The sequence below is a fragment of the Virgibacillus sp. 6R genome (assembly GCF_001895305.1).
GTDB classification, from domain to species: Bacteria; Bacillota; Bacilli; order Bacillales; family Amphibacillaceae; genus Virgibacillus; species Virgibacillus pantothenticus.
The window spans coordinates 2,076,171-2,306,856 of the sequence record NZ_CP017762.1 but is presented as its reverse complement, the minus strand read 5'-3'; the positions used below and the strand labels follow the sequence as shown (position 1 = coordinate 2,306,856).

Genomic DNA, 230,686 nt, shown 5'->3' with positions numbered 1-230,686 from the left:
AAGCTGTATCATTTGCAGACAAAATTAAGTGGTGAAGTGACACAAGGCGAGGAAGTTGACCCTAATTCATATACAGTAGGTAAGACGGAGGACGGGGAAGATTTTACGATCCATTTTAGCGAAGATATCCATTCAGCTTTCCGACTCGTATATGAAACAGATATTACAGATGCAGAACAAGCTGTATTCAAAAATAACGTAACGTTAACAGGTGAGGGAATGCAGGATAAAACTGCTGAAGCTACTGTAACAGTTGGCAGAGGTAAGCCTTTGAAGAAAAAGGCTACACATTATGACCGTGAAAACCAAATTATCACTTGGGAAATCCGTTATAACTACAATGAGAAAAACATCGCCCAAAAAGATGCGTTATTAAAGGACTTTTTTAATGGAAGTCAAGATCTGATTGAAGACTCGTTTGTCGTGAAAAAAATTACGCTGGATGAAAATGGTCATGAAGTAGGCGAAGGAGAAGTCGTTACTAATTATACAGTCGACCCTAAACAACAAGGCGATCAAAACGGCTTTCATTTACAGTTTACCGAAGATATTTCTTCCGCTTACAAAATGGTGTATAAAACGAAGGCTTCGGAACGAGTGTTTGACGAGCAAGAGATTACGAATAAGGTTGATGCTGGTGACCATAGCGCCACAGGAAAAGAAAATATCGGTCAGGTGATCTTATTCAAGAACCATGGGAAACCAAACTATAAGGATAAAACGATTGAATGGATGATTAGTTTTAACCACGATAAACATAAGATGAATCATGTAGTCCTGAAAGACACCTTCACCAATAAAGGTCTTACACTTTTACCGGAAACGATTAAAATTTCAGGTATGGAAAAAGGAACAGATTATAAACTGGTTAAAAATGAAGCGGATGAATTTGTAATTGAATTTAAAAAAACAATAACTGAACCGCATACGATAAGTTATATGACAGAATTTGACTATGATCAACGCGAAGATAAGGATAAGCATTTTATTAACCATGCACATCTGACTTGGACAGATGAAGATGGAAACAATAGGGAAAAAGAAGCTGATGCTACATTTACACCGGATGAGTATACACAGCATAACGGGTTTAAACATGGTTCCTATAACGCAGTAATAAAAGAGATTACATGGAATATAGGTGTTAATTACAATTTAAAAACGTTACAAAATGCAGCTGTGAAAGATTATATTCAAGGCAATCAGCAGCTAATACGTAATTCGATTACGGTATACTTGATGGAACTCACAGGCAAAGAAAATGGCACAAAGTTAAGAGAAGCAATACCAGGAGAAGATTACTCCATAAAATTTATTCAAAATGAACAAGGCAAGCCAGGCTTTCAAATCAATTTTGAAAAAGAGATTAATGAACCGTATTTAATTGAATATAAAACTAGTCTGGAAAATCTCGATCTAGTTGCAGCTAACTACAATAATACAGCGACACTCTATAATGGAGACCAGAAAGAAACCGACTTAGATGCTTCTGTATCTATTCCGCATGGCGGCAAGTATACAACAAAGTCAGGAAGTCAAAATGGTAAGGCTATTGATTGGCAGGTTCATATAAACTTTGCTCAGTCCCAAGTTAGTAATGCTACGATCGTTGACAATCCAAGTAGTAATCAGGCACTATTGGAAGATTCTTTCCGTTTATATGCAACATCTATCGATGAAGCAGGTGAAGTTTCTAAAGGAGAACTATTAGAGCTGAATAAGGATTACACCTTAGATCTACAGCAAAACCCTGATACTTTTACACTGAAGTTTAAAGAAGAAATTAATGAGCCGTACATTTTAGAATACCAGTCCTTAATTCTTGCAAAGCCAGGAGAGACTGTAAATAACGAGATTTCCATTAATGGCGAAAACATTGAGGAGGTAATCAATAAGTCTCAGAGTTCGGTATCAGTAAAGAGAACCGCTGGTATGGGCGAAGGAAAAGGTGAAATCGGTAGACTCACTGTTTATAAAACGGATCGCAATAGTGGTAATCCGCTTTCGGAAGCTACTTTTACCCTTAAAGATCCGGAAAGTGGTATTACGATTGGTACGAAAACAACAAATGAAGATGGTAAGATTGTCTTCGATCGATTGCTTTATGGCACGTACACATTACTTGAAGAAAGCGCACCAGACGGTTATCTCATCGATACGAAACAGCATGCCATTTCTATCGATAAACCATACGAAGAGAATAGTGAAGAGAAAATAGGAAATCAGGTCACTGTAACTAACTCTAAGATCATTCGAGACGTCCAATTGCAGAAGATTGACCAAGAAACTGGAGATATTTTAGCTGGAGCAACGTTTGTACTAGAGAAAAAAACTGGTGATTCCTATAAAGTGGTGGATTACCTAACAACAGATGTAGCTGGAATGATTTATAAAGCTAATTTAGATCCTGGTAAATATCGATTTGTGGAAACAAAAGCACCGAATGGTTATCAGCTTAATACAGAACCAATTCCATTTACGATCGGCGAAAAGCAAACAGAAATTCTTACATTAACAGCAAAAAATATAAAGCTCGGTTCTGCGGAATTAACGAAGCTTGCCAAAGAAGACGAGAATCAGTCCTTAAAAGATGCTGAGTTTCGATTAGAACGAGAAGATGGAACGGTTGTTTATCCATTGCTACGAACAGATGAAAATGGCAAGATTTTAGTTCCTAATTTGGAACCAGGCAAATACCAATTTATCGAAACAAAAGCACCAGCATATTATCAACTCAACGAGGAACCAATTCCGTTTACTGTAAAATCTGGCGATCCAAGTACAGTAATGGTAACAGCAATTAATGAACTAATTCGAGGCAAAGCCGAGTTGACAAAGGTAGATAAGGATAACAAAGCGTTAAAGCTAGAAGGTGCTAAATTTGAATTGCAGGATGAAGCAGGAAACAACTTGCAAGAAAGCTTAACAACGAATAAAGACGGAAAAATTGTTGTAGAAGACTTAAAGCCAGGTAAGTATCAGTTTGTCGAGACAAAAGCACCAGCGCACTACCAACTAGATGAAACGCCAATACCGTTTACGATTGATAAAAGTAAAACAGAAGCAGATGTGGAAGTAGTATCGGTTCAGGCAACGAATGAGCTTATCCCAGGATCAGTGGAGCTAGAAAAAGTCGACGAAGATAACCAGGGTACGAAACTAGCAGGAGCGGTATTTGAACTGCAAGATGCAGACGGAAAAGTCCTTCAAGAAGGTCTAACAACGAATGTGGAAGGCAAAATCGTTATAGAAGACTTACGACCAGGTAAGTATCAGTTTGTAGAAACGCAAGCACCAGATTATTACAAGCTAGGTACTGAGCCAATCACATTCGAGATTGAAAAGAGCCAGAAAAAAATAGTAAGTGTGACTGCAACAAATAAATTAATTACTGGCAAAGTGGAACTTACGAAGGTTGATAAAGATAACAAGAAGCAAATTATTGATGGAGCCGTATTTGAATTGCAAAACGAAGCAGGAAAAATGCTACAAGAAGGCTTAACAACGGATAAGGATGGTAAAATCGTTGTAGAAGACTTGAAGCCAGGCAAGTACCAGTTTGTAGAAACGCAAGCGCCAAAGGGTTATCAACTAGATGAAACGCCAATACCGTTTACGATCGATAAAAGCAAAACGGAAGCAGATGTGGAAGTAGTTTCGGTTCAGGCAACAAATGAGCTTATCCCAGGATCAGTTATGTTAGTAAAAGTTGACGAAGACAACCAGGATAAGACACTTGAAGGGGCGGCATTTGAACTACAAGATGAAGCAGGCAAAACTCTACAAGAAGGCTTAACAACGAATAAAGACGGTAAAATCGTTGTAGAAGACTTGAAGCCAGGCAAGTATCAATTCGTAGAAATGCAAGCACCCGCATATTATCAATTAGATGCTAAGCCAATCACATTCGAGATTGAAAAGGATCAGAAAGAGATATTAAGCGTGACTGCAACAAATAAATTAATTACTGGCAAAGTAGAACTTACGAAGGTTGATAAAGATAATGACAATGCACCATTGGCAGAAGCAGAGTTTGCGTTACAAGACGAAACCGGGAAAATGCTTCAAGAAGGCTTAACAACGAATAAAGACGGGAAAATCGTTGTAGAAAACTTGAAACCAGGCAAGTATCAGTTTGTTGAGACAAAAGCACCAACGCACTACCAATTAGATGAAACGCCAATAACGTTTACGATTGATAAAAGCAAAACAGAAGCAGATGTCGAAGTAGTATCGGTTCAGGCAACGAATGAGCTTATCCCAGGTTCAGTTATGTTAGTGAAAGTTGACGAAGACAACCAGGATAAGACACTTGAAGGGGCGGTATTTGAACTGCAAGGTGCTGACGGAAAAGTCCTTCAAGAAGGTCTAACAACGAATGCGGAAGGCAAGATTGTTGTAGAAAACTTGAAGCCAGGCAAGTATCAGTTCGTAGAAACGCAAGCGCCAAAGGGCTATCAACTAGATGAAACGCCGATATCGTTTACGATTGACTTTAGCCAAGGGAAAACTCTTGAATTGACAGTTGAAAATAGTATCATTCAAAAGGCCCCAGTATCAGGTTCTGGAAATGATAATAGTCAACCGACTCAAAAAGATCCTGAAAATAGTAAAGAGCAGCCAGATCAAGCTGGACAGCAAGCAGGAGAAAAACTTCCTCAAACTGGTGAAGAATGGCTGCGTTACATGATGATCTTAGGTATTTCATTATTTATCCTTGGTGGATTTTTACTGATTTCCAGACGCAGAAATGCGAATTAATAATAAACCCCGATGTGAAATCATCGGGGTTTATTTGTGAGGGAAAGCATGTACGTGCTAAGAAAAGTCCTGGGACATAACGAAATGCTAACTTTAAAAACGATGATTAAGCTCTGTGCAAACATATAAATAGGAAAAATCTGAACTAATTTGAATTATGATTAGAAGAATTTTCAATTAAAGTTCGGATTTTTCTAAAAGATAAGAAATTATAAAATGAGGTGCTTGGGGATAAAGAAATAACCGAATAGCCACGTCCGGCGCATGAGCCCAGCAACGAGGCGACTTTAGAAATGCGCCCTACGATAAGCCATCATCGGTTCGTTAATAGAGGAAGGCCGACTAAAAACGGGCTTGCCGCCCAGACGTCGGCATACCCCTGTTTTAGTGGCATGATTCCTAAATCTTTAGTTGATTCGTTCCATTCGCTACGTTGCTAAACGGGCGCCCCGAGCCTTTGTTCTTGGCTAAAATTATTTTCTCCAGCCGCCTCAATTTTATTATTAGTAGCCCACTTCAACAGCAGCATTTACCATATACATTAAGTCATTTTCGTCATCTTTATCTTCCAAGATAACTCCACTTGAAGTTGCCATGCCACCGTCTGTCACATCAACAGTAACCGACCCATAAGGAACAGCATCTTTTACTTTCTCCGTATCAAGCAATTTACGGTCTAAAGGAACGGCTAATCTAACGTTTACTTTCATATTTTCTAGTTTTTGGTCAGGAAGGCTATGCTCAATTCCTGGCATGGAGTTAAACCAAATAGCGTTTTCCACTGCCCGAACAGCTGCTTTTGTAATATCTTGTCCATGAACATCAATGCCTGTACCAGCTTGAATAAATAGAATTTGCTTCATGATAAAACTCCTTTTCAAATTAAAATTGCTTTCTACTAACAAAAAACTATTTTTATACAACCGTTCCCAGCAAAAGTGCATGTTAAACATGGTAGTCATAACAATCGTTTATGACACATACACTAGGTATAGCCGAACAAAACGATAGGACAACCTAAGTGGTGATATATGCGGTGTCCATTTTTTTAAACACATTTTACGTTAGATGCAAATTTTTGTTTTTCAGCATACATTTATCTTGCGCATAAGGTGCTGTAAGACTCCCGCTTATCTGTACTGTAACAAGACTAAGTGGGAGTTAACAGCACCTAAATGCCCGATTTGTTCACCTAACCATCAGTGGTGGATGAATGAAAACCAGCCACTGATTGAAGATTCACTTTATCGCAAAGCGAAAATAATTTAGTAAAGGAGGCGAATTTTTATGGTCTGGAGATCGTACAAAAAAGTTGGTCTATTTATCATTATAATCATTGCTTTAGCTATCATTCCAATTGCAAGTCAAGGAGAGCTTCTGTTTACGAAAGTGTCTAATGCAACAGATGAAACGGAGGCAGATGCAGCTTCCCTTGAAGAGAAGCTTACCGATATTCTGACAAACGAACAACTAAACGGCGCAACAGCAGCTGTAAGTGTGATGCATGCAAAAACAGGTGACATATTATTTTCTCAAAACGGGGGAAGCCGCCTGCATCCTGCTTCAAATATGAAAATACTGACAGCAGCAGCCGCTTTAGAAACACTGGGAGAAAATTATCAATTTGCAACAGAAGTACGAACTGATGGAAAAGTGAAAGGAAAAATGCTGCATGGAAATTTATATTTAAAAGGAAACGGAGACCCAACTTTATTAAAAAGTGATTTGCGGCAGATGGCAAAAGAACTAAAGAATCAAGGTATCCTTAAAGTTAAAGGAGATTTGATTGCGGATGACACATGGTATGATGATGTCAGACTTTCTCAGGATTTAAATTGGTCCGATGAGCCATTTTATACAGGAGCTCAAGTTTCTGCTTTAACGCTTTCTCCAAATGACGATTACGATGCAGGAACAGTAATTGTTGAAGTTTTACCGCAAACCACAAAAAAGAGAAAGGCGGTTGTACAGGTCACTCCAGAAACAGACTATGTGGAAATCGTTAATCATACACAAATCGTAGCTGCAGATGGTACGAAAGATATTTCCATCGAGCGAGAGCACGGTACAAATAGGATTATAGTAGAAGGAACGATGCCCGAAAAGGCGGCTAAAGTTAGATCGTGGGTCTCCGTTTGGGAGCCAACAGGATATGTATTAAATGTATTTCAGCAAACGTTACAGGAGGAAGGTATTGCTTTTATTGGCAAATCAAAAGCTTTATTTGGAAAAACTCCAGCGAAAGCACGAATGTTAACATCCAAAAAATCGATGCCATTAAAGGATTTACTCATTCCTTTTATGAAGCTAAGCAACAATGGACATGGCGAAGTGCTGACGAAAGAAATGGGGAAAGTAGTCCATGGTGAAGGAAGCTGGGGTAAAGGGATTAAGGTTATCGAACAGGTAATGGACGATCTTGATGCAGATATAGACACGATGCTGCTACGGGATGGTTCTGGTATGTCACATAAAAATATGATTCCTTCTGAAGAACTTTTGCAAGTATTATATCAAGCACAAAAACAAGACTGGTTTCCTGTGTTTCAAAAATCCTTACCAGTAGCTGGCGAGCCAGAGAGATTAGTTGGTGGAACATTACGAGATCGGATGAAGGAAAAACCTGCAAAAGGAAATGTAATCGCAAAGACAGGTTCCTTAACAGGCGTGTCGACATTATCTGGATACGTTACAACACAGAATCAGGAGCCGCTCATTTTTTCAATTATCATCAATAACTATATTGGCTCGGACGAAGGTATTATTAAAATAGAGGACCAAATTGCCACAATGTTAGCAGCACATCAATTTAAGTAAAGAAAACGGCTTTTAATCTCAAGCTTTGTAGGAAATAACGAGCATGTAAGACCTTAGCGTTTCTCTGAAATTGTCTACTATATAGGTGCAATACCAGTGCGTAAATAGCTCATTGCAGATATAAAGTCGCCCATTATAGCGAGAAAGTCGCCCGCTGCAGCGAGAAATTCGACCAATATAGTCGAGAATCCACAAGCAAATTGCGAGGCTGATTAAAAAACGGGCATTATCGTAACGTTAAGCTTATCTGTCCTAATAAAATATCAACTCAGGATCTTAGAAAAAATCTATAACAGACGCACCTATTCGAATAAACGGTTACATGCTAAAATAAGAACAACTATCCTTTTTGAGGTGAGCTTGGTGACAAAATTAACGTCGGATACAGCGTTTTTAAAAACGGTTTATTTAAAAGAAGATCGCTTGCCAGCTGCCGATCATTTTCCGTTTGATTTACCGATTATGAAGAACTTTACTGGAATTGCCTTTCATCCGAATGTGACTTATATAATCGGGGAAAACGGAATGGGGAAATCTACGTTATTGGAAGCGATTGCTATTGGTTTAGGATTCAACCCAGAAGGCGGAACGAGGAATTTTAATTTTTCCAGCTATGATTCCCATTCGCCATTAGATCAATATGTACGGATTGCGAGGGGGACGAATCAACCCAAGGATCACTTTTTCTTTCGTGCAGAATCTTTCTATAATGTGGCTACCAACATCGAGGAATTGGATGCTGCTGGTTCCATTGGACGTAAAATTATTGATTCTTATGGAGGAACGTCGCTACATAAGCAGTCTCACGGAGAAGCGTTCTTTGCAGCGTTTATGCACCGCTTTCAAGGGCATGGGTTGTACATATTAGATGAGCCTGAATCTGCTTTGTCACCGTTACGGCAGCTGTCCATGCTGCGACGTATTCACGATCTTGTAGAGGAAGGCTCACAATTCGTTATTTCTACACACTCGCCGATACTTATGGCTTATCCTAATGCTTATATTCTGGAACTGACCGAAGAGGGGATGCAGGAAACGGTATTGGAGCAAACGAGCCATTACAAGGTTATGGAGCAGTTTTTTGAAAACAAAGAACGAATGCTCCATCATTTATTACAATAGTGTGGCGTAATCAAAAAGGAATAGCAAAGGTGTGTCATTAAAACCGACCATAATAAACATACAAGTATAGTAAAAAGCCGCTGCGCGCCATTTTTTACATAATGTCATACTTAATTACGTAATACCAATTGTACTAGAATAACGTTATTCCTCATATTTGTTACAAGGAACGTTTGTCTGCCTCTGCTTATCTAATTACAAAAAGCTATCCATTCCTAGCACAAACACCCAGTTCCTCTCATATCCTAACGTAGAGCAAAAACTTTTGAAATGAGGGAATTACAAATGAGCTACGAATGGGATGTACCCACTCAAACAAGTAACGAACAAGAGCATGAATTTCCAGAATACCAAGCGTATCCTACAACGTATGCAATCGATCCACAATATGATGACCAGGAATGGTTGCGGCGCCCAATTGGTTTTGGAAGACCCTTCTTCGGTCCAAGACCCTTTTTTGGACCGAGGCCATTTTTCGGGCCAGGATATGGTTTTGCAGGTCCAGGATTTTTCCCGGGATTTGGTGTAGGTCCATTTGTTGGGGGATTAGCAGGCGGTTTGTTGGCCGGCACCCTAGTTAATGCATTCGCCCCTCCATTATATCCGGGCTATCCACCTTATTCTTCATATTATGGATATTAGCATAAATGTAGCAGCATGCGGACTATCTCTGTAAAAATATGGTACTTGAAAAGCGCAAGCTGTACAGTAACTTTCTGTTCGGCTTGCGCGGTTTTTGTTTCCCTCGCATGTACACTAGCAGTAGCACCTACCCTGCTACGAGCTAAGCCCGGCAAAAAACGTGGGTTTAACTTCCAGTCAAATGTCCATTCTATTCAAATGTCTTTAGACTTTCTTCCTATGGTAATAACAATTCGTGTGGGATAATAAGAAATTTACCCCGTATATAAGGTGCTATAAGACTCTCACTTCATAGGAGTAGGATCATCTTCTGCAAACAAGTCTAAGTGGGAGATAACAGCAAAATGCCCTGTTTCGTAGATCATACTCCTAGGCTACTAACAAGCTGTAGGGGATGAATGCCCCCCACTGATTGAAGTTTCACTTTATAATGATTGGATTTACTTCCATTCATACGGGGTTTCTTGATATACATAGTAGTTTAACCAGTTCGAAAATAAGAGATGTGCATGAGAGCGCCAACGATTAAGCGGCGTTTTCTTCGTGTCATCATTCGGGAAATAATTTTTCGGTATGACTGGATCCAATCCTTTTTTCTTATCCCGCTGGTATTCTTTAGCAAGCGTGTCATGATCATATTCAAAGTGCCCAGTGATCATAATATGTTTTTCGTCCTTTGATATGACGATAAATGGGTCGTCGTTATTTGTTGCCGCAAGCACCATTAAACGGTCATCTGCTTGAATGGCTGCAAGTGAGGTTCCTGTGTAACGAGAATGCGGTGCTAAAAATTCATCATCAAATCCACGGATGAGTTCTACCGTAGAATGGGACACGGAATGAGGGAAAACGCCTGTGCATTTGGTAGGGAGCGTAAATTTTCCAATGCCGTAGTGATGATACAACGCGGCTTGAGCTGCCCAGCAAATATGCATAACGGATGTAACATGCGTTTTTGACCACTCCATAATCAGTTTCAGTTCTTCCCAATAATTTACTTCTTCAAATGACATTAATTCCACAGGAGCGCCGGTAATAATCATTCCATCAAACCGTTTATGTTTAATAGCGTGAAACGTTTGGTAAAACTGATTGAGATGTGATTTACTCACTGTTTTCGAATCGTGTGTTGCTGTACGCAGGAATGTTACTAGCACCTGCAAGGGGGAATTTCCTAATAGCCGCAACAGTTGGGTTTCTGTACGTTCTTTTTCGGGCATTAAATTCACGATCACAATGTTTAATGGTCGAATATCTTGGGTGGTGGCTCGAACGGTATCCATAATAAAGACATTTTCTTTTTCTAAAATGCCGTGTGCTGGCAATTGCCTAGGAATCGTAATGGGCACTAGGAACCCTCCTTATTCAGTATTTTCCCCATTATATAAGAAGTTTGCAGAAAGTTCTATCGATGTGTTTGAAAAATAAACTAGTTATGATCCCGCACATCTAACCAGCAGTAAGTTCAGTCCTTCTCTCCAACGAGTTGAAACAAGAAAGAACGTGGTACCCAATAGTGAGTCCAATGTCCGATTCTGTTCACACTAACAATAGTAGGGGAGGAAAGAGCACCCTCGCTAATAGAAAATTATTTTACCTGTAATAAACGTTTCTATTCGGTTACTTTTTAGCAATTAAATTCTGGCTCCTCGTTATTTAGCGTTGGTAGGACATGCAAAAGATAGATACGCAGTCGATTGACACGGTCCCTCAGGCTGGTCTGCTTCACGAGCTAAGACGCCAGTAGTAAGGGATATATTGGCACATGCTTGTCATACTATCGTTCCCGCTTCTGTATAATCTTCTAAACTACCTTTTTCCCATAACAAACAGCAAGGTCCTAAATTCTAATGTATACAACATGTTTTGAAAATTCTTTTCTTAAAGAATAAGAAAGTATAAACTTAGGTGCTTATGGATAATGAAATAACCGAATAGTCACGTCCAGCGCATGAGCCCAGCAACGATGCGACTTTAGAAATGCGCCCTACGATAAGTCATCATCGGTTCGTCGCCTCACCGTGATTCCTTTATCTCAGTTGATTCGTTCCATTCGCTACGTTGCTAAACGGGCGCTTGCGCCTTTGTTACTAAAAAATTCCTGAACAATAGATTACCTGCTCTCTCTTATTTTAATAAAGCGATAGGTAACATAAATAAGATAAAGCGGTGTAGCAACATATAGAAAGGTTGGAAATTTCTTATAAGATTCCAAATTAATAATAGTAAGAAGCGCTCCTAAGAATATAGTTACAATAGTACCGTAACGCGGTAATGGTACCTTTTTAAAACTCGGTATTTTTATGGAACTTACCATTAAATAGCAAAGCGCAGTAAAAATCACGATTGTCACAATACTAGGAATAAAGCCACTAAACAGAGTCAATATAGCTAAAATTCCTCCTGCAGCAGTAATTGGTACGCCGATAAAATGCTCCATTGAATCTTCTTTAGAGCAAATATTAAATCTCGCTAATCTGTAAGCTCCAAACAGTGGAAATAGTCCACATATGGCTAAACCGATCCAGCCACTGTTTAAAAATAAAGTATAGTATATTAATAAGCTCGGTGCTACGCCAAAAGTAACAATATCAGCTAAAGAGTCCAATTCCTTTCCTAAGGGGCTTTCCACATGCAACATTCTGGCAAGTCGACCATCCATACTGTCTAACATCATACCAATGAGAATTAGTATAGCTGCATTTTTATATTGACTTGATCCAGCATAACTAATAGATAGGAAACCACAATACAAGTTTCCTAATGTAAATAGGTTCGGTATTTGTTTTATAAAAGTCATTATATCCTCCTGATGGGTTCATCTTTAGTAGTATATATCTATTAAACCATTATACTAAATTTTAGTATATGCGTTATAGTTGTTTTTTGAATTAGTGGTGTGTTGTCATAGATCACTTCTTCACTTTTGAAATAAAATTTCTGAGCGTCGCGTTTACGATGGCTAAAAGCAAACGGTGATGCTTACTTGTTCTGTAGAGTGATACAATAGGCTATAGATTTCAATACATAACTCATAGTAGCAAATAAATAAGGGCAATCCTCGATGTGGAATAAGCACTTTCCCTTCTAGTTCGGGCAAATCCAGTTGAGATAGAGACCACTCACTACGAATGATTAGATTAACTTTTGCATAAGACATTTATTGCATTATTGAACGCCGCTTCATAGTATTTTATTTTGGCATTAGTCATAAAACAAAATATCACTTTATTTTATCCGTGAGTAAGTATAAAATATGTAACGAAGTAGCTGAACGAATACATGTGGTAGATCTACCATTTTATTTGATATAGTATAGTTACGTTTTTTTCGTGTATAGGAGAGTGAATGTATTGTTAAAATCATGTTTGAAATTTTTGGTCGAACTAACCGGAAATCGCTTTATATCTCAATTATTAATCCGTTTTACAAATTCAAAATGGAGTCGAATGCTGGTTCCTGTTTTTGCTAAGGTGTATAGCATTAATCAGGAAGAAATGAAAAAGCCACTCTCAGATTATCAAAGCTTGCATCAATTATTTATTAGAAAGCTAAAACCGGATTGTAGATCTGTATATCCACACAAAAATAGTATAGTTAGCCCAGTAGACGGTGTAATAAGTGATTTTGGATCTGTCAGAGATGTTGAAGATTACAAAATAAAAAATAAGCAAATTATATTAGAAGAAATGCTAGGCAGTAAGGAAAAAGCGGATATATACCGAAATGGAAAATACATTATATTGTATTTATCGCCGCGGCATTACCATCGAATACACAGCCCGGTAAATGGTAAAATAAACGGAAGTTGGGTGTTGGGCAGTAAATCTTATCCTGTCAATTCGATTGGTTTTAAATACGGCAATAGCCCCTTATCTACAAATTATCGCCGAATTACTGAAATCCAAAGTGAGCTAGGGAAAATTGCGGTCGTTAAAGTAGGGGCTTTAAATGTTAACAGCATTCATCTTACCTGTCGTTCGGAACATATTAACAGTGGAGAAGAGCTCGGTTATTTTTCTTTCGGCTCCACTGTCGTATTATTTATAGAAAAAGCAGACTTTCAATTTTCGACAGATATAACTACGAATCAGGACATTCAATTTGGAAAAAAACTTGGAGCTATTTCCGATTCGTTATTTACTTAAATTTATTTCGATATTTCTTCCATAATACAAAGAAAAAGATGCCTAAAATGAATAGCCATATAATCTTTGAAGCATGGGAGGAAATTTTTGCAATATACTCCCAATGGTTACCTAAAATAATTCCTAGGATTATAAAAGTAGATGCCCAAATAATTGATCCTATATAAGCAAAGGCAGCGAAGCGCAAATAATGATAATTGCATATACCAGCTATGTAGGCAGCAATATGCCTAATGCCTGGAATGAAGTAACCACATATAAGAAATATTCCACCGTATTTATTAAAGCTCTTTTGTGCCCAACGGAGATTTTTTTCTTTTATATGCAACTTCGGACCAAATCGTTTAATAAATGGAATACCTAGCTTTTGCCCGAGAAGGTAACTGATTGAAATTCCAATCATAGACCCTAATATAGCAACCAAAATAGATAGATTTAGTGACATATGACCCAAAAAGACATTATATCCAACATATGTAAGTAATACTTCATCAGGTAAAGGTAGCCCGATAATTCCTAACACAAGAATGATAAAAATTCCAATGTAGCCGTAGTGAGTTATGAAGCTTGCTAAATTTGACATGTTTTATTCCTTACCCTCTTAAACATAACAATAGAAAGTTATTCTTGATATATATGTCATTATTATAACACCATTAATTTAAGCTTTCTATATAAACATTATTTGGAAGTGCATCATAAATCGTCATTGTTCTAATATGTTTTTGCTTATAGGGAGTTATTCAAAGTGCACTAAAAATAATACATCGAATTTCTTCGTTTCTTGGAAAAGAGTGCCCCTTTTCCTACGTGAAAATGTGCTTCCAGGAGAATTCACTAGTGCCTTATGACCTATAATGCCTAAGAGCTTTCCTATTAACCCCCTCTTACTTAAAGATTCATTTTATAGGTAACTTTTTTTCGTCTCTTAGTGAAACTTCTACTTGACACAACGTTGCTCCTAGTTTTTATATCCTTCTTCTCTATTATATGTGCTGGCAAAACGTAAAAAGAATAGCACAATAAAAAGCCTTAGCAATGGTTGCTCATTGCTAAGGCATTGGATAAAGATCATCGAGCAGTAAACTGGCAGCAAGACCTGCCCGCCCCATTCTACGAGGTAAACCCCAGATTGGCACGGAGAACCTAACTGTAAGTCAAAGTTCGATTCTGTTTACATGTCATACTATAACGGTATCAATTATTATTTGTAGATAATGAATGAGATCCGCAACAAATATTATCTGATTCGAAAAGCTACTTGAAACTATATCAAGGTAATAACCGCATTTTTTTACAGATGTAACGAATAAAATAATTGTTAAATCATATATTTAATCGCTTATTTAATAAACAATCTTATCGCCATTGAAGATGGAGTTTTTCACTACTACATAGTCAACGGTGCGGATTGCTTCTAGCTTTTTACCGCCCGCATAGGAAATAGATGATTGCAAGTCTTGCTCCATTTCTTGAAGTGTATCTTTCAAGGAGCCTTTATGCTCGACAAGCATCTTTTTACCTTCCACGTTTTTTCTTTCTCCTTTTTGAAACTCAGACGCAGAACCGAAATACTCTTTTAAAATCTTTCCGTCTTTTTCAATCGTTTCACCTGGAGATTCTTCGTGCCCAGCGAAAAGGGAACCAATCATCACCATTGTTGCACCGAAACGGATAGATTTAGCAATATCGCCATGCGTACGAATACCACCATCAGCAATAATTGGCTTGCTTGCAGCTCTTGAACACCAACGAAGTGCAGCTAATTGCCAGCCACCAGTTCCAAAGCCTGTTTTAATTTTTGTAATACAAACCTTTCCTGGTCCAATACCAACTTTTGTTGCATCAGCACCAGCGTTTTCCAATTCACGGACAGCTTCTGGTGTACCAACATTTCCAGCAATCAAGAAGCTTTCAGCTAAATGTTTTTTAATATGCTTAATCATTTTAATGACGGACTCTGAATGTCCATGCGCAATATCGATCGTAATATATTCTGGAATTAATTTATCAGCGGCTAACTGCTTTACAAAATCATATTCCTCATCCTTCACACCAACACTAATGGAAGCAATTAGGCCACGTGCGTGCATATCTTTTATGAACTCCGCACGTTTTTCTGGTTCAAAACGGTGCATGATATAGAAATAGCCATTTTCGGCTAACATTAATGCAATTTTCTCATCAATAATCGTTTTCATATTCGCAGGAACGACAGGTAATTTAAATGTATGCTTGCCCAATGTGACACTCGTATCACATTCAGAACGGCTGCGTACAATACATTTTGCGGGAATTAATTGAATATCTTCATAATCAAATACATTATCCATGCTTAACACCTCTAAATCCGAATAAAAATTATTCGAGTATATTTAACGTTCGTCTATTAGTAATGTACATGATTTTGAACAAGAAGTCAAAGTTTTATTTTCACGATAGGAAAGCATAAAATTTTATGGGTTTATAGAATAAGCAAAAGTACGGCTATCACAAGTCTTTATGGCGATAGCAGTACTTTTGCTAAGAAGGGTTTTTATAACTGTCTGGTAAAAGAGATATAAGGAGCGTGAGGAAGCGAGCTCCTATTCAAGTTTTCTTGCCCTATAAAAAATTTTCGGTTTTATAAGATAAGAAAAATGATAGCTTTTGTATAAAAACGCATCGACAACCCAGTTTTTCTGAGAGGTGTTTCATAATACGATAATGGAAGAAAGAGATAAGCTGTAAGAGTTGTGGGAGGGGCGTCTATAATAGGTTGTTCATTTTAATGTTACTTATTTCATTTATGGTAATAAAAGAAAAGTGACTATCTATCCCCCGAGAAAATGTGTTGTTTTAATGCAAAAGAGAATGCTTGTAAAGATCCGACAGTCACTTCTATTAGATAAGACCATGTGCGCAATTTTCCTGTTTAAAGAAAATATAATGTATAGTAACATTATTTTCGGTGAAAATTATTAGATAAATCATATTTTTTCCCAAACAATAACTGTTTCGACTTGTGGTATAATATTACATAATATAATGTGTTAAAGGGGTGAATAGGGTTTGAGGGATATTGGCTATACTATAAAGTTACACCGAACAAAGCGAAATTTGACACAAGAGGAACTATCAGAAGGCATTGTTTCTTTATCCTATTTATCAAAGATAGAAAATCAAAAAGCAAGAGCAAACCCAGAGATTATTCAGGCATTATGTAATCGACTAGGAATCGAACTTACAAATATTTCTGATTTACAAATTGAAGAACAGTGTAAGAAATGGTATGACATGTTATATGATCATTTTGATAAACAGGAAATTATGACGAGATATAAAGAATTGCAAAAGGTAATGGATAGAAGTATTAACAACCAAACCATAATGTTTGAGATTCATAAAATTCGTTACTATATTATTTTACGCGATTTTCAAAAAGCCTTACATAAAATGAATGAGCTCCACGAGATGGCAGACTCTTTTAACCCCCCACATAAATATTACTGGAATAAATTTCAAGGTAATTACTACTCCTTTAAGGAAGAGCATCAGCAATCTTTACACTGTTATAAAAAAGCCGAGAATGTGTATCGTTCAGCGGAAATTGAAGAAGAAGAGATTGCTGATTTGTATTATGCCATTTCCATTCAACATAGTCATTTACTAAATGGATTAGAAACTATAAATTATGCAGAAAAAGCAATGGCTGTGTTTCAGCGAAATTATAACTTCATACGTTGCGCTCAATGTCATATCTTGCTGGGAATTTCGTATCAACGAATAAAAATGAATGATCTTGCGTTAGAAAATTATAATCAGGCAATGTATCTAGGTAAGTTAAACAACGAAGAACAAGTTATTCAGTTAGCCTATCTTAATTTAGGGCTGTTTTATTTTACAACAGGGAATTCAAAAAAATCTATCGAAAATTATGCGCTTGCCTTAAAAACTACAGACTTAGATGATGAACTTAGATTAGATGCTATTACTCACTTAATACATAGTTTTTACCAGAATAATGAGAACTCAAAAGCAAAGGAATATTTAACCCTCGCGTGGGATGCTCTTAGACTATCTAAAGAAAAAGAATATTACAGTTTTTATAGATACACTACCCAAGTGTATACATACTTATTAAATGGAGAACTAAAGGATTTTGTATCTATACTAGTAGAGGAATTTATTCCGTATTTAAAACAAAGGAAAAACTACCAATATGCAGTGTTTTATTCTAAGCTGTTAGCCTCTTATTTAGAAGATACGGACAAGCATAGAGGATCTATGCAGTACTATAAATGGTCCTATGTCAAAAGTTGGGGTGGAGTGAGGTAGGATCTCATCCTACCCAACATGACTTTCATATTTTTATACTTATGTAAAAGAAGCATCTTGCCTTTAGGAAGTTCCTAAATCCAAAGGCATTCCTTTATCATGATTTTCGTTAGGTTATTCATTCCCTCCAGAAATACATTTGAGTAATTAAAATGGCGGGATAAGATCAAAGAAACCAAGCATTTTACTATAAAAATGCCTAGTCTTAAAGTCAACCGTTCAAACCCACTTTAAATGTTTGATCCTTTGAATGCGATAATCATTTACATATGTTGCACTTCTCATTGGCGGAATTTTTTTCAAATGATGTTTCTCAAACAGTATCAGCATATGAACCTAAACCAATAACAATCTACCAAGCAAGCTAAAAAAATAAACTATAAATTGCGCATATGCTCATTGGTTATAGTTTTCATTAAAAAAAGACCTGTCTCATTTTACTACCATAAACTACTCCAACCTTAGAAATTTTCCCTATATTATTTTACAGGCTTAATCCTTACAAAATGCAAATTTACAATGCTAAGTATTTTGAAACCAGTCATATGAGATTTTATGAAGCATTGCTGAAAGCGATAAAAGATCGTGATGTTATATGATGATAGTGTTGTAAAATCATAGAAAAAGGGGCTGTTGCACAATCAGAAACGCATGGTGCAACAGCCTTTTTTTATGTGATCGTTATTTCCCTAGAAATCCGCCTTCCGAGCGAATGGTTTGCCCCGTTATCCAATACGAATCATCACTTGCTAGAAAGGTAATCAGTTTGGCGGCATCTTCAGGACGGCCGAGACGACCAGATGGAAATAAAGGTAATAAGTTACTTTTTATTTCTTCATTCATCCACCCTGTATCCGTTGGACCTGGATCAATAGAATTAACTGTTATGCCGATGGGAGCTAGGGCAACGGATAACGGCTCTGTAGCAGCAATGGTCATCCCCTTTGTAGCAATATAAGCTATATTATTTGGGTCTGGCCCTTTAGAGATGAGATTGATAATCCGCCCATCTTTTTTGTTCGGAAATTGCTGCTCATATCTTTTAGCAAATTCAACCGATAATAAGGGTGCCGCGATTATTCACTTGATAATGTTTATCTAGAATCTCTGAAGTTAACGTACGGAAATTCGTTGGAGCTTCGTAGGTTGCGTTATTGACTAAAATATTTGCAGTTCCTAGGCTTTCCTGAACCGCATTTAGCAACGTATTTGGTGATTCTTCTATACTTAAGTCTAACTGTATGTGATCAGAACGTACTCTAAAGCTGTTTATCTTTTCACAAAGCTTATTTGGGAAATCTCTTTCTAATCTTCCTTCAGTCTCATCAAATGGAGACCAGTGTGTGAAAAAGATGTCAGCTCCTGCTTTTGCAAGAGACAAACATGTTGCAGCGCCAATTGCTTTCGAATAGCTAACTCCAGTTACTATAGCAATCTTGCCAGTTAAATTTTCCATGGGATCATCCTTCCAATTAGAAGGAACGTACAGAAGAGATGACTGTTTTTTGAAACATTTTGTACGTCCTAGAATGTGAATTATAAATAATTAGCTATAAGCTTCTAGGATAGTTGCCATAAATGATTCTCCTTTGTTATCTAATTTCCTTAGTTTAACATGGTGCTGTTATTTGTTCTAGCTGGGAATTGCTATCCATTGTTTATTTTATCCGGCATAGGAAGGAGCTGTAAGACGGTATTTGACATTATGTACTGACCAAGCCTCAGTGGGAGCTAACAGCACCTAAATGCCCGATTCGTTCAGGGTCATTAGATCATATTTTTACGATACTAACAATCAGTGGGAGTTGAAAGAAAATCCCACTGATTGGAAATTCACTTTATATTACAGGTTGGTTTAAGACTAGTCCTTTAACCTATGAGGTGAAACGCGGGATAATACGTGTAGCCAACCTGTGAGTCGAATGTTCCATTCAATTAGGATAAAGAAGCTCCGCACTACTTAAAATCACTTGTTTAGATAACTTTATTCTTTTTCAATCGCTGTTTAGCAGTTGTACGTTTTGGCGAGACAGGAATATGCTTGTTTGCCTTTGACAACCCATATAATGGCATATTTGCATAGATAGCTTCATAATTTCCCTTTGGTATGACATAAGTCTCGTGATAGATACCGACAGCATCTGTACTGCTCGCTTTTTGATTAAATACTTTCCATGCGGCTAAATGTTGTTTACCTCTTGCATAGGCAAGCAAATCTTCAGTAGACCGCCAATATTGCACCATCAATGTTGTGCGAAGACCAAAGTAATTTTCCATAGATAAAAACCCTAACGTATCTTTATGTGTGTAAAGTTCTTTAATCATTCCTGGCATGGCAGAAAAAACCGGGAACCATTTATGCACAGCTAATCTGCGGTTAACCCGCATGCCAATTAAAAACACAACGATATCTTCTTCATTTTCTACGGTATAGCGACCAGAATAAACCTGTTTTTTCATAAAATCTTTCCCTTCTTTTGTTTATTTCAATGAGCTTTTCGTTTTATGAGACACCATTTGTGGTAGTACGATAGTTCTATTAGCGTCTGCGAACAGAGGAAAAATTGTTTTTAAGTTTTTCTTTTTAATACTATAAGGAAATATAAAAATTTAGAGTTTATAGGATAAGAAAAACGGCAACTTTCACTAAAGGTTTGGCGAGAAGCCAAGTTTTTCTAAAAAATAAGAAAGCATAAAATGAGGTGCTTGGGAATAACGAAATAACGGAATAGCCACGTCCGGTGCATGAGCCCAGCAACGATGCGACTTCACGAAATTGCTTTACGATAAGTCATCATCGGTTCGTTGCTAAGGGGAAGCCGATACGTCGGCATATCCCAAGTTTTAGAGGCATGGTTCCTTTATCCCGTAAAAAGGCGTTGTAGACTCCCACATCAAGAATGGAAGATGCGAGCGGAACAAGTCGAAGTGGGAGGTAACAGCACTTAAATCCCCGATTCGGATTCGCTCAACTAACCATCATCGGGGTTATCTTCACCCCCGCTGATGGAAGATTCACTTTATCTTTAGTTGATTTATTCCAGTCGCTACGTTGCTAAACGGGCGGTCCTGCGCCTTTGTTCAAAAGTAACCATCCATAGAGGATAAAGAAAACCGAAGCGAATAAAGTTTATTTTATTTTTTCTATCGTAGCTTCGCACCATTCAATAGCAGCTCTAGTTGTTCGCCTCCCGTAGTCCAATGTATATAGCCAATATGTAGCATCAGGACTTTGAGGGTTCCAGTTCATTATCATTTCTTCAATCGCTTTATAGGTGTCTATTTTTTTCTGTAATTCTTCTTTGTAATGAAGTAATAACGATTGAGTCTGATCCGCAGGCTGATGCCGGCTAAAAAATAGCTTTAAAAGAACTTCGTTGCGCTCATCCGTAATTTGCTGCAATGGCTCAGCTAACCAGTTTTGTAAAACCTCTTTCCCCTTGGTAGTGAGGAAATACTCCTTTCGATCTGGTTTTCCATCCTGTGACTTGACCTTAACTGTTGCTAAACCATCGGTAACTAACTTTTTTAGATTAGGGTAGATTTGTCCATAGCTAATTTTCCAAAAGTGATTTAAGCTCTGATCGATCAGTTGTTTAATTTCATAACCGGTTCGACAATCTAAGGTTAAAATCCCAAGCAGCGCATAGGTGGTATGATTATAAGTTTTCAAATCCAATCATCCTATCTATTTGATATATATCATTTAGATATATAATACATGAATTGGTTGAAAATGAAAAGTGTTTTCCGAATGTTTTAGTCGATTGAATACATCTTTGTTATAATTGTAGAAAAGTGTGGAACGGAGGGGTTAGCATGCGTTTGTTTTCTACAGGATTGCTTGAAATGGTACGCGCGCTGTTCATTTTTGTAGTACTTTATTTCGTATTTGGGGCGATAAGTAATTACTTTTTAGAAACATTCACGAACAGACCGATTGGCCAGTTAACGGAAGAATATCCTTATTTGATGTACTTTTTAGCGCTACAAGCCATTGGCATTGCCATCCTTATTTTTATTTTATACCGAAATAAGTTCCAATTCACTGGATGGTATAAAGGGAAGCGAGTAAAGCCACTGTCTAAAACAACAACACGAATTCTTGTAGTCATTAGCGTTGTTGCTATTTTAGCTCTGTATATTGTAGTGGGATTTGGTTTGTGAATGAGCTATGAGCTAGAGGGTTTTTATACTATGCAAATAAGATGGAGACTTTGAGTGGTGCTAGCTTGTTTTGATTTAAGGCAGTATAACACTCAAAATAGAGAGATTTTATACTGAACTTAACATAGATTGGCTTAAAACTGGGGTATGATTATGGTAAACTAAAGAAAATTGAGATTTGTGAGGGAAGTTACGTATAATGAAAATCACCATTGTATCCGTAGGAAAATTAAAAGAAAAGTACTTAAAGCAAGGCATACAAGAATATTTAAAACGCTTAAACACGTACGCAAAAGTAGACATCATTGAAGTTGCAGATGAAAAAGCCCCAGAAAACCTAAGTGAAGCCCAAATGATAGATGTTAAGCAAAAAGAAGGCGAACGCATTTTAAGCCATATTCATCCAGATACATATGTTATCACGTTAGAAATTAACGGCAAAATGCTTACCTCAGAACAATTTGCCAGCAAATTGGATGAACTCGCTACCTATGGGAAAAGCAAAATAGCCTTTGTCATTGGCGGGTCACTTGGAATTAGTACAGACGTTCAAAACCGCAGTGATTTAGCTTTGTCCTTTTCGAAAATGACCTTCCCACATCAGATGATGCGGTTCATTTTGTTGGAGCAGGTGTATAGAGCATTTCGGATTAATCGGGGGGAACCGTACCACAAGTGATGGTAAACAAGAAGAAAGAGTTTACATTACATATGGATCTATTAGAAAAAATAAAAAATGAAATGCAGTTAAAATCAAAATAATTAAATAAGGAAGATCTGTTTAGAAAAACAGAGGTTTAGTTAACGAGGAGTTAGGAAAAGATGCTCCAATGATGATATTATCATCTTGGGCTTTTATCATATATTTTTTGATGGTACTCTTATTTAGGTTTTTATAATGCAGATTATATCATTTATAAAGAATTCAGGATGGCTATTTTAGATACTTAGCCATCCTTTTTTATGTTATTAAAAACACTAAAAATGAGTTTCTAAAATCTCATGAGCTATTTCTTCAAATGCTTCAATAGCTTCTTTAACACTTTTACTTGATAGTTCATCAACTTTATTACCATGAACAATATCATTTCGGTTTTCTTTTATCTTGTTTATATAACTATTAAACTTCCTTCTTGACAGAACTATACGTTTATCCGATGGTACATGTTTGTAATATTCTTTCACTAATTGATAGATTGACGGTATATGATTATTTATTATTTTTCTATCTACTAATTTATTAAATTGCTCCTCGGTAATAAATTCATGTGAAGCATGATCTTCATATGAAACTTTACCATCAAAAAATAGCTGTGTTTTTTCTTCTCCCATATATTTTTTTAGAATTAGTTTAATTTTTGAATACATAAAATTTTCAAAGGAACTATTTAGTGAAATAATAGCCTCTCTTAAATTATTAATTAATAAATATTTCTTAGCATCTTGGAGTAAAATGTTCCAAAGGTTTTCATTATAGGAATTATTTAGTTGAATTAGAAATTCTTTTATTAATTCATCACTTAAGTATGGTATATGAGGAGAAACACGGTACTTGTTTTCATCATAAAATAAAATATTTTTTAACTCTGTCTCCCCAGCGAAAATTTTCGGAGCAGAAGCCTGTATCATTTTAAATGATACATTTTCAATCCAATAATTCTGAGATATTGATTTATAATTCTTTATGATAAAGTTGATTAATTCTAATGATATCACCAATGCTACGCTTCTTTTTTCTACTCCATCAGCAGTATATATATTAATATTCTTGCTAGATGATAGATATTTATTAATTTTCAGAATTACTATAGTTCTGTTTAAAATGCCATATTTGTCCTTTTCTAAATCCACAAAGCCATTTTCAGCCACTATCGTTGGTTTTCCATTAGAAATGATCTCTGCTTCCATTAAAACCTTTGTTCCCTTGTAGTGAAAGGATAATTGATTATTTGAGATATATAATGGGAAAGGGATCTCGTAGGTAACACTTGTCCATATATCGTTATTTTCAATCGCGCTAATAAAAGCCTTATTCCTTTTAAAATTATATACTTCGTTTTCTAATTGTTCGTCATTAAACTCTATTTCTTCAAAGTTATATTTACAAATTTCTTCAAATAGTTCTTTTGCTATCAAAAAATTTTCGTCATTACCAGATTCTTGCTCGATATGCAAAAATAGATAGCTGAATACTAACATATTAATCATGATAATTTTATTTGTTTTATATTCCTTTTTCCAGCGTTGCGTATTCTGAATTACTTCGAAAGCGCTTGTTATTCCTTTATAGTTATTACTTGAAAATGCTTCTGATACATTATCCCTTAGTACAGGGTAGAGAAACTCTATTACTTCATTTTTCTCTTTCGGAGATAACCTATTGAATATTGTAGTTATCTCTTTTCTAAGCTCCGTTTTTTGTGGCTCGCTTATCTTAGAGTTGGTATATATGGCCTTTTTCTTTTCAATTTTCTTATATTTATTCAATACAGAACACTCCCTATAAATACCATAAAACTCCATTCATTATTACAATTATCTACACAATTTCATAATACACTTTGAGAACCCTTTTAGCTATCTTTAAAGTGTCACGGTGAACCGTACCACAAGTAAATGAGTTTTTTTAGTAAAATGGAATAAATCTCTTTTGTTACAGATGATAAGAGCAAGAATGAAGAAGAAGAGAAAAAAGCTTGCTTGGTAAAATGGGTTCATCAACTATTACGAGACTAATAAAATGAAAAAATTAAGGGATTCAATGAGCTGTATCCGTCAAAGAACGTTTTTTTGCGTGGGATACTATCTGCCTTAACACTAGAGAAAGTGGGATTTAAAGTGATTGGCACGACGGCTGGAGAATTGTAATTCTCTTGGATATGCAGATAGTGAACTAATTGATTTTGAAAAGCATTTTGGAATTATCAAAACAATTACAGAAAATGTGAAAACACCTGTCTCTGCAGATGTTGAGGTAGGTTATGGTGATGGCACGGAATAGATTGTTACTAATGTTTTAAGACAACAGATGTTGGAGTTGCTGGAATGAATATTGTGGAGTTACTAAAAAAGAAAAAAGGGTTGAGAGATAGATTGGGGTATTACATAGAAGAAATGCAAAAACAGCCTCCTAACTTATCAGCGATTCACTTCGCCTAAGGGGTAGTTTATTCTTGCACTGGAATGTATAAAATTTTTTAGGGTTATAGCATCAGAAAACCTATGGCTATTTTCAAAAAGACTTTGGCAATAGCCAAGTTTTTCTAACAGAATATGAAAGTATAAAATTAGGTGCTTGGAGATAACGAAATAACTGAATAGATCACGTCCGGCTCTATCGCCCAGCAACTAGGCGACTTCACGAAATCGCCCTACGATAAGTCATCATCGGTTCGTCGCTAAGAGGAAGGCCGACTAAAAACGGGCTTGCCGCCCGAAGTCGGCATACCCCTGTTTTTAGTGGCATGATTCCTAAATCTTTAGTTGATTCGTTCCATTCGCTACGTTGCTAAACGGGCGCTTGCGCCTTTGTTCAATAAGGTATGAATCAGCCATTTTCAAATGGCAGCAGCCGCTAGAAGAGGAGTTTATCCATGGGCACAGAAAAATGTAGCAGATGCCCTCGTGGAATTAGGGTTATTGGAAGATGCAGAAAAACCTTATAGGCAAGTCGGCACATCATCACTTGCTCTGAAATCGGCAATGTTATTGTAGCTGTTTTCTCTGTATGTAGAACAAGGCAATCAGGGAAAGGCAGTTAGTGCGATAAAGGAAACTGTTAGGTCAAAACCTCATTACGCCCGTGTAACAGAGATAGCCTTAGACGTATTTAGAGAATATTAACGATTGGGACCATGCAATTGAGCTAGCAGTTGGTGAGACAATACGAACAAAACCTTTTTATTGGGTTGCTATCTTATCAGGATATGTTCAAAAAGGGTTAACCGTTGATTATAGGCCAGGCTATTTTTCTTTTGATCGATTTACTGCAAATAGATCGTGATTGATTTGAAACATTTACAGAGATACTATGGAATAGCTATAGGCTTACCTCTATTATCTAAGTGGTTAATGGTCATTAACCGGCTTCTTTTGAATTTACAAGTTGAACTTACCTTATGCGTGGGAAAATCTGCCAGACTGATATTCAGAAGCTTACGGTTGAAGCGAATAGCGAAATTCATACGTATGCCTTACAAAAGATGCACGAAAACCTGAAATTTATCGTGATCCACTGATATTGTTCGAATTGAGTTGAGACTATGCCAATATGAGCTAATGAATACAATCAGTTAGGTAGTAGCCCAAACAAAACTCATATAAAAAAATGATATCAACAATCATCTTTACCAAATTCCCTCATATAATCTCTTAGAGGTGATAAAAATGCCAAGGGTAGCATATACAGATAGTGATGTGGCTTTAGTGGCAAGGATGATGAGAGCAGAGGCTGAAGGTGAAGGACAGCTAGGAATGCTTATGGTTGGTAATGTTATTGTAAATCGATTAGTTGCTAATTGTTTAGACTTTAAAGGTTTAAGGTCCATATACGACGTGATTTTTCAAATACAGGGAGGCAATTACTCTTTCGAAGCTGTACAAAAAGGAAATGTTTTCTATAACAGAGCGAGAAGTGTAGAAAAGAGATTAGCCAAAAGAGTGTTAGATTACTGGAGAGATCATCCATCCAAGTTTGCGCTATGGTATTTTAATCCCTATGCTCCGTGTCCTCCTACATGGTATGGTCAACCATTTACAGGGCAATACAAGTTACATTGTTATTATGAACCACAGGCAAATACATGCGAAAGTGTTTATATGGGCTAGGTGTTCGGTAAAGGATACAGTTAACATTTGGAAAAGATAGCCTTGCGCGAGGAAGCTTATGCAAGGATTTTTTTAGCTTATCATTGAAATGGTTGGTGAAACAAATAAAAATAGCCCCGGTTCCCTTGAGGAAGTGGGGCTACTTTTGTAAGTTAAAAATAATGTTATAAATATAGAGCTAAAAAGTGCTGTTAATAGTATTATCGACTGCTATAAGGATTTATACATCATACAAATTTAATAATCGCATGCTTTTCTTTGCACTCCTCTTTTCTCTCAGGAAATTCTTTTCCTACAGCACTTGAAATAATTTTAAAATCATTTTCATAATCGATATTAATGGAGAAAGTTGCTTTTTCATTATTATTCACCGTACCACTAATCACCATTCCGCCCATAGGAGTAATATAATCATTCTTTTTAAAATTTATTGTATGGATATTTTTAAAATTGTTATTTAAATAACTTTCTACAGTTTCTAGGCATCTTACAAACAGATTCCAAAAAAGGTTTTCATTGAAACAGATTATTAAACACAAGTTTGGGATAACCTCGAAACTATTAAAGATCCCGATACTGGATTACATGTTTATGTGCTCCAAAACGCTGATACAGATGAAATCGTTATCAGCTTTAGAGGAACAGAGCTTCCTAAAACAACTGCAACCAAAGTGAAAGAAAAATATTTAGGAACACCTTCTCAGGATGCCGCTTTATTAACTGGTAAGGCGAAACTTAACCCCAAAGATAAAACCCATATGACACCAAAAATCAATTTACAGCAGCTGAACAAGTGGCTAGCACTTTTATTTTCCCTATCCTGATGCATGTATCTTTTTTCCAGTTTGGGTTTTAATAAAGTACAAACAATTAAAATCAAACTCATTCAACAATCATTTGTACCGTTCTGTACTTACAAAGCCTGTATACTACTCCATCTACACGCTTAAAGAAACAAAATTGTAAAAATTATCGCCGCTTTCCTCGACTATTATATGATACAATTAGTTGAGAATAATTATCATTATTAATAGTGTTCATATCAGGAGGGCTACATCATGAATCTTACTGATTTACAGCAAGGTAAAACAGCTGTCGTATCAGATGTTACAAAATTTAATGATATAGTAAAACAACGTTTAATCGATATGGGTCTCGTGGAAGGTCAAGAAGTTTGTTTAAAATGTACCATGCCATTTGGCGGTCCTGTAATGGTCGAAGTGTGTGGACAATGTCTCAGTTTACGTCGTAAAGAAGCATCACGTATAGGGGTGAGATAACACGTGTCTCAATTTGCATTATTTGGAAACCCCAATACTGGTAAAACATCACTTTTTAATAACCTAACAGGATCCTATGAATATGTAGGAAACTGGAGCGGTGTAACGATTGAAAAAAAGGTGGGCAAGCTTCGCAACCAAAAAGGTCTGTTAGTCGATCTGCCTGGTGTATACTCATTAAATCCTCTTTCTAAAGACGAAGAAGTGGTGACAGAATTTTTATTGACGGGTGAATTTGAGAAAATATTGAATATTATTGATGCTTCCCAGCTAAAACGCAATCTACAGCTAACGATTCAATTAATGGAATTTGGCAAGCCTCTTATAGTGGGGCTTAATATGATAGATGTCGCCCAAATAAGAGGGATGAAAATTAATAACAAGAAGCTAGCAGACATATTAGATGTCCGTGTAGTTCCGATTGTTGCCCGAACTGGCAAGGGCTGTGATCTATTGACGAAGGAACTAACGAACCATACAACGGAAGAATCGCAGACTACTTCTATTTTTAAAGTGGACTATGGATTTTTAGAAGAAATGATTGATCGAATCAGCAAACTTATTCCAAATGAAGCTAACTTGAATAAAAGATGGGTGGCTATTCAATATTTAGAAAGTAATAAACGAGTAACATCCTATTTGGATCAACACATGTCAAGTACAGCTATGCTTGAACAAATGAAGCGGGAAGCAGAAGAAGAACTTGTAAAGCGCGGGCATTCTTTCTCTTTAAGGCAATTTATCTACCATATGAGAGATCAAAAAATTATTCATATATTGGAACAGGTTATAACGGTCACTTCGTCAAATAAAACGACTACGACTGAATTAATAGATCGCATCGTCACAAACAAATTTCTTGGCCTGCCAATTTTCTTATTCTCTATGTACGTGATGTTTATGCTGACGTTTGATTGGTTAGGATCACCGTTGTCGGATGTATTAGATGGATTTTTCTCTGGCCCGTTAACTAACGGCTTGGAGAATGGATTAAATGCTATTGGTGCTTCTAGTTTCATTAAAGACTTGGTGCTTAATGGAATTGTGGCTGGTGTAGGTGGAGTGCTCGTATTTGTCCCACAAATTTTTATCATGTTTTTCCTTATCTCTTTCCTAGAGGATTCTGGTTATATGGCTCGGGTTGCAATGGTGATGGACAGGATAATGGAATCCATCGGACTTAACGGGAAAGCTTTTATTCCAATGATTATTGGTTTTGGATGTAATGTTCCCGGAATTATGGCAGCACGTACCATTGAACAACCAAAAGAAAGGTTGTTAACGATTTTACTAACGCCTTTAATGTCTTGCTCTGCACGTCTTCCTGTATATGCTTTATTCGTTGGTGCCTTTTTTGTGAAACATCGAGCATTATTGGTCCTTTCTCTATATGTGCTTGGAATTGTCGTAGCTATGGTGATAGCGCGAATATTTTCCTATCTATTCTTAAAAAATGAAAAAAGTGTGTTTGTTATCGAGTTACCCCCATACCGTGTTCCTCAAGCTTTAACATTATGGAGGAGTACATGGGAAAAAGGGAAAGGGTTTATTCGGAAGGCAGGGACGTTTATTTTTGCAGGTTCGGTTTTAATATGGTTGCTGACCTATGCAGGACCACACGGATTAAATGTGGACATGGACGATAGCTTTCTTGCTTTGATTGGTGGAGTTTTGGCACCTATTTTTCAACCATTAGGATTTGGAACTTGGCAAGCAGCTGCATCCTTACTAACGGGATTTCTAGCAAAGGAAGTAGTTGTATCTACCATGAATATTATTTATCATGTTCCGGATACAGCGTCACTGACAGGCATATTAAGTGCTCAATATTCTGCTCTTTCAGCATTGAGTTTTATGTCATTTATCCTGCTATATGTTCCATGCTTAGCGACAGTAGCTACCATTAGAAAAGAAACGGCTTCTAAAAAATGGACCTATATCTCCATTATATATTCCTTGCTCATCGCTTATGTCATTTCTATCATCATCTATCAAATTGGAGGACTATTCTTTTAAAAAAGGAGGCGTGTTCCATGATTGTGAATATATTAATTGGTTTAGTTATATTTGGGTATGCGGGCTGGATGATGGTTCGCCATATAAAAAAAAGCAAACAAGGTAAGTGTGCAGCCTGTGCACTTAAAAAATCCTGTAGCAGTTCTTGCACTGAAACAGACTCAGCTTCTATGAAGAAGTTGAAATAGTTACCAGGTATTGAATCGTTTTTGAATGGACATTTTATTAAAGGCAAAAAGAGATATACAACCCCAATTATATTATGCTAAAATCTACCATAAATAATCGTAGTAAACTGTGATTAAAAATGATACGCTCCCTTTGAAGTAGACAGGCTAAAAAATAAAACCTGCTACTTAGAAGGGAGTTAATTTTTGGTTGGAAGCTGGACTCCTGAGGTAGTGTAATATTCTATAGAATGCGGCAATAGCTGAGCCTCTTTAGTTGTTGTATTCATAATTAGGAAGGTTTTCACGCAGATAGTAGTTGAAACATTCCATCCGTTTTCCTTTGCTGTGCCAACAATATAATGAACGTGATGAAGTTTAATATTAACCTAGTATTCATATACAAAGGTTTTACTTAAAACCTTTTGTTTACACGTGTCTGATAGTACCTTTCCTTTGTTAAATAATAGCATCATGTATGATAACGAATCATCTCACTATTTATTTCATGGTTGTGAATTTATGAATAATTGATATAAGATAGATTAAGAATAGCTCAACTTAATATAAATTTAGAAGAGGTTACATAATAGCATTTTTAAAATACCAGTTTTTATTAAAGTAAAGACAGGGAGTGGCAGAGATGCTTTCTAGTCGGATGATGCTTATTTTGCAGGAATTAATGGCTGCTAAATCGGCCGTTACAAGTAATGATTTAGCTGATAGAATTTGCGTTACGCCAAGAACGATTCGAAATGATATAAAAGAGCTGAATAGTATTTTATTACAGAGTGGGGGTTTTATTGAGTCAAAAAGAGGAACTGGCTATGAGTTAATAATCAAAAATAGTAAAACATTTAAAGCATTTTTACAAAAGATGGCGAAGGACTCTAATTCTAATATGTTACCGAGTTCACCTGAAGACCGTGTAATATATATAGTGAGAAAACTTCTTTTAGACAATTACTATATTAAATTGGACGATATGGCAGATAAACTATATATTAGTAAATCTACCTTGCAAAATGATTTAATTGAAGTTAGAAAAATATTAACAGGATTTAAACTCGAGTTAGTTAGTAAGCCATATCATGGAGTAAAGATAATAGGCGATGAAATGAATGTAAGATTTTGTTTGGCGGAATATTTATTTAATAGGAAGGAGATTGTGGTTAACATGCAAAGACAAGCAGCCCCCATCCTTCCACAAAAAGACATAAATAAAATTTACACGATTATTATAAAGGAAGTGAAAGCAAATAAGATTGAGATGTCTGATATTGCGCTAAATAATCTATGTATTCATTTTGCAATAGCTTGTAAGCGGATTCGTGATGAAAATTATGTACAGCTGGCACCTGAAGATTTTGCAGGAGTTTACAGCCAAACCGAATATAAAGTGGCTAAGGGAATTGTAACCAAAATTGAATCCGCTTTACATGTTTCGTTTCCAAAAACAGAAATAGCGTATATAGCCATTCATTTACTTGGAACGAAAAAAATTGCAAAAATAAATTTAAACCGAGAAGAATTTGAATCCTTTGTGGAAAGCGATTTACGAGCTGCCATCAAAGAATTTATTCACAAGGTTGATGAACGCTTAAAATTGCAATTGATCAATGATCATGAATTATTTATAGCTTTGGGCTTACACCTGCAACCTACATTAAATCGTCTTCGCTATGGAATGAATATGCGAAACCCAATGCTCGATGAGATAAAAACAAAATACCCTCTTGCGTTTGATGCCGCTGTTTTAGCGAGAGAAGTATTTAACAAAAGATTAGCAATTGAGATTGATGAAGATGAAGTTGGTTATATTGCTTTACACATCAGTGTAGCCATGTTGAGGCAAAAAATGCAACAAGATGTGAAACGCTGTATCATCGTTTGTGCGACTGGTGTAGGGAGTGCCATGTTATTAAAGTATAGATTGCAATCCAAATACCCTAATCAGCTACATGTTGTAGATACGACGGATTTCTATCGGTTAAATGAAACTTCCTTAGAGCAAATCGATTTTATAATTACTACCATTCCAATTGAAAGGAAACTACCAGTTCCAATTATTTTTGTAAATACTATCTTAGGTACAGAGGACTTAAGGAAAATAGAGAATTATTTAAAAAATAGAACTGAAAACAAGATAGACTTTCTAAAGGAAGAGCTTATTTTTCTGCATAAAGGTTTACCAACAAAAGAAGCAGCTATCAAGTATTTAGTGGAAAAACTTGTGGCTGCTGGTTATGTGGAGAGCTCGTTCGGTGCTTCTGTTTTTAAAAGAGAAAGGCTGTCACCAACAAGCTTTGGAAATTTGGTTGCCATTCCTCATCCGATGGAGCCGCATACAAGAGAAACTTTTTGGACAATCTGTACGTTAAAAAAACCGATTGATTGGGAAGGGAACTATGTGCAATTTATTTGTTTATTAAGTATAGGTAAAAATAGAACATCTGATTTAAAGCTAATGTATGATTATTTAATTGAAATAATTGAGAATAAACGAAAGGTCAATCAATTAATCAGCTGTGAAGAAAAAGACGAGTTTATCGAGACAATAAATGCAATGTTGTGAAGTTAAATACATTTTATAACACGATGAGGAATTATTTTAGGCTTTATCCCGCATATAAAGTGCTGTGTGACTACCACTTTAAGAGTTAGAGATAGGTAGTACTACAACAAGTCTAAGTGGTAGATAACAGCACCTAAATACACTGTTACGTAAAAGAGGGCTTTAGATCATTCCAAAGAGGTAATAACAGTCAGTGGGGATGAAAGAAAGTCATGCCTACTGATTGGAGATTCACTTTATAGTATAAAAAAACAATAGTTTTACAAAAAGACTTAGCGCCAAGCTAAGTTTTTTTATATGGACTCATCTAGCCATAATTATATTTTTTCTACTCAGTAATGATTTCCTTAACGTTTAGGAAAAAGTATGTGTTCAAGTGTTAACGATTTCATTCTATGATAAATAGGTAAGTAGAGAAATATTTTAAAGGACTGTTAGCAAAGTAAATAGAGATTCCGTTAACTTAAGGGGAGATTTAAATTGAGCATAGAAGAAATTAGCTTTCAAATTATTTTACATGGAGGAAATGCTCGAACTTCTGCAATGGAAGCAATTCAACACGCAAAAGAGGGGGAATTTGAAAAAGCAGAACAAAAAATTCAAGAAGCAAATGAAGAAATTGGGGCAGCACATCGTTCCCAAACCGAACTTATAAAAGGAGAAGCTCGTGGAGAAAAAACGGAAATTCGTTTATTACTCATCCATGCTCAGGATCATTTAATGAATGCAATAACCCTGAAGGATTTAGCTCAAGAAGTAATTGAACTTTACAAAAAAATAAATGAATGGAGAGGGGATCATTATGACAAATCATAAATTGAAAGTAGCAACCATTGGTGGAGGTTCAAGCTATACTCCAGAGTTAATCGAAGGTTTTATCAAACGGTATGAAGAATTTCCGTTAACAGAGTTATGGTTAGTTGATATTGATGAGGGAAAAGAAAAGCTTGCAATTGTAGGCCATCTTGCTAAACGAATGATTAAAAAAGCAGGTCTACCCATTGATGTTCATTTGACCTTAGATCGTAGAGCTGCATTAAAAGATGCTGATTTTGTCACTACTCAATTCCGTGTTGGTCTTCTGGCAGCACGTGCTAAAGATGAGCGTATTCCGCTAAAATATGGTGTTCTTGGTCAAGAAACAAACGGACCTGGTGGTTTATTTAAAGGGCTACGCACGATACCAGTCATTCTAGAAATTTGTAAAGAAATGGAGGAGCTTTGTCCAAAGGCGTGGTTAATTAACTTTACAAATCCAGCTGGAATGGTGACAGAGGCGGTGCTTCGTTACTCCAATATAAAGAGAGTCATCGGTTTATGTAATGTTCCAATTGGAATGGAGATGGGAATTGCTAAATTACTGGATATTGACCATTCTCGTATCCGTATTGATTTTGCCGGATTAAACCATATGGTATACGGATTAGATATATATTTAGACGGAGTTAGTGTGAAAGAATTGGTGATGGAGAAGCTAACTGATCCGGAAAATAGCAGTTTTGTTAAAAATATAGATGGAATGGGCTGGGAGCCAGAATTTATTCGTGCGCTAAATGCGATTACATGTCCATACCATATGTATTACTATAAATCAAAAGATATGTTAGACAAAGCAATCGAAAGCGCTGCAAATGAGGGCACTCGCGCAGAAGTGGTCCAAAAGCTGGAAGAAGAGTTATTTGAGTTGTATAAGGACGAAAATTTAAATATTAAACCACCGCAATTAGAAGATCGTGGCGGGGCATATTATTCGGATGCAGCCGTTCGTTTAATAACTTCCATTTATACAGATAAACGTGATATTCAACCAGTCAACACAAGGAACTGCGGAGCTATTGCAAGCTTACCAGCTGAATCCGCTGTCGAGGTTAGCTGCGTTATTACAAAAGATGGTCCAGTACCACTTGCCATGGGGGATATCCCGGTAGCAGCACGCGGGCTTGTGCAACAAATCAAGTCATTTGAACGCATTGCAGCAGAGGCGTCTGTAACAGGGGATTATAATCAAGCGGTACTTGCTTTAACAATTAATCCACTTACTCCATCTGATACCGTTGCAAAACAAATAGTGGCTGAAATGATGGAAGCACATAAAGCATATCTCCCTCAGTTCTTTTAAGCTGACCATGTAAATGGATATGGTTCTGGTCAGTCGGAGCCATATAGGTTTTGTTTATCCCGTCGTATATAAGAGCTGTAAGACTCCCACTTGAGGAGTTGGATTATCTGTACGCAGCAGGTCTAAGTGGGAGATAGCAGCACCTAAACGCCCTTTCGTAAGAGACCTTTTAGGTCATACCCTTGGGTTACTAACAATCGGGAGGGGGATGAATGAAACCCCTATTGATTGAAGATTCTTTTTATCGATGAATAAAAAAGGAGTGAAGAAAACGTGTTACACGAAAAACTTAAAGCGTTTCCAAGAGATTTCCTATGGGGAGCGGCGTCCGCTGCATATCAAGTAGAAGGTGCATGGGATGTCAATGGTAAAGGGATGTCTAATTGGGATAAATTTGTTCGTATTCCCGGTAAAACGTTTAAAGGAACGACTGGAGATGTAGCTGTAGATCATTATCATCGCTACAAAGAAGATATTGCGTTAATGGCTGAAATGGGTATGAAGACTTATCGATTCTCTGTAGCGTGGTCCCGTATTTTCCCTAATGGAAAAGGTAAAGTAAACCAAAAGGGGATTGATTTTTACAATAGATTGATTGATGAGTTAATGAAACATAGCATTGAGCCGATAGTAACTATCTATCATTGGGATTTACCGCAAGCACTTCAAGACGAATATGGCGGATGGGAATCCAGACAAATTGTAGAGGACTTTAGAAATTATAGTATTACCTTATTTAAAGCGTTTGGGGATCGTGTGAAATATTGGGTTTCCTTAAATGAACAAAATGTATTTACTAGATTAGGATATCAAACAGCTATGCACCCACCCGGGGTAAAGAATGTGAAGCTATTTTACCAAGTGAACCATCATGCCAATTTAGCAAATGCGAATGCTATTAAAGAGTTTCGTAAATATGTACCTGATGGAAAAATTGGCCCAAGTTTTGCTTACTCACCGGCTTACGCTGCCACATCAAAACCTGAGGATGTTCTTGCAGCTGAAAATGCCGAGGAATTTACAAACCATTGGTGGATGGATATATATGCATGGGGAGAGTATCCAAAAGCAATTTGGAATTACTTGGAGAGAAAGAGGATTGCCCCACAAGTAGAGGAAGGCGACTTTACATTATTAAAACAGGAAAAGCCTGATTTCATGGGTGTGAATTATTATCAAACGACAACCTATGAAAGAAATCCATTAGATGGGGTTACGATGGAAGCCCATTTCAACACGACTGGTAAAAAGGGGACAATGGAGGATACTGGCATACCAGGTCTGTTTAAAACAGTTACTAATGAACATCTAGAAAGAACCAATTGGGATTGGAACATTGACCCACAAGGATTACGAATTGGGCTTCGTAGAATAACAAGCCGCTATGGTTTACCTATCCTAATCAGTGAAAATGGTTTAGGTGAGTACGACAAAGTTGAAGAAGACGGCACCATCCACGATGGCTATCGAATTGAATATATTAGAGCACATATAAAAGCAATGCAAGAAGCGATTACCGATGGTGTAGAGATGATTGGTTATTGTGTGTGGTCATTTACGGATCTTCTAAGTTGGTTAAATGGTTTTCAAAAGCGATATGGCTTTGTATATGTCAATCAGCATGAAGAAGGAGAATATGATCTTCGGCGGATAAAGAAGAAAAGCTTTTATTGGTACAAGAATGTAATAGAAAGTAATGGAGAAAACCTTTAACTAAAAATTTAAATGATTTATGGAAATTTAAACTTTATGGAGGAATGTAAGATGAAAAAAGTGCTCATTATTTGTGCAGCTGGTATGTCATCGTCATTAATGGCGAAGAAGACAACGGAATATTTAAAGAATGAAGGGAAGGATATTTTAGTAGATGCAATTTCTGCTACTGAAGGTAGTAAGATGATTGAAACGAGCGACTTTGAATTGTTTTTGATAAGCCCACAAACAAAAATGTACTTTAAAAAGCTTAAGGAAACTGGAGATCGCGTAGGGAAAAAAGTTATAAATATTCCGCCACAAGCTTATGTTCCAATCCCTATGGGAGTTGAAAAACTAGCAAATTTAATCTTACAAGAACTTTCTCAATAATTTGTTCATGGAACTTATTTTTGAGAAAACGGTACTCGAAGCCCTTATGCGATTAATAAATAAATGGCTCTTCGCTATCAACTTAAATTTTTGTTAATTGGCGAAGGGCTAAATAAAAAATGAGGGATTTGTATATGGAAAACAATGAAATAACACTTATGGAACAAAATAGAAAAAAGTTAAGTATTAAATCCATGTACTTTAATCGATATTTACTTATACGATATGTTTCTGCATTATTCTTTTTTACACATTTATATTGGTTAATTTCAATGTTTATGAGTGGCTCAACACTATTTTTTATCCCTTTAATGTTAATTATTGCGTTAGTCATTAGTATTGCTGAGCAAGTAAAAATATATAGCAACCATACCAACAATGCCAAGCGCACCAAATATTGTTTTATCATGTTACTTTTGACAAATGTCACGTTGATCCTATCGGTTTGCTTTTCGTCTATTTTCACGCACCTATATCCTTTTCTCTTCAATCAAGATAAGACTAGAATATTAGTTTTAGTCATTTTGTTTATTGGGATATTGTTAAGTGTATTTGTTCTCTATCGTTTAAACCAGATTAAACATAATGAAGATAAGCATTTTAAACGTATTAAACAATATGAAGAAATAATTAGTTAACTTTGGAAAGGGGTATTTCTATGGCGACAGAAAACAAAGTATTTGCTCTATTGGAAAAATATCTAATGGGTCCCATGGGTAAAGTTGCTTCCTTACGCGTTGTACGTGCAGTAATGGCTGCGGGGATGGCTTCTATTCCGTTTGTCATCGTAGGCTCGATGTTCTTGGTACTTAACGTTTTACCTCAAACATTTACATTTTTAGAAGGCTTTTATAATAGTACTTTTTTTAGAATTAGTGATTTGTATATGTTAGCGAACAAAGCGACAATGGGTATATTAGCGCTATATTTTGGACTTGTAATAGGGTATGAGTATACAAAAATACTTGCTGAAGAAGAAGGCTTAAATTTAAATCCATTGAATGGTGCTTTACTATCCATGTTTGCATTTTTTATGACTATTCCTCAATTAGTTTTAGAAAACGGGAAAATGTCCTTAGTAGAGAAAATGGATGAAAACAACGCCATTCTTTATGGTTGGGAAATGGTTGGAGATGGGGTTAGTCGTTTAGGGGCAACTGGAATATTCACTGCGATTATTATGTCTGTTGTCGCTGTTCAATTATATCGCTTATGTGTGAAACGAAATTGGGTTATAAAAATGCCCGAAGCAGTACCAGAGGGTGTATCTAGATCCTTCACAGCATTAATTCCAGCATTCTTAGTTGCTTTTGCTGTTTTACTAATTAATGGTATTTTCATTGCATTAGGTACGGATATATTTAAAATAGTAGCCATTCCATTTGGATTTGTTGTTAATTTAACGAATAGTTGGTTAGGTATCCTGATTATTTTCTTTATTATTCATGCGCTGTGGATTGTAGGTATTCATGGGGCAACTATTGTTGGGGGATTCTTAACGCCAATTGTTCTTGCCAATATGCAATCCAACATAGATGGGGCTAATATTCCATATGCTGGTGAATTTAATAATGCTTTTGTAATTATAGGCGGTTCTGGTGCTACTTTAGGTTTAGTATTATTTATTGCCTTTTTTGCGAAATCAAAACAATTAAAAGTGCTAGGTAAAGCAGCTGTTGCGCCCGGTATCTTTAATATTAATGAACCGATCATTTTTGGATTACCTATAGTCTATAACCCATATCTAGCTATACCGTTCTTTTTAGCTCCAATGGCAGCAGCTTCAATCGGTTATTGGGCAATTAAGCTAAATATGGTTGAAGCTATTATTGCGCAAATGCCTTGGCCAACTCCAATAGGTGCAGGTGCTTTTATTAGTACAGGTGGGGATATAATGGCTGTCGTTGTTGCAGTGATTTGTGCCATTGTAGCATTTCTCATATGGCTGCCATTTATAAAATTATACGATAAGAAATTAGTAGAACAGGAAAAAGGGGAAGAAGCATTCATTTAAGTTCAAATAGTTAGTTAGAAATTTCGCGAGATTAGCTTAATACGAATGGGTGCATTTATCCCGCATATTAGGTGCTGTAAGACTCCCATTTGAGGAGTTGGATAACCTTGTACTTCACAACAACTCTCTAAGTGGGAGCTAGCAGCACCTAAATGCCCTGTTTCGTGGGGGGCTTCTAGGTCATACCTTTGGGCTACTAACAATCAGTCGGGAAAGAATGCCCCCCACTCATGGAAGCTTCACTTTATTGAGTGCGCTTACTATTGCTGTAGATTGATTAATCGTATCCACAGCTTTTTAACTCTTAAACATCCTTTAGTTTTGAAAGGAAAGATAATGAAACCAGACACCAACAAAAATCGCTGGTGCCTGGCTTCTTACTTACTTCGTATAATTATCAAAATATCCTTGGATATAAATAATCGGTGTACCTTTATCGCCACTACCTGAGGTTAAGTCAGATAAGGAGCCAATAAGATCAGTAAGCTTTCTTGGCGTTGTTCCTTGTGTTTCCATGGATCCTACAAGATCTTCGTCTTTATTTTCAATATAGTTGTTAATCGCTTCCTCAAGTTCCTTTCCTTTTAAGTCAGCAAAGTTATTATCAGCAAGGTACTTTAATTTCACTTCGTTTGGTGTGCCTTCAAGACCAGATGTATAAGCTGGTGAAACTACAGGGTCAGCAAGCTCCCAGATTTTCCCCACAGGGTCTTTAAATGCACCATCGCCGTATACCATCACTTCTACATTATTTCCAGTCTTTTCCTTAAGCATCTGTTGGATTTTATCTACAACAGGCTGACAATTTCTAGGGAAAAGCTTAACTGTATTCTCTGTGGATTTATTAGAACCTAAAAGGCCGTAAGCTTCATTATAACCACTGCCATCAATAGATTTGGTTAAGATGTCATCCAAACTGTAAACTTTTTCTGCCCCGTTCGCCGTTAAAATTCTTTTCGTTCTGAATCGTGAATGAATATCACAGCTGAGTACATTTTTCGTGTAGTCTAGGATCGTTTTTGGATCATTGGCGAAAATAACTTCACATTCAATCCCATATTCTTTCACAATGGATTTATAGTAATCAATATAGTCAATACCAGTAAACGTATGCTTTTGATGACCAAAAAGGTCACGGAATTGTTTTTCTGTTAACACATCTGTCCAAGGGTTAACGCCTTTTTCATCCAGCGTATCAAGATCTACTAAATGATTTCCCACTTCATCAGATGGATAGTTTAGCATCAGCACAATTTTTTTAGCGCCTTTCGCAATACCACGGAGACAAATTGCGAAACGATTCCGACTTAAAATAGGAAATATAACCCCAATTGTTTCTTCACCAAATTTGGCTTGGACGTCCGCAGCGATATGATCGATCGAAGCGTAATTGCCTTGAGCACGCGCTACGACTGATTCTGTAACAGTAACGATATCCTTATCATTTATTTGAAAGCCTTCCACCTCGGAAGCTTTTAATACACTATTTACCACAATGTCTTCAATTTTGTCACCTTGATTAATAATGGGGCAACGAAGACCTCTGACAACTGTTCCGACTACTCTTTCCAAATTAATCGCTCCTAACCATGCTAAAAATAAAACACTTCTACTAGTAATATACATGAATAAAGGGCAATAAGTAAAACAAATGTATCAAATATTGATTAAAAAACGAATGATTTTACGAATTTATGTCAGAACGATCGTATATTAATAATTCCTCTCTACGTAAAAAAGCTGTGTCTTATAAGCTAGCATTGCTTATAAACACAGCTCTTTAAAATGATTAATAGAGTCCGTCTTTTTCCTCTTTCATACTGATGAAAATATTTTTTGTTTGGGTATAAGCATCGAGAATACTTTTATATGTCTCACGACCAATACCCGATTTTTTATAACCACCAAATGGTGCACCGGCAGAGAAGTTCGTATACTGGTTCACCCACATACGGCCTGTTTCTACTTTACGGGATACACGCAAAGCCGTGTTTAGATCCTTTGTCCATACTCCGCCGCCAAGCCCGTATTCGGATTCATTTGCTAAGCGAATGGCTTCTTCTTCTGTCTTAAATTTAATCACCGTAGCGACAGGTCCAAAGATCTCTTCTTGTGAGATACGCATATTGTTATCTGCATCAGCAAGAATAGTTGGTGCCATAAATACACCATTTTCTAAGCCGTTTTCCTTGATTTGATAACCGCCTGTTATCAATTTAGCGCCTTCTTTTTGACCAAGTTCAACGTATTGTAATATTTTATCAAGTTGCTTTTGATTGATTTGTGCACCCATTTGCACGCCATCTTCCCAAGGGAGACCGACCTTAATATTTTCGAAAGCTGTTTTTAATTCACTAACAAATTTATCATAGATGCCCTCTTGAACAAAAATACGTGATCCAGCACTACATACTTGCCCTTGGTTAAATAAAATACCTAATTGAGCACCTTCAATTGCTCTTTCCCAAGGAGCATCATTAAAGAAAATATTTGCCGATTTTCCACCTAGTTCTAATGTAGATGGTATTAAACGGTCAGCGGCTGCTTTTGCTACTGTATAACCAACTTCTGTTGATCCAGTAAAGGCTAATTTACTAATGCCTTCATGATGGAGCATGTAATCCCCTGAATCAGCACCTCTACCAGTAATGACGTTAACAACACCTGGAGGTAATACTTGATCCAATAATTTAGCTAATTCTAATATGCTAAGAGAAGTTGATGAAGACGGATGAATAATAACGGTATTCCCTGCTGCAATTGCAGGAGCAATTTTCCAAGCAGCCATTAATAATGGGAAGTTCCATGGAATAATTTGACCTACAACACCAATTGGTTCTTTTAAAGTTAATGTTAATGTTTCATCATCTAATTCTTTGGCAGTTCCTTCTTCAGAACGAATAACGCCAGCGAAATAGCGAAAATGATCTGCACTTAATGGAACATCGGCGCCGCGTGATTCTCTCAGTGGTTTACCATTATCCAATGTTTCAACCATTGCTAAATGATCTGCATGTTCATCGATCAAATCAGCAATGTTAAGAAGTAATTTACTTCTTTCTTCAACGCCGACAGTTTTCCAAGATTGAAATGCTTTTGTCGCTGCTTCAACTGCTGCATCGACATCAGCATGTGTCGCATCAATCACTTCAGAGAGTTTTTCACCAGTACTAGGATTGTAGCTAGCTATTTTTCTGCCTTCCGTGCCTTCTACCCATTGACCGCCAATATATAGCTTGTACGATGGATCAATGAGCTGCGCTGTATTCACTTTGCTGTTCATGACTCCTTACTCCCTCTCTTTTTCTAAAATATTTACTTATACTGTATATTTTACTTGGTGATGAAACTGTTTACAATAAAATAGCTTATAGCTCAGAATTTCTGTAGAAGAGGAGTTTTTAGTTTATCTCGTATAAGGTGCTGTAGGATTCTCGAGGCAATATTTCAATCATTCATCCATTGTTATGTAGATTACCCTCTAGTTTTGGGCAATAAGTACTGTCCCTGATGAATATCTTGATGTTGTGCTCTACTATAGATAAATATTCTAAATCTATCACATCAATACTTCTAATTGAAAGGCTTCTACGATAACAGAAAAAAACAAACTCTAAAAATCCCCCAATTAGGAGCTTCAGAGTTTGTTTGGAAATGCTGTCTTATTGCGTATTCCAATAAAATATTGACGAGGTCCCAACTCTAATAGTACAAATTTAATTTACGAAACTATCAAGGAATTTACTTGCCTCACTATTAAATTTCCACATTACATCAAATTTATCGATTAACATTCCAAAGCTTGCTGACTATGGCGTAGAAGATAACGGCATGATCACAGTGCCGCCTTCTGAAAGCTTTTCAAAACTTTGTTTATTCATTTCTGGACCAGCATCGATGATACTAATTAAGACGGTATTCCCCTTTGTGACTTCACCTGTCACAGCTTCCATAGAAGGTAGAACATCAGAGATCATTAATGTATTTCCTGAAAACTCAATACGAGATTCCATGATCATGTTTTGTTCTTCTTCCGTTAATGGAGCATTTGGGTTCTGACCAAAATCCCCAAATTTAACCTTTTTTACGCTTGTTGCCTGTAATGCCTTTTCATAAAAACCTAATGCTTTTTCTGCCTTTCCAGCAAATTGTAGATATGCTATTGCTTCCATCATTTATTACCTCCTCCTGAACATAGACGACAACAGTATGTCGTATATGGGAGGAAAATATGAAAAAAATTGAGCGACTTATCTCAATAGTTATGATCCTGCTACAAAAGGAAGTTGTTTCGGCGTCAGAATTTAGTCGGCTTTTAATGTAACGAAACGACGATTCAACGTGATATGGAAACATTAAGTTATGCAAACATCCCTATTTATGCGAAGTATGGTGCTGAAGGAGGGTACGCGCTAATGGAAGAGTGTAAGTTCGATAAGCGCTATTAAATAGTCAAGATATTGAAAATATACTCGTAGCTTTAGGCGGGTTTGAGCAACTGATTACGAATCAAGAAATTCAAACTACGATTCAAAAAATTAACGGAATGACCAGTGCAAATATTGCTCCGAAACTTGATTTAACTTTTTATGATTGGCCAGGAAGAAGTCAAATCAAAGAAGATATTTTATTTATTAAGCAAGCAATTGAGCATAATTGGGGTTGTTAAATTTTGAATATGTGGATCAAAAAGGAAACAAGACGTATAGAGTTGTAGAACCTTATAAAGTACATTTAAGGGAGATGCATTGGTATCTTTTTGCATATAGTTTGAACGGGAAGACTATCGAACGTTTAAATTGACAAGAATATTAAATATCCAAAAAGGCGGTTCTTTTCTCTCAAGGGCTGATAAAGAATGTAGGGAAGTAAAACAACACAACGATCAACAAAATTTGGTTAGTGTACAGCTATTGTTAGATGTTGCTGTAAGAGATCAATTTATTGAGAGATACGGGAAAAATCTCGTTAAAAAAGTGTCGACAAGAGATTACCTTGCGACAATTGAATTGCCTGAGAACCGATTTTCTTTCCAATTTTTTAGCAGGATTCGGTAATAAAGTTAAAATTATAACGCCTAAAGGTTTTATTACGAATTATGTAAACTTTTTGAAGGAAACAGTTGAGCTTTACAATTAACATGTTCATAGGATGGCTACAAGAGAGGATGTAATGGTAGCAAACGTTCCATTCCCTTACTCCATAATTGATTCGTCGACCATTGTCTTTCCACTGACCGTTTTTTGTTACTCTACTACTTGCATAGTGATTCTTTAATCATAAAATGAATTCTGTTAAATCTTTTATGGTTATGACTTTAAAATCGGCTATTTTGTCGAGAACAACTTGAATTGTCGCTAAGACTTTGGGCGAAAGCTATCTTTTTCATATAATAAAGCCTAAAATTTTATACTTTTATAATACAAAAAAGTAATCATCCCAAGCCTTGCAAGCATTAGGTGATTACTTTTTTTCTAATGTGAGCTGCCCCTTCCCCCTTCAAGGTTACTGAATGAACTATTTGGTGTTGCTGCCCAGGTAGTTATATTTATTAACTTTTTAATTATAGCTTACTCGAATTTTAAAAAAATGAAAAATGCAGTTGTTACAGTCGTAGAAGGGCAACATCATGTGATTAGCTACCACCTTATATCCGCAAATATTACCTTATACATTCTTCTCGCGCATGGCGGAGGAATTTTTATTTACATAAACGAGCTCAAAGTCTTGTTTACTAATCTAATAGTTATTAAAAAACCCTATATTAATACCTGTTAACCTGTGCAAGAAATCAACTTCCACCATCCAGTCTCTCTCCAGCATTTCATGGATATCAATGATCCTTTTTTTATAAAGATAAGAAAGTATAAAATGAGGTGCTTGGAGATAACGAAATAACTGAATAGCCACGTCCGGCTTCAGCGCCCAGCAACTAGGCGACTTCACGAAATCGCCCTACGATAAGTCATCATCGGTTCGTCGCTAAGGGGAAGGCCGACTAAAAACGGGCTTGCCGCTCAGGCGTCGGCATACCCCTGGTTGCAGGGGCATGATTCCTAAATCTTTAGTTGATTCGTTCCATTCGCTACGTTGCTAAACGGGCGCCCTGCGCCTTTGTTCACAATTAAATCCATAATCGTTTTAACCTTTTGTGGTTTTTGTATCGGAAAGACGTCATCTAATGGTTCTTGTTTTAACAAGTGAAAAAGGAAAGCCTCTGGAAATCTAATAGGTAAGACATATACGAAGGAGACGCCTAGCTAGGTAAGCGTTTTACCCTATTGATTTGTTAAAGTAGGCGACTTACGATATGCTTGGAAAAAGGCAGTTTTTCTAAAACCAGTGCTATGCAGTGGCTTAGAAAGAAAACAGCTATAAAACGTAAATTTACTTTTTTAAACCCTTGTTTTGTTTACCAAAGCGAAGACAGGGAATCTTTATTGGTGTGATCCCTTTAAGTTTATATCAACAATCGTCTTTATTACAGACGATTTTTTCAAGTGTTTCCTAATATAAAGACCACATATAAGATAAATACGAAAGGAAGGTCATCATGCATTTATCTAATCATTCATTGATGAAAAGTATAGAAACAGCTGATACGCGAATGCGAGTGAAACTTGTTCCAGGAAAGGACGAGTCAGGTTATCTAGACCCAAAAACACTTGCAGAGCTAAGTATGACTGAAGATAGATCGTCTTCAGAAACCATAAGTGAACCTACGGTAGAAATGATGCGCGCTGGAATTGGGTGGCAAAATGCTAAAGATATTACAACCCATGAGCTCGTAGTGGAAGATAAAGAATTTGAGGGTATTCCTGTTCGAACATATGAGAGAAAAGATGTAGTGAATGAAGTGTTACCTGCTATTGTGTTTTATCATGGAGGCGGATTTTTTGGCGGTTCATTAGACACTGTTGATTTACCGTGTAGACGCTTAGCGGATTTGGCTGGGATACGAGTTTTTTCCGTGGAGTATGGTTTAGCACCAGAGCACCCCTATCCGGAAGCTGTTATAAATGCACATAAAATGGTAGTCTATATCCATCATCATCACGAGGAATTAAAAGTAAATGTAAATCACCTGAATGTAATGGGAGATTCGGCTGGTGGAAACTTAACGTATGTCGTTTCTTTATTAGACAGGCTATATGGAACGAACTATATTAAGAATGCTGTTTCCGTTTACCCAGTAGTTTATCAAGGAAAGAACGAAGAGCAATTGAAACGTTTTTATGATTTATCTGCAATTAAAGTACATGAGCATGAGGAGCTGGTGCATCAACATATAAAAGGATTTATGGATTTCTTTTATTTTATTGATCGCTGGTATATTCAAGATGCGGACCCCGAGAGCTGGATGATTTCACCGTATAATGTGGAAGGAGATTTACTGAAAAACATGCCACGAACCTTATATATTGCTGGTGAATATGACGCTTTACGTCTTCAGGGAGATGCTTTTTATGAGCAGGCTAAAAAAGCAGGTACAGATATTTATTGTTTACGCTACAACGGGATGATTCACTCATTTATGGATAAGGTTGGCGACTACGTACAAGCAGACGACTGTTTAAAAGAGTCTGTACAGTTTATATTAGATTCATAATCATTTGTCATGAAGCTAATAATAAAACATAAATGATTAAGAATTAGAGACAGACGGTTTAAAGATATGCTTTTAGTGTAAGTAACCATAAAGATAACGTGACTTATGCTCTAAATATGACAACCAGCGTTCCTAGGCGCTGGTTGTAGTTTGAGACATATAGTGTATCACCCGCTTTTTCCGGCAGCTAAAGGGTGTATGAATAATTCGCTTTATCTCGCATACAAGGTGTAAGATTTTCACTTCTAGAATTGAAGATCCATATACGGCAACAAGTAAAAGGATCTAAATGCCCGATTTGCATAGAGGCCTAAAAATCAGCGGGGGTGAAAGAAAGTCTCCACTGATTGAAGATACACTTGTTATCTCTTTCCATACAAGCGCTAACCAAATAGCCGTTAAGAGCTAAAGCTTTAAAGCGCTTTACTGCCTTAGAAGCATTTCTAAGCCCCTTTCCCCCTTTTACTTATTTTTTTGCAAGGTATCGTTTAGAGAGGACTCAACTCTCTTATAATAAAGTGTGTATCCAAACCAAAACAACGCATAAACAATCGTAAAGCCAATAATCGTAACTAAAATTGCTTTCCAATGGAAAGGAACCCAGTGTAGAGAAAGCGCAAAGGTAAAGTAGATAGTTATAGATAAACTGTAGTGTACTAAGGTTTTCTTTAGAGGGCTCCAACTTTCCAGCTCAAAAATAAAGGAGGCTAGACCGTAGTAAATACCAAGGGCAAGACTTGCTAACGTATAAAGCCATATCTGAAAGATAGGGAGTGTTACGTTTAATATCATCAGAATCGTTAAGGCGGTAAAGACTGCTATCGCCCCATAAGCGATTCCGTATATCATTCGGCGCAAAATTTTAGCTATCATGACGAAGTCCTCCCGACGTCAGTTTCTCTTTGACGCTTGTCACATATTTACGTGTAATATATTCTTTATTTCCTGAGGAAAAGTAAACACAGAGATTTCCATTAAAGGAGAGCTCAAACCGTTGAATACGATTTACATTACCAATCACCGATTTAGAAAAACGAATGAAATGACTGTTAGCAAGCGTCTCCTCTACTTCATACAATTTCATTTTAATTTCCAATCGTCGTCCATTTTCAAGTGCTGCGTAAACTTTCCTTTTTTCTGAATAAATATAATCAATCGTTTCCGGATCTAAGACGACTGTTTGCTCTTCCTCCACGCCAAATAACCGTTTCGGCTTTTCTTTTTTAATCAAAGCGACAAGCTGCTGCAGTTCATCTGTCCACTCATTCGTTTGAATAATAATGGAAGTCTCCTCATATTGATCGTCGATATCGATTTTTACTTTCATTATATTCCTCCCACTAATGAACCAATTAATGCTTCGCGCGTTTTAAAAAGCTTGGGTAGGCAAAGAATGCAATGATGAAACCAACCGCACCGAATGTGAGTAAAATGAGACTAGCGATAAAGAAATCATTGTAAGCCAATGTTCCGACCATCGTTTCTTGAAATGCGTTATGTGCCCAATATTGAGGCGTTAGTTTTCCAACCTTTTGGAAAAATGATGGCATCGCTTCCAAGGGCATCCAAAGCCCGCCTAATAATGCGCCACCTAAAGCAATGACTTGTGTAACCGCGACGCCCATATTGCTAGTACGGATAAGTAAGGATAACGCTAGCCCAAGCCCTGTAATGCAGATAGTTAGGATAAGTGCTAACATACCGAGCAATAAAGGTTGTTCTATTGGAATATTATAAACGACTTTTCCAAAAGTGAGCAATACCATAATTTGAGTAAACACAATCACTACATATGGTGACCATTTTCCAAACAGATAAGCGTATGGAGAAAGGGGGGTACTTGCAAGTCGTGCCACCATTCCTTTGTCACGGTCTTCAATAAATGAAAATCCCATCGAGATCATTATGAAAAACACAAACATCACTACATATCCGGGTACAATGGATATAATCACATACTCCTTATCGGCACCTTCTGTCCCAGCGGTAAAAATTGAAATAAATAAAACAGTAAAAATGATTGGCAGCAGAAATGTCCAAAAGTAAAGTCCTTTATCCTGTGCATTTTTCATCAGTTCCATTTGCAAAATAGATCTCATAACTATTCCCTCCTCATCTTGTTTTAAGCGCGAAGCTCCGTTCCAGTAAGCTTGAAAAATATATCCTCTAACGTTGGATAGGTAAGCTCAAATTGCTTTAACACCAGCTTTTTTTCTCTACATGCGCGCAGCAGTTCCTCCATTGTCCACATAGGATTAGCCGTTGTTAGCTTATAGCCATTTTTATATGGTTGTACATGATCTGATAATTGGTGGAGATCAGCAAGCAATCTTTCACTATTTTGACAGGCGAAAAAGATGGCAGGTACAGCATATTTTTCGATTAAGCTATTGATTGTGTCATGTTCGATTATTTTTCCTTGATCAATAAATGCTACTTCATCACAAATTTTATTTACTTCCTCTATATAGTGACTAGAATAAATAATGGTACGATTTTCTTCCTTCATTTGCTTAATCATGTCTAAAATATAATGTCTTGATTGTGGATCAATGCCGACTGTTGGCTCATCCATAATAATGAATTGTGGCTCATGCATCAGTGCACATCCTATATTTAAACGGCGTTTCATACCACCTGAAAAAGTTTTCACTTTATCTTTTTGTCGCTCGCTCAACCCGATATAGCGCAGTACTTTCTTTGCTTGCTTTTGTAACGCTTTGCCACGTAATTGATATATCCTGCCAAAGAAATATAGGTTTTGGATGGCGGAGACATTTTCTTCTAAACAAATATCCTGAGGAACATATCCAATGGTGCGTTTCTGATCGGTATTGGATGTGCCTGTGAAGATAATCTTACCTTCGTATGCTTGAACAATATGAACAATAATTTTCAAAAGCGTTGATTTCCCTGCTCCATTAGGACCAACTAAGCCTAAGCAAGCCCCCTTGTTAAGCTTCAGGGAAATCTCGTTTAAAGCCGTCGTTTTTCCGTATTTTTTACTGACATTGTTTATCACTAACATCACAAACACCGCCTTTATTAGATGCCTTTAGCATAAAATAAAAGGTTGGATAGGAAGGGAAATCCTACGTAACATTACTCTTTTTATGTACAACATGCAGTAATCGATGTTCCACGATTGAAAACTTCTCGAAGGAGCACACAAGTTGTCAGTTCATAGTACATTTTCATTTATGGATTGTACCTTTTTCTAATTATCTGCTTTCATTTTCATATGGTTCATTTCTAGTAAGGCTATATTTAATGGTTCTCCTTTTATTTTTATCTACCGTTCAGATAGAAATATTGCCATGAAAAAACAGCTGCCAGAACCTAAAAACTCTAACAAATCAAAAACATCATGTATGGGATAACAGTCTTTTGATAAAGGAAGGAGAGTGTCCATAAGATGGTGGAAAAGACAGAGGGTTATTAGTTACAATCAAATTATCTGTTAGGTAGGGGGGATAATATTCTGTATTATATTAATTGCTGTTTTAAAAATAAGGTTCTAAGTCAAATGTTGATGTGGGTGATGTACGAATAACGCTGTAAGGTGTCCATTTTTAGACGGTATCTAAAAGCTTTCGCCTCAGACTCATCATCCGCTTGTTCGTCTTTTATTGCTTCTACCTTCAAGGCTTTAGCTTCTATACCCTGATAAATTTTCTTATATCGCTTAACAAACTGCCATTTTGACACTTTTTCTTTTGTTGCTTGATCCAGCTGCTGATACATTCCCTCGAAGTCCATCTGCTCTCAGCTTGTTAAATATGCTTGATATATATTCTCAGGGTCATCTGATTGGAAGCAGCCCGAAGTACCTAAAAGAAGTAAACTAATCAAGACTGCGCGAAGCCATATTCGTTTCACCGCTATCATCTCCTAACCTAGATTAAAAAAGTACGTAGTAATTAAAAGTCGATTGACTACAAATGTAATCCTATAGGGTACACGAAATTACTAAAAAAATGCAGTAACTCTTTGTTGACTACAATCATAATTCTGTACTACAATTGTAGTCAAGTGAAGTCAACAAAAAATAAAAATATGCCATTTATTCTAATACTATAGGAAACCATCACGTCTAGCATTCTTCGAGTCACTATCTATCCATAAAAATAAATTCCTAATTTTTAATCATTATTGTCAAAACCCTCATTCAACCAAAAAATTAACCTGGAGGGGAATTCATGTTCTTTACGCTTTTTATTACGGGATTGCTTGTTTCTTCCTTTACGATTACTATTATTTTCCTGATTAAAAAAATATTCCAAAATCAGTTATCAGCTAAATGGCATTATAATCTATGGTTTCTCTTGCTATTTGCGTTGACACTTCCTTTTATGCCAACAAATTTAATAGCGAAATCTAACTTTATGCCATTACATACTTTTCAAGGTAATCAGCCGCATGAAAGCAATAGACCAAATGGTGGTGCTGAACAAGCGCTGGTCAAAAGCGATCATACGTGGATGCAGGCTTTTGCAACCAACGTGAATCGTCCTGATCTAGATCATTTTAATATAGTTATTGCGAGTATCTGGCTTATAGGGATATTGGTGCTCTTTATGCTTTACATTCATTCATGGTTGAAGCTCAGAAGCATAAAGCATTCAGCTATGGCGGTAGAAGATAAAGACGTGCTAGACTTATTTAGTGAATGTAAAAGGAGACTGCATATATCCAAAAAGATAAGGTTGTTACAAGCTCCACAGGCTGCATCACCGATGACCTTTGGCCTGTTCACGACATATGTGGTTCTTCCTAGCGGCTTTCAGCAATGGCTTTCTAAAGAAGAGATTAAATATATTTTACTTCATGAACTTACTCATTATAAGCATAAAGACACATTCACGAATTATCTGCTGATTTTTTACCAAATCATCTACTGGTTTAATCCGCTTATATGGATTGCTTTTCGAGCAATGCGTCTTGATAGAGAAATGGCGTGTGATACAGCTGTATTAAATAGGTTGGACAAACATGACCACGCATCGTATGGGAAAACGCTGCTTCACTTTATTCACTCGTCCTCTACCTTCAAGCCTATTTCATTAGCTAATCAGCTGAACGGTTCAAAGTCGCAAATAAAAAGGCGGATTATGAAAATTGCTGTTTATCAACCAGAGCGCAGGAGAAAAAGGCTTGTAAGTATCAGCGTTTTTATGCTAATGTTTATGGTTGTTTTTAGCCAAATTCCATTTGTATCAGCTATGACGTCTAAGCAGGATCGCTATGAATTCCACCATAACCAGATTAGCTATGAAGACTTAAGCGAATACTTTCACAATTATGAGGGCAGCTTTGTCTTATATGATAGAAATGCGGATGCTTATACCATTTACAATCAGGATCACAGTACATTAAGGGTATCGCCTAACTCGACATATAAGATTTTTAGTGCATTATTAGGTTTAGAAACAAATGCAATTACTGCTGATCATTCCACCATGAAATGGAATGGTACTCCATATCCTTATCAGACTTGGAACCAAGATCAAAATCTTTCATCTGCTATGGCATCTTCGGTAACATGGTATTTTCAGGAGATAGATCAGATGGTGCAGGAGGATAAGATCGAAGCATACTTAAAACGGATCAACTACGGAAATCGTGATATTTCAGGAGGCTTAGCTGGATATTGGCTCGAATCCTCTCTACGGATATCTCCTGTAGAGCAGGTACAATTGCTTCATGATTTTTACACAAACCAATTCCAGTTTAAAGAAAGAAATATCCAAGCAGTAAAAGAGGCGATCCAATTAGAAAAAGCAAATGGCTCTGTCCTCTCAGGTAAAACAGGGACAGGCAGCGTGAATGAGAAAAACACAAACGGCTGGTTTATTGGCTATGTAGAGGCAAAGGGGAATACGTACTTTTTTGCCACCAATATTCAGCGAGACGATCATGCTTCTGGACGCGAAGCAACGGATATAACGCTATCGATTTTAAAGGATAAACACATCTATATACCAGATGAGAATTTTTAACTAATCGATGGAGACATTCTAAAGCGTAGCTCTCAGAAAGAATAGGGAGGAAATTAGCAATGACAAAGCATGTACCAAAAATATCGGAAGCTGAGTGGGAAGTCATGGAATCGTTATGGAAACGATCCCCACAGCCGCAAACAGCTAATGAAGTATATAAAGCTTTACAGGGGCATACCGACTGGAGTCCTAAAACAGTGCGCACACTCTTAGATCGACTTGTTCAAAAAGAGGTTGTTGGTGTAAATCGGGATACAAAGGTTTATACGTTTTTCCCTTTGTATTCACAGGATGAATGTCAGCGAACGGAAGCGAAATCTTTTATTCAGCGAATTTATGGAGGAGCATTTAAATCACTCCTCGTTCAGTTTATGGAGGAAGAGTCTTTATCTGATGAGGAAATTAACGAAATACGCTCTATTTTAGATAAGAAAGCAAAAGATAAATAGTAGACAAAACAAGCAGGGGAGTGTGAATTCCTGCTTGTTTTTTGGTTTTCGTTTTATAAATTTGGTTATACCAGCTGATATTTGTAAAGGGGAATGTTAGCATAGTCCGCCTCTTTGCGATAATCTAATTAATGTTTAGGTCTGCTTTCTTTTGCTAACAAGCTTCCTTAATTTTTAGTTTCCTCTCTCGGTCTATTTTTTCTTGCTTATAACAGATAACGATACAATCCTTTTATGTGCATTCCTAAATTGACAATGAACAATCGAAAATAGATGGTGTCTAAATTCTAAATATATCGAACCATATATCCAATATATTTAGAATTTATGTTACTATATAAATGAAATAACGTTGGAGGTGGTAAAGTGGATCATATTTTGCAACTTACTAGTAGAAAAAGGGAGACATACAACGTTCATTTAACGTACTCCCTGCTATGGGAAAGTGCTTTGGGTATAGCAGCAATTACAAATAAAAAACTGATTAACACACTGGAAAGACCAGAAAAATATTGGGGTGAAATAAAGAAATCAATCTCTGACGGACTATTGGAACAACTAGAGTTTGTTGAACAAAATAATACATGGAAGTCATTGTTGCAAATCCTTCATCAACGGGAGTTTAAAGATTTATCGGAATTTATCATTTATATTAACGGACTGCAAGAAACGGAGCTAAGATTCATATGTTTGCCGTTTATCGGAAAGGACTATCAAAATTACAGAGAGAAGGCGGCTCAAGGAGAAAAGAGCTCAGTAGAAAAACTGGTTCAGGCAACAGCTAATAATTCTTTCTTCCCTACTTATATCGAATTCATTAGTCAGTGTGACATTGTCCTTTTAAAGGAACATCTTATTCAAGTAATGAGCAACTGGTATAAAGAGGTTTTAGAACGAGATGTAGCAGAGACAAGCATCATTTTAAAAAATGATTATGAAGCCAAAAAGAAGATGAGCAACAAATTAACACCAGAAGAGTTAGTACAGTGGGCAACTGGGGGTGTGACTTATGCGCCTGAGCCAAGTGTGCATCATGTTTTATTAATACCACAATATATTTACCGCCCGTGGAATATTGAAGCAGATATGGAAGAGACTAAAGTCTTCTATTATCCAGTTGCCAATGAAAGTATTACTCCTAACGATAAATATACGCCAAATAATTTTTTAGTGCTAAAGCATAAGGCATTAGGTGATGAGGCAAGACTCAGAATCGTTAAATTGCTCTCAGAAGAAAATCGTACACTACAGGAGATAACAGACCAACTAGATATTGGGAAGTCGACGATTCATCATCATTTGAAAATTTTAAGAGCAGCAAAATTAGTAGAAATAGTCGGTTCAAAATATTGTTTAAAAAAAGGCGCAATGGAGCTGTTATTCAAGGAGTTAGAAGTATACTTGGAAAAGTAAGGAGGGAGGAATAATTGCCAACATCTATATTAAAGAATAAATCCTTTGTTTCCGTATGGCTTGGAAATGGAATTTCTGAATTAGGCGGGGCTTTCGGAACCTTTTGTAATTCCGTTTTAATCTATCAATTAACTGGCTCTACATTAGCTTTAAGCAGCATGTGGATCTTATATTTTATCCCTTCTCTCATTCTTCAGTTGATGATTGGTCCTTTTATTGACCGCTGGAGTCGCAAATGGATCATGGTCTTTTCTCAATGGGCGAGGGGAATTATTTTCCTAATTCCACTTCTTGCGCTATTTACGGAGACACTTTCGCCCTGGCATATATACTTGGTGCAGATTATTGTCGGGTTAATCACTCCGCTGTATGTCCCAGCAAATCAAGCAATCATACCTACTATTGTTCCTAAAGATCACTTAGAGAAAGCAAATGCTTACATAGATGGAACAGTTAGACTAATGACTTTTATGGCTCCTATCCTAGGTGGGATAGTAGTTGAATATATTGGCGTAACGCGAACGATTATTTTAGTAACTGTCTTATTGATGATAAGCGGGTTTACCCTAATGTTTATTCAAGATTCTAGGAGCGTTCAAGGGATTAGGAAAACATGGGTAAAAGAATTTGTGGAAGGTTTGTCTTACTTTTTTACTAGACCTATTATCGTTTGGTTGGGCGTGTTTTTGGGGTTTGTACAGTTTGGAGTTGGTGTAACGATGGTTACTACACTTCCATATATAACGGAGGAGCTAAATGGTAGTTATGCGGAGTACGGATACTTTATGGCTGGCTTTCCTATTGGGTATATCTTAGGGGCTATGCTAGTTGGCAAGATAACGTCCGAAAGCCGGCGTGTATTAATGCTCGGCGCATTATTTATTGGTGGACTGACATTTATGGCTTTATTTTTTAATACGAGTATTGTCCTAGGTATAGCAACGGAAATAATAGGAGGAATCGTTATGGCTATTTTTAGCATCCATAATATGACAATATGCCAAAAAGCGATACCTCATGATGTAATGGGAAAAGTATTCTCTGTGCGTTTATTCATCATTAGAGGTATTATGCCTTTAGGCGTTCTCGCTGGCGGTTATTTAAGTGAGATATGGGGAGTCCGTTCCTTATATTTATTCATAGGTTCTATCATTTGCATCGTTTCTTTAGTAGGAATCATTCTTCCGTATTTCAAGTTTATTGACAATGATAGAGCTGAACAGCGTGCAGCTTCCTAATTTTGGGTTGAGCAAATCTGTCCTAAAACTGTATACAGCTGAGGGGTTAAGATTTGCGCTCCCAGTCTAAAAAAGGCTCTATCATCACATCCATATTTACTTATTCAATAGAACAGTAAAAGTAATCCTTTTTGGACCTTCTGCCCATCATATCACAAGGCAATAGACATTCCATATCGTTTTTCTAAAAAATGCACCATGCCCTCTTTAAAAAAATTGGCAAGGTCTACAGATAGTTCAGCTGCAAAGAAGCAAATTTTATTCTAAGAGCTTTCTTCTTTTAAAGCCTCATGTACTGCTTCAATTGCATGGATAGCTGTTGTATCAAACAATGGAACTTCAGAATCTTCAGTCTTAATTAATAAACCAATTTCCGTACACCCTAAAATGATCCCTTCAGCACCATTATTAACCAGATCTTGTATCACATTTTTATAATAATTTTTGGATGATTGCTCCATTTTCCCTAAACATAGCTCTTCATAAATAACTTTGTTGACATGGCTACGAGCTTCCTTATCTGGCACTATAACTTTAATACCATTCGATTCGATTCTAGATTTATAAAAATCTTGTTCCATCGTATATTTGGTGCCAAGCAACCCAACTGTTTTGATATTAGAATTTTGAATATGAGTCGCTGTTGCATCAGCAATATGTAATACAGGAATCGTTATCCTCGCTTTAATATAATCAATTACTTTATGCATCTTATTCGTGCAAACTACTATAAATTCTGCGCCTGCTTTTTCTAAAGATGATGCTGCTTTTCCTAATGCTTTACCTGCTGCTTGATAACGTTCCATCTCGTCAAAGTCAACACTATAAAGTACGCATTTTGCTGAATGTAATCCACCCAACCTTCCTTTTACTTCTTCGTTAATTATTCGGTAATACTCTATCGAGGATTCCCAACTCATTCCGCCTATAAGTCCAATAGTTTTGATCACATTTCCTCCAATTTAATTTACATATACCTATAGCAAATTTTACTTATCTTATATGCTATTTCCCTATTCGTCAACTAATAAATTAATACTTTTAATAATTATTTAACACTAGCTACGCAACCAATTGCATGTGTCTTACTGTCGTCCAGAATTTTCACCCTATCGAGGTTTTTATACGTTCTATGTAAAAGTTTAGTTGCAGTTATGGTTTAGAAGAGATGAATTAGACGACTATTTTAGGCAGAAAAAGTCGTACACGAATGTCCCATTTCGATTAAAATATAAGTATGAAAGGAGACGGAGGATATGGACTGGCTGGAGAGAATGAATAACGTACTAGATTACATTGAAGAGAACCTTGAACAAGAAATAAGCTATAAAAAAATGGCGCAAGTGGGCTGCTGCTCAGAATATCATCTTTCCCGAATGTTTTCCGCTATTGCTGGTATACCCCTGTCAGAATATATTCGACGCAGGCGTTTAACCCTTGCTGGATTTGAAATTCAAAAAAGTGATATTCGAATAATGGATGCAGCGATAAAATATGGATATGATTCTGTTGATTCATTCTCCCGTGCTTTCAAGAAGACACATGGATTAACCCCCTCAGTTGCTCGTACAAAGGGGACATCATTAAAAGCCTTTCCTAAAATCTCACTTCAAATATCCATCAAGGGAGATACTGAAATGGAATACCGAATCGAACAGTTAGATTTTGAAATAAAGATTGTTGGAAAAAGTAAACCTGTAAAAACGAGCAATGCGTTTAAAATAATACCTACACTGTGGAATACTGCCAAAAAAGACGGCTTTATGCAAGAGCTTATCGATATGTCCTGGGAAAATCCAAAATGTACCCTTGAAAGTCTGTTAGGTGTTTGTGGCAAAGAAGCAGCTATTACCGATGATGAATTCGCATATTTTATGGGGGTGCGATATGATGGCGATGCACCAAATGATATGGAAACATTGATTATCCCGCCAGCCACTTGGGTTGCTTTCCCTAATATTGTGGACGCTTGGAAAAGACTATACTCGGAATGGGTTCCAACTTCTGGTTATGAACTGGCTAATTTACCGTGTATGGAATGTTATTACCCTCCAAAGCATAAGCCGAGGCATGAACTGTGGGTGCCAATTAATGCTAAATAGCGGTTATGGTGAAAAGAGAGTTTCCTGTAATATGGAAACTCTTTTTGTAACAAGGTAAGAAAGTATAAAATGAGGTCTTGGGGATAACGAAATAACCGAATAGCCACGTCCGGCTCCATCGCCCAGCAACTAGGCGACTTCACGAAATCGCCCTACGATAAGGCCTCATCGGTTCGTCTCTAAGAGGAAGGCCGACTAAACACGGGCTTGCCGCTCAGGCGTCGGCATACCCCTATTTTTAGTGGCATGATTCCTTTATCTTTAGTTGATTCGTTCCATTCGCTACGTGGCTAAACGGGCGCTTGCGCCTTTGTTCGATTCGTTGGACGAAAAATCATTGCACTTTCAACGGACTACCTTATATTCTAGTCAAAATATCGCTGATACTCATTCCTGCAAGGGGCGCCTAAGCAGTATTGGATGTCCATCTGAGTTAGGTTCCCAACACAGGACCAGAAAGTGGCTAATCCATTGTTATGACAGCGTAAGGGTGTGGTGTGATCTGCCATGCTTGCTTTAAGCATTTCCATTTTCGTGGCGCTACCTTGAATCGATTTTCCAATATGTGATAATTGCTTAAATCGCTGAACGGAATTGTGATAGCCATTTTTTTGTGTGCGCCCTGCATGGGCGAAAACTTGGTGGTGAAAGTCCACTACAGGCTTGGCAGTAGGAACTGTTAGCGGAAGGCAAGGTGGCTATCGTGAGGTAGTGGCTGAAGGAAGCTGGACGCAAACTCCTGAACTGACGAACAGAAATTAGATAGAAGGCTGAATTAGGTCGGATAAATCTGCGCAACAAGATAAAGTCCAATACTGCCCGAAACCTATACAGTAAATCTAACAGTTACATGGGAGGAAAGTTTTCGCTCTTACCGGGGGAGGTCTTGTGAGGGTGCAGTGGGAGTTGAATGATAACGAATCAGCACAACCAAAGCGGGGACGTTTTGGTGAATCACAAGAAGTCAGCACAGGTCATAGTAATGTTAACTGACGAAACATGAAGGATCGAACAATAGAAATTTTGAAAGCTCTAGGAGGTGTGGAAGGTGCGACAACTGCAGAAAACAGGAGAATCTGGCTATCGGCAGAGAGATAGTGTGGAACATGAAGGGTATGTCGAAGCGCATAGTACTTTTCATGGTGAACAGAACAATCAAAATGGTGTATCCAATCTGTTTGAAAGAATCCTATCAAGGAACAACTTAAATCAAGCTTACCTTCAAGTAGTCAGAAATAAGGGAGCAGCAGGGATCGACGGTATGACGTACGACCAGCTACTTCCATACCTGAAGGAACACAAGGAGGAACTATTAACCCAGTTACGTCAAGGAAAGTATAAACCGCAACCCGTTCTGCGGGTTGAAATTCCGAAACCAGATGGTGGAAAGAGGAAACTGGGGATTCCCACAGTCATCGATCGAATGCTTCAACAAGCTATCAACCAAGTGTTACAACCGATATTTGAACCAACGTTCTCCGATAATAGTTTTGTGTTTCGTCCAAAACGTAGTGCGCATCATGCCATCATACGGGCGAAATCGTACTACGAACAAGGGTACAAATATGTAGTGGACTTGGATATGAAATCCTACTTCGATACGGTAATCATGACAAACTCATGTACTTCGTGGAAAAACAGATATCTGATAAGCGAGTGCGGTTGGAAGCCCTTTGAAACGGAAGTTTCTTGGCTTCTGTCTATTAGCCACGAAGAATGGGGTTAAAATTCGTCCTCATAACAAAGCGAAAGTGACCGTTCAAGAGAAACTCAAGCGAATCATTAAACGCAATCGTGGGCGGAACCTTGAAGTGATTCTAAAAGATCCAGCAACTTATGACAGGTGGTTAAATTACTATGGCATAGGGGAAATGAAAGGATTCATGAAGAATCTAAATGGATGGTTGAAGCGACGAATTAGACAATATATTTGGAAACAGTGGAAAAATCCACGTACGAAAAGAAAGAATCTAATTCATTTAGGCATCGATAAGCGTAAAGCTTATGAATAGTCGAATACAAGAAAAGGTTACTGGACTATATCAAGTAGCTATGTACTCCATCGTTCATTGACAGATAAAGAACTGGCGTCGAGAGGATATAAAGATATCGCTCTTCAATACCAGTTCGTACACTCAAACTATTGAACCGCCGTATACGGAACCGTACGTACGGTGGTGTGAGAGGGGCGAAAAGTTATTTAGCTTTTCCCTCTACTCGATTTGCTCTATTGCTCGCCTGCTGAACGATGTTTGATAGATACTTAAAATGGGTTTGCAGGAAAGAAAATGAATTAACTGCTCTGCCATATATTTGCTAGAATATTTAAAGTCGCTTTTTACCCACTCTATAATCATTCCCGCAAGCGCATAGGACTGATAGCTTGCCTGCAAATCTTTATTAATTACATGATTTTCTTCCGTACTTTGTAAATCCTCTAAAGCCAAATGTTTGATGACATTACATAATTTAGTCTGTAATCCTGGAGTAATGGTTTCGTGATGAAGAATGGTTTGATAAAAATCTGAGAATCGAGAGATATGGTCAAAAATTTTTATGGTAGAAGCAGTCATTTCCTGAAGGATAAAGGTCTCTTTATTATGGTATGGTTCTCGAAAGGATTGAATGAGATCCGTTATAACATCATCAATAAGTTCTTCCAGCAGATCTTCTAAAATTTGATAGTGTTTATAAAACGTGCCTCGGTTTAAATCAGCTGTCTTAACAACGTCAGTGATAGTAATTTGTTGCAAATCTTTTTCTTTCATAAGTTGAATAAGTGCGGTTTTCAATGCATTTTTCGACTTACGAATTCTTCGATCTACTTTCATAAGCAATTTACCACCAATCTGTTTGTTTTTTATTTACTTATATACACTTTGGACTTCATATGTTGATTTATCAACATGGACGCCTTTTTTTGATTATTGTTACCCTAAGTATAGTACATTATGCTTAGAGTATACAGCTACAAGTATGATTAGTGAGATGGAAGTATTAAAAGAAAGATGTAGATTTTAGCACTAATTCATTTTTCTATTAAAGGAGAGGTAAACTTGAAACTAGAGGGAAAAGTAGCAATCGTGACAGGTTCAGCTTCTGGCATGGGAAAAGCAATCGCTCAGCTTTATGCTAAAGAAGGCGCCAAGGTGGTTGTGTCTGATATTAATAAAGAAGGGGCAGAGGACGTCGCAGCTGGAATTAAAGCAGACGGAGGAACTGCCACAGCAGTAAAGACAAATGTAGCCAATCGTGAGGAAATAGATCAATTAATTAGCACGACAGTAAATGTGTACGGTACATTGGATATTTTAGTCAATAATGCTGGTATTATGGATGGTTTCGAGCCTGCTGGTGATATTGATGATGAAAAGTGGGAGCACGTATTTGCGATTAATACGACCGCGGTCATGCGTTCCACAAGAAAGTCATTATCTGTTTTTTTGGAAAAAGGTAGTGGTGTCATTATAAATATTGCCTCGACAGGTGGTTTAAATGGTGCACATGCAGGCGCTACGTATACTGCGTCGAAGCATGCGGTAATAGGATTTACGAAAAATACTGGCTACATGTATGCGGATAAAGGCATACGCTGTAATGCCATAGCACCTGGTGGTGTAGCAACGAATATTGCTGCTTCCATGAAAAATGTAAATGAATTTGGTATGAGCCGTACGAAGGCAGGACAAGCAGTTATGCCACGGGCTGGGCAAGCGGAAGAAATTGCGAATGTGGCGCTTTTCCTAGGGTCGGATGATTCCAGTTTTATCAATGGCACAGTGATTGTAGCAGATGCAGGCTGGACTTCCGCATTTTAAGGGAATTGGACGGTAAAAAAGTTAGTAGCAAATTTGGGGAGTCCAATTGACTCAAATAAAGGGGTTATCCCGTAACAATTTATTAAATGTTACGGGATTTTGGCATTAGAGGAAGCTTAAAACTGTTTTTGGTCACTATGTAAGTTTATGCATAACCATAACTACATATGGGAAAGTTTGGATATACAAAAATTATGCAAAAAACTTTCTTGATAAATAAAATATAGTGTCTTTGTTAGAGTATGGTGTTAGAAGGAGAGGATAAACTATTTTGTATAAATGGGAATTGCACGCAATAAAATCGAAAGGCTTTAGTTGGAAAGGCGGGTGTGATACGCTCGCTTTTGTGTTGGTGATAGCTTTTTTTAAAAGTATTGTATTCCAACGCTAATCCTTCAGGTCCGCAGAGATCATGCCACGCCAGAGCCAACTTAAAGAGAAAAGTTTCGGTTTCTAGAGGCTTTCCAGAGAAAATAGCAAGCTGTGATATATACTCATTTCCAACTTTATACTGGTATAGATCATGGTAATATCTATGGTTCCCAGCTAAATGGTCTTTCTTACAGAATAAGAAAGTATAAACTTAGGTGCTTGGAGATAACGAAATAACTGAATAGCCACGTCCGGCTCCATCGCCCAGCAACTAGGCGACTTCACGAAATCGCCCTACGATAAGTCATCATCGATTCGTCTCTAAGAGGAAGGCCGACTAAACACGGGCTTGCCGCTCAGGCGTCGGCATACCCCTGTTTGCAGGGGCATGATTCCTAAATCTTTAGTTGATTCGTTTCATTCGCTACGTTGCTAAACGGGCGCTTGCGCCTTTGTTCATGCGCATGAACAATCAGGAAAGCGGATGTTTTTGTAAAATTATGTAATTGTCTATGTTACCCTTCGATGGCAACTGTCGTGTAAATAATCCTTCTCCTCCTTAGGGGAATAGAAATAAGCAGTCCATTTCTAACTAGTTTAACCAACTTAATACCTCCTTTTGGGTTTTCCCCTTCATCTGCAATTAATCTTCTCATTTTACTATCTGGTTCATTTTTGTAACCATATGATAATCAACCATAAAAAGTGCTTCCATTCCTCTATAAGTTAGAACTACTTACATAAAAAACGAATACTAATTTTTATAGTGGTTTACTTTTATAAAATTGTGTACTATAATCTAATTTGCGTGAGCGCAAAATAATAACACGCGTAAAAAATTTTTTAATACATAAAACTGTTTTCTCTGTTGTTATAAGGCGCATTCAAAAGTTAAGACTAGACAAGACCTAAAATACGCCTTCGTTAAGGTGCACGTATGATAAATTATCTATTGCCGAACTTTAAAAGCAAAAAAATATTTAACTTAACGTAAAAATAGCGCTATGCCCGTCCGTCGTTGAAAGTTCAAGCTAGGCAAGCATGTAACAATGTAAAAGCTTTTGCTAATGTCTAGAATATGAAAAAATTCTCTGCATTATTCTAGGGGTTACTATTGAACAACCTCTATAAGTTGAGCAGACAGAAAATTAAAAGTTATTTACAAAAATATAAAATATTTATTGGGAGGGATTGTCTTCTTTACCCCAGCTGATTAATTATAAAGATTATTGTATGAAAAAAGTTTGTGACAGGTTAGATAGAAACCTTATGTGTGTGAAGAAGGTAAACAGGAAATTAATTATCCATTTCCTAGATCTTTCAAGCTATTAATTTTTTATAAGCTTTGCTTTGAATTTAGTAGTTTAAACCATAATTTTTAACTTCATATGTGAGGAGGAGCATCGTTATGCAAGAAGAAATAAACGTAAATAAACTCAGTGTTTCTTATTATGGAAAACAAGTTATTTCAAATGTAAGCTTTTCATTTGAAAGCGGGAAACTTATTGGCATTATCGGACCCAACGGTGCTGGAAAGTCTACCATGATGAAAGCTATGCTTGGGCTAATACCACGCGATAGCGGCGAAGTGATGATAGAGAACCAACCATTACAAACAATCCAAAAAAAAATCGCCTATGTTCCCCAACGTTCTAATATAGACTGGGATTTTCCCATTATTGTTAAAGACACAGTGTTACTAGGCACATTTCCTAAATTAGGGTTATTTCGCCGTCCTAAAAAACGTGATCGTAATTGGGCGATAGAATGCCTAACGAAAGTGGGAATGGAGAAATATGCAAAGAACCAAATTGGCGAACTATCTGGTGGACAACAGCAACGCGTTTTTTTGGCTCGTGCTTTAGCACAAAAAGCAGAGTATTTCTTTTTAGATGAACCATTTGTTGGTATTGACGTTGCGAGTGAAGAAGTTATTATTCGTATACTAAAAGATTTGCGTAACGAAGGAAAGACAGTTTTTGTAGTTCATCATGATTTATCGAAAGTAAAGAATTATTTTGATGATCTCGTCTTAATTAATAAAAAAATAATCAGCTCGGGACCCGTAGAATACGTATTCCAGCCAAAACTAATGCAAAAAGCTTATAATTACTCACTTAGCATGATGGAAAGTATAGGGGGTGAAGTGTAATGGAATTTGTACAGGATATTATTAACTATGAATTTTTACAGAAAGCGCTAATTACATCCATTATAGTAGGTATTATTTGTGGAGTCATTGGAAGCTTCATCGTACTACGTGGTATGGCTCTAATGGGGGATGCTGTTTCCCATGCAGTACTTCCAGGAGTAGCAATTTCCTATATGCTAGGAATCAATTATTTTTATGGGGCGGTTTTAACTGGAATACTTTCAGCTATAGGAATAGGAATAATTAGCCAAAATAGCCGTGTAAAAAATGATTCTTCAATTGGAATTGTTTTTTCCGCAGCCTTCGCTTTTGGGATTATTTTAATAACGTTAGCTCAAAGTGCCACTGATTTAACACAAATTTTATTTGGAAATGTATTGTCGGTACGCTCATCAGATATGTGGCTAACCATTATTGTCGGTGTTGTCGTCCTCCTTTCAGTATTGTTGTTTTATAAAGAGTTTCTCGTGTCCAGTTTTGACGAAACAATGGCTGCCTCGTACGGACTAAAAGTAAGGATGATTCATTATGCCATCATGGTTTTATTAACTCTTGTTACCGTGGCTTCATTACAGACAGTTGGGGTAATCCTGGTAATATCTATGTTAATCACTCCGGCTGCAACAGCGTATTTATTAACAAATCGGATGTCAGTGATGATTTTTATGGCTGCTTTTTTCGGAGCTTTATCAGCCATTATCGGACTATATTTTAGTTTCACTTACAATTTACCATCTGGACCGGTAATTGCACTTGCAACCACAGCAATGTTTTTGATTGCATTTTTCTTCTCACCAAAACAAGGTGTGCTTTTGCGCACACTAAGAATTAGTAAAAGAAAGGGCGTGTTTACGGATCCTGTTTAAAGAAACAGTCCAATATATCAACCGATAAAATGGAGCTTCAATAAGGCAACCAAAATTCGAAACGCGTGTTTTAGATTTAGGTTAACTAAATAATGAAGGGAGTACGTAATAATAATGAGGAATTTATTGAAAATAATTATTGTAGCAAGTCTGACTTTAATTATTTTGGCAGCTTGTGGAAACGAAAACAAAGAAAAAGGAAGCGCAGCTTCAGATTCTGATGAAGATAACTTACTAGTTATTTCTTCATTTACTATTATCAGTGATTTAGCTAGAGAAGTTGGTGGAGATAAGGTTGAGGTACATAACCTAGTACCTACTGGGACGGATCCCCATGAGTATGAACCATTGCCCGAAGATATAAAAAAGGCAACTGATGCAGATGTTCTTTTTTATAACGGAATGAATTTAGAGGGCGGTAAAGACGGGTGGTTTTTCAAGATGATTGATTCAGTCGGGCAAAATGAATCTAATGTATATAACCTAACTGAAGGGGTCGAGCCAATGTATTTATCAGCTGAAGGAAGCAGGGAAGAAGAAATAAATCCACACTCTTTTATTGACCCAGGCGTAGGAATTAAAATGGTTGAAAATATGCGGGATGCTTTCATTAAGGTAGATCCTGATAATAAAGATTACTATGGAGAGCGCGCAAAAGAATATTTAACAAGGTTAAAGGAAATTGATACAGAGTACCAAGAAAAAATAAATGCAATTCCAGAGGAAAGGCGTATACTAGTGACGAGTGAATGTGCGTTTCAATATATGCTTGATCACTATGGAATGGAAGAAGAATGTATATGGAGAGTGGACACAGAGGAGAACGGCTCACCAGAACAAATTAAATCATTGGTTGAATATATTGATAAGAATAATGTTCCAGTATTGTTTGTTGAATCGAATGTCGATCCTCGCCCAATGGAAACCGTATCTAAAGAGTCTGGTGTAGACATTTATGAAAAAGCAATTTACTCAGATGAAATTGGTCAGCCAGGGGATGAAGTAGATACTTATGTAAAGTATTTAAAATATAATATTGAGATTATAAGTGACGGATTAAATAGTTAATTAGAAGTATGGACGCTCTCTTTACTTCTACACTAGATAAGTTGAATAGCAAAGACCTGGTAGATTACGGGTTGGGCTGCCGCATTTTAAGAGGAAAATAAGTAATTAACGTGTACGGGGGATTAGAACTTGTTTTCTGTTTGAGCCATGCTATGAAAGAGAGACGAGAAGTTATCCCGCGGCATCTTTTGATATGCTGCGGGGTTTATTATTGTAGAAAGCTTAAAAGTAGTTAAGCTTGGTTACTATGTAAGTTTACGTATATCTTTGTATAAAAAAGTTTAGATACAGAAAAAATTTTCCCATAAAACTTTGCAGGAAAGAAAATATTAGTATTGGTTAGAGTGTGGCATTAGAATGTATTAAAATTAAACGTGATAAATCTGGTAGTCAGCAATAAGAAGCTTGCCAGTTTAATTTTTCACTTCATGGCAGCCTTGGCTCTTCATCTTGATAAATGGAATAAGACCAACCGCTAATATCCATCGTAGAACACTTTTTATCATGACAAGAGAAATGATACGTTTGTTTTTTAGTGCTAACGTTAACTTCTAGATTGTAGGGAAATACTCCCCCTTTAAATTTATTTACATCTGTTTTAATAGCAATAACCTCTTCTTTTTCTGCCAATCGTTTGTAGCTATCACTTTCTATTGTTTTTTGAACCATTTCACTTAATATAATTTCTTCCTCGTCAGTAGGTTCAAATAAGTTTTTCATTACGATTGATTTTCCTACTAAATATACATTTAAAGCTAAACTGAGTAAGAATAATAGCATATTTATTTTCTTCTTTTTCATAGTTCCCACGCTCATTGAGTCCATTTTATCCTAAGAAGCGGGTAATTCGTATCTATTAAATGTTAATTTTTGTTAAAAAGTAGTTGGCACACTATGTACTGCTTTTGTTGAGAGCTTTTTTGAATAAAATGGGGAGCTTATATTTACTTTTATTAAAACCCATGTACGTCTTTTTAGTCCCGTGATGCGCACTAATATATTTAGCTAAAGTATTTTTTGAAAATGTTAACTATTTAGCGTATATCCCGATATTAATAGTAAATTACCTACTAATTTTATGAAAAGGAATGTTATATAAATGAAATACTAACTTTGGTATTGTTTATTTCCTTTGTTAATTTTATGAAGGTCTAGCCATGCTGCAACTACGTGCTATTTTCTACATAATTTAATCCTTATATAGCGACATATCTACTAAATATAATTATGGAGGGATAAAAAATGAACATAAATAGTACAGGGAATTCGATTATCTCATGGCATCAAACTGAAAGAAATACAAAGAGCTTATATTTAAAGGACAAAGATAATAATGATTCGAAACTAGAAGTTGTTACTATTAATGGACGTATAAGAAAGTATATCGTTTTACGTAATGGTAAAAAGATTTTAATTTCTGAAGAAAAAATAAGTAAAGAAAGTCTACAAAAAGATTCAACCCTTAAACAAAAACAGCAAAGTAATACTGCGGAGACTATAGAATATTTAAACCACCTAATGGGAGTAAGTTCTTCAAATACACGACTCCAAATATTTAATATGGATGGAGGAGAAAAAAATAATAAAGAAAAACGTTAAACAAATGCAACGGGAATAGGTACAGCAGAAACTTCTATCTTATTGATATAATTTCGTACTTTTTTACACTATAGGAATGTATAAAATTTTTTAGGGTTTATAGTATAAGAAAAACTACGGCTATCGTCAAAAAACTTTGGCGATAGCCAAGTTTTTCTAATGTTCTTTAAATTAGGTCACAAGCAAAGTACGATAGATCAATGGATGTGGAGTAATTATCTCCATAGCGAACACAAGTCTTTGGCAATGGACTAAAAATTCTCGTAGACTGATCTCGCTCGATTTCATATCTTTTTATACACTGAGCTCATCCCTTTTCACATGCTTATAACATCTTTCATAGAAGTTGAAAAAATAGAAAAAGATCCGATGTTCCTAATTTAACTATTACAAATCATGATACTTCATTTTCCTTCCTTTACTTTTTTCCACCGGATATTTCTTAGCGTTTTTCTGCATTTTTTCTAAAATAATCTCTTTTATATCTAAGTTTAAATCATCGCTAAGCATGAAGGCATAAATCATGACGTCTGCAAGCTCCTCTTTGATGTTTTCCATGTTAGCCTCTATAGCCTGCTCGCTTGTTTTCCATTGGAAATCTTCTAGCAATTCTGCTGCTTCCAGCGAAAGAGAGATGGCCAAATCTTTCGGATTATGAAACTGTCTCCAATCTCGGTCGTCCCGAAATGCGTTAATTTCCTGTATTAATTTTCCTATATCACTCATTTTGTACCATCCTTTATAATTGTCTAAGTCGAAAAAAAGAAGTATTATTTTTATTACTGCGCTATTCTCTGCTTGCTAGTTAGATATATGATAAGTATATCATATCTTTTGCGTGCAAAATTTCTTAAAAACGCATTACAATACCTCTAAAATTATCTTTTATGGTAAAATTTAGTTGGTAACTAAAATCAAAACATTTGAATTGTTAACCGTAAAAGCAATATTATTCCGACTTGAATTCAAGGTATGGTTCTTCCATGAATCTAGTTACTTCATGTTCCGATTGCGTGCCGCATTTTGAATGATAATTCGAGCTGATTATGGTAAGATTTACAAAATTATAAATCAATACCAACTATAAAACTATAATTCAAGTTACCAAAACTGGATGTTTACCACAGATAACTGCTAAAGCAACAAGATAAAGCTAAGGAAGCTTTCAGCCAGTAATAATGAAGTGTTTATTCTCTCTAATAGAAGCTGGTTTTGTTAGGAGACATAGAATAGGTAAATAGCATTCTCTTTTTAACAGTGCAAAAAATCGCCTATGTGAAGATGTGAGTTGGGATAATAGGAGATTATAAATGCAATCTTCTAAGTTTTGCCTAAGCAAGAATAACAAAACGCATTTGCACTTTCAATGATTTTTAGATACCTCCGTCGGCACCAATAACAAAAACAGCAAGAAAAGGAGCACCAGTGATGAAGCCCACTAAATTGACGTATGGGATAATAATAATTACCGGATTGATTGCTATTGGTTTAACTGTAAGTTCATTGTTTAAAACAATAGATAAGGAAGACTCTACTCATGCTAAGACTAGTCGCAAAAAAGAAGCGCACCCAAATTTCTCAGAGCTTCAGGTTATTAATGAAAAAGCAAAGGACAAAATTTATAGCACAGAGATTCACTATCCTCAGTTTCACAGTGAAAAATTAAACCAAAAAATGAATGCCTATGTGAAAACGGCAAAAAGAGGTTTTTTACATGATGTCGAACAAAATAAACAACAATTAAATCATCATACAGCAACCCTCACTATCCATTCGGATACGCAAAAGTTCTCTGACCATATCTATTCTGTTGCGTTCCATGAAAAGAGGTGCATACGAAAAAAGAAATGCCAAGACTCCTCAAGTGCATTTATCGTAGATGGTAAGAATAGTAAATACATAGACCAAACAGATATCCTGCAAGATACAGAACAGATGCGAGATACACTTTTTCAACTGTTACAGCAAGCGTTTGAACAGTCTGATAAGTACAGTGATGATTTCTCCAAAAAAAAATTAAGTCAGTGGGTTTATGATGAGAATAACACTTTTTCAAATATGTACCTTTCGGATAAATCGGCAGTATTTAAATTTGCGAATGATGAAGTGATAGATAAAGAAGCGGAAATTAAGATTCCATTATCGAGTATGCAAGATATACTAACAGATGAGTGGAGGTCTATGGTTACAGGTGATGGTAAGGAGAATAAAAAGACCAAATCTAGCAAAAAGCAGGAAGAGAGAAAAAATGTGAAATCAGCTTCAGCTGGTGAGGGAAAGCATACGTCGTCTGATCAGAAACGGGTTGCCCTTACATTCGATGACGGTCCCCATCCTGAAAACACTCCAAAGATACTTGACCTATTAAAGCAATATGATGCAAAAGCAACCTTCTTTATGCAAGGAAATCAGGTTGAATCAAATGCAGATGTTGCTAAAAGGGTGAGGAACGAGGGCCATGAAATAGGTAATCATACCTGGAGTCATAAACAATTAACAGGCTTAGGTATGGCTGGAATTAAACAGGAAGTAGAAAAGGCAAATCAAGCTATTCGTAATGCTACTGGAGAAAATCCAACTTTATTTCGCCCCCCATATGCAGCAACAAATAAAAGCATTGAACAAGCTGTAGGGCTGCCATCGATTTTATGGTCAGTTGACACAAGAGATTGGGAATCACGAAATCCAGTGGCAATTTTAAATGAGGTAAAAAGGAGTACGACAGATGGTGGAATTCTGTTAATGCATGATGTGCATGCTCCAACGGTAGAAGGATTAAAGCTCGTATTAGAATATTTAGCTGGGGAAGGCTATGAATTTGTAACTGTTTCGGAAATAAGGGCAAGATAACGTATCGGCAAGCGTTCATGATTGGATTATTCCAATGTTTGGCTGTTTATCCTGGCTTTTCAAGAGTAGGATCGACTATTTCAGGTGGACTTTTAGCAAAGGCAAGCTATCGAACGGCATCAGAGTTCTCCTTTTTAATTGCACTTCCCGTAATAATCGGAGCGACAAGCTTAGATTTATTAAAAAGTTGGAACCATTTAAGTGTCAGTGATATCCCAATGTTTACCGTCGGATTTCTAACTTCTTTTGTTGTAACCCTGTTTGCTGTGGTAACTTTCTTAAAGTGGCTGGAACGAATCGGGTTAGCTCCTTTTGCTTATTATCGAATTTTGTTAGCTTTCTTATTTACGATATTTGTTTTACTTTAAAGCTTTCCCTATGTAAAAAGAAAAAGAATAGAGCTGTTAAAGCGAGTATGAACACCTATGTAGCGAATAGAATAAATAGATAGTTTAAGGAGAAATCAATCCATATCGGATTGGTTTTTTCTTTTGCACTATAGGAAAGCATAAAACTTCAGGCTTTATCGTATAAGAAAAATGATAAGAAAGTATAAAATGAGGGGCTTGTGGATAACGAAATAACCGAAGCCACGTCCGGCGCATGAGCCCAGCAACTATGCGACTTCACAAAATCGCCCTACGATAAGGCCTCATCGGTTCGTTGCAAAGAGGAAGGCCGACTAAAAACGGGCTTGCCGCTCAAGCGTAGCATACCCCTGGTTGCAGAGCATGATTCCTAAATCTTTAGTTGATTCGTTCCATTCGCTACGTTGCTAAACTGGCGCTTGCGCCTTTGTTCCACTATAGGAAAGAATAAGATTTTTTGGTTTATAGTATAAGAAAAACAAAGGCTTCCGCCATAAGACTTGGCGACAAGCCAAGTTTTTCTAATGATAAAGATGAGGACTTTCCAAGTCTCTGGTCCAGCCCATTATCAAGTGACGGACTGTCTTATAAAAGAAACATGAATTTGCTAAAAAGCACTCCTATTTTCCTACCCTTAGGAAATACTACGGTTATAGCGCTTGCAATAAACGCGTATTAAAATAAAGATATAGAAAGGTTGTGGTTTGTTTGCATAAAAAGCATAATCAATTAATTGACCTTCTATTGAATCAAAATGGAGAATATGTATCCGCTGCTACGTTAGCTGAATTATTGCATGTGACTGATCGCACAATTAGAAATTATATTAAAGAAATTAACAAAGATTGCCATGACATGATGATTACATCCTCACCGCGGGGGTATGCAATTATGAAGGGAAATGGTGAAGATAAGGCGATTAGTTTAAGTGATAAAGAAATAGAAGACGCACTGTTGGAATTCCATATTATAAAATTTTTAATGAATAAAAATGACTATACTTCCTATGATGAAATCGCCGATAAATTTTTTTATTCACCACAGACAATAAGAAGTCGTATTCAAAAGTTAACCATGAATATTCATGCTTTAGGAATTGATGTAGGGATTGATACAAAAGTATTTAAAGGGATTAAAATGATTGGAGCAGAGATGCAGAAAAGAATTCTTCTTGAAAGCTTTTTCACATCTATTTCTGTAAAGAAGGAAGTATATAAGGATTTTGTCGTAAGCGGGTTCTACTCGTGGGTTGATGCTAGTACAGTTGAAAGCGTTTTTAAGATTGTAGATGAGATCAACAAGGAGCACAACTTAAATCTTGAATTTTCGATGTATAAGAAAATTACGATTCAATTAATCATTATGATTCATCAAATAAACCACCACCATCTAGTTAAAATTAAGAATACAGAATTAACTAATTTAACCTCTTTTAAGGAGTTTGAAGTTGTAGAAGCTGTTCGTTCTCATCTATATGAATATGCCCATATAACAGATGATGAAGCTGTTTTTCTAGTGAATTATTTAATATCGTTACAGTTAGATTTAGAAGGATCACAAATAGAAAATAAAGACGCAGACATTATAAGTAAAATCGAAGCCATTTTACTTCAAGTAGAGCACGTATACCAAGTTCCCACTTACTCTGAAAATCGTTTTAGAAATAATATTTCAAACCATATTTATCGAATTATTTATCCTGCATCGCATAATTTGCTTATTTATAATCCCTTTGTAAAAGAAGCAAAGTCGGAATACTTTTTTTCCTTTAGTATCGCTTCTCATATTGCCTTATTATTGGAGAGGGAATTTTTGGTAGAGATTCAGGATAGCGAAATTGCTTATTTAGCTTATCATATTCAGGTTATTCTCGATTCGCAAAGTAAGAAGAAACTAAAGACGATTATTCTTTATAGCAGGGGATACGAGCGAACGAAGTTACTTGCTTCCAAAATAGCAACCTATTTTGATGAGCTTGAAATTTTAAAAATAGAAAAATATTCTCCCGACTATGCTTTTCAACATGCATATTTATATATTGGAATAAATTTAGCAAGTACACCAAAGACCACTGAAAATTTCATTATGATTCAAAGCGCCTTTCAAAGTAGTGACATTAAGAAAATTCGTTTTTTCCTAGAAGCACAGAATTCTATTATTGAGCAGGCAGCAATTCACTGGATACACGAAAACAATCCTGAACAAGTTATTAGCCAGCTGCTCATGCTGAATAACCAAGGACATTTTTATGAACCGATTATGAAAAGAGAGAGAATATCCTACACATCTATTGGAAACTTAGTAGCAATCCCTCATCCTTATTTTAAAAAAGAAGAATTTAAGGAGAAGGTAATTATTGGCGTTAACAAAAAGGCGGTTAAATGGGGGAGTGAATTAGTTCAGCTGATCATTATTTATATTCCCTCTGCCGATATAGAACGGAATGAATACGCCTTCGCTGAATTTTTTCAAAAAACCAAACGTATTGAGAATGTGCGGAAGTTAATCCAATCTAGCTCAAAAGAAGAGTTTATCAATATTTGGAATCGAATATAAATCAAAGAGGAGAGAAGAAACATGTTAATGAATATGAAGGAATTGTTAGAAGTGGCTTATAAAAATAATTTTGCAGTAGGTTCCTTTAACGTAGCAAACAGCGAATTTGTCAGAGTTGTTATTGAATCTGCTGAAGAGAAAAAAGCACCAGCTATCATTCAAATTCACCCTAATGAGCTTGACTTAGTTGGCGATGATTTTATTGCATATGTACGTGAAAGCTGTAAAAACACAAAAGTACCTATGGCTATTCATCTAGATCATGGATCGTCTGTAAAAGATGTTATGAGAGCTATTCGTAATGGCTATACGTCGGTAATGATTGATGCCTCTCATGCTTCATTTGCGGATAACATAGCCATTACAAAGGAAGTTGTCAACATTGCTCATGATGTAAATGTGTCCGTAGAGGCTGAATTAGGCACAATTGGTTCAAATGAAGGAAGTTCAGAAGGTGGAGTTGATGAAATTTTATATACAGACGCTGATGACGCTAAGAGGTTTGTAGAAGAGACCGGTATCGATACATTGGCTGTTGCTATTGGAACATCACATGGGCAATATAAACATGCAGGAAAGCCAGAATTGAAATTGGATTTACTTGCTGAGATAAATCAAAAAGTGGAGATTCCTCTTGTACTTCACGGTGGAAGTGATAACAAGGACGAAGAGATAGCACAGACATACTTGCACGGGATTGCAAAAATTAATTTATCAACAGATATGAAAAGTGCATTCTTTCAAGGGATGCGACGCTTTTTAAAAGATAATCAAGGAGCATATGAGCCGGATGTCATTATGCCAAGTGCTCGGAATGCAGCCAAAGTAGTAGTAAAGCATAAAATGGACTTATTTAATTCAACAAACAAAGCTCATCTCTACTTTGGTTAAATATCATGATTAGGAGGGAAGTAAAATGGAACTAGTAGATATTTTAACCCGAGATAACATCATTTTAAATCTTCAAGGTAACAATCAAAAAGAAGTCATTGATGAGTTAATCCATAAGTTAACGGAGAGAAGACTGACAACAGATTCTGAACGTTTTAAAAAGGCAATTTATAAAAGAGAGAATGAGATTTCAACTGCTGTAGGTTATGGTGTGGCCATTCCCCACGCCCAATGTAAATCTATTACGAAGCCTACAATAATAATGGGAAGGTCACTACAAGGAGTTGATTATGGTGGTCAACACACCAATTTAATCTTTATGATTGCAGCTCCAGAAAATGCTCCAAATGAGCATTTATCCCTTTTATCGAAGCTGTCGACTTTTCTCATGAGTGAGACATTCCGAGCAAAGCTAATTGTTGCAACATCAGAAATTGATGTGATAAAAGCGATTCAGGAACAAGAAAAATTAGAAAAGCCAGCTTTAAATGATGAATCTGCAAGTGGAAAATATGTGGTGGGAATAACTGCATGTATGACGGGGATTGCTCACACATACATGGCAGCAGAGTCATTGAAAGAAGCTGCAAGAAAACGGGGCATGAATGTAAAAATTCAAACAAACGGTGCTAATGGTCCTGAGAATAAACTTACACCAGCAGACATTCAACATGCAGATGCTATTGTAATTGCTCATGATGTACGGGTTGATACCTCCATATTACGTGGAAAACGATTTGTTGACGTACCTGTAAAGAAAGCAATTAATCATGCTGATGAATTAATTGATCAAGCATTATCTTACAATATTAAAGATTCGAGTGTAACTGAACAAGAAATTATAGAAGAGCCTCAAACAGAAGAAAAATCTGGTTTGAATTTCTATAAGCATATTATGAGTGGGGTTTCCTATATGATTCCATTCGTAGTTGTTGGCGGTATTTTCATTGCTATTTCGTTTATGTTTGGTATTTACGCTGCAGATCCTGAAAGTGATCAATATAATATTATTGCACATTTCTTTAGTCAGGTTGGAGGTGAAGCAGCATTTGCTTTAATGATCCCAATTTTAGCAGGCTTTATCGGATTTAGTATTGCTGATAAACAAGGTCTAGCTCCTGCAATGATTGGTGGGATGATGGCCAGTATAGGTGGTTCTGGTTTTCTTGGTGGAATGATAGCCGGATTCGTCGGTGGTTTTGCAGCTAAATTCGTTGGTAAGTCGATGGCTAAAATTCCAAAATCATTCCAAGGATTAGTTTCTATCTTAGTCGTTCCTTTAATTAGTACATTTATTGTTGGTGCATTCATGTTCTTTATTTTAAATACACCAATGTCCTTGCTAAATGAATTTTTAGAAGGTTGGTTAAAAGGATTGACGGGAATTAATGCAGCTATACTAGGAGCTTTATTAGCTGGAATGATGGCTTCGGATATGGGCGGGCCTATTAATAAAACAGCTTCCGCATTTGGTTTAGCGATGTTTGCGGCAAATATTTTTGAACCATCTGCAGCGTTAATGGTTGGTGGTATGGTACCTCCAATCGGTATAGCGCTAGCCACAACGATATTTAAAAATAGATTTACGCTTCAAGAAGTTGAAGCAGGTAAGGCAAGCTATGTTTTAGGGGCCAGTTTTATTACAGAAGGAGCAATTCCGTTTGCAGCTGCAGATCCATTAAGAATAATTCCTGCAAATATAATTGGAGCAGCAGTTGGAGGAGCTGTATGTATGGCAATGGACATATCCTTAAAAGCTCCTCACGGTGGAATTTTTGTTATTCCAATTGCCAGCAATAAACCGTTGCTTTACATTGGTTGTATCTTATTAGGGTCTTTAATAACATGCTTTATTATCGGCTTTTTGAAGAAACCTCTTTCTGATAAAGACAGAAATAGTGCGAAGCAAATGATGAATGTGATTTAAATCTATAAAAGTTATATTTGTATGGTAGAGGAATACGTGTATATAGTGCGACGTTAACAATAGATTACCTTAGATAATAGAACAAAATTTGTTTGAACACGTGTGCAAAAAAATTGCACACGTGTTTTTAATTCCTGAAAAACCGCTTTCCTAACACATTTTACAAGGTTGGCATGAAGTTTGCATATCTATTCACGACGTTGCACAAATCAAATGAACGAAAGAAGGGAGCTAAGACACTACAAATCGATGTTCCGTTGGTTGGGAAGGTTATGTGAACAATGAAAGGACAAGATAGGGTGCTTGATACCTGTAAAGCAGAGCACATTATATAACTTGGTCTTTTTACAGTGTAACAAACATGTGAATGAAAATACAAATAATGGAACATATATTTTTGAAAGGAGAAATGAAAACTTGGCAATAATCTGAGTGTGTTCATTTGTAAGTAAATGTAAATTATAAATCATCAGGAGGAAGAAAAGGTATGACAAAAAAGAAGACACATAAACTAAAAAAAATAGGTTTGGTTTCATTGGCTATATGTTTATTGTTTAGCGCAAGTATTAGTGGGTCGACTGTCTCTGCAAAAGGGAAACTCCCTGAAATTGAACAATTTCCAAATACGCTGGACATATCTGCAGCCCCTACAGCTGACATATACGGCACGTATTCGACCAACAAGTTTAACCATTTTTCCGATTTGGGTGCTTGGCATGGTTACTATTTACCGGATTACGATGCAGAAGAATTGTTTGGAGGGTTTGCGGGTCCAATCGTTATTGCTGAGGAGTATCCGGTGAATTTATCTAAGGCGATAAATAAAATTTCGATCAGCAATACAGATACGAATCAAGTATATGATTTAAGTGACAGCAATCGTTTAGATTTTACCTATTATCCAGGTCGATTAGTTCAACAATATGAAATGGATGATTTTGATTTAATGTTAGAGCTTATTTTTGTCAGCAATCGAACAGCTATGATCCAGACGCAAATCAAAAATAAAACGGAACAACCATTGCATATTGACGTTTCCTGGGACGGTGCATTGCTAAACAAAATAGAAGAAGGCAGTTATACCTTGAATTTAGAGCAAAGTTTACAAGCAACGAAGCATGGCGTTCAAGTTAATTTTGCAAATATACGAGAAACATGGATGTACTTTTCTACCGACGAAGCAGCATATTTGATTGCTCATGATCAACCCGTAAAAACAGCCGTTAATGGGGATGAATATGTGACAGCATTACGTTCGCCTGTGACAATTAAGCCTGGGAAAATTTTTACAACTTATACGACAGAAAGCTATACATTTACAAACAAAGAATTAAAGGCAGAACAGAAAAAAGTAAAGAAATACATGAAGCAAGCGAAAAAACATTTTAAGGATAACGAAAAACGATGGCAAGGATATTTGGATGAAACGTTTAACAAAAAAACATATGAAAAATACCCGGAATATCAAAAAGTTGCCACTAAATCAATTGAAACACTGATGACGAACTGGCGCAGCCCAGCTGGGGCGATTAAGCATGATGGAACTATTCCGTCCATGTCCTATAAATGGTTCATCGGTATGTGGGCATGGGATTCCTGGAAACAGGCTGTAGCATTAGCAGAATTTAATCCAGAGCTTGCGAAAAATAATATCCGTGCTTTATTCGATTATCAAATTATGTCCAATGATAAAGTACGACCACAAGATGAGGGAGCGATTATCGATGCGATTTTCTATAACCAGGATCCACCGCGCGGAGGAGAAGGCGGAAACTGGAATGAAAGAAACTCCAAGCCACCTTTGGCGGCGTGGGCCGTTTGGAACGTTTACGAGCATACAAAAGATAAGAAATTCCTCAAAGAAATGTATCCAAAATTAAAAGCATACCATCAATGGTGGTATACAAATCGAGATCACGATCAAAACGGTATTTCTGAATATGGTAGCACTGTAAGCGATGCAAACTGGGAAAGAAATGAAGCTAACGAAATTATCAAAGATAATGAAGGTAATCCAAAGCTGAACGAAGATGCTGTTATCGAGGCAGCAGCATGGGAAAGTGGCATGGATAATGCAACCCGCTTTGATAAAGAAGGCGTAGGTCAAGGAGATCCAGGTGTTTTAGTGTTTGAAAATAGGAATAAGGCGAATGAAGTCATTGGTTATTCCATTAATCAGGAATCGGCTGATTTGAACGCCTATTTATATGCTGAAAAAGGCTTTTTAACGTCGATGGCAAAAGAATTAAAACAACCAAAAGATGCAAAACAATTTACAAACGAAGCAAAAAACGTTAAAGATTATATGAAAAATCATATGTATGATAAGGAAACAGGCTTTTTCTATGACCTACAAATAAATAAAGACGGTTCCAAGAAGAAGCTGTTAACAAACCGAGGGAAGGGAACGGAAGGATGGATCCCGCTTTGGGCCAAATTAGCAGATAAGCAGCAAGCGGAAAAAGTGGTTCAAAATATGATCGACCCGAACAAATTTAATACGTATATGCCATTCCCAACAGCTTCCAAGGATAATGCAAAATATGATCCAAATCATTATTGGCGCGGGCCGGTATGGATGGACCAAGCATTGTTCGGTATTGAAGCATTACAAAATTATGGCTACAATAAAGAGGCAAAAACATTGACGAAGAAATTATTTAATCATGCAGAAGGTCTACTAGGTGATGGATCGATTCGTGAGAACTATAATCCGGAAACTGGAAAAGGCTTAAGTACGAAAAACTTTAGTTGGTCAGCTGCTTCGTACTATTTACTTTACAAAAATACGTTACTTAACCAAACGACAACGTCACAAACGGGGTTACCATTTCAAAAATAATCCGATAGTACGCTTCAATAACGAACCTTGTATCAGTATTCTAATCGGTTAAGGAATAATCGAGAAAAAAGCAGGAAATCGTATTACTATACCCCTGAAAACGAGTAATAAATACCATTATTATAGGAAAAGAGAAATCGGAAGCCATTTCAGGTTAACTGGCTGTAAAACCCCCACTTCAGGAATTCGAGGAGAAGCCAAGAATTATAAGTGGGGGATCAACAGCCAATAAAAGCCCAATTCATTCAACTAACAATCAGTGGGGGATGAAGAAAACACCACCGATTGAAGTTTCATTTTATAATTCTTTAAATCGAAGCTTCATAAATGGATTTAACTGCTTGTTGCAGCGCTTGGTTAAATTCTTCATCTGTCTGATTAACATTTAAATCTTGACTTAGTGCTCTAGAAAAGCTAGCGATCAGACCGTCATTTTCTTTTAGTTTTGCGTTTGCTTCGTCTCTAGAGTAGCCGCCAGAAAGGGCAACAACACGAACGACATTTGGGTGTTCGATGAGCTCCTTATACGTATTCGGTACCGTAGGAATGGTTAATTTTAACATGACAAGTTCTGACTCGTTCAAGCTATTAAGATGACGTAGTATTTCCGCTTTTAATAGTTCTTCGCATTTTTCTTTTTCCGGACTGTTAATATCTACTTCTGGTTCAATGATAGGTACTAAGCCAGCAGCTATAATTTGTTTACCAATTTCAAACTGTTGGTCGACAACCGCTTTGATGCCTTCTGGATTGGCGTCTTTGATAACAGAGCGCATTTTCGTTCCAAAAATGTGCCGTTCATTTGCACGCTTTAATAGCGCTTTAAGGTCTGGGATTGGCTTCATAAGCTGTACGCCGTCCGATTCTTCAGCAAGGCCCTTATCTACTTTTAAAAACGGTACGATACCTTTCTTTTCAGCTAAATAATCGCCTGTATACATTCCCTCAATTTCACGGTCCATCGTTTGCTCGAATAAAATTGCTCCTAAAATATAATTGGAATCAAAAGCCGGGGATGTAATAATCCGTGTGCGCATTTCATGTACTAAATCGAACATTTCGTCCTCATTCGAATATGCGTCTTCTTTGATTCCATAAGCAGCTAAGGCTTTTGGCGTACTGCCCCCACTTTGGTCAAGTGCAGCGATAAATCCTTTTCCATTTTTCATTTTTTCCAATTGCTGTTGTTGCATAATTTTCCACTCCTTTACTGTATTACTGCTAGCTTCTTCAGCTTAGAACGAATGATACATTGAAAGTAACAGAAGCAACATGTACATGTTAATTGTAGCACTTAAGTACAGAAGGTTATAGTCATGTGCATGATAATTCGCGTATTTTAAACGGATGTTTGGAGAAATGTCATTTTTAAGCACCATACGGTTGGAAGAGTGTGGTAGTGGCTTGGATTGTCAGAATATATGGTATACTATGAGGAAAAATAACCCATTAGAAGGAGTGATACGAATGAACATAAACAATATCTTCTGTATCGGTCGTAATTATGCAGATCATGCTGCTGAGCTTGGTAATGCTGTACCTGAACGACCAATAGTTTTTTCTAAACCGACAAACTCTCTCGTAACAGCCCATGGTCAAGTTATCCCTTACTCATTTGATAAAGGGGATATTCATCATGAGCTTGAGATCGTTTTATACATAGGAAAAAATGTAGCGGATGATTCGAAGGTTGAAGATGTGGTCACCAAGATGGCGCTTGGAGTAGATTTGACGTTAAGAGATGTACAAGCTGAATTAAAAAAGAAGGGGCATCCTTGGCTATTAGCGAAAGGCTTTAAGCATGCAGCTGTAATCACAGATTTTTGGGATTTTCCTGGGGAAGCGGCTTGTGTGGAAAAGGATTTTTCATTGTTGCGTAACGGAGAAGTAGTTCAACAGGGAAATATTACTTCCATGATCTTCTCTTTCCAGACGATTTTGGACTATCTTCAAGCACATTTCGGCTTGCGGGAAGGGGATATTATTTATACGGGAACTCCTGAAGGGGTAGGATCAATTCATCAGGGTGAAACATATGAACTAAAATGGGGGGAAGACGTGAAAGGGAGCTTTGTTGTGGGGAAACGATGAGCGAAAAGTTCATGAAAGAGCAAAAACATCCCGAGGGAGAGGAAGGTACGATCATTCGTATTTTATTGCCATTATTGTAGAAGTAATGGAATACTTAAAGATTAACTTTGTTTTAAAATATAGTAGAAACTTATAATCATTTCAATAAGCAATCTATCTTGATAAACAAGGCAAGTATAGATTGCTTTTGTTTCACTTTATGAAAGCTATCCGTCCTATAAAACCAATGCAGCGATAATGCCACAAATAAATAGTGGAATATTATAATGAATAAAGGTTGGCACACAGGTATCCCAGATGTGATGATGTTGACCATCGACGTTTAAACCAGATGTAGGTCCTAATGTACTGTCGGAAGCAGGAGAGCCGGCATCTCCGATAGCACCTGATGTACCAATTAAGGCAGCTGTTGCTAAAGGACTAAATCCTAAGCTTGCACATATGGGAACGAATATAGCTGCTAATACCGGAATGGTCCCAAAAGAGGTGCCAATGCCAATAGTGACTAGCATTCCAATGATCATCATGACAACAGCGGCTAAGAACTGACTGTCTCCAAGCCAAGCACTTGCAGATTGTACGAGTGCTTGAACGGACCCAGTTTCTTTTAAAACAGCGGCATAGCCGGAAGCAATTAACATTACAAATGCGATAACGCCCATCATTTTTACTCCATCTTCCACAATAACGTCTCCACTCTGCCATGTTTCGGCACGAAGCACAAGCATGGTTAAAATACCGCCTAACGCAGCAAGTGCAAGTGATCCATACACAAGCTGCAAGGTCAGGGTAACAGCTAAGCTAAGAAGGGTCACAGAGTGTTGCCACTGCCAACTTGCATTGGTCTTATCGTTGGTTGCTGCTGCATCATTTGTAAATTGTGTTGGGATCTCATGATATTCTCTAGGTTTTCGATACGTATATAAGATAGCAATAGCTAATCCAATGACCATCCCTGCTACTGGAATGACCATGGCTAAAGGAACTTGCGATAAGCCAATTTCCATCCCGTTCGCTTTCATTTCATCGACAATGATGTTTTGGAAAATCAAGCCAAATCCTATAGGAATCAGTATATAAGGAGCTTTTAGACCGAATGTTAATGCTGTTGCAATTCCCCTTCTATCTACTTTCATTTTATTAAAGATGGCCAGAAGTGGCGGGATTAGGATCGGGATGAAGGCGATATGTATAGGAACAACATTTTGCGAGAGACTGGCTACACCTGCTAACAAGAATAGTACTATGGCACGTCTTCCTTGCATGTAAGGTAATACGCGTTGAATGAAAAGAGTAGTGATACCAGACCTTGCAATCATAACGGACAAAATACCTAAAAGAATATAGCTAAGCGCTGTCTCACCTTGCCCTCCGAGTCCTCCAATTAACAAGGTGAATGTCTCTTCCAGTGATATTCCTGCGCTTATTCCTCCGACGATAGATGCAATGAGTAAAGCGAAAATCACATGCACACGCGCTAGGCTTAAAACAACTAAAGCTAATACAGATAATACAACAGGATTCAGTAACATCGATTTGTCCCCTTTGATAAAATAATTGGCAAGAAAGAAATAACAACATCTTTAAAGCGTTATCAAATTAATATTAGTTAATTCGGAAATTTTAAATTTTTGACTGTCTTAAAGCTATTATAAACAACGAAATACAGGCTGACCAATACGCTTTTTCTATTACTTTATAACTTTTGTTTATAAAAGATTATTAAGCTCGTTGCTTGGGCATGACATATTCAATTTTTTTGTTTCTTTATTCTTCGGTGGAGAGGTGTTTAAGACTGGTCAAAAAACGTAGCATCTACTACACGCTGTTCTCCCATTTAACCGTCCTGCTACTGTATCATCACTTTCTTTTTTAATTCGTACATAAATAAAGCCATAAACAGATACATAGCGATCACTTAGGCGATTTTAGTACAATACATACACGGGTATCTTGGTAAACCTTGTGTGTTTGGTTATAACGCGATAGGATGATTTTAACGGTTTTGAAAAGTAGCTCGTGCGGTTAAAGCAAAGGGGGAGAGGCAATGAAAGAGGATGCAAATTTAATCCAGTCTTATATGGAATCGCCAGAAGAGAGGCAAAAGTGTATAAAAAATCGTTATGGATCGTTTTACTGTCACAGATATTTGGTGGGGCAGGCTTAGCTGCTGGGATTACCGTTGGAGCTCTGCTTGCTGAGGATATGTTAGGAACGGAAAGTTTTGCTGGTGTACCAGCAGCTTTATTTACGCTTGGGTCTGCACTTGCGGCTTATCTTGTAGGACGGTTGACGCAGCGTTTAGGCCGTCGTTATGGATTGGCCTTTGGGTTTATTACGGGGGGAATTGGCGCCATTGGAGTCATTGTTGCTACGAACATCCATAGTGTTGGTTTGTTATTTTTATCTTTATTTGTTTATGGCGCTGGAACAGCAACGAATTTAATGGCGCGTTATGCAGGTACGGATTTAGCTTCTGAAAAACAAAGGGCGAAAGCTGTCAGTGTTGCGATGGTTGCCACAACATTTGGAGCCGTAGCTGGTCCAAATCTGGTTACACCTATGTGCGAAGTTGCAAAAGCAATCAACATACATCCGTTAGCAGGTCCGTTTATCCTTGCTGCAGTGGCTTATCTTTTAGCTGGATTGACGATATTTTTGTTTATGCGACCAGATCCATTACTCGTGGCAAGGGCGTTTGCGGTTTATGAAGCAAGCCAGAAACCACCTGGATCGTCTACAGAATCTAGTCTTGCTCATAAAGCTAACCAGATTGGCGTTTTTGCAGGAGCGATGCTGTTAGTATTTTCTCAAGTCGTTATGGTTGCGATTATGACGTTGACGCCAGCCATATGCAAAATCATGGTGGTGGATTGACAGCCATCGGAGTGGTCATCGGTCTTCATATTGCGGCGATGTATTGTCATCACTTGGCACAGGGGCATTGGTAGATCGTGTTGGTAGGAAATCTATGGGAGCTGCTTCCGCAATCACCTTAGCTATCTCGGGAATTTTAGCGGCTTTTGTTCCGGGAAATTCATTAGTTGGTTTAACGATTGCTCTCTTTTTATTGGGTCTTGGTTGGAACTTCGGACTCATAAGTGGCACAGCTATAATTATTGATTCAACGACGATTCATAACCGAGCGAAAACGCAAGGATCAATTGATGTTTGGGTAGCGCTCGGAGGTTCTTTTGGCAGTATCATCTCAGGAGTCATTGTTGCCTATTTCAACTATGCGATTTTAGGATTTATTGGCGCGTCGGTCGCTCTCATGTTAATACCGATTATTTACTGGTCGCGATTGAAACAAAGAAGAAGTGAAGAAACCACGTTGTCTGCATGATTTGTAGATAGCGTGGTTTTTTACTAATTAAACCAATATGATTATTTAAAAATCATGGAGTAGGCGAGATAAATAGAGTTAACGGCACTTAATAAATTGATTTCTTCTACTACAGGAGACTTAAAGTAATCCATTTTATGGCTACTAATACAGATGGTTTGGTTAGCATTTTCTGCTAGAAAACTATTTGGAAATCCTGTAATAGCAATGATAGGTATGTTATTTTTGTTAAGCACCTTAACGAGCCTAACGACAAATCTAGTTTCTCCTGAAAAAGAAATGACTACAGCTACATCGTTAGCTGTCATCGTTTTTGCTTCTATAATTTGATTTTCAGGGTCACTATATGCAGTGGCATTTTTACCAAGACGTGTAAATTTGAATTGCGCATTTCTTGCTAGTAGGTGAGAATAGGTTACACCAAAAAATGAAACTTTGACTGCTTGACGGATTTTATGAGTGGCTATAATAATCTCTTTTGATGATAATAATTTCTTTGTCTCTTGTAAAGATAGTTGTAATTGTTCAAAATAATCATTTAATTTACCTGCGCTGTATTTGCTCTCCGCATATTCCACCATCACTTCATTTGTATTGTACTCAATAAATGTACGTGCACGTTCTTTTAGCTCTTTATAATTTATATCATCAAATTTTTTGCAAAATCTAGTAATAGTAGCAGGAGATGTATGACAGGCTTCTGCTAATTTGTAAATAGTCATATGAGGTATTCTTTCTACATTGCGTAAAATAAATTGTGCAATAATAATTTCTGACTTGGTATGATCTGTTGAAGACTCAATAAAATTTAATAGTTTCACCATAAAATTATACATAAATGAATCCTCCCTTCTTCTTGATTGTATTATAGTATACAACTAAAAAGTTTCATAAAATGAAATTTTTGAAGCGTTTTCTGTTTTGTCATTTATGATCTTCATAGTTACAAAAATCAAATCAACAGGAGATGGATCTTAATGAAAAAATTTAATGTTGTTATTGTCGGTGGGGGGAGCACATTCACCCCTGGGCTCTTAAAAGGAATGTGTTCTAGAAAGGATACGTTTCCTATTAACCGGTTAGTAATGTATGACATTGATGCTAATAGACAGCAAAAGATAGGTGAATTTGCCAAGATATTGCTTAAAGAAGAGTATCCAGAGGTTCATTTTAGTTATACAACCGACAAAGCAAAAGCATTTACAGAAGACATAGACTTTGTACTTTGTCAAATGCGAACGGGTGGCTATGCAATGCGTGAAAAGGATGAAAAAGTTCCTTTAAGCAAGGGATTAATTGGTCAGGAAACATGTGGGCCTGGAGGCTTTGCTTATGGAATGCGCTCTATTGGTGACATGATTGAATTAGTAAATGATGTCCGAGCAAAGTCGAAAGATGCGTGGATTTTAAATTATACAAACCCAGCTGCTATTGTAGCTGTTGCGCTAAAAGAGGTATTTCCAAAAGATAATCGCATTCTTAATATTTGTGATCAACCTGAGAATTTACTTCGCTCTTATGGTAAATTGCTAGGCGTTCATGAGCGGGACTTTGAACCTGTTTATTTCGGGTTAAATCATTTTGGCTGGTTCACAAATTTATACGATACCGAAGGAAATGACCTTCTACCAGAGCTACGGGAAAAAATACTTGATGGAGGGTTTCGTCCAGCTGATGCAGAACAGCGAGATCAATCATGGCTAGACACTTATGCAATGGTGGAACAGATTGTTCGTGATTTTCCTGACTATTTACCCAATACGTATTTACAATATTATCTGTACCCAGATCAAGTGTTGAAAAAATTAAATCCTGATTTCACCCGAACGAATGAAGTACAAGCTGGACGAGAAAAACGCGTATTTAAAGATTGTGCGCTTGCTGTGGAAGCCGGAACGGCAAAGGACTGTGATGTCGTTCAAAATGATGCACACGGTGAATTCATCCTATTTGTGGCAGAGTCCATTGCTTACAATAAAGGGAATAACTTTATTGTCATTCTGAAAAACGATGGATTGGTGAGCAATTTACCAGAGGATGCAATGGTAGAGGTCGCCGCAAGCATTACAGCAAATGGCCCTAGGCCTTTCGCTGTTGGGGAAATACCTACATTTTATAAAGGGCTCATTGAAGCTCAGTATGCATATGAAAAACTAACGGTCGAAGCTTATTTAGAAAAGTCCTATGGTAAAGCCTTACAAGCATTGACATTAAATCGAACGGTGGTTTCCGCTGCACAGGCTAGAAAGGTGTTAGATGCTTTAGTTGTTGCCAACAAGGGTTATTGGCCAGAGTTGAATTAATTTTTAACCGGCTTGCTCTCTACATATTTGTAGAGAGCAAGCGGTAAACGTATTAAATGAATTCGATTTCAAAGGAGGCTTAAAATGAAAAATCTTTTTACATTTGACTTTTTTCAACGCATTGGTAAAACGTTTATGGTAATCATTTCCCTATTACCAGCTGCTGGATTATTATTAGGTATTGGAACAACCTTACAGTCACCGTATTTAATAGAATATTTCCCTTTTTTGGATAATTCTGTTTGGCAAACAATATCCAGTTTAATGAAAGGCGCAGGAGGAGCCATATTTGGGAATTTAGGTGTTTTATTTGCTGTAGGTATTGCAGGAAGCTGGACAGGTGGAAAATCACCTGCAGCTCTTTCGGCACTTGTAGGCTATTTAATTATGCATACAGTTATTGGCATTACTACTGGAGTTAATATGGATAATATTAGTGAGGCTGGACATACACTGGAACTTGGAATTCCAACTTTACAGGTTGGCGTTTTTGGTGGAATAGTAATGGGATTTGTAGCTGCTGCATTATATAATAAATACCATAACTTCAGAATGCCTGAAATGTTGTCGTTCTTTGGGGGAGCTCGCTTTGTTCCAATAATTACAGCAGTGTATTCTGTAGGGATTGGACTTATTTTGTCTTTCATTTGGCCCATGGTTCAAGAATGGATTTATGCGTTGGGAGCTGCATTATCTGGTGAGAATACACCGCCTTTTTACATGTTTATTTATGGAATTGTGGAAAGAGGCTTAGTTCCGTTTGGATTGCATCATATATTTTATATACCAATTCGTTTTTCTGAGGTTGGAGGAGTGTATACTACATTAGCTGGACAAATGGTATCAGGAGATACAGCGATGTACATGTCACAGCTAGCTGATAAACAAATAGATAGTGCAGTTGAAATTACCGCTGGAAGATTTATGGCAGGTAAGTTTCCATTTGTCATGATTGGTTTACCTGCTACAGCGTTAGCAATGTATCATATGGCTAAACCAAAGAATAAAAAAGCTGTTGCAGGTTTACTATTAACTGCCGCAGGTACAGCAATTTTAACTGGAATTACTGAACCGCTTGAATTTACATTCTTATTTGTAGCCCCGTTATTATATGTTTTTCACACGTTCATGGCTGGTTTGTCATTTATGATTATGTATGTGTTAGATGTTAATATTGGTTATGCAGGTGGATCAGGAATCATTGATTTTATTCTATTTGGTATTTTACCAGGGGTAGGAGAGCCATGGTGGTATGTATTAATGGTAGGGTTTGCAATGGCAGCTGTTTATTATTTTGTCTTCCGCTGGGCAATAAAAAAATGGAATTTGATAACTCCAGGTAGGGGCACGGAAGGAACAAATCGTTTATACACAAAAGCAGATATGAATAAAGACAAGGAAAATAAAAATGTGAATGATATAAATCAAAAAGCGTATGAAGTGTTAGGAGCGCTTGGAGGACATGAGAATATTAATAATTTGGACGCCTGTATTACTCGTTTACGTGTTGGTGTGCATCACAAGGGAAATGTAGATAAAGAAAAACTACAAATACTTGGCGCTTCTGGTGTACTAGAGGTAGGAAATGGTGTGCAAGCAATTTTTGGCCCTACATCAGACATATTGAAAAATGAAATTTTAACAATTATCGATCAAGGCATCAGCTTGAATCGTAAGGAGCCTTTAAAGAAACAAAAAGAAGTGACCGATGAAGAAGGGAATTTGACAACAATGGTAGCTGTTATAGCACCTCTAACAGGAAAAACAGTTTCTTTAGAAGAAGTGCCTGATGAAGTGTTTTCCCAAAAAATGATGGGTGATGGCATAGCTATTGTACCTGATAAGGGTAAAGTAGTTTCTCCTGTAGAAGGTGAGTTAACCCATGTTTTTCCAACAAAGCATGCCATTATAATTCGTTCTGTTGATGGAATAGAAATTTTGATTCATATGGGATTGGATACGGTTAACCTTGAGGGGAAAGGGTTTGAAATCAAAGCTTCAGTAGGGGGTACTGTAAAACAAGGTGATTTATTGGCAGAGATGGATTTGACTTTTATTGGAAAACAGGGATATAACGTGATAACGCCAATTATTGTTATGAATACGGATAAGTTTTCAGTAGATCAGCCTCTTCTATGGGGGCACGTTAAAACGGGAGAGGAACAAATTTTTACTGTAAAATCAATATAAAGACGGTACCTGCGGTAAATACTATATACTTGTATTTTCCACAGGTGCTTTTTTATTTAGGATGTTACGACACGCATCACTTTTATACAATCGGTAACACGATGTGCGAAGGATAATCGCGACAATGGAAAATAGTTTGTTTAGCGAATTTAGCTTCTCTCGATTGTTGTAATGTTGTCCCTATATTTGGATTGACATCATATTGCGGATAGTTGCTTGAAGCAATTTCTACGCGAATGGAATGACCAGGCAAGAAAACATTGCTTGTTGCCGGTAAAGCAATTTCAACGCAACGAATATGCTGGTTTTTATTACCAGTTGGAAATTCTACGCGCGAGATGCCATCTGTTAGGTTATAAGCAGTTTCGTCAGGGTGAACGTCCACGAGCTTGGCATTGAAATCTGCAGATGTTGCACTACTAGTTACCCATAGCGTTACTTTAATAGGACCAGTTACTTCCGTTGGTTCTTCTAATGGTGCAGTTGTAAAAACTAACATATCTTCTCGTTCTTCGATCCAGCGCTGATCTTTTGCACCTGATGTGTGAACACCATAAAATAATGTTTGTCCGCCATTTGTTGGAACGGGTGACAGAGGGTCATGAATAAATGAATCTACTGGTTCTTCATCTGGCATTATTTTGTTTAATTTACCATCTCCAAATCGAGAATTTGCCTCTCCTTTACTATGAAAATAGTACGGGACATAAGCGGTTCTGACTAGCGGCCATGATTGTTCATATCGCCATTGATTTATTCCCATCACAAATAGTTTGATAGGAGGTTCCTCTGTGATATCCTCGCTTATACCCTTTAGCCAATAATTAAACCAGCGAATATGTAGGTTCGTTAAATCCCCTCTTTGATTTAAAAACCCTGCGGAAGCATGTATGCCAAATGATCGTTCACCAGCTATGCCACTGAAATCACCATGTGTCCACGGACCAATTATTAATCGTTGTGGTTGTCCTGTTTGCTTAGCCATCTGCTGATAGTTTTCTAATGTGGATTGTAATAAGCTATCATACCAACCTGCTAAATGATAGGCGGGGATTTGGAGCTGGTGGTAATCATCTGTGATTCTCGTCTCGTCCCATAGTACATCTTCATCTGGTAAAGATACAAGCCTTTTCAATCGTTCCCCTACACCAAGATCCTCTATAATTGAACATTCTTCTATTGTAGTTTCAAACAGAGAAGCTGCTAAATCATTTAACATTTGTACCCACTGGTTCATTTTTGCTTGGTATGTCCTCTGAGCTTGATATTTTCGTCTAATTAAGTCAGGGAGGATGGATTCTATTACCCAAGTTTTATAAGGAGCTGAGCGGCAAATTCCATCTTGACGAATCATATTTTCTTTAAAGTTATTTAGTGTCATAGCAGGGAAAATAGCCTTTAAATGTGGTGGTTTAGCTTTGGCTGCTAGTAATTGCGTATAGCCGTAATAAGATAATCCAAACATCCCAACTTTTCCTGATGAAAAAGGTAGATTGGCTGCCCATTCCACTGTTTCATAGCCGTCGATTGCTTCATATAAAAATGGATAAAACTTACCTTCTGATTGAAACCTCCCTCTTACATCTTGAATAATAACGACATACCCCTGTTCAACAAGCCGATTTGTATCAAGATAACGGTGGGAATAAAATGGATTATCCTTACCATAAGGAAGTCTTGTCAGTAGAACAGGGTAAGTTCCTGGCTGATCTGGACGATAGATATCTGCATATAACGTAATTCCATCTCGCATCATACAAGGCACATTTTTTTGTAGCAAGATACTAACCATTTTACAGTCCTCCTCTATTGTTATATAGCTAGATCATAAAATTATAAACTGAATTTTCAATCGGCGGGGAGTTCATTCATCCTCCGTCATTGTTAATAGCCCAAGGGTATGACCTAAAGGCCTCTTACGAAATAGCGCATTTAGGTGCTGTTATCTTCATTTAGACTTGTTGCAGTACAGATTATCCAACTTCTGAAGTGAGCGTCTTACGTCACCTTATATATGGGATAAAAAATAAAAAGCCCAGGGCAGGGCTTCGTATGGGAAATCAAGTGTAGGGACATCGCACTCATATTCTGAAAAGACACGTGATTAACCATCTCCGTCATCTTTTCCAAAATATTAATCGTACAAATAGTTAGATGTAAGATCTGTACTTAAACTTTAGGAGGATAAGTTGAGGGTCTAACCTTATGCCAAATGTCCGTTTCGTTCATATGCCAATACATGAAGAAAGAAAGGCCTCGCTAAATGAGAACTTACTTTATCTCGGCATAAGGCGTTTTTCTATCCAGCCCATACCCAAGTCAGCCACAACTGCCATCAATGCTGTCGGAATAGCTCCAGCCAAAATAATTGCTGTTCCATCGGACACGTTTGTTCCTCGAATGATAATTGCTCCTAAACCACCGCCGCCAATAAACGCTCCAATCGTTGCAATACTAATGCTGATGACGAGTGCTGTTCGTAAGCCTGCCATGATGACGGAAAGAGCAAGTGGGAATTCAACCATCCGTAATAATTGAAATTTGGTCATCCCCATTCCGCGTCCTGATTCAATTAATGCTTGATCAACATTACGGATACCTGTGTACGTGTTGCGAACGATCGGTAGTAGGGAATATAAAAATAACGCAGCGACGACGGTATTCGGACCTAGTCCCAATACAAGCATAAGAACAGCAAGCATGGCTAGTGCTGGGATAGTTTGAATGATATTAGTAAATGAAAATATCCACTTACTTAAGTTTGCATGTCGTGCGATAAAAATACCTAAAGGGATGGCGACTATAGCTGCAAACAAAACACCGTAGGCAGACATGAGAAAGTGTCGGTAAAATTCCTCCCAAACATACGAATAGTTTTGCGCGTAATAGTTCCACAACTCAGATAATGTTTCCAAAAAATCACCCGCTTTCCTTGATTATTCATTCTCAAAGTAATTATGTTCTTCCAAAAATTCTTTTGCCACAACATATGGCTCTTTCATTTTTACATCTGCTTCATAGTTCATATAGCGCATCGTTTCCTCATCAATTTTACCTGCCAAAGATTCCAAGATGTCCCGTACTTCTGGATGGCTTTTTAATATATCATTTCTTGCAACAGGTGAAGCATCATACGGTGGGAAGAAGTTTTTGTCATCTTCTAAGCTGACTAAATCAAACGCTTCAATTCGCCCATCGGTTGTATATGCAAGGACAACATCCATATTACCGCTGTCTACGGCTTGATAGACAAGACCAATTTGCATTGGATATGCTTTTCCAAATTCAAATCCATACGTATCGACAAATCCTTGATAGCCGTCACCCTCTCGATTTAGCCAAGCATTATCAACTCCAAGACGTAGATCAGCAGCATATGGTTCAATATCAGAAACCTTTTGTAATTTTTTTTCTTCGGCTAACTTGCTAGTTACTGTAAATGCATAAGAATTTTCAAATCCATACGGGTCAAACCAAGTTTGGTCAAAACGTTCTTCAAACTCCCGTTGAACAATCTTGAGCGCCTTATCCGTATCTGTCACAAGCTCCATTTGCAATGTTCCAGGCAAATCGGTGCCTGTATATCTTGTTCCTGTAATGTCAACTTCGCCTTGCTCCAACGCTTGGTGCTGCACAATGGACGATCCCATATTGCCAATGATTTCTGCATGATAATCGGTTTTATGTTCAATGAGTTGCTTTATAATATAGCCGATAGTCATCGATTCTGAAGTGTTTAATGTACCAATTTTTATAGTGTCTTTAGAAGACCCGCTCAGACCTGGTAATGAACACCCACTTAAAAGCAGTAAAATAGTAGTAATGATGACCAGTTTCTTTTTTGACTTGAACAATGTGCGTATCCTCCTTTCTATGCAGCTTCCGATGTATTTCTAATTCCTGTAGGAGTTAAACGTTCTTCTAACCGACCAAATACATAATCGATGATTAACGCAAGCAACGTAGTCGGAATAGCTCCTGCCAGAATAAATTCAGTTTTAAATAAATTCAAGCCATCAAAAATAAAATCACCTAAACCACCTGCACCGATATAAGCGGCGAGCGTGGCCCAGCCGATTAAATAGACAGTAGACACGCGAATTCCTGCCATGATAACAGGTATTGCGAGTGGTAACTCCACCATGCGAATTCGCTCCCATCCCGTCATACCCATGCCACGCCCGGCTTCTAGTATATTTTCATTTAAGTTATATACACCTGTATACGTATTACGTAGGATAGGAAGAAGGGAATAGAAAAATAGAGCAACGATGGCGGGTACTTTTCCGATCCCAAGCAGTGGGATAAAAAAAGCTAAAATCGCTAACGTAGGGAATGTTTGAATAATGCCTACTAAAGACATGATTTTATCGGCAACTTTAGGAACTCGTGTTAAGGCTACACCCAGTGGAACAGCCACTAGGATCCCTAAAGAAATCGAAATAAGTGAAATATAAAGATGTTCCCATGTTTTAAACAATAGTTGACCCCCATATTCCGTAAAAAATGTTTGTAACGTCTCCACGTCATCACTTCCTTTGTATTGGAGATTTGCTTGTTAAAACAATTAAAGAGGTTAATTCATATTAAGAATGACACAGCGAATTTCTTCGTTCATTTATTTCTCCCTTTTGGGAGCAGATGCTGCTATTTACAGCTGTTTATCATGCAACAATGTTCTGCTTTCCTCGCTTCTTATATAGAAACACTACTTATATGCTGTCGCCATTGCCATTTCCCCAGATGGAGTCATAAACAATATTTGCTAAGCTAGCGCGGGTTACAATCCCGATCAGCTTTTCTTCTTTATCAACAACAGGTACATAACGGAAGCCATTGCGTAAAATTTTGTGAACAGTGTCACGTAAAAGTGCATGTTGTTCCACTTTATAAATCGTTGTTTCCATAATCTCCTTTACGTTACCTTGTTTTTTCCTGTTTTGTTCAATCATTTCAATATCAATCATACCTCGCAGTATACGTTGGTTATCAACGACTAACAAGGAATCTACTTTATGATCTTTCATTAATCGAATCGCTTCGGAGATTGCTTTATCCTCGTTAATGGAAATCGGATTTTCATTCATAATTTGTTGAACCGTTTGCAGGGTAGGTCTTGATTCAATAAGACGATGTTTTCCAATAAATTCCTCGACAAATTCATTAGCTGGTTGGCTGAGGATTTCTTGCGGTGTCCCTACTTGAACGACTTTTCCTTTGCGCATAATAACGATACGATCTGCTAGTTTAATAGCTTCATCCATATCATGCGTAACAAAGACGATAGTTTTCCCTAATGTTTGCTGCAATTTTTTAAATTCCTCTTGTAAGCCATCGCGAGTTATTGGATCCAATGCACCGAATGGTTCGTCCATTAAAATAAGCGGTGGATCTGCTGCAAGGGCACGCAATACACCAATCCGTTGCTGCTGACCACCACTTAATTCATTTGGATATCTGTCTAAATATGTTTTATCCATATTTACCAGCTGCAATAATTCTTCCGCACGTGCACGACGTTTATCCTCAGACCAGTTTAATAACTTAGGTACAAGTGAAATGTTTTCTGCGATAGTCATATGGGGAAATAAGCCAATCTGCTGGATTACATACCCGATAGATCGTCTGAGTTCAACGATATTTTTGTCCTTAATATTTTCATTATCAATGTAAATATTTCCCTCTGTTGTTTCAATTAAGCGATTAATCATCTTCATGGTAGTTGTTTTACCGCATCCACTTGGTCCAATAAATACAATAAACTCTCCGTTTTCTATGTTTAAGTTGATGTTATCGACTGCTTTTGTTCCGCCTTCATATACTTTTGAAACATGTTCGAATTGAAGCAAAACAAAGCACCCCCTTCTTCATTTTCAAAATATCAACACACCCTCATCTCATCGCCTGTTGTATAGAACTTATTATAAGATAAGGAATATTGAAACAAAAACCGCAAATGGGCTTATATATAGTATAACATATGTAAAAAAAATATTTTACACATTTTATATTCGGTATTTCATACAATTGCTCCGTTTTTCTTCTGTTATCTGCCTATTTGTCTTTTTGTTTTTAAAATAAACTATGTTATATTTACTGGTACAATAGAAATTGTTCAAGGAGTTAGTGGTATGGAAAACTTGCCAAATCAAATTGAAAAATTAGAAAATCAAGTTGTAGAAAAGATTGCAGATAATGTGTATACATTTGGCGTTTCAAAGACAGTTGGACGTGTATTTGGTATTATTTCATTGAATCGAGATCCGATGACACTTGAGCAATTGTCTGAAGCTATGGGTATGAGTAAAATGCGGATGAGCCAGGTTGTTCGTGAAATGATAGAGTTAAATTTAGCAGAAAAAGTGTTTATCAAAGGCGTCCGCAAAGACCTGATTAAAGTAGAAAATGATTACTACCAAACATTCATCGCACTGTTTACTGCGAATTGGCGCAAGACCATTAGTAAAAGTAGATTACATGAGCATAGCTTATATCAGAAGTTGATTGATTTGCGGGAAGAAGGAGCGCTAAATAAAGAGCTGGAAGCGCAGTTGGATAATTTACTAAAGGAAATAAAAGGTTCACTCGATTATTTGAACTGGATTAGTCGGTTAATTGAATTTTTTGAGTCTGGCGAGATCTTTAAGCATGTGCCAAAAGTTGAGGATAAATGAATGATATTTGAGTGAAACATATCAGGAAGAAGGACAAATTTAAGCAGATAAGCAGAGGTTATAAACTGGAAGGACCTTGGGCAAGTGAGCGTTGAAAAAGAATATAAAGTGTTGGATAAATAACTTAAGAAATTAGTTTTACAATGAAAAGCAGATCTGTTAAGTATAAACAGGTCTGTTTTTTTGCACTATAGGAAAGTATAAGATTTTTTTGGTTTATAGTATAAGAAAAACATAGGCTTCCGCCATAAGACTTGGCGACAAGCCAAGTTTTTCTAAAAGAATAAGAAAGTATAAAGAAAGTATAAAATTTGTTGCTTTGGGATAAGGGAATAACTGAATAGCCACGTCCGGCGCATGAGCCCAGCAACGATGCGACTTTAGAAATGCGCCCTACGATAAGTCCTCATCGGTTCGTCGCTAAGGGGAAGGCCGACTAAAAACGGGCTTGCCGCTCAGGCGTCGGCATACCCCTGTTTTTAGTGGCATGATTCCTTTATCCCGGATATAAGGTGCTGTAGACTCCCAGTTCAAGAATGGAAGCGGTGAGCTAAACAAGTTGAAGTGGGAGGTAACAGCACCTAAATCCCCGATTCGTTCAACTAACAATCAGCGGGGATGGAAGAACTCCCCGCTGATTGAAGGTTCACTTTATCTTTAGTTGATTTGTTCCATTCGCTACGTTGCTAAACGGGCACCCCGAGCCTTTGTTCCACTATAGGAAAGTATAAGATTTTTTTGTTTATAGTATAAGAAAAACAAAGGCCCCGCCATAAGACTTGGCTACAAGCCAAGTTTTTCTAAAAGAATAAGAAAGCTAAAAAAGCATCTTTGGGGAGTAATTTTAGGGCTAACTTGTCATGCTGTTTCCTAACATGGCGGAAAATGTTTATTTGCCGGATAAAACCGTTTTCAATTATAGTTAAATTGTAGCAAGCAAGAAAAATACTTCACAAACAGGAGGTCAGCATGAACAGCTCAAAACTTCAATCTACTTTAATGAAATGGCTCATGCCCATTGCGAATAAAGTAGAGCAGCAGAAGCATTTACAAGCAATAAAAGACGGAATGATCGCAATTGTTCCAATTATTATTATAGGTTCGTTTTTTATTTTGCCTATTGCGTTCATGAACGTGTTCCAAAGTGGACCAATTCACGAGTTTTTTGCTAATCATATTGATAAATTAACGTACCCTGATAAATTTACAAATGGACTGTTATCCATTTATGCTGCATTTTTTATCGCTGATTCCTTAGCTAAGAAATACGGGATGCAATCGGCACAATATGGAATTACAGCTGTGATTACACATGTGATTATGAGCGGTGTGATTACGGAGAATGGGCTTGATATGACATATTTAGGGGCACAGGGACTATTTGTTAGTATTATATCCGCAATAGTAACGGTAGAGGTTACCCGCTTCATGATTAATAAAAAAATGGTCGTCAGGTTACCGGATAGTGTTCCGCAAATGGTTGGGGATAGCTTTAGTAATCTATTTCCAATGATCGTCAATATATTGATTGGTTCCACAATAGCTATTCTGTCAACAAGCTTGGGTGACGTTGCATTTCCGCAAGTGATTATGAATGTGTTAGCACCAGCAATTAGTTCAATGGATAGCTTGCCGTCTTTATTAATCGTTATTTTCTTAACCCAATTCCTATGGTTTTTTGGTTTGCATGGACCAGCGATTACTTCGGCTGTGTGGGCGCCATTTGCCATTACGTATCAAGCGGAAAATATTGCCAACTTCGCATCGGGTGCTGATGTTACGCATATCTTTACGTTTGGATTATACTATAACATATTACAAGTATCCGGATCTGGATTAACACTTGGGCTCGTTTTGCTCATGATGCGATCAAAGGCGAAAAACTTAAATGCGATTGGTAAGGTGTCTATTATTCCTTCCTTGTTTGGAATTAATGAGCCACTTATCTTTGGGGCGCCGATCTTATTAAATCCATTTATGTTTATTCCATTCGTTTTCGGTCCATTGATTGTTACTGCATTAACATATTTTGGAATGACATCAGGCTTCATCGGTATGCCGATTGCAAACCCACCAGGATTTTTACCACCTGGCGTAGGGGCCTTCCTGATGACATTGGATTGGCGGGCGGTTGTGTTTGTATTCATTAGTTTAATCTTAATGACGCTTATTTACTTTCCTTTCTTTAAAGCAATGGAAGCGAATGAAGTAAAAAAAGAAAATGAAAAAACTGCTTAAGTACAGATTCTGAACGTCTAAAAGTGTGTTAGTTATTGAAACGGTCTATAAGATTAAATTACTTCACAACGAAGTTTAATATAGGCTGAAAAAGCTCTGAAAGGTGCATAAAACGTGAAAAGGAAGGTAATATCGATGTTTACGGATCGGCAAAAAGAAATTATCGAGTTAATTATTAAGAACCCAAATGGAATATTTGGTGCTAAATTAGCTGACAAATTAAATGTGTCCACAAGAACCGTAAGAAACGATATTGCCTCCATTAATAAAGCGTTAAACGTTGAAGCATGTCGAATTCTTTCATCGAATAAAAAAGGCTATTATCTGCTACCTAAAGACATGGAGTCCATTACGGCATTTCTTAACCCTGTTACAAACGTACAGCATCAAGGCTATCGCAACCAAGAGCAACGTTTGTATACCATTTTAGGAAAGGTGTTATTCCAAGAAGAGCAAGATTGTTTTGATTTAGCAGATGAGCTCTATGTTTCGGAACAAACGGTATTTAAAGATATAAGCAAATTGAAGCATCTACTAGAGACAAAGTATAAGATAGGGTCTATTGCTATTGTTCATAATCAAATTCACTTTACAGCAGTAGAAGAAGAAGTAAGGTATTTACTGTTCAAAATGCTAAAAGAGCTCATTTTATCTGATAAGCCCGACTACTTAACAGATGTTAGTTTTTTAGTAAATGGACATTTTGATGAGAAAGAGCTCGAATTGTTAAAGATAAAAATGAAAAATTATTTAGCTTCCCAGAAGCTAGTTGTAGATGATAAATCATTTGAAATGATGGTCGGGGCTATTTATCTTACTGTTATCAGGAATAGGTCTGGATATACGATACATTCTGATGCGCAATCCTTTTTTAATAGAGATGTAAGCTCATTACTACAGGAACTGATTAAGTCGGGAGTTGATATTAAAGAAAAGGATAAAACAAGCTTAAATCGTTTTTTCTGGTCCCTTAAAATACCATCTAGTTCAGCGTCGATCGAAGAAAATATTAGTATTACAGCATTAACCATTTTAAATGAATTCCGCAGAGAAGTACTGGATAAATATAGCATTGATTTAAAGGAAAGCGTGGAAACGATGGAAAATCTTAAAGTGCATATAGAATATATGCTCCGTCGTTTAGACACGAATTATGAATTATCAAATCCAATTATTAGTGATATAAAAAAGCGTTATCCGTTTGCTTACGAAGTGGCGATGTTGGTTGTCCATATTGTATATCGATACCAAAAGAAGTATTTGGCAGATGATGAAATATCTTATATAGCGATTTATATTGAAATTTTTCTAAGAAAAAATAATATTCGATTGAAAACAGTTGTTATAAGTGATACGAGTATGGGAATCAATGATATTATCCAAAATTGGCTTGCCAATAATTTCAGGAACCATATTGATGTGACTGCTTGTTTGCCATTAATTGCATTGGAAAGGTACGCGGAAAACCATCAAGTGGACTTAATTATCGCGACAAATATTTTGAACATCGAACAAACTATCCCCTGCCATGTTATTGAGCGAATTCCTGAACGAAGTGATTATTATTCGCTCACGAATACAATCCACAAAATTAAAAATAGCAATCGCTATGAAAAGTTGATTTTAAGAATGTTCAGCAAAGAGTTTGTTGAAATTTACGAGGATGCTCAACTTACATTTGAGGAATTAATTGAAGACATGGCGCAGAAGCTGAAACAATATCATCGAATTAATGACCTGGAGGGCTATGTGAAGGATGTTATACAGCGAGAGGAAAATTATCCAACAACTATTGGGAAGCATTTTATGATTCCTCATCCTCTATCTTCATTCGCTAATAAAACCACGGTTCACGTAGCGGTGCTAAAGAAGCCACTCTATCATAACGGGGAAAAAATTAAAATGGTATTTTTACTGGCGATTGAAAATAAAATGGACGATGATGTAAGCACCTTGTTTCAGTTTATTCAGCAGTTAGCTTTAGATAAAGATTCCATTTCCAGTTTACTGGAAGTTGATGGAAAAGAGGCATTCTTAAAAAAAATCATCGCCTTATCGACATCGTTTTTTAATAAGCATTATATAGAGTGACGTTTTAGAGATGACAAAGGAGAGTGAACGAATTGAAAATACTTTTAGTATGTAATGCTGGAATGTCCAGTTCAATTTTAGTAGATAAAATGAAGCAGGCTGCAGCAGCTCAAAATCTGAATGTAGACGTAGAAGCAAGATCCAATAATGCTATTAATGAAGAAGTAGGAAAATGGGATATTTGTTTAGTAGGACCACAAATTATTTATGCTGTGGATTCCATTAAGGCGACACTGCAAATCCCTGTAGCAGCAGTAGAAGCTCGGACATATGCAATGGCGAACGGAGAAGAAGCATTACAACAAGCTTTCAAATTACATGAGGAAGGGAAAGCATAACATATGTCCAAGGTAGAACGGTTATCAGAAGTAGCTATGAAAATCATTACGTGTGCAGGACTTGCTAAATCCAACTATTTGCTAGCTTTAGAAGATGCGAAAAAAGGTAATATGGAAGAAGCACATAAAAAATTGCAGGAAGGGTCGGACGTATTTTCCGAAGCGCATCATATTCATGCATCTGCTCTATCTGATGAAATGAAACAATTAGAGCCTCAAGTAACATTACTGCTCGTTCATGCAGAAGATCAATTGATGAACGCAGAAACCATTAAAATTCTAGTTCAGGAATTAATGGAGATTCATCAACCTCAGTAATTAAAAAGGTAGTAAAACTATGAAAAGTATTTTAAAACATATTGAAAAACAAGGAGAGAAATAGATATGAGTTCAGCTTATAATGTATGGGCAGAAACGAAAACAAGAAATAATTTACAGGTAGATGAAGTTGTTTCATCATTGCAAAAATCTATACGTAGAGCGATGGTCGAGGAAGCTTGTGGATACGCATATGAATTATTTATTAGCTCCCCGCAACTACTCGATAGAATGTGGAGAAGATTATTGACTATTTCTGTTGAGGATATCGGCTTTGGTAATTTGGATGCCGCTATTCACGTGCAAAATTTAAACGAAATGCGTAAAAACTTCCCGTATAATGATGGCGACCAGCCAATGTATTTTATCCACGCTATCCGGATCTTATGTGAAAGCAAAAAGGACAGATCCAGTGACTTTTTAAAAAATATTATTATTAAAGGTTTTGCGATGGGGCAAAAACCGGAAATTATGGATGTAGCACTAGACAAGCATACAAAACGAGGAAAAGAAATGGGTCGTGGTTCGAAGCATTTCTTTGAAGAGGGAACAAAGGTTATTCCGCAATTAGAAGTAGATAATGATTATCGCGAACGCTATGGGAAGATACTTGAAACCTATGATCCTAAAAATGCTGTGCCGAATGCGTTTGTTTATAGTGCTGATCAGTTTTAATAAAAATCAGGCTGAGTCTCTATGCAGAGGTTCAGCCTATTTTTTAACACCATGAAGAAACAAATCAATTATCGTTTGGATCATAACTTCTTTATCGTTTGTAAATCCTTCCAGCTTAAGCACATGATGACTGATAATATAGCCAAACATAATATAAAACAGAAGATCAACTACTGCTTGACTGTCCACATCTCTAAATTCCTCATTATTAATTCGATGGTTTACAAATTTGAATGCTTCATTTTGGGCTGGCTTCGTAATGTTATGAATGACAGATTGGCGAACTTCCTCATTATTTAAACATTCTCTAATCAAAACTTTAAGTACACCATCATTTTTTTCTAATAAATCAAGTCTATCTTTCATTAAAGCTTCTAGTATTTCTTCTGTTTCTTCATGTGTAGTATTAAACTGAGTTATAACTTCTTTAAGGATAGATGGCGAACTAACCTGTATAATTAAAGGGGCTAATAATTGATGTAATAAATTTTTTTTGGATTTAAAGTTGCGAAATAACGTGATTTCAGCTACACCAGCTAATTTAGCTATCTCTGAAGTAGAACTGTTTTCATAGCCTTTTTCGGAAAATAAATCTTTTGCAGCGTTAAGAATTTTTAATTGGCTTTGTGATAATTGCTGTTCTTTCCTCATAGTATTTGTAAAGTTTTCGATTACTTGCTGCAATTCCTGTGTATCATTTTGCTTATCCATATTTTCACCTACCATTTATTCCGGATATAAGGTGCTGTGAGACTTCCACATCAAGAATTGGAATACGATCTGGACAAGTCTAAGTGGGAGATAACAGCACCTAACTCCCCGATTCGTTTAGGAGACCTTTAGGTCATACTCTTAGGCTACTAACCATCATTTGGGGATAAACTTGAAGGCTCCCTTTATTCTAGCCGTTTTTTAAAACTCAGTGTAGTTGCTATACATAGTATGACAGTAAAAGTTAGGAGAATCAAAGTTTGTTTCCATAGTTCTTCTATGCCAATACCTTTTAAAAATATCCCTCGTAAAATTTCTAGAAAATAAGTAAGTGGAATGAAGCCACCCATAGCTTGAATAATAATGGGCATCGGTTCTCTTGGAAAAACAAATCCCGAAATAATAACGCTAGGTAAAATAATGGCAAACGCTATTTGCATGGCTTGTAATTGATTTTTTGCTATGGTTGAAACGAGAATTCCCATAGCTAACGTTGTAATGAGAAACAATGTGCTTAGTAAAATTAATAATGGTACACTTCCTTGAATAGGAACACCAAACCATAAGACCCCAGCTATTAAAACAAATAAAAAGGAGATAAACCCAATAACCGTATAGGGCGTTAGTTTTCCTAAAATTAATTCACTAGGTTTAATAGGAGTCACAATAAGTTGTTCCATCGTCCCTCTTTCTTTCTCCCTAACTAAAGAAAAGGCGGTAAGAATTAAAATTACCTCTTGCATAATTAAGCCGATTAACCCAGGGATATTAAACTTCATCATATCCATGTCAGGATTGTAAAATACACGGCTTTCCTCTTTTAGTGGTTGACTAACTTCCTGAACTCCCTGTTTGTTAAGTTGCTCTTTTTGAATGTCCAAAGATTTATTTTGTGTAATTAGACTAGCATTCTTTAACGCTGTGTTAGCAATATTTGGATCTGATCCGTCAACTAGTATTTGAATGGATGCTTCATTACGTATCAATTGTTTAGAATAATTTGTTGGTATAACAAGTGCCATACCAATTTTACCATTGTCCAGTAAATGATTAACTTCTTCGTACGATGTTACATGGTAAGATGTAGTAAAATAATGACTGTTCCCATATTGCTGAATTAGATCTCTACTTTCCTTTGTCTTATTTTGATCCCAAATCGCTATATCCATGTTTTCGACTTCCGAGCTTACCGCATAGCCTAGTAAAAATAAGAGCATGACAGGTAACACTAATGCGATCGCTAAACTTGCTGGATCTTTTTTTATTTGAATGATTTCTTTTTTGACAATAGAAATATAGCGGCTCAGTGAGAAGGTGGAGGTACGTTTAGACATATGTTAAGCCTCCGCTATGGAGTGAATTTTCTTGTTGTTCTTTAACTAATTTTATAAATAAGTCGTCTAAATGATGGACATTATGCTCTGTTTTTATTTTGTGAGGTGTTCCTGAAATGAGAATAGTGCCATAAAATATAAAGCCAATTTCTGTGCACAATTCCGCTTCATCCATATAATGTGTTGTTACTAAGACAGTAATTCCAGCTTTGGCTAGTTCGGTTATAATTTCCCAAAAGATCCTCCGTGACACAGGGTCTACCCCTGCTGTTGGTTCGTCTAGAACTAACAATTCTGGCTTGTGCAGGAGAGCGCAACTAAGAGCCAATCGCTGTTTCCAACCACCTGAAAGGGAGCTAGCACGTTGATTTAAGCGACCGGACAGCCCTGTTAGCGAAATAATTTCTTCTTGTCTAGCTTTACTTTCTTTTCCAGTCAGCCCGTAAACCCCGGCATAAAAGTCTAAATTCTCTTTCATCGTTAATTCCTCATATAAACTAAATTTTTGCGACATATAGCCAATCTTTTGTTTAATATGTTCAGGTTCTGTTTTTATATCATGTGTTAAAACGGTTCCTTCTCCCGATGTTGGCTTGAGAACGCCGCATAGCATACGAATCATTGTTGATTTACCTGATCCATTTGGACCTAAAAAACCGTATATATGCCCTTTGTGAATTTGTAAGTCTACTTTATTTACTGCGAGTAAGTTACCAAACTGTTTCGTTAATCCTTTTGTTTCAATTGCTAACAATGGTAAACCTCCTTTAGTTAAAGTTCTACGTAAACTGTCATACCCGGTTTTAGCTCGTTTTCTGCTGATATGTCTATCGTAACTGCAAATACACGCTTAGCTGTTTCTTCTTCGGTTTGGATATTTTTAGGTGTAAATTGAGCTTCTGTTGCAATATTTTTCACTTTTCCTGTAAAGGTCTTGTCGGAATAAGCATTGGTTGTCAGCTCTACAGTTTGGTTGTGTTCTACCTTATTAAGGTCTTTCTCAGCAATGTAGACAATTACTTCTTTTATAGAAGGGTCAATGATAGATAAAAGGTTTTCTCCAGCGTTTGCCAACTCGCCTTCTGAAATATATACATCTTGAATCCTCCCTTTAATGGGAGATTTGATGTTGGATCTTTCTTTTTCTAAGGATAATAATTCTTCTTTCACTTTCGCCTGTTTTACAGCCCCATCCGCTTGTTGTATTAATTCCTCACGTCCAGAAGCCTCAGCCTCTGTTTTTTGTGCTTCGGCAATTTCAATAGCGTATTTTGCCTCTGCTATTTTCAAATCCAGTTTCTCTGTATCAAGCGTGAGCAAAGAATCATTTTTACTGATATGGTCCCCTTCGTCAATATGAATGCTGTCGACTAGTGCAGTAGTAGTTTCCGCTTGAATGAATTGTTTATTACCTTCTACAGTTCCTGAATAAGTGTTAGCATCATTGTCTGATGAAGAGCAGCCAGTGAGAGCAAGCATGAAAATGAATAAGAAAATGTTGACTAGCCGTTTCAAAAAGATCACCTCTTGTATGTTAGTGGTTACTTACATTATATAGAGGACGCAAAATTAAATAAATAGGCATAAATACCTATTTAAGTTGTAAGGTTAGCACTATTTATATGATATTAAAAAACGACCAGTTTAAAGGATAATTGATTCAAAAATTGCTACTTATTTGTCTGAATTTAGTTTAATGGTTACTTCTGAAATGGACGTTTTACTATTACTCTCACTCCGAAGTGCCGTAAAAAGAAAAAAACTTAAAGGCAAAAAAGCAATTCTCCTTTCGAATATGGAGGAGGATAATGTAGTTTAGATAAGAATATTGTTTCTTTCAATCTCATAAAGTTGACGAACAAGTACAATGCAACTTCTTAAGAAAAATGGTATTTTATTCAGCTCGTGCTCAAAATTCTTTTAAAGTCTTTTGCGCCTTTGCTTATACACCCACTATCAAACGGTAAATGGGAAGTTCGGCTGATTTTTAGTTACTTAATGATGAATTGAAATGGAAAGTAATGTAAAAAGGATCTTTACCTCTGAGAGGAGAGATCCAGAAATTACAATTAGTTATTGTTAAGTAAATCATTTATATGTGACAGAGCATCATTTACGGTTGTGAACTTGCTTGCGTCTTCATCTTCTATTGTTATGTCAAATTCCTCTTCTAATTCCATAATTAATTCTACTAAATCTAAAGAATCTAATCCGAGATCTTCTTTAAATTCTGTTAATTCTGTTATTTCATCTTTGGGAATATCTAACATATTTGACATTATGCATGTTCCTTTTTTAAAAATTTGTTCTTTATTAATTTTGTTTCTCTCCTTTCAATATTTTTTGTAAGAGGTAAGAACAGTTTGTGAAAAAATTAATTATATTAATAAGTTAAACTTAAAGCACCAAGGGAAAGACCTGCTGAAGTTCCAAATAATAAAATTTTGTCACCTCTTTTAATTTTCTCTTCTTTAATGTAATCATGTAGCACCATAGGAATAGAGGCGGCAATGCAATTTCCGTGATTAGTTAAATGATTTGCTACTCTATCAACTGCAAATCCATGTTTATAAAATATTTTCATACCATTCTTACTTGTTTGATGGGGCACAATATATTTATAATTAGAATTTATAATTTTGCTTTCACGTTCCAACTCTTTCAAAAAGGGTTTCAAATATTTTAAAGCTAATTTATAAACTTTTTTACCATCCATTTGAAAAACATTATCTTCTGGTTTTGTCTCTGAATGGTTTGGGTGTCTTAAAGTTCCTGCGCCTTTTATGGAAGTAAGGTCTGCTCCATTGCTGTATGTATTTAATTTGAAGTGATGAACTTTACTTTTTTCACCTTCTGGAGTTTTTGAAACGACAACTGCTGCTGCTCCGTCCCCAAATAAAGCCCGAACCTCACGTTCAGCTGTCTCAAGAGTTGGACTTGGTGCGTCAGAACTAATAATAAGTATCTTGTTGTATACATTTAATTGAATTAGTGTTGAAGCAATAAAAACAGCTAAAGGAAAACTGTAACAAGTTGTATCCACATCAAAGCATGAAACACCAGAGTTTTCTAAGCCTAATTCTCTTTGGAATAAAGAGGCGTTACATGGTATAGCCTGCAGCGGACTGCCACATGCACCGATAATACAATCAATATCTTCAAGCTTAATATTAGAGTCTTTAACTGCTAAATTAGCTGCTTGAGTTCCTAGTAAAAGGGCATTTTCTCCGTTATTAAAATCTACATAATACCTTGAATATACTCCAGATGCCCTTTCTATCCAATCTTCTTCGATGTCCATTTCATGACTTAACGCTTGGCTTGTTTTTACGATTGATCCAACCTTTTTACCAATTCCAACAATTTTAGTATCAAGCAATGTCATATCCACCTTTCGAATAATTAAATGAGCTTACATTTTTTAGAAAAATTTGTCTTGTTATGTATAGTGTAACACATGAATTTATTAGAAAATTGGTAGATATTGTCGAAATGATTTAAAAAAAATTAACAATTACACAATTCGAAAGTGGCTGAAAGATAGCTTTGAAAATTATATACTTAATAAGAAAATTTTAAATCTGTGGAGGGGTTTGGAAGGGTTGAAATAGTATAGGGAGAACTTAAACAGGCTGTTTATAGAGATGTGTTTAACTTACAAATGCGTGGTCTAACTCCACCGTCTTTAGACGGTATCCGTTTACCTTAGCTTTTTTGTCTAGTCAAGTGTAACCTATCCAAATATTCAAGCTAGAAGAGTGAGTTTAGTCTAGCTTTGAGATTACTTAACCTATATACCTTAAGAAGGGCTTTAGGCTTAGCTGCCGACATTTATGACTAAATCCACCTGCTTTAGCAGGTGGACGTTTAAGTTCAACAAAGTATTCGTTCATAAGCGCTAATGAAAGCGAATTTTTATTACAGTGTTTTCTACTTATAAGTTTCTATATTGAGCAATTCAATATTAAGTAAATCTCTAACCAAATATCTTTTCCTTCAACCAGCGACCTGTTGGAGTATCAGCAAGTCCGCCTTCTCCTGTTTCCCTTAAAGCGGAAGGCATTGTTTTTCCAATTCGGTACATGGCTCCAATTACTTCATCACAAGGAATTCTGCTCGTAACGCCAGCTAACGCCATGTCAGCAGAGACAATTGCAAGTGCCGAGCCACCCGCATTTCGTTTCACACATGGAACTTCTACAAGTCCTGCTACGGGATCGCAAACAAGGCCGAGCATGTTTTTTAACGTCATGGCGAATGCTTCAGCAGATTGCTGGGCTGTGCCTCCCGCCATTTCTACGATAGCTGCTGCAGCCATGGCCCCGGCTGAGCCTACTTCTGCTTGGCAACCTCCTGCTGCACCAGAGATAAATGCATTATTAGCAACAACAAAGCCGAAAGCGCCAGCGGTGAATAAATAGCGTATCATTTGTTCACGAGTCGGGTTCAATTGATTTTTGACGGCAAATAACGTTCCTGGAACACAACCAGCGCTTCCCGCTGTAGGAGTTGCGCAAATCGTGCCCATTGCTGCGTTAACCTCATTTGTTCCCATTGCCTTACTTACTGCATCTAAAAGGAGATGGCCGGATAAAGGTGTTTTCTCCTTCATATAGTTTTGAATGAGCACGGCGTCGCCGCCAGTTAAGCCAGTTACTGACTGAACCCCTTTTAAGCTCTCTTCGATGGCTTTTTCCATTACCTCGAGATTTTTTTCCATCTCCGCCATAACTTGTTCACGCGTTTTTTCTTTTACGTCCATTTCTTGACGGATCATAACTTCTGATATGAAGATGTTTTCTTTTTCGGCGATTTCCACCAACTCTGCTACTGTTCGAAACATAGACGAACTCCTTTCTCATTGAGTGTATTATAGGTTTGGCTAACCTATGTTTTTGGTTATCCTTCCACGGTGTGAGAAGTCCGTAATTTGCAACTCCATGACTGACATCATTGTTAAACGTAACTATTATTTGGTTCGATTAGACATGTAAAGGTCAGCTAATAATCGTACAAATATTAGTTATATGAGCTGCCTCACGCAATTCACTCATAATGTTTTGTTTTATATTTTGATCAACTTCAATGACCATTAAAGCTGCATCGCCAACGTCCTTGCGGTTAACCTCCATATGACCGATATTTATTTCATGCTTGGCTAATATGGTTGTTACCGAAGCGATAGCGCCAAAGCGATCATTATGCATCACTAAAAGTGCAGGATGATTGCCGGATAAACGAAGTTCAAACCCATTTAGTTCGGTGATTTCAACCTTTCCACCACCAATAGATACACCAACTAATTCTACTTGGGTATGATCATTGCCGACGATTAACCGAGCAGTGTTAGGATGGTCTACAGCGGCAGTGTCCTCAATAAAGGTAATATCTATATGTTTCGATTTTGCGATTTCTAATGATTGATTCATACGTGGATCATCTGTTTCGAAACCTAGTAAACCACCTGCTAAGGCGAAATCCGTTCCATGTCCTTTATGTGTTTTAGCGAATGATTCATACAAATGAATTTTGGCCCAAGTTGGCTCCGTCCCTAATAAATTTCTGGCTGCTTTTCCGATTCTTGCTGCTCCAGCAGTGTGTGAGCTGGAAGGTCCAATCATAACAGGACCAATAATATCGAAAACAGAATTGTACTTCATACGTGGTCACCACCTCATAGTTTTTTTGTTAACGTATAGTTACTAACGAAATAACGAGTTCCCAGTATATATCGTTGAGTTACCCATTCATTTCAGCTAATTCATGTACACGACGAATTTTAAAGTTCTTAAATATTTGTGAGCCAAGATAACCCCACAATGCACTGAATCCTGCGCAAAGTAGTGCAATAATCGTTACTTTCATTGGATCATTAAACCCATACATCACAGCAAAGCCTGCAATTGGTGTTGCTGTACCAGTTGCTCCATTTACGAGTCCTGCTAGAGAGATAATAATACCAGAAGTTGCACCGCCAAGGAAGTTAGTTACATAAACGGGTATCGGATTAGCAGAAATAATGTCTACTTGCGACAGCGGTTCAATAGCAACAGATATCGTTGTTTTTCGGTCACCGAACTTCATACGATGGAAAAAGACAAAGTTCATAAAGGAAGATCCAAATACGGCTAAAGCACCGATTGCCATAGGGACACCAGTTAGACCAAGCATGGCCGTTAATGCCATGGAGCTTAATGGTGCAGTAGCAACAACCGTAATAACGCCACCTAATATAATTCCCATAATAATTGGATTAGCAGTAGTCGTTTCTGTAATGATACCGCCAATATTAAGCAATGTTGCATCCACTACCGGATCAGCCATGACAGCGACGAGCCTTGTAAGGGGAGCGGCAACAATAATTGCAACAATTAAATCAAGCCCATCTGGAACCCTTGTCTCAATCTGTTTCACAATAAATGAGATTAGATAACCTGCGATAAATCCGGGCAACAGCCCTAATCCGGCAGCGGAGGCTCCTAGCATTAATGCGTATACAGGAGAAACCCCCATTGCTAGTGCAACGAGTGCTGCAGCTGCGACACCACCCATACTTCCAGCTGCATCGCCAACTTCACCTAAAAATTCGATTTGTAGCAGATCACCACCAACGTAGCGCTGGAATGCTTCAACTAAAAATGTAGCAATCGCGGCACTTGCAAGCGCACTCATTGCTTTCATGCCTCTAGGTGCTTTGTAGCTGAATAATGTAAAAAACGCTAAAACTAAAATTAACAGGAATGTTCCTTTTATAATTTCCATACTTTTCACCTCGTGATGTTAGTTTTGAAGTCGTCTCATTTATTTGCTTATGGTTGTTTGTAAATTGGAAATGCTAGGCAGTAAACACCTTGAAAATAGTAACTGATTCCTACACAGCTATGATTAGAGCGCAGTATAGCTTGATTAGGGTCGAAGTTATAGTTTTACGACGTCTTATTTGCTCATTATTGAACAAAGATTACCTTCCTGATTTTACTTCGTTGTTGGAATTTTCGCTTCCTGTTATACATTCAGGAGCTATAGTCTGTTTATGTACACAGTAAAAAACAAACTTAAAGCTTGCTAAGCTATTAATCTATTCGATCATTTTTTTCCTTCTAGCTGATACTCATTCATTGTGCGTACTTTATGGAGATAATTATAGATAGTAAACTTGGAAACACCTAGCATATGCGCTACATATTCGGTCGCCCCCTTAATCAGAAATACTCCTTTTTCGTCTAAAATTCGTACACAATCTACTTTTTCATCAATAATCATTTCAGACGGTGCTTTTTTATGATCAAAGATTACTTGATCGACCATTTCGTGAATAACATCTTGTACCGAATTGAAAAAAGTTTCTGTCGTCTGCTTCTCTTGCTGAATGTTGATAAATTGGTCAATTTCCCCACCTAGCTCTATAAGGAGGCTAATATCATAATTCATACATAAGGCGCCAATAATTTTATCATTATTATCCCGAAGAAACACAGTAGCTGATTTCATTACTTTACCTTGTTTGGATTGTGTTTTGTAGTTGGGTATATCTGCTACATCTTCTTGCTTTTTAGTTAATTCGTTGAGTACGAGATCTGTAATGGGAGACCCTATTTTTCTACCAGTAATATTACCGGCAATGTGAATTAAGGAATGCTGTAGATCCGAGAAGTCATGTACGGCAACCTCACAGCGATCGCCAAACATGTTCACAATCATATCTGCTGTACGCATCGCTAAATCAAAAATTACTTTACTACTTGTTTCCATAAAAAATCGACCGCCTTTTGTATCCGTTTTCATTTAGTCACTCATAGAATAGCATGTTTTTCATAGATTTACAACAAATTTTTAAGTACTAAAATATTTTTGTAAAACTCATATTATTTTAAGGGAGTACCAATGGGAATGATTGATGTGAATCGATCCCATTTTTCACAAGAAAGAAAGTATAAAATGAGGTCTTGGGGATAACGAAATGACCGAATAGCCACGTTCGGCGCATGAGCCCAGCAACTAGGCGACTTCACGAATTGCCCTACGATAAGTCTTCATCGGTTCGTCGCAAAGAGGAAGGCCGACTAAAAACGGGCTTGCCGCCCAGACGTCGGCATCCCCCTGTTTTAGTGGCATGATTCCTAAATCTTTAGTTGATTCGTTCCATTTGCTACGTTGCTAAACGGGCGCTTGCGCCTTTGTTCTAGGTTGTTTCCTAATTAAGCGGCAAAAGTTTAATTGAGTAAAGGAGTATTTGTTGCTAACCTAAAGATGCAACCAAGCACCGGTACTTTAAGTCTAGGACAATAACATAATTGAACTGAACTTCCTTTTCATCTAAAGTACATATGCTTATGCAATATTACTTTTATGAAAGCGGGGACGTTGCATGAAAAACAAATTATCTGTAGTTATTGCAGGCGGAGGGAGTACGTATACTCCAGAGATTATTTTGATGCTGTTAGACAACCTGGATCGCTTACCTTTACGAAAAATTAAGCTGTACGATGATGATGAAGCAAGACAGAATAAGGTTGCTAAAGCATGTGGGATTTTGATCAATGAAAAAGATCCAACGATTGAATATGTGGCTACAACAGATCCTGAAGAAGCATATACCGATGTAGACTTTTGTTTAGCGCATATACGAGTTGGTAAATTGCCAATGCGTGAATTGGATGAAAAAATTCCATTGAAGCACGGTTGCGTAGGTCAAGAAACATGCGGACCAGGCGGTATAGCTTATGGAATGCGATCTATTGGCGGTGTTTTGGAAAATATTGACTATATGGAAAAATATTCACCTCATTGTTGGATGTTAAACTATTCTAACCCAGCCTCCATAGTAGCTGAAGCTACGCGAAGATTACGCCCAAACTCACGGGTAATTAACATTTGCGATATGCCAATAGGAATGGAGCATAGCATCGCTGATATTGTTGGTGTATCTTCTCGGAAGGATTTAGATATTCGTTATTATGGTCTCAATCACTTTGGTTGGTATACATCTATTAAGGATAAATCCGGAAAAGAATTGCTTCCTGAATTAATAGAACATATGAAGAAATATGGTTTTATTAATGGTGAAAAAGGTATGGCAACAGAAAATAAAGATAGTTGGTTTGAGACGAATTTATTCGCTAAGCACTTAGTTGCTATAGAACCTACTACTATACCAAATACCTATTTAAAATATTATCTCTACCCAGATTATGTAGTGGAGCATACAAATCCACACTACACTCGAGCGAATGAAGTAATTGATGGCAGAGAGACAGAAGTGTTTTCAGCTTGTGCGGAAATTCAAAAAAATGGCCATTCCAAAGGTACGAAGCTAGCAGTCGGTATTCATGCAGAGTTTATCGTCGATTTAGCAACTGCTTTGGCATTTAATACGAAAGAAAGAATGCTCCTTATTGTTGAAAATAAAGGTGCTATACAGAATTTTCCTGATGACGCAATGGTTGAAATCCCTTGTATTGTCGGTAAAGATGGCTATGAGCCGCTAGCGATAGGCGCAATTCCTGCCTTCCAAAAAGGACTTATGGAGCAGCAGGTAGCTGTTGAAAAATTAGCAGTGGAAGCATGGATTGAACAATCTTATCAAAAACTATGGCAAGCATTGACATTATCACAAACGGTTCCTAGTGCTACAGTAGCAAAACAATTGCTTGATGATTTAATGGAAGCAAATAAGGGTTACTGGCCAGAGCTTCATTAAGGATTTGTAGCAAATAATAGTGTTGTTATCGTCGCAATTGGTCGTCTATCTGTTATAATAGGAACGATGGAAATTCCTTTCAGTGTAAGGTTACCATCTGCTAGGGAAACGATTTTGCTTTTTAAATACGTCGCGCTTCATTCTTTTCTCATTGTGTCATGGGGAAGGATGACAGCGCGTTTATACTTGTATAAACCTTTCAGCGAATTCTAAATATTACTGTCTCTTTCAGTAGTTCAGTATGTTTAAATGTTGTTAGGTTGTTTGCGAAATGTTTCTTCATGAATTTATAAGAAAGGCGTCATAGTATGGATAAACGTGTATATTTACTAACTATTGTATCTTTTGTAGTGGGAATGGTAGAGCTAATCATTGGAGGAATATTAGACTTAGTAGCAGCAGACTTGAATGTCAGTCTCGGGAAGGCTGGGCTATTAATTACCATTTTTTCACTTGTGTTTGCAATCACAGCTCCACTACTAATGATTGCCACAGCAAAAGTGGAGAGAAAACGTCTCACACTCATTTTCTTACTGCTTTTTTCTTTTAGTAATTTAATTGTAGCACTCAGCCCTGTGTATAGCGTATTATTTGTCGGTCGAATGCTATCTGCAGCAAGTGGTTCTTTACTCATTATTTTATGTTTAACGATCGCTGCTAATATTGGAAGTGAGAAACACCGTGGACGTGCCATTGGGTTTGTATCAATGGGCATTAGCGGCTCCATTGTACTAGGTGTTCCCATTGGACTGGTACTTGGCAATGCGTTTGGCTGGCGAGCTCCATTTTTGTTTATTGTTTTGTTAACCCTATTATCAATGGTTGGCGTGTATTTCTTAATGGAGAAGGTGCCACCTAAACCGCAAGTATCAATCAAGGAGCAAATCAATTCATTAAAAGAAAGTAAAATTTTCTCAGCTCATTCGACCACTTTTTTATTTATGGCCGGGCATACGATTCTTTATGCCTATTTTACTCCATTTGTAAAAGAAACGATGGGCATTAGTGGCAGCTGGCTAAGTGTGATTTATTTTCTGTTTGGGATCGCTGCTGTTAGTGGCGGCGGCGTTGGCGGTACAATATCCGATCGTCTTGGTACGAAACGAACGATGCTTACAACGCTTATCATTTTTTCGTTGTCTATATTCATCCTTCCGTTTACAACGTCTATACTACCAGTATTTATTGTTGTGATGATTATTTGGGGTATGATGAGTTGGGCAATTACGCCAGCTTTACAAAGTTATTTGATCGAATCAGCTCCCGCTACAGCTGATATCCAGCAAAGCTTAAATAATTCCGCATTGCATTTTGGAATTGCGTTTGGTTCTTTCATCGGTGGTATTGTCATTGAACAAACTACCGTGGAACAAAATGCTCTTGTGGGTGGAGTGTTTATTAGTCTTTCATTGATTACCATCATGTTTTCGATGTCCAGAGGGAGTAAGAAGCATAAGGTCTCCTATCAACAAAAATAAGGCTGAAGAGTGTGTGTTTGCAAAGCATATGCTCTTTTTGTCTTGAAAATGGAGCATTCGAGATGAAGCAATTGAATTGAAGAAGTTGCTCGCACAAGCCGTCAGGTCGCTCGCTATAATCTACGGACGTGCTTCAAATAAATAGAGAACAGGAGGCGTTCTCAAAAAAGGGCGCTTCCTGTTCTAATTGTCGTTATTAATGTAATTGGTTGCCTTGGTGAACAATTGTATAGCTGTTTAGCATTTGTTGCATATCCTGTTGCGCCAGTTGTGGTACTTGGTAGTAACCATTTTTGTTTTGATATAGAAAAATTTCATAGCTCATTTCAATAAAGTTTGGTATGGTATCTGCGATCACACGACGTAGTACAGGATTTGTCATTTCTAATGCTGTCATAGCTAACAAAGAGCTCAGTGATTTCGTGTTTCCTAGCATGTAAGCAGATAACCCTTGGTCGGAAATATCATTAATTGAGGCATTCGGCTTTTTCGGCTGCCCAGGTTTTATTCCGTAAACGACATTGTTATCCTGTTGCATTTCATATTGTTGTGTTGGTACATTGGGATCTTGCCCGGTTTGGAATGCTTGTACAATCGTGTTGTAAGCCTGAGTTACAAAAGAAGTTTGACGTTGTAATATGTCCTTTAATTCTGGGTCCTGGATATGCTGATTGTACATTTGGTACTGATCGAGCATGTTAATGATTCCTGCAATTACTTCATGGGCATCAAATAGTTCGTGCCCCCCGTGGTTGGTTGATTGTTGTTGCGGCATAGCTCCAGGTTGTTGTTGGTTTCCTTGTTGATTCATGTTATGCATCATGAATTCCTCCTTAATAGTATTTTCCATCATAGATTTTCCTGTTTATTTGTTTTCATGTATAAATTGGCAATGTTTTTGCTGAACACATAACCTTTTTTAAAATGGCAAACATATAACCATAAAGAGGAAAGGGCGATTAACATGGTGCAATTAGATAAACCTAGTTGCTGGTCTGAGCATGGTGCACTGCAAACGGTGCTTGTTTGTTCACCTTCTGAGCAAAGTATTCCTAGCTTACAAGTGGCTGAGAATGTGCAATGGAGTGCTCCGGTTCAGCAAAAAAAAGCACTGGAAAATTTTCATACATTTATTTTGACATTGCAACAGGAAGGTATTCATACGATCGATTATTCACTGCACCTTGATGCAGTTACTCAACGACTGAGTGAGCAGTTAATTAACCGGTTTTTTGTTCGTGATTTGGCATGCGTATTTGGCAATAAAATATTTCCTGGAGTCGCAGGATCATTTATGCGGCGACCTGAATATGATCAGGTTCATGATCTGTTAGATAAGTGGTTTCCCGATGCATTTATCAAAGAAGCTAAACAAGGTTTAAAAGCACTGGAATATGGAGATGTACTTATACTTAATTCGGATGCTATATTTATCAATATTGGGATGCGAACGAGTCTAGAAAGTGTGGAACAAATGATGGAGAATCTCTTTCAAGCGGGGTTTTCTGAAATTGGAGTGATTAGCTTACCGAGGCGGGCAGATACGCTTCATTTAGATATGAATTGCAATGTTGCAAATGAAGACCTGGTAGTAGCTAAAAGTTATATGCGATTTTTACCTGTGCACCTCACCAACGCGGAAGGGATCCAGTGGTATGACATGGCTGAGCAGTTTTTAAACCGTCATGGCTTCTCTGTTTATTGGCTGGAAAAGTACGAGACGATTCCGGATATTAACTTTCTAAACATTGATCCAGAAACAATATTAATTAGTAAGCAGGCGCATAAGCAAATGTTACAATCCCATCCGAAGTTAAAGCATAAGCGTTTCTTAGAGATTGATGTATCTGAATTAGAAAAGGCCGGTGGGGGAATTCGCTGTATGACACTACCTCTTTTGCGAAAAAGGTCCATATGAAAAAGGAACAAATGAAATGGTGGCGGCTGTCCTTATTAGGGGGATGTACGATCGGCACCGGTTTTTTTCTTGCACTATAGGAAAGTATAAGATTTTTTTGGTTTATAGTATAAGAAAAACAAAGGCTTGCGCCATAAGACTTGGCGACAAGCCAAGTTTTTCTAAGGACAAGTATACTATTCAAACAAGTGGTGTAGCAGTTTTAATGCATTTATCATAGCAGCTGGAACATGTATCTTATATGATGCATTAGCTGCTTTGCTGATGCTTGGGCAAGAGGCGATTTTATCCCTAGTGACGACAGTGATGGAAAAGCAAACTCAGTGGAGAAAACCTTTCCGCTCCACTGAATTATGATTATCAAGTTAAGTAAAGTTTGTACTTAGAATATTTTTCTCATCTTACTTAAAAAATGAGCTCGTCTTTTGCCTCATTCGCATAAATGGACATTTACTCGGACTATCCTCTTCATCGCTTAAAAAATATTGCTTCCATTCATGATTGTCCTCCTGTCCATACCACTTTAAATCTGGATGGCCAGGCATACCGTCATATTTTATAAGCCGCCTTCGAATGATGTTTTTCATTTTCCTACCAAAAGCTGTGTTTCTATTGAGGTTTGCAAATACCCAGCGTGGTTGAAAGGCAATAAAAAAGCATGGAAAATAGCGACTTTTCCGTTTTTGGTGTGCAGGAGTAGCACAAAATATAAAATACGGCTCGCCATCAAAGCAAAACTCCCATTCATGATGTGTGGGGTTTTGCGGGATAGATTCTGGCCACGCTTTTTCATCGTATGCGGTGACTTTATTAATGATGTTCCAGAATAGATTACGATAATCTTCCACTGTATAGGTCGTATACATATCCTTAGGTGTTTGGAAAAATACGGCTAAAGAAGTGTAGTCTCCAAATTCTCGGGCATTGCGTCCATACGTTTTTAATGCAGTGGCGACCTCTTCCGCTGCCCTTTTTTCACGTGGGTCGGAAATAAAACTGAAGCGGAGCTGATTTTCCAAAAATCCTTGTCTCGCAGGAACACAAGGGTACGTATTATCTCCCACGAGCATGTCGGTAAAGGTTTTATACAATGGCTGTGTCCATGGAGGCAGTCTATCCATTTCTTGATCAAGCCATTGTTTATCATACAGTACACCCATTTTTCCCACTTCCTCCTTCTTGTGATAACGTATGATAAGGATAAGAAATGGGTGCTTACCTATGTATGAATAGGGAGGTAAATAGTGGATGTCGACGGAGCTCGGAGCCTGCAAATTCTCGTGAGGAGTCACTATAGATAACTAGTTCGTGAAAAGAAGTACTGCTTCATATCCGAAGTATAGTCCAAAACCGATGAGCAGCAACCCAGCACCAATCGTAATGAAATATTGCACCCGTTCATGAAAAAACCGTCGAAAAGAAGTGGCAACTCCCGCCATAATCACATCCCAAAGAAAGATACCCAAAAAAATCCCACTACTATACAATAACAACTGATAATTACTATACAAGTCACTTGTTTTTGCTAATACAGCCTCATAAATCCCAAGCCAGAAAATAATATTTAGTGGATTGGAAATAGCCAAAAGAAAACCTGTGCGAAATGATTTCATTTTTGATGTCTGTCGAATAGCGTGATCGACGTGCAATGATTTTTTTGCCCCAGTTATACTTTCTATTCCGGTATAGACAAGAATGAAAAAGCCAAATAGCCATAGGAATGTTTTCATGAATGGTGTCGTTAAAAATTGTGCTATACCAAAGTAAATGAGCAGCATAAAGATAAGATCACCAATCATTCCGCCTAATCCAACTAACCAAGCGTGGATAAAGCCATGATTCATCCCTTTATTTAGCTGTGCCGCATTGATTGGCCCTACAGGTGCTGATAAAGAAATACCTAATAGGATATAACCTAAAAAATTCATTTGGTCACCTTCTTTATTCGTTCGTCCAAATCACATTACAGTGTATAAAAACAGTAATTATATGAAGTGAATCTTCAATCAGTGGGGGTTTTCATTCATTTCCACTGATTGTTAGTAGCCCAAGGTTATGACCTAAAGGCTCTTACAAAATAGGGTATTTAGGTTCTGTTATCTCCCACTTAGACTTGGTGCAGTACAGGTTATCCAACTCCTAAAGCGGGAGTCTTACAGCACCTTATATACGGGATATAATTGCTTATAATGAATTATTATCTCCATTTCATCTTTCCGATACTATTGTATTCAGCCAGTATGACTTGTACCACTACTGTTTTTTACCAAGTCTCTGATCCAAGTGCACAGTATTCATGGTTGGTATAGTATATGTAAAGGAATGGTAAGCGAATGACACGCGAAAATGGTATACTAAGCGTAAATGAGGTGAGAATATGCAACGTTTAATTTTTGAATCGGCCTGGGACAGAACCATTGATGCTAGAGATCGGGAAAGAATAAAACATGTTTTTGAACAAGCAAATGAAAAGGACAAGCCGCTTCGCCCATTTCTATTACTAAACCAAGCGCATAACCATCTTGGTGATTTATTAATAACGGTACTTATTCAAAATGGTCTGGAAACAGATTGGATCCTTCATAATCAAACATTGACTTATTACGAAGCAAACACTCCAATTGCAACGGAAACATTTTCTGACAAAAGATTGGCTATTCCTAGTAAGTGCAGTATGCCTTGGACGTTTATTTTTCCTAAAAAGACAATGCAACAAGAGCCAAATTTCAAAGAAGGTAAGTTGCGAAGTACATCACTAAACGAAATCTGAATTTTGAAGCTGTCGTATTTTTGAGAAGGAAAATGGAAGGCTTTAAGCAATAGATAACCGCAACTGGTGATAAAAGGTATTAAATAAGCTATCTCTATTTATCTGTAAGCAACAGAATTTGCAGGAAAACAATAGGTAACTGGAGAAGGAGGATACGATGGATAAGCGGACATTAGTTATGAACATGGATTTAAAGGAAGCACATGTAAATAGGATACAACAAGCACTTCCAAATTGGAGAATAGTCGCGAACAAAGAATTGGAAGAAGTAAGGGACGATTTAAAAGAGGCGGAAATTATCTTACACTGGAAAAAGGCGATCGAGCCTATTGTACTTGCCGAAAATAAGCGTCTAAAGTGGGTACAAACATGGAGCGCTGGAATTGATAACCTTCCATTAATCAAGTTGCAACAACATAATGTTCTTGTAACGAGTGCAAATGGTGTTCACGCTTATCCCATTTCGGAAACTATTTTTGCACTAATTTTGGGGCTCACTCGAAAAATTCATACCTATGTTAGGCAACAGCAAGAGAAAAAATGGTACCATGCACGTTTAAAACAAGAAATTCATCATAAAACAATTGGAATCATTGGTGTTGGGGCCATTGGATTGGAAACAGCTAAAATTGCTAAAGCATTTGGAATGAAGGTACTTGGTGTACGCCACTCGGGAAAGCCTACCGATTACGTTGATCAGATGTACAAGCCAGAACAGCTCGATCAAGTACTTTCCCAAAGTGACTTTGTTGTGATTACATTACCATTAACCGACGCAACGAGAAATATGTTTACAGCTACCCAATTTAAACGGATGAAGGATTCGGCGATACTAATCAACATTGGTCGAGGTGCTATTGTAAACGAGGGAGATTTGCTTCAAGCCTTACAGCAAAATGAGATCGCAGGTGCAGGATTGGATGTGTTCGCCTCCGAACCCTTACCTGCGAATAGTCCGCTATGGGAGATGGAAAATGTCATCGTTACACCCCATACGGCAGGCTCAACCGAGCATTATGACGAGCGCGTCATCGATGAAATCTTTCTGCCTAATCTACAACATTACCTCAAAGGGGAAATACCAACAGTCAATCTCGTTAATTTTGAAAAGGGGTATTAGATAACGTGGCTACCCCTTATAAGGGGATAGCTACCATTATGTAAAGAAAAGGAGAAGTAGAAAAAGATGCATTTACTATGGGACTTTGATGGAACCCTTATCAATACATATCCGAGTTACACAAAGTGTTTCAAGCAAGTTTTAACAAAAACGGCAACCGAGAATGAAATTTATAGGCAGTTAAAGAAGTCCTTTTCCCATGCGATCGCATATTTCCAAATGACAAAGGAACAGGAGGTAGAGGTGCGTCGTCTTGTAGATAACATGAAGCCAGAGGAGGTGGAACCATTTCCCGGCTTAGAGGGAGTTTTGCAGGCAGCAGAGGTAAATGTCATAATGACACATAAAGATCGTAAAAATGTGGAACGCATCTTAGGCTACCACGGATTAACTTCTTATTTTAAGGATATGGTCACGAGCGATGACCAATTTCCACGTAAGCCAGATAGTTCCTCCTATGCTTATTTACACAACAAACATCAAATTGATGTAGCGATAGGCGATCGAGAAATTGATTTGCTACCGGCCAAGGAATTAGGCATCAAGACGTGCAGCTTTCAAAATAAGCAAGCTGATGCAGATTTTCATATAAGCAACTATCATGCATTCTTGGATACGGTTAAGCTATAGCACCTATTTTAAAAAGGAAGGGAAATAAAGATGCGCTGTAAGTCATCTCTTCCTTTTATAATGATAGAAATGATGGAATGAAATAACACTTGAGCTGTTTGATTGCTAATAAAGCTATAATTTGCTATATGTATGAAAAAAACATCTTTCCTTCATCCTAAATATACGTTACTATTTATTAGTACGGATGTTAATAGGACATAGAAGATAGATATAATGTAGTCCTCTTACTTTATTAAAATACGTGAGGACTACCATTTTTAACAGTATAAATGTGAATTATTTCACATTAAACAGCTTTATTACAGCATAAAACAAAAGGAGTAATCATAATGGAAAGTCAACCAATCGAACAAGCGGTAAATCTTGCTTTAAAAAAGAAAGCATTACTAAATACTTCACTTATAAAATATTTGCTAAAAGCAGCTTTAGCAGGTGTATATGTAGGGATAGGATTAATACTATCCTATAGGTTAGCAGAAGGTTATTTTGATATTCATTCACCTACTGCAACGATAATGGCTTCCATTTTTTTTGGAGTTGCCCTTGTGTTGATTATTTATGGTGGCGCGGAATTATTTACTGGTAATACGATGTATTTTACGATGAGTACGCTACGAAAACAGACAACCGTTAAGGACACATTGCAAAATTGGCTGGCTTGCTATAGTGGAAACTTAATCGGAGGAATTTTCTTTGCCTTATTAATTGTTGGGACAGGATTATATGCTTCAGCAGAGGACAGTCATTATTTAATGAAAACAGCTGCTGCCAAGATGGATTTAAGTATATGGGCACTATTTTTTCGGGGGATTTTATGTAATTTAATCGTCTGTTTAGCTGTTTGGATTCCGATGCATATAAAAGGCGATGGCGCCAAAATATTAGTGACAATGCTTTTAGTGTTTGGTTTTGTTGCTTCTGGATTTGAACATAGTGTAGCAAACATGGTAACTTTTTCGCTGGCGTTAACAGCACCTCACCCGGAAACGATTACCTTCCTAGGAGCGATTTATAATCTAATCCCTGTGACGATAGGAAATATTGTTGGTGGCGGATTCTTTTTAGGCGGTGTCTATGCTTATTTAGCCTCACCTGATAAACAGTATAAACAGTCAAACCGAGTAGCGGGGGAAAGAAAACTTGGGTAAAGGCTTGAATAAGGTGAGTCCGAAGATAAAGCCATGAACATAAGCAAAAGGTGATATACTAAAGAGCTAAAATAGTTGCACGTGCATTTTATTACAGTGCAAAAAATGGCTAACAGATACATCATTTGACGTTTGTAACATATGAACAATAAGCCGCATGAACTAGTTGGGTGGTACTTTGATTCATGTGGCTTATTTTATAAAAGAACTTGGTCCAACCTCTATCGCTGTAAGAGAAGGCATCGGCCCCCCGCTCGTGACAAGCGCTCTTTAGCTGCCTCCGCTACTTGCTGCGGCTTGACTCTTTTCAATCGCATTGACACCCATGACGACAACAATGAATTCTTCCATCGATAAACGATCTGTATGGTTTATGAGTTCATACGCAGGAGAAGAAAAAAAGCTACTGACACGAGTGAAGGAAGCTACTATTTCCCGTTCCTGCTCACCTGTCATTGTGAATGTTTTGGAGAAAACAGGTGAGGTAATCGTGTATTCATGTCCATTCTTTAAGGTATACGTGTACTTTTTTTTAAAGGAAAACCAGTTCGCTTTTAACGTTCCGATTATTTCTGCAGTTGCATCGATGACAACCCATTGACTAGAAAAGGAGCTTTTAAACTTTCCTTCTGCAAGCCTTGTGCCTTGACTATCATACACGTTAATACTAGATGAGAAAGCTGTTTTTAAATCTAAGTCACCGATTTTTTCATTATGATGGTTCCTAATTGCTGTTCTTCCTGCTGAAAAAAAATTATCTTCTATATAGATCTTGTTCTCCATATGATCCTCCCTCTATTTTAGGGCTTCGACCTGTATACCACGCAAACGTACGTTGGACCATGTCAATGGGGATATTATATAAGGCATTGACATGAATGGGTTTGCTGCGATTTGTTGTTTCTATGTCTGCCAGACCAAAGCGTTTTTGAATTAAATTTTGCTCAAGCTTAAATTCAATGATTTTCTCGCGGGTTGTAATACTTGTTGTAATGAAGAAACCTCCTGTTCGGATTTGCAATATTTCTCCATGAATCAAATAGCAGGTAAAATAATAATCTAGTATTCTTGATGCAATCGTTAACAGGAACAAAATAATCGAGACTGGCCACCACTTTGGAAAGAAAATGACAATTATGGCTGTACCAGTAATCCAAAGCAATGGGATTTGACATATTCTTGCAACTAAAGATTTCTTCGGCAGCTGCTCCATACCCGCTTTTATTGCAAATTCAGGCAGTATTTCCTCAATCATGTGGTGAGCTCGATTTATTGGTAAAAAGGGATAAAGTGAGTTTATTTCTTCACCGGAAAGGTCAACGCCACCAGCACTGATTAGCTTTACCTCTGCTATCCGAAGCATACGTTTTAACAATGATTGTTCAATATGAGCGGCTTGCACATTTTGCTTGCGAATAGAAAAATGCTGCTCATTCCATACCCCTTTACGAATATATATCCTCTCTTGGTCAGAGGAAATCTCATAGCGTCCATATTTTAAATATGTGCGAACTAATCCAAATCCAATCGCGATTATAATAAACATAAAAATAAGTACACTAAGCCAAAACCATGATTCTCTTAGAAAATGAAAAATCTTTTCACCTGTTTCTGATAAGTCATATACTTCATCAATATTACTCAGCAGTGAAGCTAGTACAGGAATGAGTAATAAGTAGCTAAAGGATAATGCAGATGCTTTTAAAACATCTTTTTTAGTAGGGTTAAAGTGAACAATTCTTTTATCTTTCATAACAGGTTGAGCGTTGGAATCAGCCGTTTCTGTTTCATTTGTTTCTGTTGTTTCAGGCTCCTGACCTTGCTGTTTTGTATAATAATCCAAAACATGTTCGATCTGTTCTGCTTCTTGCTTCGAAATAGCGGTAAAAGTAAATGATGAATCCTCATCTTCTGCACCCGTTTCTAACGTAAGTGCTGTTAAGTTAAGTGGTCGTAAATAAAATGGTGTATTTGTCTGGACATTTTGTATGCGATCAAAAGGGATTTGATGCTGTTTTCGTGTAAAGATGCCTTGTTTTATTTCAATAAAGCTCTCGTTTACGCTATACGTTGTGCGCCACCATGTTATGATTACCGAGAAAACTTTATAAATAAGATAGACAAAGAACAGGATTCTACCTATTTCAACCCATGTTGCCGTGGAAGATAAATTAATTACAAATAAGAAAATAAATATGAAAAAAATATCTTTCAATGAGGCAATAAAGGATACGAGCATCATCATTGGGTGCATGCGTTTATTTGTTTCCATTAGTTCTCCACTTCCTTAATTTTGGCGAGTGCAGCGATTTCATCACGAATGGTTTTTGCTTCATCCTCCTGTATAGCAGGGATTTCATGGGTAGACGCCATTGTTCCAATGGAAACACTAGATAGTCCATACTTTCGCAAAATCGGACCTTGCTTTAAGCTGACATATTGAATTTTCGTCATCGGTATAACTTGATGTTCCATATTCCATTTTCCGTGCTTTAGTTGAACAAAATCCTTGTTTATTCCATAACGCCAATACTTTTGTAGTAGAATCGGTTCAAAAAACACGCTCCAAATAGCAGAAATAATATCAAGTCCCAGTAATATCCATAATACGTAACCAATCCAACCATACCATTCAAAATTGGCATGAAGGGTAAGCAATACGATGATAATGATTAAGAAAATAAAATGTCCAATCGTGTTGGTGATACGCCATACGTTAATTGCATGTTGTGAAATTTTCTGTTTTGGTTCTTCTATATGTTGGTACATAAAAGCTCCCTTCCTTTACGGTGGTGTATTGCGAAGTTTTTCCTTAAAAAATGAAATGTGACATCGTTATGGAAAACATGGATTTGTTTGGAATTTGTTCCTATCTATGTAGTACGTTGTACGTTTTAAAGAGGGATTTAGTTTCGAATTTATTATTAGTATCTATGTTATGTGAAGGTAATACTTAAGGTTTTTGTTTTCCTTATAAGTCTTTCTATACCATATTAATTTGTTTTGTCCTTTCATTAATCACTCGTCAAGCGCCTGCTTACATGTAACAACTAATTAAAAATTGCTTCAATGGTGAATTGTAAAACCAAAGCTTTAAAATAAGGTATTATTTTAAATATTAACTTGATCATTAGCCTAATTGATGAGTTAAATGATAAAAAATATTGTTACGAATCTAAAGGGTGGACAGAAGGGAAAGTGTGTTTTGGGTGAATCCAAAAATGAATGAGGCATTTTTCAAGCATCAGAAATGGCTAGAGAGTAATTCAAGAGGATGGATATTTTTCTCAGATCTGAATCCATCTTCTTTGGTAAAAGGTGGAAATCATCTTTAGAGCCCAAACACCTATATAAGGTGCGACGGTTCGGGTTTTTAACCGTTCCCCATTCATTCAAATATTTCAATCCACGCACCTACATAAGGTGCGACCTTTAAAAAATTAAAATTAGGAGGATTTTACATATTTCAATCCACGCACCTACATAAGGTGCGACGATGTAGAGTTTCAATCATTATTTTTTAGGGGTATTTCAATCCACGCACCTACATAAGGTGCGACAGCGATTTTTGCTCATAAAATCCTATTTTATGGATTTTTTTGATATCTATGGGCAAAAATAAAGTCATTTTAAATTTGAATTAGCAAACTTCCTAAAAAATCACCTATATTATTCCATTTAAATGGTGCGAAACCCCCGGGAAATTCATGTGCACTTGGGGTTCGCACTAAAATGTAATAAGTCCTTCTAATGATTATTGTATTACAGTTTAGAAGGATTTCAATAATTTTATAGTATTCGAGCCAAAAAATTAGTGATATATACTTATTCTTACATAGAAAACAGAAATAGTTTATGATACAATTTACCTAAGAACAGTATGACATTATTTTCCTATCTAACGCGAATAAAATATTAATGATGGGCTGTGATTACTTGGATTTTATTGCGCATATTCGACAAAGTGACAGCGAAGTACAAACAGTAAAAGATCACCTGTTAGAGGTGAGGGAATTGGCGGAGCAGTACGGCGAGCCAATAGGTATAAAGCATTTATGTGGACTTGCCGGCTTGCTTCATGATTTTGGAAAATATAGTAATGAATTTAGAGAATATATTATTGCTGCTATAAACACCCCTGAAGACGCACCTAAAAGAGGTAGTGTTGATCATTCTACTGGTGGAGCAAAACTATTATATGAGTTATTACACACAAAAAATATGACACCTGGCAAAGCGCTAGTAGCTGAGGTAGTCGGTAATGCTATTATATCCCATCACTCTTACCTACATGATTTTTTAACCCCTGAACTAGAGTCAAAATATTTAAATCGGGTTCGTGACAAGCCTTTACATGAGTTTGATCAAATGGTAGAGAAATTTTTCGTGAATGTTATGAATGAGAACGATTTTGACCAATACATAGAAAAAGCTATCCAAGAGTTACTCCTAATTATTCAAAGTGTTCCTAAGGAGGACGCTGAACAGCAGTTAATGTTTATTACGAAGTTTGTATTTAGTGCGCTTATTGATGCGGATCGCACGAATACAAGGTTATTTGAAGAAAATAAAACACTATCAAGAATGGATCATATGGCATTGTTTGAAAAGTATTACAAACGATTACATGAAAAAATAACGATATTTCAAAACCATCCAAATGCAAATACACCAATTAATCAATTGCGTTCGAAAATGTCAGAGCAATGCGAAGTAGCTGCGGAAAAAGAGTCTGGCATTTATACGCTATCTATCCCTACAGGTGGAGGGAAAACATTAGCTAGTTTGCGATACGGTTTAAAGCATGCATTGTTACATCATAAAAAGCGGATTATTTATGTTGTTCCGTTTACTACCATTATTGAACAAAATGCGGAAGAAGTGCGAAGCATATTAAAAGATACAGAAAATATTTTGGAGCATCATTCGAATGTTATTCTAGATGATGATGATAACGATGAATATCTAGACGGTACTGTGACAGAAAAACAGAAGTTGAAATTAGCGAAAGATAATTGGGATGCACCGATTATTTTTACAACAATGGTGCAGTTTTTAAATGTTTTTTATGCAAAAGGAAGCAGGAATATTCGTCGTCTGCATCATTTAAGTGAAGCTGTAATTATCTTTGATGAAGTGCAAAAGGTACCTGTGAAATGTATTTCGTTATTTAATGAAGCTCTTAACTTCTTAAAAAACTATTGCAAATCTAGTATTCTGCTTTGTACGGCAACGCAACCGGCGTTAGATTTTGTGCAAAATAAACTAGAAATTCATACAGACGCAGAAATTGTTGAGAATTTAACGGATGTGGTTGATGCTTTTAAACGAGTGGAAATTATAGACAAAGCAACCGATAAAGCAGTATCAACTAATGACTTAGTTTCGTTTATTGATCAACAGTTAGAACATGTTCAAAGTGTACTAGTTGTGTTAAACACGAAAAAAGTTGTGAAAACGCTCTATGAGAGATTGCAACAAAATAGAAGTGATGAAACCCATATTTATCACTTAAGCACGTCCATGTGTGCGGCGCATCGAAATGATATCTTAAGCAAATTGCGAGAGGACTTAGATAATAAGATTCCGGTTATTTGTATTAGTACACAGTTAATTGAGGCTGGTGTGGATATTAGTTTTGATTGCGTGATAAGATCTCTTGCTGGTTTAGACTCGATTGCTCAGGCTGCAGGACGTTGTAATCGACATGGTGAAAAGGATATTCAACAAGTGTACGTTATTGACCATCAAGAAGAACAGCTAAAATTTTTAAAAGAGATTGAAATAGGTAAACAAATCACACGACGTATTTTAATTGATATGAAACGTAATCAAAATGAGCATGGGGGCAATATCCTCTCGCCACAAGCGATGGAACGCTATTTTCAGGAGCTTTACTTAGCATTTGCTAATGATTTGAATTATTTCATCCCCGCTTTAAAGAAAGATATGATGGAGTTGTTAACATCTTCAAAGGATAAATTCAGCTACGTGCAAGCATACAGAAGTAAGTATAATGCCGAGGTTCCGTTATTTATTACAAATAGCTATCGAACTGCTGCCGAGCACTTCCGTGTCATAGATAATCAGACAACTTCAGTCATCGTTCCTTATGAGCATGGGGGAAAAGAAATTATCACAGAGTTGAGCGGCAACATATCCATGGAAGAATTAGCGCGAATTATGCGATATGCGCAGCATTATACAATTAACCTTTATAAATATGAACTTGATTTAGTCATGAAAAATAACCGGTTAGTATCTTTCTTTGATGGAAAAATTTATGCATTAGCAGAAGGTGCCTATAGTAATGAATTTGGGTTTGATGTGGAAGGCGATAGTGCGGATGAGGTGTATATGATTTAATAAAGGCAACCTATCTCATATATCAATTAATAAAGAGATAGGTTTCTGTACTCAAATAAAACAATATATATTTCAATCCACGCTTTAATGCGGCATTATTTTATTATAACATATATAGAAATGAAAATATTAGTTCATATATTGTTTAATTATAAGATAGATTTGATTGAGATAATATGAGTTAATATAAATTAACATATCAATTTTTGGTAGGAAAAGCGCATATTCTACTTAAGTATTGAACTAATTTTATGAAGTATTTAATTAACAATAGAAGTTGTTATATTGCAGATAGACAAGGAGAAAATTAATTGCAAAGAATTAGAAGAACATTTACAGATGAATTTAAAATTAAGATTGTAAAGCTTTATGAGAGCGGTAAAACTAAAAAGGATATTATCAGCGAACATAATCTATCTCTATCGACTTTAAATAATTGGATTAGGCTTTATAAAAATCCATTTATCAAAAATAATTGGGATGAAAATGAAATAAATGAATTATATAAGGAAAATCAACGTTTGCAATTAGAAAACTCAATTTTAAAAGAAGCAGCAATTATTTTAAGTAGAAAATAGTTATTTAGAAGCACAGTTTAATTTGATAGGTAGAATATGCGTGAATGATTTATTTCCTCGTATGAGATAACTTTAGCGTTTATATTTTTAATAAGTTTTAATTGAAAGGGGGTGAACGAATGCGAAATGCAATTGAATTTGAAGTGTGGGGAGACTATGCGTTGTTTACCGATCCGCTTACGAAAATAGGTGGGGAAAAATTGACTTATCAAGTGCCTACATATCAAGCGTTAAAAGGGATTGTGGAGTCAGTCTACTGGAAGCCGACCATCGTTATGATCGTAGATGCTGTACGAATTATGAACCCGATTCAAATGGAATCAAAAGGAATTCGCCCCATTGAATATAAAGGTGGGAATACGTTAGCTAACTACACGTACTTAAAACAGCCAAGATATCAAGTAAAAGCCCATTTTGAATTCAATCTCCATCGACCGGATATGGCTTTTGATAGAAATGAGAACAAGCACTACAGCATTATGAAGCGGGCTTTAAAGGTCGGAGGAAGAAGAGATGTGTTCCTTGGTGCTAGAGAATGCCAAGCGTATGTCGAACCGTGCGTCTTTGGTGAAGGGGAAGGATTTTACGATAATTATGAGGAATTGCATTTTGGGACGATGGTACATGGAATTAATTATCCAGATGAAACAGGGGATAACCAAATGGAAGTCCGCCTCTGGAATGCTGTGATGAAGCATGGAGTAATCACATTTCCGCGCCCTGAGGAATGTAATCTTACGCGTCCAATAAAACAAATGAAGGTAAAGCAATTCAATGAAACAAATGTACAATCGGCTGATGCATTACTTAATGAGTTAGGAGGTGAGTAAATGAGTTGGCTAAATCAATTATATGAAACGTATGAAGCAAATTTGGATCGTGTCGGTGAAATTGAAAAAACAAGGGGCAATAAAAGCTATACATTACTACCGATTTCTCATACGACACAAAATGCGCATATTGAAGTTACTGTAACAGAAGATGGGGAGTTCCATTCAGCCATTGTTTTGGATAAAGTGAATACGTTAATCCCTACTACGGAAAGTTCTGCAAGTAGGTCAGGGTCCAAAGTAGCGCCGTATCCACTCCATGATAAATTAAGCTATGTCGCTGGAGATTTTGTGAAGTATGGCGGAAAAATTAAAAAAGAAGAGCCATTTGCTAGTTACATAGAACAATTAGAAGACTGGGCAACATCGCCGTATGGGCATCCAAAAGTAAAAAGTATTTTTAAATACTTACAAAAGAAACAATTAATTAAAGATTTAGTTGCTGCAAACATCATTTTTTTAGATGAACAAAATCAGTTAATCGGAAAATGGAATAAAAAATATGAAGCATTACATGGAGAAAAGCCGGCAGTTTTTTCTGCTATTACCGGCGGACAAGAGAGCGCTTTTGTTCGTTTTAACGTGTATTCTCCAGCGAAGCATTTAACCGACGTTTGGGACGATAAAGAAGTCTATGATTCGTTTATTAGTTATTATAATAATTTAGTTGGGGAAAAGGACATTTGTTTTGTAACAGGAACATGGCAAGCAAGTACGGAAAGACACGCAAATAAAATAAGGCATGCTGCAGATAAAGCGAAACTAATATCCGCAAACGATACAAGTGGATTTACGTTTAGAGGTAGATTTAAGGAAAGCATGGAAGCAGCAAGTATTAGCTATGAAGTTTCGCAAAAAGCGCATAACGCTTTGAAGTGGTTAATTTTACGGCAAGGCTACATGATTGATGAACGTGTTTTTCTTGTATGGGGAAATGACCAATTACAAACAGTTATGCCAATTGATGATACGTATTCGATCCATCCAACTGCAGCTGTTGTTAAGGAAAGTAAGACAAACACATTAGATCACTTTGCGAATGAAGTCGCTAAAGCATTTGCAGGATACAAACATGACTTATCGACTACATCCAATGTAACAATATTAATTCTCGACTCGGCAACGACTGGGAGACTAGGAGTATTATACTATCGAAATATGAATAAAGAATTGTATTTACAAAGATTAGAACATTGGCATTCAACGTGTGTTTGGGAACATCGCTATCGCAAAAATGATGATGGAAAGTTTGTGAAGTTTTTTGGAGCTCCGGCGACTAAAGATATTGCATTCGCCGCTTATGGTACACGAGCAAGTGAAAAAATCGTTAAAGATTTAATGTCGAGAATGCTACCGTGCATTGTTGATAACAGAAAAATACCAACAGATATTGTAAATAGTGCATTTTATCGTGCGTCTAACCCAGTCGCCATGGAAAAATGGGAGTGGGAAAAAACATTAAGTATAGCATGTGCGTTAATTAATAAAAGGGAGGGATTGGATGTGGCTTTAGATCATGAATTGAATGATCGTGATTATTTATTCGGTCGATTATTAGCTTTAGCAGATGTATTAGAAAGAAGGGCATTAGATCAAGATGAGACGCGAGCTACCAATGCGATTCGTTATATGAATGCATTTTCTAAACATCCTGCTCGCACTTGGAAGACACTTCAGGAAAGTATACAACCATATCAAGCGAGACTTGGGAAACGAGGCAATTATTTAGCGAGCCTAATCGATGAGGTCGGGTCAAGGTTAACAATTGAAGATTTTAACGACAAACCTTTGTCTGGAAAATATTTACTAGGATTTTATAGTCAACGTAGAGATTTGTATCAAAAAAAGACAGTAGAAAATAATAGCGAGGAGAATGGAAATGACGACATTAGATAAAAAAATAGATTTTGCGGTAGTTTTATCTGTGAACAATGCTAATCCCAATGGTGATCCATTAAATGGAAATCGCCCTAGACAAAATTACGATGGGCATGGAGAAATTTCCGACGTTGCCATTAAGCGCAAAATTAGAAATCGCTTGTTAGATATGGGTGAGAACGTTTTTGTGCAGTCGAATGATTATAAAGTAGATAATTTTAAAAGCTTAAAAGAACGTGCTGATGCTCATGAAGAACTTAACAAGGCTTCAAAAGCAAAAGATAATGAAGCATATGCTAGATTAGCTTGTGAAGAGTGGATTGATGTACGCAGTTTTGGTCAAGTTTTTGCTTTTAAAAATGTAGATGTATCTGTTGGTGTTCGCGGACCGGTATCTATTCATACAGCGACAAGTGTTGACCCCGTTGATATTACGAGTATGCAAATTACAAAAAGTGTTAACTCCGTTACTGGGGACAAAAAAGGTTCGGATACAATGGGGATGAAACATCGAGTTAATTTTGGATTATATGTATTTTATGGAAGTATTAATACACAACTAGCTGAAAAAACGGGCTTTTCAAATGAAGATGCTGAAAAATTGAAACAAGCACTCGTTCATTTATTTGAAAATGACGCTTCTTCTGCTAGACCAGATGGCAGCATGGAAGTTCATCATGTTTATTGGTGGGAGCATAATTCTAAATTAGGACAATACTCCTCAGCTAAAGTACACAGAACAGTAAAAATTGAACCAAAAGTGGAATCACCTAAGAGCTATGATGACTATTCCATCACTGTGAAAGAATTGGACGGGCTGCCTGTAGAGGTAATGGATGGTAAATAAAGAAGAAGCCTTTTTAATGCTATCTGGAATACAACATTTTGAATTTTGTCGCCGACAATGGGCGCTCATTCATATTGAGCAGCAATGGGAAGAAAATGGGAAAACAATTGAAGGGCACTACTTACATCGTAAAGCAGATGAGCCGATGATCCGTGAAAAGCGCGGAAATAAATTGATTATCAGAGCTTTGCCAGTAAAATCAAAAAGCTTGAAAATTAACGGTGTTTGCGATGTGGTAGAATTTATTCAACATTCAAATGGTATAGAAATTCACGGGGAAGAAGGGAGACATCTTCCTTTCCCTGTGGAGTATAAACGAGGTCGACCGAAGAAAGATGATGCTGATATATTGCAACTAACAGCTCAAGCGATATGCTTGGAAGAGATGCTACTTTGCCAAATTGAGAAAGGATATATGTATTATCATGAAATCAAGCATAGAGTAGAAGTTCCTTTTACCAATTATCTCAGGCAAAAAGTAAAAGACATTTCGGCTGAGATGCATGACTACTATCAAAGAAGACATACGCCAAAAGTGAAAACAGGTTCCTTTTGTAAAAGCTGTTCACTTCAGCATATATGTTTGCCGAAGCTAATGAATAAAAGATCGGTAAAAAGTTATATTGAAGGGAAAATAAACGAATGAGGAAGCTTCTTAATACACTTTTTATTACACAGCCAGATGTTTATTTGTCGTTGGATGGAGACAATATTGTCTTATTAAAGGAACAAGAAAAATTAGGAAGGTTGCCTCTTCATAACCTAGAATCAATTGTATCGTTTGGATATACAGGTGCAAGTCCTGCTTTAATGGGGTACTGTGCAAAACGTAATATCTCTTTAGTTTTTATGACAATTAATGGGAGTTTTCTTGCTAGAGTTATAGGAGAGAGCAAAGGAAATGTTGTTTTAAGAAAGCGCCAATATCAACTTTCTGAAGATGAAGCCCAATCAGCTATTATAGCCAGCAATTTTATTGTAGGAAAAATTTTCAATCATAAGTGGATGATTGAACGAATGACTCGGGATTACCCCTTGCGAATTGATTTAGTAGCTTTTAAAGAAGTATCAGCGCAATTATCAAATATGATGCAGGAAGTAAGAGATTGCCATGATTTAGAAAGTTTAAGAGGGTGGGAAGGGCAAGCAGCGTTTAGCTATAATAAGATATTTGATCAAATGATACTTCAGCAAAAGGAGGACTTTTTCTTCCATTCCCGTTCAAGAAGACCGCCTTTAGATAAAGTGAATGCCATGCTGTCATTTGCATATACATTGCTTGCGAATGATATGGCAGCAGCATTGGAGTCCGTTGGTCTTGATGCATATGTTGGATTTTTACATCGCGACCGTCCCGGAAGAGCTTCTTTAGCTTTGGATGTGATGGAAGAATTAAGGGGGATTTATGCGGATCGCTTTGTTATTTCCTTAATCAATAAGAAGGCAATCAAAGAGGGGGATTTTCTACATAAGGAAAATGGTGCGGTGATTATGACTAATGATGGAAGGAAAAAATTTCTATCAGCTTGGCAAACAAAAAAGCAAGAGAAGATTACCCATCCTTACCTAGGTGAAAAAATAACATGGGGTTTAGTTCCCTATGCTCAATCTCTATTATTGGCACGTTATCTACGGGGGGATTTAGATGAGTATCCACCATTTTTATGGAAGTAGGCGAAAAAAATGTTAGTACTAGTTACATATGATGTCAACACATCAAGTAATGGTGGCCGAAAGCGGTTACGTAAAGTGTCGAAAGTATGTCAAAATTATGGGCAGAGAGTGCAGAATTCAGTTTTTGAATGTATTGTAGACGATGCACAGTTCGCTGCTTTAAAAATTCAGCTAACAGGATTAATAGATGAGGAAAAGGATAGCTTACGCTTTTACCGATTAGGAAATAACTACAAAACAAAAGTAGAACATATTGGTACAAAGGAAGCAATTAACTTAGAGGATCCCTTAATTTTTTAGTGCGAACCCCAAGTGCACATGAATTTCCCGGGGGATTCGCACCTTTTAAATGGAATAATATAGGTGGTTTTTTAGGAGGGCTTGCTAATTCAAATTTAAAATGACTTTATTTTTGCCCATAGATTTCACAAAAATCCATAAAATAGGAGTTTATGAGCAAAAATCGCAGTCGCACCTTATATAGGTGCGTGGATTGAAATTATCCTAATGTTGTAATTTACTTTTTTCATTTCTGGTCGCACCTTATATAGGTGCGTGGATTGAAATAATATGAAAGAAGCACCGATACTATCCTTCGGTGGTCGCACCTTATATAGGTGCGTGGATTGAAATACTGGTATCAATACAACACGAACTATCGAGTCAGGTCGCACCTTATATAGGTGCGTGGATTGAAATTTCAGATTTTGTAACCATAAATCAGGCTAGGAGAATGGTTAGCCTGATTTACATTTGATATTTTTTCTAATGCCTTTATATTTTCTGATTGGCATACTTCCAACCCCTAGGAATAAGGCCATTTTTCTTTTAGCATGTCCATAAATATTGCTACATTTTGTTTACTTTTCATAATAGGTGAGTAAACGCAGGAAAACATTCGTTTGAAATGGATGTCCTTGAGCTGTAATGTGGTGAGCTGCTCTAATTGCACATCTCGTTCTATAACACTATGAGACAATAATGACAGTCCCATTCCCTTAATCACGCTTTCTTTTACTCCCTGATTGCTACTGATCGTGAGAAATGATTTAACTTGTAATCCGTTGGAACGAATCACATGCTCTAAATATTCTCGGGTCCCAGACCCCTCCTCACGGGAAATCCATGATTGATTTTGCAAATCTGAAGTGGTTATCTCTTCTTTTTGAGATAGTTCATGGGAAACAGGTGCAACTACCCATAATTCATCCTTCATAAATGGCTGTACGACTAGCTCTTTATCACTCGTTTGCCCTTCAATAAACCCAATATCCACTTGGAAGTGCTTCACCTGCTGTACGATTTCCTCTGTATTTCCGATGACTACTTTTAATTCAAGCTCAGGATAGGCTGCATGTACATCTACAAGTAAATCGGGCAAAATATATTCCCCAATAGTAAAGCTAGCACCGATTTTTAAGCACCCTTTTACAATCTGTTGCTGCTCTAAAATATCTCGCTTTGTTTGCTCATAAATACGGATAATCTGTTTTGCTCGTTCATATAGGATGGCTCCAGTTGGTGAAAGCTTTAATGATTTACGCGAACGGACAACTAATTCCGTTTCTAGCTCACGTTCAAGGTTCTTTATATGTAAGCTGACACTTGGTTGTGAAATATGTAGTATTTCTGCTGCTTTCGTAAAATTCTTAACCTCTGCAAGAGTAATGAATGTGCGTAATGCGTCGTAATACATACAATCAGCTCCTTGTTTATTAAAAACATTAATAATAACAATTACTTATATGTATTTTACTAATAATCAGTCGTTCGATAAAGTAAATGTAAGAGAACGAAAAGGAAGTGACCATGATGGGGAATACGGTTGGACAAAAGAAAACGAACCGTATAGCATTTTTTCAAGGAATCGGGATTACATTAATTATAGCTATCATAGCTAATTATGCGGCTAAGTTACCCTTTTTATCGATTATGGGTCAGCTTGTGATTGCGATTATAATCGGAATGATATGGAAGCAGGCAATTGGAGTTCCAAGCCATTTACAAAAAGGGGTGACATTTTCCAATAAAAAGCTGTTACGTTTAGGAATTATTCTATTAGGCATGAGGTTGAATTTGATAGATATATACCAGGCGGGAATCAGTGTATTTTTGATAGCAGCAATTTGTTTGGTATTTACATTGTTCGTAGTTTATGGATTAACAAGGTGGTTTGGTGTAGGAAAACGTTTAGGCATTTTAACTGCTTGTGGCACAGCGATTTGTGGTGCTGCAGCGGTCGTTGCAGTTGCTCCGCAAGTGAAGGCGAAAGATGAGGAAACCGCAGTTGGCGCAGCTACCGTTGCTGTTTTAGGAACGATTTTCACCCTGATTTACAGTGTCATTTACTCCATTTTAAATTTATCACCTACAGGCTATGGTATTTTTACCGGAGCTACACTTCACGAAATAGCACACGTGATTGCTGCTGCTGATGTTGGTGGGAGTGAAGCGGTGGACTTAGCGGTAATTGTTAAATTAACGAGGGTGGCATTATTAGTACCTGTCGTGATAGTAGTTGGTTACATGTTTCAACGAAGTGGAGAAAGTACGAACAAAAAAGTATCGATGTCCATTATTCCATGGTTTATATTAGGTTTTCTTGCAATGAGTGGTTTTAATACACTTGGTATTGTGTCAGAATCTGTTGCAAATACGATTGTCACAGTAGCATATTTATTAATTGCGATGGCGATGGCAGGGCTTGGTTTAAATGTTGAACTAAAGACATTTCGAAGATTAGGAATGAAATCATTTGCAGCGGGTATGGTTGGATCTGTTTTGCTCGTTATATTAGGCTACTCGCTTGTTATGCTATTTCAGTTAAATTAAGCGGCAAAAATGATATATCAAATGTTGATCTTGGATTATAATAAAAGCAAATGGAAATAGAAGGAGATTTCGTAATGACAACAGAAAAGGAAAAAATGATAGCAGGTGAATTATACAATCCATCTGATCAAACGTTAGTTCACGATCGTGAATCTTGCCGTATGAAAACGCGGTTGTTTAATCAAACTTTGGAAACGGATTTAGAAGAGCGAAAGAAGTTACTACAAGATTTACTAGGCTCTACCGGAGAGGATATATATATAGAGCCAACGTTTCGTTGTGACTATGGGTATAATATCTATATTGGTAATCATTTTTACGCCAATTTTGATTGTGTTATGCTTGATGTTTGTAAAATAAGAATTGGCAACAATTGCATGCTTGCACCTGGTGTGCATATTTACACTGCAACGCACCCGTTGGATCCGCATGCAAGAAACTCAGGGAAAGAGCTTGGCAAACCTGTTACGATTGGTGATAATGTATGGATCGGCGGGAGAGCAGTTATTAATCCAGGTGTAACAATTGGTAATAATGCTGTAATTGCCTCTGGATCTGTTGTAGTAAAAGATGTACCGGCAAATACTGTAGTTGGCGGGAACCCAGCTAGGGTGTTGAAGAAAATCCGGACACCTAATAATGTTTAGCGTTTTTTGGGTATAAAGTATTTAATTTATTGGCACTGTTATTATTTACATATAATTATGTCACTGTTTGAAAATATGCCACATCAAATATAAACTGGGGCATGTGTAGCGTCTATTTGATAAAGAGGTGCATATAGTGTTGTAGAACCTTTAGATAGGAGGTTTTACAATGCGGCATCAACGAGAAACAACATCATGCTTTCCTGATGGATACCGTTGGTGTGGTCCTGGTTGCAGTGGACCAGGTGAGCCCATTAATGATGTAGACGCTATTTGTAAAGCGCATGATATGTGTTACCGCCGTTCTAGAGATTATTGTAAATGTGACAAAGCATTTCTCGAACATATGCGTTTAAAAATCGACCCTCGAACAGCGAAAGGAAGGCATGCCCGTACCATGTATAATTATATGAGATTGCAAAGCTTATTTACTTGTGGGTTTAGAAGGTTTTAATAATGTTTATCTAATAACCATGGGGCGTACCCCATGGTTCATTTTAGGTGATAAAATCAGGAAATGCAGTTTGCAAATACAAATGCTTTAGAATAGAATCTTTATCTTTAAACGAAATCAAATAAGCGAGACATGAAATTGTGAACTTCGGCGAAAAAGTTGTGAACAAATTATCGTGTCCACTTGACAGACGTCGGTGCAACTTTCCTGTGAACTCCGGCGAATTCCTCGTGAACTCGAGCAATTTTCCTTGAACTTCCAATGTATATGCTTTTAACGTATAATAAAAATAGTTTAAACGTTGGGAGTAAAGGAAGGTAATCTATGACAGAGGATAATATAACACGAATATATATGGATGATAAGGAATATATCCTGATTGGTACGGCCCATGTCTCCAAACATAGTGCGGAACAAGTAAAAGAGGTCATAGAAGCGGAGAACCCTGATGCAGTATGTGTAGAGTTAGATGAACAGCGATATCAATCCGTTAAAGACGATAATAAATGGAAGAACATGGATATATTTAAGGTGATTAAAGAAAAGAAGGCTTCCTTGTTATTGATGAATTTAGCTATTTCTTCTTTTCAAAAACGAATGGCTAAACAATTTGGCATTAATCCAGGTCAAGAAATGATTCAGGGTATTGAATCAGCGGAACAAGTGAATGCAAAGCTTGTGTTGGCGGATCGTAATATTCAAATTACCTTTGCTCGAATTTGGAATAATATTGGGCTAAAAGGTAAAGCAATGCTGTTAACCCAAGTGATTGCGAGTATTTTCAGTAAAGAAACGATATCTGAAGAAGAACTGGAAAAAATGAAACAGCAAGATACAATCCATACCATTTTACAAGAGTTTACGGATTCGTTTCCAAGGCTAAAAAAGCCTCTCATTGATGAACGAGATCAATATTTAGCTCAAAAGATTAAAGAAGCGCCTGGGAATAAAATTGTTGCCGTGCTTGGTGCGGCACATGTGCCTGGGATTAAAGAGCAAATTCAAAAAGATCATGATTTAAGTAAATTACGAGAAGTCCCACCAAAATCAAAATGGCCCAAAATCATCGGTTGGTCCATCCCTGTACTTATTTTGGCGATTATTGCATATACCTTTTATGCTAATCCTCAAGCAGGTTGGGAGCAAACATTAAGCTGGATTATCTGGAATGGCGGGTTATCCGCGATTGGTGCGTTGATTGCCCTTGGGCATCCGTTAACTATTTTAACTGCACTTATAGCAGCGCCGATTACTTCATTAAATCCATTGCTTGCAGCTGGATGGTTTGCTGGATTTGTGCAGGCATATGTTAAGAGACCTCATGTGCGGGATTTTGAGACGCTGTCAGAGGATGTATTTACAGTGAAAGGTTTTTGGCGCAATAAAGTAACGCGAGTTTTATTAATCGTAGTGTTAGCAAATATTGGTAGCTCCTTAGGGACGTTTATTGGTGGGGTAGATGTAATTCGTGTGTTTTTAGAAAATTTATAGGGATAAGCTAAGCCCAACAGTTGGTTCGAGACTGTTGGTTTTTTTCGCAGAATAAGAAAGTATAAACTTAGGTGCTTATGGATAATGAAATAACCGAATAGTCACGTCCAGCGCATGAGCCCAGCAACTAGGCGACTTCACGAATCGCCCTACGATAAGTCATCATCGGTTCGTCACTAAGAGGGAGGCCGACTAAAACCGGGCTTGTCGCTCAGGCGTCGGCATATCCCTGTTTTTAGTGGCATGATTCCTAAATCTTTAGTTGATTCGTTCCATTCGCTACGTTGTTAAACGGTCGCCCGCGCCTTTGTTCTGCTGTAAAAAAGCTGTATTGATTGAGCATTGCATGAGAAAACGCGTGTTAGAAGTAAAAGGAAATCTGGTAAAAAAGGGTAGTTTCCCAGGCGCATGTTGTTTAGACGGCGACTTGATTTTCGGTGTTCTGTAAACCGTTTATAACCATATCGGGCTGTGCAACCAAGCGAGAGATGGTAAACTTCTTTGCTTCATCGTATCTTTTGTATTTTCTGTGATATACTTACTAAAAAACCGTTCGTAACAATCACTGATAATGTAACAATAAAAAGCTGTTTGAGACTTCATGAATTTTCTTTTTTGAACGGGAGATAGGTAGCTTGGCTATTTGTCATTCCTTCACAGTAAAAACGCTCTTTTTTTCAAATATAAAGATAATGGACGTTGTGCCATAGAAAAATCATTTGACCAAGGTAGATGTACTACGTATCAAGACAAGCACACTAAGATTGTTAGATAGTCAAATTCTTATGTATAGTGCCCAGTTTAAACTTAAACATCCACAAGGTTAGTAAGGAGGTATCTGGATGCCTGTAGATAAGGAAATGCAAATTATTGACGATATAATGGAGAAAATCATTACGAAAGCGATGAAACCTGGTGAAAAGATTCCCTCAGAAAACAAGCTGGCAGATCAGCATAAAGTGCCGCGTATTACTGCTAGAAAAGCTTTAACAACCCTAGAAGCACGTGGCTATATTTATTCAGTACAAGGGAAAGGGCGATTTTTAAAGGAGACATCCAAGCCAATTCAGTTGCACTTAACAGGAAATAGCAGTTTTACTGATAAAATGAAACGAGCAGGATACCGTTTGACAACCAAAAATATGTACTGTAACAAAATTAATTATGATAGTAAAATTTACGATACGCTACAGGCAAATCGAGAAGCAGCGATTTATAAAATTGGTCGCCTGCGATTAATTGATGATGAACCTATAGCGATTCACCAATCGTTTGTAGATCAGGATCGGTTTCCGAATATAGCTCACGAAGGGTCGCAAATATTATCCATGTTTGCTTATTATCGCCAATTCGGTTATGAGGAATTTGCGAGTAAGCATTCCTTATTAAGTATTACGTTTCCCACTTCTTATGAACAGGAGCTGTTATCATGTAGTAGCATGGTTCCTCTCATCGTGCTGGAAACGGACTGTATTGATAGAAAGACTAAGAAAGTACTGGAATATACGAAAATACTGTATCGAAGTGATAAATTCAAATATGATATTACGTCAGAAGGAAGTCGGTGAGGTCTATCTGGACCTTTCCGATTTTTTTGTAAGATAAGAAAGCATAAAATGAGGTGCTTATGAGTAACGAAATAACCGAATAGCCACGTCCGGCGCATGAGCCCAGCAACGATGCGACTTTAGAAATGCGCCCTACGATAAGTCATCATCGGTTCGTCGTTAAGGGGAAGGCCGACTAAAAACGGGCTTGCCGCTCAGGCGTCGGCATACCCCTGTTTTTAGTGGAATGATTCCTTTATCTTTAGTTGATTCGTTCCATACGTTCCATTCGCTACGTTGCTAAACGTGCGCCCCGCGCCTTTGTTCCACTATAGGAAAGTATAAGATTTTAGGCTTTATCTTGCATATAAGCTATTGTAAAGACTCCGATTTCAAGGGTTGGTGACAAAACTTGTCCTGCACTAAGTCTAAGTGGAAATAACAGTACCTAAACACCGGTTCGTTTAGAAATATTGAGGTTATATCCGCATTAATTATTAGAATAGAGTTAAAATTGTTAATTTTATGTAAATTAAGTGGTTTTCATATTGCTTTTTCACTAAGACTACTACATAATGATTTTAGTGAATACTGTGTAACATTTAAACATACCTCATATTTATAAAAAAAGCTAGAAAAATGTACATATTGTCGATGAAATAGTTCTGAATAATCAGATAAAAATACGTAAACGGAGGATTTGCAGTGAATATTACTTTGAACAATATTTCGATGCAATTTGCAGAGGTGACAGCCGTAGATCGCTTATCTGTAACTATTGAAGAAGGGAGTTTAGTTTCCTTACTTGGACCTAGTGGTTGTGGGAAAAGTACCACCTTGTTCATGTTAGCAGGGCTATATCAACCGACTTCAGGTGAATTATATTTTGGTGAACAGTTGATGAATAAAGTGTCGCCAGAGAAACGACAAATTGGCATGGTATTCCAAAATTATGCACTTTATCCACATATGACGGTTTTAAAAAATATTATGTTTCCATTGAAAATGGCCAAAGTAGCTAAAAAAGAGGCAAGAGAAAGTGCGATAGCGATGGCTGAGCTTGTGCAAATAGGGCATCTTTTAGAAAGAAAACCCAGCCAGTTATCGGGAGGTCAGCAGCAACGCGTTGCAATCGCAAGAGCGCTTGTGAAAAAACCTAAATTGTTGTTATTAGATGAACCATTATCTAATCTGGATGCTAGACTTCGTTTAGAAATGCGTGAAGAGATTAGGCGTATACAACAAACGATAGGGATTACTACGGTTTTCGTAACACATGATCAAGAAGAGGCCCTCAGTATATCCGATAAAATTTTATTAATGAAAGATGGTAAATATCAACAGTATAGTGATGCGAGAGAAATTTACGAATATCCACAGAATGAATTTGTAGGTCGGTTTTTAGGCAATCCGCCTATGAATCAATTACCTGCTGTATTAGAAACAAATAAACAATTCGTGAGATTAGAAGACACAGATCAGCGAATAGCGATTACTAAGCAAGTAACGCGTGAAGTTGAACCACAGGAACAAGTTATTGTTGGAGTAAGACCTGAGGACTTATTTGTACAGTCAGAAAATGAACAAGGGGGGATCACAGGAGAAACAATGATGGTAGAGCGGATTGGCAGAGACAATCTGTTAAATATACAAGTTGGTAAACGGAAGATAAGGGCTATTGTATCACCAGATACAGAAGTTACGATTGGAAAAAAAGTTACGCTAGGTATCCGTCCTGGATATTGTCATTTATTTCATGCGGATACTGGAGAAAGCTTGCTGATGGACGAGCCTATTCATTCAGCACTGAAGGAGAGGGTGACATGCTGAATGAGAAACCAACATGGGAAAAAACATTAAAAGCAGGTTTGTATTTGTTACCTGCTCTTCTCATTATCGGTGTATTTAACTTATATCCAATTGTTAAATCATTCTTTATGAGCTTTTATACAGATTACGATTATTTTGAAGACACGGTTTACGAACGTGGCTTGGATAATTATACGTATATTTTTACAGATGAAGCATTTTGGGAGTCCATGTCTAACACGTTTATTTATGTCCTAGGTGTTGTGCCAATTTCAATTGTATTATCTTTAGGTATAGCGATTATGTTAAATCAAAGTATTCGGTTACGAGGATTATTTCGAACTATCTATTTTATTCCATTTGTTACATCTGTTGTTGCCGTATCCATTGTATGGCGATGGATTTTTCATACGGAATACGGTGTTTTAAATTATTTTTTAGGCTTTTTTGGAATAAATGCGATTGAATGGCTAACGGATCCACAATGGGCGATGCCATCATTAATCATATTGGCGGTGTGGAAAGGGCTGGGCTATAACATCATTATTTTTTTAGCGGGCTTACAGAATGTCAGTAAACAATACTATCTAGCTGCCCAGATTGATGGTGCTTCTAAATGGGAAAGATTCAAAAATGTTACAGTTCCACTTATTTCGCCGACAACATTTTTTATTTCGATTGTTTCCATTATAAATGCATTTAAAGTGTTTGATGAGGTTTTTGCTTTATTTGGTGGTCAGCCTGGTCCAGCGGGAAGCGCACAAACCATTGTTTATTATATTTTTAATCGTTTTTATCAGGATTGGGACTTTGGAGTAGCTTCTGCTGCAGCATATATGCTTTTTCTAGTCATCTTCGTTTTCACTTTAATTCAACTGTATGTTGGGAAGAAAAAGGTTAATTATTAGCAAGGAAGGAGTAGATTGTATGGTGAAAAAAGAGGCAATGTCAAAAGGGTTTATTTACATTTTATTAACGCTCGGTGCTATCCTCATGCTCCTTCCATTTGCTTGGATGATTAGTACATCATTAAAGTCGGCAAATGAGGTTATGATTATGCCGCCAAAATGGATTCCAACCGATATTCAATGGGAGAATTATACCAAAGCTTTTGAAGTTGCGCCATTTGCACGTTATGCCTTCAACAGTATTGTTGTGTTGGTGCTTAGCACACTTGGAGAATTAATTACAACCATTTTAGCTGCCTATGCTTTTTCGCGCATTAATTTTTATGGGAAAAATATTGTTTTTGCGGTGTTGCTCGGGACGATGATGGTTCCAGGAGAAGTGCTATTGACACCAAATTTTGTAACGCTTGTGCATCTGGGCTGGATTGACCAGTATGAAGCATTAATTGTCCCTTGGATTGCGAGCATATTTTCTATCTTTCTATTGCGGCAGTTTTTCTTAAGTATTCCTGAAGAGCTTGCTTATGCGTCTAAAATTGATGGCTGCAATGACTTTAAATTTTTGTGGACAATTATGGTACCACTTGCAAAGCCGGCCCTAATTACGATTACTTTGTTAAAAGCGATTGGAAGCTGGAATGCGTTTCTATGGCCGTTAATTGTTACGAATTCGGAGGAAATGCGTACACTTCCTGTCGGTTTAACGGCTTTTAGCACAGAGACAGGGACGGTTTATGAGCTATTGATGGCAGCTTCAACGATGATTATTTTGCCAATGATTATCTTATATATTATTTTACAAAAGTACATCATTGAAGGGGTAGCAAAAGCGGGCGTAAAAGGATAGCTGAAGACTTTTTAATTTTACTTCTTTGTAAAAAAAGAAGGTTAACCATATATGAATACATCTATTATTGGAGGGTATGGTATGAAAAAGATTATTATGTTTTTAGTGATTACTATGCAAATCATGGTACTGGCTGCATGTGGGAATGAAGAGAAACAGAAAGAAGATAAAGAGGCAGAAAAAGCAACAGCAACTTCTATTCCAGATAGTTTGGAAGAACCTGTAGAAATTGAGTTTTGGCATGCAATGACAGGTGGACTGGAAGAAACATTAAAAACAATCACAGATGAATTTAATCAATCACAGGAAAATATTGAAGTTACATTAGTTAGCCAAGGATCATATGGTGATTTATCCCAGAAATTAATGGCTTCCGCTAAAGCTGGTGATGTACCAGTAATGACACAGGCATATGAAGATTGGATGACACAGTATATTGACAATGATTTGATTGCAGATCTTACGCCGTACATTGAACATGAGAAGCATGGCTGGTCGGAAGATGAATTAAATGATATCGTCGAAGTTTTCCGTAAAGCAAATACGTGGGAGGATAAAATGTATGGTGTTCCATTCAATAAGAGTACAGAAGTGCTTTATTATAATGAAGATATGCTTGCTGATAACGATCTAGAAGTTCCAACAACATGGGAAGAGTATAAACAAGCTGCTGAGAAATTGACAACAGAAAAAGATGGTACATCTATTGTCGGATTAGGTTTTGAGAACTCTATCGGTTTATCTTTCCCAACATATGTTCGCCAAACAGGTGGAAAGACAATTGATGCAGAAGAAAATAAGGTTACTTTCGATACACCGGAGGCGAAAACGGCTCTTGAATTTCTAAACGGTATGGTTGCGGCAGGACATGCTCGCCTTGCCGGAGAAGATGGTTATATGTCTGGACCGTTTGGTCGTGGGGATGTAGCAATGTATGTTGGTTCTTCAGCAGGAATATCCTTTGTAGGAGCGGAAGCTGAAAGTAAGATCAATTGGTCTGTAGCACCACTTCCAAAGGGGAAGGAAGCTGCAACGGCATTCCAAGGCACGAATTTAACGATGTTTAACTCTGCTTCAGAAGAAGAGAAACTAGCAGCTTGGGAATATATGAAATTTTTAACAAGTAAAGAACAAACAGTGTATTGGGCGAAATCAACAGGCTATGTACCTGTACGTGATTCAGCTTTAAATACAGACGAATGGAAGCAGTATATTCAAGAAAACCCAGAATTTGGAGTAGCAGCTTCACAGTTTGATGCTGGTTATTATGACCCAAATATAAAAGGTAAATCTGGTATTCAAGAAGTACTAGATAAAGAAATTCAGGCTGTTTTATTACAAGAGAAGACAGTGGAAGATGGATTAAAGGATATCCAAAAAGATGCTCAAAATGCAGTGGATAAGGCGAATAAATAAGTGGTAGTATAGTGATTTTGTATATAAAGCGGAAGGGGTCTGGTCATGACTCCTTCTTGACATTTGAAAGATAGGTGAGATGAAGAATGGATAATGGTAATACGGAAATCCGTTTTTGGGGAGGATTACGGACAATTGGAGGAACGATCATTTCAATTGAATACGAGAAAGCTAGAATTGTTTTTGACTTTGGTTTTATTTTCAGTTCTGGTTCCAATATTTTAGACGGAGACGTTAGAGTTAGAAAGAGTAAACAAGTAGCTGATTATCTTGCTTTAGGTATCTTACCAGCTATTGATGGTATATATCGAGGAGAAGATATACAAGGAATAAACCTCTTGGCAAAAGAGCAGGATGAGCGTGAAACTGTTGTACTTGTTTCCCATATGCACTTAGATCATATGGGAGGAGCTGGGATGATAGATCCGGATATTCCAATATATGTAACAGATGATTCATTAAAGTTATATGAAACTTTAGAAGTAGTAGGAGAGGCAGTACCGGGGTATACTCCCAATTTTCGAGCTTGTACATATGGGGCAACGTTTTATGTGGGGCACATAGCAATTACGCCAATTGCGGTGGATCATGATGTTATTGGTGCTTGCGGATTTTATATAGAGACACCAGATGTTGCGCTTTTTTATACTGGAGATTTTCGGTTGCATGGCAATCACCCAAATATGATTGAGGCTGCTGTGGAGTATGTTAGAAGTCGCGGACTTGATGTTTTAATTATGGAAGGCACAACATTGCATAGTGTTGAAGATATGAAACAACCACTCGTGGCAGACCCTTCTCTACCAAAAAATATGTTACGAGAAGCGGAAATAGTTAATAGAATGCTAGAGATTTGTAAGCAAACAGATGGATTAGCGTTTTTTAATATATATCATCGTAATATCGAACGATTAGAAGCGCTAATTCAGGTAGCGAAAGTGTCGAACCGAAAGCTGATTTTTGAATTGGAAACTGCTTATATTGCTAGTCGATTTTTAAAGGGAACTGATTTTTCTGTATATCAATCTGCGGACGTAAAGCAGCAAAGAGAGAACAGTACATTACCAATTTGGATGGAGCAGCTATTGGCACTTTATGAAACTGTAGACAAAGATCTGGTAAACCTTCATCCCAATCAATTTTTATTACAAATTAGCTATGAAAACGCACTTGAATTATTAGATTTAAATTGCGAAAATAGCGTTTACTTACATGCAAACGGTATGCCACTTGGTGATTATGATCCTAACTATCAGAGATTAATTGATTTCCTTCATAAACAAGGGATTCCCCGTTATGATGTTGGAACAAGCGGGCATGCTGCACCGCAACATTTAAAGTATGTATTGGAAAGATTAAAGCCATCTACATTCATTCCACTGCATAGCTTTTATCCAGAACGACTCGTCCCAGATCATAGTCGTTTATTTTTGCCGGAATATGGTGTTACCTATGGGATCAAGCAGAACAAAATCGTTAAAAAGGGATTGCAAGTAGATGAAAAATCACTTCATTAACAAGTAATGATAAAAAGGCGTTAGTGTGTTATGCACTAGCGTTTTTTTAAAAGATAAGCAAGTATAAAATTAGGTGCGTGAGGATGAAATAACCGCATAGCCACGATCGGCTCATGAGCCCAACAACGATGCGACTTCACGAATCAACCCTACGATAAGGCATCATCGGTTCGTCGCAAAGAGGAAGGCCGACTAAAAACGGGCTTGCCGTCCAGTCGTCGGCAACCACTGTTTTAGTGGCATGATTCCTTTATCCCGTAAAAAGGCGTTGTAGACTCCCACTTCAAGAATGGAAGATGTGAGCTAAACAAGTCGAAGTGGGAGGTAACAGCACCTAAATTCCCGATTCGTTCGACTAACAATCAGCGGGGCTGGAAGAAAACCCCGCTGATTGAAGGTTCACTTTATCTTAAGTTGATACGTTCCATTCGCTACGTTGCTAAACGGGCGCCCCGCACCTTTGTTCATTCTAAAACTTTTCAGGCTTTGTTAGTGTATTAACAATGTGTATCCTCAAATAATAGTTTTTTATGTAAACTTGTCTCCAGTTGTAACCAATGCATTACAAAAAACTATCTCTTTAAGGTTATTCCGTTCTTTTCTTTGAATTATAAATAGTTATTTACAAAGACTTTACGATATTTTAAAACACAGCAACTTGGCAACAAGTTACTATGAGTTGTAAAGGAGGATGTATGCATGAAACGACGGAGAAGAACAGAGATTCTTGTTCAAGCGAATACCGATTTGGCAAAAAGCTTGGCATATCAAATTAAGCAGACATACACCTACAAGGAAATTGTAGCCCCGCAATATGGATTAACGATGGTAAAGATGCGGGAAAGCGCAAAAAAATCCTTATTCTATATTGGTGAAATGCTTGTTACGGAAGCAAAAGTGGAAATTAATGAGCAGATTGGCATTGGTGTAGTGCAAGGAATGCAAGATGATTTAGCAACAAATTTAGCTATTATTGATGCTGCCTACAATGCACAATTACCAGAAACATTAGCTTGGGCAGATGTCTTATTAGAAGCTGAAGCAGACATACATCATAAACGAGCAAAGCAGCAAGCAGAGCTAATGGAAACAAAGGTAAGCTTTGAAACTATGGATGTTTAAGTGCTTCACATATTAAGACTTGTACAGCGGTACTGTTTTTAATCAGTTGAAATATTTGCTAGTTAATAAACGAAACTAAGGAAGAAATTAGACAGCTTCTTAAAATATAAGATCAGGAGAGAGATTGTATGCCTATAGATCTAGTTCATGATTTACAAAAGGTGTATCGAAAAGTATTGGACAGCATGGCTCGTCCAGGGAAGATAGCTAATTTAGAAGAATTTGCAGAACGATTTAATTATGAGGTTGCGTGTTACAATACGACGTTACTGATTGCAATGACATTATTGGACGGAGAAGTATCGTTTCATGTAATTACGGAGAATAATCAGTTAGTAGAAGAAAAGATCGCCGCTTATACGTTGGCAAAGCATGCACCTGTAGAAAAAGCAGATTTTATTATTGTGTTAAAGGATGCTACAGATGCTTCAATTATTGAAGGGATGGCAGCCTGCGAAAAGGGAAACCTGATTGATCCGCAGCATTCTTCCACATGGGTAATGGAAAGCAGTGTTCTCCTATCTAATCAGACTCAGCTACGACTCACCGGTCCAGGGATTGAGAGCCATATTGATTTACATACCAGTTTATCGCCAAGCGTTTGGCAAGCTAGGAGCGAAGCAGTACAAGAATATCCGTTAGGAATAGACCTTATGCTAACGGATGATAGTTTGCAAGTTGCCTGTGTGCCTAGAACAACGAACGTTTCTGTACGGGAGGTGGAGTAAATGGGCTATGTAGCTGTCAAAGGTGGAACGAAGGCAATTGAGGCGTCCATTAATCGATTAACATATGATCGTTTAAAAGAAAGAGAAATCATTGAAGTTAAAACCATTATGGCTACGATGCGTGCACTTGTGGACCAAGTTATGTCTGAAAGTAGCCTATATTCGCCATTTCTAGCTGCACTAGCTATAAAGCAGGCGGAAGGGAGCATGGAAGAGGCAGTATTCATTATGCGGGCACACCGTTCTACGTTACCAAGACTTTATTATAGCAATATCGTGGAGTCCGAGTCGATGCTAGTAGAACGTCGTATATCTGCAAGCTTTAAGGATATTCCTGGTGGTCAAATATTAGGATCTACTACGGATTACACGCATCGTTTACTCGACTTTTCATTGGTTTCAGAAACACGATCAGAAAATGAGCAGTGGATTAAACAGTTTATGGAGCAGATGGAGCATGAAGTGGCTACATCAGGGGAAGTGGTTTATTTTCCAAAAGTAGTCGATTATTTGCGAGAAGAAGGCTTATTTGTAGCGCATGAACCGGATAATACGAGCCCAACAGATATTACGAAAGAAAATCTTTCCTTTCCAGCTTCCAGAAGTGCTAGATTACAGACGTTAACGCGTGGGCAAACAGGAGCAGTGACAGCACTTGGCTATGCTTCTTTACGAGGGTACGGTCAAGTTCACCCGACGGTTGGTGAGGTCCGTGTTGGAAAGCTACCAATTTATGTTGGTCATCCAAACGAACCGAACCAAACGGAAGAAGACAGCTACTATATTGGAGAAATTAAAGTTTCGGAAGTCGAGTCGTTTGTTCCTGTCTCTGTTAAAAACGAACAAAACGAGGAAGAATTAGATTTTGAGATTGGCTATGGCGTATGTTATGGGCAAAATGAAACAAAAGCAATTGCGATGAGCATTTTAGATCAATGTTTAGAGCATCCAGAGGCTAGCTTTCCAACGCATGATGAAGAGTTTGTTTTGCTGCATATTGATTCGGTGGAAGCAACCGGCTTTATATCGCATCTGAAACTCCCACACTATGTTACATTCCAGTCCAAATTGGATAGTGTTCGTGAAGTAAAAAGAAAGGGGGAGAACTATGAATAATACGACTCATTTTGCGTTTTTTGATGAAGGGTCTAAGAAGGAAATTCGTCGGACGACATTGAAGGCAGTAGCAATTCCAGGCTATCAGGTTCCATTCGCTTCCAGAGAAATGCCGATTGCAAGAGGGTGGGGAACAGGAGGCTTGCAGCTTACCTTATCATTAATCGGCAAAGAAGATACGTTAAAAGTCATTGATCAAGGTGCCGATGAATCGGTGAACGCTGTTAGCATTAAAAAGCTCGTGCAGCAAACAACGGGAGTTGAAGTAACCGATCATACAGAAGCAGCTTCCTTAATTCAATCCAGACACCGAATTCCAGAGGTCCCGCTAACAGAGGAGCAAATTTTAGTGTTACAGGTTCCAACACCTGAGCCATTACGTGATGTAGAAGCAAGCGAATATGTAACAAAACGCTTGCATGCTGAAGAAGAATATAGTGGAGCTTGGCTCTTGTTATTTGAACAAATTATGAAATACGGGAAAACAGCGACAGGTGCGGATCATCCAGTATACGTAAATGGTCGTTATGTCATGGCACCAAGTCCAATTCCAAGATTTGATAATCCGAAAATGCATATATCCAAAGCATTGACATTACTCGGAGCAGGCCGAGAAAAGAAAATTTACGCTGTTCCGCCTTATACAGATGTCACATCCCTTGCATTTGAAGACTATCCATTTGCAGTGGAAACATTTGCAGGTCATGCATGTCATTTATGTGGTGCAACAGATGTTTTCCTTGACGAACTCGTTGATGAAGCAACAGGCATAGCTTATTATCAGTGTAATGATACCAGCTACTGTATAGATAGATTGAACAGCCAAGAGCAAGTGGAGGTGGAACATCATCATGCGTGAAGAGCCTATATTGCGTGTACGCAACTTAAATAAACAGTTTGGAAGAGGATGTGTCCATTGTCGCGATAAAGGGAAGCGACAGTTGGAGAAAAATTATTGCCCAACTTGTGGAACAGTTTACGCGTGTCAGGATGTTTCGCTGGATTTATTTCCAGGAGAGATATTAGGAATTGTTGGCGAAAGCGGCAGTGGAAAATCAACGATGATGCAATGTCTTTATTTTGATGCTTCCGTTACTTCTGGTGAGGCTTATATCCATAACGGAGAATTAAATGGTCAAAATGTATTTAACCTGTCACAACAGAAAAAACGATATATTCGCAATCACAAATATGGGATGGTTTATCAAAATCCGGTAAACGGACTGAAGATGAATTTTTCTTCCATGGGAAATATTGCCGAAAAGCTTATTGCAGCTGGTAACCGAAACGTAGCTTCTATGGAAAGAACAGGACATCAACTGCTTGAGCATGTGCAAATACCACTGTTTCGATCAAAGGAGGAACCACAAAATTTCTCTGGTGGAATGCAACAGCGGGTGCAAATTGCAAAGGCCTTGTCGAATAATCCACCGATTTTATTTTTGGATGAGGTTACAACAGGGTTAGACTTGTCTGTTCAGGCAAATGTGCTGGATTTAATTAAGGAAATTCAACGGGAATGGGGCATTAGTATGATCGTAGTTTCCCACGATCTGGCAGTTATTCGCATGTTAGCGGATCGAACGATGGTAATGCTAAACGGTTCCGTAATCGAAGAAGGTTTAACGGATCAAATCTTAGAAGATCCACAACATGCTTATACGCAACGCTTAGTTTACTCGTTATTATAGGAGGGGCACGTACTGTGTATGTTATTCATAATGGAAAAGTGATTACAGAAGAAACGATACTTGAAGGTCACGCTGTCCTTGTAAAGGGGGAGACTATTCAAGCAATTATTCGAGAAACAGAAATCGATAGCTATCCAGAGGCTAAAAGAATGAATGCCAACGGTGGCTATATTTCTCCAGGCTTTATCGATATCCATTCAGACTATATTGAGACGGTGGCTTCACCACGCCCAACGAGTATGATGGATTTTAATATTAGCTTAAGAGAAGCTGAAAAAATATTAATTGGTCACGGGATTACAACGATGTTTCACTCGTTATCGTTTTATCGCGAGGACGCTTTTGACCATAAACCGATTCGGCAGCCGAAACACGTACAGCGGATGGTCGATGCGATTGCGAATACACATCATGAATTACATTTAATTCGCCATCGATTACATGCTCGCTTTGAAATCGACAATATTGCAGAAGTCGACCAGTTAATCCGTAATATTGAAGCAGATAAGGTACATTTATTATCATTTATGGACCATACACCTGGTCAGGGGCAATATCGAGATTTAGAAGTGTATCGGGAAACATTGTTAGGTTACCGTGATTTATCTGATGAGGCTGTACAGACGATTATTTTGGAACGGCAAAACGTAGAATGCATGACCATTGAACGCATACAAGAAGTTGCTGAGCTAGCGATAGCCAAAGGAATAGCAGTAGCCTCTCATGATGATGACAATATAGATAAGCTTCATCTCGTAAAATCTTTCGGAACGACGATTAGTGAGTTCCCAATCACACTGGAGATTGCCAAAAAAGCAAAAGAGCTTGGACTGAAGACGATAGCCGGTGCACCTAACGTATTACTCGGAGGATCTCATTCAGGGAATTTATCAGCAGCCGAAGCAATAAGAGAAGATTGTATTGATATTTTATGTAGTGATTATTATCCAGCAGCTTTGCTACACGCTATTTTTTCCTTAAGTGAAACGCACGGAAATGATTTACATGACATGTTTATGAAAGTAACCCTTAATCCAGCCAGAGCTGTACGAATGGATGATGAAATAGGATCGATAAAGCCAGGAAAAAAAGCAGATATGATTGTTATTGAGCGAATGGATGACGGTTATCCCATGTTAACTGCAACGATGGTAAACGGTGTATTAATGACAACAACGAATTACCGTATGAACGAATGAAAGGGAGGTACCATTAAATGGCAATGCTGCAAGTAAAAGACTTTGGCAAACGATTTACCATTCATCACTTGGGCAAAACGAGGCAAGCAGTTGAACATATTCATTTTTCATTAGAGCAAGGAGAATTTCTTGGTGTTGTCGGTAAAAGCGGGAGTGGTAAATCAACGATCTTAAAAAGTATTTATCGTACGTACCGTCCAGATACAGGAAGCATTATTTATGATTCTGCACGTTATGGGTTAATTGATTTAACCCATGCAACAGAACGGGAAATCCTTTATTTACGAAAGCACGAAATCGGTTATGTATCGCAATTTTTAAATGTGATGCCTCGGACAACATCGCGGGAGCTTGTTGAGAAAGCATTGTTGGAAATGGGAGCAACAGAAGCAGATGCAAAATTGGAAGCAGAGAAGGCTTTAACACATTTTGAATTGGATCAGAAGCTTTGGGATAATTACCCGAATACTTTTTCCGGTGGAGAAAAGCTGCGGTTAAATATCGCCATGGCTACTGTCAAAAAACCACGACTTCTATTACTTGACGAACCAACAGCCAGCTTGGACCAGCAATCGAAAATAAAGGTACGTGAGATTATTGAAAAGCTGAAAGCAAGTGGAACGACATTAGTTGGTATTTTTCATGATATAGAATTTATGGATGGCTTATGTGATCACGTCTTTGATATGCAATTCAGCCCAGATAAAGCTGTTAAAGAAGGCGTTATTCATGAAAGCTGATCTTCATGTGCATAGCACGTATTCGGATGGTTCCGATCATGTAGAGATGGTACTAGCACAAGCGAAACAACGCGGAGTGACACAAATCAGCTTTGTTGATCACGATAGCATAGATGGTCTTAAAGAAAAACAAGCTTTAGGGAAAAATTATGGTATTGAAGTGATCCCAGGCATTGAAATTTCTGCTTATGATTTTAAACGTAATCGAAAGGTACATGTACTTGGATATGATTATCACCCGGAGGCAAAAAATATAGCAGCAATCTGCCAAACGGTCCGAAGCAGGCGACAAGCCCATACGCTATGGCAAATCAAACAGCTTAATCAGCATGGCTATTCTATTGACCCGCAAGCGGTGATTAAAGCGGCACGTCCAAGCGAAACAATTTATAAGCAGCATGTTATGCAGCAAATCACGTTAGCGCCCTACGCTTCCTCTACTTATCAAGAGCTGTACCGTAAGTTGTTTAAAGGAGAAGGCCCAGCCGCAGGTGATATAGAATACGTTGACGCTTTTCTTGCGGTAGAGGCAATTGTTGCAGATGGTGGTATTGCTGTTGTTGCCCATCCTGGCCAGCTTAATTCGTATGATATCATTTCGGAACTTGTGGAGGTTGGTTTAGGAGGGGTTGAAAGAAATCATCCTGATCATACGACAGAAGATCATCAACGTGTAGAAGCATTAGCTAAGCAGTACGAGTTAGTAATGACGGGAGGAAGTGACTATCATGGCAGTTTTGGCGCTCCAGTAGAGATAGGTGCTATTACAAGTCCTTCCTTTTTGTACTATAGGATATTATAAGATTTTCAAGGTTTATAGTATAAGAAAAACTACAGCTTTCGGCATACAGATTTGGGATACCAAGTCTTTCTGACATCTACATTTGTAAATTGAATTTTTAATTATATTTAGGGAGTGTAAAGTTACTAAATTAAATGTAAAAATGTTGTAAATATAAACCTTATTCAGTTAAGTTGTGTTTTAATAGTAGAGGGAAAGCAGGCTAGCTCGTCATAAGGAGGGAATGCTCGCTTACGCAATAATTTATAAAGAACTTCCATTCTAAGTGTCTATGCTATCAAATAATCTATGAATGAAGGAGCGTTATCATGAAGAAGACGTTAATTAAATTTGGTGTTTTGCTTTTATTAGCTGTATTTGCGGTAGGATGTTCAAAAGGAAATGCTAGTAGTGAAAAAGAAGAAGCAGAAGTAGATGATGTGATTGATGTTGTTTGGTATCCAAACGAATCTGGGGAAGATTTGAAATCCTCTCGTGATGAGATTGGAAAGGTCATCGCTGACGCTACTGGAAAAAAAGTAGAGCACCATCTAACAACAGATTATGCGATTGCAATTGAGACATTAGTAAATAATAACGCAGACGTGGCGTTTATGGGTGCACAAGGATACATCGAAGCAAATAAAAGCAACGATGCCATTCAGCCAATTGTTGTTCCAACTGGCCCATCTGGTACGTTAGATGATGCCGTTTATCACAGCTGGCTTGCGGTAAATGTGGATGATCAGGAAAACTATAAAAAAGATGGGGAATATTCATTGGATACGATAGCGGATAAGAAATTTTCGTTCGTTTCCAACAGCTCGACTTCTGGCTTTAAAGTACCTTCAGCAAGCATTCTTGCGCACTTTACAGAACAAGAGGAGTATAAAGACTTAACCGAAGAAGACTTAATGGAAGGTGGACCGCTTTTTTCTCAAGTACTTTTTGGGAACTCCCACCAAGGTTCGGCAGTTAATTTACTGGATGGGAATGCGGATGTAGCGGCATTCTGTGATACATGTGTGGAAAACTATGTAGAAGTTGCTGAAGGCGAAGAAAATAAAGAGGGGTCTGTTTACAAAGTAAAAGACGATGCTGCGCAGCCATTTAATAAAGTAGCTGGAAAAGAATTTACGTTAATGAGTGTGACACCTGTCCTTAATGCTCCATTTGCAGCAAACATGGATACATTAGGTGAAGAAGACTTTAAAAAATTGCAAGAAGCATTAAGTGCAGATGAAGTTGCTAATAATGAAGGAATTTTTGTACCAGAAGACTCAGGAGAATCAGCATTATTCTTTAAAACGGACAAAGAACGATTTGCGCCAGCAGAGGACAAGTGGTTTGATCCAATCCGTGAGCTTCAGTAATCAAATAGCCATGTAGAGTATACCTAATCCAATCGGGATACTCTACAGGCAGATTCATCCCATATGTAAGTGTCTTAAAACTACCGCTTGAAGGCTGAAAGTCGAAACAAAGAAGTCAAAGCGGTAGTAACGACACTTAAACACCCAATTCATTGGGTCCGTAAGATGTTGCTCACGTGAGGCGTGACACGTGGAAAAAGTGTTCTTCTTTTTTCCAGGATGCCTGCGTTTTTAGCCTTTGTTCTACTTCAATCAGTGGGAAAGAAAACCAAGTTGATGAAGTTTCATTATATAGGAGGGAGCCTACCCATGGCACTGTTACAAATTGCAGGACTTAGTAAATCGTACGATAACGAAACAAAAGTATTAAAAGATATTTCTTTTAACGTCGAGGCTGGAGAGTTTGTTTCCATTATTGGTCCATCTGGTGCAGGAAAATCTACACTATTACGCTGCATTAATCGAATGGTCTCGATTAGTAGTGGGGAAGTTATTTTTGATAACGCACAAGTAACTAGTATGAAAAAGCGTGCATTACGACAGCTGCGCACGAATATCGGCATGGTGTTTCAGCATTATAATTTGGTTCCACGTTTAACAGTTATTGAAAATGTGCTCCATGGACGTTTTGGTTATAAGTCTACTTTGCAAGGTGTGCTAAGCAGATTTACGGAAGCAGAAAAAGAGCAAGCTTTTTATCTGCTTCGTAAGCTTGGCATCGAAGAGCATGCTTATAAACGTTGTGATCAGTTGAGCGGTGGACAGCAGCAAAGAGTGGGTATTGCTCGTGCACTTATTCAAGATCCAAAGCTCGTCCTCTGTGATGAACCGATTGCCTCACTTGATCCCAATTCTTCGAAGATCATTATGGATCATTTAAAGTCTATCACTTCTGAATTAGGGATAACTTGTCTAGTCAATTTACATCAAGTGGAAGTAGCGCAGCAATATTCCGACCGAATTATCGGTTTGAATCAAGGGGAAGTCGTATTTGATGGTTCAAATTATCAACTGACAGAGGATAAAATTAATCGTATTTATGGTACGCAAGTGCGAGAATTAATTACAGTGTGAGGAGAAATTAACGTGAGTGAAAAGGTGATGCAAAAACGCAAATGGCAAACGACGATTGCTCTGTCCATTATCATTGCAATTACGTATTTATCTGCAGCAATAACGAATTTTAACTTCATTGACGGCTTAGCAGCGTTTCCGGCGGCGATTGGATGGATGTTCTCTCATTTACTTATTACGCAAGAATCGCTAGAAAAGCTGCCAACAATTTTAGGAAAGTTAAATGAGACCATTTTTATGTCCATTGCGGCAACGACAACGGCTGCAGTAGTTTCTATTTTTCTAAGCTTAATGGGATCGAAAACGACGAGTGTCAATGGCTTTTTAAGTACGTTTGCTCGCTTTATTGCATCCGTATCACGTAATATTCCAGTCGTTGCTTGGGCGTTGATTTTGTTACTCTCCTTTGGGCAAAATTCAATAACTGGCTATTTAGCTTTATTTGTAGGAACGGTCGGATTTTTAACAAGGGCGTTTATTGAGTCCATTGATGAAGCAAGTCATAGCGCTGTTGAGGCGCTGACTGCTACAGGAGCAACGTATTTTCATATTGTAAATAAAGCAGTGTTACCCCAGAGTTTACCGCAAATGATTAGCTGGATTTTATTTATGATTGAAACGAATATCCGCAGTGCAACACTAGTAGGCATTTTAACAGGGACAGGCATTGGGTATACATTTGATATGTATTATAAATCAATGAACTATAATGCGGTTGCGCTCGTCACCTTCAGTATTGTTATTGCGGTAATCATCATTGAATTAATTTCAAACTATATACGGAAGGTGATTATGTAATGGAAACAGTAATGAAACCAACGTATATAAAACGCAAGAAAAATGGACGGATATCGATCAAGGCGGGGAGCAAGTCAGAGCGGGTCATTCGTTGGACGCTTGTTCTGTTTGTTGTTTTAACTATCGCGGCATTTATGTTCTTTGATTACACAGGGCTTGAGCTATGGTCCGCGATCATAGAAACAGGACAAAATTTAAAAGTGATGTTTTTTCAACCAGCACTAAATCATTTTACTTGGGCTGAAGCATTGTACCAAGTTGGTGTGACCCTCGGACTAGCTGTATTAGCTACTGTAATTGGATCCGTAATTGCCTTTTTCTTAGCATTAATGGCTGCGACCAATTTAACAAAGGAATGGATTACAAAGATCGTCCGCGTCATTGTAGCATTTATCCGTGCAGTTCCGACCGTATTATGGGTACTCATCTTCGCTATTGCTGCTGGACTAGGGAGTGAAGCTGCCGTATTAGGAATGCTGTTTCATTCCATTGCGTATTTAGTAAAAGCTTTTTCAGAGGCTTTTGAAGAAGTAGATAAGGGGGTCTTGGAAGCATTAAAAGCAACAGGATCGAGCTGGTGGCATGTTGTCACACACGGTATACTACCTTCTACGTTTACATATTTATTATCCTGGACATTCCTGCGCTTTGAGATTAACTTCTCAGTAGCTGTAGCTATGGGAGCTGCTGCTGGTGCAGGTGGTATCGGCTTTGAACTGTTTATGGCATCGGGATTTTACTTTGATCTTCGAGAAGTTGGGTTTATCACGTATGCTATCTTATTGATTGCGATTATTCTCGAAGTGGTTTCAACCCGATTGAAAAATCGCTATTTTCCATCCAATGTACGTAATTAGAAGGCATATGATTAAAACTTCATTTAGTAGGAGTTTTTCTTCTATTTATTATGGATGGTGAGCATCACAAGGGTGTGACCTAAGGTCCTTGCATTTAGGCGCCGTTTTCTCCCAATTCTCTCTTTTTTAATCATCATGCCCTTGAATTGGAAGTCTTACAGCACCTTACATGGAGGAAAAGTTGATTCTTTATTAGCATCCGGGGTTACCCCGTCGGTTTTTATAGTAGAGTTCCGTCCAGAGATAATTATTAAAGGAAAGAGCCTGATGCTCCTGAATAAAATACAGCAACTTGAAATGAAAGGTAAGTTGCTGTATTTGTGGATTATTTAGATAAAAATGAAGTTAGTGCCATTTTGTCTAAAACAATCTGTTTTAAAGCCATTATAAAATCAAATGAATCGTCTAGCATAGCAGTTTGGAAAAATTCGATATTCCATTTTCTACAGATAGGTTGAATATCGAATCTTATATCAAAAGTAGTCTCCACGTTTGATGTTAAAGACAAGAGTTTACACACTACCAATCCTTGGCAGCCTTGCTGGGCTTCTTGTTCAATTACTTCTTTAATATCTGGTCCTAGCCATGGTCCTCCATGAGTTCCTGCGCTGCGATAAGCAATGCGCCATTGCGTTATATTTGCTTGTTTAGCAATAAGTCTAGCTAATTCAGTAAACTGTTTCACAAATGCGTGATGTGTATCCTGTTTGCCAGGTAAACTATGTGAAGTGAAAATAACTAAAGCATGGTCTTTCCCTTGATATGGTAGCCAATCCCACGCTGTTTTTACGCGATTGCTTAATACGTTTATAAGTGATGTATGGTTATGCCAATTCTCCATATCCAGTACTGGAATATCACTATTTAGTTGTTTTAAGGCGTTTTTTACAAGAATTTGGTAATAAACAACCCCTGTTTTTGAATGTAATGGTTTAATGGGGAATGTAATAATTTTAGTGACACCATCTTTAACCATTTGTGTAACAATGTCTTTTACAAAAGGACTAGTATGTTTGTTTGCAACATACCCTTTTACTGGTTCTTTCAAATGAGCTTGTAATGTACTTGCAATTGCTTTCATTTGTCTTTGTGTAATACTTCCTAACGTGTCGCCGATACCAATTTGTCTAAACTGATTTTTTAATTGTTCCACTTTTTTCGGAGGTTGTTTTTTTCCGTGATGAATATGTGTATAATATGTTTCTAAATCATCTAGTGAAGTTGGGGAACCATAAGCAAATGTTATAATACCAATCAATAAGAATCCCTCTTTCATATTTGTCTAGAACAAAGGCGCCGGGCACCCGTTTAGCAACGTAGCGAATGGAACGAATCAACTAAAGATTTAGGAATCATGCCACTAAAAACAGGGGTATGCCGACGCCTGAGCGGCAAGCCCGTTTTTAGTCGGCCTTCCTCTTTGCAACGAACCGATGAGGCCTTATCGTAGGGCGCATTTCTAAAGTAGCATCGTTGCTGGGCTCATGCGCCGGACGTAGCTAGTCGGTAATTTCGTTGTCCCCAAGTACCTCATTTTATACTTTGTATGAAAAAAACGCTATTTACCATTATATAACTTATTTATTTTAGGTAGTATTTCAAGAATCTAAACATTATATAGCAAAATTTTTCATCATAGATGGTGGCTTGCGCTCTTGGCGAGCCATGGTGGTTTCATCTTTTAAAAAATTAATGCTTACCTTTATTTAACCAATCTGCTAATTCATCTAACTGCTCAACAATAAATCGATTCGGTTGGGATATATCTTTTGCTTTCATTTGTTTTACATTTCCATTTTTAACTGCTGCCAAGGATTGAAACCCATCAGACTCAATAAGTTCTGTGAATTCATCACTTGTCGCACTCCACTCTACAAGAATAATGTAGTCAGGGTCTATCTCGATAATATGTTCAATAGAAGCGGGGGAGGTTTTATCTAATTCTAAAACATCAGAACCCGATTTTCCTCCAGCAAGTTCAATTAAATCATAAGCTATACTAGAAGGCCCTAAAATATATGGTCCTGTATTTGAACCAACTTGAGACAACATGAGTACCGTCGGTTTCTTATCCTTATTGTTAGCGGTTTTCTGTACCTGGTCTATTTTCACTTGCATATCTGCAACGACTTTAAAAGCCTTCTCCTCTTCGCCAATAAGCTGACCAATTTTTTTATAATTATCCATTACATCTTGTATGGTTGTCCATCTATTAAAAGAAGCCAAAGGAATTCTTGCTTTCATTAGCATTTCATTAGCATCTTCTTCAGCTCCATGTGTAAGTGTTAATAAAATCAGATCAGGGTCATAGGACAGGACTGTTTCTGGGTCAAGAGAAGTAGCGCCTTTTATTTTGTTTTTAATCAACTTAGCTTCTTCACTGAAATGAGATAGATTTTCTTGTTCCATTGTATCCGTAACAGTAACTATAGACTCTGGGCCATTTAGATCCATAACTACTTCTGCAACATTTAATGAGAGAGCTGCAATTTTGTGCGGTTTTTCTGTTAAGTTTATTTCTTTACCTTCTATTGTAGTTGTTATTGGAAATGGATCACTGTTTTGGTCTTTATTTTCCGAGGTAGTATCAACCTCCGTTTCTTTTCCCTTTGCATTTGGAGATTCATTATTGTTACATGCAACCATAATGAGCATCAAAACTAACCAAAGTACTACTAATAAACTTTTTAAATAACGTTTCAAATTTATCCATCCTCTGTTCATTTAGTTAAAATTGTCTTATGGGATAAAGCCGTTACATAGTAGGCTCGTATGAGCGAATCATAGCGAATGGACGAATGTACGCCATAGCTTTTATAAATATGATCAGATGTTAAGACCGTTTCTGGGGTTCCTGCTGCTAGCACCGCGCCATTTGTAAGTAATACAAGCTGATTGCAAAATCTCGCTGCTAAATTTAAATCGTGTAATGCAGCTATGATTGTAACTCCCTTTTGTGTTAATTGCTTTAGTAGTCCTAGAACTTGCAGCTGTCTGTTGATATCAAGTGCAGATGTAGGTTCATCTAAAATTAAAATATCTGTTTCTTGCGCCAAAGCTTTAGCAATTAACACCAATTGAAGTTGCCCACCAGAGAGCTGATTTGCATAGCGATAAGCAAGATGAATAATATTCGTTTGCTGCATTGCTTATTCAGCAATCTTATAATCGATAGCACTTTCTAATCCAAATCTAGGAATATGTGGATGCCTTCCCATCAAAACGATATCTCTTACAAGAAAATCAAAATTTAATGAAGTATTCTGTGGTACATAACCAATCATTTTCGCAATATCCTTTGTAGGGTATGTAGTAATTTCTTTTCCTTTTAAAGTAACAGTTCCATTCTGATAAGGTACTAACCCTGAAACGGCTTTTAACCAGGTGGATTTTCCCGATCCATTCGGACCTATTAATCCAATGAAATCACCGTCATGAGCTGTTACGGATACATTTTTTAAAACATGTTTATTTCCAAGGTGAAGAGAAATTTGCTTTGAGGTAAGTTTTTCCATTTAGATCCTCCCTTTTCTTGACTTTACCACGAGCATCAAAAAAATTGGCGCTCCAACTAGTGCGCAAACTACGCCTATTTGAATAGTAAATGGCTGTATCATCATTCGTGATACAATATCTGCTAAAACTAGAAAGGATGCTCCTCCTAAGGCGCTCGCTGGTAGTAGGAAGCGATGGTCGGATCCAAACATCAGCCGGATAGTATGGGGAACAACAAGACCAACAAAACCGATCGTCCCACTAACTGCCACCCCTGCACCTGTCATTAAAGCAGTTAAACTAAGTAAAATATACCTAGTTCTGCGTACGTTTACTCCTGTACCTTTAGCTTGTTCATCACCTAGTAACATTAAGTTTAATTCTCTGGAAAAAACAGAAGCAAGTATCATAGATATAATAATGATAGGGCTGATTAACATGACATGATCCCAAGTGCGTGCTTCAAGACCACCTTGTAACCAAAACACGATACTCCGTAATTCTTGCTCAGTAGGAGCACTTGCAATGAGAATACTCATTACAGCAGATAAGAATAGATTTACTCCGAGTCCAACAAGTAATAAAGTAGCAATGGAAGTTTTTTTACTTAATTGCCATACTAGTACTACTAAAAAGATGGCTCCTAGTGCACCTATAAAGGCTGCTAAAGGTAAAATCCACATGCTATATTGTGTTAATCCAAAATAAAGTACAATCACTGCAAATACTGCTGCACCACTTGATACTCCGATGTATCCTGGCTCTACTAATGGATTTCGGAATAGACCTTGCATAATAGCGCCAGATATGCCTAAAGCACCTCCAACCAATGCTCCAACTAAAACTCTTGGGAGCCGAATATCCATAATTACAATTGCATTTCGCTCAACAACATCTATCCCTGTTTGTATATGGAATTGTTTTAAAATAATAGAAATAGTTTGTTTAAATGGTATATTTACTGGCCCAATTGAGTTAGAAATAATTATTGTTGCTACTAATATTAGGCATAAAAGAATGAAAAAAGAGAGATTATTCTTTTTTCTTTTTTTATACATAGATATTTGATTTGCAGTTTCCTTTACTTGCACTGCAATATATCATCCTTTCTTTTTGAATTAGGAATAATTGTTTACCTAGTTTATTTTTTTTGCATAAAGTAAACTTTGAGGAAAGTCTACCAATTATAAAATTAAATGTCAAGATCAAATCATATGAAAATGTGTTTAAACTTCTACTAGTCAGTGCAATTTCAATCAGGTCTGGCATCATAAAACCCCTTCATGCATAGGCTATATTAATCGATCACTGGATGGAGGAATGAAATGGATATTCTTAATAAAGTGAAGCAGCATCGCGAAGAAGAGCAGCAGTTGAAGTGGGAAGGGACATTCGGTGAGTATTTAGAATTGCTTAAACAGCGTCCAGAAGTAGCGCAAACTGCTCATTCACGAATTTATAATATGATTAAAAGTGCAGGTATTACGGAACGAGATGGCAAAAAAATGTATGATTTTTTTGGAGAAGAGATATTTGGTTTAGAAGAGGCTATTGAGCGATTAGTGGAAGAGTATTTTCACCCTGCAGCAAAGCGACTCGATGTACGCAAACGGATCTTATTACTGATGGGACCAGTAAGTGGTGGAAAATCCACAATTGTTACTATACTGAAACGAGGGTTGGAAAAATATTCACGTACGGATGAAGGCGCTATATATGCAATAAAATCGTGTCCCATGCAGGAAGACCCCCTCCATCTGATTCCACCCCATTTACGTCAAGACTTTTTTGAGGAATATGGAATACGCATTGAAGGAAGTTTATCACCGTTAAATACGATGCGTCTAGAAAAGGAGTATGACGGAAAAATTGAGGATGTGCGAGTGGAACGAATTTTTCTTTCTGAAGATAAGCGGGTAGGAATTGGTACTTTTAGTCCGTCTGATCCAAAATCTCAAGACATTGCGGATTTAACCGGGAGCATCGATTTTTCTACGATTGCTGAATACGGTTCGGAATCGGATCCGCGTGCGTATCGCTTTGATGGCGAGCTGAATAAAGCCAATCGAGGAATGATGGAGTTTCAGGAAATGCTCAAATGTGATGAGAAATTCTTGTGGCATTTATTGTCATTGACACAGGAAGGGAATTTTAAAGCAGGTCGCTTTGCGCTAATAAGTGCGGATGAATTAATTATTGCTCACACGAATGAAGCAGAATACCGTTCTTTTATTGCAAATAAAAAGAACGAAGCATTGCATTCGCGAATTATTGTCATGCCGATCCCCTATAACTTAAAAGTAAGTGAGGAAGAACGGATTTACCAAAAAATGATTAACGAAAGTGATATGGCACATGTGCATATCGCACCACATGCGTTGAAGGCAGCAGCTATTTTTTCAATTTTAACAAGATTAGAAGATTCTAAGAAACCAGGTGTGGATTTAGTTAAAAAAATGCGCCTCTATGATGGAGAAAGTGTGGAAGGCTTTAATCAAGCAGATGTAGACGAGTTAAAGAATGAATTTCCTGTGGAAGGGATGAATGGCATTGATCCTCGCTATGTGATTAACCGAATTTCTTCGGCAATCATTCGGAAAGATGTCCCTGCTATTAATGCGCTAGATGTGTTACGTTCGCTAAAGGAAGGCCTTAGTCAGCACCCATCCATTTCCAATGAAGATAAGGAAACGTATATGAATTACATTTCTGTTGCTAGAAAGGAATACGATGAAATAGCGAAGAAAGAAGTGCAAAAAGCGTTTGTCTATTCGTATGAAGAGTCCGCGAAAACATTGATGGATAATTATTTGGATAATGTAGAAGCGTATTGCAATAAAAATAAATTGAAAGATCCTTTGACTGGTGAAGAAATGCATCCAGATGAAAAGCTGATGCGTTCCATTGAAGAACAAATTGGCATTTCAGAGAATGCCAAAAAAGCATTCCGTGAAGAAATCCTTATTCGAATATCAGCTTATGCCCGGAAAGGAAAACGCTTTGATTACAGCTCACATGAACGATTACGAGAAGCCATTCAGAAGAAACTATTTGCTGATTTAAAAGATGTGGTTAAAATTACGACATCTTCCAAAACGCCAGATGAATCTCAATTGAAAAAGATTAATGAAGTGATTGCCCGTCTAATTGATGAATATAGCTATAATTCTGTTTCCGCAAATGAGCTGCTGCGTTACGTAGGCAGTTTGTTAAATAGGTAATGAATCCATACTCATAGCATCCTCTTTTGGATATGTATCTGAAAGAGGGTGATTTTGCTAACTTTTTTTCTGTTTTGTCACCAATTTTTGTCCAAATAGTCGTAATAATGCAATAATAGGAGCGGTTATGCATAGGATATAGAAACGCATGATGAAAAGGTTGATTAATATTAAGGAGGGGATATAATGTATGAGCAGAAGGGAAATTTTGTCGTCTCAAAGGAAAATTGGTCCCTCCATCGCAAAGGTTATCAAGACCAAACGCGTCATATGGATAAGGTAAAGGATGCGATAAAAAATAACTTGCCTGATCTAGTCAGTGAAGAAAATATCATTATGTCCAATGGAAAAGATGTTATAAAAGTACCAATCCGTTCGTTAGATGAGTATAAAATTCGTTACAATTACGATAAGACGAAACATGTAGGGCAAGGAAAAGGCGATAGCCAAGTAGGCGACATTATTGCTCGGGCTCCAGGAGAGGATGGTCAGGCAGCTGGTAAGGGAAAAAAGGCTGGAGATCAACCTGGTACCGATTATTACGAAGCAGAAGTATCTTTAGAAGAGATTGAGAATGCGTTGTTTCAAGAGCTAGAATTACCGAATTTGCAGGCAAAAGAGCAAGCTGAAATCATTACGGAGAAAATAGAATTTAATGATGTCCGCAAAAAAGGTTTAATGGGGAATATAGACAAAAAACGAACGATTTTAACGGCGATTAAACGCAATGCAACAGAAGGAAGACCAGGAATTACGCCGATCTATGAAGAGGATTTGCGATTTAAAACGTGGAACGATATAACTAAGCCAGAGTCGAAAGCTGTTGTTTTAGCCATGATGGATACGAGCGCTTCAATGGGAATATTTGAAAAGTATGTAGCTCGGAGCTTCTTTTTCTGGATGACAAGGTTCTTACGTACAAAATATGAGACAGTGGAAATAGAATTTATTGCTCATCATACCGAAGCTAAAGTCGTTTCCGAGGAAGATTTTTTTTCAAAAGGAGAAAGTGGCGGAACGATTTGTTCATCCGCTTATTTGAAAGGATTAGAACTCATTAATAGTAAATACCCGCCCGCCCGTTACAACATTTACCCAGTTCATTTTTCAGATGGAGAGAATATGACCTCCGATAATCCACTGTGTATGGAATTGGTGGAAGAAATGATGCGTGTTTCTAGTATGTTTGGCTATGGAGAAGTGAATAGTTATCATCGCAGATCGACCTTAATGCGTGCGTTTGATCAGCTTCATAATCCAAAATTCCGTTATTATATTGTCAAGGAAAAGAAAGATATATACGAAGCGTTAAAAGCGTTTTTTACCCAACAGGTAGTAATGGTTTAATAGAGACTTGGTGAAAAAAATGCTAACTACTAGTAATCCTATTTGATAGAGGACGTTCAAAAAGCGCATTTAAAATGACACATTAACGTTTCGTTTCTAGTTGACTCGGTTCTCCTTTTCCATTGCGGGGATAATTCACTAGTGCTCATGTATCAATTTTGCGTACGGGGGGCCTTCTACTAAAACCGCCCACGTCCTGTGACGAACGTAGAAGCCAGTACCTTATGCAAGCGCGCTACTTGAAACTAACCGCCTTGGACGCAGGTGCCCAGACGTGCTAGTGTCGGCGTTGCAACAGGTCAAGGAAGGCTCCGACAGCAATACATCGCATGCAGAAAAAGTGTTTTTCTTCATCAAGGACGACTGCGATCTTAGCTGACCTTGCTCTTTATTATCCCATATATAAGGTGCTGTAAGACTCCTACTTCGGTAGTTGGATAATCTGTACTGCAACAAGTAGTGGATATAACAGCACCTCAATACCAGATTCGTTCATCTAACAATCAGTGGGGGACGAAGGAAAACCCCCACTGATTGAAGCTGTACTTTATCTCCTTTTTGAACACGCATTTATATGATCATTTACCGGTGCATGAGCGGTTCCGCTTTAATGGTGCACCGGTTTTCCTATTTGACAACTTCAATTGTATAGATGGCACGATCGGTAACTAAAGCAAATCGTTCCCCATCGAATTGATAAAACGATGTATCTTCCAAAGGGATTTCATACATGGACTTCGGAAGCTGTTGATAGGATTTTGTAGCGTTTTCGATCTTGCCGCTACCATTTAGTTGTAATGTATGTAGTGGCTCGTAATCATTCATTCTATGTTTATTCGTTTCATAGGTGATTGTAGCTAAGTCGATAATTGCTACATCATAATCGTTTAGCTCTTGCTTGGCAACTTTTATCTGTTTTCCACTCCATTTTTGTAATAATTTATTAAACTGCTCCACATCTAAAAATTGTTTTGTCATGTTCCATTCCTCCTAGTAAGATATTTCCCGCTGTATGTAAAAATCATACGTAAAAATCTGGATTTTCGCCGAAGTTCACAGTGAATTCGCCGGAGTTCACAAGCAAAGCGCCGAAGTTTACATAAGAGTTGCTCGAAGTTCACAATTTACCAGAGGAAGGGAGTTTGTTTTTCGCTATGGAAGAACTATTACAAACGCTACTCATAAGTGAGGGTAGAGAAAAAAGAACGCACCTCCAAATTTAGATACGATCTAAATTTGGAGGTGCAGTTCAGAATGAAGATTCTTTTTACATGGTTGAATGTACTGCTTTCTCACCAGTGGTGCGCCGAAATTTTTTGGTAATAATTCCCTGATTTGGACTAAAGAGGAGGGCGCCAAGGAACAGCACGCCGGAGGCTACCGCCATGGACCCCGCAATAGAAACATTTAATTGAACAGCGAACAGGTAGCCAAGCGCAGCAGATAAAATACCGATACCGCCACTTAAAATTAATAGGACAAGGAATCGATCTGTTAAAAGATAAGCAGTAGCTCCAGGAACGATGAGCATCGCTACAACTAAAATTGCACCAACACTATCAAACGATGCAACGGTTGATAGAGATACCATCGTCATTAATAGATAGTGGATCATTACTACTGGAACGCCTATTAAAGTAGCAAACTGTGGATCAAATGTTGACATTTTAATTTCTTTATAAAAAAGTGTAATTAAAATTAAATTGATGACTAGAACAGCTCCAAGCATCCAAACAGCAGTAGGACCCAAATTGACACCATTAATTGTCAATGTATTCCAAGGTACAAAAGCGATTTCTCCCATTAGTGCATGCTGGACATCAAGGTGTACTTGATCACCAATAAAGGAAATAAGTACCACCCCTAAAGCGAAGAGAGATGTAAAGACAATGCCGATAGCAGCATCTGATTGCACACCTGATGAGTTCAGCATTTCTACGAATATGGCAGTTAAAATACCGACAATACCAGCACCAATTAACATAGGTACACCATCTAGTGATTGCGTCACAAAAAATGCACCAACTATTCCTAATAAAACGGTATGACTAATAGCATCAGCGATCATTGCCATTTTACGCAGAACGAGGATGGCTCCAGTGATGCCACAGGTTACACCAACAAGACAGCCCGTTAAAAGGATCCAAAATGTATAGGTCATGCGCGTTTCCCTCCTTTAAATACGAGCCCTTTTTTTGATCCAAAAAACAAGGAGAAGAGAAAAATTACGGAAGCACTTAACACAATAATCGGACCTGTAGGCAAATTATTGAAAACGGTACTTAATACGGCTCCACTCACACCAGAAATAGCACCGAATATTCCCGCTATAATCGTCATCAAACCAAGCCGATCTGTCCAATAGCGGGCAGAAATTGGCGGTGTAATTAATAGGGCCGCAATTAATACAACACCAACCATTTGAATGCCGATGACGACAACGGCAACAACGAGAAATAATAAGACACCGTTGAAAAAGGTGACGGGTAAGCCAATTCCTTTTGCAAATTGTGGATCAAAGATAGTAATTTTAAATTCTTTAAAGAACAGGGCAGTAAGGATAATTAAACATAATGCACCTATCGTGATTAATTGCACGTCACTTCGTACAAGGGAAGCTGCTTGCCCAAAAATAAAGGAATCTAATCCAGCCTGATTTCCTGTTGAATTTTGTTGAATATAGGTTAATAAAACAATTCCAAGTCCAAAAAAGACCGATAGTGTAATACCAATTGCAGCATCCGTTTTAATTCGTGACTTTTTAACAATTGTTTGAATCGATTGGGTAGCGACCAAGCTTGTAACGGCAGCGCCAGCTAGCAGGAAAGGGATGGACTTCACCTGAAATATAATATAAATAATACATACACCTGGTAGAGCGGCATGAGCCATTGCATCGCTAATTAAACTTTGCTTCTTTAACAGGACAAAGCTACCAATCACTCCACTGGCGAAGCCTAGCAAGAGGCTGCCCACCAATACCCATTGCAGGTTTGCACTAGACAGAAGAGATGTTAATGTATCCATCTCATGTGCTCCCTTTCACTGCTGTAGGTTCTTTTTGTAAAAAGGCAATTTTCCCTCCATAAGCCTCTTCCAAGTTGTCTAGTGTAAATACTCTGTTTGTTTCTCCGTATGCTATTGGCGTCTTATTTAATAATAATACATGATCAAAGTAATCATTCACTGTCTGTAAGTCGTGATGGACTACTAAAACCGTTTTCCCTTCCTCTTTCCATTCCTTCATTAATTGAATGATTGCCTTTTCTGTTGAAGCATCCACTCCGGCAAACGGTTCATCCATAAAATAAATTTTGGCATCTTGTGCCATTGCTCGGGCAAGAAAAACGCGCTGCTGCTGTCCGCCAGATAATTGACTAATTTGTCGGGACGCGTAAGCCTGCATTCCTACTCTTTCTAAACAATGCTTCGCCCATACTATCTCTTTTTTATTCGCTCGCTTAAATAAACCGATATGATTGTATCTTCCCATTAAAACAACATCTAATGCGTTCGTAGGGAAATCCCAATCTACTTCACTTCGCTGTGGCACATAGCCAATAATTTTCTTTTGCACCCGTATCGGTTTATTGAAAACTTCTACCTTTCCTGATAACGTAGGTAAGAGCTGTAGAATGGACTTAATTAGTGTCGATTTACCAGCCCCGTTTGGGCCGATAATTCCCGTTATCGACCCCTCTGGTACAGCAAAAGACACATTTTCAAGTGCGAGTTGCTTATCATACGTAACAGAAATATCTGTTACTGTTAATGCATACATATTATCCCACCTTATTTTAATGATTCTACGATTGTGTCAACATTATGTCTGAACATTCCGATATATGTTCCTTCTTCTGTTCCTTCCTCGCCCATTGCATCAGAATATAGTTCGCCACCGATGGAGACGTCATGTCCTTCTTCCTTTGCGCCTTCCACAACAGCATTAATGGATCGCTCAGATACACTACTTTCGACGAACACGCCTTTAATATTCCGTTCAACTAACACGTCGATAATCCGTTGAATATCGTTGACACCATAGTCTGATTCTGTACTTAAACCTTGAAGCCCCATTACTTCAAAACCATAGGCTTTTCCAAAATAATTAAATGCATCATGTGCCGTCACGAGTACACGACTTTCTTTAGGAATTTCATCGAATCGTTCTTTTGCGTAATCATTGAGTTCATTCAACTCTTGTAAATAAGCGTCCGTATTTTTCTTGTAGGTGTCTTTGTTATCTGGATCTAACTCAATTAATCCATCACGAATCGTTTCCGCAGCATATTTCCAAAGTTTAATATCAAACCAAACATGCGGATCGCTGACCGATGGGCTTTCTGGATCAGCTAGTAAATCTTCTTCGGGAATTCCTTCAGCGACAGGAATAGTAGGTTTGTCTTGCTTCATTTCCTCAAATATTTCTCCCATTTGGCCTTCTAAATTTAGCCCGTTGTAAAAGATAATATCTGCTTCGGACATTTTCTGTATATCTCCTTGGACAGCATTATATAAATGTGGGTCAGTACCTGGTCCCATTAAACTGTTAACTTCTACAAGATCACCGCCTATATTTTTGGTTACATCCCCTATTTGTGCAATGGTTGTTACAATTTTTACCGGATCGTCACTTGAAGCAGTTTCATTCTTTGCTTTAGAAGCGCAACCTGCAATTCCGATAATAAGTAATAAGCCGAAACAAAATAAGCTGAATTTCCTCATGTGTTATTCCCCTCTCTCAAAAATGTTTACTCAACGCAAAACTAGTCTAAAAAAATTTATCCCTTATATAAGGTGCTGGAAGACTCTCACTTTAGGGAGTCGGATAATTTGTACTGAGTCCAAATGGGAGATAACAGTACCGAAATACCCTATTTCGTAAGAGACCTTTAGGTCAAACCTTTGGGCTACTAACAAGCTATGGTGGATGAATGAAAAATCCCACTGATGGAAGATTCACTTTATCCCATTTGCCTGTGATAGTTGGGAACCCGCAAAATATTTAATATCTATTAAAAATTTTCCTTGGTGCAAATTATATGTTATGGATTTAAAAAAAGCAATAGTTTTTATTAAAAAAATGTAGGTTTTTTTACAAGCGTCCATGTCGTGCTCGTTTGTAGGGATTATCAATTAGCTCTTTATATAGCATGCGAAAAGGAACGCTGGTTGATTGGCTCGTTAGTTATAATTGCACAGCAAAGACAACGTTTCAGCATAAGTTCGCACTATAGTTGCCGTATAAGACTATTTATCCCTTGTTTGCGTTTTTAGTAATGGTTTTAAGATAGCTAGCCAAGGAAAACAGAACAAAAATCTGTAGACGGGTTAGTTATTATTTTTGCAGTAATCATTCGTTTACATATTCATAAACTATAGAAAGTGAAATGGGGGGATCTTAGTGATTGAGAATAAGCAACTAGAACATTCTATTGCGGAGATAACGGAAATAGCTGCCGATTTTGGACTGGATTTTTATCCCATGCGTTATGAAATTTGCCCTGCAGATATTATCTATACATTTGGAGCTTATGGGATGCCTACCCGTTTTAGTCATTGGAGCTTTGGCAAACAGTTCTATCGTATGAAGCTGCAGTATGATTTAGGATTAAGTCAAATATATGAATTAGTCATCAACTCTGACCCATGCTACGCTTTTTTATTGGATACAAATAGTCTAATTCAAAATAAGTTAATCATTGCCCATGTTTTGGCGCATAGTGATTTTTTTAAAAATAATGTACGTTTTTCCAATACACGTCGTGATATGGTGGAGAGCATGACAGCAACGGCTGAACGGATTGCTCACTATGAAATGGTGCATGGCAAGGAGAAAGTAGAAAAATTTCTAGATGCTGTTCTAGCAATACAGGAACATATTGATCCAACCCTCTTTCGTTCCTCACTAAGCTATGATGAGTTAGAAGAGCTAGAAAAAGATTCTCCCCAACAGAAAACTCCATATGATGATTTATGGAATTTAGACCAAGTATCAACTCAGCAAACGGAAAAGGAACAGCGTAAAAAGAAATTCCCACCACGGCCGGAGAAGGATTTGCTATTATTTTTGGAGTCATATAGTAAAGAATTGGAAGACTGGCAGCGGGATATTTTAACGATGATGCGGGAGGAAATGCTCTATTTTTGGCCGCAGATGGAGACGAAAATTTTGAACGAAGGTTGGGCTTCCTATTGGCACCAACGGATTTTGAGGGAAATGGATTTAACTAGTGAAGAGACAATCGAATTTGCCTCTCTGCATTCGGGAGTAGTGCAGCCTTCGACACGTCAATTAAATCCATACTATTTAGGCTTGAAAATACTAGAAGATATTGAAGAACGCTATAACCAACCGACAGAGAAGATGAAGCGACTGGGAATTCAACCAAATTCCGGAAGAGAAAAGTTGTTTGAGGTTCGAGAGTTGGAATCGGATATTTCCTTTTTGCGAAATTATTTGACGAAGGAACTAGTGCAGCAAGAGGATTTATATTTGTTTGAGAAAAAGGGAAGAAATTATCAGATTACAGATAAAGACTATGAGAATATTCGTGACCAGCTTGTAGCGATGCGGGTAAATGGTGGTTTTCCATATATCACTGTGGATAACGGTGATTATTTACGAAATGGAGAACTATATCTGGTTCATCACTACGAAGGAACGGAGCTGGATATTGCGTATTTGGAACATGTGCTGCCATATATTTATCAGCTGTGGGGACGTTCTGTCTATATGGAAACAGTTGTGGATGATAAAAGTGTGGTGTACTCCTATGATGGAAGGAAAACGGTTCATCGTCCTTTATCCAGTATGTAATGTGCTGGAAGACTCTCACTTTGGGGATTTGGATAATTTGTACTGAGTCCAAACAGGAGATAACAGTACCGAAATACCCTATTTCGTAAGAGGCCTTTAGGTCATATTCTTGGGCTACTAACAAGCCGTGGGGGGGGGTGAATGAAAACCCCTACTGATGGAAGATTGACTTTATAAAGTGGTCCCTCCTTTATTGGGAGTTTTTTCATTCCCTACTGTTTGGAGTAGAACAACGGGTATAACGTCAGGCGTTCTTGAAAATATGCGTGTCAACGAGGATATCTTATAAGCGTAATGAATAGGGAATTTAAATACAGTTATCTCCTGACTTACTCGGTATCGCAGAGATGTCGTAGGTCCGTACATTCGGATACAGGCGATTTAGATAGTCTAGAAACAAGGGCTTATTGAGTGTTTAGCTTTTCTATAGCTTTCTTTTAAACAGCAGACTTATCGAGTTATCTTGTACCAATCCTGACTTCTTCTATTTGTAACTCACGGTAAGAATTTTTTATATTGATTTCAAAAGCGTAAAAAATACTTTACAAACGATTACGTTATAAAAATAGCATGGACAAATGATCAGATAATGGTAAAATTTAAGTAACACGTAAAGAGGGGAGTGGACTAAGATGAAGCAGTGGATGAAAAAAATAGCAGTCATGATGATAGCAATTGTAACACTTGGAATGTATGTGCCTGCTTCGTTAACGGAAGAACCAAGTGATGCTAAAGCACGTTATAATTCTGACTCAGACGTTAGCGAAACATCAAGCCCTGCTGTCTTAGAAGAAACACCTCCTCTAACAGATCCGATGCTGGAGCTATCGGAAAAAGCCAAAGAACAAGTAATGCGTAAAATGGGACCAAAAATAGCTGATCGTGTGGCTGATGAGTTTACGGCTGTTATTCTGCCTCATATTGAGCAAGTAATGCAAACAGTAATGCTCGATGAAAATGGCGAGCCGATATCCCATTATGGGATTACAGAAGACCCTGCGAGTGGTTATGGAGAGCGGATTTTTCATATTTATGATTATCAACAAGAGGAGAATGTGGTGAAGTTCCATGTGAGACGAGACCATCGCCCGTTAGAAGGTTATTGGTTTAATTTCCACTATCATTTAAAAGACGATCAATTTGAAACCCATTATGAGATCGGTGAGATTTTTTGGGATAAAAATACGCCGCCAAAATGGATGGCATAATACACACAGTCGATACGATCTACTATAATTAGAAGTAGGGCGTATCGATTGTTTTATTATGTAGGAAGCTATAAAATGAGGTGCTTGGGGATAACGAAATAACCGACTAGTCACGTCCGGCGCATGAGCCCAGCAACGATGCGATTTTAGAAATGCGCCCTACGATAAGGCCTCATCGGCTCGTCGCTAAGAGGAAGGCCGACTAAAAACGGGCTTGCCGCCCAGACGTCGGCATACCCTTGTTTTAGTGGCATGATTCCTTTATCTTTAGTTGATTCGTTCCATTTGCTACGTTGCTAAACGGGCGCTTACGCCTTTGTTCCACTATAGGAAAGTATAAAATTTTTTGGTTTATCGTATAAGAACATCTAAACGAGGCAATGTCCACTTCAAATGTGGATCATTGCCTCGTTATATATACTGCTATTCATTAACTTCTTTTAACACTTCTCCGATGGAGCGACCATGAATCAGCTCATCAGCATAGTGATCTAATTCAGTTGGCTCTCGATTGACGATGACGAGCTTTGCTCCATGTTCTTTTGCAATTAGCGGAAATTGATTGGCTGGTGTTACGCTTAAGGAAGATCCCAGCACAATAAATAAATCGGCTTTTTCTGCTTCAGCTAAAGCAAATTGAAATGCGTCCATCGGTAAAGTTTCCCCGAACAGAACAATGGAAGGGCGAAGAATACCTTGACAAGAGCAGTAGTAATCTTTGTTTACATATTCTTCACTGCTATATTCTTTGCCGCAAGATTGACAATGAAGTTTTTGCAGCGTTCCGTGTAATTCGGCGACTCGTTGGCTTCCGGCTTGTTGGTGAAAGCCATCTACATTTTGGGTAATGATGGATTTTATCCGTCCTTGCTTTTCCCATTCCGCCAGTATATAATGCCCTTTATGTGGTTGATACGTTTTAACACCTAATACTCGTTCGCGGTAAAACTCAATGAACGCTTCTACATTGGAATTTAATGCATCCGTTGAGGCAATTTTGCTAGGATCTTTCTGTTTCCATAGTCCTTTATTTGCAGAACGGAAATCAGGTAAACCACTTTCTGTTGACATGCCAGCTCCAGTGAATACGACGGTGTATTTTGCCTCTTGTAACCATTCTTTAAGCAACATGCTTCCCTCCAGGTTTATTCTTTTATCAGTACTTATTATACTAAAATAATGTGCAATCTCCCAGTTTACCTCGCGTCTAGTAAAACGAACACGGTTAAAAGCTTAAAAAGACGTATGTGCTTGGATATGTTGACACATTTCTCTTTTTTTACTACGACAATGATCATCAGTTGGTATACGAAGCAACAATGAGAATGTCAATATATATCAATTTTAGGTAAGCTTATTGCTGTAAGCTTGATTTTAGTCGAAATGGCGCAATGATCAAAACGACAATTAGAAACAAGCCCATGTACCCAATGAAAGGATAGAAAAACGATACTAATTTAGTGAACCCTACAAAGCTCATTGCAAAGGCAATCAAAATCGTAATGACGCTAAAGCGTCTAAATTGTGGTGTTCCGTTTGGTTTAAAGCGAGCACTAAAAGAGAAAAACATACTAACCGCAGTATTGAAAACCATCCCAAATAGAATAATGGAGTAGATCATTCCTAAAGCAGGGGATATTTCGTCAGCGATTTTTAAAATCGGCATTTCAAATCCGTCCACTAGCTTCATATTTGCAAAGATAGCGAGGTGGTTAAACAGAATTAATATTCCAATCCCCAAACCTCCTAACAATCCACCAATGGTAGCCTTTCGTTTGTCCGCTTCAGCTCCTCCCATTACAAGGGCCATCGACGCACCTAATGCAATATTGTAAGAAACATAATTGATTGCAGAAAGCATCCAGTTGGATACCGCAGAAGTTTGTTCTAAGGCGATAGGCTCCATGTTAACAAATGAACGGTCCATGGTTACTAAGCTATAAATAGAAATAAGCATAACTGTTATAATCAAAAAGGGAGCAATACTGGCAATGATCTGTACTACACGATGAATATCGAGCATAACCGTAAGGATCACAAGAATCGTCATGATAGCAATACCGACAAAAGACGGAAGGCCGAATTGCTGGTTGAATATAGAGCCGGCCCCAGCGAGCATTACAACACCAACACCAAATAACGTAAACACGATAATGTAATCAACGATGGCGCCTAGATACCTTCCGCTAATGAAGTAAATCACATCGCGGTGAGAGGTGGTTCGGGTTTGGCTACCTAATCGTGTTAACATCATCCCCAAATAAGTAAATAGAGCAGTTGAAATGATTACTCCTATTGTTCCAATATAACCAAAACTAGTAAAGTATTGTAATATTTCTTGTCCAGAAGCAAATCCTGCCCCCACAATAATGCCAATAAATGCACTGGCTATTTGTAATATTTTCTTCATGTCAACGCCTCCGCTAAGCATAGCTGCAAATTTTTATTATGGTGCATTTTACGTATTGTAGATCTTTCTATTTTCTCGATTATTTTAAATACACAAATGAAATCAACAGAATTCATCCTATATTTCCCCTAGTCAAAAAATGACACCTTTTCATCATATCACACCTTTCACTAAAAAATGAAATTGTCTATAATACGCTATTTTTAAGACTTTTATCCAAAATGTAAGGTGGCCATAAGACTCTCATCTTAAGCGTTGAGGAAGATACAAGAAAGTCCTAATTGTGAGATAACAGCACTTAAATGCCCGGTTCGTTCAAGGGACTTTAGGTCATAGCCTTGTGGTACTAAACATTCAGTAAGTGATGGAGGAAAGCTCCTACTGAACGGAGTTTCACTTTATCTTCAATAAAAATCCATGTATGATAGAAAGAAGACATACGTACCCTAATAAAATAAGTCCATGGGTATACACAAGGGGGCATTCAAAAGGTGATCATTGCGATCATTGCTTTATTATTCGTATCTTTTTTCTTCTCCGGTAGTGAAACAGCTTTAACTGCCGCGAATAAGATGAAATTACAAACAAAAGCGAATCATGAAGATAAGCGAGCTAACAAATTACTTTGATTAGTATCAAAGCCCGAGCAATTCATTACATCAATATTAATTGGAAATAACATTGCTAATATTGTTTTCCCCACGTTAGTTACGATCGTTGCTATGGATTATGGTGTGAATGTGGGGCTAGCTTCCGCGATATTGACGGTTACAATCATTATTTTTGCAGAGGTGATACCGAAGTCTGTCGCTGCCGCATTTCCTGATCGCATGGCATATATTGTGTACCCTGTGATTCGTGCTGTCGTATTTGTTTTTCGACCGCTAACGATGTTATTAAATGCGATAACGGGTTTAATTATTAAACTTTTATCAAAAGGTCAAGAAACGAGTGCTTCTGTATCTCGAGATGAAATCCGGGCAATGGTTGATATTGCGCGCACAGAGGGAATATTCAAACAGGATGAGTCACATCGGATTAAGGGTGTCATTGAATTTAGTAATTTGAATGTCAAGGATGCATTAAAAACCCCTAGGGTGGATATTGTAGCTCTTTCCAGCGATTCGGATTTTGAAGAAGTACGGAACATAGCAATTCAAAACCCATTTACACGATATCCCATTTACGAGGAGGATATTGATACTATTATTGGTGTCTTCCATTCAAAATATTTATTGTCCTGGTCAATGGATCCGGATAAAGCACTCGAGTCATTTAGTGATATGAATCCGTTGATTGTGTTTGAATTTCATTCGGTTGATTGGGTTTTTCGCAAAATGATTCAGGAAAAAAAGCATATGGCCATTGTTATAGATGAATACGGTGGGACAGAAGGTATTATTACTCATGAAGATATTATTGAACTGCTAATTGGCTTAGAGATAGAGGATGAAACAGATAGAGGCAATGAACCGCTTGTAGAAAAAGTGACTGATACGGAGATTATTTGTAATGGAAAGATTTCATTACATCGGTTAAATACTATTTTTCATACGAACATCATCGATGAAGAGGATGTATTGGCTGGTTACCTGTTAAAAAAGATGAACCGCTTTCCTAATGAAGGCGAAGAACTGCAAGAAGGCAGCCTAACGTATCGTATTTTAGAAGTAGACGAGCGCATGATTAAACGTGTACAAATAGAGAAGCATAAGGAAAAAGCAGATGAAAGCCAAAAATAACGATAGAACTGTTACCCTGTATTACTAATACTTTGCATTTTTGTATAATCAATCATGGTATAAAAGTATGATAGAGGAGGAGCATAAGTTGGAATATGATGCAAAAATTATTAATCGAATGAAGCGTGTAGAAGGGCAAATTAGAGGCCTACAACGAATGATGGAGCAAAAAAAAGATTGCCGTGAAGTTGTGGCGCAAATGTCTGCTGCTAGAAATGCGATTGATCGAACAGCAGCATTAATCGTCAGTCAAAATTTAGAGCGCTGTATACGAGAAGAACAAGAAAAGGGCGGTAACACCGACGAGCTGATTCAAGAAGCAGTACAGCTATTAGTTAAAAGTCGATAGATATTTTACTTAACTTTGACGCCCTAATACTTAAGGTTTTCATGTAGACTGCCAATCTTGATAAAAGTTAACAGGGCAAGGGATTGTGACTGGGGAGAATGAAAAAAACATCCTCCCTCCTAGTTACACTCATTATAAGGTAGGGAACATAGTTTGGAAAAACTATAGTTTTTAAGTGTTCATCTTCACTAATTAACTATTTCTGAGGGTGCATTGATATTCCAATGAAGGATTTTGAAGTATTCTTGGAAGGAAGTACGGTATCATTTCACCAACTCCGAATTTTTTTCACTTAATAACACCATATACTTTTCCAGCCTAAAATACCTCCATCAACTTGCTTAGAAGTTTGGTAAATAAATTCTTTGTTATTATTTGCTAAAAAGGCACATGATTCACCGAAATGAATGTTACCAACTCCCTAAGTAATAACTAACACCTTTATCCCCGTATATAAGGTGTGTAAGACTCCCCGCTTTAGGAGTTGGATAATCTATTCTTCAACAAGTTTAAGCGGGAATAACAGCACCTAAATACCCGATTCGTTCCTCTAACAATCAGTGGGGGGATGAATGAAAACCTCCACTGAATGAAGATTCACTTTATATTGCGTTTCATGTTTCGTAATATCAGTGTCTGTTTCATCTATTACTTCCTTAGTCACACACTCTAATGGACTTCACCTTGTTCCCTTTTCGCAATCTCTATTATTCCAAAGCCCTTTGGATGTGTTTTCTCCCTGTTTAACACTAGGATTTCTTCGTTTCCTTTGATAAACCATAAAGTTTGATTAAACAATAATTTTACGCCTTTTATTGACTGCAATTTAATCTTACCAAAAATATTAAATTTGAAGCCTTAGGGTGACTAGTAAGCTTCATCACGCTAACGGCGCTTTGGTGTTTCACTGATGCCTTTCTTTGTTTTGTTGGTAAATAGTTTTTATTCTATGAGTTATTTAATTCTATGATTTATGTTTAAGATCAGTATATTTATGATTAATAATCGTATAAATTATCTGTTTGGCTACTGTTTTAACTTGGGAAGATTTGCGGTATTGAACGTAGACTTTGTTTGGGATTTTATCGATTTCTTTTATTTTCCTTGTCCTTACACCAGTATGGTACTTCCTGTCAATTCCAAGATCTGGAGTAATACCAATTCCTATATTACTAGCAGCAGCTTGCACTAATATTTCATTGTTATCTACATCTATTCTTGTTAAATTTTCTACTCCAATTAGTTGCTGATCAATAAGTTTCCATAATGATGAATTTCTTCTAAAGCTAATGATAGCTTGCCCTTTTAAGTCTTCCAATTGAAGTGAATTCTTTTTACATAAAGGATGGTTTTTGGGGAGAACAATTACTAGATTATTATCAAATAGATATTCAGAAATTATATCCTGATTGTTCGATAATACACTTCTGGAGAAAATCAAATCTAGTTCACCAGATAGAACTCTTTCATTTAAATTAACAGAGTCATAGCCCTCAATGACTTGTATATCAATACCACCAATGGATTGAATCGTTTTTAACAATTCAACAATAAAAGAATGTGAATATCCTGGAGAAAAACCAACTTTTATGATGGGCTCTTTGACAATATTTACAATTTCTTTTGAATGTTTAATGTAGATTAATATGTTCTTAGCGTATTCTGTGAGGATATTACTTTCTTTAGTTAAACGTATTTCGTGCCCAACTCTTTCAAAAAGTTTACATTGTAATATTTCTTCCAATGACTTTATTCGTGAGGTTACTGTTGGTTGAGTAATATTTAAAACGACAGCAGCTTTTGAATAGCTTTTATATTTGGCCACTGTTAGAAAGGTCTTTAATTGATCTTCATTCAATGATATCCTCCCCTTTTAAATAAAACGCTCACACTTATTTGGTTTAATAGTATCCAACACAAGCTGATATTGTCAATCACTTATTTGATTCCTCCCAATTAACAGAAAATAAAGTGCGAACATGGATTATTCTTATTTCTGTTATTTTACTATATCCAGTTATCTTATGAGGAAAAGATTAACGAGGCTTTTCCTCATACTATAAAATATTTTTTAAAATTAGCAGAGAAAACAAAAAATAATCAATTTGTTTCAGAATTATCTGTCTAATAAAATGTAATTAAACCTAATTTAATAAATGCAATACAAACAAGGGTGTCTGCATTTTGAAGAAATAATTAAGGGAGGAGGGAGATCATTGAATAATTCATTAGAAGGAAAAGTAGCAATTATCACTGGATCAGCTAGAGGTATTGGTTATGGGATAGCATACAAGCTTGCCCAATCTGGAGCGCGAGTAGTGATAAATGGTACAGATGAAAAACGGACAAAAGAAGCAGCGACTAAATTGGGAGGAGAAACAAAAGCTGAAGTCAAATACTATGCTGGAGATTTATCTATTCAAACAAATGTAGAGGAAATGGTAGAGTACGTCATTCATGGATGGGATAAAATTGATATTCTGATTAATAATGCAGGAGGCGGGGTTATACTGCCATTTCTTGAACAAACCCCTGAAACATTAACAACCACTATAAATAGAAATCTATGGACGGCGTTATGGTCTTGTTATACTGTACTTCCACATATGGTAAAGGCTAGGTATGGGAGAATCATCAATATAGGAGCTGATTCAGTAAGGAATGGGCTTTGGGACCATGCAGCATATAATGCTGCTAAGGGCGGTGTTCATGCATTGACAACAGGGTTGGCTAGAGAATTTGCAAATGATGATATAACTGTAAATACAATTGCACCTCCTGCTGTTCACTGTGAGGCGTTAGAAGAAATTAAGAAAAGGGATGAACGACTAGTTGAGAAATATATAGAGATTATTCCAAAAGGCAGGGCTGCAAGTATAGAAGAGGTTGCGGATGCTGTATGGTATTTATCTACGGAAGGGGCAAGTTTTATAACTGGTCAAGTAATTAGTGTTAATGGCGGAAGTACAATGCTATAAAATGTAACCATCAGCGTGAATCGGAAAGGGGAGGCTAAAATGAGAGAAATTGTTAGGGAAAATAAAGAAAAACATGAATTCCTTGTACATCGCAGTGTTTTTACAGATAGGGAGATATTGGCAATAGAGAGAGCAGAAATATTTAATAAATGTTGGTTGTTTATTGGGCATGAGACGGAAGTACCTCAACGTGGTGATTATAAACGTAAGAAAGTAGGTGGACGTAATCTGCTGATGGTGCGTAGTCAAGATGACCAAATTAGAGTTCTTTATAACACTTGCCCGCATCGCGGAGCTCTTGTTTGTAGAGAAAATGAAGGTAACGCGAGAGTCTTTCGTTGTTTTTATCATGCATGGAGTTTTAAAAATGATGGAGAGTTAGTTAGTATGCCTGGGAAAGATGGTTTTCCGGAAGATTTCAACTCTGAAGGGACTAAAAATATGAAAGCGGTTAAAAGGTTAGAGAGTTACCGTGGATTTTTGTTTGTTAATTTTGATGGACAAGCTATCTCGCTTAGTAATTATTTGGGTAATGCCAAAGAATATATTGATTTAATCGTTGATCAGTCAGAGTTCGGTCTTGAAGCCTTGGGAGGCGTGCAAGAATATAATGTAAGAGCAAACTGGAAACTACTGGTAGAAAATAGTGCCGACTTATACCACGGGGTGCCTACACATAAAACCTATTTCGATATTAAGCAAGCTCAAGATAAAGAATTGAAACGAGTTAAGTTAGAGGGAAAAGGGGTGGCTTTAGGTAATGGTCATGGTGTGATTGAATATGTAGCTCCATGGGGGAGACCGATCGCTCAGTGGACGCCAATTTGGGATGAAAACTTAAAAAGGGATATAGAGCAAATAAAAACTGCTTTAGTTCAAAAGTTTGGTGAGGAAAGGGCAAATCGAATCGCCAATTATAATCGGAACATTATCATTTTTCCTAATCTGATTATTAATGACATTATGGCTATAACTGCGAGAACCTTCTACCCTACATCTCCTGGTTATATCGAGGTAACTGGTTATTCATTAGCACCTAAAGGTGAAAAAGAAACACATCGAATCGCCAGAAATAATAACTTCTTAGAGTTTCTTGGACCAGGTGGATTTGCAACTCCAGACGATAATGAAGCTCTAGAGTTATGCCAAGAAGCATATACAAACAATCAAGACGTTGAATGGAATGACATTTCTAAAGGAATGATTAGAGGTGAAGAAAACACACTGGCAACAGATGAGACCCAAATGAGAAGTTTTTGGAGACAATATAATACAATCATGCAAGGAGCTATCGACAAGGAGGCCATTCATAGATGACTGTAGTAACTCGTCAGAACGTGATTGATTTTTTATACCAAGAAGCTATGTTGTTAGATGAATGGAAGTTGATAGAATGGACGGAACTTTTTATCGAGGATGCAACGTATATCATACCGCCTATAGGGGAACCGGAAGCCAATCCAATTACATCCATTTTCTATATAAACGATGATCGAAATCGATTACAGGATCGGGCAGAGAGATTATTAAAGAAAGAAGCTCACGTTGAGTACCCGCATTCCAGTACAATTAGAAATTATCATAATATTAAGGTTGATAATTTGGATACAGGAGTAATATCAGTAGAATGTAATTTTACCGCACATCGAACAAAGCGAGAAGTAGTTGATACTTTTATTGGTAAACAAGAATTTAAACTGGTCGTTTTAAATAAAAAATTGGCTATAAAAAGTAAAAAGGTCATTTTAAATTTTGATAGTTTGCGACCTCACGGGAAAATAAGTCTAATTTTGTAAAGCATCCTCATGGAAGGAGGCAAAGAATGATTAGTCAGGAAAAAATTCACGATATAACCATTATAGGTGGTGGACCAGTTGGTTTGTTTACGGCATTTTATGCAGGGATGCGGCAGGCAAGTGTCAAAATAATTGAAAGTCTTCCGCATTTAGGGGGGCAACTAGCTGCATTATACCCTGATAAATTTGTTTATGATGTTGCAGGATTTCCAAAAATAAGGGCAAAAGATTTGATAAGTAATTTAGTAAACCAAATGAAACAGTTTGATGCGGATGTTTGCCTTGAAGAAATGGTGTTATCCGTAGCCAAAAAGAATGATCTATTTGAATTAACAACAAACAAAAACGTCCACTACTCAAGAACGATCATTATTACAGCGGGAAATGGTGCTTTTAAGCCAAGAACAATGAGATTAGAAAATGAAGAGAATTATTATGGAAAAAATCTGCATTATAGTATTGGAAATTTATCAAAATTTAAAAATAAAAATGTTGTTGTTTTTGGCGGTGGAGATTCAGCTGTAGATTGGGCTTTAATGTTAAACGATATAGCATCAAATGTAACTATTGTTCATCGCAGAGAGCGGTTTCGTGCACATGATTATAGCGTTAAATTACTAAAAGAATCACCTGTAAACATTTTCACCCCTTACGTACCTATTAAAATATTAGGCAAATCTAACGCTGAAATAATTACAATAAAACAACCGAAGAGTGATGAAACTATAGATTTGGTTGCTGATGAGTATATTGTAAACTACGGATTTGTATCCAATCTCGGTCCTATCAATAATTGGGGTCTAACAATAAAGAATAATCTTATTCAAGTAAACTCCAAAGCAGAAACAAATATACCAGGAATATATGCAGTTGGAGATATCTCAACTTATGAAGGTAAGGTTAAATTAATGGCAACAGGGTTTGGAGAGGCGCCAATTGCAGTAAGTAATGCCAAAGTACGTGTTGATCCAACTCAGACCTTACAAGCTGCACATAGCACGTCGATTATGAGTAAAGAAAAGCGAAAAAATAAAGTAGGTATCTAACTAAAAATGCAATTTGATTTTGTACCCAAACATATATTCAAGGAGGTTATTAGATGTCAAGAATTACAGACATTTCAATGATTCAAGATGCAGCTCAAGCAAAGCTGGATGAATATTTGCGTACAGTTGCACATATAGGTCATGTGGAAATCAGTGTCAGTGATTTTAAAGGTTCTCTATGGTTTTTTACAGAAATAATGGGGCTTATATTAACCGAACTAGAGGATGATTGTGCATATTTAAGAGCATGGCAAGATTTTGATCATCATACGTTGATACTTAGAGAGTCCAGTCGGTCAGAAGTTAATCGCATTGGTTGGCGTGTAAGTACAAAGGAATCTATGGAGCTATTTGCTAAACAATTACAAGATTTAAAGATTGAATTTTCATGGTTGGAAGCGGGGCAGAAAAAAGCGTTGGGGGACTCCATCCATTTCCAATCTCCTTCTGGGATACCAATTGAATTGTATTGGGAAAAAGAAGTATTTGTGACTAGCGCCTCACATTTAATGTCAAAGTTGCCAAGTCATCCAAGTAAATATACTGGTAACGGGATAGCACCGAGAAGGTTTGATCACGTCAACATTATGGTAAATGATGTAAAGAAGGAACAGAATTGGTGGACAGATTTGTTGGGAATTCACCACCGGTATTACATTAACAATAAGCAAGAGGAGCGTCTCGGATCCTGGTTAAGTAGAACCAATATTGCTCACGAAATAGCTTTAATGAGAAATTCTAATCAAAATGGTACATTATTTCACCATTTGGCTTATTATCTAGATTCACCAGATGAACTGATTCGCGCAACTAATATACTGGCGGAAAATGATTTGAAAATTGAATGGGGGCCTGGAAAACACGGAACTAGTGGAGCGCAATTTATATATGTTTTTGAACCTTCTGGGCACCGTGTGGAAATTTGGACGGGTGGGTTTCTCATTTTTTCACCGGATTGGCAAGCCATTGAGTGGTCATCGGATGTCGGGCAATTAGGGCTGGAAATGTGGGGAAGTAAACCACCAGAAACTTATTTTACCTATGGTACAGCGATTGGAAGGTAATAGGAATAACGATTTTAAATCAAATAGTAGGAGAGAAATCATTGAAGAATCATATACATGTAGATTTTCATACACATATTATTTCAGAAGAATTTTTGGATCTGGCAAATAAATATGGTGACCCACGTTGGCCTGTTATACAAAAAACATGTAGCTGTGGTGCAAATATCATGATAAATGGTAGCAAATTTCGTGAAGTTACAAGTCAATCTTGGGATATAAAACAACGATTACAAGATATGGATCGTGAAGGAATTGATATACAAGTACTGTCTCCAATACCTGTTACCCTTAGCTATTGGTCTGATCCTGAAAAAGGTTTAGAGATGGCAAAATTTCAAAATAATTTTATAGCTTCAATTGTGAAGGAGTATCCAAATAGGTTTCTTGGTTTAGGTACTGTTCCGTTACAAGATGTTCATTTGGCGATCAACGAAATGGAAAGAAGTATGAATCAACTGGGACTTAGCGGATTGCAAATTGGAACGAATATTAATGGCAAAAATTTAGATGACCTATCATTAAAACCTTTCTTTCGTTATGCAAATGATTGGAAAGTGCCTCTATTTGTACACCCTTGGGCAACTTTGGGGAAAGAGCGAATGCAACAGCATCATTTTATGTATACTCTGGGTATGCCATCAGAGACTTCGTTAGCAGCTGGAAGTATTATAATGAGTGGAATGCTTGATCAGTTTAATGATCTAAAACTGTGCTTTGCACATGGGGGCGGATCCCTACCTTATTTATTACCTAGATTGGATAAAGGCTGGAACGTTTGGCCGCAAATAAGAAAGACAGAACAACCACCTAGTGAATATGCGAAGCTATTATATTATGATTCACTTGTTTACGATGAAACGAATTTACAGCTCATGATTAATCGTATAGGAATAGATCAAATTATTGTTGGTACAGATTATCCCTTTTTATTAAGAGAATCGCCAGCAGGAGATGTAATTAATAAGTTAATAAAGTTAAATGACCAAGAGAGAATGAAATTAAAGGGGAAAAATGCGCTGCGATTTTTAAATTTTGATGTGTAAATCTATAAAGAGGTGAACGAAGTGGCTTATGTCATATTAGATATTTGCGAAACGGAGAAATCAGGAGAATGTGTAACTATTTGTCCAGTAGATTGTATCGAAGAAGGAACAGATCAATACTTTATCGACCCAAATACTTGTATTGATTGTGGCGCTTGTGTGGCTGCTTGTCCAGTTAATGCTATTGTGGATGAACACGATTTGACTGATGAACAGGAAAAACAGCTTGAAAAAGCAGAGCACTTTTTCTTGTAAGTTAGAATGATTATATTTTATAGAAACACAAGGAGGTACTAAAGTGACCAAAATCAAAATAAAGCCATTTGACTGTTTTCATTATATTAATGGTTCCTATATCAATGGTAATGGCAAAACATTTGAGAATATAAATCCGGCGACAGAAGAAGTGTTAGGTAGAGTTGCATTAGGAGGGCAGGAGGAAGTAAACCTGGCAGTAGATGCTGCTCGAATGGCAATGAAGGGAAAATGGTCAACTATTCCACTAAGAGAACGATCGGCAATGATTCGCAAGATTGGAGATTTAATTTTAGAACGAAAAGAACATCTAGCAACGTTAGAAACCCTTGATACAGGTAAACCAATCTGGTTATCAAAAAATGTTGACATTGAGCGAGCTGCTTATAATTTTTATTTTTTTGCAGATTATATGACAACATTAGGGACAGAGGCTTATCAACAGGATGATATTGCCATTCACTATGCAGTGCGGCGCCCTGTTGGTGTTGTAGGGTTAATTAATCCATGGAATCTGCCTTTATTTCTCATGACTTGGAAATTAGCACCAGCACTAGCAGCTGGTAATACTGTTGTAATGAAACCATCAGAAGTAACTCCAATGACAGCAACTGTTTTAGCAGAAATTTGCACAGAGGCAGGGGTGCCAGATGGAGTTGTCAATATGGTTCACGGGTTTGGAGAAACAGGTGCCGCCATAAGTGCTCATAGAGATGTAGATGCTATTGCTTTTACAGGTGAAACAATTACAGGAAGTGCAATTATGGAAGCAGCTGCTCCTACATTAAAGAAATTGTCCTTTGAATTGGGAGGAAAGAATCCAAATATAATTTTTGGCGATGCCGATCTTGATGATGTAATTGAAACTACTTTGCGTTCTAGTTTTATAAATCAAGGAGAAGTGTGTCTTTGTGGATCAAGAATTTATGTAGAACGAAATGTATACAATGAATTCCTTGATAAATTTACAGAAAAAACAAAAGAATTAAAAGTAGGCGATCCTTTTGAACCGGATACAAAGGTTGGAGCCTTGGTTAGTAAAGAGCATTATTATAAGGTATTAAGCTATTTATCGATTGCTAGAGAAGAAGGTGGGCATTTCCTTACAGGTGGAAAGGCCGCTGAGAGGTTTGAACAAGGTTTTTTCGTTGAACCTACTATTATTACTGGTTTGGGTGCTGAATCAAGATGTGTTCGTGAAGAGATTTTTGGTCCGGTCGTAACGGTGATTCCATTCGACACGGAAAAAGAAGTATTAAAGCAAGTTAATGATACACATTACGGATTGAGTGCAAGTCTATGGACAAGAGATATCAAACGGGCTACAAACTTATCCGCACAAATTGAAGCTGGAACAGTGTGGGTAAACACTTGGTTTCTCCGTGATTTACGTACGCCTTTTGGAGGAATGAAGCATAGTGGGATTGGTCGAGAAGGAGGGATTCATAGCTTTGACTTCTATTCAGAATTAACAAATATCACACTTAAGCTGTAGGAGGAGTACGATGATAGATAACCAGATTAAAGTTAAAAAGCTTGCAAAACATTTGACTAGTGCATGGGAGGGCAGAAAAGGAGTTCAGCCTATTACAGGGCTGTCTCCTGATATAACCATAGATGAAGCGTATGATGTTCAGCTATATACCATCAATCAGAAAGTAAATAGTGGACAACGTATTACTGGTAAAAAAATTGGGCTAACATCTAAAGCCATGCAAGAAATGTTAGGTGTTAATGAACCAGATTATGGTCACTTATTAAATAGTATGGAATATAAAAATGGAGAGGAAGTTACCTTTACACATCTTTTACAGCCAAAGGTTGAAGGAGAGGTTGCATTCATCTTGAAAAATGATTTAACGGGTCCAAATATAACAGTGAGCGATGTTCTTCAGGCAACAGATACAGTTGCTCCAGCGCTTGAAATTGTTGATAGTAGAATCAAAGATTGGAAGATAAGGTTAGAGGATACAGTAGCAGATAATGCTTCGTCTGGATTATATGTTCTTGGGGAAAAATTCAAGACAACAGAAGGTATAAACTTGAAACAAATAGAAATGGCCCTTTATAAAAATGGTGAACTAATAAATACAGGAGTTGGTGCTGCTGCTTTAGGAGATCCAGCAAAATGTGTTGCATGGCTTGCAAATAAGTTATCTAGTTATGGTATAAGTTTGCGAGCTGGCGAAATCATTCTTTCAGGTGCATTATCAGCTGCTGTTGATGCAGCACCAGGGGATCTTTTTCACGCGAAATTTACCGGGCTCGGAGAAGTGCATGTTACCTTTAAGGAATAGGAAGGGGAATGGGCATGGAAACATTAAAAGTTGGGATCATTGGTTCTGGAAATATTGGAACAGACTTAATGGTGAAATTACGTGAATCTAAAGTGTTAAATTTAACTACGATGATGGGAGTTGATCCGTCTTCACGTGGTATGAAGTATGCTAGGAAATTAGGGTTACATGTTTTTGATAATGGCATAGATGGGTTAATAGAGCACCCAGATTATGTAGATATCATTTTTGATGCAACAAGTGCTCATGCGCATCGCTATAATGCCAAAATAGCTAGACAGCTAGGGAAGAAAATGGTGGACTTAACGCCAGCCGCTATTGGTCCTTTTGTTATACCAGCTGTTAATTTAAACGACAACTTAGATCAGGAAAATGTGAATCTAATTACCTGTGGGGGGCAGGCTACTATACCGATTATACATGCTATTAATAGAGTTACAAATGTAGCATATGGGGAGATCGTTGCTACCATCTCAAGTCAAAGTGCTGGACCAGGAACAAGAGCAAATATTGATGAGTTTACAGAGACAACTTCTAGGGCTATTGAGCAAGTTGGTGGAGCAGAAAAAGGAAAAGCGATTATTATTCTTAATCCTGCAGAGCCACCAATCATAATGCGAGACACTGTTCATGTCATTGTTAAAGATAAGGTAGTAAATCGAGATAGGATAGTTGAAGTTGTTAGAGCTGCAGTGAAACAGGTTCAAACTTATGTCCCGGGGTATACGCTACGAACAGATCCGCTTATTGAGGAGAAGCAAATCACTGTATTTCTTCAAGTTGAAGGAGCAGGGCACTATTTACCAACTTATGCAGGTAATCTAGATATTATGACATCTGCTGCCAAAAAAGTAGCTGAGGAATTTGCTGAAGAGCGTTTACGTAAAGTTAAAAACTAAACTCAAGAGGTGAAAAAATGTTCAGAAAAGTGGATGTACATATTACTGAAGTTGCCTTACGTGATGGGAGCCATGCCATTAGCCACCAATATACAGTAAATCAAGTGAAAACCATTGCTAGTTCATTAAATGAGGCTCGCGTTCCATATATTGAAGTAAGTCATGGGGATGGTCTTGGAGGTTCATCTTTACAATATGGATTGTCTAGAACAGATGAATTGAAATTAATTGAAGCTGCTGTTTCAGTAACAGATTTTTCGAAAATAACTGTATTATTATTACCTGGAATAGGAACAATTACTGATTTAAAAATAGCAACCAATTTAGGAATTAAAATGGCACGAGTTGCTACCCATGTGACTGAAGCAGATGTTTCCAAACAGCATATTGAAACAGCAAAGGACTTAGGTTTGGAAACAGCGGGATTTTTAATGATGAGTCATATGGCTCCAGTAGATAAGTTAATAGAACAAGCCAGATTAATGGAAAGCTATGGTGCAGATATGGTTTACGTAGTTGATTCTGCGGGGGCGTTGCTTCCGCATCAAGTACGAGAAAGAATTAAAGCTTTAAGGCAGTCATTAAACATCGAAATTGGTTTTCATGGACATAACAATTTATCGCTTGCAATGGGGAATACACTTGCGGCTATTGATGAAGGGGCAACGCGAATAGACGGAAGTGTTCGTTGTCTAGGAGCTGGAGCCGGCAATACACAAACCGAAGTTTTAATTGCAGTTCTTGATCGGTTAGGTATTTCAACAGGTGTTGATCTATATAAGATGATGGACACTGCAGAGGAAAAAATAGCTCCAATTTTGTCAAAACCACAGGAAATTAATCGAGATAGTCTAACACTAGGCTATGCTGGAGTTTATTCGAGTTTTTTATTACATGCGAGTCGAGCTGCTAGTAAATTTTCGGTTGATTCTCGAGATATACTTATTGAACTTGGTAAACGGGGGATTGTTGGTGGTCAGGAAGACATGATTATTGATGTTGCTGCAGAACTTTCTAAGACAAAAGAAATAGCAAAATGATGTGGCTATTTGAGGAGAGATAATATGGATAACAGGAAATTAAATGAACTCGTAAGCTATGTGTATAACGCAGAAAAAGAAAAACGTGAAATAACCAAAATAACTGCTGATATATATCCAGAACTAACGATAGAAGAAGGTTATCTTGTTCAGGAGGAATGGATTAAACGAAAAGTAAAGGAAGGCGCTAAGATTATTGGTCCAAAAATGGGGATTACTAGCGAAGCTAAAATGAAGCAAATGAATGTTACTGATCCTATTTATGGCTATGTGTTTGACGATATGGTTATAGAAGCGGGGCAGTCCATTTCTCTATCAGACTATATTCATCCAAAGATAGAACCAGAAATTGGCTTTATATTAGAAAGGGATTTAGAAGGACCAGGCGTCACAACATTAGATGTTTTACTATCAACTGCGTTTGTTTTCCCTGCTTTGGAAATCATCGATAGTAGGTATGAAAAGTTTAACTTTACTTTACCAGATGTGATTGCGGATAATACATCAGCTGCGGGAGTAGTGTTTGGCACCTGCTTGCGTAAGCCTGTGGAACTAGAATTAGATGTTATCGGTGTCACCTTGTCCATTAATGGGAAAATAAAATCATTTGGGGCTGGTGCAGCAGTTTTAGGTCACCCTGCTAATTCTGTTGCAAGGTTGGCGAATATGCTAGCTAAAAAGGGGGAGAAAGTTAGAGCAAATCAGCCGATTTTAACAGGTGGTATGACAGCAGCAGTGCCACTTTCCCCAGGGGATGCTGTTCAAGCTAAATATGGAGGATTAGGTGATGTATCATTTTTTGTTTATCCCTCCTAGAAGCGAGTTTAAAAGATAGAGGGGGAGTTGCAAAATGCCAATTATAACCATTCAAATAATGGAAGGTCGTTCACCAGAAAAAATAGAAGCTTTAATAAATAACGTAACAGATATGGTAAGTAAGTCATTAACAGCACCAAAGGAAAACATTAGAGTGCTAGTTCATGAAATACCTAAGAGCCATTGGGGAATAGGAGGTACGACTGCAAAAAAAATGGGAAGATAAAATTTTATATTCTCTATCTTGAATATAGGGTGCCCATAAGACTTCATTTCTGGAGGAATGATAAAGAAATTGAAAATTTCTTAGTGAGCGGTAACAGTACGCTTTCGATTTAAGTCGGCAGGAGAAGAAAATATGATCGATTCATTTGATTTTACAAGGACGATTGAAAATATAGCGTTCATCTACTTCTGTCAGTAGGGTATGAAGAACGGCCCTACTGATAGAAGTTTTCTTTATGAAGGGTAAAGTATATCCCAACTCTAAGACCATGGGTTAAACTCGATGGATAGAAAGAAAATGGAAGTGCAGCTACTGACAAGGTAACCAGACCCAAAAGGTATTTTCTATTGCTGTTGTTTCCACCTGAATACTCCCACCATGTTGGTCTATGATCTCCTTCGTAATAGCAAGTCCTAATCCAGCTCCGCCTGTATCTCTACTGCGGGATGACTCAAGACGATAAAACCGTTGGAAAATCCTTTCTTTTTCTCGGTCTGGTATTGGTTCACTAGGTCCGGAAACACCAATATAATAGCCGTTATTTTGTTTTTGTCCCGTAATGCGAATAGGTCCTTTTCCCTTATAGTATTGAATCGCATTGTCTAAGAGGTTACTTATGACTTGTTGTATTCCTTCTGTGTGGACATATACATCTGCTGTTTCCACTTGTAATTCCAATTGGATACCTGCTTGCTTTAGCGTCCAGCGGAACATAGAAACGCACTGCTCCAGAAGTGGTTTTACCGCCTGTATTTCTTTATGGTTATATGAGTTTGAAGTGGTGTAGTCCCATTGCTTTAGTTGATCAAACTGATGGAGCATCGAAGTGAGTCGTTGTGATTCTTGATAAAGTGCTACAAATAACTCCTGATCACCTTGAATATCACCTGATTTCAATGCAGACAGGTACCCGTTAAGATTGGACAGTGGTGTACGAAACTCATGTGAAATATCGGAAACGAGTTTTTTTCGATCTACCTCATTACGATTGAGCTGGGCAATCAATTGGTTATATTGCTGTACAAGCTGACCAATTTCATCATTTCTGGAAACAGGGATAAGGTCGGGATATTCTCCATTTTTTAGCAATTGCGTTGCTTCCATTAACTCCCGAATTGGATTTAGTAGTCGTTTCGATAAATAAAAATATAAAATCGAGGCAACAACGATGGCGATCATGACAAAGAGCCAAACATAATTTAATAGCGTTTGGTTAAATTGCTGCTGTCTAAGTTCATCCAGGTTCCCGACACCGGCCGCCAAAAAGCAAGCAGTATTATACATGGCCCAACCGCTTATCCATAAAGCGACACTGATTACAAAAAAGTGTAAAAACGTTAATCTCCACAGAAAACTGACAGGTGTCACGTTCATTCGTTTAGGTTGTAGTTTGGACAAATTTATACCCCATTCCACGAACAGTTTGAATTCGTTTTGGCTTAGCAGGTGCTTCTTCAATTTTTTCCCGCAATTTCTTTATATGGGCATCAATCGTTCGATCCATAACCATGCTTTCCGAATGAGGGTAGAGCTCTGTTACAAGTTGCTCTCGCGATAAAACGATATTCGGATGTTGCATGAACAGATAAAGCAGATTAAATTCAAATTTTGTAAGCTGAATGGGCTTATTATGGAGCAAGACTTCCCCTTTTCGTGGTTTTATACAAAGGCCATCCCGGACAATCTTCTGACAGAAATGACCAGTTCGCCGCAAAACAGCCTCCACATGTGCTACGAGTTCATTTGGATCGAACGGCTTTGTCATATAATCATCTGCTCCAATTTTTAGTCCAGCTATTTTATCTTCAATGCTTGTCTTAGCAGAGAGCATGATAATAGAAACTTCGCCGTTTTCCTGTTGTTTCACCCAATGGCAGAACGCTTCTCCGCTTAACCTTGGGAGCATTAAATCAAGGATGATCAGACACGGAAGATGTTTTAAAAATACGGATTTTGCTTCCTCTCCATCGGCTGCTTCGACCACTTCGTATCCATTTTTTTCTAAATAAATACGCACCAGGTTGCGTATCATTTTATCATCTTCAACGACCATAATTGTTTGTTTCATGATCTCACCTCAACACTAGTGTACCGCAGTTGAAGGGGAATGTGATACCGGAAAGCTGTATCTTTTCATATGACTCTTATACGAGAATTTGTTATTCCATTTTTTCAAATTCCTGTACCATTAAGTCATAATTCATAGCGCCAAAGGCTTTGTACTGGATGATGCCGTTACTGTCAATCATGAAAGTCGACGGAATCGGCTGAATTTGGTACCTATTTGCTACTTCAGTGTTCTCATCTTTTAAGATCGGGAAAGTAAGCTCGTATTCACTGACGAAATTTTGGATGTTCATTAAGTCGCCTTCTGTTTCAGTTAAGTTAACAGCTAAAATATTTATATCTTTATTTTCATGGAATTTTTGCATATCTGGCATTTCTGCTCGGCACGGAGGGCACCACGTAGCCCAGAAGTTAACCATTACTCGTTCGCCGCGTAATTCAGATAGCTGGATGAGCTCCCCGTCTAACGTAGGTAATTTGAAATCGGGAGCGAGATTACCGACTTCTAAACCAACTTCACTGGAATCTCCTGTTTTTTCTACTTCACTCGTTTGGTTTTCTTGGGATGTGATTTGATTTCCAGCAGGAGGCGCATCTGCTTCTTGTGCTGTTTTATTGGATGAAAACACAAAATCGTACAACGCCCAAGAGAACATTCCGATGATAATAATAATCAGAATTGCTTTTTTCATGAACCATTTCCTCCTAACCTAAGTTTGTTAACCATGTATCTTGAACAAGATTTAATAAAAATGCCGATATCCGTGGCATAAGACCAGCGAATAAAAAAATCCCCATGATAATCATAACGACGCCGCCTACCTTCATAATAATCCCACTATATTTGACGATCCATCTTGTAGAGCCGAGAAAGAAAGTAAGTATGAGAAAAGGAAGTGCAAAGCCGATCACATAAAATATAGTGTACCAGGCGCCTTGTGTCGGGTTAGCTGCCGCAACTACTAAAATGGAAGCGAAAATAGGTCCAATACAGGGTGTCCATCCTGCTGCAAATCCCATTCCGACAAAAACAGTTCCTAAATAGCCGACTGGTTTTGTGGTAAAGCGAAAGCGTTTCTCTTTCATAAATGAAGTGATTTTTAACCAGCCACCGACGAATAATCCCATCACAATAATAAAAATACCGGCAATTCGCTGAATGAAATCTCCGGATTCCCCAGCCAAGAGACCTTGAATCCATTGTCCTAAAAAGGAAACACCAATACCAAGGCTAATGAAGATTAGTGATACCCCAAGCAAAAAGAAAATCGCATGAATAAGTAGCTTACTTCTGATTTTTACATGGTTATTTGTTTCTAGTTCTTTTACACTCATTCCGGTTATGTAAGATAAATAAGCCGGAAAAATGGGTAAGGTACAAGGGGAAAGGAAAGATAACATCCCTGCACCTAACGCTAACCATATCGTTAAATCTGTTGCTGCTGTCACGAAGACACCCTCTTTCTTTTAAATATGAATATAATCAAACTAATCATGCCAACCGTAATTAAGAAAAGTGGATGGATCATATATCTGAAAATCGTTGTAAATGGCAACAAGTAGCTGAGTATAAGTTTTCCGCTCATCCAACTAATGGTTAGACTTATTAAAAGTATATGATCTTGTATACGCTCTCTCAATAATAGAAACAGAAGCAGTAAGAGTATCATAAGCACAAAGTTACCCCATGCCAATGGATTATCATGCCATACGATATCCATAAAATGATAGGTGAATGAGGCTACGATCAACACGGGAATGTAATTTACAAGCAGGTTTTGGATTTGTAGCCCATTCTTTTTTACTTGATATCTTATTTGTATCGCTAATAAGATAAGAGCTAGGTAAAAAGCTTGGGCATCACTCGGGTAAGCTAAAACGGCAATAGGATCGGAAAGAAATAATGGTAATTGCAAAACGACTTTAGCAACCCAAATAAATAAGACCAAATTTATTAAATAGGAGATCATGAGCTCTAAATTTTTTCTTTTAGCCGTGCTCGAAAGATTACTGGTTAGATAATAGGCTAAGAAGCCAACGACAAAGCTGATCACATTGATCGCAATCGTCATTAAAACGGTGGTTGATGGCATAGGCTCTCCTCCAAATTTCAAACGAATCTAATCATAGTATAAAAAAGGAATGTGAAAATTTGATGAAAGAGCATAAAAAATGTTTAACTGAAACGAGCTAAGGCATAAAGTTTCATTATTTTGTATCCATGAAACAATAAATAGTAAAACTATCATAGCAAATGAAGCAATAATGCGTTACAAAGATGAAAAAGAATGAATTATGTTACTATTATATTAGTTATCGTATAGCTTAATACTTTCGGAGCTGAATTTAACAGAAGGGGAGACGGTGTTTTGAGGAAATGTATAGGGAAGTACGTTCTATGAAATTCAATGCATGTCCGAAGACGATATACTATTCTGAAGGGAGACTGATTTGGTGAGTCTAATTGCAAAACAGCCGTACTTCAAAATGGAAAGAGTAGTAACGAGTTTGCAGCAAGAGGATATCAAGCAGGAACGGATGTTATATTTATATTCCAATAAGGTGATTACGCACCGACGTGAATTCCATATAGAAGATGTGTTGGATTTTTCATATCGGGAAATTTCTAATCAAGGGGGCATTTTATATTTACACTCATTACAAGGCTTATACACGTATACAGTAGAGTCTTCTCCAGAAGAATTTATTCAAACCTTTCGGGAGTATTTTAAATAAACTGGCTGACATGTTTACAAACAGCTGGCAATGGGGAGAAACTGAGCCATCAGATATATGAAATTTCTTTTTTCTTTATGGCTTAAAACGTGTTTATAAAGGAATACAAAGATCAATAGCTTGATGGGATGAGGTTTACAGCAAGTGAAATAGTTGGGAGAAATGCATGAGCAAAAGGAGTTACTTATAAAGAGCAGATATTAAAACCTCCTTAATCTTAGCAACCATTATTAGGGGAGCGGGGCAGAAAAGTGGAGATCAAACATATACAGTACTTTATCGAAGTAACGGAAACGGGGAGCTTTACACAGGCTGCCAATCGATTATATATTACGCAGCCTGCGATTAGTCGGATTATTAAATCACTTGAAGACGAGCTTGGGTTTACATTGTTTATTCGTTCCAGGAAGAAGCTCGTGTTAACAGAGGAAGGTCAGGTTGTCTATCAGCATGCAAAAAACATAGAAGAGCAATATCAGATGCTGTTAGCAGATTTGGACCAATTTCAGCAATTGAAAAAGGGGCATATGCGAATAGGTCTTCCATCGATTACGAACGCATTTTTCTTTTCGCAATTGATTGCTTCCTTTCATCATAAATACCCAGAGATAACTTTTCAGCTAGAAGAGGATGGCTCTAAAAGAATTGAAGAAAAAGTTCATCAAGAAGAACTGGACTTTGGAGTTGTCGTTTTACCGACGACACAGGAAGGTTTTGCTTCTCATGTTTTTATACATGAAGGATTAAAGCTGATTGTTCCGGTAAGTCATCGCTTCGCGCAGCGAAAAAGTATCACGCTAAATAACCTGGAGAACGAGGCATTTATTATGTTTAATCAAGATTTTTCATTACGTGAAAGTATTGTCAAGGCATGCGAAGATGCGGGATTTAAGCCAAAGATCATTTTGGAAACGTCCCAGCTTGATTTCATTGAAGAAATGGTTGCTTCAAATATTGGGATTACTTTCCTTCCAGATAGCACATGTCAGGAGTTAACCCGGGAAGTGACAGCTGTTGCTATTGCAAACGCGACCATTGAGTGGAAGCTAGCTTTAATTTGGAAACAGGATTCGCATCTGTCTTATGTGATGAAGGAATTTATCCGGTTTGCAGAAGAAAAATTACAACACCAATAAAGGATTCTCTACATGGGAAGGCAGCTTGCAAAGAACTCTCTTGGTTTTAGCAAGCTTTTTTGTGGTATTTATAGACAACTCTATTTCCCCACACCCCGTACAAAATCAAGGAAAATGAAAAGGCCTCTTTTTACGTTGTCCTTTGTGAACTTCGAGTAATTCTTATGAAAACTTGGCAAATTTGCCGTGTGCTTCGAAGAAAATGTATACTTTTACAATGAAATTAAGCTTCTTTTAAGTTTCGATGAAAAAGGAGTTTAAGGACTTTATTTCATTCCCTTCCGTTTTCTTTGTGGCAAGAAAATAGTGTATTTTGCTCCAATAAAGCCCTTACATAACGTTTCGTTATGGAGGGCATTTAAAAACGGCATTTTACGTCCGCTGTGTCCGGGAATTATAATGGATAAGAAAGAGAAAAAAGATAAACGGGATAGATAAGGTGATACAATGCATGCAAAAAGAAGTAAAGATACGCGGATCATTCAAAATGATCAAGTATTAATTAACGATTTAAACAATTACCACACCTTATTCGGCGGAGTGTTAATGAAAAAGCTGGATGCATGTGCCACCTTGTCAGCGAGGAGACATGCAAGAGTGAAAGAATGCGTCACCGCATCTACTGATTCGGTTAATTTCAACTCGCCAATACGGCAAAGTGATTCTGTTTGTATTGAATCCTTTGTAGCTTATACAGGAAAAAGCTCCATGGAAATCTTCTGTAAAGTTATTGCCGAAGATATGATTACAGCTGAACGCCGAATAGCAGCAACAGCCTTTTTAACTTTTGTTGCTCTGGATGAAAATAAAAAGCCGATCGAAGTTCCAAAAGTAATTCCAGAATCTGAAGAAGAGAAATTTCTTTATGAGACTGGAGAAGAAAGAGCTAAAATCCGTAGATTGAAACGACAACAAAATAAGGATTTAGTTGCCAAGCTTTCAATTAAAAAACCTTGGGATGAATAAGGGGAAAAAGGAGAGGTTTGCAATGATTATTACATCTAGTTACCAGGAGTTAATAGATGCAAAACGGGCAATTGCTGCATTTAAAGCAACTAAACCAGAAGAATATCGACAATTTCAACGGATTATTCATTTGACGAGACAGCTTCAATTTAACTTTCAATATATGGGCTGTTTAATTATGGGGGAAGACTCGAGCAAGTATCGTCCGCAGGTGAACGATGATTATATCCTAACTGTATATAATCGGGAGGTGGGCAAACTAAAAGCAGATCCAAAAGCAAAAGATATTAAGGCACTCTTAAGTGCATATAAACAAATCGGCTATGGAAAATTATGCGAATTGATTCTTGGTAAAAAACCAATATCGCTCGTCGGTCCAGCCGTTGTATAAATAAAAACATACATGCCGAGCTTGGTTAGCTCGGCATATTATATTCATCGATATTGTTTTTTCTAGCTCCCCACCAACCTGTATATTTGTAAATTCCGATAATGATGGCGGTGCCGAGTAAAAGAACAAGCGGAATGACCCACGTGAGCCCGGCGGCAAACAGAATTGGAGTAAAGGTGATAACGGCGATTTCAGCCGGCGCGACACCGATATAAGCCAGTGCATAATCCTCCGGAGTTTTACTTTTGAGCTCAGGATCAACAATGCGCAAAAGAGCAAGTCCCATGGCAACAGTACCTGTGCTCCATCCCCAGCCAAAAATAGATTTTTCTAACCAAAAATCTTTAAATATATTGGGACCAACAAAACGGAATAAAATATATGCCCACAAGATCCCGAATGCAAACAGAATAATAAGTGGTAGAGCATAATCCATAACGACATTAAGATTAATGGATGCTATACCAATAGCTACGAGGAAATCAGTAGCTGTTCCGCCGATTCGCTCCATGACTCGTTGATCAATATAATCATCTGCTTTTACTTTGCGGCTAAGCGATTGAAATAAAAGACCGACGACAAAAGCAATACTGAATAATGGAAAAGATACTGCTGGAATTAAATCAGATAGTAAGTTCGTAATCCAATAAGCTACTCCAATGACAAACGCTATAACAGCTACATGAAGCACCAACGGATCGATGGAATTGGGAGAAACGGTTTCGACTCCCATATAGGAACGCTTATGCTTTGGGATTAGCCCCGATTGTAATTCACTTGGAAGATCTTTAAAGCTGGTGATAAATTTGGTTTTTCCTTTTTCTGTACTGCGCTTGACGAGAAACAATCCCCCTATTACAGCAACTAGAATACCAACTGTAGCTGAGGTCATGGCAAGATCCTCTGCCTCTTTCCAGCCAGCATGAGCGAAGCCTTCCCCCACTGCTGCTGCTGTCCCGTGACCACCGACGAAGCCCGCTCCTAATATTAAACCAAATCCGCTAGGCAAGTCAGAAAATAATGGGCTTAAAAAGAGTATTCCGAATAATGCTCCTGCTCCCCACATCGATAAGATGAGGATCACGGAATAGGAGAACATATTTCGAACGCGTTGAAACACTTCTGATAAATGTACCTTTGCTGCCCCGATTGGAATGGCAGCAAAAATCACTGCAATTAACAGACTAGGATAGGCGCCGAGTTGTTTCGAAAAAGGCAGCAGATTCCACCCGCTTGGTCCAAAAGCAAGTCCAATAAATCCTGCTAACATACTGGCAGGTAAGAATAAGGCTTGAATCCATTTCACTTTCGCTCGTAAAATGGTTCCTACCAAAAGTAACCCAGAAATAATACTAAAATCGATCATTAATGACCAAATTGTGAATGTTTCCAATAAAGTTCCCCCTTATCTACATCTTTTGTGAAATAATGGTCTGTGATTGTTGCGAAATGTGTGGTGACGTGCTTGTATGCGTGGCTTTAGAACAGGGCAGAAAATTCATTATATCATATTTCTACTTGTTGTGAACGGTTTCATATAATGACGTAATTTTGCTAATAATGGTGAAAATTTGACAATAGAATCGATCTTTGTAAATTACTCTTTGTGAAGCTGTCGAGAACTAGGCTTAAATATATAGTAAAAAACGCCACCCAGAAAGTATTTGTGCGTGTTGGCGTTTTTTACACTCTAAGCAACCATCATGGCTCGCATGGAGAGGTCTCCTTTTATCATAAAAATAAAGTTTTAACTTAAAGAGATTTATTTCATACAAGGCATAAAACATCTAGGGTTTATCGTATAAGAAAGCATAAAATTAATGCTTTAACCCCACATATAAGGTGCTGTAAGGCTCCCGCCTCAAAAATCCCTGCAGTAAGTTCTAAGTGGGAGGTAACAGCACCTCCATGTCCGATTTGTGTAGAGATCTTTAGGCCATACTGTGACAATAACCATCCGTGAGGGATGAAAAAACCCCACGGATTGACGATTCGCTTTTTAGGATAAGAAAAACGATGCAACGTATGAAGTGGATTGGATTTATAATGGTGCATTCTACCAGCCGTATTTTTTTGCACCCCAGCTGTTTTCAATAATTTCTTGTTTCTTTATTACTAAGGTTTCATGAGCGACATCCTTTTCAATATTTAGCCCAGGGTATAAAGCTGAATTACTGCCAATTTTGACACCTGGAAAGAAAACGTTGTTAATGCCTGTCCGAGTATAATCTCCTATAAAAATAGCATTTGAATTCTCCTGCGTGTAAATACGACCTGTAATCTTGTGTGGCTGTCTTGTATCATTAAACCTTAAAATACCAGATACACACGCTGCTGCAATGTCTACATATCGTCCGATTACACCAAACATTTCGCTATAATGAACAGCGGAAACACCTCTCATAGAAACCCCTTTAAACTCTGCATTATGTCCAAATTTATTCTCTTTGCCAATGACAGTTGGTCCTTCAATTTTCGCGTAGTCCTTCACATAAGAATTGTCCCCTATGAGTATGTTTCCATTTAAAATGGCTCCATTATCTATCACTACATTATTGCCTATGATGAGATTCCCATTTACGACCACATTCTTTCCTAGATAAGAATTATCGCCAACTTTTATAAATCCATTGATAGAAGCTGTTTTATCTATTTTCGCACTTGAACTAATATCATTTTCTGTCAGTTGACTCATCATTAAATCCAAATGATAGATGTTAGCATTTAATATGTCCCAAGGAAACTTCATTTGGAAAACTTCTTTATCGGCAACAATACCTGTTATTTGCGATCCGTCATCTATATACTGATTCAATCCGTTTTCCATGTAAAACGAATTAGGAATCATCGATCCAGAAATTCTTTTTTCAAAGCCATTTGAACTATGCATGATATATTGTAATGCCTCTTTACTTAAACTATAAACTCCTGCTACTTGATGAGTTACATAATGATCTCTTGGATGTCCTAAAAAATATTTGATTTCATCATTTTCTACTTTGGCGCAGATGGCTTCCGTACTTTCTTTCTTCTCTATTAATAATATAGAATCTTCAGAATCATGATGCAATATCTTTTTAAGATCTTCTCTAACGAATACATAGTCTGATCTTATAATTAACGTTTTTTCATCTAAGTTTGCATAGTTTTCAGCTAAGAAGCTTCGAAAATCTTGAAAATTACTACTCAGTTGAATCCCTGAATATTTCCATAAAAGATGGGTTACTTGCTTTGATTTATGCCCTAATAATACATGTATCTCATTGGGTTTTATGCCATTTTCGATAAGAAAATCAACTTGAAGAGTAATGTTAGAAACATTTAAAACCTCTAAACAAGCAGGTTGCCATTCTTTATCGTAAGGAAATAATTTTTCCTGATAATCACTACATAGCAGTATCACTTTCATATGAAGCTCTCCTTTGGAATAATGGTTGAAAGCCAAGGACTTAAGAAGACAGTTAAGTGACGTAAAAGTTAGCTTTCGTTCTTTTATTTATCCTGTATATAAGTTGCTGTATGACTCCCACTTCAGGAGCTGGATAATCTCCCTGCAACAACTCTAAGTGGGAGCAGAACCTAAATTCTATTTCGTAAGAGGCCTTTAGGTCATACCATTACGGTACTAACAATCAGTGGGGGATGAATGAAAATCCCCACTGATTGTAGATTCACTCTATTAGCGGTATACGGTATGCATTAGATGAAATGAATTTGTTTGGTACAATGCGAAGCCAAGATTAAAGGGTTTTCCATTTTTTAGATACGCAATATTTTTTATGTCTATAAGTGGTGAACCAATCGGAATGTTTAAATGTTTAGAGGATGACTCATCAGCCATTATAGCTGAAATCCTTTGATCGACATATTCGTATTCAATTCCTTTTTCTTTTAGGTGTTCATAAATGGAATGCCTACAAATGTCTTCTGTTAACTCTTCAACTAAGTGGTAATCAAAGTACTCTAATTCGTAAGACACTGCTACATTATTCGCATAGCGAATTCGTTCAACAAGCCATAACGGATCACCTACATTAATTTGCATATCCACAGCTTGCTCTTCTTCAGCAGCTACTTTAGCAAGTCGCAATAACTTAGTTGAAGGTGTTAACCCTCTATTCTTTGCTTCAGAAGTAAAGCCTATTCCTGGCTTAAATCCTAAATACTTTGGGAGAGGGTTTACAAATGTTCCTACCCCTTTTTTCTTAGATAGCACTTTATCATTTACTAATTCTTCCAATGCTTTTCTCACTGTTATTCTAGAAACATGAAGCTTTTCAGCTAATTCTAATTCAGATTCAATTAACTGATGGGGCTGGTAAATTCTTTTTTCAATTTGATCTAAAATATACTGTTTTACTATTTGATATTTAGCTAAATTGGCTTCCATATAATTGCAGTCCTTTACAATAATCTAATAGCTTCATTATACCATGCATAAGTATCAGCTTAGTAAAACGCAGTATTTGAGGCTATTTCCAATATCCATAGTATTTATCAAATAATTTGTCATTATATTTATCGGCACCATCTAAGTTTGAGCTTTTAAAAACAGGTACATCTAAACCAGCTTCTTTCAACTTGTAAATAACTCCTATAATGATTGCTTGAGCAATCCCAATGCTTGTGAAATCAGAGGTTGGTCCTAATCCTGTATCAATTCCATCCATCATGTATGCTGCATCACCTTTAGGAGCGTGATTATCGATGGTTACATCTGCAATCTCGTACATTTTTTTATTTGAAGAATGTCTGGAAGAGACATTTGTCGAATGATCCATGGACGTTAGAGCAATTACATTGGCGTTTATTTTTTTTGCTTCTAAACACATTTCTACAGGAACATTATTTCTGCCAGAATTTGAGACAACCATTAATGTATCTTTGTCATCCACTTTGTATAAGTTCAACATACTTTTTGCGTATCCATCCAGTCTTTCTAAATACGTACTTTTATTCGGCATCTCATGTAACATTAATTCCGGAGGCAGCATACCTTTTACATACGCTAATCCGCCAGCTCGAATGTATATTTCCTCAGCTACCATATGGGAATGACCTGAGCCAAACACATAAAATCGGCCTCCATTTTTACAACTTTGGAAGATGAGGTCTGCTGCTTGTTCTATATTATCAACCTCATTTTCTTCTACAGCTTTCCATGTGTCTGTTAAATAATTAAGATAACGGACGATTTCTTTTTTTGTGTTCATTTATAGTCCTCCTTCATTGTTATATCTACATGTTATAACAGGTAGTAAATACATGTCAAGTTAATCATGCGTTTTAAATAAACTTGGTTAATCGCAACATAAAGAGTGTACATTTTTAATAGAGTCCAATAGTGTGTTATATCGTACATAAGGTGCTGTAAGGCTTGCCATTGACTTTATTGACAATGGCTGTGATGTGTATGAAGTAAAATACAGCTGGTTATGGAAGAAAAAACAAAGCTATAATAAAAAAGAGCTTCAAATCCTTGATCTAAAAGGATTTAAAGCTCTTCAATTGCCTTTCAAAAGAATGCTTTTGGAAAATGGGAAAGGGCATTCTGAAAACATTGGTTTATTTATTAGTTAACGCGAGCTAGAATTACGATAGGTTTTCTTCAATTAAAGCTTCTAGTTTCTCAGGCAAATCACCAACATTATCAAATCCGTAGCGAATAACGACATTGCTCTCATCTAAATTGAAAAATTCTACTAGAAAACTATCTTCGTTTCGCATTTTTCGATCCACCTCAACAATAGCTACAACCTCAGACTCATAGACGAAAAATGCAGCTTCCAATTCATCTAATTTACGTTTATATTTTTTAGCTTTAGGCTTAAACTCAAATTCTTGAATAATTGGAAATTCATCTTTTAACTTAGATGATTGTGGAGTGAGCTCACATTTCACATCTTTTAATTCAAACCCCAGGCTATCCGCAGCGTCAAGAAAGGCATCCACTAATGGATGAGGATCGACTTGTATGTAATCGCTATCTCTTGGGTCCAATGCTTTTTTTATATCCATGCCTGTCTCCAGCCATACTTTTGTTTTCCCAAGAGTTGCTGGTGTTTTTGCAGGCAGTTGGAAACGGAATGGAATGGATTTAGACTCTTCAGCCTTGATTATAAAACCGTCAGTGAGCTTGAAGCGTTGAATGGTGTGTCGATGATTATCGCTTTCCTTATCATTGATTTCCATTGTGTGGTTAGTTAATAAGCTCACATAGATTTGATCTATTTGCTGTTCCGAATTTCCTCCCTCTACTTCCAAAACCCCTTCAACCATTTCTCCAGGTACAAAATCTTCTGTTTCTATTTTTGCGTCAACTTTTGCTGAACCAATACCGATGGAATTGAAAAATTTCTTAAACATATGTAATGTCCCTCCTTTTCTTTAGTATAAATGAAAAAACTGTATTTTTATAGACAGAATTCAAATTTTGGTAAAAAGCGGAGGCCATGTCTGCTCTTTTTCAATAAAATTATGTGAGCTATATTACTGTGTTTTGTTATCAAAGCAACCCCTCCAGTAAAATAAACTGGAGGGATGACCATCTTTATTTACGTATTTTATTAATTTCATCCGCGACAAATTGCACATTTGTACCGACAATAACATGAATTCCTTTCGCACCAACCTTGTTAATACCAGGAACACCGGTAGCTTTAATCTTTGCTTCATCGACTTTACCTATATCTTTCACTTCTACACGTAGACGAGTAACACAGTTATCAATAGAAGTAACGTTTTCATCTCCACCTAAGCCTTCATAAATTTGCGCAGCCAGTTTTGCAAATCGTTGGCGAGAAGATGTTCCTTCATCTTTTGCATCATCTACTACCAGTTCTTCATCATCTTCACGTCCTGGCGTTTTCAAGTTTAACTTCGTAATTAAAAACCGGAAGAGGAAGTAATAGATGACTGCGAACACTAGTCCTTGGACGAGTAGCATATATGGCTTATTCGCGAGCGGTAATGGATAGCTAAGAAAATAATCGATAAATCCGGCGCTAAATCCAAACCCGGATGTCCAATGGAAAAATGCTGCAATCGCCAACGAAAGTCCTGTCAGCAACGCGTGTACGACATATAGAGCAGGAGCCAAGAACATAAATGAAAATTCAAGCGGCTCTGTGACACCTGTAAAGAATGCTGCAAATGCTGTAGCTAAAAGCAGGGAAGCGGCTTGCTTTTTTCTTTTCGTTTTTGCTGTATGGTACATGGCAAGTGCTGCTGCTGGCAAACCAAACATCATGATTGGGAAGAATCCCGCTTGGTACATACCAGTTATACCTTTAACCCCTGTACCATCACGGAATTTACCAATATCGTCAATACCTGCAACATCAAACCAAAATACCGAGTTTAACGCATGGTGCAGACCAGTTGGAATTAATAAGCGGTTAAAAAATCCATATAGTCCTGCACCGACAGCTCCTAAGTCAATAATAGCTGTTCCAAATGATACTAATGCGTTATAGACGACTGGCCAAATGAAAAATAAAGGAACGGAAATTACCATCATAGCAACGGATGTCATAATCGGCACGAGTCGTTTCCCACTAAAGAATGCAAAGGCATCAGGTAGTTGTACATGACTAAAGCGGTTATACATAATAGAAGCAACCATACCAGATATGATTCCAATAAAAACATTTTTACTTGCGCTAAATGCGGCATCGACACTTTCTGCTTCAATTCCTTGTAGCAGGGCTACGGAATCGGTGGAAAGCAGGGTTGTTACGACTAAGAATCCGACGAGACCACTTAATGCTGCTGAGCCATCTTTATTTTTGGCTAAACCCAACGCAACCCCAATAGCAAACAGAATTGGTATATTGCCTATAATAGAATTACCTGCTTGGTTTAGAAAAACAGCTACGGTGTTTACTTGGTCTTTATCAATCCAGTAGCCAATTCCAGATAGTATGGCAGCTGCTGGCAGAACGGCTACTGGTAGCATAAGGGATCGACCAAGTCGCTGTATATAATTCATCATAATAAATTCCTCCTTATAATAGTTATGAATTAAAGCGTGAAAGATACTGTCATCAAATAATAGTTAGTAATTATAATGAAAGCGTTACCAACAAGGTGGTGAGTAAAACAAGCTGTATTATTGGTATTTTTTAAGACGTTCGATGTGTAATGTAATATAGCCTAATTCTTCTGGAGGTAGCTCAATCCCATGGTTTGCAGCAATTTTTTTTGCAACGTTAACAGAACAACGGTAAGAACGTTTAAATTTCTTTTTAATCATAGCAAGCATTTCTTGATCTAACGAATGCGTTTCACAATGATTCACGCGATTTAAGGCAAACCTTAAATGTGTCATTAAACGTTCAAAAGCGAGCGTGTTTTCATCAAAGGTGATGTCCAAATCATGCTGAATTGCTTCAATCATATCTTTGACGATCGCTGTTTGTCTTACCGTTTCATGCAAATCACCTCCTTTAATTTTCATTGTATGGACATGTAGTGCAATAAATGCTGCTTCATCAATAGGTAGTTCAATATGTAGTTTATCTTTTACATGGTTAATCGCCCACAGCCCGATATTGAACTCTTCACGGTACATGATTTTTATTTCTTGTAACAATTTATTTTGTAAATGAATTCCTTCCTTTGTACGTTCAATGGCAAAGGAAAGATGATCGGTCAGAGCTAACAGAATATGTTCATTTAACTTTGTTCCAAGCTGTTGTTCGGCATAAGCAATAATTTCTTCGGAGGTAAGCAGATGTTCTTCCGGTATACGCATGATTAGTTCTTGTAATTTCTCATTTTCTTTTACAACAAACAGCTTTTCAATCTTTGTTGGATTAACAATGTCCTTTTTCTTCTTGTTAAATGCAACACCAGCGCCGATTGCTATTTTTTCTTGCTTTCCGTCTGATACAATCACGGCATTATTATTGAGGATTTTTGTAATTCTCACCGGAATACCTCTCCTTTTACAAGCAGTTCGCTGAAGAGGGAGGTGTGGAGTATTTTGCTTAACCCCACACAGCGCCCCTGCTCTTCAATTTTTTATATTAGGAAGTGACCGTTATTAGAACGGTTTCTTGCGCTGTACTCTTTTTTTCATCAGTAAAGCTGAGCTTTTTACTTCCATCTTGGTTATTTGTAATTATAATAGGTGTTACCGTGCTGGAAGCGTGTTCCTGAATATAGGCTAGATCGATATCCATAAGTGCATCGCCTGCCTTTACCACATCGTCCGTTGCGACTTTAACGTTAAAGCCTTCTCCGTTGAGGGCTACTGTCTCCAAGCCTACATGGATAAGGATTTCAGTGCCATCGTCAGCAATAAGACCAATGGCATGTTTCGTATCTGGTATTTGCACAACTTTTCCATTAATCGGTGATACGAGCTTGCCATCACTTGGAATGATTGCGATACCTTCGCCCATCATTTTTTGATTAAATACAGGATCAGGAACTTCTTCTAGTGGAATAATGTCACCATTTAGTGGTGCATAAATGATTTGTTCTTGTGATTTTTTAAATAAATTTTTAAACATAAGCTGTACTCCTTCTTCTTTAGGCTGTAATGGTGAAATTTTGTTTCTATATAAAGTAGTATAAACGTTTAGCGATAAATTGGAAACGGGGTTCAAGAGTATATCGTTTAAAATAACGGATCACAAGCTAATAGGGCAGTAACTTGATAGCCGGGTTTTACTACATATGTTGCAGTAAAAAAGGCATGGCAGTATACAGAGCCCTAAATATAGGTTACTCTATCATACCACCATGCCTAATCGTGTTAGTCACATGTGATCCGAATATTTATGTTAACGTCATCATAACATCAATGGGGACGAAAATCAACCGTTTTCTTTCTCACATAATCTGTTTCAAACTTTAAACCTTACATCCACGGGGAATCGATGTTTCCTGCGAATGGATGTAAGGTTATTATGATTTGTTATTGGCCAGCTACATCTCGTTTCGTAAATACAATCCAAGATAATACCAAGAAAACAACATAATAAATAAGTAACATGGCAATTGAGAATTCCAATGTCATTCCTTTAATCATTGGTGTGTTTCCATCTGTATATTGGCTTAAATTCATATTAGCAAACAAAATATACTTTGCCCATTCTTTTTGTGCTAACAAGACCATAACTGAATTTCCGCCCATCATTAAGAAAATGGAAATACCGATAGCTAGGGAGCTGTTACGGAGAACAGTGGAAATCATAAAAGCAAATGTCCCCATCATTACGAGTGGTACGATTTGGATTCCATAGCTTGTGAAAATTTCTTTCAGTAGATATGCGGTCTTAAACCCGTCATCTACTTGTTTTACAATTTCTGTGTTCGGGGCTCCAACACCAAAGAAAATGGCGCCTACAATCCATGAAAATAGAAAAACAAAGATGGTTGTATATAAGGCAAACAAGAGTGTTGCGATGTATTTGGATAGTAAGATTCCACTTCTGCTAATTGGACGGATGAGTAATAATTTTATCGATCCCCAACGGAACTCGTTAGCGACAATTCCACCTGCAACAATAATTACTAATAAGCTGACAAATGTAAGCAACCCAGCATTCTCTTGAACAAAGTTCCATGTGGTATAAGGTGCCGGTTGTATATCATGTTCTAAATAGTAGTTGTTTTTTTCGATGGTCTCAGTATTTATAGCTTGTGCGTAATCATCTTTTTTCATTTCTTCTTGTAGTTCCTTGTTTTCTTTCTGAAGTACCTGGCGCCAGTCCTCTCCTTGGTAGTCTTCATTCAAATTAGAGAAATTATTTGCTAAAAAAGCAGAGACAATTATCAGTCCAATTAGAATGATGTACATAATCCAAGTAGATTTCCGAATAAATATTTTGGATTGTTCGTTGTGGATTAATTTTAATAGTCTACTCAATGGTGTTCTCTCCAATCAGTTCAAAGAATTGGTCTTCTAACGTGCCATTCACGACATTGGCTTGGTAAACAGCGCAATTATTCTCTACTAAACTTTTAATAATCGCTGGCATTTGTTCTTTTTCACAACGGAAGGACAGGTCACCTTCCAGTTCAACTACTTTCAAAGCAAATTTTTCTTCTAATAGTTGTTTCGCTTTATTTGTTGGTGCGACGGTCATATGGTGGACAAGATTTCCATTGTCCTGAGCGCCAACTTGTTGCAACGTAACCATTTCTCCATTTTTAATGACACCGATTCGGTCACACATTTGTTCGATTTCAGAAAGCAGGTGACTGGAAACGATCACGGCGACATTTTCCTCTTGTGCCAGGTGGCGAATATGACCGCGCATTTCTCTTATTCCCGCAGGATCTAACCCATTTGTCGGCTCGTCTAAAATTAACACAGACGGTTTATGCAGAAGTGCTTGTGCAATTCCAAGACGCTGGCGCATTCCTAAAGAATATCTGCCAACCTTTTCGTTAATTGCTTTTTCCATTCCAATTAGCTTCACCACTTCATGAATACGTTCTTTCGTTACACCTGGCACCATGCGTGCATAATGCTTTAAGTTTTGCCATCCTGTCATAAACGGATACATTTCCGGGTTTTCAACTATTGCCCCAACTTCTCGTACAGCTTTCTTAAAATCTTGCTGAATACTATGCCCTTGAATGAGGACATCGCCTTCGGAAATATTTATCAATCCGACCATCATTCGGATAGTGGTTGTTTTTCCAGCTCCGTTTGGCCCGATAAAACCAAAGACTTCTCCTCGATTAATTGAAAAAGATAGCCCCTTGATGATGTTTTTATTACCAATCGATTTTTTCAGATTGACTAATTCCATTGCTGCTACAGACATTGCTTTAACCTCCATTTATAGTATAAATATCGTATCGTCTACGAATTTTTTCCTGTCTTGGATAATACGGTGTTCCATTTCTTGGCTACAAAAACGATTAACATGATAGCCAGACCAGCAAAAAATACCAAAGGGGTCACCAAAAATTTTTTCATCTATTATCATCCTTTCTTAAGGGAATGCCGTCATAAATTAGTTCCTACTTGAAATGGTACCATGGGCAATAGAGTATTTTAGCATGTTTTTTCTTACATCTACCTTTCAATTTTGTCACATATGATTGAACTGGTGAAATATGAATACGCGGACGACGATGGATAGAAATTTTCTTCACCTGTTTAAAGAGATTCCAACATCAGATTAGATTTAAGCCAATTATTGGTCAGTTGTTGGAAAGGATACTTTAAAAAAACGCTATCTTTACTAATATCTGAGGCTGTCGTTCCTGTCACTTTTTACTGGTTGCAGTTACATGTTGAGAAGAACAGCATTCTTTACAGTAGGGCTATCAAAAAATAGACTGTCACATCTTTTTAAAGCAGAAACAGATACCTCATTGAAAAGTTTTTTATGATTACACCAATTAAAAAAAGCCTATTCGTACTTAATTAGAGCATAGAGATGAACTACTTCAGCGATGAAAAAAGCGGGGGGCGACAAGCCCCTCCCAAGTAATCGCCTGAAGAATAGTTTGGATACGTGAATCATAATTTGGTGAACAGCTTAAATCTCTGTGCTCATTGCTTGTAGTAATTGTTTTACAAATATCCCATCAAAAGGAGGGTGGATGGGTAACTACTGTTTTAAATGCAGTATTTTAGTAGCGAGAAAAACCCTTCGTGCATGAAATTGGTTTGTATGTTTGGCTAGGCGCGGTATTTTGGACGATTATTATGGTACACAAGATAGATGCTGTTGTTAACAGACTAAGGAAATAACATGACGTACGACTTAGGATGTATTTATCCCGCATATAAGGCGCTGTAAGACTCTGCTTCAAGAACTAGAGAATCCATACTGCAACAAGTCTAAGTGAGAGGTAACAAAAGCTAAATGCACGATTCGTTTAGAGGCCTTTATAACATTACGGTTCTCCCAATCAGTGGGAGGTGAAAGAAAACCCTCACTGATTAAAGATTTACTTTATCACTTACTTGCTATCATTGAATTATTGGCAAAGTCTAGCATGAAGAAGTGAAAGTAGTCTGGGCATAACAAAAAGCTTGCAGAGCATTTCTCTACAAGCTGAGGAAAAGTGTTTCTTTTTCGCTTTACATTTAAAAAAACGAAGTCAATCATTTCAAGGGTTCATAGAAATGAACAGCTTAAAGGAGGGGGAACGGGAACGGTAATCCAAGCTTTGTTCACCAAACTAGCTGTGTATGCTTTCGCCCTAAACTTTTGAGACTATGGGCAATGAAAAATTGCGCGGCATAATACGTAACCATAACGAATACATGCTCATAATTAACGGGCGAAACAAACATATTCCATGCCAAAATAGAGTCGGAAATGACAAATAAGATACTGCCAATACTGGCAAATATATTTCCGGTCATGATTGCAAACCATGCCATACTTGCAATTGCAGCAATATAAATAATAACCGGTATTACAAGGTAAGTATCTTCTGAATTAGAAATTGCTTGAACTAATTCATTGCCCATTATCCAAGCGTAAATCCCAATGGGGATGATACTTGCTACACGATATTTGGAAAATTTCCATTGGGAAACAAAACCAGTTAAATAGAATAAATGGCCAATTAAAAAAGCGGAGAGGCCAACAACGAACCATTGTATCGTCCCATCACCAATAGAGCAGAAGAACAGACCAATTAGAATGAGCCAATGTACAATTGTTTTTTGTTTTGGTGTTTGGTAAAAAGCATAAATGATAATGAGTGCCATTGGAATTAATTTAAAGAATAGTTTAAAAGCGAGAGGCTCCTGAGGAATAATAAAAATATACAGAATACTCAAGACTAAAATAAGTACAGGTAAACGGTTCGCTTGCAAGCGATCACCTTCTTCCTTAAATAATTTTAGTGGGATAGAATAAAATAGGTGAAAAGAACACTTCCTAATTCGGAATCAGTTGCAAATATATTTCCTTTTTAAAATAAGTTTAAACAACATCTCCATTTTTTCTCTTTGTATTTGTTCTAAGATAAGAAACTATAAAATGAGGTGCTTGGGGGATAACGAAATAACCGAATAGCGACGTCCGGCGTATGAGCCTAGCAACGATGCGACTTTAGAAATGCGCCCTACGATAAGTCATCATCGGTTCGCCTCTAAGAGGAAGGCCGACTAAAAACGGGCTTGCCGCTCAGGCGTCGGCATACCCCTGTTTTTAGTGGCATGATTCCTAAATCTTTAGTTGATTCGTTCCATTCGCTACGTTGCTAAACGGGCGCCCCGCGCCTTTGTTCTTGTATATATCGTACAATACATTTAATATTGAGCCAATAAATGGGAAAGCATAAAAAGCATAATGCAGTGAACAGTAGTAATAAACGCGTTTATGATGTAGCATCGCTACTATATTTACACTATAGGAAAGTATAAGATTTTTTTGGTTTATAGTATAAGAAAAACAAAGGCTTCCGCCATGAGACTTGGCGACAAGCCAAGTTTTTCTAAAAAGATAAGAAAGTCCCCTCCATGCTTCAAAGCGAATCCAGAAGGAAGTGCTAAGGATTAACTGCAAGTCAAATGCCTAGTTTGTTTATCTAACACAGTAGGGGACAATGAGAAAGGAACTTGCTGATTGGAGATTCGTATAGTAGGCTAAATTATAACAGTGAAACACATCCGTAGCGATTGTTCCTCAGCTATACGTAGTTCCACTTGAAGAAAAACATTTATCCCTTATATAAGATGCTGTAAGATTCCCATTTGAGGAGTTGGAGAATCTATACTGCAACAAAGTCTAAGTGGGAGATAACAACACTTAAATATCCGATTCGTTCCTCTAACAATCAGTGGGGGAGGAATGAAAACCCCCACTGATTGAAGAATCACTTTATAACAGGTATGCTAACGAAATTTTCTAACGACGATAGCTTGGGTTGTTTTCGTATGCTTACAATTTTCAAATGCTTCTCCATCTACCAAACCTAATGTAATTGCAGCTTCGAGTTTTTCGGTATCTGGTCGTTTTTCAATAATAATAAAATCAGATAGTTGCATGTCCTCCAATTGACGTATAGTACTATCCTGTTCATATTGTGTAGAGGTACGAATTTGTCGTTGTGCACAGAAATCCCCTCGTGCTATCTCACCTTTTTGATTTTCCCCAACGGTTGCATCTAAGGCATGATGAAATTTTTTCTTTAATTGTTTCATTTCTTGCTCTATTTCCTTTTTTTCCTGCTGCAACACATCATATCGCCTTAGTTCTTCTTCCGTAATTCCAATTGTATTTTCCATATGAATAACTCCCCATCAATGTTTGTTAGTTAATATCTATGAGCCAATTTGAAACTTTATGTCTTTGCTTGTATAAACTGCAACAGGTACTTGAAAATGGCGGAAAATTAATATATAATCTATCTAAACCGGTTTAGTAAACCGGTTTAGATAAGGGAAGAGGAACTTTATGAAAAAAATAACCATTACAGATGTAGCAGCACGCGCGGGAGTTTCTAAAAGCACTGTATCGCAATTTTTGAATAAACGTTTTGATTACATGAGTAAAGAAACGAAAGAACGGGTGGAAGTTGCTATTAATGAATTGGAATATCAGCCTAATATTATTGCCAGGAGCCTAAAGCAGAGGACTACTAGGACAATTGGCGTGATCGTTGCAAATATCTTGCATGATTTCTCAACAAGGGTTATTCGAGCAATTGAAGATTACTGCCATGAGGAAGATTACCATGTAATTGTTTGTAATGCCGACGATGACCCGGTTAAGGAAAAGCGGTATATTGATATGCTTCGGGCTAAGCAAGTTGATGGGATTATTGCATTTCCCACTAGCAAAAACACCGCTTTATATCAGGACTTAATAACAGAGCATTACCCGTTTGTATTTATGGATCGACTCGTTCCGGGAATTGAGACAGATACAGTTTTACTAAATAATCATGAGGCCGCTCAATTAGCTGTGGATCAATTGGTAGCTAATGGATACCGGAAAATTGCTATGCTTGCACCGCCTCTGTATGACCCAATAACCCCCCGCGTCGAGCGAATAGAAGGATATAAAGCTAGCCTTGAAACGCATGATATTTGCCTAAATTCTTCATATGTCATAAGCGCAAGGCTAGAAGAGATGGAAGAACAGATTGAAAAGCTGCTTTCTTTATCTGACCCTCCGGAAGCTATACTTGCTCTAAACGATCGCGTCATGATTCAACTATTACAGTATGTAAAAGATAAGCAAATTCGGATATCAGATGACGTAGCTGTTATAGGTATCGATGATGTGACGTTTGCGTCGCTTTACACACCCGCACTAACAACGATTGCTCAGCCGGCATTTGAAATGGGGAAAAAAGCTGCACAGTTGCTGTTCAACCAATTTCACAATGAAGCAAGCCAAGGAAATAGGCGTGTGTATCGTTTCTCCCCTCAAATAATTATCAGAGAATCTTGTAAACGGAAGGAGAATGGAGCATTACAATGAGAGAGACACTAGATACGATAGCCTTGGAGGTAACCAAGGTAATCCAAGCAATCGACCCAGAGGAGACGGTCGAACTAGCAAAACAATTGAAACGAGCAAATTCCATTTTTGTAGCAGGAACTGGACGATCAGGCTTAATTGGGAAAGCCTTTGCAATCCGAATGATGCATAGTGGTTATTCTGTCTATGTTGTTGGCGAAACGATCACACCTAGTATGGAAGCTGATGACTTATTGTTAATTATATCAGGTTCTGGAAATACGGGCACATTAGCTTATTTTGCAGAAAAAGCAGCTGCAATTGGCGCGTCAATAGCTTTAGTAACGACAAATAAGCAATCGATAATTGCTCAGTATAGTGATTGGATCGTAGAAATTCCCGCTGCAACTAAAAAGCGATTGTCAAAAGAGCCAGCAACTATTCAACCATTGGGAAGTCAATTTGATCAATCAGCTCATTTAGTATTGGATGCTGTCATCGCCCATATTCTTGAGCAAGAGCAGATGCAGAAGTCGAACGAGGTTTTAAAAACAAAACATGCAAATTTAGAATGAAGAATGGAGTGTCGAAACAATGAAACCGATAGATGTTATTAAAGAAACTAAAGTAGTTGCTGTTATCAGAAAAGCTGATGAAAAAAATATTGTACCAATATTAAAGGCGCTATCTGCAGGTGGTGTAAAAGCGGTTGAAATTACTGCCGAAACACCAAATGTTGCTCATATTATTTCTACCGCAAAGGAAGCTATGAAAGAGGAGAGCTGTATTGGTGCAGGTACGGTGCTTGATCCGGAAACCGCTAGAACAGTCATGCTGGCGGGAGCTGATTTTATCGTTTCGCCTTCATTAAATACAGACACGCTCAAGCTCACCAATCGCTACGGGATGCTACATATTCCGGGAGTGTTAACACCAACTGAAATAGTAACTGCTTATGAACATGGAGCAAGTATGGTGAAAATTTTTCCAGCGGCAACAGTCGGGCCTAGTTATATCAAAAATATTTTAGGACCGTTACCACATGTTGAAGCAATGGTTACGGGAGGAATTACATTAGACAATATGAATGATTATTTACAGCATGGGGCAAAAGCAGTAGGAATCGGCAGTAATTTGGTAAACGCCGCTGCTTTAAAGACGGAAGAAGATTATCAGCGATTACAAGAGGAAGCAATTAAATATATAAAAAGAGCAACTGAATAAATTCGTTGCTCTAGAGGGGAGGTTTTAATTGTGAAGATTTATCGATTGATCACCCTGATGTTTATTATGGTAGCGTTTTCTTTTTTGGCGGCATGTACAAAAGATGTTGGATCTATTGAAAGCAGTAAATTAAAAATTATTGCTGCTCACAATCAAACATCCCCAGATACTCCTTATCAAACTGGAATGTTGAAATTTAAAGAAGTTATTGAAGAAAAATCTAATGGAAGTATGGAAGTGGAAGTACATGCTGGAACAATTGGAACTGAAGAAGCAGAGCTAGTTGAGAAATTACAGCTTGGTGCTGCAGATGTAGTACTTGTATCTCCAGGTTTTATGACGCAAACAGGAATTCGGGAAGTAGACTTGTTTTCTGTTCCGTACTTATTTAGAAGCTATGAGCATTGGCTTCAGGTAGTTGATGGTGACGTAGGAAAAGAGATGGCTCAAATTATAAATGACAAATCAAACAATTCTTTTAAACTATTAGGCTATTGGACAGCGGGAGTGAGGCATTTTTATGGAAAAAAACCATTGGAATCCATGGATGATTTACAAGGTATGTCTTTACGAACCCAAACATCAGGTGTGATTGGAGATTTCTGGGAGGCTACAGGTGCTATTCCATCATCTATTTCATGGGGGGAACTTTACCAAGGATTACAACAAGGTGTTGTGGATTCTTCTGAGAACGCTTACCCGTTTTTTGTTCAGCAATCACATCACACAACAGAAAACGGAAAATTTATTACAGAGACAGCGCATGATTATACAACTCGTTTTCTTTTAATTAATGGGGAAAAATTTGCTATGTACTCAAAAGAACAGCAGGATATTATTATGAAGGCAGCTAAAGCTTCAGTTACAGCGGAGAGAGAGGCAACAAACAGGCAAGATAGAGAATATAAGGAAAAGGCAATGAGTGAAGGGGCATTGGTGAATGAAATTAATCGAGAGCCTTTGATTAATTTAGCAAAGCCGATACAGGATGCCTTTGCAGAAGAAATAGGGGCACAAGAAATGTTGCAAGACATAAGAGATTTAGAAAACAAATGATAGGGGGGGGATATCATTGAAAAAAAGCATACGATTGCTGGAAAAGACACAAATAATTCTTGGGTTTGCATTTTTAACCGTGTTCTTTTTGGTGATTATGTTACAAATTGTTACTAGATATATGGGAATTTCGGTTATATGGACAGAGGAGGTTGCAAATTATTCATTTATTTGGGCAATATTTATGGGAGCTTCAGTAATGGTTAATCGTCGTGAACATTTTAGTTTTGATTTATTATTAAGAAAATTAAAGGATAAATCTAGGTTGATTCTATGTTTTGTAAATGATTTTTTGTTAATTATATTTAATAGCGTTATTTTTCTTTTAGGGATGCAAGTAGTAGTCGAGTTTTGGAATTACACTTGGGCAACCATACCTGAAATGAAAATGGGATATGTATGGTTAGCTGTTCCAATTATGTCAGGCTCCATGGTGGTCTATTCTATAGCACACCTTGTAAATCACATTCATAGCTGGAAGGCTAAGGAGGTGCTACAATAGTGGGCATATTACTATTAGTTTTATTCATTACTTTGATGGCGATCGGCGTTCCCATTGCCTTTGTCATTGGAATTGTAGCGTTGTTAGGGATTACTGGCATGCCATATACACCAGAAGCAACAGTGCCGATGAAAATGGTAAATGGCTTAGATTCATTTGTATTACTAGCGGTTCCTTTGTTCATCTTAGCTGCAAATTTAATGAATTCGGGCAAAATTTCAGAGAAACTAATCAATCTTGCATTAGCTATTGTTGGTCCAATTCGTGGTGGTTTAGCCCATGCTAATATTCTTGTGTCCATGATGTTTGCTGGTGTGTCGGGAGCATCACAAGCAGACGCTGCAGGAGTTGGAAAAATTCTTATTCCTAGTATGAAAAAACAGGGCTATGATAAAGAGACTGCCGTTGGAGTAACGGCAGCGTCTTCAACTGTAGGGGTTATAATTCCACCAAGTATACCAATGATTATTTTTGCAGGCTTAACAAATGCTTCCATTGGTGCTTTATTTCTAGGAGGAATAATTCCAGGCATACTAATAGGCTTAGGTATGATGGTTTTGGTGTACATTATTGCTATGAAACGAAACTTTCCTAAAGTAGCACGTCCCAAGTGGTCCGAGTTAGGAAAATTGATTCTCGAATCCGTTCCAGCTTTATTAACTCCGTTTATTATCATTGGTGGAATTATTCTTGGCTTTTTTACTGCTACAGAAGCTGCTGCAATTGCTTCTTTATACACGTTTCTAATTAGTATTTTTTTTTATAAAACGTTAAAATTAAAAGATCTACCTAAAATCTTATTCGATACTTTAGCGCTAAGTTCTTTATCATTATTTGCTTTGGCGGCTGCAAGTGCGTTGGGAGAATTAATGAGTTATTATCAATTAGGTACGATAGCACAAGAGTTTTTTACGAATAATGTAAGTGCAAAGTGGCTGTTTATTTTAATTATCATTGCTTTCTTTTTATTTGTTGGAACATTTATGGATGCAATTCCAGCAATGATCCTATTTGTCCCAATTATACTGCCAACAGCTCTTGAATTTGGAATAGATCCAGTACATTTAGGTCTTATAGTAATAATTACACTTGCTATTGGTTTAGCAACCCCTCCATATGGATTAGTATTGTTATTGTCGGCAAAAATCGGCGAGTTGTCGATTGAACGTTCTTTTGTAGCAGTTTTGCCATACTTGTTCATTATTATGGCTATTTTATTATTAATTGCATTTCTACCGAATATAGCACTTTTCATCCCAAATCTATTTAATTAAATGGAGGCTTCTTACAATGAAAAGTAAAGACAAAAGTAAGCAAAAAGCTGCGCAGGCAGCAGTGAATTACATTCGTGATGGAATGACAGTAGGACTTGGTACAGGGTCTACTATGAATTACTTCTTAGAAGAATTGAAACATCATGTACACAGCGGGTTAGAAATTCAAGGTATTCCGACTTCTAAACAGACAGCAGAGATAGCTAAAGAGAATGGAATTCCACTAACTGATTTTTCTCAGACAACAAAAATTGACATTGCCATTGATGGTGCAGATGAAGTGGATACTAATCTTCAATTAATTAAAGGAGGTGGCGGTTCTCTAGTTCGCGAAAAAATTGTCGCACAAGCAGCGGATAAGCTGATAATCATTGTCGATGCTTCAAAAAGAGTTGCGCAATTAGGGAATTTTCCTCTCCCTGTTGAAGTGATTCCATTTGGTTGGCAAAAAACCGCAGCATATTTAGAGACGTTTGGCTGTAAACCTGTTTTACGAATGGCGGACAAGCATCCGTTCATTTCTGATAATGGGAATTATATTTTAGATTGTGCTTTTGAAACAATAAATGAACCTGAGCGATTGCACCAGCAGCTAAAACAATTGGTCGGGGTTGTTGAGACAGGACTATTTATCAATATGGCGGATATGATTATATCGGCTAGAAATGAAGTGGTTGAAAAGATGACTAGCACACACTAGGAAAATGCAACTAGATACGGAGGAGCAGATAATGCTAGATATTATAACAATAGGTGAAGCAATGATTGTGTTTAACCCAGGTTCTGCAGGTCCCCTTCAGTTTGTGAACACATTTGAAAAAAGAGTAGGCGGAGCCGAACTTAATTTGGCTATTGGCTGTTCGCGCTTAGGTATGAAGGCAGGATATATCAGCAGATTAGGTAACGATGAATTTGGACGTTATATACGACATTTTATTCGTGGTGAGGGTATTGAGACGTCACAGCTTCACCTCGTTGACGGATATCCAACCTCTTTAAACTTTAAAGAGAGGATGGAGGATGGCAGTACACGTACATTTTATTATCGCGATAAATCACCAATGGCCACTCTATCAACCTCCGATTTGGATGAAAACTATTTTAAACAAGCAAAAATACTACATCTGACAGGGGTGTACCCAGCTATTGGTGACCACCATATTACCGTAATGGAAAGAGCCATAGAACTGGCAAAAAAGCATGATGTCAAGATTTCGTTTGACCCTAATATTCGCTTGCGGATGTGGACAAAGGAAAAGGCACGCTCTGTTTTGGAGAAAATCTTGCCAAAGGTAGATATACTATTAGCTGGTGATGAGGAAATGAATATCATTATTGGTGAAAAAGAGCCAAGAGCGATTATCCATAAAGCAAAGGATTTAGGTATTTCTTTTGTAGCGGTAAAACAAGGTGATCGAGGATCTGTTGGGTATTACCAAGGGAAAATAGTGGAAGCAAAACCTGTGAAAGCTATAAAAGTTGTTGATACAGTCGGTGCAGGTGATGGTTTTAATGCTGGCGTACTCTATGGGCTGTCCCAGAACTGGGAATTAACCAAAATTCTGCATGTGGCAAATACCATCGGTTCCATGGTTATTAGTGTTGTTGGGGATAATGAAGGTTTGCCATACTATGAGGAAGTGCAGCAAAAACTTGGGGAAGTAGAACGGATCGAACGATAGACAAGGAGGGGGAAGACAATAAAATTACAATTAGCTTTAGATAGGTTAACAAAGGAAGAGTGTCTTCAAGTTCTTGCTCATACGCATCAAATGGTAGATATTATTGAAATAGGAACAGGAATTATTAAAGAGTACGGCATGTCTTTGGTTCGAAAGATTCGAGATTTATATCCGCATAATATATTACTTATAGATATGAAGACTTGCGATGCAGGAAAGCATGAGGCAAAGCAGGCATTTGCTGCTGGTGCAGATATAACGACAGCAATGGGTTTTTCGTCAAACCAAACGATTATAGATATGTTGGAAGTTGCTAAGAAGGAAAACAAACAAGTTCTAGTGGATTTATTAGGTATAAATTCAGATAAACGAATGAATGAATTACAGGATTTAGGCGTAAATTTAGTTGGTTTACATGTTGGAAAAGATGAGCAAAAAGAAACCTCTTTTAGCACGGAATTGTTTTCCCTAGTGAAGGGTTTGGAGTTTAATGTTGCTGTAGCAGGAGGGATTAATTTAACAATGGTACCAGAGATTAAAAAATATCAACCAGACATTATCATTGTTGGTAGTGCTATAACAAAAACAGAAAATCCTGATAAAACAGCAAAATTATTCAAATCGATACTACAATAGTGAACCATCAGTGGGGGCTTATTCATCCCCCACTGATGGTTAGTACCGTAATGGTATGACCTAAGGCCGCTTGCGAAATAGGGAATCTAGGTGTTGGCAGACTTGTTGCGGTATGATTCTCCATTTCTTGAAGTGTGAGTCTTACAGCACCTTATATGCGGGATAAATAAACACAAATTGATTAGTAGCAACTAAGGCTACATCATAGATTATAGAGAGGTACTGAGGTACGCATTTGTCTGTTAGTTTCAGTCGTATGCGTACCTTTTTTTCCTGCGCTTTTACTTGTTAGCTTATACCAAATTACATAGCAAAAGTGTAACTTGTAAAAAAACGGGGTAGTAACACAAATATAGTAAAAAAGGATGTATGATAAAATATTTTGTTCTACTATAAGAAAGCATTCGCGATAAACCAAGTTTTTCTAAGGTAGGGGTGTATTTGTATGCTAGTAAAATGGTTGCCACCATCAATAAGTAAGTATTTAAAAATGTCCAAAACAGAAAGAAAATATGAGCTCCGCCTCACATTATGGCGAACGCCACTGTTGTATATTATTTGTACATTTTTTCTTGTGGCGATTACGGTTTATCTTGATGTGGGGGTAGGGATAGCACAATATACATATGACGGCTTTCAAGCCACATTTGAAACGACTAGATCATTAATTAGTGCATTGATTGGCGGCGTATTAACACTTAGTGCATTTACATTAAACTCCTTACTCGTTGTGCTAACGACATTTAGTGGACAGTTTTCACCAAGAATGCTGCAAAACTTTGTAAAAGATAAGCAGACACAACATATACTAGGGATTTTTAACGGTAGCTTTGTTTACGTACTAATTATGTTTTTAGCAATCAGCAGTAATCCAGTTAAATATTATGTAGCTGTTCCATTTGCTACGGTTGGGATTGCTTTTTTTGCTGCAGTGACGTTTATTTATTTTATTAATCATGCCACTACGTGGATGCAAGTGCATAATATTACCGATACAATGAAGCGTGTAACGGAAGAGATGCTCGAAGGAGATTTTACCAAAGATTTGCAACGGTTGAGAACGGAAAAACCAGGAGAGCTATATAGAGAATGGAAAGCAAAAAAACAAATTGTTACATCACCTATATCCGGATATGTACAGCTTATTTTATTTAAGGATTTGCTGCAAAAAGCAAAAGAAGATGACATTATTGTTGAAATGGAAGTGCGTCCAGGCAGTTATGTATTACAGGGCAATCAATTATTTACGTATTGGGGCCCTGGTGCTCCCAAAGTTAATGAAAAAGACTATTTGCATTTGATTCGTATGGGGCATAAGGAGACAGAAATTCAAGACTTGAAATTTGGACTAAATAAACTGGCGGAAATCGCCATTAAGGCGATTGGAAATGATGATCCAAAAACAGCTGCCAACACCATCTACCAAGTAGCGGATTTGTTATTAACTCTGGAGAACAAAGCAACCTTCTCCCCATATCTTGTGGATGAGGAAAACCAGGTGCGCTTAATACTAGGTGTAGATGACTTCGAATTTCATCTCTATCAAGGACTAGGATTAATTAGACATTATGCACAAAAGAATTATCCGATCATAACAAACATCATTGAAGCATTAACAAGACTGGCAGGGGCAGTAGATAAGAGAAATCATACCGTTATATGGGATTTTGCGACTAATACCATCGACCATATCTATACGGAGTTTATTTTTGATTTGGATCGAAAATTATTACTACGACATTTACAAGAGCTTGCGGTTATTACGGGTAATGAAGCGAGCTATGAGTATATTGAGCGGCACTTAAAAGAAGATACGCAGTAAGTTGAGGTGTTTAAGATGAATAGAGAAAGGAATAATAATGATAAAGCATATTTGAGGAAGGAGTGTTCAAAGTGAATCAAGAACATTTACGAGCACAAATTGAGCAGATTTTGGAGGATGATCTTGTTGGACCAATGGCGACAGTGAAAGGAAGTATGCCACATTCTCGGTATATGACATTTTACCATGATGATTTAATGCTATATACACTAACTAGTAAGCAAACCGATAAAGTGACCGATATTGAACAAAATCCGTATACACATATCATTCTCGGCTATGAAGGAGAAGGATTTGGGGACGCTTTTGTGGAATATGAAGGCAAGGTAAAAGTAAACGATTCTCCTGAGCTAAAGAAACAACTATGGAGTGCCCACGCAAAAATGTATTTTGAAGGACCGGATGATCCCGATTTAACTGTGTTGGAAATACAACCATTGCATGTTCGATTGATGAATAAAAAAGGGGAGGATTCCCCACAGGAATTAGAGCTCTAGCAGTAAGATGAAAATATTTTCTCATCCGGTTTAAAATATCGGTTATAAGCTATCAGTTTGCGTATTCCGTTAAAATATTGGCGAGATTCTAACCCATGTTATCAGCCAGCTTCTGACGATTGTCAATGGAAGCTGGCTAGTTTAAGTTTTCAGTGATGCTAATTTCATTGTGCTGTTTCTGTTTGTAAAGAGAGCCTCCCATCGGTGATGTTATACACTTTATTGCAATAGTCAATCAGCCGCGTATCATGGGTGACGACAATGGTAGTTTTGTTACTGTTTGTAGTTATTTCCTGCAGCATCTCCATGACTTCAAATGCCCGATCAGAATCGAGCGAAGCGGTTGGCTCATCGGCAAGGATAATACTTGGGTTTGTATATAGCGCTTTGGCAATTGCTACACGTTGCTTTTCTCCCCCTGATAAATCAGATGGAAAACTGTTTAATAGCTTATGAATGCCTAACGTTTGATATAGTTCCTGCAGTTTTTCAGCAGGTAAATTATCTTTTTTTACCTTATCTAACAGTTTCATTTGCTGATTTACATTTAAAAATGGAACTAAATTGGATGCCTGTAAGACAAAGCCGATTTCTTTCAAGCGGATTACCGACCGCTGTTTCTCGTTTAATTCGGTAATATCTGTACCATTGATAAACACATGGCCATTCGTAGGGGGTTGTAAGCCCCCAGCAATTGTTAAAAAGGTGCTTTTACCTGATCCAGACGGTCCAATGACAGCAATTAACTCTCCTTTATGAGCGGAAAAATTCGTTGACTTCAGAGCTTCTACTTTTGTATGCCCGGAACCAAAAACTTTATGAACCTGTTTCATTTCAAGAACTGACATCCTTTAACCCCCAATCGCTTTCAGTGGATCAATTTTTACAATCGTTTGAATGGAGAATAGTGCTCCTAATATAGACACGAAGACAAGCACAACGCCATAGATAAGTAAATCTAAATACTTAAAAACAATTGGAACGACATCTGGCAAAAAGGCTCCTGTAACCATCGTTAACAGAAATCCGAGAATCACCCCAGCAAATGCTAGTAAAAAGGTTTGTGCAATTACCGATCCTGCTAAGTATTTACTGGATATTCCTTGCGCTTTCATGACGCCAAAGATACTTATTTTTTGAATGGTAAGCACATATAAGAAAATAGCCAATACCACTGCTGAGATAACAAATAAGAAATAAATCATAAATGTTAACGTTAAATTTTGTTCAGAGTAGCCGGGGAGATTTTCAATAAATGTGGTAGTATCCACGACTTGCAGTTCTTTTTTTACATTTACATTGGCCAAGTCATCAGTACGAATGACAAATGCATTTATTTGATCTTTGTATGCTTCTGCAGCTTCCCCGTAACGAACGTTGTGTAATGTTTGTAAATCGGTATAAAGCACAGGAGCTGCGATAAATTTTGCGTTATCAGTAAAGCCAACGATGGTCAATGTTTCTTCCGTTGAAGATAGTCGAAGTTCATCGCCAATTTTAAAGCCATCCTCTTTTAGGGAATCACCTGCGACGACTTCATTAGCGTGTTGAAACGCTTCACCTTCCGTAACGTTGGGCATAATAAATTCATCAGCGTCAATACCGAAGATCGTTACATTTGATTTATTGTTCCCTGAAGTTGCAATCGAGCTAATCTGGGCTAAACTTGCAAATTCAACTGCTCCTTCACCATCATAGTCATCGAGCGATAAACTGGATTGAGGAAGATTGAAATCTGATTCCTCTGTTAAAATGACCCCTTGGGCTTTCCATTTATCAACTGCCGCTTTGTTCATGTTTTCCAATCCATTTGCTAAACCAGATAATAAGAAAACGAGATAGGATACGAGCATTAATACACCAACAATTAGAGTGAAGCGTAATTTATTATTTTTTATCTCATTCCAAGCTAAAAACATTGTTTCTCCCCTCCCGGCAAAATGTTCCGCATACATAAATTATATCCCTAATAATTGTATAAGAATCCTTTCATGAAGCAAAGCAGATGGACTTATGTATAATAAAAAGGCTGGAAGATGGTGATTCTAAGTAGAAGAAGAATTATTTATTAATTACAGCCAACTAGGTGGGGAAAATAGGACGAACGAGATGTACGAGTTAAAAACCAAAGAGAATGATGGCGTTGTGATCGAATTTATTGAGTAAGTAGAAAATCCACTGAAGCAAGAGGCTGCGTATTGACTGTTGGATATTTTTACCGAAACAACTGGGTATCATATGATCGGCTTTGAATCGTATCATTATAAATATCCTGGTGGGTATAGAGGGAATGCGATGCTAACTGGATTTTCTCCAAGAAAAACTCGTTTCAGCTTATATTTTTCCACGGGAGATGAAGAACGACCCGCCCTGCTAGAAAAGTTAGGCAAACATAAAAGTGGCAAAGCTTGTGTTTATGTTAATCAGCTTGCGGATATTGAGATCAAAGTACTAAAGCAATTAACCTGGCAATATGTATCCTTAAACTAAGTATCTGGCGGATTGAAACGTAGGCAGCTCGCAGCAAAATCACAAGAGCGAAGTTTTTTGCTAGCTTGTAAAATGATGTCGTCTCGAGTTTTAGGGTAGACGTCATAGAAACTATAAACATGACCATATTTTTCTATGCTTCATTTGACAAACCTTAATAATTTGATACGCTTTTCACAAGTATTCATATGAGAGTTGGGGAGAAAAATGACTATCATTGCCTTTGATTTAGATGATACCTTATACGACAGAACCTTGCCATTACAGAAGACGTTTCAAGAATTTACAGCTACAAAGCAATTCAAATTTAGTCAACTCTATCCTGTTTATCAAAAATATAGTGATATCGGATTTGAACAGGTTGCGAGAAAGCAAAGCTCGTTAGAACAATCCCATGTATTTCGTATTCGCGAGACATTACGTGAATTTAATATTGGCATTGATAAGCAGGAAGCTTTATTGTTTCAAACGATGTATAAAAACAATCAGGAAGAAATATCATTAAGGCCGCATATAGCGGAAATATTGCGGTATTTGCAACAAAGAGGTATTCAATTACTAATTATTACCAATGGGCCTTCCCTTCATCAACGGAAAAAAGTGAGAACTCTAGGTTTAGACGCATATTTCACTGATAAGGAGATCATTGTTTCTGAAGAGGAAGGTACTGCAAAGCCGGACCGGAAAATTTTTAACCGAGCGGAGGAAAGATTTCAATTCTCTAAACAGGACGCTTGGTATATAGGCGATAACTATCCTATCGATATGGTTGGTGCCCATCAAGCAGGCTGGAGCGCGGTTTGGCTGAATTTGGTGAATTTAACGAAGCAAACGCCAGCAAATGATTCTAATATAGCAACAAAAACAGTGTATTCTACAGAAGAATTAAAGCATTACTTATTCCATCTTTTGCCTTAACGCTACTAGATGAAAATTTTCATGCTAATCTTCGTTATAACTAACCTTTTTGGCTCAAGCAAATAATAATTTCATTACTCCTTATTCTAGGCTTTTTTGCTATAAGGGGTTTTTTCGTACATGAATAGATAGAGCAAAGTCACAAGCGAATACCTAAAGCATGTAAAAAGGCTGAGGCTAACATTTTCAGTAGACTTAATAGGTTTATTATGGTATGTTTATTATGAATTAAAAATACTTTAATTCATAATAAATGATGGAGGAGGATGCTACATGGAAGGATTAAAAGGAATTCATCATGTAACGGCGATTACAAGCAGTGCAGAGAAGAACTATGAATTTTTCACGTATGTACTTGGCATGCGTTTAGTTAAAAAGACAGTCAATCAAGACGATATTCAAACATACCATTTATTCTTTGCTGATGATAAAGGCAATCCAGGGACAGATATGACTTTTTTTGATTTTCCTCGTATTCCAAAAGGCTCACATGGAACGAATGAAATTTATAAGACGTCTTTTCGTGTCCCTTCAGATGAAGCACTTACGTATTGGGTCGATCGGTTTGAGCGTTTGCAAGTGAACCATACCGGTATTCAAGAACAGTTTGGCAAGAAAACGTTAGCATTTGTAGATTTTGATGATCAACAATATCAGCTGATTTCTGATGAGCGTAACGAGGGAGTCGAGGCAGGGATACCATGGCAAAAAGGTCCGATCCCATTAACGTATGCGATTACCGGCTTAGGTCCCGTTTTTATTCGCATTGCCGACTTCACTTCTTTTAAAGAAGTGTTGGAAAAAGTAATGCAGTTTAAGTATATGCAAGAAGAAAACGGTCTGCATTTATTTGAAGTAGGCAAAGGGGGGAATGGCGCCCAAGTTATTGTTGAGCCCAATAATACAATGCCAAATGCACGGCAAGGTTACGGAACGGTACATCATGTAGCTTTCCGTGTAGATGATCGTTCGGTGTTAGACAAGTGGACGACACGCATGGAAAACTTTGGATTGGCTACTTCTGGCTATGTGAATCGGCATTTCTTCGAGTCGCTTTACTCTAGAGTCGCCCCGCAAATCCTATTTGAATTTGCCACGGACGGTCCTGGATTTATGGGTGATGAGCCGTATGAAACATTAGGAGAGAAGCTATCTTTACCACCATTTTTAGAATCGAAGCGGGAGCAAATCGAACAAATGGTGCGCCCAATTGACACAATAAGAAGCACCATTACATTTACGAAAGAATAGTATTTACGCGTTTTGCCATGGGGGGATTGAGGAGGCTATCTGATCCACGTAGTTGCCTGTCTTTTTAGTCATGGTATTCATAGATGTTTAGAATGATGTATAAATATTAGGGTGCTTTGAAAAAAATTTTCTACTCACTTGAGCTACAAGAATACTTTCCTTGACTAGAGAAGTTCAGATTACTACTATAGCTATTGGAATTTTTTAAAGA

203 protein-coding genes and 6 pseudogenes (1 of these 209 running past the window's edge) are annotated in these 230,686 nt (G+C 37.4%); 129 read left to right on the top strand and 80 right to left on the bottom strand.

Features of this window, described 5'->3' with window-relative positions; genetic code table 11:
* On the top strand, nt 1-4,761 hold the 3' portion of the coding sequence (locus BKP57_RS10380) for an LPXTG cell wall anchor domain-containing protein (protein ID WP_072741495.1). It extends 1,245 nt beyond the left edge of the window; 4,761 of the gene's 6,006 nt are visible here — the last part of the coding sequence; the start codon falls outside the window, past its left edge; its stop codon occupies nt 4,759-4,761.
* Nucleotides 4,762-5,264: 503 nt separating this feature from the next.
* On the opposite strand, the gene BKP57_RS10375 is transcribed toward BKP57_RS10380, so the two are convergent.
* Complete coding sequence (locus BKP57_RS10375; RefSeq protein ID WP_050350637.1) at nt 5,265-5,624, bottom strand: Lin0512 family protein; 360 nt, start codon at nt 5,622-5,624, stop codon at nt 5,265-5,267.
* 424 nt (nt 5,625-6,048) lie between these two features.
* Here BKP57_RS10375 and dacB point away from each other — a divergent pair, with 424 nt between their 5' ends.
* The 3 genes from dacB (at nt 6,049) to BKP57_RS22515 (ending at nt 9,342) form a co-directional block, all read left to right on the top strand.
* Nucleotides 6,049-7,578, top strand: a complete 1,530-nt coding sequence (gene dacB, locus BKP57_RS10370) for a D-alanyl-D-alanine carboxypeptidase/D-alanyl-D-alanine endopeptidase (RefSeq protein WP_072741494.1) — start codon at nt 6,049-6,051, stop codon at nt 7,576-7,578.
* A 363-nt stretch (nt 7,579-7,941) separates the two neighbouring features.
* On the top strand, nt 7,942-8,700 hold the full coding sequence (locus tag BKP57_RS10365) for an AAA family ATPase (protein ID WP_050350639.1): 759 nt from the start codon (nt 7,942-7,944) through the stop codon (nt 8,698-8,700).
* 285 nt (nt 8,701-8,985) lie between these two features.
* Entirely contained in the window at nt 8,986-9,342 is a 357-nt protein-coding gene (locus BKP57_RS22515) for a hypothetical protein (protein WP_198035040.1), read from the top strand.
* Between the two features lie 440 nt (nt 9,343-9,782).
* Here the strand turns inward: BKP57_RS22515 and metA are convergent, their stop codons facing one another.
* Entirely contained in the window at nt 9,783-10,691 is a 909-nt protein-coding gene (gene metA, locus BKP57_RS10355) for a homoserine O-acetyltransferase MetA (RefSeq protein WP_072741493.1), read from the bottom strand.
* A gap of 764 nt (nt 10,692-11,455) precedes the next feature.
* Nucleotides 11,456-12,142 (bottom strand): CDP-diacylglycerol--serine O-phosphatidyltransferase, encoded by a 687-nt coding sequence (pssA, locus tag BKP57_RS10350; protein WP_050350641.1) that lies wholly within the window; start codon nt 12,140-12,142, stop codon nt 11,456-11,458.
* Nucleotides 12,143-12,695: 553 nt separating this feature from the next.
* On the opposite strand from pssA, the gene BKP57_RS10345 reads away from it, so the two are divergent.
* A complete protein-coding gene (locus tag BKP57_RS10345) occupies nt 12,696-13,490 on the top strand; it encodes a phosphatidylserine decarboxylase (protein ID WP_050350642.1) in 795 nt (264 codons plus the stop codon).
* Here BKP57_RS10345 and BKP57_RS10340 read toward each other — a convergent pair.
* Together BKP57_RS10340 and guaC are read right to left on the bottom strand one after the other, a co-directional pair.
* Entirely contained in the window at nt 13,483-14,073 is a 591-nt protein-coding gene (locus tag BKP57_RS10340; RefSeq protein ID WP_072741492.1) for a DedA family protein, read from the bottom strand. The two genes, BKP57_RS10345 and BKP57_RS10340, sit on opposite strands and share 8 nt — an antisense overlap.
* 763 nt (nt 14,074-14,836) lie before the next feature.
* Nucleotides 14,837-15,823, bottom strand: a complete 987-nt coding sequence (guaC, locus tag BKP57_RS10335) for a GMP reductase (RefSeq protein WP_050350644.1) — start codon at nt 15,821-15,823, stop codon at nt 14,837-14,839.
* A gap of 718 nt (nt 15,824-16,541) precedes the next feature.
* Here guaC and BKP57_RS10330 point away from each other — a divergent pair.
* Entirely contained in the window at nt 16,542-17,807 is a 1,266-nt protein-coding gene (locus BKP57_RS10330) for a helix-turn-helix domain-containing protein (RefSeq protein ID WP_072741491.1), read from the top strand.
* A 681-nt stretch (nt 17,808-18,488) separates the two neighbouring features.
* Here the strand turns inward: BKP57_RS10330 and BKP57_RS10325 are convergent.
* From BKP57_RS10325 to BKP57_RS10315, 3 genes and pseudogenes are all read right to left on the bottom strand, one after another.
* Nucleotides 18,489-19,263: pseudogene (locus BKP57_RS10325) on the bottom strand (SDR family oxidoreductase).
* A gap of 518 nt (nt 19,264-19,781) precedes the next feature.
* Entirely contained in the window at nt 19,782-20,267 is a 486-nt protein-coding gene (locus tag BKP57_RS10320; RefSeq protein ID WP_050350646.1) for a DUF4188 domain-containing protein, read from the bottom strand.
* Nucleotides 20,268-20,937: 670 nt separating this feature from the next.
* Complete coding sequence (locus tag BKP57_RS10315) at nt 20,938-21,480, bottom strand: PadR family transcriptional regulator (RefSeq protein WP_050350647.1); 543 nt, start codon at nt 21,478-21,480, stop codon at nt 20,938-20,940.
* A gap of 146 nt (nt 21,481-21,626) precedes the next feature.
* On the opposite strand from BKP57_RS10315, the gene BKP57_RS10310 reads away from it, so the two are divergent.
* Nucleotides 21,627-21,974, top strand: coding sequence for a hypothetical protein (locus tag BKP57_RS10310; RefSeq protein ID WP_050350648.1), 348 nt, complete (start codon nt 21,627-21,629; stop codon nt 21,972-21,974).
* 199 nt (nt 21,975-22,173) lie between these two features.
* Nucleotides 22,174-22,653, top strand: coding sequence for a 23S rRNA (pseudouridine(1915)-N(3))-methyltransferase RlmH (gene rlmH, locus BKP57_RS10305; RefSeq protein WP_050350649.1), 480 nt, complete (start codon nt 22,174-22,176; stop codon nt 22,651-22,653).
* Nucleotides 22,654-22,952: 299 nt separating this feature from the next.
* Here rlmH and BKP57_RS10300 read toward each other — a convergent pair whose 3' ends face one another.
* Entirely contained in the window at nt 22,953-24,461 is a 1,509-nt protein-coding gene (locus BKP57_RS10300; protein ID WP_050350650.1) for a hypothetical protein, read from the bottom strand.
* Nucleotides 24,462-24,816: 355 nt separating this feature from the next.
* Here BKP57_RS10300 and BKP57_RS21700 point away from each other — a divergent pair, with 355 nt between their 5' ends.
* The 3 genes from BKP57_RS21700 to BKP57_RS10290 all read left to right on the top strand — a co-directional run bounded on the left by BKP57_RS21700 (nt 24,817) and on the right by BKP57_RS10290 (nt 26,801).
* Nucleotides 24,817-24,975, top strand: a complete 159-nt coding sequence (locus BKP57_RS21700) for an isocitrate lyase/phosphoenolpyruvate mutase family protein (protein WP_082240876.1) — start codon at nt 24,817-24,819, stop codon at nt 24,973-24,975.
* A 560-nt stretch (nt 24,976-25,535) separates the two neighbouring features.
* Nucleotides 25,536-25,688: a hypothetical protein gene (locus tag BKP57_RS22070; protein ID WP_156875314.1), complete on the top strand. Its 153-nt coding sequence runs from the start codon at nt 25,536-25,538 to the stop codon at nt 25,686-25,688.
* A 672-nt stretch (nt 25,689-26,360) separates the two neighbouring features.
* Nucleotides 26,361-26,801: a cell wall hydrolase gene (locus tag BKP57_RS10290; protein WP_050350652.1), complete on the top strand. Its 441-nt coding sequence runs from the start codon at nt 26,361-26,363 to the stop codon at nt 26,799-26,801.
* A 227-nt stretch (nt 26,802-27,028) separates the two neighbouring features.
* Here BKP57_RS10290 and BKP57_RS10285 read toward each other — a convergent pair whose 3' ends face one another.
* Entirely contained in the window at nt 27,029-27,340 is a 312-nt protein-coding gene (locus BKP57_RS10285; protein ID WP_072741490.1) for a DUF1433 domain-containing protein, read from the bottom strand.
* Between the two features lie 54 nt (nt 27,341-27,394).
* On the opposite strand from BKP57_RS10285, the gene BKP57_RS10280 reads away from it, so the two are divergent.
* The 11 genes from BKP57_RS10280 to celB all read left to right on the top strand — a co-directional run bounded on the left by BKP57_RS10280 (nt 27,395) and on the right by celB (nt 39,057).
* Entirely contained in the window at nt 27,395-27,625 is a 231-nt protein-coding gene (locus BKP57_RS10280; RefSeq protein ID WP_050350653.1) for a hypothetical protein, read from the top strand.
* Between the two features lie 234 nt (nt 27,626-27,859).
* A complete protein-coding gene (locus tag BKP57_RS10275; RefSeq protein ID WP_072741489.1) occupies nt 27,860-28,081 on the top strand; it encodes a FeoA family protein in 222 nt (73 codons plus the stop codon).
* A 3-nt stretch (nt 28,082-28,084) separates the two neighbouring features.
* Nucleotides 28,085-30,097: a ferrous iron transport protein B gene (gene feoB / locus BKP57_RS10270; RefSeq protein ID WP_072741488.1), complete on the top strand. Its 2,013-nt coding sequence runs from the start codon at nt 28,085-28,087 to the stop codon at nt 30,095-30,097.
* A gap of 17 nt (nt 30,098-30,114) precedes the next feature.
* Nucleotides 30,115-30,285, top strand: coding sequence for a FeoB-associated Cys-rich membrane protein (locus tag BKP57_RS10265; RefSeq protein WP_050350656.1), 171 nt, complete (start codon nt 30,115-30,117; stop codon nt 30,283-30,285).
* Nucleotides 30,286-30,907: 622 nt separating this feature from the next.
* Nucleotides 30,908-32,839: a BglG family transcription antiterminator gene (locus tag BKP57_RS10260; protein ID WP_072741487.1), complete on the top strand. Its 1,932-nt coding sequence runs from the start codon at nt 30,908-30,910 to the stop codon at nt 32,837-32,839.
* Between the two features lie 480 nt (nt 32,840-33,319).
* Nucleotides 33,320-33,655: a PTS lactose/cellobiose transporter subunit IIA gene (locus BKP57_RS10255; protein WP_072741486.1), complete on the top strand. Its 336-nt coding sequence runs from the start codon at nt 33,320-33,322 to the stop codon at nt 33,653-33,655.
* The gene (locus BKP57_RS10250) at nt 33,642-34,958 is read left to right on the top strand and encodes a 6-phospho-beta-glucosidase (RefSeq protein ID WP_072741485.1); all 1,317 of its coding nucleotides are present in this window, start codon (nt 33,642-33,644) and stop codon (nt 34,956-34,958) included. The genes BKP57_RS10255 and BKP57_RS10250 overlap by 14 nt, the downstream gene beginning before the upstream one ends.
* A gap of 273 nt (nt 34,959-35,231) precedes the next feature.
* On the top strand, nt 35,232-36,671 hold the full coding sequence (locus BKP57_RS10245) for a glycoside hydrolase family 1 protein (RefSeq protein ID WP_072741484.1): 1,440 nt from the start codon (nt 35,232-35,234) through the stop codon (nt 36,669-36,671).
* Between the two features lie 51 nt (nt 36,672-36,722).
* Complete coding sequence (locus tag BKP57_RS10240) at nt 36,723-37,043, top strand: PTS cellobiose transporter subunit IIB (protein ID WP_072741483.1); 321 nt, start codon at nt 36,723-36,725, stop codon at nt 37,041-37,043.
* Between the two features lie 134 nt (nt 37,044-37,177).
* Entirely contained in the window at nt 37,178-37,681 is a 504-nt protein-coding gene (locus BKP57_RS10235; RefSeq protein WP_072741482.1) for a hypothetical protein, read from the top strand.
* Nucleotides 37,682-37,701: 20 nt separating this feature from the next.
* The gene (gene celB, locus BKP57_RS10230; protein ID WP_072741481.1) at nt 37,702-39,057 is read left to right on the top strand and encodes a PTS cellobiose transporter subunit IIC; all 1,356 of its coding nucleotides are present in this window, start codon (nt 37,702-37,704) and stop codon (nt 39,055-39,057) included.
* A 381-nt stretch (nt 39,058-39,438) separates the two neighbouring features.
* Here the strand turns inward: celB and BKP57_RS10225 are convergent, their stop codons facing one another.
* From BKP57_RS10225 to BKP57_RS10215, 3 genes and pseudogenes are all read right to left on the bottom strand, one after another.
* Nucleotides 39,439-40,629, bottom strand: coding sequence for a coenzyme F420-0:L-glutamate ligase (locus BKP57_RS10225; RefSeq protein ID WP_072741480.1), 1,191 nt, complete (start codon nt 40,627-40,629; stop codon nt 39,439-39,441).
* Nucleotides 40,630-40,846: 217 nt separating this feature from the next.
* Nucleotides 40,847-42,340 (bottom strand): aldehyde dehydrogenase family protein, encoded by a 1,494-nt coding sequence (locus BKP57_RS10220; protein ID WP_072741479.1) that lies wholly within the window; start codon nt 42,338-42,340, stop codon nt 40,847-40,849.
* A 433-nt stretch (nt 42,341-42,773) separates the two neighbouring features.
* A pseudogene (locus tag BKP57_RS10215) lies at nt 42,774-43,229 on the bottom strand (VOC family protein).
* 374 nt (nt 43,230-43,603) lie between these two features.
* Between BKP57_RS10215 and BKP57_RS23130 the strand changes: the two are divergent.
* Genes BKP57_RS23130 through BKP57_RS22830 form a run of 3 tightly spaced genes read left to right on the top strand, consistent with a single transcriptional unit; the run spans nt 43,604 to nt 44,114 of the window.
* Nucleotides 43,604-43,726, top strand: coding sequence for a hypothetical protein (locus tag BKP57_RS23130; RefSeq protein ID WP_257786706.1), 123 nt, complete (start codon nt 43,604-43,606; stop codon nt 43,724-43,726).
* Between the two features lie 11 nt (nt 43,727-43,737).
* Complete coding sequence (locus tag BKP57_RS22835) at nt 43,738-43,860, top strand: WYL domain-containing protein (RefSeq protein WP_232231414.1); 123 nt, start codon at nt 43,738-43,740, stop codon at nt 43,858-43,860.
* The gene (locus BKP57_RS22830; protein WP_232231381.1) at nt 43,857-44,114 is read left to right on the top strand and encodes a hypothetical protein; all 258 of its coding nucleotides are present in this window, start codon (nt 43,857-43,859) and stop codon (nt 44,112-44,114) included. Before BKP57_RS22835 ends, BKP57_RS22830 begins: the two co-directional genes overlap by 4 nt.
* 999 nt (nt 44,115-45,113) lie before the next feature.
* Here BKP57_RS22830 and BKP57_RS22065 read toward each other — a convergent pair.
* Nucleotides 45,114-45,257: a hypothetical protein gene (locus BKP57_RS22065; RefSeq protein WP_156875313.1), complete on the bottom strand. Its 144-nt coding sequence runs from the start codon at nt 45,255-45,257 to the stop codon at nt 45,114-45,116.
* Nucleotides 45,258-45,610: 353 nt separating this feature from the next.
* On the opposite strand from BKP57_RS22065, the gene BKP57_RS10200 reads away from it, so the two are divergent.
* Nucleotides 45,611-46,666, top strand: a complete 1,056-nt coding sequence (locus BKP57_RS10200; protein WP_050350665.1) for an alpha/beta hydrolase fold domain-containing protein — start codon at nt 45,611-45,613, stop codon at nt 46,664-46,666.
* Nucleotides 46,667-47,128: 462 nt separating this feature from the next.
* On the opposite strand, the gene BKP57_RS10195 is transcribed toward BKP57_RS10200, so the two are convergent.
* The 5 genes from BKP57_RS10195 to BKP57_RS10175 form a co-directional block, all read right to left on the bottom strand.
* On the bottom strand, nt 47,129-47,539 hold the full coding sequence (locus BKP57_RS10195; RefSeq protein ID WP_072741477.1) for a DUF3021 domain-containing protein: 411 nt from the start codon (nt 47,537-47,539) through the stop codon (nt 47,129-47,131).
* Nucleotides 47,529-47,993 carry a LytTR family DNA-binding domain-containing protein gene (locus BKP57_RS10190; RefSeq protein ID WP_050350667.1) on the bottom strand — a complete coding sequence of 155 codons (465 nt, stop codon included), beginning with the start codon at nt 47,991-47,993 and terminating at the stop codon, nt 47,529-47,531. The genes BKP57_RS10195 and BKP57_RS10190 overlap by 11 nt, the downstream gene beginning before the upstream one ends.
* Before the next feature lie 25 nt (nt 47,994-48,018).
* Nucleotides 48,019-48,765 (bottom strand): ABC transporter permease, encoded by a 747-nt coding sequence (locus tag BKP57_RS10185; protein ID WP_050350668.1) that lies wholly within the window; start codon nt 48,763-48,765, stop codon nt 48,019-48,021.
* Between the two features lie 23 nt (nt 48,766-48,788).
* Nucleotides 48,789-49,694 (bottom strand): ABC transporter ATP-binding protein, encoded by a 906-nt coding sequence (locus tag BKP57_RS10180; RefSeq protein WP_050350669.1) that lies wholly within the window; start codon nt 49,692-49,694, stop codon nt 48,789-48,791.
* A 494-nt stretch (nt 49,695-50,188) separates the two neighbouring features.
* The gene (locus BKP57_RS10175; protein ID WP_050350670.1) at nt 50,189-50,425 is read right to left on the bottom strand and encodes an NTF2-like N-terminal transpeptidase domain-containing protein; all 237 of its coding nucleotides are present in this window, start codon (nt 50,423-50,425) and stop codon (nt 50,189-50,191) included.
* 440 nt (nt 50,426-50,865) lie between these two features.
* Here BKP57_RS10175 and BKP57_RS10170 point away from each other — a divergent pair, with 440 nt between their 5' ends.
* The 4 genes from BKP57_RS10170 to BKP57_RS10155 all read left to right on the top strand — a co-directional run bounded on the left by BKP57_RS10170 (nt 50,866) and on the right by BKP57_RS10155 (nt 55,765).
* On the top strand, nt 50,866-52,665 hold the full coding sequence (locus BKP57_RS10170) for a BlaR1 family beta-lactam sensor/signal transducer (protein ID WP_072741475.1): 1,800 nt from the start codon (nt 50,866-50,868) through the stop codon (nt 52,663-52,665).
* Nucleotides 52,666-52,724: 59 nt separating this feature from the next.
* Nucleotides 52,725-53,114: a penicillinase repressor BlaI gene (gene blaI / locus BKP57_RS10165; RefSeq protein ID WP_072741474.1), complete on the top strand. Its 390-nt coding sequence runs from the start codon at nt 52,725-52,727 to the stop codon at nt 53,112-53,114.
* Nucleotides 53,115-53,480: 366 nt separating this feature from the next.
* Entirely contained in the window at nt 53,481-54,527 is a 1,047-nt protein-coding gene (locus tag BKP57_RS10160) for an ArsR/SmtB family transcription factor (RefSeq protein ID WP_373314151.1), read from the top strand.
* Between the two features lie 14 nt (nt 54,528-54,541).
* Nucleotides 54,542-55,765: an MFS transporter gene (locus BKP57_RS10155; RefSeq protein WP_050350673.1), complete on the top strand. Its 1,224-nt coding sequence runs from the start codon at nt 54,542-54,544 to the stop codon at nt 55,763-55,765.
* 263 nt (nt 55,766-56,028) lie between these two features.
* Here BKP57_RS10155 and BKP57_RS10150 read toward each other — a convergent pair whose 3' ends face one another.
* Complete coding sequence (locus BKP57_RS10150) at nt 56,029-56,712, bottom strand: aspartate/glutamate racemase family protein (RefSeq protein ID WP_072742413.1); 684 nt, start codon at nt 56,710-56,712, stop codon at nt 56,029-56,031.
* Nucleotides 56,713-57,021: 309 nt separating this feature from the next.
* On the opposite strand from BKP57_RS10150, the gene BKP57_RS10145 reads away from it, so the two are divergent.
* From BKP57_RS10145 to BKP57_RS22820, 3 genes are all read left to right on the top strand, one after another.
* A complete protein-coding gene (locus BKP57_RS10145; RefSeq protein WP_072741473.1) occupies nt 57,022-57,867 on the top strand; it encodes an AraC family transcriptional regulator in 846 nt (281 codons plus the stop codon).
* 1,048 nt (nt 57,868-58,915) lie between these two features.
* Entirely contained in the window at nt 58,916-59,593 is a 678-nt protein-coding gene (locus BKP57_RS22825; protein WP_232231379.1) for a reverse transcriptase domain-containing protein, read from the top strand.
* 25 nt (nt 59,594-59,618) lie between these two features.
* A complete protein-coding gene (locus BKP57_RS22820) occupies nt 59,619-59,879 on the top strand; it encodes a group II intron maturase-specific domain-containing protein (RefSeq protein ID WP_232231378.1) in 261 nt (86 codons plus the stop codon).
* A 201-nt stretch (nt 59,880-60,080) separates the two neighbouring features.
* On the opposite strand, the gene BKP57_RS10130 is transcribed toward BKP57_RS22820, so the two are convergent.
* Entirely contained in the window at nt 60,081-60,698 is a 618-nt protein-coding gene (locus BKP57_RS10130; RefSeq protein WP_072741472.1) for a TetR/AcrR family transcriptional regulator, read from the bottom strand.
* Between the two features lie 225 nt (nt 60,699-60,923).
* Between BKP57_RS10130 and BKP57_RS10125 the strand changes: the two genes are divergently transcribed.
* From BKP57_RS10125 to BKP57_RS10110, 4 genes are all read left to right on the top strand, one after another.
* Nucleotides 60,924-61,685, top strand: coding sequence for an SDR family oxidoreductase (locus tag BKP57_RS10125; protein WP_072741471.1), 762 nt, complete (start codon nt 60,924-60,926; stop codon nt 61,683-61,685).
* Nucleotides 61,686-63,465: 1,780 nt separating this feature from the next.
* On the top strand, nt 63,466-64,209 hold the full coding sequence (locus BKP57_RS10120; protein ID WP_050350683.1) for a metal ABC transporter ATP-binding protein: 744 nt from the start codon (nt 63,466-63,468) through the stop codon (nt 64,207-64,209).
* Nucleotides 64,209-65,075 carry a metal ABC transporter permease gene (locus BKP57_RS10115; protein ID WP_050350684.1) on the top strand — a complete coding sequence of 289 codons (867 nt, stop codon included), beginning with the start codon at nt 64,209-64,211 and terminating at the stop codon, nt 65,073-65,075. Before BKP57_RS10120 ends, BKP57_RS10115 begins: the two co-directional genes overlap by 1 nt.
* A gap of 126 nt (nt 65,076-65,201) precedes the next feature.
* On the top strand, nt 65,202-66,143 hold the full coding sequence (locus BKP57_RS10110) for a metal ABC transporter solute-binding protein, Zn/Mn family (RefSeq protein WP_232231376.1): 942 nt from the start codon (nt 65,202-65,204) through the stop codon (nt 66,141-66,143).
* 426 nt (nt 66,144-66,569) lie between these two features.
* On the opposite strand, the gene BKP57_RS10105 is transcribed toward BKP57_RS10110, so the two are convergent.
* The gene (locus BKP57_RS10105) at nt 66,570-66,944 is read right to left on the bottom strand and encodes a hypothetical protein (RefSeq protein WP_072742412.1); all 375 of its coding nucleotides are present in this window, start codon (nt 66,942-66,944) and stop codon (nt 66,570-66,572) included.
* 441 nt (nt 66,945-67,385) lie between these two features.
* On the opposite strand from BKP57_RS10105, the gene BKP57_RS10100 reads away from it, so the two are divergent.
* Nucleotides 67,386-67,742: a hypothetical protein gene (locus BKP57_RS10100; protein WP_050350686.1), complete on the top strand. Its 357-nt coding sequence runs from the start codon at nt 67,386-67,388 to the stop codon at nt 67,740-67,742.
* A 387-nt stretch (nt 67,743-68,129) separates the two neighbouring features.
* Here BKP57_RS10100 and BKP57_RS10095 read toward each other — a convergent pair whose 3' ends face one another.
* Nucleotides 68,130-68,468: a nucleotide pyrophosphohydrolase gene (locus BKP57_RS10095; protein ID WP_050350687.1), complete on the bottom strand. Its 339-nt coding sequence runs from the start codon at nt 68,466-68,468 to the stop codon at nt 68,130-68,132.
* 702 nt (nt 68,469-69,170) lie between these two features.
* On the opposite strand from BKP57_RS10095, the gene BKP57_RS23230 reads away from it, so the two are divergent.
* The 6 genes from BKP57_RS23230 to ygjK all read left to right on the top strand — a co-directional run bounded on the left by BKP57_RS23230 (nt 69,171) and on the right by ygjK (nt 79,176).
* Nucleotides 69,171-70,592: a polysaccharide deacetylase family protein gene (locus BKP57_RS23230; RefSeq protein WP_072741470.1), complete on the top strand. Its 1,422-nt coding sequence runs from the start codon at nt 69,171-69,173 to the stop codon at nt 70,590-70,592.
* Between the two features lie 17 nt (nt 70,593-70,609).
* Nucleotides 70,610-70,960, top strand: coding sequence for an undecaprenyl-diphosphate phosphatase (locus BKP57_RS10085; RefSeq protein ID WP_269466273.1), 351 nt, complete (start codon nt 70,610-70,612; stop codon nt 70,958-70,960).
* Nucleotides 70,961-71,668: 708 nt separating this feature from the next.
* The gene (locus tag BKP57_RS10080; RefSeq protein ID WP_072741469.1) at nt 71,669-73,516 is read left to right on the top strand and encodes a BglG family transcription antiterminator; all 1,848 of its coding nucleotides are present in this window, start codon (nt 71,669-71,671) and stop codon (nt 73,514-73,516) included.
* A 21-nt stretch (nt 73,517-73,537) separates the two neighbouring features.
* Nucleotides 73,538-74,407: a ketose-bisphosphate aldolase gene (locus BKP57_RS10075; protein WP_072741468.1), complete on the top strand. Its 870-nt coding sequence runs from the start codon at nt 73,538-73,540 to the stop codon at nt 74,405-74,407.
* A gap of 25 nt (nt 74,408-74,432) precedes the next feature.
* Entirely contained in the window at nt 74,433-76,334 is a 1,902-nt protein-coding gene (locus BKP57_RS10070) for a PTS fructose transporter subunit IIABC (RefSeq protein ID WP_072741467.1), read from the top strand.
* A gap of 487 nt (nt 76,335-76,821) precedes the next feature.
* A complete protein-coding gene (gene ygjK / locus BKP57_RS10065) occupies nt 76,822-79,176 on the top strand; it encodes an alpha-glucosidase (RefSeq protein WP_072741466.1) in 2,355 nt (784 codons plus the stop codon).
* Between the two features lie 308 nt (nt 79,177-79,484).
* Here ygjK and BKP57_RS10060 read toward each other — a convergent pair whose 3' ends face one another.
* Nucleotides 79,485-80,369 carry a fructose bisphosphate aldolase gene (locus BKP57_RS10060; RefSeq protein ID WP_050350694.1) on the bottom strand — a complete coding sequence of 295 codons (885 nt, stop codon included), beginning with the start codon at nt 80,367-80,369 and terminating at the stop codon, nt 79,485-79,487.
* Nucleotides 80,370-80,643: 274 nt separating this feature from the next.
* Here BKP57_RS10060 and BKP57_RS10055 point away from each other — a divergent pair, with 274 nt between their 5' ends.
* Nucleotides 80,644-81,267 carry a fumarylacetoacetate hydrolase family protein gene (locus BKP57_RS10055; RefSeq protein ID WP_072741465.1) on the top strand — a complete coding sequence of 208 codons (624 nt, stop codon included), beginning with the start codon at nt 80,644-80,646 and terminating at the stop codon, nt 81,265-81,267.
* 215 nt (nt 81,268-81,482) lie between these two features.
* Here BKP57_RS10055 and BKP57_RS10050 read toward each other — a convergent pair whose 3' ends face one another.
* Entirely contained in the window at nt 81,483-82,799 is a 1,317-nt protein-coding gene (locus BKP57_RS10050; RefSeq protein ID WP_050350696.1) for a Na+/H+ antiporter family protein, read from the bottom strand.
* A 515-nt stretch (nt 82,800-83,314) separates the two neighbouring features.
* Between BKP57_RS10050 and BKP57_RS10045 the strand changes: the two are divergent.
* Nucleotides 83,315-84,613, top strand: a pseudogene (locus BKP57_RS10045) (MFS transporter).
* Between the two features lie 41 nt (nt 84,614-84,654).
* On the opposite strand, the gene BKP57_RS10040 reads toward BKP57_RS10045, so the two are convergent.
* A complete protein-coding gene (locus tag BKP57_RS10040) occupies nt 84,655-85,449 on the bottom strand; it encodes a MurR/RpiR family transcriptional regulator (RefSeq protein ID WP_050350697.1) in 795 nt (264 codons plus the stop codon).
* A 141-nt stretch (nt 85,450-85,590) separates the two neighbouring features.
* Here BKP57_RS10040 and BKP57_RS10035 point away from each other — a divergent pair, with 141 nt between their 5' ends.
* Nucleotides 85,591-86,916 carry a 6-phospho-alpha-glucosidase gene (locus BKP57_RS10035; protein ID WP_050350698.1) on the top strand — a complete coding sequence of 442 codons (1,326 nt, stop codon included), beginning with the start codon at nt 85,591-85,593 and terminating at the stop codon, nt 86,914-86,916.
* 84 nt (nt 86,917-87,000) lie between these two features.
* Nucleotides 87,001-89,106, top strand: a complete 2,106-nt coding sequence (locus BKP57_RS10030) for a PTS sugar transporter subunit IIABC (protein WP_072741464.1) — start codon at nt 87,001-87,003, stop codon at nt 89,104-89,106.
* Between the two features lie 82 nt (nt 89,107-89,188).
* Here BKP57_RS10030 and BKP57_RS10025 read toward each other — a convergent pair whose 3' ends face one another.
* From BKP57_RS10025 to BKP57_RS10005, 5 genes are all read right to left on the bottom strand, one after another.
* On the bottom strand, nt 89,189-90,898 hold the full coding sequence (locus BKP57_RS10025; protein ID WP_072741463.1) for a CocE/NonD family hydrolase: 1,710 nt from the start codon (nt 90,896-90,898) through the stop codon (nt 89,189-89,191).
* A 484-nt stretch (nt 90,899-91,382) separates the two neighbouring features.
* Nucleotides 91,383-92,021, bottom strand: coding sequence for an ABC transporter permease (locus BKP57_RS10020; protein WP_050350700.1), 639 nt, complete (start codon nt 92,019-92,021; stop codon nt 91,383-91,385).
* A 21-nt stretch (nt 92,022-92,042) separates the two neighbouring features.
* A complete protein-coding gene (locus BKP57_RS10015) occupies nt 92,043-92,960 on the bottom strand; it encodes an osmoprotectant ABC transporter substrate-binding protein (protein WP_050350701.1) in 918 nt (305 codons plus the stop codon).
* 17 nt (nt 92,961-92,977) lie between these two features.
* The gene (locus tag BKP57_RS10010) at nt 92,978-93,631 is read right to left on the bottom strand and encodes an ABC transporter permease (RefSeq protein WP_050350702.1); all 654 of its coding nucleotides are present in this window, start codon (nt 93,629-93,631) and stop codon (nt 92,978-92,980) included.
* Between the two features lie 187 nt (nt 93,632-93,818).
* Nucleotides 93,819-94,955, bottom strand: coding sequence for a betaine/proline/choline family ABC transporter ATP-binding protein (locus BKP57_RS10005; protein WP_050350703.1), 1,137 nt, complete (start codon nt 94,953-94,955; stop codon nt 93,819-93,821).
* Nucleotides 94,956-95,237: 282 nt separating this feature from the next.
* Between BKP57_RS10005 and BKP57_RS10000 the strand changes: the two genes are divergently transcribed.
* The 6 genes from BKP57_RS10000 to BKP57_RS09975 all read left to right on the top strand — a co-directional run bounded on the left by BKP57_RS10000 (nt 95,238) and on the right by BKP57_RS09975 (nt 101,440).
* Nucleotides 95,238-95,780: a GbsR/MarR family transcriptional regulator gene (locus BKP57_RS10000; RefSeq protein ID WP_050350704.1), complete on the top strand. Its 543-nt coding sequence runs from the start codon at nt 95,238-95,240 to the stop codon at nt 95,778-95,780.
* A 969-nt stretch (nt 95,781-96,749) separates the two neighbouring features.
* A complete protein-coding gene (locus BKP57_RS09995; protein ID WP_050350705.1) occupies nt 96,750-98,018 on the top strand; it encodes a PTS sugar transporter subunit IIC in 1,269 nt (422 codons plus the stop codon).
* 114 nt (nt 98,019-98,132) lie between these two features.
* Nucleotides 98,133-100,109, top strand: coding sequence for a BglG family transcription antiterminator (locus BKP57_RS09990; protein WP_128743306.1), 1,977 nt, complete (start codon nt 98,133-98,135; stop codon nt 100,107-100,109).
* Nucleotides 100,110-100,141: 32 nt separating this feature from the next.
* Complete coding sequence (locus BKP57_RS09985; RefSeq protein ID WP_050350707.1) at nt 100,142-100,447, top strand: PTS sugar transporter subunit IIB; 306 nt, start codon at nt 100,142-100,144, stop codon at nt 100,445-100,447.
* 3 nt (nt 100,448-100,450) lie between these two features.
* Complete coding sequence (locus BKP57_RS09980) at nt 100,451-100,765, top strand: PTS sugar transporter subunit IIA (protein ID WP_050350708.1); 315 nt, start codon at nt 100,451-100,453, stop codon at nt 100,763-100,765.
* Between the two features lie 66 nt (nt 100,766-100,831).
* Nucleotides 100,832-101,440, top strand: a complete 609-nt coding sequence (locus BKP57_RS09975; RefSeq protein ID WP_050350709.1) for a hypothetical protein — start codon at nt 100,832-100,834, stop codon at nt 101,438-101,440.
* Between the two features lie 36 nt (nt 101,441-101,476).
* Here the strand turns inward: BKP57_RS09975 and BKP57_RS09970 are convergent, their stop codons facing one another.
* The 10 genes from BKP57_RS09970 to BKP57_RS09925 form a co-directional block, all read right to left on the bottom strand.
* The gene (locus BKP57_RS09970) at nt 101,477-102,151 is read right to left on the bottom strand and encodes a TetR/AcrR family transcriptional regulator (protein ID WP_198035039.1); all 675 of its coding nucleotides are present in this window, start codon (nt 102,149-102,151) and stop codon (nt 101,477-101,479) included.
* Nucleotides 102,152-102,336: 185 nt separating this feature from the next.
* Nucleotides 102,337-103,485 carry an ABC transporter permease gene (locus BKP57_RS09965; protein WP_072741461.1) on the bottom strand — a complete coding sequence of 383 codons (1,149 nt, stop codon included), beginning with the start codon at nt 103,483-103,485 and terminating at the stop codon, nt 102,337-102,339.
* The gene (locus BKP57_RS09960) at nt 103,478-104,239 is read right to left on the bottom strand and encodes an ABC transporter ATP-binding protein (RefSeq protein WP_050350712.1); all 762 of its coding nucleotides are present in this window, start codon (nt 104,237-104,239) and stop codon (nt 103,478-103,480) included. The genes BKP57_RS09965 and BKP57_RS09960 overlap by 8 nt, the downstream gene beginning before the upstream one ends.
* 17 nt (nt 104,240-104,256) lie before the next feature.
* Nucleotides 104,257-105,000 (bottom strand): efflux RND transporter periplasmic adaptor subunit, encoded by a 744-nt coding sequence (locus BKP57_RS09955; protein WP_050350713.1) that lies wholly within the window; start codon nt 104,998-105,000, stop codon nt 104,257-104,259.
* 554 nt (nt 105,001-105,554) lie between these two features.
* Nucleotides 105,555-105,788, bottom strand: coding sequence for an acyl carrier protein (gene acpP, locus BKP57_RS09950; RefSeq protein WP_257786713.1), 234 nt, complete (start codon nt 105,786-105,788; stop codon nt 105,555-105,557).
* 80 nt (nt 105,789-105,868) lie between these two features.
* Nucleotides 105,869-106,864 (bottom strand): 3-oxoacyl-[acyl-carrier-protein] synthase III C-terminal domain-containing protein, encoded by a 996-nt coding sequence (locus tag BKP57_RS09945; protein WP_198035037.1) that lies wholly within the window; start codon nt 106,862-106,864, stop codon nt 105,869-105,871.
* A gap of 597 nt (nt 106,865-107,461) precedes the next feature.
* Nucleotides 107,462-108,328 carry an L-serine ammonia-lyase, iron-sulfur-dependent, subunit alpha gene (gene sdaAA / locus BKP57_RS09940; RefSeq protein ID WP_072741459.1) on the bottom strand — a complete coding sequence of 289 codons (867 nt, stop codon included), beginning with the start codon at nt 108,326-108,328 and terminating at the stop codon, nt 107,462-107,464.
* A gap of 154 nt (nt 108,329-108,482) precedes the next feature.
* Nucleotides 108,483-109,145, bottom strand: a complete 663-nt coding sequence (sdaAB, locus tag BKP57_RS09935; RefSeq protein ID WP_072741458.1) for an L-serine ammonia-lyase, iron-sulfur-dependent subunit beta — start codon at nt 109,143-109,145, stop codon at nt 108,483-108,485.
* A gap of 79 nt (nt 109,146-109,224) precedes the next feature.
* Complete coding sequence (locus BKP57_RS09930) at nt 109,225-110,247, bottom strand: PTS sugar transporter subunit IIC (RefSeq protein ID WP_050350718.1); 1,023 nt, start codon at nt 110,245-110,247, stop codon at nt 109,225-109,227.
* A gap of 324 nt (nt 110,248-110,571) precedes the next feature.
* Entirely contained in the window at nt 110,572-111,270 is a 699-nt protein-coding gene (locus BKP57_RS09925) for a helix-turn-helix transcriptional regulator (protein WP_050350719.1), read from the bottom strand.
* 583 nt (nt 111,271-111,853) lie between these two features.
* Between BKP57_RS09925 and BKP57_RS09920 the strand changes: the two genes are divergently transcribed.
* The gene (locus tag BKP57_RS09920; RefSeq protein WP_072741457.1) at nt 111,854-113,185 is read left to right on the top strand and encodes a 6-phospho-alpha-glucosidase; all 1,332 of its coding nucleotides are present in this window, start codon (nt 111,854-111,856) and stop codon (nt 113,183-113,185) included.
* Nucleotides 113,186-113,493: 308 nt separating this feature from the next.
* Nucleotides 113,494-114,663: an MFS transporter gene (locus tag BKP57_RS09915; RefSeq protein ID WP_050350721.1), complete on the top strand. Its 1,170-nt coding sequence runs from the start codon at nt 113,494-113,496 to the stop codon at nt 114,661-114,663.
* 196 nt (nt 114,664-114,859) lie between these two features.
* Here BKP57_RS09915 and BKP57_RS09910 read toward each other — a convergent pair whose 3' ends face one another.
* Nucleotides 114,860-115,483 carry a spore coat protein gene (locus tag BKP57_RS09910; protein WP_050350722.1) on the bottom strand — a complete coding sequence of 208 codons (624 nt, stop codon included), beginning with the start codon at nt 115,481-115,483 and terminating at the stop codon, nt 114,860-114,862.
* Between the two features lie 144 nt (nt 115,484-115,627).
* On the opposite strand from BKP57_RS09910, the gene BKP57_RS09905 reads away from it, so the two are divergent.
* Nucleotides 115,628-116,581, top strand: a complete 954-nt coding sequence (locus tag BKP57_RS09905) for an arginine deiminase family protein (protein WP_050350723.1) — start codon at nt 115,628-115,630, stop codon at nt 116,579-116,581.
* Between the two features lie 401 nt (nt 116,582-116,982).
* On the opposite strand, the gene BKP57_RS09900 is transcribed toward BKP57_RS09905, so the two are convergent.
* Together BKP57_RS09900 and BKP57_RS09895 are read right to left on the bottom strand one after the other, a co-directional pair.
* A complete protein-coding gene (locus BKP57_RS09900) occupies nt 116,983-117,741 on the bottom strand; it encodes a YqcI/YcgG family protein (protein WP_050350725.1) in 759 nt (252 codons plus the stop codon).
* 141 nt (nt 117,742-117,882) lie between these two features.
* Complete coding sequence (locus BKP57_RS09895; RefSeq protein WP_072741456.1) at nt 117,883-118,509, bottom strand: LysE family translocator; 627 nt, start codon at nt 118,507-118,509, stop codon at nt 117,883-117,885.
* Between the two features lie 449 nt (nt 118,510-118,958).
* Between BKP57_RS09895 and BKP57_RS09890 the strand changes: the two genes are divergently transcribed.
* From BKP57_RS09890 to BKP57_RS09875, 4 genes are all read left to right on the top strand, one after another.
* Nucleotides 118,959-119,351 (top strand): SLAP domain-containing protein, encoded by a 393-nt coding sequence (locus BKP57_RS09890; RefSeq protein ID WP_050350727.1) that lies wholly within the window; start codon nt 118,959-118,961, stop codon nt 119,349-119,351.
* 157 nt (nt 119,352-119,508) lie between these two features.
* Nucleotides 119,509-120,471: a D-2-hydroxyacid dehydrogenase gene (locus tag BKP57_RS09885; protein WP_050350728.1), complete on the top strand. Its 963-nt coding sequence runs from the start codon at nt 119,509-119,511 to the stop codon at nt 120,469-120,471.
* 66 nt (nt 120,472-120,537) lie between these two features.
* Nucleotides 120,538-121,101, top strand: coding sequence for an HAD-IA family hydrolase (locus BKP57_RS09880; RefSeq protein ID WP_050350729.1), 564 nt, complete (start codon nt 120,538-120,540; stop codon nt 121,099-121,101).
* Between the two features lie 332 nt (nt 121,102-121,433).
* Complete coding sequence (locus BKP57_RS09875) at nt 121,434-122,252, top strand: formate/nitrite transporter family protein (RefSeq protein ID WP_050350730.1); 819 nt, start codon at nt 121,434-121,436, stop codon at nt 122,250-122,252.
* Nucleotides 122,253-122,522: 270 nt separating this feature from the next.
* Here BKP57_RS09875 and BKP57_RS09870 read toward each other — a convergent pair whose 3' ends face one another.
* The 3 genes from BKP57_RS09870 to BKP57_RS09860 are packed head-to-tail and all read right to left on the bottom strand — an operon-like array spanning nt 122,523 to nt 125,021.
* Nucleotides 122,523-123,035 carry an LURP-one-related family protein gene (locus BKP57_RS09870; RefSeq protein WP_072741455.1) on the bottom strand — a complete coding sequence of 171 codons (513 nt, stop codon included), beginning with the start codon at nt 123,033-123,035 and terminating at the stop codon, nt 122,523-122,525.
* On the bottom strand, nt 123,007-124,524 hold the full coding sequence (locus tag BKP57_RS09865; protein WP_072741454.1) for a PH domain-containing protein: 1,518 nt from the start codon (nt 124,522-124,524) through the stop codon (nt 123,007-123,009). The genes BKP57_RS09870 and BKP57_RS09865 overlap by 29 nt, the downstream gene beginning before the upstream one ends.
* Nucleotides 124,524-125,021: a PH domain-containing protein gene (locus tag BKP57_RS09860; protein ID WP_050350733.1), complete on the bottom strand. Its 498-nt coding sequence runs from the start codon at nt 125,019-125,021 to the stop codon at nt 124,524-124,526. The genes BKP57_RS09865 and BKP57_RS09860 overlap by 1 nt, the downstream gene beginning before the upstream one ends.
* Before the next feature lie 1,167 nt (nt 125,022-126,188).
* On the opposite strand from BKP57_RS09860, the gene BKP57_RS09855 reads away from it, so the two are divergent.
* The 8 genes from BKP57_RS09855 (at nt 126,189) to cas2 (ending at nt 134,725) form a co-directional block, all read left to right on the top strand.
* A complete protein-coding gene (locus tag BKP57_RS09855; protein WP_072741453.1) occupies nt 126,189-128,618 on the top strand; it encodes a CRISPR-associated helicase/endonuclease Cas3 in 2,430 nt (809 codons plus the stop codon).
* A gap of 311 nt (nt 128,619-128,929) precedes the next feature.
* Nucleotides 128,930-129,196 carry a transposase gene (locus tag BKP57_RS09850; RefSeq protein WP_072741452.1) on the top strand — a complete coding sequence of 89 codons (267 nt, stop codon included), beginning with the start codon at nt 128,930-128,932 and terminating at the stop codon, nt 129,194-129,196.
* 119 nt (nt 129,197-129,315) lie between these two features.
* Complete coding sequence (gene cas5c / locus BKP57_RS09845) at nt 129,316-130,026, top strand: type I-C CRISPR-associated protein Cas5c (protein WP_072741451.1); 711 nt, start codon at nt 129,316-129,318, stop codon at nt 130,024-130,026.
* Complete coding sequence (cas8c, locus tag BKP57_RS09840; RefSeq protein WP_072741450.1) at nt 130,027-131,922, top strand: type I-C CRISPR-associated protein Cas8c/Csd1; 1,896 nt, start codon at nt 130,027-130,029, stop codon at nt 131,920-131,922. It abuts the gene before it with no gap.
* Nucleotides 131,906-132,751: a type I-C CRISPR-associated protein Cas7/Csd2 gene (cas7c, locus tag BKP57_RS09835; protein ID WP_072741449.1), complete on the top strand. Its 846-nt coding sequence runs from the start codon at nt 131,906-131,908 to the stop codon at nt 132,749-132,751. The genes cas8c and cas7c overlap by 17 nt, the downstream gene beginning before the upstream one ends.
* The gene (gene cas4 / locus BKP57_RS09830) at nt 132,741-133,397 is read left to right on the top strand and encodes a CRISPR-associated protein Cas4 (RefSeq protein ID WP_072741448.1); all 657 of its coding nucleotides are present in this window, start codon (nt 132,741-132,743) and stop codon (nt 133,395-133,397) included. The genes cas7c and cas4 overlap by 11 nt, the downstream gene beginning before the upstream one ends.
* Nucleotides 133,394-134,425, top strand: coding sequence for a type I-C CRISPR-associated endonuclease Cas1c (gene cas1c, locus BKP57_RS09825; protein WP_072741447.1), 1,032 nt, complete (start codon nt 133,394-133,396; stop codon nt 134,423-134,425). The genes cas4 and cas1c overlap by 4 nt, the downstream gene beginning before the upstream one ends.
* A 9-nt stretch (nt 134,426-134,434) precedes the next feature.
* Complete coding sequence (cas2, locus tag BKP57_RS09820) at nt 134,435-134,725, top strand: CRISPR-associated endonuclease Cas2 (RefSeq protein WP_072741446.1); 291 nt, start codon at nt 134,435-134,437, stop codon at nt 134,723-134,725.
* 505 nt (nt 134,726-135,230) lie between these two features.
* Here the strand turns inward: cas2 and BKP57_RS09815 are convergent.
* On the bottom strand, nt 135,231-136,121 hold the full coding sequence (locus BKP57_RS09815) for a selenium metabolism-associated LysR family transcriptional regulator (protein ID WP_072741445.1): 891 nt from the start codon (nt 136,119-136,121) through the stop codon (nt 135,231-135,233).
* Between the two features lie 116 nt (nt 136,122-136,237).
* Here BKP57_RS09815 and BKP57_RS09810 point away from each other — a divergent pair, with 116 nt between their 5' ends.
* From BKP57_RS09810 to BKP57_RS09705, 22 genes are all read left to right on the top strand, one after another.
* Nucleotides 136,238-137,257: a YeiH family protein gene (locus BKP57_RS09810; protein WP_072741444.1), complete on the top strand. Its 1,020-nt coding sequence runs from the start codon at nt 136,238-136,240 to the stop codon at nt 137,255-137,257.
* Between the two features lie 74 nt (nt 137,258-137,331).
* Nucleotides 137,332-137,904 (top strand): maltose O-acetyltransferase, encoded by a 573-nt coding sequence (maa, locus tag BKP57_RS09805; protein ID WP_050350736.1) that lies wholly within the window; start codon nt 137,332-137,334, stop codon nt 137,902-137,904.
* A gap of 169 nt (nt 137,905-138,073) precedes the next feature.
* Complete coding sequence (locus tag BKP57_RS09800) at nt 138,074-138,358, top strand: phospholipase (RefSeq protein ID WP_050350737.1); 285 nt, start codon at nt 138,074-138,076, stop codon at nt 138,356-138,358.
* A gap of 324 nt (nt 138,359-138,682) precedes the next feature.
* A complete protein-coding gene (locus BKP57_RS09795; protein ID WP_072741443.1) occupies nt 138,683-139,849 on the top strand; it encodes a TraB/GumN family protein in 1,167 nt (388 codons plus the stop codon).
* 842 nt (nt 139,850-140,691) lie between these two features.
* On the top strand, nt 140,692-141,417 hold the full coding sequence (locus BKP57_RS09790; RefSeq protein ID WP_050350739.1) for a GntR family transcriptional regulator: 726 nt from the start codon (nt 140,692-140,694) through the stop codon (nt 141,415-141,417).
* 684 nt (nt 141,418-142,101) lie between these two features.
* Complete coding sequence (locus BKP57_RS09785; protein ID WP_072741442.1) at nt 142,102-143,226, top strand: ABC transporter ATP-binding protein; 1,125 nt, start codon at nt 142,102-142,104, stop codon at nt 143,224-143,226.
* A complete protein-coding gene (locus BKP57_RS09780) occupies nt 143,220-144,113 on the top strand; it encodes a carbohydrate ABC transporter permease (RefSeq protein ID WP_050350741.1) in 894 nt (297 codons plus the stop codon). The genes BKP57_RS09785 and BKP57_RS09780 overlap by 7 nt, the downstream gene beginning before the upstream one ends.
* Nucleotides 144,114-144,132: 19 nt before the next feature.
* Nucleotides 144,133-144,960 carry a carbohydrate ABC transporter permease gene (locus BKP57_RS09775; protein ID WP_072741441.1) on the top strand — a complete coding sequence of 276 codons (828 nt, stop codon included), beginning with the start codon at nt 144,133-144,135 and terminating at the stop codon, nt 144,958-144,960.
* Nucleotides 144,961-145,041: 81 nt separating this feature from the next.
* Entirely contained in the window at nt 145,042-146,376 is a 1,335-nt protein-coding gene (locus BKP57_RS09770) for an ABC transporter substrate-binding protein (protein WP_072742411.1), read from the top strand.
* Between the two features lie 86 nt (nt 146,377-146,462).
* Nucleotides 146,463-147,893 carry an MBL fold metallo-hydrolase gene (locus tag BKP57_RS09765; RefSeq protein ID WP_072741440.1) on the top strand — a complete coding sequence of 477 codons (1,431 nt, stop codon included), beginning with the start codon at nt 146,463-146,465 and terminating at the stop codon, nt 147,891-147,893.
* Nucleotides 147,894-148,592: 699 nt separating this feature from the next.
* Complete coding sequence (gene phnG / locus BKP57_RS09760) at nt 148,593-149,015, top strand: phosphonate C-P lyase system protein PhnG (RefSeq protein WP_050350744.1); 423 nt, start codon at nt 148,593-148,595, stop codon at nt 149,013-149,015.
* Nucleotides 149,016-149,143: 128 nt separating this feature from the next.
* Nucleotides 149,144-149,743 (top strand): phosphonate C-P lyase system protein PhnH, encoded by a 600-nt coding sequence (phnH, locus tag BKP57_RS09755; protein WP_050350745.1) that lies wholly within the window; start codon nt 149,144-149,146, stop codon nt 149,741-149,743.
* Nucleotides 149,744-150,859, top strand: a complete 1,116-nt coding sequence (locus BKP57_RS09750; protein WP_050350746.1) for a carbon-phosphorus lyase complex subunit PhnI — start codon at nt 149,744-149,746, stop codon at nt 150,857-150,859.
* Nucleotides 150,852-151,718, top strand: a complete 867-nt coding sequence (locus tag BKP57_RS09745) for an alpha-D-ribose 1-methylphosphonate 5-phosphate C-P-lyase PhnJ (RefSeq protein WP_050350747.1) — start codon at nt 150,852-150,854, stop codon at nt 151,716-151,718. Before BKP57_RS09750 ends, BKP57_RS09745 begins: the two co-directional genes overlap by 8 nt.
* Entirely contained in the window at nt 151,711-152,550 is an 840-nt protein-coding gene (locus BKP57_RS09740) for an ATP-binding cassette domain-containing protein (RefSeq protein WP_072741439.1), read from the top strand. Before BKP57_RS09745 ends, BKP57_RS09740 begins: the two co-directional genes overlap by 8 nt.
* 14 nt (nt 152,551-152,564) lie before the next feature.
* Nucleotides 152,565-153,749 (top strand): phosphonate metabolism protein PhnM, encoded by a 1,185-nt coding sequence (gene phnM, locus BKP57_RS09735; protein WP_050350749.1) that lies wholly within the window; start codon nt 152,565-152,567, stop codon nt 153,747-153,749.
* 17 nt (nt 153,750-153,766) lie between these two features.
* Nucleotides 153,767-154,489: a phosphonate C-P lyase system protein PhnL gene (phnL, locus tag BKP57_RS09730; RefSeq protein WP_050350750.1), complete on the top strand. Its 723-nt coding sequence runs from the start codon at nt 153,767-153,769 to the stop codon at nt 154,487-154,489.
* Nucleotides 154,479-155,291 (top strand): PHP domain-containing protein, encoded by an 813-nt coding sequence (locus tag BKP57_RS09725; RefSeq protein WP_072741438.1) that lies wholly within the window; start codon nt 154,479-154,481, stop codon nt 155,289-155,291. Before phnL ends, BKP57_RS09725 begins: the two co-directional genes overlap by 11 nt.
* 308 nt (nt 155,292-155,599) lie before the next feature.
* Nucleotides 155,600-156,643 carry a PhnD/SsuA/transferrin family substrate-binding protein gene (locus tag BKP57_RS09720; protein WP_072741437.1) on the top strand — a complete coding sequence of 348 codons (1,044 nt, stop codon included), beginning with the start codon at nt 155,600-155,602 and terminating at the stop codon, nt 156,641-156,643.
* Between the two features lie 309 nt (nt 156,644-156,952).
* Entirely contained in the window at nt 156,953-157,717 is a 765-nt protein-coding gene (gene phnC, locus BKP57_RS09715) for a phosphonate ABC transporter ATP-binding protein (protein WP_050350753.1), read from the top strand.
* A 12-nt stretch (nt 157,718-157,729) separates the two neighbouring features.
* Nucleotides 157,730-158,515 (top strand): PhnE/PtxC family ABC transporter permease, encoded by a 786-nt coding sequence (locus BKP57_RS09710; protein WP_050350754.1) that lies wholly within the window; start codon nt 157,730-157,732, stop codon nt 158,513-158,515.
* Nucleotides 158,515-159,372, top strand: a complete 858-nt coding sequence (locus BKP57_RS09705; RefSeq protein ID WP_072741436.1) for an ABC transporter permease subunit — start codon at nt 158,515-158,517, stop codon at nt 159,370-159,372. The genes BKP57_RS09710 and BKP57_RS09705 overlap by 1 nt, the downstream gene beginning before the upstream one ends.
* Nucleotides 159,373-159,697: 325 nt before the next feature.
* Here BKP57_RS09705 and hemH read toward each other — a convergent pair whose 3' ends face one another.
* From hemH to BKP57_RS09680, 4 genes and pseudogenes are all read right to left on the bottom strand, one after another.
* Nucleotides 159,698-160,630 (bottom strand): ferrochelatase, encoded by a 933-nt coding sequence (gene hemH, locus BKP57_RS09695; RefSeq protein WP_198035036.1) that lies wholly within the window; start codon nt 160,628-160,630, stop codon nt 159,698-159,700.
* 431 nt (nt 160,631-161,061) lie between these two features.
* The gene (locus BKP57_RS09690; RefSeq protein WP_072741434.1) at nt 161,062-162,075 is read right to left on the bottom strand and encodes an ABC transporter substrate-binding protein; all 1,014 of its coding nucleotides are present in this window, start codon (nt 162,073-162,075) and stop codon (nt 161,062-161,064) included.
* A 17-nt stretch (nt 162,076-162,092) separates the two neighbouring features.
* Nucleotides 162,093-162,887, bottom strand: a pseudogene (locus tag BKP57_RS22810) (ABC transporter ATP-binding protein).
* Nucleotides 162,888-163,958, bottom strand: a complete 1,071-nt coding sequence (locus tag BKP57_RS09680) for a FecCD family ABC transporter permease (protein ID WP_232231373.1) — start codon at nt 163,956-163,958, stop codon at nt 162,888-162,890.
* Between the two features lie 234 nt (nt 163,959-164,192).
* Here BKP57_RS09680 and BKP57_RS09675 point away from each other — a divergent pair, with 234 nt between their 5' ends.
* A complete protein-coding gene (locus tag BKP57_RS09675) occupies nt 164,193-166,088 on the top strand; it encodes a PrkA family serine protein kinase (protein ID WP_050350762.1) in 1,896 nt (631 codons plus the stop codon).
* A gap of 186 nt (nt 166,089-166,274) precedes the next feature.
* Nucleotides 166,275-167,435 (top strand): sporulation protein YhbH, encoded by a 1,161-nt coding sequence (gene yhbH / locus BKP57_RS09670; protein ID WP_050350763.1) that lies wholly within the window; start codon nt 166,275-166,277, stop codon nt 167,433-167,435.
* A 627-nt stretch (nt 167,436-168,062) separates the two neighbouring features.
* Here yhbH and BKP57_RS09665 read toward each other — a convergent pair.
* The 5 genes from BKP57_RS09665 to BKP57_RS09645 all read right to left on the bottom strand — a co-directional run bounded on the left by BKP57_RS09665 (nt 168,063) and on the right by BKP57_RS09645 (nt 172,160).
* Complete coding sequence (locus BKP57_RS09665; RefSeq protein WP_072741433.1) at nt 168,063-168,413, bottom strand: protein YmzB; 351 nt, start codon at nt 168,411-168,413, stop codon at nt 168,063-168,065.
* A gap of 289 nt (nt 168,414-168,702) precedes the next feature.
* Entirely contained in the window at nt 168,703-169,596 is an 894-nt protein-coding gene (locus BKP57_RS09660) for a metal ABC transporter permease (RefSeq protein ID WP_050350765.1), read from the bottom strand.
* A complete protein-coding gene (locus tag BKP57_RS09655) occupies nt 169,593-170,462 on the bottom strand; it encodes a metal ABC transporter permease (protein WP_050350766.1) in 870 nt (289 codons plus the stop codon). The genes BKP57_RS09660 and BKP57_RS09655 overlap by 4 nt, the downstream gene beginning before the upstream one ends.
* 1 nt (nt 170,463) lies before the next feature.
* Entirely contained in the window at nt 170,464-171,216 is a 753-nt protein-coding gene (locus BKP57_RS09650; RefSeq protein WP_072741432.1) for a metal ABC transporter ATP-binding protein, read from the bottom strand.
* Between the two features lie 11 nt (nt 171,217-171,227).
* On the bottom strand, nt 171,228-172,160 hold the full coding sequence (locus tag BKP57_RS09645) for a metal ABC transporter solute-binding protein, Zn/Mn family (protein ID WP_050350768.1): 933 nt from the start codon (nt 172,158-172,160) through the stop codon (nt 171,228-171,230).
* Nucleotides 172,161-172,839: 679 nt separating this feature from the next.
* Here BKP57_RS09645 and BKP57_RS09640 point away from each other — a divergent pair.
* Both BKP57_RS09640 and BKP57_RS09635 read left to right on the top strand, forming a co-directional pair.
* Nucleotides 172,840-174,255 (top strand): SpoVR family protein, encoded by a 1,416-nt coding sequence (locus BKP57_RS09640; RefSeq protein ID WP_072741431.1) that lies wholly within the window; start codon nt 172,840-172,842, stop codon nt 174,253-174,255.
* A 632-nt stretch (nt 174,256-174,887) separates the two neighbouring features.
* The gene (locus BKP57_RS09635; RefSeq protein WP_050350770.1) at nt 174,888-175,463 is read left to right on the top strand and encodes a YpjP family protein; all 576 of its coding nucleotides are present in this window, start codon (nt 174,888-174,890) and stop codon (nt 175,461-175,463) included.
* A 423-nt stretch (nt 175,464-175,886) separates the two neighbouring features.
* Here the strand turns inward: BKP57_RS09635 and BKP57_RS09630 are convergent, their stop codons facing one another.
* Complete coding sequence (locus BKP57_RS09630) at nt 175,887-176,591, bottom strand: NAD-dependent protein deacylase (protein ID WP_050351158.1); 705 nt, start codon at nt 176,589-176,591, stop codon at nt 175,887-175,889.
* Between the two features lie 226 nt (nt 176,592-176,817).
* On the bottom strand, nt 176,818-177,873 hold the full coding sequence (locus tag BKP57_RS09625; protein ID WP_050350771.1) for a YkvI family membrane protein: 1,056 nt from the start codon (nt 177,871-177,873) through the stop codon (nt 176,818-176,820).
* 491 nt (nt 177,874-178,364) lie between these two features.
* Here BKP57_RS09625 and BKP57_RS09620 point away from each other — a divergent pair.
* A pseudogene (locus BKP57_RS09620) lies at nt 178,365-179,615 on the top strand (hemolysin family protein).
* An 88-nt stretch (nt 179,616-179,703) separates the two neighbouring features.
* The gene (locus tag BKP57_RS09615) at nt 179,704-179,964 is read left to right on the top strand and encodes a metal-sensitive transcriptional regulator (RefSeq protein ID WP_120379523.1); all 261 of its coding nucleotides are present in this window, start codon (nt 179,704-179,706) and stop codon (nt 179,962-179,964) included.
* 964 nt (nt 179,965-180,928) lie between these two features.
* Here BKP57_RS09615 and BKP57_RS09610 read toward each other — a convergent pair.
* Nucleotides 180,929-181,822, bottom strand: coding sequence for a LysR family transcriptional regulator (locus BKP57_RS09610; RefSeq protein WP_072741429.1), 894 nt, complete (start codon nt 181,820-181,822; stop codon nt 180,929-180,931).
* 358 nt (nt 181,823-182,180) lie between these two features.
* On the opposite strand from BKP57_RS09610, the gene BKP57_RS09605 reads away from it, so the two are divergent.
* From BKP57_RS09605 to BKP57_RS09545, 13 genes are read left to right on the top strand one after another with little or no spacing between them, the layout of a single operon-like run.
* The gene (locus tag BKP57_RS09605) at nt 182,181-182,942 is read left to right on the top strand and encodes an SDR family NAD(P)-dependent oxidoreductase (protein WP_072741428.1); all 762 of its coding nucleotides are present in this window, start codon (nt 182,181-182,183) and stop codon (nt 182,940-182,942) included.
* A 39-nt stretch (nt 182,943-182,981) separates the two neighbouring features.
* Nucleotides 182,982-184,259 (top strand): aromatic ring-hydroxylating oxygenase subunit alpha, encoded by a 1,278-nt coding sequence (locus tag BKP57_RS09600; RefSeq protein ID WP_072741427.1) that lies wholly within the window; start codon nt 182,982-182,984, stop codon nt 184,257-184,259.
* A complete protein-coding gene (locus tag BKP57_RS09595) occupies nt 184,256-184,738 on the top strand; it encodes an aromatic-ring-hydroxylating dioxygenase subunit beta (protein WP_072741426.1) in 483 nt (160 codons plus the stop codon). The genes BKP57_RS09600 and BKP57_RS09595 overlap by 4 nt, the downstream gene beginning before the upstream one ends.
* Before the next feature lie 26 nt (nt 184,739-184,764).
* Nucleotides 184,765-185,784, top strand: a complete 1,020-nt coding sequence (locus BKP57_RS09590; protein WP_072741425.1) for an NAD(P)/FAD-dependent oxidoreductase — start codon at nt 184,765-184,767, stop codon at nt 185,782-185,784.
* Between the two features lie 53 nt (nt 185,785-185,837).
* Complete coding sequence (locus tag BKP57_RS09585; protein WP_083547232.1) at nt 185,838-186,848, top strand: VOC family protein; 1,011 nt, start codon at nt 185,838-185,840, stop codon at nt 186,846-186,848.
* 41 nt (nt 186,849-186,889) lie between these two features.
* Nucleotides 186,890-187,894 (top strand): amidohydrolase family protein, encoded by a 1,005-nt coding sequence (locus BKP57_RS09580; RefSeq protein ID WP_232231372.1) that lies wholly within the window; start codon nt 186,890-186,892, stop codon nt 187,892-187,894.
* A 21-nt stretch (nt 187,895-187,915) separates the two neighbouring features.
* A complete protein-coding gene (locus BKP57_RS09575) occupies nt 187,916-188,149 on the top strand; it encodes a ferredoxin family protein (RefSeq protein ID WP_072741424.1) in 234 nt (77 codons plus the stop codon).
* A gap of 43 nt (nt 188,150-188,192) precedes the next feature.
* A complete protein-coding gene (locus BKP57_RS09570; RefSeq protein WP_156875311.1) occupies nt 188,193-189,644 on the top strand; it encodes an aldehyde dehydrogenase in 1,452 nt (483 codons plus the stop codon).
* A gap of 10 nt (nt 189,645-189,654) precedes the next feature.
* The gene (locus tag BKP57_RS09565; protein WP_072741422.1) at nt 189,655-190,446 is read left to right on the top strand and encodes a 2-keto-4-pentenoate hydratase; all 792 of its coding nucleotides are present in this window, start codon (nt 189,655-189,657) and stop codon (nt 190,444-190,446) included.
* A 14-nt stretch (nt 190,447-190,460) separates the two neighbouring features.
* Entirely contained in the window at nt 190,461-191,345 is an 885-nt protein-coding gene (locus BKP57_RS09560) for an acetaldehyde dehydrogenase (acetylating) (protein WP_072741421.1), read from the top strand.
* 17 nt (nt 191,346-191,362) lie between these two features.
* Nucleotides 191,363-192,385: a 4-hydroxy-2-oxovalerate aldolase gene (gene dmpG / locus BKP57_RS09555; RefSeq protein WP_072741420.1), complete on the top strand. Its 1,023-nt coding sequence runs from the start codon at nt 191,363-191,365 to the stop codon at nt 192,383-192,385.
* A 24-nt stretch (nt 192,386-192,409) separates the two neighbouring features.
* The gene (locus BKP57_RS09550; protein WP_072741419.1) at nt 192,410-193,201 is read left to right on the top strand and encodes a 2-keto-4-pentenoate hydratase; all 792 of its coding nucleotides are present in this window, start codon (nt 192,410-192,412) and stop codon (nt 193,199-193,201) included.
* A 34-nt stretch (nt 193,202-193,235) separates the two neighbouring features.
* Nucleotides 193,236-193,427, top strand: coding sequence for a 4-oxalocrotonate tautomerase (locus BKP57_RS09545; protein WP_072741418.1), 192 nt, complete (start codon nt 193,236-193,238; stop codon nt 193,425-193,427).
* A 309-nt stretch (nt 193,428-193,736) separates the two neighbouring features.
* Here BKP57_RS09545 and BKP57_RS09540 read toward each other — a convergent pair whose 3' ends face one another.
* The 5 genes from BKP57_RS09540 to BKP57_RS09520 all read right to left on the bottom strand — a co-directional run bounded on the left by BKP57_RS09540 (nt 193,737) and on the right by BKP57_RS09520 (nt 197,587).
* Nucleotides 193,737-194,606: a sensor histidine kinase gene (locus tag BKP57_RS09540; protein WP_406927031.1), complete on the bottom strand. Its 870-nt coding sequence runs from the start codon at nt 194,604-194,606 to the stop codon at nt 193,737-193,739.
* A gap of 199 nt (nt 194,607-194,805) precedes the next feature.
* Entirely contained in the window at nt 194,806-195,495 is a 690-nt protein-coding gene (locus tag BKP57_RS09535; RefSeq protein ID WP_050350775.1) for a response regulator transcription factor, read from the bottom strand.
* Between the two features lie 91 nt (nt 195,496-195,586).
* On the bottom strand, nt 195,587-196,186 hold the full coding sequence (locus BKP57_RS09530; RefSeq protein WP_072741417.1) for a peroxiredoxin family protein: 600 nt from the start codon (nt 196,184-196,186) through the stop codon (nt 195,587-195,589).
* A 13-nt stretch (nt 196,187-196,199) separates the two neighbouring features.
* The gene (locus BKP57_RS09525; RefSeq protein ID WP_050350777.1) at nt 196,200-196,943 is read right to left on the bottom strand and encodes a cytochrome c biogenesis CcdA family protein; all 744 of its coding nucleotides are present in this window, start codon (nt 196,941-196,943) and stop codon (nt 196,200-196,202) included.
* Complete coding sequence (locus tag BKP57_RS09520; RefSeq protein ID WP_050350778.1) at nt 196,940-197,587, bottom strand: hypothetical protein; 648 nt, start codon at nt 197,585-197,587, stop codon at nt 196,940-196,942. Before BKP57_RS09520 ends, BKP57_RS09525 begins: the two co-directional genes overlap by 4 nt.
* 361 nt (nt 197,588-197,948) lie before the next feature.
* Between BKP57_RS09520 and BKP57_RS09515 the strand changes: the two genes are divergently transcribed.
* The 4 genes from BKP57_RS09515 (at nt 197,949) to BKP57_RS09500 (ending at nt 200,723) form a co-directional block, all read left to right on the top strand.
* Nucleotides 197,949-198,230 (top strand): hypothetical protein, encoded by a 282-nt coding sequence (locus BKP57_RS09515; protein WP_072741416.1) that lies wholly within the window; start codon nt 197,949-197,951, stop codon nt 198,228-198,230.
* 251 nt (nt 198,231-198,481) lie between these two features.
* A complete protein-coding gene (locus BKP57_RS09510; protein ID WP_072741415.1) occupies nt 198,482-199,366 on the top strand; it encodes a LysR family transcriptional regulator in 885 nt (294 codons plus the stop codon).
* Nucleotides 199,367-199,813: 447 nt separating this feature from the next.
* A complete protein-coding gene (locus BKP57_RS09505; RefSeq protein WP_050350781.1) occupies nt 199,814-200,332 on the top strand; it encodes an acyl-CoA thioesterase in 519 nt (172 codons plus the stop codon).
* Nucleotides 200,333-200,354: 22 nt separating this feature from the next.
* Complete coding sequence (locus BKP57_RS09500; RefSeq protein ID WP_050350782.1) at nt 200,355-200,723, top strand: hypothetical protein; 369 nt, start codon at nt 200,355-200,357, stop codon at nt 200,721-200,723.
* A 25-nt stretch (nt 200,724-200,748) separates the two neighbouring features.
* Here BKP57_RS09500 and BKP57_RS09495 read toward each other — a convergent pair whose 3' ends face one another.
* The 5 genes from BKP57_RS09495 to BKP57_RS09480 form a co-directional block, all read right to left on the bottom strand.
* Nucleotides 200,749-202,116 (bottom strand): sodium/glutamate symporter, encoded by a 1,368-nt coding sequence (locus tag BKP57_RS09495; RefSeq protein ID WP_050350783.1) that lies wholly within the window; start codon nt 202,114-202,116, stop codon nt 200,749-200,751.
* A 401-nt stretch (nt 202,117-202,517) separates the two neighbouring features.
* Nucleotides 202,518-202,802 carry a hypothetical protein gene (locus BKP57_RS22060; protein WP_139325361.1) on the bottom strand — a complete coding sequence of 95 codons (285 nt, stop codon included), beginning with the start codon at nt 202,800-202,802 and terminating at the stop codon, nt 202,518-202,520.
* Nucleotides 202,780-204,132, bottom strand: a complete 1,353-nt coding sequence (locus BKP57_RS09490; RefSeq protein WP_050350784.1) for a glycosyltransferase — start codon at nt 204,130-204,132, stop codon at nt 202,780-202,782. Before BKP57_RS09490 ends, BKP57_RS22060 begins: the two co-directional genes overlap by 23 nt.
* A gap of 270 nt (nt 204,133-204,402) precedes the next feature.
* On the bottom strand, nt 204,403-205,113 hold the full coding sequence (locus tag BKP57_RS09485; protein ID WP_072741414.1) for a GntR family transcriptional regulator: 711 nt from the start codon (nt 205,111-205,113) through the stop codon (nt 204,403-204,405).
* Between the two features lie 82 nt (nt 205,114-205,195).
* The gene (locus tag BKP57_RS09480) at nt 205,196-205,936 is read right to left on the bottom strand and encodes an SIS domain-containing protein (RefSeq protein WP_050350786.1); all 741 of its coding nucleotides are present in this window, start codon (nt 205,934-205,936) and stop codon (nt 205,196-205,198) included.
* Between the two features lie 196 nt (nt 205,937-206,132).
* Between BKP57_RS09480 and BKP57_RS22055 the strand changes: the two genes are divergently transcribed.
* Nucleotides 206,133-206,303 (top strand): hypothetical protein, encoded by a 171-nt coding sequence (locus BKP57_RS22055; RefSeq protein ID WP_156875310.1) that lies wholly within the window; start codon nt 206,133-206,135, stop codon nt 206,301-206,303.
* Nucleotides 206,304-206,315: 12 nt separating this feature from the next.
* Here BKP57_RS22055 and BKP57_RS09475 read toward each other — a convergent pair whose 3' ends face one another.
* The 8 genes from BKP57_RS09475 to BKP57_RS09440 all read right to left on the bottom strand — a co-directional run bounded on the left by BKP57_RS09475 (nt 206,316) and on the right by BKP57_RS09440 (nt 215,943).
* Complete coding sequence (locus tag BKP57_RS09475; protein WP_072741413.1) at nt 206,316-207,089, bottom strand: sporulation protein; 774 nt, start codon at nt 207,087-207,089, stop codon at nt 206,316-206,318.
* Between the two features lie 184 nt (nt 207,090-207,273).
* A complete protein-coding gene (gene nagE / locus BKP57_RS09470) occupies nt 207,274-208,716 on the bottom strand; it encodes an N-acetylglucosamine-specific PTS transporter subunit IIBC (protein WP_050350788.1) in 1,443 nt (480 codons plus the stop codon).
* Nucleotides 208,717-208,833: 117 nt separating this feature from the next.
* On the bottom strand, nt 208,834-209,655 hold the full coding sequence (locus BKP57_RS09465) for a PRD domain-containing protein (RefSeq protein ID WP_050350789.1): 822 nt from the start codon (nt 209,653-209,655) through the stop codon (nt 208,834-208,836).
* A gap of 97 nt (nt 209,656-209,752) precedes the next feature.
* Entirely contained in the window at nt 209,753-210,241 is a 489-nt protein-coding gene (locus BKP57_RS09460) for a PTS sugar transporter subunit IIA (protein WP_050350790.1), read from the bottom strand.
* A gap of 407 nt (nt 210,242-210,648) precedes the next feature.
* The gene (locus tag BKP57_RS09455; RefSeq protein ID WP_050350791.1) at nt 210,649-211,602 is read right to left on the bottom strand and encodes an ABC transporter permease; all 954 of its coding nucleotides are present in this window, start codon (nt 211,600-211,602) and stop codon (nt 210,649-210,651) included.
* Nucleotides 211,595-212,509 carry an ABC transporter ATP-binding protein gene (locus BKP57_RS09450; RefSeq protein ID WP_050350792.1) on the bottom strand — a complete coding sequence of 305 codons (915 nt, stop codon included), beginning with the start codon at nt 212,507-212,509 and terminating at the stop codon, nt 211,595-211,597. The genes BKP57_RS09455 and BKP57_RS09450 overlap by 8 nt, the downstream gene beginning before the upstream one ends.
* A gap of 1,364 nt (nt 212,510-213,873) precedes the next feature.
* Nucleotides 213,874-214,527 carry a lysoplasmalogenase gene (locus BKP57_RS09445; protein ID WP_050350793.1) on the bottom strand — a complete coding sequence of 218 codons (654 nt, stop codon included), beginning with the start codon at nt 214,525-214,527 and terminating at the stop codon, nt 213,874-213,876.
* A gap of 1,023 nt (nt 214,528-215,550) precedes the next feature.
* Nucleotides 215,551-215,943, bottom strand: a complete 393-nt coding sequence (locus BKP57_RS09440; RefSeq protein ID WP_050350794.1) for a hypothetical protein — start codon at nt 215,941-215,943, stop codon at nt 215,551-215,553.
* Nucleotides 215,944-216,112: 169 nt separating this feature from the next.
* Here BKP57_RS09440 and BKP57_RS09435 point away from each other — a divergent pair, with 169 nt between their 5' ends.
* From BKP57_RS09435 to BKP57_RS09385, 11 genes are all read left to right on the top strand, one after another.
* Nucleotides 216,113-217,144: a LacI family DNA-binding transcriptional regulator gene (locus BKP57_RS09435; RefSeq protein WP_050350795.1), complete on the top strand. Its 1,032-nt coding sequence runs from the start codon at nt 216,113-216,115 to the stop codon at nt 217,142-217,144.
* A complete protein-coding gene (gene hxlB, locus BKP57_RS09430) occupies nt 217,141-217,698 on the top strand; it encodes a 6-phospho-3-hexuloisomerase (RefSeq protein ID WP_050350796.1) in 558 nt (185 codons plus the stop codon). Before BKP57_RS09435 ends, hxlB begins: the two co-directional genes overlap by 4 nt.
* A 19-nt stretch (nt 217,699-217,717) precedes the next feature.
* Nucleotides 217,718-218,347, top strand: coding sequence for a bifunctional 4-hydroxy-2-oxoglutarate aldolase/2-dehydro-3-deoxy-phosphogluconate aldolase (locus BKP57_RS09425; protein ID WP_050350797.1), 630 nt, complete (start codon nt 217,718-217,720; stop codon nt 218,345-218,347).
* A gap of 30 nt (nt 218,348-218,377) precedes the next feature.
* Nucleotides 218,378-219,403: a TRAP transporter substrate-binding protein gene (locus BKP57_RS09420; protein WP_232231370.1), complete on the top strand. Its 1,026-nt coding sequence runs from the start codon at nt 218,378-218,380 to the stop codon at nt 219,401-219,403.
* Nucleotides 219,404-219,419: 16 nt separating this feature from the next.
* Entirely contained in the window at nt 219,420-219,905 is a 486-nt protein-coding gene (locus BKP57_RS09415) for a TRAP transporter small permease (RefSeq protein ID WP_050350798.1), read from the top strand.
* On the top strand, nt 219,905-221,179 hold the full coding sequence (locus BKP57_RS09410; RefSeq protein ID WP_050350799.1) for a TRAP transporter large permease: 1,275 nt from the start codon (nt 219,905-219,907) through the stop codon (nt 221,177-221,179). Before BKP57_RS09415 ends, BKP57_RS09410 begins: the two co-directional genes overlap by 1 nt.
* A 16-nt stretch (nt 221,180-221,195) precedes the next feature.
* A complete protein-coding gene (gene rpiA / locus BKP57_RS09405; RefSeq protein WP_050350800.1) occupies nt 221,196-221,879 on the top strand; it encodes a ribose-5-phosphate isomerase RpiA in 684 nt (227 codons plus the stop codon).
* A 4-nt stretch (nt 221,880-221,883) separates the two neighbouring features.
* Entirely contained in the window at nt 221,884-222,861 is a 978-nt protein-coding gene (locus BKP57_RS09400) for a sugar kinase (protein ID WP_328219339.1), read from the top strand.
* An 18-nt stretch (nt 222,862-222,879) separates the two neighbouring features.
* Nucleotides 222,880-223,497 carry a 3-hexulose-6-phosphate synthase gene (gene hxlA / locus BKP57_RS09395; RefSeq protein ID WP_072741412.1) on the top strand — a complete coding sequence of 206 codons (618 nt, stop codon included), beginning with the start codon at nt 222,880-222,882 and terminating at the stop codon, nt 223,495-223,497.
* A 445-nt stretch (nt 223,498-223,942) separates the two neighbouring features.
* Nucleotides 223,943-225,319: a DUF2254 domain-containing protein gene (locus BKP57_RS09390; protein ID WP_050350803.1), complete on the top strand. Its 1,377-nt coding sequence runs from the start codon at nt 223,943-223,945 to the stop codon at nt 225,317-225,319.
* A 71-nt stretch (nt 225,320-225,390) separates the two neighbouring features.
* The gene (locus tag BKP57_RS09385; RefSeq protein WP_050350804.1) at nt 225,391-225,816 is read left to right on the top strand and encodes a pyridoxamine 5'-phosphate oxidase family protein; all 426 of its coding nucleotides are present in this window, start codon (nt 225,391-225,393) and stop codon (nt 225,814-225,816) included.
* Nucleotides 225,817-225,980: 164 nt separating this feature from the next.
* Here the strand turns inward: BKP57_RS09385 and BKP57_RS09380 are convergent, their stop codons facing one another.
* Complete coding sequence (locus tag BKP57_RS09380) at nt 225,981-226,664, bottom strand: ABC transporter ATP-binding protein (RefSeq protein WP_050350805.1); 684 nt, start codon at nt 226,662-226,664, stop codon at nt 225,981-225,983.
* A 3-nt stretch (nt 226,665-226,667) separates the two neighbouring features.
* A complete protein-coding gene (locus BKP57_RS09375; RefSeq protein WP_050350806.1) occupies nt 226,668-227,735 on the bottom strand; it encodes an ABC transporter permease in 1,068 nt (355 codons plus the stop codon).
* 190 nt (nt 227,736-227,925) lie between these two features.
* Between BKP57_RS09375 and BKP57_RS09370 the strand changes: the two are divergent.
* The 3 genes and pseudogenes from BKP57_RS09370 (at nt 227,926) to BKP57_RS09360 (ending at nt 230,475) form a co-directional block, all read left to right on the top strand.
* A pseudogene (locus tag BKP57_RS09370) lies at nt 227,926-228,306 on the top strand (DUF1801 domain-containing protein).
* Between the two features lie 207 nt (nt 228,307-228,513).
* Entirely contained in the window at nt 228,514-229,224 is a 711-nt protein-coding gene (locus tag BKP57_RS09365) for an HAD family hydrolase (protein ID WP_072741411.1), read from the top strand.
* A gap of 273 nt (nt 229,225-229,497) precedes the next feature.
* The gene (locus tag BKP57_RS09360; protein WP_050350808.1) at nt 229,498-230,475 is read left to right on the top strand and encodes a ring-cleaving dioxygenase; all 978 of its coding nucleotides are present in this window, start codon (nt 229,498-229,500) and stop codon (nt 230,473-230,475) included.
* Nucleotides 230,476-230,686 lie beyond the last annotated feature (211 nt).

What these genes read in the sequence shown, in the direction of transcription:
- BKP57_RS10375 (WP_050350637.1), bottom strand. Translation starts at nt 5,624, where the DNA reads ATGAAGCAAATTCTATTTATTCAAGCTGGTACAGGCATTGATGTTCAT.
- dacB (WP_072741494.1), top strand. Translation starts at nt 6,049, where the DNA reads ATGGTCTGGAGATCGTACAAAAAAGTTGGTCTATTTATCATTATAATC.
- BKP57_RS22515 (WP_198035040.1), top strand. Translation starts at nt 8,986, where the DNA reads ATGAGCTACGAATGGGATGTACCCACTCAAACAAGTAACGAACAAGAG.
- pssA (WP_050350641.1), bottom strand. Translation starts at nt 12,142, where the DNA reads ATGACTTTTATAAAACAAATACCGAACCTATTTACATTAGGAAACTTG.
- BKP57_RS10340 (WP_072741492.1), bottom strand. Translation starts at nt 14,073, where the DNA reads ATGTCAAATTTAGCAAGCTTCATAACTCACTACGGCTACATTGGAATT.
- guaC (WP_050350644.1), bottom strand. Translation starts at nt 15,823, where the DNA reads ATGGATAATGTATTTGATTATGAAGATATTCAATTAATTCCCGCAAAA.
- BKP57_RS10320 (WP_050350646.1), bottom strand. Translation starts at nt 20,267, where the DNA reads ATGAAAAAACAGGTTTATTCTGGTCGCTATACCGTAGAAAATGAAGAA.
- BKP57_RS10310 (WP_050350648.1), top strand. Translation starts at nt 21,627, where the DNA reads ATGCGTTTGTTTTCTACAGGATTGCTTGAAATGGTACGCGCGCTGTTC.
- rlmH (WP_050350649.1), top strand. Translation starts at nt 22,174, where the DNA reads ATGAAAATCACCATTGTATCCGTAGGAAAATTAAAAGAAAAGTACTTA.
- BKP57_RS22070 (WP_156875314.1), top strand. Translation starts at nt 25,536, where the DNA reads ATGGCAGCAGCCGCTAGAAGAGGAGTTTATCCATGGGCACAGAAAAAT.
- BKP57_RS10290 (WP_050350652.1), top strand. Translation starts at nt 26,361, where the DNA reads ATGCCAAGGGTAGCATATACAGATAGTGATGTGGCTTTAGTGGCAAGG.
- BKP57_RS10275 (WP_072741489.1), top strand. Translation starts at nt 27,860, where the DNA reads ATGAATCTTACTGATTTACAGCAAGGTAAAACAGCTGTCGTATCAGAT.
- BKP57_RS10265 (WP_050350656.1), top strand. Translation starts at nt 30,115, where the DNA reads ATGATTGTGAATATATTAATTGGTTTAGTTATATTTGGGTATGCGGGC.
- BKP57_RS10260 (WP_072741487.1), top strand. Translation starts at nt 30,908, where the DNA reads ATGCTTTCTAGTCGGATGATGCTTATTTTGCAGGAATTAATGGCTGCT.
- BKP57_RS10250 (WP_072741485.1), top strand. Translation starts at nt 33,642, where the DNA reads ATGACAAATCATAAATTGAAAGTAGCAACCATTGGTGGAGGTTCAAGC.
- BKP57_RS10240 (WP_072741483.1), top strand. Translation starts at nt 36,723, where the DNA reads ATGAAAAAAGTGCTCATTATTTGTGCAGCTGGTATGTCATCGTCATTA.
- BKP57_RS10235 (WP_072741482.1), top strand. Translation starts at nt 37,178, where the DNA reads ATGGAAAACAATGAAATAACACTTATGGAACAAAATAGAAAAAAGTTA.
- celB (WP_072741481.1), top strand. Translation starts at nt 37,702, where the DNA reads ATGGCGACAGAAAACAAAGTATTTGCTCTATTGGAAAAATATCTAATG.
- BKP57_RS10220 (WP_072741479.1), bottom strand. Translation starts at nt 42,340, where the DNA reads ATGAACAGCAAAGTGAATACAGCGCAGCTCATTGATCCATCGTACAAG.
- BKP57_RS23130 (WP_257786706.1), top strand. Translation starts at nt 43,604, where the DNA reads ATGACCAGTGCAAATATTGCTCCGAAACTTGATTTAACTTTTTATGAT.
- BKP57_RS10200 (WP_050350665.1), top strand. Translation starts at nt 45,611, where the DNA reads ATGCATTTATCTAATCATTCATTGATGAAAAGTATAGAAACAGCTGAT.
- BKP57_RS10195 (WP_072741477.1), bottom strand. Translation starts at nt 47,539, where the DNA reads ATGATAGCTAAAATTTTGCGCCGAATGATATACGGAATCGCTTATGGG.
- BKP57_RS10190 (WP_050350667.1), bottom strand. Translation starts at nt 47,993, where the DNA reads ATGAAAGTAAAAATCGATATCGACGATCAATATGAGGAGACTTCCATT.
- BKP57_RS10185 (WP_050350668.1), bottom strand. Translation starts at nt 48,765, where the DNA reads ATGAGATCTATTTTGCAAATGGAACTGATGAAAAATGCACAGGATAAA.
- BKP57_RS10180 (WP_050350669.1), bottom strand. Translation starts at nt 49,694, where the DNA reads ATGTTAGTGATAAACAATGTCAGTAAAAAATACGGAAAAACGACGGCT.
- BKP57_RS10175 (WP_050350670.1), bottom strand. Translation starts at nt 50,425, where the DNA reads ATGGACTTCGAGGGAATGTATCAGCAGCTGGATCAAGCAACAAAAGAA.
- BKP57_RS10170 (WP_072741475.1), top strand. Translation starts at nt 50,866, where the DNA reads ATGTTCTTTACGCTTTTTATTACGGGATTGCTTGTTTCTTCCTTTACG.
- blaI (WP_072741474.1), top strand. Translation starts at nt 52,725, where the DNA reads ATGACAAAGCATGTACCAAAAATATCGGAAGCTGAGTGGGAAGTCATG.
- BKP57_RS10145 (WP_072741473.1), top strand. Translation starts at nt 57,022, where the DNA reads ATGGACTGGCTGGAGAGAATGAATAACGTACTAGATTACATTGAAGAG.
- BKP57_RS10130 (WP_072741472.1), bottom strand. Translation starts at nt 60,698, where the DNA reads ATGAAAGTAGATCGAAGAATTCGTAAGTCGAAAAATGCATTGAAAACC.
- BKP57_RS10120 (WP_050350683.1), top strand. Translation starts at nt 63,466, where the DNA reads ATGCAAGAAGAAATAAACGTAAATAAACTCAGTGTTTCTTATTATGGA.
- BKP57_RS10115 (WP_050350684.1), top strand. Translation starts at nt 64,209, where the DNA reads ATGGAATTTGTACAGGATATTATTAACTATGAATTTTTACAGAAAGCG.
- BKP57_RS10105 (WP_072742412.1), bottom strand. Translation starts at nt 66,944, where the DNA reads ATGAAAAAGAAGAAAATAAATATGCTATTATTCTTACTCAGTTTAGCT.
- BKP57_RS10100 (WP_050350686.1), top strand. Translation starts at nt 67,386, where the DNA reads ATGAACATAAATAGTACAGGGAATTCGATTATCTCATGGCATCAAACT.
- BKP57_RS10095 (WP_050350687.1), bottom strand. Translation starts at nt 68,468, where the DNA reads ATGAGTGATATAGGAAAATTAATACAGGAAATTAACGCATTTCGGGAC.
- BKP57_RS23230 (WP_072741470.1), top strand. Translation starts at nt 69,171, where the DNA reads ATGAAGCCCACTAAATTGACGTATGGGATAATAATAATTACCGGATTG.
- BKP57_RS10085 (WP_269466273.1), top strand. Translation starts at nt 70,610, where the DNA reads ATGATTGGATTATTCCAATGTTTGGCTGTTTATCCTGGCTTTTCAAGA.
- BKP57_RS10075 (WP_072741468.1), top strand. Translation starts at nt 73,538, where the DNA reads ATGTTAATGAATATGAAGGAATTGTTAGAAGTGGCTTATAAAAATAAT.
- BKP57_RS10070 (WP_072741467.1), top strand. Translation starts at nt 74,433, where the DNA reads ATGGAACTAGTAGATATTTTAACCCGAGATAACATCATTTTAAATCTT.
- ygjK (WP_072741466.1), top strand. Translation starts at nt 76,822, where the DNA reads ATGACAAAAAAGAAGACACATAAACTAAAAAAAATAGGTTTGGTTTCA.
- BKP57_RS10060 (WP_050350694.1), bottom strand. Translation starts at nt 80,369, where the DNA reads ATGCAACAACAGCAATTGGAAAAAATGAAAAATGGAAAAGGATTTATC.
- BKP57_RS10055 (WP_072741465.1), top strand. Translation starts at nt 80,644, where the DNA reads ATGAACATAAACAATATCTTCTGTATCGGTCGTAATTATGCAGATCAT.
- BKP57_RS10050 (WP_050350696.1), bottom strand. Translation starts at nt 82,799, where the DNA reads ATGTTACTGAATCCTGTTGTATTATCTGTATTAGCTTTAGTTGTTTTA.
- BKP57_RS10040 (WP_050350697.1), bottom strand. Translation starts at nt 85,449, where the DNA reads ATGTATAATTTTATGGTGAAACTATTAAATTTTATTGAGTCTTCAACA.
- BKP57_RS10035 (WP_050350698.1), top strand. Translation starts at nt 85,591, where the DNA reads ATGAAAAAATTTAATGTTGTTATTGTCGGTGGGGGGAGCACATTCACC.
- BKP57_RS10030 (WP_072741464.1), top strand. Translation starts at nt 87,001, where the DNA reads ATGAAAAATCTTTTTACATTTGACTTTTTTCAACGCATTGGTAAAACG.
- BKP57_RS10025 (WP_072741463.1), bottom strand. Translation starts at nt 90,898, where the DNA reads ATGGTTAGTATCTTGCTACAAAAAAATGTGCCTTGTATGATGCGAGAT.
- BKP57_RS10000 (WP_050350704.1), top strand. Translation starts at nt 95,238, where the DNA reads ATGGAAAACTTGCCAAATCAAATTGAAAAATTAGAAAATCAAGTTGTA.
- BKP57_RS09995 (WP_050350705.1), top strand. Translation starts at nt 96,750, where the DNA reads ATGAACAGCTCAAAACTTCAATCTACTTTAATGAAATGGCTCATGCCC.
- BKP57_RS09980 (WP_050350708.1), top strand. Translation starts at nt 100,451, where the DNA reads ATGTCCAAGGTAGAACGGTTATCAGAAGTAGCTATGAAAATCATTACG.
- BKP57_RS09975 (WP_050350709.1), top strand. Translation starts at nt 100,832, where the DNA reads ATGAGTTCAGCTTATAATGTATGGGCAGAAACGAAAACAAGAAATAAT.
- BKP57_RS09970 (WP_198035039.1), bottom strand. Translation starts at nt 102,151, where the DNA reads ATGGATAAGCAAAATGATACACAGGAATTGCAGCAAGTAATCGAAAAC.
- BKP57_RS09965 (WP_072741461.1), bottom strand. Translation starts at nt 103,485, where the DNA reads ATGTCTAAACGTACCTCCACCTTCTCACTGAGCCGCTATATTTCTATT.
- sdaAA (WP_072741459.1), bottom strand. Translation starts at nt 108,328, where the DNA reads ATGTTTCGAACAGTAGCAGAGTTGGTGGAAATCGCCGAAAAAGAAAAC.
- sdaAB (WP_072741458.1), bottom strand. Translation starts at nt 109,145, where the DNA reads ATGAAGTACAATTCTGTTTTCGATATTATTGGTCCTGTTATGATTGGA.
- BKP57_RS09930 (WP_050350718.1), bottom strand. Translation starts at nt 110,247, where the DNA reads ATGGAAATTATAAAAGGAACATTCCTGTTAATTTTAGTTTTAGCGTTT.
- BKP57_RS09925 (WP_050350719.1), bottom strand. Translation starts at nt 111,270, where the DNA reads ATGAAAACGGATACAAAAGGCGGTCGATTTTTTATGGAAACAAGTAGT.
- BKP57_RS09920 (WP_072741457.1), top strand. Translation starts at nt 111,854, where the DNA reads ATGAAAAACAAATTATCTGTAGTTATTGCAGGCGGAGGGAGTACGTAT.
- BKP57_RS09915 (WP_050350721.1), top strand. Translation starts at nt 113,494, where the DNA reads ATGGATAAACGTGTATATTTACTAACTATTGTATCTTTTGTAGTGGGA.
- BKP57_RS09910 (WP_050350722.1), bottom strand. Translation starts at nt 115,483, where the DNA reads ATGCATAACATGAATCAACAAGGAAACCAACAACAACCTGGAGCTATG.
- BKP57_RS09905 (WP_050350723.1), top strand. Translation starts at nt 115,628, where the DNA reads ATGGTGCAATTAGATAAACCTAGTTGCTGGTCTGAGCATGGTGCACTG.
- BKP57_RS09900 (WP_050350725.1), bottom strand. Translation starts at nt 117,741, where the DNA reads ATGGGTGTACTGTATGATAAACAATGGCTTGATCAAGAAATGGATAGA.
- BKP57_RS09895 (WP_072741456.1), bottom strand. Translation starts at nt 118,509, where the DNA reads ATGAATTTTTTAGGTTATATCCTATTAGGTATTTCTTTATCAGCACCT.
- BKP57_RS09890 (WP_050350727.1), top strand. Translation starts at nt 118,959, where the DNA reads ATGCAACGTTTAATTTTTGAATCGGCCTGGGACAGAACCATTGATGCT.
- BKP57_RS09885 (WP_050350728.1), top strand. Translation starts at nt 119,509, where the DNA reads ATGGATAAGCGGACATTAGTTATGAACATGGATTTAAAGGAAGCACAT.
- BKP57_RS09880 (WP_050350729.1), top strand. Translation starts at nt 120,538, where the DNA reads ATGCATTTACTATGGGACTTTGATGGAACCCTTATCAATACATATCCG.
- BKP57_RS09875 (WP_050350730.1), top strand. Translation starts at nt 121,434, where the DNA reads ATGGAAAGTCAACCAATCGAACAAGCGGTAAATCTTGCTTTAAAAAAG.
- BKP57_RS09870 (WP_072741455.1), bottom strand. Translation starts at nt 123,035, where the DNA reads ATGGAGAACAAGATCTATATAGAAGATAATTTTTTTTCAGCAGGAAGA.
- BKP57_RS09865 (WP_072741454.1), bottom strand. Translation starts at nt 124,524, where the DNA reads ATGGAAACAAATAAACGCATGCACCCAATGATGATGCTCGTATCCTTT.
- BKP57_RS09860 (WP_050350733.1), bottom strand. Translation starts at nt 125,021, where the DNA reads ATGTACCAACATATAGAAGAACCAAAACAGAAAATTTCACAACATGCA.
- cas5c (WP_072741451.1), top strand. Translation starts at nt 129,316, where the DNA reads ATGCGAAATGCAATTGAATTTGAAGTGTGGGGAGACTATGCGTTGTTT.
- cas8c (WP_072741450.1), top strand. Translation starts at nt 130,027, where the DNA reads ATGAGTTGGCTAAATCAATTATATGAAACGTATGAAGCAAATTTGGAT.
- cas7c (WP_072741449.1), top strand. Translation starts at nt 131,906, where the DNA reads ATGACGACATTAGATAAAAAAATAGATTTTGCGGTAGTTTTATCTGTG.
- cas4 (WP_072741448.1), top strand. Translation starts at nt 132,741, where the DNA reads ATGGTAAATAAAGAAGAAGCCTTTTTAATGCTATCTGGAATACAACAT.
- cas1c (WP_072741447.1), top strand. Translation starts at nt 133,394, where the DNA reads ATGAGGAAGCTTCTTAATACACTTTTTATTACACAGCCAGATGTTTAT.
- cas2 (WP_072741446.1), top strand. Translation starts at nt 134,435, where the DNA reads ATGTTAGTACTAGTTACATATGATGTCAACACATCAAGTAATGGTGGC.
- BKP57_RS09815 (WP_072741445.1), bottom strand. Translation starts at nt 136,121, where the DNA reads ATGTATTACGACGCATTACGCACATTCATTACTCTTGCAGAGGTTAAG.
- BKP57_RS09810 (WP_072741444.1), top strand. Translation starts at nt 136,238, where the DNA reads ATGGGGAATACGGTTGGACAAAAGAAAACGAACCGTATAGCATTTTTT.
- maa (WP_050350736.1), top strand. Translation starts at nt 137,332, where the DNA reads ATGACAACAGAAAAGGAAAAAATGATAGCAGGTGAATTATACAATCCA.
- BKP57_RS09800 (WP_050350737.1), top strand. Translation starts at nt 138,074, where the DNA reads ATGCGGCATCAACGAGAAACAACATCATGCTTTCCTGATGGATACCGT.
- BKP57_RS09795 (WP_072741443.1), top strand. Translation starts at nt 138,683, where the DNA reads ATGACAGAGGATAATATAACACGAATATATATGGATGATAAGGAATAT.
- BKP57_RS09790 (WP_050350739.1), top strand. Translation starts at nt 140,692, where the DNA reads ATGCCTGTAGATAAGGAAATGCAAATTATTGACGATATAATGGAGAAA.
- BKP57_RS09780 (WP_050350741.1), top strand. Translation starts at nt 143,220, where the DNA reads ATGCTGAATGAGAAACCAACATGGGAAAAAACATTAAAAGCAGGTTTG.
- BKP57_RS09775 (WP_072741441.1), top strand. Translation starts at nt 144,133, where the DNA reads ATGGTGAAAAAAGAGGCAATGTCAAAAGGGTTTATTTACATTTTATTA.
- BKP57_RS09770 (WP_072742411.1), top strand. Translation starts at nt 145,042, where the DNA reads ATGAAAAAGATTATTATGTTTTTAGTGATTACTATGCAAATCATGGTA.
- BKP57_RS09765 (WP_072741440.1), top strand. Translation starts at nt 146,463, where the DNA reads ATGGATAATGGTAATACGGAAATCCGTTTTTGGGGAGGATTACGGACA.
- phnG (WP_050350744.1), top strand. Translation starts at nt 148,593, where the DNA reads ATGAAACGACGGAGAAGAACAGAGATTCTTGTTCAAGCGAATACCGAT.
- phnH (WP_050350745.1), top strand. Translation starts at nt 149,144, where the DNA reads ATGCCTATAGATCTAGTTCATGATTTACAAAAGGTGTATCGAAAAGTA.
- BKP57_RS09750 (WP_050350746.1), top strand. Translation starts at nt 149,744, where the DNA reads ATGGGCTATGTAGCTGTCAAAGGTGGAACGAAGGCAATTGAGGCGTCC.
- BKP57_RS09745 (WP_050350747.1), top strand. Translation starts at nt 150,852, where the DNA reads ATGAATAATACGACTCATTTTGCGTTTTTTGATGAAGGGTCTAAGAAG.
- BKP57_RS09740 (WP_072741439.1), top strand. Translation starts at nt 151,711, where the DNA reads ATGCGTGAAGAGCCTATATTGCGTGTACGCAACTTAAATAAACAGTTT.
- phnL (WP_050350750.1), top strand. Translation starts at nt 153,767, where the DNA reads ATGGCAATGCTGCAAGTAAAAGACTTTGGCAAACGATTTACCATTCAT.
- BKP57_RS09725 (WP_072741438.1), top strand. Translation starts at nt 154,479, where the DNA reads ATGAAAGCTGATCTTCATGTGCATAGCACGTATTCGGATGGTTCCGAT.
- BKP57_RS09720 (WP_072741437.1), top strand. Translation starts at nt 155,600, where the DNA reads ATGAAGAAGACGTTAATTAAATTTGGTGTTTTGCTTTTATTAGCTGTA.
- phnC (WP_050350753.1), top strand. Translation starts at nt 156,953, where the DNA reads ATGGCACTGTTACAAATTGCAGGACTTAGTAAATCGTACGATAACGAA.
- BKP57_RS09705 (WP_072741436.1), top strand. Translation starts at nt 158,515, where the DNA reads ATGGAAACAGTAATGAAACCAACGTATATAAAACGCAAGAAAAATGGA.
- BKP57_RS09675 (WP_050350762.1), top strand. Translation starts at nt 164,193, where the DNA reads ATGGATATTCTTAATAAAGTGAAGCAGCATCGCGAAGAAGAGCAGCAG.
- yhbH (WP_050350763.1), top strand. Translation starts at nt 166,275, where the DNA reads ATGTATGAGCAGAAGGGAAATTTTGTCGTCTCAAAGGAAAATTGGTCC.
- BKP57_RS09665 (WP_072741433.1), bottom strand. Translation starts at nt 168,413, where the DNA reads ATGACAAAACAATTTTTAGATGTGGAGCAGTTTAATAAATTATTACAA.
- BKP57_RS09660 (WP_050350765.1), bottom strand. Translation starts at nt 169,596, where the DNA reads ATGACCTATACATTTTGGATCCTTTTAACGGGCTGTCTTGTTGGTGTA.
- BKP57_RS09655 (WP_050350766.1), bottom strand. Translation starts at nt 170,462, where the DNA reads ATGGATACATTAACATCTCTTCTGTCTAGTGCAAACCTGCAATGGGTA.
- BKP57_RS09650 (WP_072741432.1), bottom strand. Translation starts at nt 171,216, where the DNA reads ATGTATGCATTAACAGTAACAGATATTTCTGTTACGTATGATAAGCAA.
- BKP57_RS09645 (WP_050350768.1), bottom strand. Translation starts at nt 172,160, where the DNA reads ATGAGGAAATTCAGCTTATTTTGTTTCGGCTTATTACTTATTATCGGA.
- BKP57_RS09635 (WP_050350770.1), top strand. Translation starts at nt 174,888, where the DNA reads ATGAAGCAGTGGATGAAAAAAATAGCAGTCATGATGATAGCAATTGTA.
- BKP57_RS09625 (WP_050350771.1), bottom strand. Translation starts at nt 177,873, where the DNA reads ATGAAGAAAATATTACAAATAGCCAGTGCATTTATTGGCATTATTGTG.
- BKP57_RS09600 (WP_072741427.1), top strand. Translation starts at nt 182,982, where the DNA reads ATGAGAGAAATTGTTAGGGAAAATAAAGAAAAACATGAATTCCTTGTA.
- BKP57_RS09595 (WP_072741426.1), top strand. Translation starts at nt 184,256, where the DNA reads ATGACTGTAGTAACTCGTCAGAACGTGATTGATTTTTTATACCAAGAA.
- BKP57_RS09590 (WP_072741425.1), top strand. Translation starts at nt 184,765, where the DNA reads ATGATTAGTCAGGAAAAAATTCACGATATAACCATTATAGGTGGTGGA.
- BKP57_RS09585 (WP_083547232.1), top strand. Translation starts at nt 185,838, where the DNA reads ATGTCAAGAATTACAGACATTTCAATGATTCAAGATGCAGCTCAAGCA.
- BKP57_RS09565 (WP_072741422.1), top strand. Translation starts at nt 189,655, where the DNA reads ATGATAGATAACCAGATTAAAGTTAAAAAGCTTGCAAAACATTTGACT.
- BKP57_RS09560 (WP_072741421.1), top strand. Translation starts at nt 190,461, where the DNA reads ATGGAAACATTAAAAGTTGGGATCATTGGTTCTGGAAATATTGGAACA.
- dmpG (WP_072741420.1), top strand. Translation starts at nt 191,363, where the DNA reads ATGTTCAGAAAAGTGGATGTACATATTACTGAAGTTGCCTTACGTGAT.
- BKP57_RS09550 (WP_072741419.1), top strand. Translation starts at nt 192,410, where the DNA reads ATGGATAACAGGAAATTAAATGAACTCGTAAGCTATGTGTATAACGCA.
- BKP57_RS09545 (WP_072741418.1), top strand. Translation starts at nt 193,236, where the DNA reads ATGCCAATTATAACCATTCAAATAATGGAAGGTCGTTCACCAGAAAAA.
- BKP57_RS09540 (WP_406927031.1), bottom strand. Translation starts at nt 194,606, where the DNA reads ATGATCGCCATCGTTGTTGCCTCGATTTTATATTTTTATTTATCGAAA.
- BKP57_RS09535 (WP_050350775.1), bottom strand. Translation starts at nt 195,495, where the DNA reads ATGAAACAAACAATTATGGTCGTTGAAGATGATAAAATGATACGCAAC.
- BKP57_RS09530 (WP_072741417.1), bottom strand. Translation starts at nt 196,186, where the DNA reads ATGAAAAAAGCAATTCTGATTATTATTATCATCGGAATGTTCTCTTGG.
- BKP57_RS09520 (WP_050350778.1), bottom strand. Translation starts at nt 197,587, where the DNA reads ATGCCATCAACCACCGTTTTAATGACGATTGCGATCAATGTGATCAGC.
- BKP57_RS09505 (WP_050350781.1), top strand. Translation starts at nt 199,814, where the DNA reads ATGCATGCAAAAAGAAGTAAAGATACGCGGATCATTCAAAATGATCAA.
- BKP57_RS09500 (WP_050350782.1), top strand. Translation starts at nt 200,355, where the DNA reads ATGATTATTACATCTAGTTACCAGGAGTTAATAGATGCAAAACGGGCA.
- BKP57_RS09490 (WP_050350784.1), bottom strand. Translation starts at nt 204,132, where the DNA reads ATGAAAGTGATACTGCTATGTAGTGATTATCAGGAAAAATTATTTCCT.
- BKP57_RS09485 (WP_072741414.1), bottom strand. Translation starts at nt 205,113, where the DNA reads ATGGAAGCCAATTTAGCTAAATATCAAATAGTAAAACAGTATATTTTA.
- BKP57_RS09480 (WP_050350786.1), bottom strand. Translation starts at nt 205,936, where the DNA reads ATGAACACAAAAAAAGAAATCGTCCGTTATCTTAATTATTTAACAGAC.
- BKP57_RS09475 (WP_072741413.1), bottom strand. Translation starts at nt 207,089, where the DNA reads ATGTTTAAGAAATTTTTCAATTCCATCGGTATTGGTTCAGCAAAAGTT.
- nagE (WP_050350788.1), bottom strand. Translation starts at nt 208,716, where the DNA reads ATGATGAATTATATACAGCGACTTGGTCGATCCCTTATGCTACCAGTA.
- BKP57_RS09460 (WP_050350790.1), bottom strand. Translation starts at nt 210,241, where the DNA reads ATGTTTAAAAATTTATTTAAAAAATCACAAGAACAAATCATTTATGCA.
- BKP57_RS09450 (WP_050350792.1), bottom strand. Translation starts at nt 212,509, where the DNA reads ATGTCTGTAGCAGCAATGGAATTAGTCAATCTGAAAAAATCGATTGGT.
- BKP57_RS09440 (WP_050350794.1), bottom strand. Translation starts at nt 215,943, where the DNA reads ATGGAAAATACAATTGGAATTACGGAAGAAGAACTAAGGCGATATGAT.
- BKP57_RS09435 (WP_050350795.1), top strand. Translation starts at nt 216,113, where the DNA reads ATGAAAAAAATAACCATTACAGATGTAGCAGCACGCGCGGGAGTTTCT.
- hxlB (WP_050350796.1), top strand. Translation starts at nt 217,141, where the DNA reads ATGAGAGAGACACTAGATACGATAGCCTTGGAGGTAACCAAGGTAATC.
- BKP57_RS09425 (WP_050350797.1), top strand. Translation starts at nt 217,718, where the DNA reads ATGAAACCGATAGATGTTATTAAAGAAACTAAAGTAGTTGCTGTTATC.
- rpiA (WP_050350800.1), top strand. Translation starts at nt 221,196, where the DNA reads ATGAAAAGTAAAGACAAAAGTAAGCAAAAAGCTGCGCAGGCAGCAGTG.
- BKP57_RS09400 (WP_328219339.1), top strand. Translation starts at nt 221,884, where the DNA reads ATGCAACTAGATACGGAGGAGCAGATAATGCTAGATATTATAACAATA.
- BKP57_RS09390 (WP_050350803.1), top strand. Translation starts at nt 223,943, where the DNA reads ATGCTAGTAAAATGGTTGCCACCATCAATAAGTAAGTATTTAAAAATG.
- BKP57_RS09380 (WP_050350805.1), bottom strand. Translation starts at nt 226,664, where the DNA reads ATGTCAGTTCTTGAAATGAAACAGGTTCATAAAGTTTTTGGTTCCGGG.
- BKP57_RS09375 (WP_050350806.1), bottom strand. Translation starts at nt 227,735, where the DNA reads ATGTTTTTAGCTTGGAATGAGATAAAAAATAATAAATTACGCTTCACT.
- BKP57_RS09365 (WP_072741411.1), top strand. Translation starts at nt 228,514, where the DNA reads ATGACTATCATTGCCTTTGATTTAGATGATACCTTATACGACAGAACC.
- BKP57_RS09360 (WP_050350808.1), top strand. Translation starts at nt 229,498, where the DNA reads ATGGAAGGATTAAAAGGAATTCATCATGTAACGGCGATTACAAGCAGT.